A 230,686-nucleotide genomic window follows, 5' to 3' on the forward strand; every position below is an offset into this window, starting at 1 on the left:
TAATAATTATTTATAAAAAACAAAATTATATATTGATTTTGTTTTTTATTTTGAGTAAAATTCAAAAGGATTAATAAGAATAGTGATAGTTTAATAGTTTAATTGAAATCCTTTTTTAGGAAGAGGATGTAGAGTCTAGTAGACTTAGAATGTAGGGAATATTTGTAAATCCATACGCAAAGGGAGAGTAAAGTAAGTGACAGCATTGAAAAAATTATCAGCTTTTGTGAAAGGTAGTATTGTTTTATTATGTGTAGCATGTATGTATTTTGCTATACCAACTACACATGCAAGTGCGGAGACAGTTAAGATTTATCTTGATCCAGGTCATGGCGGAACGGATACAGGAGCGATTGGGAATGGTTTAAGAGAAAAAGACTTAACATTAGATATTGCAACACGTATTCGTAACATTTTAAATGCAGAGTATACAGGTTATGAACTTAAAATGAGTCGTACGAGTGATGTATACCCTACGTTAACGCAGCGAACAACTGATGCAAATAATTGGGGAGCAGACTTTTTCTTATCTGTACATATTAATAGTGGTGGTGGCACTGGCTATGAAGATTATAGTTATCCAAATGCAGGAGCACCAACTACGACTTACCAAAATGTAATTCATCAAGAAATTATGAAAACAACTGACCTTTATGATAGAGGAGTTAAAACGAGTAATTTCCATGTGTTAAGAGAAACGAATATGCCAGCAGTATTAACTGAAAATGGGTTTATTGATCGAGCAGAAGATGCACAAAAATTAGGTAATGCAACATTTAGAGAACAACTTGCAAGAGGGCATGTAAATGGCTTAGTAAAGGCATTTGGATTACAGAAGAAAACATTCTTAATTCGTGTGAAAGCTGAAGAATTATATTATTATAATCAACCTGATTGGAATGCAAAGGCTGGTACTGTGAAAAAAGGTGATGTGTTCACTGTTGTGGAAACGTTAACTGTAAATGGTTCAAAAATGTATAAGCTAAAATCAGGAAACTATATAACTGCTAATCCTTCATATGTTGAGGTTTTATAGTAAATATTTGATTGAAAAAAGAGACAATGATGAATTAATTCATCATTGTCTCTTTTATTTTTCCTCTGACATAAATCATTCCTGCAAATGTGAGTAAGAATGCTGTTCCAATTACAAAGCTTACACTTGGTGATGCCCCGATTGCTCCAACTGTAAAGGATCCAGCGACAACGCCTAATGAGAAGAAAGCATAAAATAATCCGAATGCCTTCCCGCGTTTATCTTCAGTTGTATTTTCAACAAGTAAAGCATTAATAGATGGGAAGAGGATGGCGAATCCAATTCCGTAAATCATCATAACAACAAAGAGCATGCCTTTTGTTGTAAATATACCAAGTAATGATAAGGCAAGTGCCATGACTGCAATACCGATTAGCATCATCTTTGAACGGTCAAATCGATCATAAATACGATTTGTTGGTAGCAAGAAGAAGAGGATGGCAGTAATCCCAAAGACACTTAACATCATACCTGTTGTAGACGCTTTGAGTGCTAATGCCTCTACTTTTACAGGTAACATATATGTGACGATACCTTGTGAGAACATTAATGTAAAAGCGCCAATATAGGCTTGTAATAATGGTTCGGATCTTAGTAATCCTATCATATCTTCTTTGTTCATCATTTGCGTTCGTGATGTATCTTTTCTAGTCACATTGTTTGGTAATAAGAAAAGGGCCACGATTGTACCGAGTACCATTAAGAGCGAAATCGTAATAAAGACCCATTCAACGCCTACTTTTGCTTTCATAATTCCACTGAAGGCTGGACCAACGATAGCTGCTGTTCCGACAGCGGCACCAGATAGTGCCATTGCTTTTCCTTGTTTTGTTGATTTTGTTTGTTTAGATAAGAAAGTAAAGGCTGCAGGAATTAAGAAGCCGTCACTAAATCCATGTAAAAAGCGAACGATGAGTAATTGCTCGCCGCTCTGAACAACGGTATATAATAATACTATGAAACTTGTAATTCCCATACTCATATAGAGAACTTTCTTTGCACCAAATTTATCAACAGATGCACCTGCGATAATATTGCCAATCATATTGGCAAACGAGTACATACCTACAACAAGGCCGATAATAAGGGGGGTTCCCCCGAGGCTTTGCGCGTAAGTACTCATAATTGGTAATTGTGAAAATGTATCTAAAAACGCTACGATAACAATAAAATAAATGAAATATTTCAAGTGATGTTCACCTCTCCTCTGCTATTATGGCATAATGCGAATTTCACCTGCAATGAAATTGAATTAACAGATGTGGAAAAAAGTACAAAGTGACAAAAAAGTGAACTTTTTTTGTTAAAATTTGGTGAATTTCAGATTGGTTTTTTGAAATATATGGATAAGAGTACTATAATAGATTAGTAAACTTCACCAGATTAAGTATATGTACATAGAGAGGGATGCATAAAATGAAAGCATTACTTTGGTATGATCAACGTGATGTAAGAGTAGAAGAAGTTCCAGAACCAGCTGTTCGGCCAGGAGCAGTAAAAATCAAAATTAAATGGTGTGGTATTTGTGGAACAGATTTACACGAGTATTTGGCGGGACCTATTTTTATTCCAACAGAAGAACATCCATTAACACATGTGAAAGCACCTGTTATTTTAGGTCATGAGTTTAGTGGGGAAGTAGTTGAAATTGGTGAAGGCGTTACAACTCATAAAGTTGGGGACCGCGTTGTTGTAGAACCTATTTATTCTTGTGGCAAATGTGAAGCTTGTAAACATGGTCATTACAACGTTTGTGAACAACTTGTTTTCCATGGTCTTGGTGGAGATGGCGGTGGCTTCTCTGAATATACTGTAGTGCCAGCAGATATGGTTCACCATATCCCGGATGAAATGACTTATGAACAAGGTGCACTTGTAGAACCAGCAGCAGTTGCAGTTCATGCAGTGCGTCAAAGTAAATTAAAAGAAGGTGAAGCTGTAGCTGTATTTGGCTGTGGACCGATTGGACTTCTTGTTATCCAAGCTGTTAAAGCGGCAGGTGCAACGCCTGTTATCGCAGTTGAACTTTCTAAAGAACGTCAAGAGTTAGCAAAAATAGCGGGTGCTGATTATGTATTAAATCCAGCAGAACAAGAGGTACTAGCAGAAATCCGTAACTTAACAAACGGTTTAGGCGTAAATGTTAGCTTCGAAGTAACAGGTGTTGAAGTTGTACTTCGTCAAGCGATTGAAAGTACAAGCTTTGAAGGACAAACTGTAATTGTCAGTGTATGGGAAAAAGATGCGACAATTACCCCAAACAACTTAGTATTAAAAGAAAAAGAAATTATAGGTATTCTTGGATACCGTCATATCTTCCCATCTGTTATTAAATTAATTAGCTCTGGTCAAATTCAAGCAGAGAAATTAATTACGAAAAAAATCACAGTGGATCAAGTTGTAGAAGAAGGATTTGAAGCGCTCGTAAAAGATAAAAATCAAGTGAAAATACTTGTTTCACCTAAATAATATAGAAGAAAGTAGTCTTTTTCTAGAAATAGAAGAAGGTTACTTTTTTTTATGTATAGAAAGGTGATAGACTTTCCTTTGAAGAATTAGCTCGATTAAGAAGGGAGAGTCATATGCTTTCATTTTTATTAACTTTAAAACGAATGTTAAAAGCTTGCTTAAGAGCGTGGAAAGATAAAGAATTTCAAGTGTTATTTGTATTGACGATTATAACGTTAATATCATGTACTATTTTTTACAGTACGGTAGAGGGATTACGTATAATTGATGCACTATATTTTAGCGTTGTCACATTAACGACAGTTGGCAATAGTGATTTTAGCCTGCAAACAGACTTTGGAAAAATCTTTACAATATTTTATATTTTTATTGGAATTGGTTTAGTGTTTGGATTTATTCATAAATTAGCGGTGAATGTTCAGTTGCCGAGTATATTATCAGGGCGAAAGAGGGAATAGAAGCAAACAGGATATATATCTGGTTGCTTTATTTTTTTACAATATTTTAGCTGTTTCTTTGCAGAGGATTAATATTCGTCTACTATAATGCAAATGAATCATATCATCCATAAAATTATAGTGATATGAACATTTGTATAATTTATTTTCTCAATAAAAATTAGTAGAAAGGTGGGGTATTCTAATCGTAGATTAACTATAAATGGAGGTTTTCGTATGAAAAAGAAAGTATTAGCCCTAGCAGCAGCTATTACATTAGTAGCGCCATTGCAAAGTGTAGCATTTGCCCATGAAAATGAGGGCGGAAATAAGGTAAGAGTAATTCAATATTGGTCTGCGGAAGATAAACATGCAGAAGGTGTAAACTCCCATTTGTGGATTGTCAATCGTGCAATTGATATTATGTCCCGTAATACAACAATTGTAAAACAAGATCAAGTCGCATTATTAAATGAATGGCGTACAGAGCTAGAGAATGGTATTTATGCTGCTGATTATGAAAACCCTTACTATGATAATAGTACATTTGCTTCTCATTTCTATGATCCTGATACAGGAAAGACGTATATTCCTTTCGCTAAGCAGGCAAAAGAAACGGGGGCTAAATACTTTAAACTTGCTGGTGAATCTTATCAAAAGCAAGATATTAAACAAGCATTCTTCTATTTAGGATTATCGCTGCATTACTTAGGAGATGTAAATCAGCCAATGCATGCAGCAAACTTTACTAATCTTTCTTATCCACAAGGTTTCCATTCTAAATTTGAAAACTTTGTTGATACAGTAAAGGATAATTATAAAGTGACTGATGGAAATGGCTATTGGAATTGGAAAGGACTAAACCCTGAAGACTGGATTCATGGAGCGGCTGTAGCTGCTAAGCAAGATTATGCTGGTATTGTAAATGGCACTACAAAAGATTGGTTCGTAAGAGCGGCAGTTTCACAAGAATATGCAGATAAATGGCGTGCAGAAGTTACACCAACAGCAGGAAAACGTTTAGTAGAGGCGCAGCGTGTCACAGCGGGATATATTCAGCTTTGGTTTGATACATATGTAAATCGATAGAATGCTTGGTTACTTCTTAGTAATAAACATATACATATCATGACTCATGATCCAGTACAGGCAATCACTTCTATTGAAATAGTTAAAAAGTTTCTTCGTCAAGAAGAAACTTTTTTTGTTTAGACACAGGAAAATGATAGTTTCTTTCCAATATGTATAAGACATATATATAAGGGGAGAGAACGATGTGGAGCGTAACATATTTCAAAAGGTTCCATTACCATGTGCATTTCTTGATGAAGAAGCGTTAGAAAGAAATATTGAGTTCATTGTTCAATTGTGCCAAGGAAAGAAAGTTCGTATTGCTAGTAAATCATTACGATCTGTTCCAGTGATGAAGAAAATTTTAGCCTCTAATCGTTGTTTTCAAGGCATTATGTGTTTTTCACCAAGAGAAGTAATATTTTTAATAAAACAAGGATTTAACGATTTGTTGCTTGGATACCCTATACATGATGAACAAGCACTTCAAGAAATTAGTTTGCTTACAAAACAAGGATTGATAATCACTTGTATGGTAGATTGCGTAGAACATATTGCTTATTTAGAGACAATTGCAGAAGAAACAGGTGGACGTTTTCGAATCTGTATTGATATCGATATGAGTAGTCATTTTTTTCAGCTTCATTTTGGTGTTAGACGTTCTCCTATACGTACTGCCGCTGAGGCTTTGGACGTTATTGAAAAAGCAATTCAATCTCCTGTTTTACAAATAGACGGTGTAATGGGCTATGAAGCACAGATTGCAGGAGTTGGAGACGATGTACCAAAGCAAGGTTTTAAAAATAAAATAGTTTCTTATTTAAAGAAAAAATCTGTATTTGAAGTGATGGAACGCAGACAGAGCATTGTACGAACAGTGCAAGAACAAGGGATTGCACTTCGTTTTGTAAATGGAGGTGGTACAGGAAGTATACAAACGACAATGCAAGATGAATCTGTTACAGAGATTACAATAGGTTCGGCTTTTTACTCTCCTAAACTCTTTGATTACTATAAAGATATTAAATTTGAACCAGCTGCTGGATTTGCATTGCCAATTGTTAGACAACCAGCCTCTCATATATATACTTGCCTAGGTGGTGGATATATTGCTTCAGGATCAGTTGGAAAAGACAAACAGCCGGAGATTTTGGAGCCAAGTGGAGCGAAGTTGTTAGCTTTAGAAGGAGCTGGAGAAGTACAAACGCCCGTTTATTATGATGGTTCAGAACACCTAACGGTTGGGGATGTCGTGTTATTTAGGCATAGTAAAGCCGGAGAACTATGTGAGCGTTTCTCATCGTTACATCGTATTGCAGGTAACAAAGTGATAGGGGAATATTCAACATACCGGGGGGATGGTCAATGCTTTCTGTAAAAGGGCAAAAATGGAGAAATTGGACAGGGAATGTAGAAGGAAATCCACAATATACGATGTACCCAAAAAGCATACAAGATGTAATAGAAGTAGTAAAGTTTGCAAAAGAACAGGGAAAGAGAATTCGTGTTGTTGGATCAGGTCATTCTTTTACACCTCTTGTTCAAACAGAGGAAATTCTAATTTCTTTAGATGAGTTACAAGGGATTTTGGATGTGGATTCACAATTATTCATAGTAGAAGTATGGGCCGGAACAAAGTTATATAACTTAGGAAAACTGTTGGAAGAAAAGGGATATGCGCAGGAGAATTTAGGAGATATTGATTCACAATCTATTGCAGGAGCATTTAGTACAGGTACACATGGAACAGGTATTCAATTTGGTAGTTTGGCAACACAAGTAGTAGAAATTACAGCTGTGCTGGCATCTGGAGAAATTATTGTTTGTTCTGAGAAAGAAAACCCTGAATTTTGGAAGGCATTTCAGTTATCTCTTGGTATGCTTGGAATTATTGTAAAAGTTAAATTAAAAGTCATTCCAGCTTATTCACTTATCTATGAAAGCAAAAAGGAATCGTTATCTACTGTAATGAGCAAATTAGAGGAATATAAGCAGTATCGTCATTTTGAATTTTTTGTGTTTCCGTATTCAGATGATGTTCAAGTGAAAATTACAAATGAAACGACAGTTAAAGGGATAGATTTAAAGTGGCATAAGTTCAAGACGGAACTACTTGAAAATATAGTTTTTTCATTATTGTCTAAAGGATGCAAGTTACTTCCTTCTATAAGTAAGGGAGTTAGTAGGCTATCAGCAAAGGCAGTGCCGAATGCAAAAACAATTGGTTCAAGTTATCAAATATTTTCTACATCTCGTAATGTTCGTTTTTATGAAATGGAGTATAGTGTCCCAGCGCAGTATATGAAAGATGTAGTAGGGGAAATTTACAGTCTTATTGAAAAGAAGAAATTCCAAGTTCATTTTCCAATTGAATGTCGCTATGTAAGGGGAGATGATATATGGATAAGTACTGCCTATGGAAGAGATTCAGCGTATATCGCTGTGCATATGTATAAAGGAATGAAGTATGCTGCGTACTTCACAGCGATAGAACGTATTTTTCAAAAGTATGAAGGACGTCCACATTGGGGGAAAATGCATACAATGCGATATGAACAGTTGCAATGTGTTTATCCAAAGTTAAACTCTTTCTTGGAAGTTAGAGAAAAGGTAGATCCAATGGGAGTGTTTTTAAATCCATATGTAGCAAAAATGTTTTCTATTTATGAAAAAAGCTGACAAATTATTTGTCAGCTTTTTTGAGTGTAATTACATTTCGTGTATGACTCATTCGTTCGTAAAATAGTAATTTATCACGACTAAATACGTGCAGTAGAACATGAATAACAAAGATACCGTTAATTGCAAACATGAATAATAATGTAACAAGTAGAATTAAAGGATTCGTATGATTTAAAATAGAACTGCTAGAGAGAATATAGTTAATTCCTCCGAGAACAAAGTAAAACAGTCCATACCGAATGAATAATTCTTTTAATGTAATTCGTTCATTTCTTCCTTTTATATGAATACGAAGTAACGCCTTACCAATTGTTTTTCCGTTCATAAAATACGGAATGATGATGAAGTAGACGAGGACTGCGCACGTAATAAAAATAAGATCATATAGATTGGTATAAGATTGTATTTTAGAAATGAAAATAGAATTCCCCTTATTTTTTATACCTGGCACAACAAGGGATAAGAAAATCCAATCAATTTGGAGTGCGATTAGGCGGCGGATAAATCCAACTGGTTTCGTAGCTAAATCGACATGTGCATCTAATTCATTTGATTTAGGAAGGAAGTACGTGAATATTGGCGCGATGAAATAACCAATTGCTCCCCCAAGTGTATTTAAAAATAAATCATCGATATCAAATAAACGATATGCACAATTGTATATACCGTATAATCCAGTCACTTGTGTCACTTCAAAAAATAGTGAGAGACAAAGTGAAAAGAAGATTGTTTGTAAAAAACTACGGCGGAAATAGTAACGTAAATATATGCCGAATGGAATCGTTAACACGGCATTAAATGCGACTTGTAAAAAGGCAGATTCTTTTAATAAGTAAAAATAGGTAGCAGGTTTTGCTAATATCGCTGCTGTATGATTGCTAATTTCTTGAATGAAATAAAACGGTACAAGCTGAACGTGCTGTGTGTTAGCTGGCTGAAGGCTACATGTATCATATGTTTGCGGTAGAGGTAAGACAACAAGAAAATAGGCGTTTAACAAATAAAGAAGCAAAGAGTATAAAATAAATGAACGCCATTTATTTAGATAGCCATATTTTCTGTAATTAAATATTAGAAATGGAATCAATAGAACCATTGCTAAAAAAGGAAATAGAATAAATGCTGTTTTAATTGGAAATAAATAAGCAGTCAAAATGTGGCTCCTTTCGAAAAAATTAAGATTTTATTATAGCTTCAATAAAATGTAAAAGCAAACTTTGTTTTTAGAGGCGGAAAGGGAATCTGAATTAAAAAGCAACACACCCCTTATTTTTTAGGGGTGAGAGAGCATCCGTCCCTGCATAGAAACGGTCAGGACATTTTTCAGCCCCATATTAAGCTTAAAACTAAAACAAAAATAGAAAATGAGTACGGGTCACTTTGGTTTAGACGTAGCCATGACTTATAGGTTGAAAATTTAAACTGGATGTATATAGATGAAAGAAGAGCCTTACTGCAAATTTGCAGAAGGCTCTTCTTAGTGGGGATATTTAATATGCGTAGCGTTGGATTTTGCCGAAAGGATACAGCTTTGGAATTGTTGTTTCCATGTTAAAGTGGTGATTTCCTTTCTTTGAGAAATCCACTCGTGATAATCTTGTTGCGTTTTCCATAATATACGAACCATATACTCATTTCCATGTTCAGTACGCTTCGTACGAGAAAATTCTAGATTAATAAACCCGTATGTACCAGGGTTTGGATAGTATTGTTGTAGAGAACGAATCACTTTTTCTTCATAGCCAAATTTAATATGAATAAGCTTTGTAACAATAAACATGATTGCACCCCTTTTGTATTAGTAATAAGAAATTAGAGTGAGTATCCTGTTTCAGTCATAACATGTGCAATCCCTCCTGTTATTCTTACGAGGTTAGGGTGTGTTTGTAATATCGATTCATCCCGTTCGTAATTCATTTTTAAAGCATGGTATATATATAATATTATACTATTCTGAAAATTTAAAGTAAATAAAAGGAAGACGACAAATTTTTTATAGGAAAATAATCGTGAGTGTACCCACGATGACACAATAGAAAGAGAAGGATTTTTAAGCTGAATCTTCTATGATGCCCATAATACTTAGTGATAAATCATCTAAGCTAACAGGAATATTTTTAAATTGATGAGGAATCGAAATAAACAAAAATTCACTCTGAAATATAAGAAAAGATAAGCGTGAAGCGAATTTGTAGCAGATTGTCATATGTTGTCAGAAGACTCATTTATGTATCGCTGCAATTTATGCAAGATTTGACAATGTTTTCAATGTCATGTAATCTGTTATTTCTAATATACGAATCTAGGCCTTTGTAAGATTTGTATGAAAATAAGTTGTTAAAAGTTAAGAGTTTATTACATGTTACAGTTTGTTTTTATTATTTGTCATGAAAAATAAAGTGTATTTAATGAGTTTGTAAAGAAACTGTAAAATAAATCATGTATAACTGTATGAGAAGGGAGTCGGATTATGAACTATTTTAAGCGAATCAGTAGTCTAGTATTAGCAGGAATTATTGGTCTTTCTAGTACAGTTGCTGTCAAAGCTGAGTCAAACGACGAGAAACTAAACAACATGGAGCAGCAATTGCAGCAGAATAACAATGATATTCAGCAAAAAGAACAAGAGAAGCAAGCTGTTAATAAAGAAATACAAGGTATCGAAAGTGAACTACATAATTTAAATAAAACAATTACAAAAAACAAAGAGGAACAGGCTGCTATTCAACGTAAAATTGATGAAACACATAAGCAAATTGAACAGAAAAAGCAAGAAATTATCGTTTTAGAAGATAAGGTACTTGCTCGTAAAGATATTATGAAAAAACGTATGGTTTCTGTTCAAAATAGCTCAAATACAAGTTTAGTAGTAGAAGTTGTAGTAGAATCAAAGAATTTTGCTGATTTCTTACAACGTATGACGGCAGTATCTACAATCCTAGAGGCAGATAAAGAGATTTTACGTCTTCAAGAACAAGATCTTCGTCAAATTGAAGAAGATAAAAAAGCAATTGACGAAAAAGAAGCATCTTTAGAAGTAGATAAACAAAAATTAGCAAAAGCACAAGCAACTTTACAAGAAAACTTGAAAAAACGTCAAGAAAACTTACAAGCTGTACAGACAAAATATAATCAACTTGCAGGACAAATTAATTTAGCTGAACAAGAAAAAGCGAAAATTGAAGCAAATATGAAAGAAGTCCAAGAAACAATTGCTCGTGAGCAAGAAGCAGCAAGATTAGCAGAAGAAGCTCGTGCAAAAGCAGAAGCGGATGCAAAAGCTGCAAGGGAAGAAGAAGAAAGAGCAAGAGCGGAAGTAGAAAAAGAGGCTGTTTCAAAGCCAGAATCAAAGCCAGAATCAAACCCAACTGAACCTGCCGTGAATAAATCACAGCCGGCACCAGCTCCAAAACCAGAGACAAAACCTGATCAGAAGCCAGGACAAGGCGGGCGTGAAATTTATGTAGAAGCGACTGCTTATACAGCGGATCCATCGGAAAATGGTTACAAATCAGGTCAACATGTGTATTCAGCAATGGGACATGATTTAACTGCAAACCCAGGAATGAAGTTAATTGCTGTAGATCCAAGAGTTATCCCGCTAGGTTCTCGTGTATATGTTGAAGGGTATGGAACCGCAATTGCAGGCGATACTGGTGGTGCAATTAAAGGTCATAGAATCGATGTATTAATGCCAGATAAAGGTTCATCTAGTGCTTGGGGTAGAAGAACAGTTCGTGTTGTAATTTTATAATTGAAAATCAAATCCAACTTTACAATATGTAAAGTTGGATTTTTTTGTAAATTTTAATGTTAAGTTAGGTTTACATTTTGTAAAGTTTAGCATACAATGATGGTGAGAGGTGGTAAAATTGACCATTTGTAATAGAGTAAAGGAGCTAAGAGCCCGTTTTAACTTCACGCAAAGCGTACTAGCTGAAAAGGTTGGTGTAACAAGGCAAACGATTGCTGCAATTGAAAAGGGGGATTACGTTCCATCGTTGTTATTAGCGCTAACGATTTGTGATGTATTTGATTTAAAGATGGAGGATGTGTTTGTTTTAAATAAGGAGGGAGAAAAAGGTGAATAGAATCATGTTGTCGTATGTGGTGAATGTGTTATTTATTGGATTGGCTAGTTGGGCATTTATTGAACTCTATTATTTTGAGGTGGAATTTGCAAATATTATTCAAACAGAGAAAGTACCATTTGAAATATCAATGAGCCTTACACCGTTTTTATTGTTATTGATTGTAGCGATTGTATCAACTATTTTTTATAAAGTTCAAAAAAAGAAATATAAGAAATTATCTTTTTGGATGTTTCCTCTTTTATTTCCACAAGATGATGAGCGCGAAGAAGTCATTACAGCAAAAGCATGTCGTACGACTTTTATAGCGCTTTGGTTTGTTATACCGATTGGAGCTGCATTGCTTGTTATATATCCGATTGTAACCCCGTATATTCCTGCATACCCATTATATGTTGTATTTTTCATCTTCTTTATACAAATGACCGTATTCCATATATCACTTTATCGAAATAAGATTGCTTAAAGACGTGCCACGTGCACGTCTTTTTTTTAGTAATAAAGCATCCTATTTTTTACAAAAAATTAACGCATGTCGAAGTGAAGATTTACAAATGCTTTTTATGATAGGAATTAGATTTATTGAATAAAGACCTGTGGTGTGATGTCAAGTAATGATTCTAGTAATTTAAACACTTAATTTGTTATTTCAGCTTAAAAAAGGCAATACGAAACTAGACCATTAATAATTTGTAAATTAATGGAATATAGAAGAAGGAAGAATGTCAGTAGACATCATCTATCAACGCTCCTTCCGGGCGTGTAAATTTGGTTGTTGCGTAGTAGCGCATCCACCAAACGAACAAATTTTCTTGCGGTTAATGCGAGGGCTCGTTTGTGCTTATGCTTAGGTACTTCGGCAGATTTTTTCGCATAATAGTCACGATATTCAGGGACATGACGCCTTACAGAGTTGGCGGCTTCAACTAAGTAATAACGTAGATACTGATTCCCTGATCGTGTTAATGACGTGTTTTCTGCAGTAAAGCGACCAGACTGATATTTCTTCCAGAATAGACCTGCGTATTTGGCGATTCGTGTTTCATCGGTAAAGCGTTCAATTTGACCAATTTCAGCCACAATACCGGCTGCGAATACAGGACCTATACCTGGAATGCTTTCAAGCGTTTGAGGTAGCGATGACATCAAACTTTCTATACCTTTCTCAATCTCTTTAATTTGAGCTTGATACGTGCGCATAATCTGGATGGAGGTGCTTAGTAGAAGGTCAATAGAATCTTCTACCACTTTACTTAAACGATAGGATCCTCTGACAGCTTTTTGAATGGATTTTGCTATTTCTTCTGGATTACCAAAACGATTTTTTCCTTTTTCCTGAAGAAAAAGAGCGAGATCTTGTAAGGGCATTTGAGCGAGTTCTTCTAAGCTGAATCGTTCTAAGAATAATTCCATCATGGCATTTCCGAAGACAGAGGACCCAACGTCTTGTGTAAATTGACTACACTTTAATCCTAAGTGTTGAAGAAAATGTTGTTTTTCTTTTGTTAAGGCATGTACGAGTTGATAACGAGAACGAGTTAACTGTTGTAAGGCAATGTATTGCTCTTCCTTCACAATCGACATCGTATGACGTCCAAAACGAACATAGTCTGCAATGACAAATGCATCAATGGCATCTGTTTTATCCATCTCTGGATAACTTTTCTTAAAGTTTGCAATTTGTTTTGGATTAATCATAAACACTTGAGAACCGTAGGTTCTTAGCTCCTTATCATTGTGAAGAAACATAGCTGGATGGTAGCTATAAATCGACGTAGATTCTAAGCCAATCTTAATCACTTCACAGGTTAATTTGGAAGCTGTGTTCAGAATTTTTTCTTTTAATATTATGGCTCCAGGTAAGTCATTTGTAATGGTGAACGATTCTAATCGATCACCTTCACCATTTAAAAAACAAACTTTTGCATCTTGAGAGCTCACATCTAAACCAACAAATAGTTTCATGAGAGAGTTCCTCCTTTCTTTTAGAATCATTGGAAAATCTCTTTCTTGGACGTCTGGGGATATCCCTAGTGTGAACGCTGACCAACATCCTCGTGTATAAGAACTTACCCTTGCTTCAAAAGCCGCCCTAGCGCTACTAACAGCTAGGTTTGAATTAAGGAGAACAGCCTGTGAGTAGGAAGAATAAAGCGAACACTGGGAAACAGTCTTTTAATGTAGTTAAAGCCTACAGGGAGAGGGAGAATTGTCCCAAATGATCCTTACTTTCATTATCTAGGAATATCCTCAGACGTCCAAGAGAACATTGTGTTAAATCGTCGCTTGAAAGAGTAACTAAAAAATAATATACGAGGGAGTGGGAAAATGAAAAAGAAGGTATTGGTATATGGCGTAATAATTGCAAGTGTATTATGGACAGGAAGTAATGTACATGCAGAAACATTAGAAAAGGATACAGAGTGGATTGTGAATACAATAGAGACGTTACCAAAGGGGAGTATATCTAATCCTGCATACCGCGGGAAAGTGGAACAGATGGTGACGGACTTTATTGGTAAAAAACATAAGGATACAAAGATTAATCGGATTGCCTCGTTTCAAATGCCTAGTAAGAAGGCTGAAATTACAGCATCAACGCCTGATGGGAATACACTAGTTGTTACAGAAGCTGATTTAGGTCAAATTCAAATACTATCAATTGCAGATTTAGAAAATATAAAAGTATTAGGAAATGTGAGTTTTAAAGACATTCATTCAGAAGCGGAAGTAACGAGTGTAACTGTGACACCAGACGGAAAGTACGCATTGGCCGCTTTTCGAACTGGAGATAACTTATATGATGCAAATAAAGGACAAGTGGCGGTAGTGGATTTAGCAGCGCAGAGAGTGGTAAAAACGTATGAAGTAGGTGTAGGGCCAGATTCAGTAGCGTTAGCAGCAGATGGAAGAACACTTATTATTTGTAATGAAGATGAAGAAAACGATCCAAATGATGATAATGAAGTAAATATGAAAAAAACGAAACGACCAGGAAGTATTTCTATGATTACATTCCCTGATGGTGATGTTATGCGCGGGGAACACGTCGAGCTGCCAATCCATATGAGTAACATTGGTAATGGAGCGATCTATAAGCATGATCCACAGCCAGAGTATGTTGCGATTAATCCAAAAGGAGATAAAGCAGCTGTCACATTACAAGAAAATAATGCGGTGGCAATTGTTAATATTGCAGAAAAACGAATTGAAAATATATTTGGCCTTGGCACGACAACACATAAAGCAGATTTAAAAAAGGATGGCACCATATCTTTTCAAGATGAGATAACTGCACGCCTAGAACCAGATGGTGTGACATGGGATCCATCAGGAGAATTTCTTATTACTGCTAATGAAGGGGACCTTGGTAAAAATGAATTTAAGGATGGTGTGAAATCAGGAGGAAGAAATATTTCTGTATGGAATCAGACTGGATCTCTTGTATACGATAGTATGAATCTTATTGATGAAAAAGTAGCGGCTGCTGGCCTATATCTTGATAATAGAAGTGAAAATCGGGGAAGTGAAGTCGAAAATGTGACAATTGGTAAGATAAAAGGAAATCCGATTTTAGCAGTGGCGGCTGAAAGAGCGAATGCTGTATTGTTCTTCGATATGACAATTCCAATGTTCCCGGTATACATTGGAATTGCGCCATCAGCAGGAGCGGCACCAGAAGGAATTCATAAAATAAATGGTCGAGATTTATTTGTGAGTGCAGATGAAGTAGATGGAGTGTTAAGTTTTTATCATATAAAGTGATGCGAGAAGACTGACTTACCGCGACCAAATAACGGGATAAGTTAATAAAGTGGCCTCTTCTTTTCGTCTTAGACTTGTACATATAGTCATCTTACTTTATCATCTTATATAGAAGTAAGATTTTGTAAAGGAAAGGGATTATGTATGAATAAACGAAGAATATATAGTATACTAGCAATTCTTTTATTTGTTGTAGGTGGTATCTTAATCGGTAAGCCATTTTATGACGGATATAAGGCAGAGAAGAAGCAAACAGAAAATGTACAAGCTGTTCAGAAAATGGAATACGAAAAGCATGAAACAAAATTTGTAGATGCATCTAAAATTGAACAACCAAATTTAGCGGAAGTTGCAAATGCATCGTTAGATAAAAAACAAGTAATTGGTCGTATTGAAATTCCAAGTATTTCATTAAGTTTACCTATTTTAAATGCTTCTACTGAGAAAAACTTATTATCAGGAGCAGCAACTGTAAAAGAGAAGCAAGAGATGGGAAAAGAAAATTATGCATTAGCAGGGCATAATATGTCTAAAAAAGGCGTCCTATTCAGTGATTTATCAACATTAAAAAAGAACGATAAAATCTATTTATATGATAATGAAAATGAATATGAGTACACTGTGACGAATGTATCAGAAGTAACGCCTGATAAATGGGAAGTCGTTGAAAACCATGGGAAAACGGAAGTAACGCTTATTACATGTGTATCTGTATCGGATAACTCAAAGCGTTTTGTTGTTACAGGAGAGTTTGTAAAAGCGAAGAAAATAAAGTGAAACTTTAATCAGTGAAGGGGGCTTCATTCCCCGCTGATTATTAGCTCTCATCAATTGGGCCTTAACGGGTAGTTGATGGGAGTCTTACTGCCCGTTAAGGCGGGATAAAAGGTTAAACAAAAAAGCTGAGGGGCAATCCCTCAGCTTTTTTAGTCCATCCATTTTACTAATTTTTTTGAAAGTAATAGTAATATACAACCTAAGAAAATAGCTACAACGCCAATGACTGTAAATACTTCTGAATAGCCAAGTGAAGTTGTAAAACTAGCGAGTTGACCACCTAAAATATTGGCAATCCCTGAACCAGCCAACCAAACGCCCATTAGTAATGAAGCGAGTTTTACTGGTGCAAGGGCACTGACCATTGATAATCCAACAGGTGATAAAAACAATTCACCTAATGTATGGAAAAGGTAAGTAAAGACAATGAATAATAGGTTTGCTTTCTCTGTAATATTATGTTCGTCACTACCTGTTTTTAATGTGGCAACCACTAGAACCATATAACCAATTCCGAGTAAAATCATACCGAGTCCCATTTTTGTTGGGATTTTTAAATCTCCACGTTTTGTTGTAGCAAGCTTAGCCCATAGTGCTGAAATAGCAGGAGCAAGCAAAATGATAAACAGTGGATTGACCGATTGGAACCAAGATGTTGGGATCTCCCACCCGAATACAGAACGATCAACAAACTTGTTTGTATATAGCGTTAGTGAACTACCAGCTTGTTCAAAACCAGCCCAAAAGAAGACAACGAAGCAAGTTAGAATAATGATAACTGCTGTATGCTGTTTTTCTTTTTTTGTAAGTGGTGTATTACCAGCTGTTTGTTCGCCGGATGGTGCTTGTAAATCTCTTGTTGGTTTTTTTCCGATATCACCAAGGAAGCGATTAGATAGTGTTGTGAATAAAACTTGTCCAATAATCATACCGATTGAAGCGGCTAAGAACCCGTAACGGAAACCATAATGAACAACGCCATCTACTGTTGTTTTGAATAAATTTTCTGATAAAAATCCACAAACGAGTGGAGCTAAAAATGAACCGACGTTAATACCCATGTAGAAAATCGTAAATGCACTATCGCGTTTTGGATCATGTTCCTCATACAATTCTCCAACAAGCGTAGAAATATTTGGTTTAAAGAAACCATTACCAATAATAATAAGCGCCAGTCCAAGGTATAGGCCAACCTGGTTTTGTAGGGTAAATAGTGTAAGGTTACCGATTGCCATTGTTACGCCGCCTATCGTTATAGCTAAGCGTCTTCCTAGAAAACGGTCAGTTAAGTATCCGCCAATCATTGGAGTAAAATAACAGGCTCCAGTATAAAATCCATAGATGGAAAGTGCCCATCCTGGACTAAACCCAAGACCGCCGCTTACTAAAGCTGTCGTTAAATATAATGTTAGTAATCCTCGTAATCCATAGTAACTAAATCGTTCCCACATTTCTGTGAAGAAGAGTAAGTATAAACCTGGAGGATGTTTTTTGTTTCGCTGTTGTTTCCTTTCAAGTTGTATCGCTGATTCCATTTAAGTTTCCTCCTGACACAAACAAAAACAAAGTGAATAGTTTTATTTGTTTAATATTTTACTTTATTAACTATTGGATGTCAATAAAGGTCGATTTTTCAGAAGAAATTGGAAAACAGAGCAGATATAGAATGAGGATTTCTTTTGTGATAGACTATGGACTATGTTTGTTCTAGCATATAAGTGCAAGAAATTGAAAAACCATATAAAACCTTTCTTTTTTAGGCGGGAAGAGAGCATCCGTCTATGCATAGAAGCGGTCAGGATTCTTTTTAGCCCCATGCCGAGTAAAACAAAAGGAGAAAATGAGTGGAGGTCTGCTTTTGTTTACATAGCCGCAACTAATATGTTGGAAAATCAAAATCGAGTTATATACCTCCCTTTTTAGAGGGGAGAAGAGGAGTGCGAATCATCTTTTATTAGGCGTAGCGGCTATATGTTGAAAAATTAAAATGGGATTTATATAGGCTGAAAAGGATTCTACTTTATATGAAAGTAAAGAAGGAGAAAGAAATGAAATCACTACAGAAAAAAGAAATTTTGCTTATGAGCCTGATGTTATTTTCCATGTTTTTCGGAGCTGGAAATCTAATTTTTCCACCTTTCCTTGGATATGAAGCGGGGGAACATGTGTGGATTGCATTGTTCGGCTTTATTATATCAGCAACTGGACTTCCGATATTAGGTGTAATGGCAATTGCTAAAGCCGGAAGTTTTCAAGGATTAGCCAATCGTGTACATTCTTCTTTTGCAATTATTTTTCCGTGTTTAATTTATTTGTTTATCGGTCCTGGACTTGGTATACCACGTGCCGGGAGTTTAGCTTTTGAAATGGGGCCAGGTCAGTTCTTCCCAGAGACTAGTAGTGTATTACTACTCATTTACACGGTCATCTTTTTTAGTATTGTATATTGGCTAAGTTTATCACCATCAAAATTGATGGGGCTGTTTGGAAAGATATTAACACCCTTATTATTGTGTATGATTGCTCTTATCTTTATAAAGAGTATGATTACACCAGCAGGAGATGTTCAAGTACCAGTAGGGAACTACGGACACGCTCCAGTATTTCAAGGTTTTTTAGATGGATATTTAACAATGGATGCTTTAGCGGCATTAATCTTTGGAATTGTTATGGCAAATACTTTGCGTGCTAAAGGAGTACAAGATGAAAAAGGACTAGCAAAGTATATGAGCATGGCAGGTATCGGTGCTGGTCTTTTATTATCTCTTATTTATGTCATTTTGGGATATGTTGGATCAATAAGTGGTTCGCTTGGAAAGTTCGATAATGGAGCACAAGTATTAGCTCATATTATGACTACATTATTTGGACAGGGTGGCATGGTATTATTAGGAATTATTTTTACTGTTGCTTGTTTATGTGTATCGATTGGACTTGTTACATCTTGTAGTCAGTTTTTTGCAGAAGTATTTCCGAAAGTATCTTATAAAGTGTGGGCTTTTGTCTTGAGTGTAGTTAGTATGATTCTTGCTAACCTAGGATTAACACAAATTTTAAAAGTATCAGTTCCTATTCTTGGGTTTATTTATCCGATTGCTTTAACACTTATTATTTTAGGACTATTTCATAAGTATATTAATAAGTATACGTATATATATCCAATGACAATTGGATTTGTAGCAGTGTTTAGCGGGATAGATATTTTAAATCGCAACGTGTTATTTTCAAAATGGACGCCTATATTAGAAAACATTCCTTTGTATACAGAAGGAGTAGGCTGGATTATTCCAGCGATTGTAGGTGGCTGTTTAGGAATGATTGCGAGTATTTGTATCAATAAAAAAAATTAAAAGAAAAAGGTGTTTTCTATATTGGAAAACGCCTTTTTTTGTTTAATTTAATTCGCCTATAAACCATATTTCTTTGTCATTGTAATTATCGTCAGTAAAAATTTCTCTGTAGCCTTTTACCTGTAATTCTTTAGGTATATGTAAGCCAAATTCTTTTTCAATATCGCGTTCTTGTAGTAATGGAATCCACTGTGGCCCGTCCATGTATCCACTTAGAAAGCCTTCAAAAAATCGTTCGATCCCTTGCTTACTAAATACAATGAAGATATTAGAAGTGTGTAAGTTCGGAAAAGAGACACCCAAATAAATACGATACTCCTTTTCAACTTTAGTTTTCATATGAATGAAATGCTCTACTTGATTGATTGCGGTCTGTAAATAAAATCGTTTCATCGAGTTTGATTTACGTTTTGAATTCATATAAGAAGGATTGATGGGAAGATGGATAGACCAGCAACCTAAAGAAGATGTTTCAGTCGCATTTGGTAAAGAACTTGTATGTGCGATGGTAGATTTTAAAAAATTCCGGCATACTCTCCTTAAACCACGAATTTTCTTTTTTGAACGATGATTCCAAATTGGCTGTTTCAAATAAACACCTCATAAATACTATGTTGTAATTTTCATGAAAATAGAATAGGAATTGCCATTTGCTGCTATAATAGCAGAAACTGGAGATTATTAGGGGGAAATTTGTTAAAAAATGAATAGATTAGGAGTATTATATAAATAACTGGTAATTTATCCAATTGTTATAATGCATTCTACTATTTTAACAGCATGATCAGAGGGGGGAGAAAATGAAACAAGATTTGGGCAAAAAAATAGAAGCTCTAGAAACAGCAATTGATACATTGCAGGAGACGCTCTATGAGTTAAAAGCACAGCAAAGAGAAATGGAAGAAGAAAGAGTTCAACAAGTAAAGGAACCTATTGAGAAGAAACAAGATGTTAGTATCCCTGTGCAAAATGTACGACAAGAAGAAAGAGTCATTAGCCAAGAAAGTGTGACGGAACCGGAGATAAAGCAGGTGGATATATCTGCGTTTAAGCCTGAACCATTTGACATTATAAAATTTTGTCAAACATGGCTACCACGAATTTTCGTTGCAATTATGCTACTTGGGGTAATTTGGTTATTTAAAGCGGGGGTAGATGCAGGATTACTTACTCCAGCAATTCGTATTGTATTTGGTGTAGCATTATCAGTTGCTTTGTATTATGTAGGTGATATACAAATAAAAAAAGAACGTCAAGCGTTAGGTTTGGTATTAGCTGGAGGAAGTATTACAGGCATTGTTTTAACGACATTCGCTGCACATTATTTGTATCATTTCTTTCCGGCAATGATGGCATTTATATTCAACATTATTTGGATTATACTCGGTATCTATTTAGCTAAGCGATATCAATCAGAGTATCTCGCTATATTTGTATCTGTAGGCGCCTTTTTTGTACCGTTTTTATTAAATAGTACAACACCTAATTCTTACATTTTCTTTGGATATGAAACGGTGTTAACGATTAGTTTATTATGGTATGCGTATAAAAATCGCTATCAATATTTATATATGGTGTCTTACAGTGTTGCTGTGCTTGTAACGTTTTTCTTTTTTGTGATTATGACAGTATTATTAGGTCACCTACAAGTGCAATTAACGATTGTTTATGGATTGATTCATATTATGCTGTTTTGGCATATGTTTATTGATAAAAACTTTATTTACGAGCCCCGGATGGCGATATTTGGTGCTAATGCTATCTTTTTCGTTATGGCAATCGTGAAAATTCCAGATTTTACAACATGGGGATTGTTAATTTGTACAATTGTACACACTGTAATGTTTGTGGCTGACTATATGAAAAATAAAAAATCGCCATTTACAGATCTTTTATTTGGTTTTGCGATGGGGTCGTTTAGTTTAGCGATTTTATATGAATTTAGTTTAGTGAATGGAGCAATTGTATTGATGTTACAAGGTTTTTTAGGTATCGTTGCTTCTGCGAAATTAAAACAAGAAATCAAGTTTTATATTAGTGGAGTTATTTATGTAATCGGTATGTTGCAAACCCTTGTTAGCCCATTTGAGACATTCATGTCAGCGGCTTTTGTAGCCCACCTCATTTTAGTTGGAACATTTTATTATGGAATGATGAAAGTGAAACCAATGTTGAAACGCTTTGGGAAATATGTGTATTCGATGACGTTATATAGTTTTATGGTACTTGTATTTATTACGATTACTAGAATAGGAGAGGTTCTTTCAACAGACGGAAGTATTATCAGTGTACCTGTCTCTCTTGCATGGATGATATATGCTTTAGTTTCAGTTTGGTTTGGGCGTAATAGAGGAATGAATGAAATATTATACGCCGGATTAGTTGTGTTAGTTGTGACAGTGAGTAAGTTATTCTTCTTGGATTTACCAGAAGTATCAATGATGATTCGTGCAGTATTATTCTTACTTATTGGTGGACTAGGAATTGTTATTTCTAGAATGTTTTTCTCGAAAGAAAAAGGTGATTAGTAAAAAAAGCAATCCATTTAGGATTGCTTTTTTACTATTTATTATTAATAGTGACAGCTTCATTATATTTTGTCGTTGTATTTTGACGAAGACGTAAAGTGGCTTGTCCAGTTGTATTCGGTGCGAGTTGTACATTTACTACTTTTTCAGCAAAACCTAGGCTATTTGTCGTGAAAGAGAATACACTACTATATCCAAAAGTAGAAGGCCAAGTACCATTTTCATTTTGTACTTTCGCAATTTGTGTTCCTCCAGTTGTAAAAATCCCTAGAGAATAATTATTGTATGTCGCATTAGGTAATAAATTGTTTGCTTGAAGTCTTATTTGAAATACTTCGTTGCTTGGTAGAATACTAGGGCGAATGACTGTATAATCGCTAGTTGTTACAGTTCCCTTATATCCATAAGAACCAGGTTTAAATGTATTTGTATTGAACCATTGATATCCTTGATTTGGAGCGCTCCAAGGTTCTGGTTGTGGCTCAGTTGATAAATTAGGTTGCTCAAATGTTTGTAAAGGTGTTGGATTATCAAGTTGTAGGCCATTTACTTGATCTAAACTTGTATAAGTTTCTTGTTTAGATAACCAATTCACAATGTTTTCCAATAGAATAGCGTCATTTTCTTCTTTATATCCATCATATGTTTTTTTTGCTTGTCCTGTATCTTCACGAACATATTTTGGTGAGGCATCCTCAACAGGAGAAGAATCACCAATAAAGGCTGCTTTTCCAAGGCCAACTTTAGCAATTGCAGCATAAGGACCTTCTGCAATACCGCCACCATTATAAACACCGCTATCAACAGCGCTATTCCATTTTGATGGGTTTTCTGGAAGATATACGATTCCTTTCGCTAATTTAGGGTTTGTAATGGCAAGTGTAGAACCAGCATGCATAGCTACTGATGAAATCCCTTTTGTAATACCAAAGGATTGTTCAGGTGATACAATATTTTTGGCAGAAACATCTCCAAGCGCATTATAGCGAAAGCGAATACCAAAGTTTTGGGATAACCAATCGGAGCTTTCTACTCCTTGCATTGCTGGTGAGTTTGCTTCTTCATTAGACATACCTTTTGCCGGGTTGTCCCATGCACCACGTCTGTATCCATTAAATACCTCTGAAGAATCCCAGCGATTCTTATTTCGGTCTGCATTATAATGATCTGCGATAAAGAAAATACTACCACCATTTTTAACATACTGTAACATGGCATCTTGTTCAGATTTTTTATAAGGAATATTTGCTTCAGGAACGATAAATACATGATAATCTTTTAAATTTTCATATGTAATAGGTGTAGATTGGCGAAGCTCTTTTACAAAATATCCGTTTTTAGCAATACCATTTCCAAAATCAGAAAAACCACCATCAATGACCCAATCGGCTGTACCTGCTGTTTGCCCGTGTGTATTATCAAATAATACTTTCTTCCCATTGTTTTGATTTACAACTTTTGCAGCAATCTCTGGTGCTGGATCTGTAGAACTTTCAGCGAAAGCTGGTGGAATAGAAGTGCTTCCGATACTGAATGTAATTGCTGTTGCTAAAGAAAGTTTAAGCCATTTTTTGTTCTTCATAGAAGAATCCCCCTAATAATAAATATATGTGCCTTAATAATGTAATGGATTTTTTTATGAAAATAAAGATGGAAAATGTAAAATATACAAAAAATTTGTAAAAATAACATGGATTTTGTTGATAAATATTTGTGTGAAAAATAAGAAAACCCCTTCCTCGCTATAAGGAAGGGGTAACATATTTAACTAATTTTTGAAGTTTGTGCAGCATCTATCTTATGAAATCCTTTTAAGTAATATACAACTACTAATGAAATCAACCAAATCGGACCAACAATTAATGCGATTCGTGTATCTTCTGAATAAGCCATAATTCCTAATACTAATGCAAGGAAAGCAAGTGAAAAATAAGAACTTAATGGATATAAAGGCATTTTGTACGTTAAATTTTGCTTAGTTTGTGCTGGTAATCCTTTTCTGAATCGGATTTGAGTAACTAATATGATCCCCCATGTCCAAATTGCACCGAACGTTGAAATACTAGTAAGCCATGTAAATACTTTTGCAGGAACAAGATAGTTTAAAATAACACCAACCAGTAAGACTAAGGAAGTTGCTATAATTCCACTACTTGGAGTGCCATTTTTATTTAAACGGCCGAATTTTTCAGGCGCCTTTTTTTGCTCTGCCAATGTAAATAACATACGTCCTGTACTAAATAAACCACCGTTACAAGAAGAAAGAGCTGCCGTTAAAACAACGAAGTTAATAATTCCCGCTGCTTTTGCTATACCAATTTGTTGGAATGTTAATACAAACGGACTTCCTTTATCGCCAATTTCATTCCATGGATAAATTGCCATCATAACAAATAATGCTCCAACGTAGAACAGTAAAATGCGCCAAAATACGTTATCAATTGCTTTTGCAAGTGTTTTCTTCGGATTTTGTGCCTCACCAGCTGTGACACCGATAAGTTCGACTCCTAGATAAGCAAATAAAACCATTTGTAAGGAAAGAAGTAACCCAGAAAAACCATTAGGGAACCATCCGCCGTGTGACCAAAGGTTCGAAATTCCAGTAGCGATGCCATCATTTCCAAATCCAAATAGAATAATTCCTGTCCCAATTACAATCATACAGATAATTGTGACAATTTTAATTAAAGCAAACCAAAATTCAAGCTCTCCAAATACTTTTACAGATAAAAAGTTAAATGCGCTCATTAATACGAGAGCCAATAACGCCCAAATCCAGCGCGGGATATCTGGAAACCAATATTCCATATAAATTCCAGCGGCAGTGATTTCAGCCATACAAGTAACAACCCATAAAAACCAATAGTTCCATCCAGTTATATAACCTGCTAAGGGTCCTAAATAATCATGTGCGTATTTACTAAAAGAACCAGCAACTGGTTGTTCAATTGCCATTTCCCCAAGAGCACGCATAATGAAGAAGATAACGAGTCCAGCAATCATATAAGCTAATAGAATAGAAGGTCCAGCTAATTTGATAGCAGAAGCAGATCCTAAAAATAGTCCTACACCAATAGCGGATCCAAGAGACATCAATGTGATGTGTCTTTGTTTTAGACCGCGGTTTAAAGTTCCTGATTTGTTTGTTTGCTGCATAAAAAGCCTCCTTATAGGATGAAAAGATTGAATGCGCTTACTAGAAGTGCAACTATTTTAAATTATAAAACATTTCTGTCTGTTATGCTACAAAAATTGTCGATGTATGCTGTACTATATCTGTATTTGTCAGACCTAAACTTAAAATTCTAACTATTATTGAATACATTGACTCTTCTTTTTATTGATTGGTAAGATTAAGTATTACATTTTCTCGCATAATTATAAGAATGTGTGATAATAATTCATTGTGTAGGAAGGGTACTTAAGCATGTTTCAATTACAAAAGTATAACACTTCTGTGAAGCAAGAGATTTTAGCTGGCATCACAACATTTTTTACATTTGCGTACATTCTTGTCATCAATCCGAAAATACTATCTGATGCAGGTGTACCTTTTGATCAAGCATTTACGGCAACCATTATTGCGACAGTTATCGGAACATTATGTATGGCGTTTTTTGCAAATTATCCAATCGTCATTGCTCCAGCCATGGGGATGAATGCGTACTTTGCTTATTCTGTTGTACAAAAAGCAGAAGGCATTACATATGCTATTGCGTTTTCAGCAGTATTTGTAACGGGTATTATTTTTCTTTTATTGTCTTTTACATCATTTCGCCAAAAGCTTATTGTAGCAATTCCAGATAGTTTGAAGCATGCTATTGCAGGTGGGATTGGGTTATTTATTGCTTTCATTGGTCTTCGTTTATCTGGTATTATTGTTGATCATCCATCTAATTTAGTTACAATTGGAGATTTCCATTCACCAGCTGTTATTTTAACACTAATTGGTTTAGTGTTAGCAGCAGTGTTAATGGCATTACGTGTGAGTGGTGCGCTATTTATAAGTATGGTTGTGACGGGGATAATTGCCTTCTTTACAGGGCAATTGAAGTTTAGTGATCAAATTGCAGCGATTCCTCATTTACCAAAAGGGATTATCGTTTCCAATCCTATAACTGCATTTTCTGATGTAATGGAATATGGGTTATACGGCGTTGTTTTTTCATTCTTACTCGTGCTTTTATTTGATACAACAGGGGCTTTGCTTGGTCTAATTAAACAATCTGGTTTAAATACAGATAATGCTGAAAAGCGTTTCGGTAAAGCATTTATTGCTGATGCAATAGGTGGTACAACGGGAGCAGTGTTCGGGACAAGTCCGACAGCGGCAACGATTGAATCGTCAGCAGGAATTGCAGCAGGTGGTAAAACAGGATTAACAGGTATTGTAGTAATCTGCTTAACGATAGTTACAGCATTTTTCAGTCCTGTAATTGCTTCTTTATCAAGTGTGGCAGCAATTACGGCTCCCTCATTAATTATAGTAGGGAGTTTAATGGCACAAAGTATTCGTGATATTAACTGGAATGAATTTGAAGATGCATTGCCGGCATTTTTAATTTTTGTAGGGATTCCATTAACATCTAGTATTGCGAACGGAATTGCACTTGGATTTTTAATTTATCCAATTTTAAAAATTGTGAAAGGGAAAGGGATGGAAGTTCATCCGCTTCTGTATTTCTTTGCAATTTTATTTGGATGTCATTTGTTTTTATAATATAGAAAAGGGTATTTCTTTGTAAGAATTTAACATTAATCGTGAAATTTCTTTGTTTTTTGGTTCCCTCTTTATTATTTATAATTATAGAAGAATGATAAGAGCTAAAGAAGATAACTAAAGCATAGAAAAACCTTCCGTGCATATGGAAGGTTTTTTCATGTCTTTTAAAGAGAAAATATCAAGAATCCACCGCAAATAATAAAGAATACGAACCCTAAAATACAGGGTGCGCTAATAATTCCTAGCAAAATAAATGGCCTTCCTCTATATGCTTCGTATCCTCCCCAAGATAATAAAGAGATTCCTACAATAATAAATGCAATCTCAATCCAACGAATAGGAGTTCCAAATAATATAATAAGAGCTAGAAATGTAACTGCAAAGCCAATCATCCATTGTTGAAAAGGGCGAGCTTTTTTAGATGAGTTTGTAGTACTCATAGAACCCTCCTTATAAAATTCAGAATTGTTTTACTATATTTTTTATTTTACAATATATGTATTATGGAAGATAGAGAATAGACGTAAGAAAGGTATAATCATATGGATTTTCCAATTTATTTATATGTATTTGGAGTAAAGCTACATCCCCATGCTATTTTTGAATCACTCGGTATGTTTATTGGGTTTCGTTATTATTTAAAAAGTCGGCGCAAAGAGAAGATTCCAGAAGCTAAAGCACTATTCATCTTTTTAGGTGCTATATTTGGTGCTTTTCTCGGTGCAATCCTTTTGGCAACGCTGGAGCATCTTCTGCAGGTTCAGAAAGTAATAGAGGAGAATGGCTGGCAAGGATTGATTCAAGGGAAAACAATTGTAGGCGGTTTGTTAGGTGGACTTATTGGTGTAGAAAGTGTGAAGAAAATGGTTGATCATACAGAATCAACGGGTGATGATATGGTCATTCCTCTGGCACTAGGAATTGCAATTGGTAGAATTGGGTGTTTTTTAACTGGCATTGGAGATGAAACGGTAGGGATACAAACAACATGGTCAGTTGGAATTGATTTTGGTGATGGGATGCTCCGGCATCCGACACAATTATATGAGATTGGTTATTTATTTATCCTTATGATTTGCTGTATTTGGCTAAGTAGACATAAACCGTGGGAAGGGTTCGTTTTTCAAATCTTTATGTTGGCATATTTAAACTTTCGCTTTTTGGTTGAATGGCTCAAGCCGACAGATAAGTTATATGTGCATTTGAGTGCGATTCAATGGGCTTGTATTTTGGGTGTTTGTTATTATGTTGTGTTAGTTATGAAAAAGAGAAAAGGGGAAAGACGACATGCCAAATAGGGACTATTTATATTATGACCTAACGAGTAGTGTGTGTTCCACATGTTTACAGAAAGTAGAAGCGAAGATCATTATACAAGATGAAAGAGTCTATATGGTAAAACATTGTATGTTGCATGGCCGAGAAAAGGTGCTCATTTCAACAGATGTCTCGTATTATAAGCAATGCCGCGAATTTATTAAGCCGAGTGAAATGCCATATCGTTGGAATACACCTATTAAATACGGGTGCCCTTATGATTGTGGACTTTGTCCGGATCATGAGCAACACAGTTGCTTAAGTATTATTGAAATTACAGATGTATGCAATTTACAGTGTCCGATTTGTTATGCAGAATCATCACCAAACCGCACTACATGGCGAACAGTAGAACATGTGGAGATGATGTTAGATGCCGTTGTAAAAAACGAAAAGAATCCAGATGTTGTTCAAATTAGCGGTGGTGAGCCAACGCTTCATCCTCATTTCTTTGATATATTAAATATTGCAAAACAAAAACCAATTAAACATATTATGATTAATACGAACGGTTTACGCATTGCACAGGATATTACGTTTGTAGAAAAGCTAGTAAAATATACACCTGGATTTGAAATATATTTACAGTTTGATAGCTTGGAAAAAGAAGCACTGCAGAGTTTACGCGGGGCTGATTTACGTGAAATAAGAAGAAGAGCGATTGAGAACTTAAATAAATACAATATTTCTACAACCCTTGTTGTTACATTGAAAAAAGGAGTAAATGATAAGGAAATAGGTGAGATATTACAATATGCAATACAACAAAAATGTGTACGGGGTGTTACATTTCAACCTATTCAGCAAGCGGGACGAACAGAAGATTTTAATCCTGAAACCAATCGTTTAACATTAAGTGAAGTACGTCAAATGATTATCGAACAATCTTCGTTATTTACAGAAGACGATATAATACCGGTTCCTTGTCATCCGGATAGTTTGGCGATGGCATACGCATTAAAATTAGATGGATCTATTTTTCCACTAACCAGTATAATTGATCGAAATATTTTATTAGAAGGAGAGCGGAATACGATTGTTTTTGAAAGTGATGAGCAATTAAAAGGACAAATCTTTAAGTTATTTAGCTTAAATCATTCACCAGAAAGTGGCTATGATTCATTAAAAGAATTGCTCTGTTGCTTGCCAAAAGTTAGTCTTCCAACAGGGATTGGTTATGAGAATGTATTCCGCGTATTAATTATGAAGTTTATGGATAATTATGATTTAGATATACGTTCGGTAAAGAAATCCTGTGTTCATATTGTACATCCTGATGGAAGAATTATTCCGTTTGATACGTATAATTTATTTTACCGTGATGAGAAAGAAGAGTATTTAAAAGAGCTACAAGGAGAGGGGGGAATTATAAAATAAAGAGGATGACCTCTTTATTTTATAATGTTTTATACATTAATTTATGAAGTCCAATTGGATGGATATCAAATATTTCGCCATGCTCAAGAAATCCTAAACGTTTATAGTAATCTGTAACGGTAATACGAGCATTACACCACAATAGCTCTGCTTCACGCTCTTTTAACATTACTTCAGCTTGCTGGATTAATGAGCTACCAGCATGTTGTTTTCGAAAGGTAGGCATTGTAGCCATGCCTCGCAAACGATAGTGATTATTACCTTGCAAGGAAGGTTCTGGTTCAGCTGAGAAAGAAGCGATACTAATGAGTTCAGCATGTAAGAAAGCACCGAGATGAAAGGAATTTGTTTCGTAATCAGATGGGTATTTGCAATCTTCCAACTGTTGAGTTGGACGTAAAATTTTTTGACGTAGTTCGTATGTTTCGGAGGCATCAATACATCTAATTGTAACCATACAGAATCCACCTTTCTTATGACGCTTTTTCTATGAGTTGTAAAAAGAAATAGGCCGGTGCAACACAAAGACCTAATATACTACAAGTACCAATGAGAAGAGAAAGAAAGAGACAAAAGTATTTCGTTCCATTTGTTTTTTTCCATCCATAACTGCAAATTTCAATGCTAATACCGATGAGAATAATGGCAACGAGTACTTCTGCGAGTAGCAAAAGAGCTAAAGTTGAAATAGACATAGTGTGATTCATCCCCAGAATATTTGATAGTAATATTTTACCATTAAAAAACGAGAATCTTAAGAAAAAGTTTGAAAGTGTATGGTGAAAGGAATAAGTGTTATGTAAGAAGAAAGTCCCCTCGTGATGAAAAGGGGACTTTCTGCTATTCTAATATGCTTTTCATTGTATCAATATGTTCTTTTGAACCTGTTACAAGAAGCGTATCACCATGTTGTAATGTTGTATCACCATGAGGTACCAATGCTTTATTACCTCGGTAAATTTGAATGATGAGTACATCACCTAGGAATGGTAAGCGACGAAGCGCTAAACCATTATATTTATTACTACGTAATTCGACCTCACGAACCGTTTCGTTTGCAGTTGTAATTAAACGAATGAGACTTGGTTTATCGATAAGTGCACGTAATAAAATTCTTGTAGAGTTGATGGTTGAGAATACGGCAATATGTTCTTGTGTTGCTTTTTCTTGTAGAAGAGGATCCTCTACACTTGCAATGACGTGTTCAACACCTAATTCTTTTGCATGTTCTGCTAATAATAAGTTTTGTTCATCATCACTTGTCGCGACAACAACTCGATCTGCATTGAATGCTTTGTGTTCGTCTAATTGTTCTATCGTAATTGTATCTAATTTTACAATAGGGAAGTCATGAGATGTTGCTTCCTCTGCATTTACTTTATTTTGACGCATCATGTATAATGTTACATCATAATCTTCACGTTTTAAATCAAGTGATAATGGAAGAGTGATTCGACTTGCTCCAATGATAGAGACTTTTGGTTTGGGTGTTTCAACCCTTGGAAACATCTTTTTAAATAACACAGGTGCAAAAATACATGTAATAACTGCACTTAAAATAAGTGAAGCAGATAGACTCGGACTAATGATATTTAGCTTTTCACCAATTTGTGCCGCAGCGATAACTAATGAAAGTGTAGATGTTAATAAAATGGCACTTCCGAGTACAATGTTACGTGGATACCATTTTCTTAGTACAAGCGATGGCAATAATTTTGAAATAAAGAGTCCAACAATTAAAATGGGAATCATTAGCATACTAGAAGGCTCTTTAAAAATCGACCATACTTCTAAATTAACCCCAACCATAACGAAGAAAATGGGAATGAAGAAACCATATCCGATGGAATCAAGTTTTTCGACCATATCTTCATTTGGTGATAGTAAGGATACGAGCACGCCTGCTAAAAAGGCCCCTAAAATATTCTCTGCACCAACAGATTCAGATAATCCGACTAATATTAAAATGAGTGCAAAAACAGCACGTGTGTCAATTTGCACACTACCAGCTTTTAGGCTTTCTAAGTATGGAATATTTTTAAAGCGTCTTGCCACAAAGTAAATGACAATACCTGCGCCAAATAGAACGAGAAGAAGCCACATGCTCTGACCGCTTTCGGAATTTAACCCGACAAACACAGCGAGTAGAATCATTGTAACTAAGTCAGCAATTACAGCGACTAATAAAATAATTTGGCCGATTGCTGTTTTTCCTAAGTTATTTTCTTTTAATGTCGGTACAACAACACCTAAAGAAATCGTTGAGATAATTAATGTCATGAACATTGCATTATCGACAAATTTAAGCCATACAAATATAAGTGATAGGGCATAGGATAAGATGAAAATGAATAAAAAGATAATGCTTGCGGCTTGGAACGTATTTGGTTCATTTGTCGTATTCTTTTTTCCTTTTTGTTTAAAGATCGAAAAATCAATTTCTAAACCGCTTAAGAACATTAAGAAAATAAATCCTAGTGTTGATAATACTTCCAGCCACATATCTGGCTCAATAACGTTAAACCCACTTTTTCCTACAAAAATTCCTGCAATAATTTCTGCAACAACGACAGGAATTGCTTTTAACTTAAAGCGTTGCAACAAAAGGGGAACGAAAAACGCGATTGCGACGACAATCATAAGTGATAAAACTGAAGAATGTTGTTCCATTGCGTTCTCTCCCTTCAAATAATATAGTACATATTTTAGCTATATTATTTGAAGAAAAGCAATGCATATGAACTCGATTCCATAAAGAAAGAGTTTTCTTAACATTTGTCATAATAAGTATAGTTTACATGATAATGTTGTAATTTCCGTAATATGGTGGAGGAGGGGATAAATAAAAAGACTGCTGAGATTATCTCAGCAGTCTTTTTCATGTCCATTACATAGAGAAGAAAATCCATACAGTAAGACCAACTGTTGCAATTGCAACGAAGAAACTGTATATCATTGTAACAATTTGAATTGTACCTTCTCCTTCTCTTAAGTGCATGAACATAATTAATTGTAATAAACCTTGCGCAAGTGCCATTACGATAATTGTTGTTAATATCGTTGAAAGTGGCAAGTCTGTGTAAAGCGCAACGTATAAAGCAAGGAACGTTAGTCCAAGCGATAAAATGAACCCGAAAACGTGTGACCATGGAAACCCGCTATGCGTGTGTCCATTTGCTTGTGTATTGTTTTGTCCCATTATTACGCCACCATCCCGTTCAAGTAAACTAGTGTGTAAATAAAGATCCAAACAAGGTCAAGGAAATGCCAGTATAAGCTGATAATAAATACTTTACGAGCTGTAACTGGTGTTAATCCGCGTTTTAAAATTTGGATGATTACACAAGTTGCCCAGATGATACCACCCGTTACGTGGGCACCATGCGTTCCAAGAAGAACGAAGAATCCAGATAAGAATGCGCTTGTTTGGATTGTAGCGCCTTCTCCAACATACATGATGAACTCTTCAATTTCAAAGAATAGGAAGCCTGCACCTAAAAGCAATGTGAAAAGGAACCATCCTAACATAGCTTTTTGGTTGTTTTTACGCATTTCATGAATTACGATACCGCATGTAAAACTACTTGTTAAAAGTAGTAATGTTTGAATTAAAAGTGTTTTAACTTCAAACAAGTCTGCTGGTGTTGGGCCATCCGCCGTACGACCAGCAAGGACTAGATAAGAGGCGAAAAGTGTTGCGAACAGCATAATTTCAGCCCCTAGGAAAATCCAGAACCCTAGAATATTCAATCTGCTTTGTTCAGATTGATATTCTAAAGGTAAGCTTTTATCTAAAGCCGCCATTTCGTTTCACCTCTCATGCTACATGTTCTGTTTTTTTAATTTCATCAACGCTTACGTAGTAACCATCATCATAATCAAATGAACGATAGATCATACAAGCTAGCATACCGATACCGCCAATAATTGCTAACCAGAACCAGCTAAATACTAACGCAAAACCAGCAAGACCGATAAAGCTAGACATAATAATAGGAACACCTGAATTGCTTGGCATGTGAATTGGTTTTAATTCATCTGCTTTTGGTGTAATTGTTTCTCCACGTTTCTTCATGAACCAGAAAGCATCAGCTTCTTTAATTTCAGGAAGTTTAGCGAAGTTGTAATGTTGTACAGGAGATTGAGTTGCCCACTCAAGTGTACGGCCATCCCATGGATCTCCAGTAGTGTCACGTTCACCGTGACGAGCACTCCAAATTACGTTGTAACATAGTAATATGAAACCAATACCCATCATTACTGCACCTACAGATGCGATTTGGTTTAACCAACCCCATCCAAGGCTTTCTGAGTAAGTGTACATACGACGAGTCATACCATCTAAACCTAAGAAGTACATTGGGAAGAAACAGATGTTAAATCCGCTCATAAAGATCCAGAATGTCCATTTACCTAGGCGTTCGTTTAACATATGACCAGTCATTTTTGGATACCAGAACGTAAATCCAGCAAGCATTGCGAATACTGTACCTGCGATTAATACGTAGTGGAAGTGGGCGATTAGGAAGTAGCTGTTATGGTATTGATAGTCAGCTGCTGCCATTCCAAGCATAACCCCTGTAACCCCACCGATTACGAAGTTTGGAATAAATGCTAATGACCAAAGCATTGGCACTGTAAAACGAATACGTCCTTTATACAGTGTAAACAACCAGTTAAAGATCTTAACCCCGGTTGGAATCGAAATCGCCATTGTCGAAATCGAGAAGAATGAGTTAACAGCTGGACCAGATCCCATTGTAAAGAAGTGGTGAAGCCATACTAAGAAACTTAGTAAAGAAATTGCAATCATTGAGTACACCATCGCGCTGTAACCGAATAGACGTTTACGTGAGAATGTACTAATGATTTCAGAGAAAATACCGAATGCCGGTAAGATAACAATGTATACTTCAGGGTGACCCCATACCCAGAATAGGTTGGCCCAAAGCATTGGCATACCGCCGCTCGCCATCGTAAAGAAGTGAGCATCAAATAGACGGTCAAATGTCATTAATGCAAGAGCAACTGTTAATACTGGGAAAGCGAAAATAATGATAATTGTTGTAATTAAGATTGACCAAGTAAACATTGGCATTTTCATTAATGTCATACCAGGTGTACGCATTTTTAAAATCGTAACCAGGAAGTTAATACCGGTCATTAATGTACCAAGACCTGAAATCTGCAGTGCAATTGCGTAGAAGTTATTTCCTACGCCAGGCGTAAATTCGGTACCAGCCATTGGGAAGTATGATGTCCACCCAGCGTCTGGAGAACCTCCGATAACGAAAGCGATGTTAAATAACATTGCCCCAATAAAGAATAACCAAAAACTTAATGCGTTTAAGAATGGATATGCAACGTCACGAGCACCAATTTGTAATGGTACAACAACGTTCATTAATCCCATAACGAATGGCATCGCCATGAAAAGAATCATAACTGTACCATGCGTTGTAAAGATTCCGTTATAGTGTTCAGCGTTTAAATATGTTGTATCCGGGAATGTTAATTGTGCACGGATCATTAAACCGTCCATACCACCACGGAATAACATTAAAACTGCCGATATAATATACATTATACCGATTTTTTTATGGTCAACAGTTGTTAACCATTCATCCCAAAGCCATTTCCATTTTTTATACTTTGTCAGTACGAAAATGATTGCTAATGTCACAAGAACGATAGATGCGTCAGCTCCGTAAATTATCGGATCACCTGTGACAAAAAATTCATCAAGCTTCACTGTGTTCACTCCAATCTGTTGGAATAGTATCTATTACTTTTTGTTTTTGTAGTAGTTGTAATCACAGTATTCAAGTGATTTTGGATCTACATACTTTAAGTGGTGACTAGAGAATGTCATACGCCCTACTACACCAGGTTTAATGATTTCGTTATATTTTTCTTCTGTCAGTGGTTTAGCAGTTTCTTTTACTTCTTTTACCCACTTGTCATAATCTTCTTTTTTCTTTGCTTCAAGCTCAAATTCCATGTGAGTAAATCCTTCACCGGAGAAGTTCGAGCTACGACCAAGGTAAGATCCTGGCTTATCAGCTTGTAGGAATAAATCCATGATCATGCCGTCCATTGTGTATTTCATACCACCAAGCTCTGGAACCCAGAAGGCGTTCATTGGACCAACAGATGTTAATTTAAACTGGATTGGTGTACCAGCTGGTACGTTTAAATAGTTAACGGTTTCAATATTTTCCTCTGGATAACTGAATAACCATTTCCAGTTGGCAGATGTAACATAAATTTCAACTGGTTTAATATGTTTTGACTCTTTTGGCACTTCTTCTGATGCATAAGTTGCTTTTACCGTTGGAATTGATAATGCGATAACGATAATAACTGGGAAGAGTGTCCAAATAATTTCTAATAATGTGTTACCGTGTTGATCAGGTGGCTCATAGTCCATGTTTTCTGGTTTTTCACGATAACGAATCAAAATGACTGTAAACAAGATGAATACAATTGCAATAATCAACAACATAAGTACGAATGACCAAACGATCAGATCATACTGTGCTTTTGCAACAGGCCCCTGTGGATTTAATACTGCAAGTTTTTTCTCACAGCCACCGAGGAACAAGAGTAGTGATAAAGGAAGAAGTGAAGCCAACTTCCAAAACGATTTCTTTAGTTGCACGATTGAAAATCTCCTTTCTCCTTGGATTGAAACTATGCCAATAAAACAATATAAACCTATTAATTTATAGAAGGCAATAGTTTTTGTCATATTGTTAAAAAATAGACACAAATGCACGCTTTTTACGGTGAATATCATTTGCAACTTGATAACATTGTAAACTATTTTTTTGATGAAAACATGATTGTAAAAATTTTAAGATAAATAAAGTTATACCAACATATCCAATAAATAGAAAAAAACTATCTTATCATAAAATAAGATAGTTGAATATTTTATATATTTAGTTTATTTCTTGTGTAATCTTTTGTTGTTGTTCAAATGTGACGATTTTTTTATATTTAATTTGATATAAGATATAGCAAATAATCATAAATGGAATCCCGCAATAAAGGGCGATTCTTTGATCTGGAATGAAAGCCAAACTAACGAATGTAATAAAATTTAAAGAGAAAGCTAAAATTGGAACAATTGGATAAAGAGGTGTACGGTATTTTAAATCGTTTATATTTCCGCCATTCTTTATAAATTCTCTTCGGAAGAAAAATTGTGAAGCTGCAATTGACATCCAGACAACAACTGCTGCCATTGCGGCAATCGATGTTAGAACTAAAAAGACAGTGTCTGCAGCAAATACACTTGTTAAAAGTGAGAGACTTGCAAAGATAAGGCTGAAAATTAAAGCATTCAGTGGTACTCCCTTCTTTGTTAATTTCGCAAATGCAGGACTTGCCATACCTTGTTTTGACATAGCCCAAAGCATACGAGAATTCGCATATAGCCCTGAATTCGCTACTGATAGTACAGCGGTAATGATAACAAAGTTCATAATGTCAGCTGCATATGGAATCCCAACTGTATCAAAGACAAGTACAAATGGGCTTTCTACAAGATTAGCCTCCTGCCATGGGAGTAGGCCTACAACAACTGCAATTGCTAATACGAAAAAGAATAAAGTACGCCAAATTGTATTTTTAATTGCTTTTGGAATTGTTTTTTCAGGGTTTTCGCTTTCACCTGAAGCAATTCCAATTAGTTCCGTTCCCTGGAAGGAATAATTTACAGTAATCATTGTAAGAAGAACAGCTAAGGCACCATTTGGAAATAACCCACCATTTTCAGTGAAGTTATGAAGCATTGGTGCGGGTTTCCCATTGAAATCTAAGAACCCAAACATAACAGCGCCTCCAAGTATAATGAAGACAACGATTGTTGTGACTTTTACACTGGAAAACCAAAATTCTGCCTCTGCAAATGCTTTCGTTGATAAAGCGTTTACAATGAAAAGGATTGCTGCAAATGTAACACACCAAATCCATGAAGAAACATCTGGAAACCAGCGCTTCATTAAAATACTAACAGTTGTCAGTTCTACGCCAACTGTAACAGCCCAGTTCAGCCAATACATCCAGCCAACGACAAATCCAAAACCAGGTGAAATAAATTTGCTTGCATAACTTTGAAATGAGCCTGCTTCTGGCATGGCAACAGATAGTTCACCGAGACAGAGCATGGTTAAATACATCACGAAACCACCAACTAAAAATGCAAGGATCGCTCCGCCAGGTCCAGCGTTATGGACAATTTGTCCTGATCCCATAAAGAGTCCTGTGCCAATGACACCTCCAAGTGCAATCATAAAAAGGTGTCGACTTTTCATTGTACGTTGTAAGCTAGTTTGTTCTGTAGTTGTTTGATTCATATTCCCTTCACCCCGTATTTCTTTCCTTATTTGTTTTACTCAATGAGTATCGAGCGTGCTTCGTTTCACTAATCATCAGTGGGGGATGAAAAACATACTAATAGTAGTTTTCTTTATATCACTATAGAAATCGATTATGTATACTTTCTGGGTGTAAGAGTGGTGATACAAATAACTATGATTAGCTTCATGTAATCTTACGTCTTGTGAATGAAAGAGGATTCTTTCTTCTAAGTATTTTTAATTATAGCGAAATATTCTGAAAATGTATATTTATTTTTCTTTCTATTACAAAAAATAAGAATTTTAAAACATATTAATCGAATACTAATTCATATAATCTTTCTAGCAAACTGGGTAGAAGAAAGGTACAATAAAAAGAGTAGCGTTTGCTGAAAATAATGATGTAATGGAGTTTTGAATATGTTAAAGAAATTTAAATATATGTGTATTGTAGCGATTGTACTTGTTGTTGCTATTTTTGTAGGGAAAAATAAAATTCTTCAAAAAGTACACGAGTTACGCGTGAGTTTTTTGTTTGATATGAAAGAAACGGCTATGATTGAAAATGTTCCATTTATAAAACAACTTCCAGAACTGCAGCGAGGTTGTGAGGTTACGAGTCTAGCAATGTTATTGCAGTATAAAGGTGTACAAGTAGATAAGATGCAACTTGCAAGTGAAGTCAATAAAGTTCCATTTAAAGAAAATAATCTTCGCGGAAATCCTCATGAAGGATTTGTAGGGAATATTTATACGAAATCTGAACCAGGTTACGGTGTTTATCATCAGCCAATTTTTAAACTTGCAGAAAAATATGTACCTGAAAAAACGATTAATTTAACTGGAAGAGAAATTGAAGATATATATAAAGTCATTAGTTCGGGTTCACCAGTATGGATCATTGCAAATACAACGTTTCAACCGCTAGCTGAGGATAGTTTTGAAACATGGAATACAAATGAAGGCGATGTAAAAATTACATATTATGAGCATAGTGTTGTGGTAGTTGGATATGATCAAAATTATGTATATATGAATGATCCATTAGCTAATAATCCGAATAAAAAAGTATCACGTTCTGAATTTGAAAGAGCATGGGAACAAATGGGCAAGCAAGCAATTACTATTTTATAAAAGTAAAAGCTATCTAATATGGTAGCTTTTTTCTTTTATGCGAATTAAATATTCTGAATATTATTTCTTTTGTGTTGGATTGGGGTTATACTAACAGCTAACTTAGTGAAGAAAGGAAGAGGATAGATGGATGAAGTAAAAGAAAGTGTTCTTTTTAAAGAACATTTAATAGAATGGAGAAGGCATTTTCACAGATATCCAGAGTTATCTTTTCAAGAGGAAAAAACATCGCAGTTCATATACGACATACTTCAAACAATTCCTCACCTAGAAATTTCAAGGCCGACAAAGTATAGCATTATGGCAAGATTAACTGGTAAGAGGCCAGGGAAAACAATTGCAATTCGTGCAGATATGGATGCACTTCCCATACGAGAAGAAAATCAGTTTGAATTTGTTTCTAAAAATCCAGGAGTGATGCATGCCTGCGGGCACGACGGTCATATTGCAATGCTTCTGGGCACTGTATATACGCTCGTAGAACAAAGGGAAAAAATCCAAGGTGAAATTCGTTTTCTATTTCAACATGCCGAAGAGAATTTTCCAGGTGGGGCTGGGGAGATGGTTGCTGCAGGCGTAATGGAAGATGTTGATTATATTATTGGAGCACACCTTTGGGCTTCTTTAGAAGTTGGGAAAGTTGGGGTTATTTATGGTCCAGCGATGGCAGCGCCTGATGTGTTTAAAATTACAATAGAAGGAAAAGGTGGGCATGCAGGTATTCCTCATGAAACAGTTGATAGCATTGCCATTGGTACGCAGGTCGTTACGCAGCTTCAGCAAATCGTATCGCGTCTTACGAATCCGTTAGATTCTCTCGTTTTATCTGTAACGCAGTTTCATGCGGGTACAACGCATAATGTAATTCCTGAGCAGGCGAAAATCGAAGGTACGGTAAGAAGTTTAAAGCATGAATTAAGAGGACAAACCGCCCAGCGGATTGAAAATATTGTGAAGCATATTACAGAAGCGTACGGTGCTACATATCATTATTCTTATGAATATGGTTATCGTCCGGTTGTGAATGATGAATGGGTTACACAACTTGTGGAAAATACAGCACTAGAGCTTTATGGAAGAGAACGAGTAAGTAGGTTGCAACCTACGATGGCAGGGGAAGATTTTTCAGCCTTTTTACAAAAGGCGCCGGGTACGTTTTTCTTTATTGGCGCTGGAAATAAAGAAAAAGGCATTGTGTATCCACATCATCATCCGCGTTTTACAATTGATGAAGATGCCTTACCAATTGGGGTGGAAGTTTTTGTGAAGTCTGTTTTGAACTGTATGAGAAAAGGAGAATGAGATAAAAAATACACGTACTAGCACGTATTCCTATTTTTTTTGCTTAGTTATCGGACCAGTATTTACAAAGTTTGTCTTTATTTTTCGGTATTGTGGCGTTAATCAGAAACATCATTGTCATGTTTGGAGTTAGTATGATAACTAGAAATGTTGAAGTACGATACAATTCTACTGCGTTAGAGAAGTAAGAATTGTATGCAATGAAAAAGCTATCTTTCTAAAGGGAGATAGCTTTTTTCATTGCATACATTTTCCCGAGATGGAGAAATATAACGGTAACATCTTGAGAGGAAAGTTAGGTGAGGTAGATGACGAATTTAGAGGCAAGCTTATCTGCAATTACAAACTCTATTCGAGAAACATTGCAGTCTCCTAATGATTTAACGGTGCGGGAGTTTGCGCTTTCTTGCTCATCTACTCGATGTGCTGTTGTGTTTCTATGTGGGCTTACTGATAAAGACTTGATTTATCGATTTATTATTCGTCCATTACAACAAGAAGAGATTCCGAATAAAGTCCCAATCATGCAAACCATATTAGATAGATTTATTTCTATAGGTGAAGTAAATACAGTAGAGACATTTTCAGATGTTATTAATTCTGTTCTAGTAGGAGATACGGTTGTTTTAATTGATGGAATTCCTCATGCATTAGTGATTAATAGCCGAGCATGGGAAAGACGAAGTTTAGAACCGCCGATTACAGAAAATATCATTCGGGGTCCTAAAATAGGTTTCACTGAGGATATTGCAACAAATAAAATGCTAATTCGGCGTGATTTGCGTGACCCAAAACTTCGATTTCAATCCTATATTATGGGAAAACGCTCTCAAAAAGAAGTTACATTAATTTATATTGAAGATATAATCAATCCTTATATCGTAAATGAATTGAATCGGCGCTTACAGTCGATTGAAACGGATGTGATATTAGATTCTGGGAAAGTTGAGCACCTATTGGAGGAAAATACTCTGTCTCCTTTCCCGCAATTTTTAAATACGGAAAGACCAGATAGAGCGATAGCTTCTTTGGCAAAAGGAAAGGTGGTTATTTTAGTAGACGGGTCGCCTTTTGCTGTCATCGCGCCTATGGTTATTGTGGATATTTTTCAATCGCCAGAAGATCATTACGAGAGATGGATTATTGGGACCTTATTAAGAGGACTTCGTATGGCAGCTGGACTTATGGCAATCTTACTTCCAGCGGTATATGTTGCGCTTGTTTCCTATCATCAAGGACTTATTCCATCTAATCTTGCATATTCAATTGCTGGGGCAAGGGAAGGAGTACCGTTTCCCGCCTATATTGAAACTATCATTATGACATTAACAATGGAATTAATTAGAGAAGCAGGGCTTCGTTTACCTAAGCAAATTGGACAAACTGTCGGGATTGTAGGAGGACTTGTTATTGGTGAAGCGGCGGTAAGCGCGGGGATTGTCAATCCTTTTATGGTTATTATCATTGCCGTTACGGCTATTGCTACCTTTTCTTTGCCTGTTTATAGTATAACAATTACATTTCGTTTCTTGTTATTTGCGTTTATTTTAGCTGCTACCCTATTTGGGCTATATGGGATTATTTTGGCGTTAATTGCATTAGCAGTCCATATTACGAATTTAAAAAGTGTTGGAATTCCGTATTTTACGCCGTTAGCTCCTGCTTTTTATAAGGATTGGAAAGAAGAAGTGGCATTGTTACCGAGGGCAATGTTAAAAACGAGACCAGATTATTTACAGACGCAAGATAAAACATTACGTTCAAAGGAGAGAGAATAAATTGAAACCGTTTGAATACGGAGATGAAGAAATTGGATCTCGCGAGATAACATTTGCAGTATCTTCGGTCATCATAGGTACGGGAGCACTTTCGATGCCCCGTGTGATTGCAGAGCAGACTCTTTTCACAGATGGCTGGGTCATATTATTCCTTGGTGGTTTGATTTGTGCGTTTTTTGCTTGGATAATTACCAAAATAGCAAATTTATTTCCAAACCAAACGTTTTTTCAATATACAAGTGCCTACTTATCGAAGCCAGTCGCTTATGGTGTCACCGGTATTTTAGTGTTAACATTCGCTGGAATTACGGCGTTTCAAGCGCGAGCCATTTCAATTATTGCACAAACATATTTATTTGGTAAAACGCCTATTGAACTTTTATCATTTTTCTACTTGCTTGTTGTTGTTTATGGAGTAAGTGGTTCTAGGGCGGCCTTACTCCGTCTTAGCATATTATTTTTGCCAATTGTGGTGAGTGCCATTTTAGCTTTGTCGTTATTAAATATAAATTTAATGGATACTCGTAATTTGTTGCCGCTTTTTCAAACAAAATGGAGCCAGTATGCTATTGGAATGAAGGAATCGATATTTACATTCATTGGATTTGAGGTAGTTTTATTTTATTCTTCAATTGTGAAGCAAAAAGATAAAGCGCCTTTGGCTGCCGCAAAGGGAGTGATGATTACTAATTTACTATATATTCTCATCTACCTCACTTGTATTATTGTCTTTTCTAATTCTACGACGAAGAGTTTAACGTACCCTGTTATTGAATTAGGAAAGGAGATTGAAATTGGCGGCGGTTTTTTAGAACGTTTTGATGCGATTTTCTTTACGACTTGGATTCTTACAATTTTTAATACGACTGCTATATATTATGACATCGCAGTAGTGGGGTTTTGTTCGATGTTTTCTTCTATTAAAAAGAAAACATTTATTTTTGTAAGTGCACCGATTATTTATTTGTTGAATATGCTTCCGGAAAATGTTACGAAAGTAACTCGGTATGGTACCTACTTAGCTTGGGTTGATATGGCATGCGTTATCATTGTTCCTCTGCTCGTTTTCATTATCTATAAAATAAAGGGGGGCAAAAATAGTGAATCATCTTCATAAGTGTATTTACTGTATTGCCTTGTTTATATGTATGAGTGGTTGTTCAGAGCGAAAGGAAATTGAAGAGCGAGGTTTTGTTGTAGGAGTAGCTTTTGATGTTGCGAAAGAAGAAAGTGAATCAAAGAAACCACCTCGTATGAAAGGAACCTATCAACTTGTCTTGCCGAGGTCGTTTGCTCAACAGGGCGGGGGTAAAAGTCAAGGGGGAACTAATTATATTAATATTAGTGCAACTGCTGATAGTGTATTCGCACAAATCCGAGAGATATCTAAAAAAATTAGTCGCTCTTTATTTTTTCCGCATATTCAAGTTATCGTCTTTTCAAAAGACTTATTAAAACATCCAATGGTTTTAGAACAAACGTTAGATGTCTTTTTTCGTGATCATGAAATGAGGAGAAATATTCGGATTTTTGTTTCTAAAGAACGAGCGGATCGTATTTTACAACAAAGTGCTAAACCGGAAAATTTACCAGCGAAATATATTGATTTGCTAGCAGATCATGCAGACGCGAATGCGTATATGTTAGAAGCGGTTCGCACTGGTGATGTACAAGAAACGATGGTTGCTAAGCGAAGTTTTGTGCTTCCGATTTTACAATTAACAAAACAAGGTGTGAAAATGGAAGGGGCTGCTATGTTTCAAGGGAAGGATAATAAATTGATCGGCCTTTTAACTGGGAAAAATACGCAAGGATTAAATTATATAATTGGAAAGAAAGCGAGTGGTTTTGTAACTATTCAACAAGAGAAAAAAACGTTCACGTATGAAATTCACAAAATAAGGCGAAAAATACATGCTTCTTTCGCAGAACCACGTCATCCTAAGTTTACAGTTGATATTTATCCTGAAGGTGTACTAGCAGAGGTACAGTTAGGCGGGGATGGAAAGGTGTGGAGTGACAAGCAAATGAAGACATCCATCTCCAAAGAGATGGAGAGTATAGCGATGGGAACGATAAAAAAAGTGCAGAAATCTTTTGGAACGGATGTTCTTGGATTAGGAGATTATTATAAGCGGCATAATTATAAAGAGTGGAAGAAGATAGAGAAAAACTGGGATAAGGGAGAGAACTATTTTACTAAGAGTAACATAGTTGTTCATGTTCATCCGGTGGTAGAACATTCAGGTTCTTTGATGCCAAAAGGTGGTCAGTAATGTGAAATGGAGAGGCTTTTACTGATATCTAGCATCTTTAAATGGAAAGAGGAGCGATGATAATGATATGAAGATGCCTTCTACTTTGACAATTATAAATACGATTTTAATGGGAATTATTCCATATACGATTCACTTTTTGAATAAAAAAATTAAAAAATATGGCGCGCAGCCGTGGGAAAGTCCAAGTGAAGATGAAAAAGGAGACCTGTAGTCTAAGTTTCCTTTTATGTATTGTTACTATCAATTTTAGCGGAATCTAAGAATCTAATTGGTGAAAAGCAACCATCAGTGGAGGAAGAATCCTCCTACTGATGGAAGTTTCACTTTATACAAGCCCTAACCAATGTACCAATTGCGTTGTGAGGAATGTAACTGCAATGGCGATAACAGTAGGGATTGCAAATGATAGAAATGTCCATTTTGGACTTTTTGTTTCTTTATAAATGTTAACTAATGTTGTTCCGCATGGGAAATGAAGAAGAGAGAACAGCATTGTATTTAACGCAGTGAGCCAAGTCCAGCCGTGTTCTAAGAACAAGTTTTTAATTTGGTTTAAATCATCTAGTTCGGTTAAAGCGCCAGTTGATAAATAAGACATTAATAAAATTGGAATGACAATTTCGTTAGCTGGTAATCCAAGGATAAATGCAGCTAGAATGAATCCGTCAAGGCCGAGTAATTTAGCGAATGGATCTAAGAAATTTACAAAATACATAAGTAGGCTTGTGTCGCCTACATAAATATTTGCTAATATCCAAGTTAATACAGCCGCAGGTGCAGCTACAATCACTGCACGTTTTAACACATATAATGATTTATCAAGTGTGGAACGTACAATTGTATTCCAAATTTTTGGCTTACGGTATGGTGGTAATTCTAACGTATAGTGGGTTGGGACACCTTTTAAAGCAGTTTTTGATAATACCCAAGATACTGTTAATGTTACAATAACCCCAATTACAACCATTCCGACTACAACACCAGCTGTAACAAGTGTTTGCATGCTGCCGGTATATCCAGCAGCCATAAATAGTGATGCCATTAATATTAATGTAGGCCAACGTCCGTTACATGGAACAAAATTGTTTGTTAAGATTGCTAACATACGCTCACGTGGTGACTCGATAATACGTGTTGACATAATGGCAGCAGCGTTACAACCAAATCCCATTGCCATTGTTAAGGATTGTTTTCCGTGAGCACCAGAACGTTTAAATAAACGATCCATGTTAAAAGCGACACGTGGTAAGTATCCATAGTTTTCTAATAAGGCAAACATAGGGAAGAAAATAGCCATAGGTGGTAACATAACGCTAATTACAGCTCCAGTACCACGGAATAAGCCGAGAATTAAAATACCTTGTAGCCATTCTGGAGCGTTCATTGCTTGAAACCAAGTGGTTAAATGACCTTCTGCCCATCCAAAAAATTCAGCAATCATATCAGACGGCACATTAGCTCCTGCAATTGTAAGATAAAAAATAATAGATAAAATTCCGAGCATGATTGGGAAGCCAAATATAGGAGAAGTGAAAATTTTATCTAGCTTCTCTGAACGGTATAACTTATCGGTGTTCGTGTATTGAACAGCTTCTTTACATATACTTGCGGAAGTTCGATAAATATCACCAACAATATCATCTCGTATATCCTCTTTTGTAAGGGTTTGTGCATGCTGAACAATATAATCTAATGGAAGAGCTTTACTGGCTGAGTGAGATTCCATTTATTACGACCTCCCTTACAAGCGGCTCCTTATGATGTTTTTGGAGTGTTGCTAGAAAATTTTTATCTCCATCTAATATACGGAGTGCCACCCAGCGTGCGGGATAAGTATCTCCGAATACTTTGTAGATTTCTGGTTCTAATTTCTGAATCATATTTTCAATTTGTTCATTATAAGTAATTTGAATTGGCGTAGGGATTAATTTTTTATTTGCCACTTTCGCTATTACATTTAGTAAATGACCAATTCCAATTCTGTTTCGAGCGGAAATTTTAACTACAGGAACTCCGAGTGACTTTGCTAATTTTTTTTCATCGATAATAATTCCCTTTTTTTCAGCCTCATCTATTAAGTTAATGCAAACTACAACGTCTTTTGTCATTTCCATAACTTGCAGTGCTAAGTTTAAATTTCTTTCCATTGCAGTTGCATCCACAACAACGACAGTTACGTCAGGTTTTTCAAAAATGATATAATCGCGTGCTACTTCCTCATCTACAGAATTTGAATAAAGAGAGTATGTTCCTGGTAAATCAATGAGGGTATACAACCCCTCGTTATGTTCATATTCACCTTCTGCCTTTAATACAGTTTTTCCAGTCCAGTTTCCAGTATGTTGCTTTAATCCTGTTAATGTATTAAACAATGTACTTTTTCCGGTATTTGGGTTTCCTGCTAGCGCAATGCGATGGTTTTTCATTCTAAATCATCTCCTATTGATTTCACGAAAATAAGGGAACTTTCTTCGTTACGCAGTGCAATGGTTGTATTGCTTACTTGATATGCAATTGGATCTCCAAGTGGGCTTTTTTGCAATACTTTAATAGTAGCTCCAGGAATAAAGCCTAAATCTAATAAACGACGTTTCATAGTTCCTTCTAATTGTATCTTCTCGATTTGTACAAACTGCCCTGTTTGGAAACTTGAAAGGGGTTTGATATTAGCCGATACCATAAAAGTTACCTCTTCTCTATATTTTTAGTGTTAGTTTAAAAAGTTTGCCGAGGGAAACTTTTTGTTAGTAATATAGTAGACTACATGAAATGATGTTGTCAATTGGTACTTTAAAAATATTCAATTATTTTTAGAATTGTTCCAATTTATTTTGTTGTACAGAAAAATATTCCTGAAATTACGTGGAGTAACATCAATAAAGTTAAAAAAACGAATGGATTTGTAAATGTATTTTTAACACTGGTAGTGAAAAAAAAGAATTTTATTTACGATAAATTTACATTGTTAAAAGTAAATTTACAATCAGAGCTAATTTGTGTGGATTCTTTTGGTTTTTTAAATAAAAAGAGGTGAAATATATAGGTTTTGAGTTGGATTGTCTCTCTTTACTTAAAATTAAAAATTGCTTAACACTAACATAATATTATTGTCCTACAATGAATTTGTGTTCGAAAGAAGTAAGTGAATGTGAAAAAGCGATAATCCAAATGGGGGTACAAGACATGGTTATGAAAAAAGGTATTAAATTTTCTTTAGCGGCATTAGTAGTTGCGGGTGCTTTAGTTGGGTGTGGGAAATCAGAGAGCACAGATAGTAATGGAACTGCTAAAGGTAATAATGATTCAAAACAAGAATTGTCGGGTACAATTGCGGCAGCTGGTTCTACGGCTCTTCAACCGCTTGCTGAAGAAGCTGGTAAAAAATTCATGGAAAAGAATCCAAGCGTTTCTATTCAAGTTCAAGGTGGCGGTAGTGGAACAGGGATTAACCAAGTAGCTTCTGGTGCGGTTCAAATCGGTAACTCTGATGTTCCGGCTGCAGATAAAATAAAAGATGCGGAAAAAGCGAAAGAATTAGTAGATAACAAAGTGGCAGGTATTGCATTTGCACTTGTTGTAAATAAAGATGTGAAGGTCGACAACTTAACTGTGAAACAAGTACAAGATATTTTCAGCGGGAAAGTTACAAACTGGAAAGAGTTAGGCGGTAAAGATGAGAAAATTAACGTGATTAACCGTCCGGCATCTTCTGGTACACGTGCTACATTTGAAAAAACAGTTATGAAAGACGCGAAGATTAACGATGGAACAGGTACAACACAAGATTCTAACGGTGCGGTAGAACAAGCTATTAACTCTACTCCAGGTTCTATTAGTTATCTTGCAATGTCTTATATGGTAGGCGATAAAAAAGGTGCATTACAAACTGTGAAAATTGATGGTGCAGAGCCAAAAGTTGAAAACATTTCTTCTGGTAAATATCCATTTTGGTCTTATGAGTACATGGTAACAAAAGGGGAAGCAAAAGAAGCTACAAAAGCTTATATCGATTATGTAAAAGGTAAAGACTTCGAAAAACAAGTTGAAGATATGGGTTATATTCCAATGTCTAAACTGAATAAGTAAACATTCAACGGGGCTGGCTGCAAGGCCAGCCTTGTTCATTTCAATCTATGAAGTGGGGTTGTGTCCTGTGATGAAGGGGAAAAAACAAATTAATTATGTAAAAAGTGAATATATCGGAAGAACGCTTGTTACATTTTGCGGTATATTTATTGTCCTTGTTACATTGGCAATTATTGCATTTATTTGCGGAAAAGGAATTCAATCCTTTACGCAAAGTGGTATTTCATTTTCTGAGGTGCTAACATCAACAAATTGGAATCCGAATGCTGATAAGGGATCATTTGGTGCTGTTATCTTTATTGTTGGTTCAACGCTTGTTTCGTTAGGGGCAGTCGTTATTAGTGCGCCAATCGCACTTGCACTTGCGATATTTATGAATTTAATTTCACCGAAGTTTGGTAATAAAGTATTAAAGCCTGTTTTGGAATTATTAGTTGGAATTCCTTCAGTAGTATACGGTTTGTTAGGGGTTACGATTTTAGTTCCGCTTTTACGTGATTCATTCGGCGGTGTTGGTTTTAGTTTGATTGCGGGTATTATCGTACTTAGTATTATGATTTTGCCTACTATTGCTAGTATTGCTTCTGATGCAATACGTTCGGTTCCGTTTGATTACTTAGAGGCCTCTTATGGTTTAGGCTCGACGAAATGGCAAGCGATTAGCCGTGTGATTGTTCCAGCTGCAAAAAAAGGTATTTTAACAGGGGTTGTTCTAGGATTAGCTCGTGCTTTCGGTGAAGCGTTAGCGGTTCAAATGGTAATTGGGAATACAGTTAAATTACCTGAAGGGATATATAGCCCAACGGCAACATTGACAGGTATTTTGACAATGGATATGACGAATACGTTAAATGGAACTGCCTGGAATAATGCTTTATGGACATTGGCAATGATATTACTTGTTATTTCATTCCTATTTATTTTAGTAATTCGAGCAATTGGTCAAAGAGGTGAGCGATAACGATGAATGCAAGAAAAGTAAATAATATTTGGACGGGTATTTTATATGCGGTTGCAGCGTTTGTAGTAGCTTTACTTGTTTTCTTAGTATACGAAATTTTACAAAAGGGCTGGGGATTTTGGGATCCAAGTTTCTTGTTCGGAGAACCAAGCAATACAAGAGCAGGTGGTGGAATTGGTCCGCAATTATTCAATTCTTTCTATATGCTTGTTATTACCCTAATTATTTCAATTCCGCTTGGATTAGGAGCGGGGATTTATCTTGCGGAATATGCGAAACAAGGACGTTTTTTAGGATTTGTTCGTTTATGTATTGAAACGATGGCATCACTACCATCCATTGTTGTTGGGTTATTTGGTTTATTAGTATTTGTTACAATGACTGGTTGGGGTTATACGGTAATGGGAGGAGCACTTGCTTTAACGATTTTAAATTTACCGGGCCTAACGCGTGTTTGTGAAAATGCGATTACGGAAGTTCCGTCTAATGTAAAAGAAGCGAGTCTTGGGCTTGGTGCAACAAAGTGGCAAACGATTGTACGGATTATTATTCCGACATCATTACCACAAATTATTACAGGGATTATTTTAGCTGCAGGACGTATATTTGGTGAAGCCGCAGCATTAATTTATACAGCGGGATTAACATCGCCAATTCTAAATTCAGCAGCTGATTTTTCAAGTCCTGCACATCCGTTGAATCCATTTCGCCCAGCTGAAACATTAGCAGTTCATATTTGGAAATTAAACTCTGAAGGGATTATTCCAGATGCGAAGTTAATTGCGACAAAATCAGCAGCAGTCTTAATTATTATGGTATTACTGTTTAATATTATTGCTCGTTTTACTGCATCTGTACTTCATAAACGTTTTACGGGAGCGAAGAAATCTCGTAAAGTAACAAAAGCAAAAGCAGCTTAAATGCTTGTACCCTATATTAATAAAGGACTCTCTGCTTAAATAGGCAGGGAGTTTTTGTTTCGTTCTGTTTTGTGGAGAGGATAGAGGATAATTCCTATGATAAAATGATGTATATGTAAATATACGAATGAACTGTGGGATAGAAAATAATATAAGGAAGGTGTGCTTTTTTATGTTTTTTCTTCAAATGTCAGGTTTTCCGGGCTCGGGAAAATCGACACTTTCTAAATGTATAGCGAAAAATACAGGGGCAATTGTGATTGATCATGACATTGTAAAAACGGCCTTACTAGAGTCGCTGGAAACTCGTCAGATTGAAACAACGGCCGCTGGTGGAATTTCGTACGAGATCGAATGGGCATTAATAGATTTTCATTTATCCCAGGGGCATAGTGTAATACTGGATAGCCCGTGTCTCTATACAGAAATGTTAGAAAAGGGAATAAAGTTGTCTAAGAAGTATAATGTGAAGTATAAATATGTTGAGTGCTACCTTGATGATATAGAAGAAATTAATAATAGATTAAAGAAGCGAAAACGAATGATAAGTCAAATTAGGAAAGTGGAATCTGAAGAAGCGTTTGAAAAATGGCTAGATGGTAGTAAACGGCCATCTGATTTTACATATATTATTGTAGATTCTGGACAACCGTTAGAAGATTATATAAATAAAGTGATGACCTATATGAATGATTGATTATGAAATTATATTTATAGTAGAAAGAAAAAACGTTATCTTCAAAACGGAAGATAACGTTTTTTCTTATTAAGCTTTTGGTGTCTCTATAGAAGGTTCTACTTTTCTGCGTGAGCTTCGTTTTTTACCGAATTTATCTAACAGTTCATACATAACAGGGACGACGACTAATGTGAGTACAGTTGAAACTGCTAAACCGCCGATTACAACAACCGCTAAACTTTTTGATACCATACTGCCGGCTTGTGATTGGCTGAATAATAATGGTAACATCGCTACTATTGTTGTAATGGCTGTCATAATAATTGGTCGTAGCCTTGTAGAGCCTGCTTCTAGTAAAGCTTCCCGCGTTGTCATACCTTGTTCTTTATTTTGTTGAACGCGTTCTATTAGTACGATGGCATTTGTAACTACAATCCCGATTAACATTAATGCACCGATTAGTGCGTTTAAATCGACTGGTGTTCTTGAAATGATTAATCCTAAAATACCGCCAACAGCAGCTAGTGGTAAAGAGAATAAAATCGCAAATGGAGCGCGTGCTTGCCCGAAAGTAATGACCATAATTAAATAAACAATGCCGATTGCGATACCCATGATTTTGAATAAATTTGTAAAGTCCTCTTGCATTGCTTCGGTTGCACCAGCAATTTTAACTTTCGCACCGTTTGGTAGGTCTAATTCTGAAATAGCTTTGTTCACTTCAGTATTCACTTTGCTTAAATCTTCATTTGTTGCTTCGGCAGTTATTTGAATGGTTTCTTTCCCGTCTTTATGGAAAATCTCTGTTTGCAATCGTTTTTCTGAAATGGTTGCAATATCTTTTAAAGGAATTGGTCCTGCTATAGGTGACATAATATTTGTGTTAAGAATATCTTCCTTGTTACTTATCTTTTTTTGTTTATGTTCGAGCATAATGGTCGTTTTCTCTTCATTAATTGTCAGTTGCCCAATTGGTGATTTTTTCATAAGGAATGCAACTTGTTGTCCGGCTGTTTCTGGTGTTAATCCAACTTGTTCAGCTTTCTTTTGATCAATATCGATTTGCCATTCTTTCTTTGACTCTTCTAGATTTGTTTTTACTTTAGAAAGGCTGTCTATACTTTTAAGTTTTGTTTCAACGACATCAGCAGCTTTTTTTAAATTTGTTTCATTGTTTGCTGTCACGTTAAATTGCAAGCTGTTTCCACCGCCAGAACCAGAATAGCTTGCCTTTGTATAATCGAATTCGGCTGGTTTAAAGTCTGCCTGCCCTTTTTTTAGTTCTTTGATATATTGATCGATATCTGTTCCTTTTTTGAAGACTACAGCAATAGATGCAAGGTTATTTTTAGTTGAAAATCCAAACTGTGCATCTTCAGCACTGGAACCCATTCGTAAAATAACATCTTTTACATTGCTGTTAGAAAGTAATTTTTTTTCAAAATCAAAGGCTGTTTGCTTTCTAGATTCAAATTCGTAACTTGCTGGGAATGTCATCTGAATTGAAAGCATCGTGTCATCTTCTGATTTTATATTTGCTTTTGGTAGTAATACATAGGCAGCAATTGATCCCGCAAATAATAGGAAAGAAGAGAATAAAATAATAAACTTATGCGAAAGTGCCCATTTTAACGTAGCTGTATACTTTCTTGAAGGTTTCGGTGTACGCTGCCTTGTTTTTTTCAGCAATAAAAATGCCATAAGTGGAACAACGGTTAAGGCCACCACTAGTGAAGAAAGTATAGAGTATACAACGGCTAATACCATAGGTAACATTAGCTTACCGATTGTACCTGACACAAGACCGATAGGTAAAAAGACAGCGACTGTTGTTAAAGTAGAGGAGGTAATTGCGACGGCTACCTCTTTTGTGGCGTCTAAAATGATGTCTTTTGAAAAATGTTCCTTTTGTAAGCGCCGAAAGATATTTTCAATGACAACAATACTATCGTCAACAAGTCGACCAACCGCTACCGCTAAGCCCCCGAGAGTTAAAATGTTTAATGTAACATGAGATTGATCAAGTAAAAATAGTGTTAGTAAAATAGATAACGGAATACTAACGACAGCGATAAGGGTTGTTCGAACGCTGCGTAAAAAGATTAAAATAATAAATGTCGCAGCAATGGCTCCTAAAATGACTTCTTTCCCCATGCTCACAACTGCATTTTCAACTTGTTCGTGAGTAGAGGATATTAATTTAATTTTATAAGTATCGTTATATTCTTTGTTTATAGTTTTTATTTTTTTATCGATTTCTTTTCCGATTGCAACTGCATTTTTGCTAGGTTCTTTCATTATAACTAATCCAGTTCCTTCATCGCCATTTACATGTGTAACGGTATCAAAATGTTGTTTTATTTCTACTTGAGCTATATCTTGTAATTTGATTTGAGGTGTAAGTGACATGTTTTTTATTTCATCTACATTTTTGACATTACCAATGACGCGGAGGCTGTGGTCTTCGTTATTGACAGTAACTTGACCAACTGGAGTGGAAGCTTCTTTTCCTTGTAAAGCGGCTAATACCTGCTGTGGTGTTACGTTTTTATTTTTCATTTCATTTGGATCTAATATGATAGATAACTCGGATGTTGATTTACCGTAATACATGACGTTAGCGACGCCGTCGATATTTTCAAGTTGCGGAATGATCTCTTCTTCAATCTGTTTTTCGTCTGCTTTTGTAAAACCATTCTGTTTTTGAACGGTAATTTGTGCAAGTGGAATCATAGAGGTATTAAGTTGGCTGACGACGGGTTTTGTAATCTCCTTTGGGAAATTTACGTTGTTGGTAATTTTCTCGACCTCGCGCGTGGCATCTTTCATATTAGCTTTAGATGTATACGTGATATCGATACGAGATAAACCTTCATAAGTAGAAGAAGTGATTGTATCGACGTGGTCCAAATTTCGAAACTTTTTCTCGAGCGGTTCAGTTACTTCTTTTGTCAATGTTTCAGCATCTAATCCTTGCGACATTGTAGTGACAGTTATTGCGGGGTTGTCGACACTAGGTAGAAATTCCATTGGTAATTTCGAACCAGAATAAACGCCGAGTACAGAAATGAGTAAAACCATGATGATGATAGCGGCTCGGTTTTTTAATGAGAATTTTGTTAACCTCTCCATAAAAGTAATTCCTCCGTTTAAGTTGTTTTTTAGCCTACTTTGTTACTATATAACAAAATCTGGATTTTTTTCATTAATTAAATGTAAAAAAATTCTAAATTTATTCTTAAATAAGAAAATTATGATGTAATGGTTATCTTGTAATAAGGGTTAGAGGGTGATGGATGGAAAGATAAATGAGAGATAACGAGTTAATCACTATTTGCAGTTCAATCATATTTTTATCCCAAAGTTCAGTAAGAGTAGGGAAGATAGGCCAGCGGGGAGATTAATAGCTTGTAAAATGAAGATTAGTGAAGAAATGTATTCTATACGGACTAAAGTTTCAATTTATAAACATTCGGTATGCAGAAATATTTATCTGTAAATGAAATGAGGTTTTTTGATAAATAGAATGCTGATCCAGTAAATATGAAATAAGGGGACTTTTGTTAGGTAATAAACTTTTTTATATTTTTTTAAAAAAACACTTGTGATTTAAAAGTTAGGGTGGTATATTAATAAGCGTCGCTGATGCGGGACACGCAGAAAGCGAAAAAAGAAATTAAAAAACTTAGTTGACATCGAAAAACGAAGATGCTAACATAAGGAAGTCGCCAATCGGCGATGGACAAGTTCTTTGAAAACTGAACGAAACAAACAACGTGAAACGTCAATTTTTATTTTAGATGCTAGACAAACTAACTTTATTGGAGAGTTTGATCCTGGCTCAGGATGAACGCTGGCGGCGTGCCTAATACATGCAAGTCGAGCGAACCGATTAAGAGCTTGCTCTTATGAAGTTAGCGGCGGACGGGTGAGTAACACGTGGGTAACCTGCCCATAAGACTGGGATAACTCCGGGAAACCGGGGCTAATACCGGATAACATTTTGCGCTGCATGGCGCGAAATTGAAAGGCGGCTTCGGCTGTCACTTATGGATGGACCCGCGTCGCATTAGCTAGTTGGTGAGGTAACGGCTCACCAAGGCAACGATGCGTAGCCGACCTGAGAGGGTGATCGGCCACACTGGGACTGAGACACGGCCCAGACTCCTACGGGAGGCAGCAGTAGGGAATCTTCCGCAATGGACGAAAGTCTGACGGAGCAACGCCGCGTGAGTGATGAAGGCTTTCGGGTCGTAAAACTCTGTTGTTAGGGAAGAACAAGTGCTAGTTGAATAAGCTGGCACCTTGACGGTACCTAACCAGAAAGCCACGGCTAACTACGTGCCAGCAGCCGCGGTAATACGTAGGTGGCAAGCGTTATCCGGAATTATTGGGCGTAAAGCGCGCGCAGGTGGTTTCTTAAGTCTGATGTGAAAGCCCACGGCTCAACCGTGGAGGGTCATTGGAAACTGGGAGACTTGAGTGCAGAAGAGGAAAGTGGAATTCCATGTGTAGCGGTGAAATGCGTAGAGATATGGAGGAACACCAGTGGCGAAGGCGACTTTCTGGTCTGTAACTGACACTGAGGCGCGAAAGCGTGGGGAGCAAACAGGATTAGATACCCTGGTAGTCCACGCCGTAAACGATGAGTGCTAAGTGTTAGAGGGTTTCCGCCCTTTAGTGCTGAAGTTAACGCATTAAGCACTCCGCCTGGGGAGTACGGCCGCAAGGCTGAAACTCAAAGGAATTGACGGGGGCCCGCACAAGCGGTGGAGCATGTGGTTTAATTCGAAGCAACGCGAAGAACCTTACCAGGTCTTGACATCCTCTGACAACCCTAGAGATAGGGCTTCCCCTTCGGGGGCAGAGTGACAGGTGGTGCATGGTTGTCGTCAGCTCGTGTCGTGAGATGTTGGGTTAAGTCCCGCAACGAGCGCAACCCTTGATCTTAGTTGCCATCATTAAGTTGGGCACTCTAAGGTGACTGCCGGTGACAAACCGGAGGAAGGTGGGGATGACGTCAAATCATCATGCCCCTTATGACCTGGGCTACACACGTGCTACAATGGACGGTACAAAGAGCTGCAAGACCGCGAGGTGGAGCTAATCTCATAAAACCGTTCTCAGTTCGGATTGTAGGCTGCAACTCGCCTACATGAAGCTGGAATCGCTAGTAATCGCGGATCAGCATGCCGCGGTGAATACGTTCCCGGGCCTTGTACACACCGCCCGTCACACCACGAGAGTTTGTAACACCCGAAGTCGGTGGGGTAACCTTTTGGAGCCAGCCGCCTAAGGTGGGACAGATGATTGGGGTGAAGTCGTAACAAGGTAGCCGTATCGGAAGGTGCGGCTGGATCACCTCCTTTCTATGGAGAATTGATGAACGCTGTTCATCAATATAAGTTTCCGTGTTTCGTTTTGTTCAGTTTTGAGAGAACTATCTCTCAGAAATAAATGTATGTTCTTTGAAAACTAGATAACAGTGTAGCTCATATTTTTTAATTTTAGTTTGGTTAAGTTAGAAAGGGCGCACGGTGGATGCCTTGACACTAGGAGTCGATGAAGGACGGGACTAACGCCGATATGCTTCGGGGAGCTGTAAGTAAGCTTTGATCCGAAGATTTCCGAATGGGGAAACCCACCATACGTAATGGTATGGTATCCTTATCTGAATACATAGGGTAAGGAAGACAGACCCAGGGAACTGAAACATCTAAGTACCTGGAGGAAGAGAAAGCAAATGCGATTTCCTGAGTAGCGGCGAGCGAAACGGAATCTAGCCCAAACCAAGAGGCTTGCCTCTTGGGGTTGTAGGACATTCTATACGGAGTTACAAAGGAACGAGGTAGACGAAGCAGTCTGGAAAGGCTCGTCACAGAGGGTAACAACCCCGTAGTCGAAACTTCGTTCTCTCTTGAATGTATCCTGAGTACGGCGGAACACGTGAAATTCCGTCGGAATCCGGGAGGACCATCTCCCAAGGCTAAATACTCCCTAGTGATCGATAGTGAACCAGTACCGTGAGGGAAAGGTGAAAAGCACCCCGGAAGGGGAGTGAAAGAGATCCTGAAACCGTGTGCCTACAAATAGTCAGAGCCCGTTAACGGGTGATGGCGTGCCTTTTGTAGAATGAACCGGCGAGTTACGATCCCGTGCGAGGTTAAGCTGAAGAGGCGGAGCCGTAGCGAAAGCGAGTCTGAATAGGGCGTTTAGTACGTGGTCGTAGACCCGAAACCAGGTGATCTACCCATGTCCAGGGTGAAGTTCAGGTAACACTGAATGGAGGCCCGAACCCACGCACGTTGAAAAGTGCGGGGATGAGGTGTGGGTAGCGGAGAAATTCCAATCGAACCTGGAGATAGCTGGTTCTCCCCGAAATAGCTTTAGGGCTAGCCTCAAGTGTTAGAGTCTTGGAGGTAGAGCACTGATTGGACTAGGGGTCCTCATCGGATTACCGAATTCAGTCAAACTCCGAATGCCAATGACTTATCCTTGGGAGTCAGACTGCGAGTGATAAGATCCGTAGTCAAAAGGGAAACAGCCCAGACCGCCAGCTAAGGTCCCAAAGTGTGTATTAAGTGGAAAAGGATGTGGAGTTGCTTAGACAACTAGGATGTTGGCTTAGAAGCAGCCACCATTTAAAGAGTGCGTAATAGCTCACTAGTCGAGTGACTCTGCGCCGAAAATGTACCGGGGCTAAATACACCACCGAAGCTGCGGATTGATACTTACGTATCAGTGGTAGGGGAGCGTTCTAAGGACAGTGAAGTCAGACCGGAAGGACTGGTGGAGTGCTTAGAAGTGAGAATGCCGGTATGAGTAGCGAAAGACGGGTGAGAATCCCGTCCACCGAATGCCTAAGGTTTCCTGAGGAAGGCTCGTCCGCTCAGGGTTAGTCAGGACCTAAGCCGAGGCCGACAGGCGTAGGCGATGGACAACAGGTTGATATTCCTGTACCACCTCTTTATCGTTTGAGCAATGGAGGGACGCAGAAGGATAGAAGAAGCGTGCGATTGGTTGTGCACGTCCAAGCAGTTAGGCTGATAAGTAGGCAAATCCGCTTATCGTGAAGGCTGAGCTGTGATGGGGAAGCTCCTTATGGAGCGAAGTCTTTGATTCCCCGCTGCCAAGAAAAGCTTCTAGCGAGATAAAAGGTGCCTGTACCGCAAACCGACACAGGTAGGCGAGGAGAGAATCCTAAGGTGAGCGAGAGAACTCTGGTTAAGGAACTCGGCAAAATGACCCCGTAACTTCGGGAGAAGGGGTGCTTTCTTAACGGAAAGCCGCAGTGAATAGGCCCAAGCGACTGTTTAGCAAAAACACAGGTCTCTGCGAAGCCGTAAGGCGAAGTATAGGGGCTGACACCTGCCCGGTGCTGGAAGGTTAAGGAGAGGGGTTAGCGCAAGCGAAGCTCTGAACTGAAGCCCCAGTAAACGGCGGCCGTAACTATAACGGTCCTAAGGTAGCGAAATTCCTTGTCGGGTAAGTTCCGACCCGCACGAAAGGTGTAACGATTTGGGCACTGTCTCAACCAGAGACTCGGTGAAATTATAGTACCTGTGAAGATGCAGGTTACCCGCGACAGGACGGAAAGACCCCGTGGAGCTTTACTGTAGCCTGATATTGAATTTTGGTACAGCTTGTACAGGATAGGCGGGAGCCTTTGAAGCCGGAGCGCTAGCTTCGGTGGAGGCGCTGGTGGGATACCGCCCTGGCTGTATTGAAATTCTAACCTACGGGTCTTATCGACCCGGGAGACAGTGTCAGGTGGGCAGTTTGACTGGGGCGGTCGCCTCCTAAAGTGTAACGGAGGCGCCCAAAGGTTCCCTCAGAATGGTTGGAAATCATTCGTAGAGTGCAAAGGCATAAGGGAGCTTGACTGCGAGACCTACAAGTCGAGCAGGGACGAAAGTCGGGCTTAGTGATCCGGTGGTTCCGCATGGAAGGGCCATCGCTCAACGGATAAAAGCTACCCCGGGGATAACAGGCTTATCTCCCCCAAGAGTCCACATCGACGGGGAGGTTTGGCACCTCGATGTCGGCTCATCGCATCCTGGGGCTGTAGTCGGTCCCAAGGGTTGGGCTGTTCGCCCATTAAAGCGGTACGCGAGCTGGGTTCAGAACGTCGTGAGACAGTTCGGTCCCTATCCGTCGTGGGCGTAGGAAATTTGAGAGGAGCTGTCCTTAGTACGAGAGGACCGGGATGGACGCACCGCTGGTGTACCAGTTGTTCTGCCAAGGGCATAGCTGGGTAGCTATGTGCGGAAGGGATAAGTGCTGAAAGCATCTAAGCATGAAGCCCCCCTCAAGATGAGATTTCCCATAGCGTAAGCTAGTAAGATCCCTGAAAGATGATCAGGTTGATAGGTTCGAGGTGGAAGCATGGTGACATGTGGAGCTGACGAATACTAATAGATCGAGGACTTAACCATATAATATGAAGCAAATGTTATCTAGTTTTGAAGGAATATATATTTAAAATTCCTTTTGACATTCTGAAAAGAATGTGTATAATAATAAAAGTCTGGTAATGATGGCAGAGAGGTCACACCCGTTCCCATACCGAACACGGAAGTTAAGCTCTCTAGCGCCGATGGTAGTTGGGGCCTTGCCCCTGTGAGAGTAGGACGTTGCCAGGCAAATGGAGGATTAGCTCAGCTGGGAGAGCACCTGCCTTACAAGCAGGGGGTCGGCGGTTCGATCCCGTCATCCTCCACCATATAATGTCGGAGGGGTAGCGAAGTGGCTAAACGCGGCGGACTGTAAATCCGCTCCTTCGGGTTCGGCAGTTCGAATCTGCCCCCCTCCACCATTTCTTAATTAATGGGCTATAGCCAAGCGGTAAGGCAACGGACTTTGACTCCGTCATGCGCTGGTTCGAATCCAGCTAGCCCAGCCATTAAGAGCCATTAGCTCAGTTGGTAGAGCATCTGACTTTTAATCAGAGGGTCGAAGGTTCGAGTCCTTCATGGCTCACCATTTTAAAAAAATATGCGGGTGTGGCGGAATTGGCAGACGCACCAGACTTAGGATCTGGCGCCTTTGGCGTGGGGGTTCGACTCCCTTCACCCGCACTTTTAATAAAATATCTCATACATGTCTTGCGGAAGTAGTTCAGTGGTAGAATACAACCTTGCCAAGGTTGGGGTCGCGGGTTCGAATCCCGTCTTCCGCTCCAATTTTCAGTATGACATGCCGGGGTGGCGGAACAGGCAGACGCACAGGACTTAAAATCCTGCGGTGGGTGACCACCGTGCGGGTTCGACCCCCGCCCTCGGCACCATATGCGCCCGTAGCTCAATTGGATAGAGCGTTTGACTACGGATCAAAAGGTTAGGGGTTCGAGTCCTCTCGGGCGCGCTTTTATTAACGGGAAGTGGCTCAGCTTGGTAGAGCACCTGGTTTGGGACCAGGGGGTCGCAGGTTCAAATCCTGTCTTCCCGATATTTTAAACATGGGGCCTTAGCTCAGCTGGGAGAGCGCCTGCCTTGCACGCAGGAGGTCAGCGGTTCGATCCCGCTAGGCTCCACTTTATTTATGGAGGTATACCCAAGTCTGGCTGAAGGGATCGGTCTTGAAAACCGACAGGCGGCGAGAGTCGCGCGGGGGTTCGAATCCCTCTACCTCCTCCATTTTTATTGTAAAATGAGATAGGATTTGATTTAATAGATTGTTAAATGGTCTGTATAAAACATATAGACATGAATAAAAGATTTATTTGATTTTTTTTATGGAGGTATACCCAAGTCTGGCTGAAGGGATCGGTCTTGAAAACCGACAGGCGGTGAGAATCGCGCGGGGGTTCGAATCCCTCTACCTCCTCCATTTAAAAAAAGAATATGATATCGTCGCGGGGTGGAGCAGTCTGGTAGCTCGTCGGGCTCATAACCCGAAGGTCGCAGGTTCAAATCCTGTCCCCGCAACCAAATGGTCCCGTGGTGTAGTGGTTAACATGCCTGCCTGTCACGCAGGAGATCGCCGGTTCGACCCCGGTCGGGACCGCCATTTACATAAAGGCTCGGTAGCTCAGTCGGTAGAGCAGAGGACTGAAAATCCTCGTGTCGGCGGTTCGATTCCGTCCCGAGCCATCTTTTTTTTTTGGAAAGCCGGCTTAGCTCAATTGGTAGAGCAACTGACTTGTAATCAGTAGGTTGGGGGTTCAAGTCCTCTAGCCGGCACCACTTAGGGGCATAGTTTAAAGGTAGAACAGAGGTCTCCAAAACCTCCGGTGTGGGTTCAATTCCTACTGCCCCTGTAGAAAATATGGGCCTATAGCTCAGCTGGTTAGAGCGCACGCCTGATAAGCGTGAGGTCGATGGTTCGAGTCCATTTAGGCCCACCATATTCCGCAGTAGCTCAGTGGTAGAGCTATCGGCTGTTAACCGATCGGTCGTAGGTTCGAGTCCTACCTGCGGAGCCATGGCCCGTTGGTCAAGTGGTTAAGACACCGCCCTTTCACGGCGGTAACACGGGTTCGAATCCCGTACGGGTCATACAAAAGAGTCAGCAATTAGCTGGCTCTTTTTTCTTGTGAAAAACATCATGTGAGAATTCTGTTCTTTTCTAATATGCGATATCATCAATCTAAAATTCCTCTATTTATTATGAAATAAATAAAGGGAATTTGGAAAAGCTATAGTATGTATAAAAAGGAGGGAATAGAGCTACATGACAACAGTTAGAGAATTTATGAGTACTGATATTGTACAATGTACACCACTAGATAATGTATATGAAGCTGCTGTGAAAATGAAAGAAGAAGACATTGGAATGATTCCAGTTGTAGAGAACAATCAAGTGGTTGGTCTTGTCACTGATCGTGATTTAGTTGTTCGTGGAATTGCTGAGAAACATCCTGGTTCTAATAAAATTACAAATATCATGACTACAGGAATCGTGTCCGTTTCTCCTGATGACTCTATTGAAAAGGCTACGGGGTTGATGGCGCAGCATCAAATTAGAAGGCTACCTGTAGTTGAGAATGGCGAGCTTGTTGGGATGTTAGCACTAGGTGATTTAGCGATAGCAGAAAAAGCTGATGATCAGGCAGGGGTAGCTTTAAGTGAGATTTCTGAGCATACAGAATAAAGTGTAGGTGTGGGTTAAAATACAGTGTAATTTAAATGCTAGGGAATAGGTAAAATCGGATACGTTTTATTAATAATACGAATAAGACTATATTGTTATTAAAACGTATCCAACATGTTATTCATAGATATATACACTTAACGGAGTATATTTAAATAATGACAAATGTTACGTCCATTTAAAATTTGGTTAATGATGTTCGTTACTAATTTTTGTTATGTTAAAAAATGATATAATAATAAATATAAGTTTCATAAGGGTTTTTGAATATATTAATATATATAGCATTATGATTATCTAGTAAGTCATCGGAGATTTCATATATAAATAGAAATGGAGGGAAAATGATATGAGGGATGTACAGAGCAACCCCAATTGGAATTTGGTTACAGATGTCTATGTGGAACCAAATAATTTTGCGGATTTATTTTCTTTACTTGTACCAAATCATCCAAAAGGCGAAGGAAAAGAGCGGACAATTTTAGCCTGGAAAGAAAAAGAATTTTATAAACAAGAAAACCTGATTCCGTTTATCTTATATGGAATGGATAAAGTGAAGGACTTACCACAGTTTCATAAGGATGAAATACCAACTTTAGTTCGTATTGTTCATTTATGTCAGAAAATTGGTTGGTATAAAGAAGCTTATACATTTATGATGAATCATAAATTAGATGAATTCGTACATACATCTATGGAATACGAAGTGTGGGACATTTTAACACAGGTTGTGGCGTGGAACTACTTAATTGTAAAGTATCGAATCGGTGAATTAGAAAATGAAGATGTAATGATATGGGAAAGAATTAAATTTAATGAAGAATGTACTGAAAAATGTGAAAAGCTATTGTCTCATAAGGAAGTAATGGAACTTACATTTTTTTGTGTTTGCAAACAGGCAAAATTATTGTCCAAAGAAGAATTAGATCAAGAAATGATGAATTTAGCAATATACTGTAATACATATGTTTATGACTTATACATATATGATTTATTAAAAAAATATCGTAAGTGTACGGATTTTTTAACATATTATGGACCAAGTCGTGCTGTTGTTGCATGCCAAAGGGCAGTAATTGCCCAAATTTCTGATCGTCTTAATCCGCTAAAGACCACACATGTGGATGACTATCTTTATGTAATGAAGGAAATGATGGAGTACATGTCATTTGAGTTTATGAATCAATACGAGCACTTCATTGGAAAACTATTATCATACGTACCATTTTTTGAAATGATTCAAGTTCCGCAACATGCATATTATTGTGAAGAGTTGATGTATGTTTGTAAGGGAATTGAATATAAAGAAGAAATCTTGCGAAATTATATATTTATACAATTACATGATTGTTTACCGTCATTTATTAAACAATTTCTAAAAAATAAGCGTTATGCAACGATTCACGATATTTTATTTTACTGGTGTGATGATGAACAACGAATGGGTTTAGAGAAGAAGTATAATTTAAGTTTTATTTATGAACGATATGCGTGTGGATAAAGAAACGTTTTTCAAGATAATGAATATATGAAAAAGGGATCTCACTTTGAAGTGAGATCCCTTTTTCAGTCGTAAATGTAGAAGGATGTTCTAAACTTCTTGTTGTTTTTTACGGTGATCAGGAGTGTAAATATATTGGGAAATAATAAGTAGCACTGCGATAAAAAATACAGGGAATATCGCAGCAATATGAAAACCACTATAAATAATATTTGTTATTAAACCGCCGATAATAATAAATGCAGTATATATATGAGAAATTTGTTTCTTTAGTCGGATTTTGAATGCTTCCATCAAAGATTCGATAGCAACAAACAAGATAACAATACTCAAAAAAACAATGTTAGTATTGTAAATTACTAAACAACAGATTAAACCGAGAAAAGCAAAATACTCAATTACTAAAGGGATATTACGTGGCATATAATATTACCGAACTAAATAATGCAGTGGATTTACTGCGTTTGTTTTTTCAAAATTCCATTCAGCATTATGTAATTCAAAATGGAGATGCTGTTTAAATGAGTGGCCTGTATTTCCCATATGTCTTAATAATTGTTTAGTCTGAACTTGATCACCAATTTGTACGGAACGGTTTTTTATATGAGCGTAAACGGTTGTATATAGCTTAGTAGATTTAGTAAATGAAATATTTGTTGCTTTTATGGAGTTAGAATTATTTCTTGTATTCATTTTATTATTAGAATAGGGTATTTTTGAATTGAGTTTTATATATTGAGTGTTTTTTGTAGGCAATTGCTGAGATGCTACAGTGCGTGTCTCTACTTGATTTATGGATGGAAGTAGAGATGCGACTGCGACAGTAGTTGCCGTTAAAGCTGTAGCTTTCTGTTTCATCTAATATTAGCCCCCCCATAGATGTATTAATATATTTTTTATTATAGTATAAAGATATAATACTTTGTGCATTATTCACATAACTGTAATATGAAACAAGAAAAAATAACCGTTTTTTAATGGAATCGAAATATACTACAAGAATAACAGATAAATAACTATTAGAATATGGATAAAGAGATAGTTGCTATTTTCTGAATCAATATATAAATGTGAATTAAAAAACGAAAGGGAAGTTTTTTAGGTATGGGAGAAAATCTGCTCATACATAGAGGCAGTCAGCGCTTTTTTCTGCCTTATGCCAAGTTAAAATAGAAAGAGAAAATGAGAGTAGGTCTTCTTTTGTTTTCATAGCAGCAACGTATATGTTGAAAAATCGTTTTGTAATTGTTATAGGCCGATGGGAATTCATACCTATATAAATATTTATGTTTCATATTTTGCATAAGTGGAACGTAGAGCCTTGATGTAAAGATTAGATATGAGATTGTAATAAATGAAAACAGTTGCTGATGACCCATGACAGTGTTATACTGACTATGGTAATTTCATATTGTGCTAGGAGAGCTGGTGTTGCCAGCTGAGAGTAAGACCGTAAGTCTTTGATCCTTTAATCACCTGATCTAGATTATGCTAGCGTAGGGAAGCAACTTGGACATTGACAACAAGTCCCCGTTTCTTTGCGTAAAGAAACGGGGCTTTTTTATTTAACAATTTAATAGTAGAAACCACTAGGGGTGCTTTATGTGCTGAGAGAGGAATAGTCCTTAACCCTTACGGACCTGATCTAGGTAATACTAGCGAAGGGAAGTGGAACGACGGATAAATGTATCTTTATTTGCTGTAACCACTTCTTATATAGAAGTGGTTTTTTATTTGGATAAACAGATGTAAAGGAAGGGGAAATATAAATGAAGTTTTGTGAGAGATTATTTGAGACTGTGCAGCCTGTTTGGGAGAAAAGTCATAATCACCCGTTTGTAACGGGAATGGGGGACGGTACGTTAGAAAAAGATAAATTCCAATATTACATCATACAAGATTATTTATATTTGCTAGATTATGCAAAACTATATGCGATTGGCGTTGTGAAAGCAAATAATCCACAAGTTATGGCAAAGTTTGCAGAACAAATAGATGGCATATTAAATGGGGAAATGACGATTCATAAACAGTATGCAAAACGTCTTGGTATTTCCATTCAAGAGATGGAAGAAGCAAAGCCGTCTGCTAAAAATTTAGCGTATACAAACTATATGATGTCAGTATCTCAAAATGGTACGCTTGCGGAATTAATTGCGGCGCTTCTTCCATGTATGTGGAGTTATTGGGAAATTGGAAAACGTTTAAATGATATTCAGGGAGCAAGAGATCACGAATTTTTCGGTGAATGGATTCAAGGATATAGCTCAAAAGAGTATGGAAGTCTTTGCACGTGGCTAATAGATTTGTTAAATGAACTAGCTGAAGGAAAGTCTGAACAAGAGTTAGCTCGATTAGAAGAAATTTTCTTATATTCCAGCCGATTTGAGTATTTATTCTGGGATATGGCGTACCGTAAGGAGATGTGGGGTTTTGAGGAGCAAGAGCATACTACGGTTTCATAATGTCTCTTTTCATTATGATGAAAAGCCAATTATAAAGGGTCTAGATGCATCTGTACAAGAAAAAGAGTTTGTTAGCATCATTGGACCGAGTGGCTGTGGCAAAAGTACATTATTTCGTTTAATTACAGGTTTAGAAGATGCAGGGGCTGGAACCATTCAACTGACAGAAACAACGAGTCATCCTGTAGGATATATGCCACAAAAAGATATGCTTCTGCCGTGGAGGACGATTATTGAAAATGCGGCATTGCCATTAGAGTGTCAAGGGATAAAGAAAAAAGAAGCGCATCTTAAGGCAAGCGAACTGTTAGAACAATTTGGTTTACAAGGATACGAGAACAAATATCCGAAAGATTTATCAGGTGGTATGCGGCAGCGAGTATCCTTTATTCGAACTTTATTAACAGGCGGGGACATTTTATTGTTAGATGAACCTTTTAGCGCATTAGATGCATTAACGAAAGCAACGTTGCAAGAATGGTTGTTTGAACAATGGAAACAGTGGCAAAAAACCATTTTATTTATTACACACGATGTAGAGGAAGCGCTGTTTCTTTCCAATCGGATTTTTGTTGTGGCAGAGCAGCCTATTACAACTTTAACAGAGCGTATCGTTCCGCTTGAAATTGATCGCTCAAGAAAAGATTTGCATAAACCTGAAATATTAGCTTTAAAAGATGAATTGCTTAGTATGCTACAAAGGCAGGTGCTCGTATGAAACGTGTGATGGAGTTATTACCTGCGCTGATTTTGAGTAGCATACTTCTCGTAGCCTGGGAAATGGGGGCTAGAATTGTAGATGAGATGTATATTCTACCATCGCCAACTGCAATTCTAGCTAAACTTTGGGCGCTGCGTGACATATTATTCACTGTTCATTTGCCAGCGACTTTATATGTAGTTTTAATCGGAGTTGTTATTTCCGTCGTACTGGGCGTTGGCTTAGCAATGTTAATGAACGCTAGTACATGGATGGAAAGAGCGTTTTATCCGTTGCTAGTTGCCTCACAAACAATTCCAATTACAGCACTAGCACCGTTATTTGTTTTATGGTTTGGATATTCAATTTGGAGCAAGGTAGTTGTTACGGTTTTGATTACATTTTTCCCGATTGCGGTAAATACGTATGATGGATTGCGCAGCACGAAAAAGGAGTGGGAGGAGCTTTTAGTAACATATGGTGCAACGAAAAAAGACATTTTTCTAAAGTTAAAGTTGCCATCTGCACTTCCGTACTTTTTCTCTGCTTTAAAAATTGCTGTTCCGCTTAGTGTAATTGGAGCGGCAATTGGTGAATGGCTTGGGGCACAAGCTGGTTTAGGATACTTTAGTAAACGGATGATGACGCAGTTAGATGGAGCGGGTGTGTTTGCACCGATTATACTTTTATCATTACTAGCCATTTTATTTGTATTACTTGTTTCTATATTAGAAAAGAAATTCATTAGTTGGAGGAAACATTCATGAAATTATTTAAACGCATCTTTGTGTTTACATTATTAGTTGCAATGATTGCAGGATGTTCTAGTAATTCAGCATCAGAGAAGAAAAAGACTGAGAAAGAAGTAACGGTTATGCTCGATTGGTATCCAAATGCAGTGCATAGTTTTATTTATGCGGCGATTGAAAAGGGATACTTTAAAGAAGAAGGAGTAAAGGTGAATATTAAATTTCCTTCTAACCCAACAGATCCATTAACATTAGCAGCAGCAGGAAAAGTAACAGTCGGTTTATATTATCAACCAGATGTTGTTATGGCAAAGGCAAATGAACAAATTCCAGTGAAATCAATTGGAGCTGTGGTTCGCTCACCATTAAATCATGTTGTATCGCTAAAATCGGCGGGAATCAATTCACCAAAAGATTTAGAAGGTAAAACAGTTGGTTATTCTGGAACACCTTTAAGTGAAGCATATTTAAAAACGATGATAAAAGAAGCTGGTGGTAATCCTGATACTGTAAAAGTAGTAGATGTCGGATTTGATTTAGTACCAGCGCTAATTACGAAAAAAGTAGATGCTGTTACTGGAGCTTATATTAACCATGAAGTTCCTGTTATGCGTCATCAAGGCCATGAACCAGCGTACTTCAACCCAGCTGAATATGGCGTGCCAAATTATCATGAGCTTGTTTTTGTAACAGGTGATAAAACATTGAAAAAAGATAAAGAAGCATTGCAAGCATTTTTACGTGGTGCGAAAAAAGGATATGACTTTATGAAGAAAAATCCAGATGAAGCACTGGGTATTTTATTAGATCATCAAGAAAAAGAAAATTTCCCACTTGTACCAGAAGTTGAAAAAGAAAGCATGAAAATTTTATTAGAGAAAATGGAAACGAAAGATGAGCCATTTTTATCAGATACGAAAGAATCATGGGAAAAGCAAAATAAATGGCTGAAAGAAAAAGGAATGACAAAAGAAATCGTTCCTGCCAATGAATTATTTGAAAACATTTTAAAGTAGGCGAGTGAATATGACAGACGAACTCCATGTTATCTCAAATGGTCAGATGACATTCGAAGAGTTAGCGAATGCAGCGATGCAAATTGAGAGTGAGATTGATTATTTGCATATTCGTGAGCGGGAAAAAAATACGAAAGAGTTATATGAAGGTGTGGAAAGTCTTTTAAAAAGAGGCTTTCCCGCATCTAAACTTGTGATGAATGATCGAATTGATATTGCGATTCTATTACATATCCCTCGCGTACAATTGGGATATCGAAGTGCTGATGTTAGGTTAGTTAAGGAGAGATTTTCTTATTTGCATGTTGGTTATTCTGTGCATTCTTTAGAAGAAGCGATAACAGCTTTCAAAAACGGTGCAGATTCCCTTGTGTATGGTCATGTATTTCCAACAGATTGTAAGAAGGATGTTCCGGCAAGGGGGCTAGAAGAAATTTCAGATATGGCAAGGCGATTAACGATACCGATTACAGCTATCGGAGGGATCACACCAAAAAATACAGTAGAAGTACTTAGAACTGGTGTGAGTGGTATTGCTGTTATGTCTGGGATTGTAAGCGATCGTAATCCATATGAGAAAGCAAGATTGTATAAGGAAACAATAAGAAAGTGGGCGGAAAATCATGAGTAAGAAGTATGATGTAGCCATTATTGGCGGTGGTGTAATGGGTAGTTCAGTTGCACATTTTCTAGCAGAAAGAGGATACCAAGTTGCAATTATTGAGAAACAAAGGATTGCGTCTGAAGCTTCTAAGGCAGCGGCAGGTTTACTTGGTGTACAGGCGGAATGGGATGCATACGATCCGCTATTTGAGCTTGCTAGAAAAAGCCGTGCAATATTTCCGCAACTTGCTAAAGCTTTACGTGAAAAAACGGGTATTGATATTGGATATGAAGAGAAAGGGATATACCGTATTGCCCAAAATGAAGATGAGAAGACAAGAATACTAGATATTATGAACTGGCAACAGAAAACAGGTGAAGAATCATATTTTCTGACAGGAGATGAACTTCATGAAAAAGAGCCCTTTCTCTCTTCATCGATCACCTGCGCTGTATATTATCCAAAAGACGGTCATGTTATTGCACCGGAACTTACAAAGGCGTTTGCACACTCTGCAGCCATTTCTAGTGCTGATATATATGAAGAAACAGAAGTATTTGATATCAAAATAGAAAACAACCGAGTAGAAGGAATCATTACGAATGAAGGTATGATTGCATGTGAAAAGGTAGTAATTGCCGGTGGTTCATGGAGTACAAAACTTCTTCATCACTTTGATAAAGAGTGGGGGACATATCCTGTAAAAGGAGAAGTTGTTGCTGTAAAGAGCCGTAAACCATTGTTGCAATCTCCTATTTTCCAAGAGCGATTTTATATCGCGCCAAAACGTGGTGGACGCTATGTAATTGGAGCAACGATGAAGCCCCATACGTTTAATAAGTCTGTGCGGCCAGAAAGTATTACTTCGATATTAGAACGCGCTTATACCATCTTGCCGGCTTTGAAAGAAGCCGAATGGGAAAGTACATGGGCGGGATTACGCCCGCAATCTAATCATGAGGTTCCTTATATGGGGGCGCATGAAGAAATAAAGGGATTATATGCTTGTACTGGTCATTACCGAAATGGAATTTTATTAAGTCCTGTTTCTGGTCAATATATGGCAGATTTAATAGAAGGAAAGCAATGGAATCACTTGCTAGACTCATTGCTTTCTAAAACGATTTAGAAAGGGGATGGAAGCTTGAATTTAAAAATTAATGGTAAGCAAGTAGAGGTGCCAGAAAGTATTAAGACAGTAGCAGAATTGCTTACGCATTTAGGATTAGATACAAAGATTGTTGTAGTAGAACGCAATACAGATATTTTAACAAAAGAAGATCATCAAAGTGCATCTGTTTTTGATGGAGACCAAATTGAGATTGTAACTTTCGTAGGAGGCGGTTGATTATGTTAAACATTGGACCATTTACATTCAATTCTAGACTTTTATTAGGAACAGGGAAATTTTCTGATTATGATGTGCAAAGAAAAGCAATTGAAGTATCAGAGGCAGAGATTTTAACATTTGCGGTACGTCGTATGGATATATTTGATGCACAGCAACCTAATTTATTAGAAAAAATTGATGTGAAAAAGTATACATTACTTCCAAATACAGCAGGGGCAAAAAATGCTGAGGAAGCAGTTCGGATTGCGAAATTAGCAAAAGCTTCAGGGCTCTGTGACATGGTAAAAGTAGAGGTGATTGGTGATGATAGAACGTTATTACCAGATCCAGTGGAGACTTTAAAAGCATCTGAAATGTTGTTAGAAGAAGGATTTATTGTTCTTCCTTATACATCTGATGATGTTGTATTAGCACGTAAATTACAAGAACTTGGCGTTCATGCGATTATGCCTGGTGCATCACCAATTGGTTCAGGACTTGGAATTGTAAATCCATTAAACTTAAGTTTTATTATTGAACAAGCAAAAGTACCGGTTATTGTGGATGCTGGTGTAGGGAGCCCAGCTGATGCAGCATTTGCGATGGAATTAGGAGCGGATGGCGTGCTATTAAATACAGCTGTATCTGGCGCGAAAGATCCTATTAAAATGGCAGAAGCAATGAAGCTAGGTATTCATGCAGGACGTTTAGGGTTTGAAGCAGGACGTATTGCACGTAAACGTTGCGCAACAGCAAGTAGCCCGTTAGAAGGAATGAGCGTAGTTGAATAATCGATATTCTCGCCAAGAGTTATTTTCTCCAATTGGAGAAAAAGGGCAACAGAAGATAGAAGAAAAACATGTATTAATTATCGGCGCGGGAGCACTTGGTAGTGCGAACGCAGAGATGCTTGTAAGGGCTGGTGTTGGCCATGTGACGATTGTGGATCGCGATTATATTGATTGGAGCAATTTACAACGTCAGCAGCTGTATTGTGAGGAGGATGTGAAAAATAATCTTCCGAAGGCTATAGCAGCACAAAGGCGCTTGCAAGAGATTAATAGCAATGTAACTGTAAAAGCTTTTGTTCAAGATGTAACAGCAGCAGAATTAGAAGAACTTGTTGCAAATGTCGATGTAATGATTGATGCGACTGATAATTTTGAAACACGTTTTATTGTTAATGATATATCGCAAAAATATTCTATTCCATGGATTTATGGAGCATGTGTAGGAAGTTATGGCCTTTCTTATACGATTTTACCAGGAAAAACGCCATGTCTATCTTGTTTACTACAATCTATTCCGCTTGGCGGAGCAACATGTGATACAGCAGGTATCATTTCACCTGCTGTATCTCTCGTTGTTTCTCATCAAGTTACAGAAACTCTGAAAATTTTAGTAGAGGATTATGAATCGCTTCGGGATGGGCTTGTATCGTTTGATGTATGGAAAAACGAATATTCATGTATGAAGGTGCAAAAACTTCGAAAACATAATTGTCCATCATGTAGTAAGGAAGCGCTCTATCCATATTTAAATAAAGAGAATACATCGAAAACTGCAGTTTTATGTGGGAGAAATACGGTTCAAATTAGACCGCCTTATAAAGAACAACTAGATTTTGAGCGATATAAAGAGCTATTACGTGATCGCGTAGCAGATTTAATGGTGAATCCATATTTATTGTCATTTTCAATTGAAGGGAAGAGACTGGTTGCGTTTCAAGACGGCCGTGTTCTCGTACATGGAACGAAAGATATGGTAGAAGCAAAAACAATTTATCATCGTTATTTTGGATAGAAAAAGGGTGAGTGAGATGAAAGTGAATAAAGCATTAACAATTGCTGGATCTGATAGTGGCGGCGGTGCTGGGATTCAAGCAGATTTAAAAACATTTCAGGAGCTTGGTGTATATGGAATGACAGTGATTACTGCTATTACAGCTCAAAACACGCTCGGCGTGCAAGGGGTATATCCTGTTGCAACCGAAGGGATCCGAGAGCAATTAAATTCAATTGGCGCAGATTTAACACCAGATGCTGTTAAGCTTGGTATGCTATTTAGTAGTGAAATTATCAAAGTTGTTGCAGAAAATATTAAAAAGTTTGGCTGGAATAATATTGTACTAGATCCTGTGATGATTGCAAAAGGTGGAGCATCATTGTTACAACAGGAAGCTGTGCAAGCATTAAAGGAATATTTATTACCCATTGCTACAGTTGTCACTCCGAATGTGCCGGAAGCAGAGGTATTAACAGAGATGGAAATTCACAACATTCAAGATAGTAAAGAAGCTGCAAAAGAATTGCATAGACTAGGAGCGAAATATGTTCTTATGAAAGGCGGGCATGCGGATTATCAAGGTAGCGAAGTGATTGATTTATTATTTGATGGTGAGCGGTTTATTGAATTTAAAAGCGAACGAATTGATTCTAAACAAACACATGGTAGCGGTTGTACATTTGCATCTGCTGTGACGGCAGGGCTTGCAAAAGGATATACAATGGAAGAAGCAGTATGGGAAGCGAAACAATTTATTAGTATAGCAATTGAAGAGCAATTAAATATTGGAAGCGGTCATGGACCAACGAATCACTTTGCATATAAACGTCAAGAAACTCATGCATAAACATTCGAAATTTGATGAGGAAGCCAGTTGTATAACTGGCTTTTTTTATTGTTTACTTTTTCCATATTTAGGAGTATTATATCAGCCAGAATCTATTTTTTGTAACGCTGAGTCCGGGTAATGGAGCGGAGGAACCAAACCGTGCATAAGCACTAGGGGTGAATCTTTCATGGTGAAAGTAGGGCTACTCTCAAAGTCCGAATCCGACAGCTAACTTCGTAAGCGTGTTGAGAGGGGATGGTGCACGGATGGACACATCGCTTCACCGATCTGATTAGTGTAAAAGAATATTAAATTACTATATTGGAATTCTTTTATACTAAGGGGGATGAAATGCATGGATGAGGAAAAAGAATTAACACTCATTTGTGTAGGAGAAGAGGAAAAGGTAAATAGTTTGCGAGAATTAGTACCTTTTCAAAGTGATATGATTATTTTTACAGTAGATGAACATGTAGCAGATGAAGTACGAGCATGTGGATTTGAATCAACGTATTGCTGTGATAAGGAACTAAATATAACGAGCATTTGTAGCGGAATCAAAAAAGTAATCTTGCTAGGAGATGAACTTCCAACAGTTAGCTTTTTCACTGAACGGATTCGCTTTTTTTTTCAAGCGCCTATTACAGTTGTCACAAGAAATAAAAACTATCCAGTCAGGCTCTATCAAACAATTGGAGCTAAATTTGTAGTGTTTACGAACTGTGATAATATTTCTTTTTTATTTTTTGAATAGGGCGGAGGAAGCGAAGATGAAGGTGTTATTACTTGGAGATATAGCACATCGTTGGGCGGTATCAGTAGAGCGAGTTCAAGAATTGGCTGCGCTAGATCCTAGTTTTCCAAACCCATATATGATATTACCATCAGAAGAGAGTTTGTATTTGGAAACGGATATTATCGAATATGAGCAGGTACGTGTAGAACTGTCACAAGTTTATATTCGAGGAAGAAGTTTACGTGCATTTTTGCGAAGAGGGTAAATTTTGAATGAAAAAAGAGCGAATGATTAAGTACAATAAGCTAGGCACTTATATGAATTCGCTCTTTTTCTTTCATATTTAAAAGATTATTTTCATGAAAAAGAAAGAAAAGACAAGGAAACAGGTGATAAAATATTAATATTAACCAATGTAAGCGTTTAAACAATTGAATTTTTTCTTATTTTAGGAAATACTACTCTTTACAAGTTAAATATAGAGGAGTATATTTACATTCATAAATTGTTTATAAAAATTTCCAAAAACAACCTGATATCGCTGAGTCCAAGTATTTGGAGCGGGGGAACCAATTTTGTGCATTGTCACTTGGGGTGAATCTTTCATTAAGAAAGTAGGGCTACTCTTTAGGCCCGAATCCGACAGCTAACCTCGTAAGCGTTTGGAGAGGAGGTTTACTTTTGTGTTGTTCATTTTTGAACACTGAGTAGAGCCTCAGTGTTCTTTTTTTGATGGGTAAATGGTAAAATTTAACATTTTGAAATGAGGGATTGGAATGCTAGATGTAGTGATGATCGGAATCTTTGTTGTATTAGTAGCATCTATGATAGGGCTTGCAAGCTGGTCAGATAAAGTTGTGAAAGAAGGGAAGCAATCATGATGATTGCCTTATCAGTTATTGTCGCAGCGATTACTGTGTATTTAGTTTATGCGCTATTAAATCCGGAAAAGTTTTAATTAGGGGGAATCATTCATTATGATTTGGATTGCAGTTGTCATCACAATGCTATTATTTATTCTTGTAGCAAAGCCAACGGGGATTTATTTAGAAAAAGCTTTTCAAGGTAGTAGAAAACTAGATAAAGTATTTGGACCTTTTGAAAAGCTTATTTTCAAAGTTACGGGTGTTAAGCATTACAACCAAACTTGGAAACAGTATGCATTATCATTAGTTGCACTTAACGGTTTTATGATTGTTGTCGTATATTTCATTTTCAGGTTACAAGGTGTATTGCCGTTAAACCCAGCACATATTGAAGGCATGGAGCCAACGCTTGCTTTTAATACAGCAATCAGCTTTATGGCAGATACAAACTTGCAGCATTATAGCGGTGAAAATGGATTATCTTATTTATCACAATTAATCGGAATTACATTTTTAATGTTTGCTGCACCAGCAACAACATTAGCGCTTGTAATGGCTTTTATAAGAGGATTAGCAGGTAAGGAACTTGGCAATTTTTTCGTAGATTTTACAAGAGCTCTAACAAGGGTCTTTCTTCCAATTGCATTTGTTGCAGCGCTGATTTTTGTTGCGCTTGGTGTACCGCAAACTTTAGACGGAGCGGTTACAGCACACACGATTGAAGGCGTGAAACAAAATATTTTACGCGGGCCTGTAGCTTCATTCGTTTCCATTAAGGAACTTGGTAATAATGGTGGTGGATTCTTCGGAGCAAACTCCACGCATCCATTTGAAAACCCAGGACAAATCAGTAACATTTTACAAATGATGCTCATGATGTTATTGCCAACAGCTTTACCATTTACGTATGGAAGAATGGTTGGAAATAAAAAACAAGGACGTATCCTTTTCGTTTCTTTATTTATGGTGTTTTTAATTGGATTTGGAACCATTGTTTCATCAGAATTACACGGAAATCCAGCATTAAATCAAATGGGTATAGAACATGTACAAGGAAGTACAGAAGGCAAAGAAGTACGATTTGGAACAGTTTTTTCTTCACTGTATGCGACTGTAACAACAGCAGCAGAAACAGGTGCAGTTAATACGATGCATGACACGTTAACACCAATTGGTGGATTGGTACCACTTGTAAATATGATGTTAAATACAGTATTTGGCGGCGTTGGGGCAGGCTTCGTTAATATCATTATGTACGCAATTATTGCTGTTTTTATATCTGGATTGATGGTTGGACGGACACCAGAATTTCTAGGTAAGAAAATTGAAGGTAAGGAAATGAAATTAATTGCAGTAACGATATTATTTCATCCATTGCTTATTTTAGGATTTTCGGCTTTAGCACTTTCAACAAATCTAGGAACAGATGCAATTTCCCATTCAGGTTTCCACGGTTTAACGCAAGTTGTATATGAGTACACATCCTCTGCTGCGAATAACGGATCTGGATTTGAAGGCTTAGCAGATAATACACCGTTTTGGAATATTACGACTGGTTTAGTTATGTTTTTAGGACGCTATTTCAGCCTAATTACAATGTTAGCTGTTGCAGCTTCATTGAAAGAGAAAACGATAGTACCGGAAACAGTCGGAACATTCCGAACAGATAATAGTTTATTTGGTGGAATTTTCATTGGGACAATTGTAATTGTCGGTGCGTTAACATTCTTCCCAATGTTAGTATTAGGTCCAATTGCAGAATTTCTTACATTGAAGTAATGGAGGGTAAATGATGAGACCTGTAGTGGTAAAAGAAAAACAAGTGAATCAATCACGGGTACATGTTGTAGAAGATGAGGTTAGACAAGCGAAAACAATGGATCGTGATATTGTGAAACATGCGATGAAGCAATCTGTTGCGAAATTGAATCCGAAAGTAATGGTAAAGAACCCTATTATGTTCGTTGTGGAAATTGGATTTATAGTCACTTTGATTTTATCCTTTCTTCCGAATGGTTCTAGTAGTATACCAGGCTGGTTTAATATAACAGTTTCTTTCATTCTATTATTTACAGTTTTATTTGCTAACTTTGCAGAAGCATTAGCAGAAGGACGTGGGAAAGCACAGGCTGATTCTCTAAAGCAATCGAAGAAAGATGTATTTGCAAACGTTGTAAAAGAAAATGGGAAAATCGTTCAAGTATCAGCGACTGAACTGAGAAAAGGTGACGTTGTAATTGTAAAACAAGGGGAAATGATCCCGAGTGATGGCGAGGTTATTAAAGGGTTAGCGTCAGTTGATGAATCAGCAATTACGGGAGAATCCGCTCCTGTTATTAAAGAAGCAGGTGGAGACTTTTGTTCAGTAACAGGCGGTACAATGGTTGTTAGTGATGAAATTACGATTTCAATTACAAGTAATCCAGGTGAGTCGTTTATAGATAAAATGATTTCGTTAGTAGAGGGGGCTGCTCGCCAAAAAACACCGAATGAGATAGCTCTGAATACAGTACTGACAAGTTTAACTCTTATTTTCTTAATTGTAGTTGTAACACTACCGATTTTTACAAATTATTTAGGGTTTAAGATTGATACAGCCGTACTTGTTGCACTACTTGTTTGTTTAATTCCAACAACAATTGGTGGTTTATTATCAGCTATCGGGATTGCCGGTATGGACCGAGTAACGAAATTTAACGTGTTAGCAATGTCAGGGAAAGCGGTAGAAGCTGCAGGAGATATTAACACAATTATTCTAGATAAAACAGGTACAATCACGTTTGGGAATCGGATGGCACATACATTACTCCCAGTAGGAAATGAAACGATTGAACAATTGGGAAAATGGGCTGCACTCGGATCGGTGTTAGATGAAACACCAGAAGGTCGCTCTGTAATTGAATATGTAAAATCAAAAGCTCTATCATACAACAGTGAGCTTGCAGAACAAGGTGAATTTGTTCCATTTAAAGCAGAAACAAGAATGAGTGGTGTGGACTTACCTGACGGGACAAAAGTAAGAAAAGGAGCAGTTAATGCAGTTATTGAGTGGGTGCAGGCACAAGGTGGTACGATTCCAAAAGATTTGAATCAAAAAGCAGATTTTATTTCAAAAGAAGGTGGAACGCCACTTGTAGTTGCAGTGGATAGTCGCATTTATGGATTGATCTATTTAAAAGATACTGTAAAACCTGGTATGCGTGAACGTTTTGAACAGCTTCGCCAAATGGGGATCAAAACAGTGATGTGTACAGGTGATAATCCATTAACAGCAGCAACAATTGCGAAAGAAGCAGGAGTAGATGAATTTGTTGCGGAATGTAAGCCAGAAGATAAAATTGCAGTTATTAAAGCAGAACAAGATAAAGGAAAACTTGTGGCAATGACAGGTGATGGTACGAATGACGCGCCAGCGCTAGCACAAGCTGATGTTGGATTAGCGATGAATAGTGGAACGACAGCTGCGAAAGAAGCGGCGAATATGATTGACCTAGATTCCAACCCAACAAAAATTATTGAGGTTGTAGGGATTGGGAAACAGCTATTAATGACGCGTGGTGCATTAACAACATTTAGTATCGCGAATGATATCGCAAAATATTTTGCGATTATCCCAGCGATGTTTACATTAGCAATTCCACAAATGGAAGCACTGAACATAATGAAATTAACTTCACCGCTTTCAGCCATTTTATCGGCATTAATCTTTAACGCAATTATCATTCCACTGCTCATTCCTTTGGCAATGAAGGGGATTGCGTATAAACCGATGAGTTCTAATGCATTACTTGGTCGCAATTTATTGATTTATGGGCTTGGGGGAGTAATTGTTCCTTTCATTGGGATTAAAGTGATTGATCTAATTGTAGGGCTGTTTATATAAGGAAGAGGGGAAAAGAAGATGGCTAAAAAACAAAGTATACTTTCACCGGTCATTCGTGTTACCTTTACATTTCTTGTTCTATGTGGGCTTTTATATCCGCTACTGGTAACTGGAATTGCACAAGCAGTGATGAAGGATAATGCAGATGGAAGTCTTATATATAATGAGAAAAATGAAGTGATTGGTTCAAAATTAATTGGTCAAAACTTTACAGACCCGCGTTATTTTCATGGGCGTGTCTCTAGTATAGAATATAAAGCAGAAGCATCAGGATCAAATAACTATGCACCATCTAATCCTGATTTAGTAAAACGTGTAGAAAAAAGTGTAGCGGATTGGAAGGAGAAAAATGGGGCTGTTCCAGTTACAGAGGTACCGATGGATTTAGTGACAAATTCAGGTTCTGGATTAGACCCTGATATTAGCCCAGAGGCAGCTTACGTACAGGTTGATCGTATCTCGAAATTAACGAATATTCCGAAAGAAAAGCTGAATCAATTAATTAAAGATCAAACAGAAGGTGCTGCACTAGGTTTATTTGGAGAGGATCGTGTAAACGTCTTGAAACTAAATTTGGAGTTACAGAAAATAATGAAATAGTACCGTTGCTACCTCAATCTAATCGATTGGGGTATTGCTGTTTACTAGGAAAGGTTGTGCGCGTAATGTATGCAGATGATTATAAACCAACATTTCAAAGACGAACGCCAGAGGAGTATTTAGCGTATATTCGAGAGCAAAATCGCGGGAAATTAAAGCTGTATGTAGGTGCTGCTCCAGGAGTAGGAAAAAGCTATAAAATGTTGTTTGATGCACAAGAGATGAAAAAAGAGGGGATTGATATTGTAATAGGTTTAATTGAAACACATGGAAGAAAAGAGACAGAAGAAGCAATTTCAGATTTAGAGAAAATCCCTTTAAAAGAAATGAGTTATAAAGGGAAGATATTTTATGAGCTTGATGTAGATAAGATTATAAAACGAGCACCCCAAGTTGTTGTTGTAGATGAATTGGCACATAGTAATATACCTGGATCAAAACATAAAAAGCGTTATATGGATGTAGAAGAGCTATTGGAGGCAGGAATATCAGTATTATCAGCCTTTAATATTCAACATTTAGAGAGTGTTCATGATATTGTGGAGCAGATAACGAATGTAAAAGTACGAGAGCGTATTCCTGATTTTATTTTACAAAAAGCAAATGAGATTCAACTTGTTGATGTGACCCCTGAAGTTTTGAGAAAACGATTGATAGATGGAAAGATATATAAAGAAGAAAAAATTCAGCAAAGCTTGCAAAATTTTTTTACAGTTAATAATTTAGGAGCTTTACGAGAGTTATCCCTTCGTGAAGTTGCAGACGATATGGACGATAAAATGAGTCAGTCGGTGACAGAGCCAATAGGTGTAAAAGAAAAAATCCTCGTTTGTGTGCAATATAGCTCAACAGCAGAGAAATTAATACGGCGTGGTTGGCGTATGGCAGATCGATTAAACGCTGAATTATATGTATTCAACGTTGAAAGAGAAAATATAGAATCCTTATCGGCAAGTAAAAAGCAAACAATTGATGAGTGGAAGTCGTTGACGAATCAATTTCATGCTACTTTCTTGTTAGAAGAAGCGAAAGGAAGAAAGCCTGCAGATGTCATTATTGAAGTAGCGAAACGATTGCAAGTCACACAAATTTTACTTGGCCAATCAGCAAGAACAAGATGGGAAGAAATTCGAAAAGGATCAATTGTCAATGAAATTATGAGGGAAACGAAGCATATTGATATTCATATTGTGGCTGATCAGAGAGGATAAAGTATTTCTTTGAAATAAAGTTTGATAATGTATTACGCCCATTTACCCCCATTTTGCATCCCCATAATTAGGAAACGGAATAGGATAAAAGGTAAATGAAATCATGAAAGGAGCATGAATATGTACCATAAATCATGGTATCACTCTCAATGGCAAGATCCAATGTATAGAAACTGGAGTAACAACAATTGGATTTATAATTGGAATCCTTATTACAGAAGCAACAGATTAACAGATTATGGACCAAAACCATTTGTAGTGAATATTGACCAAGCTACTAAGCAAAACAATACCTACCGCACCGCTTTATGGACAGGGAAAAATTTGCAAGTGACGCTGATGAGTATTAATGTTGGAGATGACATAGGTTTAGAGGTTCACCCGACAACTGATCAATTCATACGTATTGAAGAAGGACAGGGACTTGTTCAAATGGGTGATAGCAAAGATAAATTAGATTTTCAAGAAATGGCCTATGATGGTTATGCGATTATGATACCTGCTGGAACATGGCACAATGTAACCAATATGGGTAATATACCACTTAAAATTTACGCTATTTATGCGCCGCCGGAGCATCCATATGGTACAGTTCATGAAACAAAAGCAATTGCCATGTCTACTGAAGGACACCGCTATTACTAATTAATAATTCATCGATTGCAAATTACGAAAAGGAAAGTCTAGGTATGTATATATCTGAATTCAAAACCGATTTAGCCGAAATATTAAACGAAACGAATGTATTGTTTTTGAATAAGAAATATAGGGTTAGATTAACGAGTGGGTATTCAACTCACAGGTGTTAATGTTCGATCAAACGTATCCTAAAACGGCCAAACTTTTCATAAAAAAACTTAAATTTACGGAAGAAGGATCCGTTTTGATCAATCTTTTTTCAAAACGGATTCTTCTTATATGCTTGAAAACATAAGTTTTTGGGGTGTTTTTAATCAAGCTTTATTCCAAAACTACATAAAGCGAGATTCAAAGGTTTGTAAAGAATGTAGGAACACATTTAGAAAAGGTAGAGGAATAATTTTTTTCTTCCATTGAGCCTTCTGAATATGGATTTTGTAAAGACTCATATATAATAGAAAGAGATACTTAACGATGTGAATAGTTAAAGAGTCTATGTATCAAGAGGAGAGGAAGCAATGCTTGAAAATACGGGTTTGGTATTAGAAGGCGGCGGTATGCGCGGCGTATATACGGGTGGAATACTGGAATACTTTATGGAACAGGATTTATATTTTCCATATGTTATTGGTGTTTCAGCAGGAGCGTGCCATGCGGCGTCGTATCTTTCAAGACAAAGAAATCGAAATAAAACAGTGAATATTGATTATGCAACACATCCAAGATATTTATCATACAAGAATCTATGGAAAAAACGTCAATTATTTGATATGGATTTCATTTTTCGTGAAATTCCAGAAAAGCATGTTCCATTTGATTTTGACACATATTTTAATAGTCCAGAACGTTTTCTTGTAGGAACGACAGATTGTGAAACTGGAGAGCCTGTTTACTTTGAAAAGGAAGGTACGAATGAAGAGGCATTGACGTTATTACAGGCTTCTAGCTCATTGCCATTTATCGCACCAGTTGTAAATTACCGTGGTAAACAATTATTGGATGGCGGGATTTCTGATCCAATTCCAGTTCGTAAAGCACAAAAAGATGGCTGTGAAAAATCAGTTGTTATTTTAACGAGAAATCATGGATATTCTAAGAAAAAATCAAAATTTGGATGGATTGCAGCAAAGGCTTATAAGAAATATCCTAATCTTGTCAATACGATGCTATTTCGTTATGAAGTATACAATGAGACACTTCATTATATTGAGAAAGAAGAGCTAGCTGGCAATCTATTTGTCATTCGTCCAGAAGTACCACTTCAAGTGGATCGAATGGAAAAAGACCAAAAAAAACTGCAAAATTTATATGAACAAGGATATAAAGATGCAGAGAGGCAATTTGCTGATTTACAGGCGTTTTTACAAAGTTAATAGATGTGAAACCTCTTTAAGAGGTTTTTGTTTTTTGAAATAGATTGAATATAAAATCTATTACGGTTCAATATGTGGTATAATATGGATATATTATTTAAAGGAATGATCCATATGGACAATGTATATAAAGGACTTCGGTATACTGGATATTTGGCAATGATTATTTTTGGTGGGGTATTTCTATTACGCTTTATGATTCATGATGAAGTTTTATTAGATCAACTAATTGGTTTTAGCGCGGGACTGGTGATGTTTATTTCTTCGTTTTTGATTCAGAAGTATAGTAAAGAATTACAAATGAATAAGGAATATTAGAAAAAGCCTTGTTTCACAACTTTTGTGAAACAAGGCTTTTTTATTAATGTGGTATGAAAACCAACTGATAAGCAAACAAAATACCAAATACGTATACAAGCGGATGAACAGCACGGAATTGTCCTTTTGCCATTTTCATAAGTGGATATGAGATGAATCCAAGCGCGATACCTGTTGCGATACTTGATGTAAGTGGCATGCTTAAAATGACTAAAAATGCTGGGAAAGCTTCATCAAATGCATCCCAATCAATGTGACGAACTGCGCCCATCATTAAGCTACCAACAATAATTAATGATGGAGCTGTAATAGCGGAAACGCCAGATACCGCACCAACAAGTGGTCCGAAGAATGCAGTTACTGCAAATAATACCGCAACAGTTAATGTTGTTAAGCCTGTACGACCACCAGCCGCAACACCAGCAGAAGATTCAATATAAGCAGTTGTTGGTGTTGTTCCGAACATAGAACCAATCGTTGCTGAAATAGAGTCGGAAAGAAGAGCACGTCCGGAATTTGGAAGCTTGCCATCTTTCATAAGGCCGCCTTGCTGTGCAACTCCAAGTAGTGTACCTGTTGTATCGAATAATGTTACAAGGAAGAGCGAGAAGACAACGCCGTATAATCCGTAGTGAATGACATCAGACACTGCTGTAATTGGATTAGAAACAATTACGCCTTCTGGTAAACCAGGCAGGGAGGTAACGCCGTTTGAAAACGTTAATTGTCCAGTAAAGTAAGCGATAACCCCTGTTAATAACATCCCGATAAATAATGCACCGTTCACGTTTAAAGACATCAGTACTAACGTAATCGCAAGTCCAGCTAATGCAAGTAAAACAGGCGGAGAATGAAGATCTCCAAGCCCAACTAGATTTGAAGGGTGTTTCGTAACAATCCCTGTTAGACGTAAGCCGATAAATGCGATAAATAAACCGATACCAGCTGTAATGGCATGCTTTAAGTTTTCAGGAATAGCTTCCATTAATTTTGTACGGAAAGAAGTTAATGATAGCAAAATTAAAATCATACCTGCTACGAATACAGCAGAGAAAGCAATTGCAAATGTCATACCTTCATGAGTTTTTACAACTGAGTAAGCAAAGTAAGCATTTAATCCCATCCCTGGTGCAACTGCAATTGGTAAATTTGCAAAGAATGCCATACATAATGTTCCGACAACAGCAGCAATAATTGTCGCTGTAAATGCTTGTTCAAATGGAACACCTGCATCACCAAGGATGACTGGGTTTACGACGATAATATATGCCATTGTTAAGAAGGTAATAATACCAGCCATAATTTCTGTTTTAATAGAAGTTTTATGTTTTGAAAGGTTAAACATATAAACATCCTTTCTGTTTACGAATGATTGTCACAACAGTTATATATAATATTCGTTTTTTGAGTGTAATGCAAGAGTTTCGTAAAAAAAGTTTATAACAATCCATATTTTATGTCTTAATTTCGAATGTTAATCAAATCAACACTTTTATGTTTCGGCTTTTCATGTATAAGTACTTTTTAGCATTGTGTACATTATAAGAAAGAGAAATGAAAAGGAGCTGAAATACGTATGTCTGAGCAGAAAAAGTTTTTAACGTTACCACCACAACATCAAAATAGGCAACCAGGAATTGAATCGATGATGAATCCTCTCCCAAAGTACGAAGACCCTAATTATCGTGGAAGTGCAAAGTTAAAAGGGAAAAATGTGCTTATTACAGGGGGAGACAGTGGAATTGGAAGGGCAGTATCGATTGCGTTTGCAAAAGAAGGGGCAAATGTCGCTATTGCTTATTTAGATGAAACGGAAGATGCAAATGAGACAAAAAGAATTATTGAGGAGCAAGGAGTGAAATGCATATTGCTTCCAGGAGATTTAAGCGATGAACAACATTGTCAGCAAGTTGTAAAGGAAGCAGCCTCGAAACTGGATGGTCTGAATATTGTTGTGAATAATGTTGCGCAGCAATATCCACAGCAAAGTTTAGAATACATTACGGCGCAGCAACTTGAAAAAACATTTCGTATTAACATTTTTTCTTATTTTCACGTTACTAAAGCAGCACTTGCATATTTAAAGCAGGGAGATGTGATTATAAATACAGCTTCAATCGTTGCGTATGAAGGGAATGAACAGCTCATTGATTATTCGGCAACAAAAGGAGCGATTGTGGCTTTTACACGTTCACTTGCAAAATCTTTAGTTCAAAAAGGAATTCGTGTAAATGGTGTTGCACCAGGCCCGATTTGGACGCCGCTTATTCCAGCGAGTTTCGATAAGAAGAAGGTATCGGAATTTGGAAGTAATGTACCGATGAAAAGGCCAGGACAACCATATGAATTAGCTCCTGCTTATGTATACTTAGCTTCAGAGGACTCCACATATGTTACTGGGCAAATGATTCACATAAATGGTGGGGTGATTGTGAATGGATAAAAGTATGGGGAGAGAGCTTTATATTTTCATTCATAAGAATAGAACTCATAGTAAAAGCTAATTGTACCATCATATATTATGGGCAATTTTAAAGGGGATGCTTGGGGGGATATGAATGAAAAAAGTATGTTTCGTTGTAATACTCTTCTTCTGTCTACCAATCAGTACTTTTGCCAGTAGCGACCATTTAATACTTATTAATCTTACGACAAATCAATTATCTTTTTTTGAAAATGGAAACTATGTAAGAACGTTTCCTGTTACAACTGGAAGGCGTAATACACCAACTCCTGAAGGTACATTTTGTATCATTAATAAATATAAAAATAAAGAATATCATCGTAAAAATATTCCAGGTGGTGCGCCGAATAATCCGCTTGGAACAAGATGGCTCGGTTTAAACGAAAAAGAGTATGCAATTCATGGTACAAATCGAGAAGGGACGATTGGAGGAAGGGAATCAAATGGTTGCATTCGTATGCACGATCGAGATATACAATGGTTATACGATCGGGTATCGTTACAGACAAAAGTAATTATTTCTCGGTTTTACACATCTCCAGAATATGCAGCGCATAAGCTAGGATATCGTGTTATAAGTTGGAATGGACGTATAATAGAAGAAGAACAAATTGGAACATTAACACTTGTGGATCGTATGCATATATATTGGCAAGAACCAAACGGTCAATTTACGAAAGTAAAAACGGTATTGCCGAATGAACGATACGCCGTTTATTCTCGAGGGAAGAATGGAAACTATTATATAGGTAATAATTTGTATATTTTGGATGAAGCAGGTGAAAAAGTTCGTTATGATCAAGTGCCTTATTCCATTTTAAGTAATATATATAAGAGAAAGTATAATGTACCGTAAAAGCTATCGTAAATAGACGATAGCTTATTTGTTATATCAATATAAAACCCGTTCGCTTTGGAGGAGAGAGGGGGAGAAGCGGTCAGTGCTTTTTTCGCCCCACCCCCTGCTGTGTTTAAAACAAATCGAGAAAATGAGTGGAATCTCTATTCGTTTTCATAGCCGCGATGTATGCGTTGGAAAATTAAAGAGGCTCTATTAGTTGGTACAATCGCAACTATTATGTTCTTGTGAATATAATACAGTACAGATTGGGGGCGGGCGTGTTATGGGGAAAGGGAATAGCCAGTTTGCATTTAAAATCTTTTTATTGACGAATTGTTTATTTATTATTTATTTGTATGTATCATTTATGTTTGATTTTTACATTACTTTTATTGATTTAGTGCTTTTAATTGGTTTTATTTGGTCCTTTGTTGAAGCGAGAGAAGGGGAACCTGGAATATATCGCAGGATAACCATGTTTGGAAGCGTTTTTATATTGATTGTGTATATGATCTTGATGCATGATACTTGGAAATATGGATTTGCTATGATGTAGGGGCATATGATTCATCGTATGCTCCTACACCTAGAGATACATATTATGAAAGAAAAATCCCCACCTCAAAGGAGATGGAGATTTGCGTGTTAATATTTCGGTCTAAATGTTTGGCAGCATGTTTCAACGCTTGTTGACGCAGAGCTTTCAAGTGTTTCACCTGTTAAGGCCGAGTTTGTATAAGACTCATTTGATTGATTCGTGTTTTGATCATCAGGCTGGACAAAGATTGAATTCGCTTGACAAAAGTTCCCTTGTCCCCAAAATGAACAATTGGACACAGAACAGCGTACCTCTGGCATAAAATCCCCTCCTTATACATTAGTGTGGGATTTTACACAGCTTTCATGTATAGAAGGAGTTTCCTTTTCTTCTTATTTTTTGTTTTCTTTAAACCATTGTTCAAAAGCATCTTTTGGTTGCTCACCTTTAATACGATTTACTTCTTGTCCATCTTTAAAATGAATAATTGTTGGTGTTCCTTCAATTTTATAATCATCCCAAGCTTTTTCATCATTAAAAATATTAATTACTTTCATATCAATATTCATGTCTTTAGCCATTGGAACAACGATAGGTGAGACTTTCTCACAATAGTGACAACCTGTTTGATAGAAGTAAACGGTTTGTTCTTTCTTTTCTTCGTTATTTTTACGGATGTCTGAAGAAGTAGTTTTATTTGTGTAGTAATTTTTTTCTTGTTTTTCTTTACTGCCACTTTCCATTTGTGTGACAGCGGCAATAGCTGCAAATAAGACGATAATGATACCGCCGAAGATAAGCATTTTTTTCATAATTTCAGCTCCCTATTTGTTTTTGATTACAATAAAGCTGCAAATTGCAATCGTGATAAATCCGATAAGTGCTAAAAACGGGATTGTGACGAATCCAAACCAGTTTATGTATTCTCCCGTACAAGGTACACGTCCGCAAGCAGCTCCTGCCTCTGAGAATGCGGGAACTTTTTGAATCGCATAATGATAGAGAGAAATACAGGCACCGATACTTGCAATTGGTAAAGAATATGTAGCAATGCGGTAGTCTTTTTTTACAACTGCAATACCGAGCCATAAAACAAATGGATACATAAAGATGCGTTGATACCAACAAAGTACACAAGGCTCAAATTTCATGATCTCGGAAAAATATAGGCTTCCAAGTGTAGCGATAAACGAAGCTCCCCAAGCGGTAAACAAAGCATATTCTTGTTTTTTCTCACGTTTCATGTTTTTACCTCTCTTATAATAGTTACATACTAAATTATAGTATGAAGAGGACAAGAAAATAAAGAGAAAATATTTTTATCAAGGTAAGTTTTATAAGAAGAAAACTTGGGAATAAAAAAAACAAGGTCCTTGAACCTTGTTCTTACGGCCGGTTTACAGCTTTTGTGACATGAAAAAAGTTTTGAATGGCTTCTTTATTTGTTTCTTGATTTATTTTTAAGACGGAGCCAGCATGTTTGGTAAGAGCCGATTCATATGCTTTATCAATGGGAATTCGCATTGTTTCTATTTTATCAATAGGCTTAGACAAAATACTATTTCCAAGTGTAAATAGCACCCTCATATTTAAATTCGTTTCTATATATGGAGAGAGTTCGTGTGCCATTATCGGTAAATTTAGTACGCCATCTATAGAGTGAACGTTATCAGTAAGGGTTTGTTTCAATGCCTGGAGTACTTCTTGTTGTCGTTTCACACGGCCAAAGTCACTTTCAGTATCATGGCGAAAACGTGCGTATTTTAGTAAATCTTTCCCGTGAAGAGGTTGTAAACCTGGCTTTACATGTAGCCCCATATCATCGATTATGGTTTGTGTAACATTCACTTTAATTCCTTCAGGTGCAATGGTATCCACAATTTTAACAAATGCTTCAAAATCAATCGTAACGTAATGGGAAACATCGATTCCAAAATTATGTTGAATTGTTTTTCGTAATAATTCAGGGCCGCCATAGTAATAGGCAGCGTTGATTTTATTATATTTTTTATCATAAGAGGGAATTTCTACATAGCTATCTCGCATAATTGAAGCAAGCTTTGCTGTATTTTCTTTTTTATTGTACTGGGCAATCATAATGGTATCAGCACGGGCTTGTTTTTCACCTCGTGAATCACTGCCGATAATTAGGATATTCCATATGTCTTTTTCTTGTTTTGCGCTTTGAAATGATTGAGTGTTATTTGTTTTTTCACAGCCGATAAGCAGTATAAACATGTAGAGAAATAAGTACCAGGATTTATGCAAATGATCACGTCCATCCACTATTGATATATGTATTATGAGTAAGGATGTGGAAAATTATTCAAAAAACCGCTATTCTCGGGAGGGAGAATAGCGCTTCATTTACATTTGCACTTGATCTATTTCTTCTATATGTGATTTTTGTGAAGCATGGTCGATATATTGAAATAGAAGCTGAAGTTGTTTATCTACTTCGGATAGTTCTTTTCCATATTGGTAAGCATGTAAAAAATGCTCAATTCGTTTAGAAAATAGATGATCATCAGTTTGTACCATTAAAACAAGCAACTTGTCCCAATTACAACAATACGTGTAATAGAGAGCTTTATCGTAGTCGTTATATGTGTGCATTGTGTACCCTCCTTACTGAGGAGTTATATATAGTGTATGACAAGAAGAAGGAAATACACTTGAAAGAATTTGCTATGGAAAATGTTGAGTGAAAAATAAAAAACGAGGAATTTCCTCGTTTTTACGATTTTGGCATTGGAGTAGGTGTTGGCTTTGCGTAGCCTTCTTTATATTTATTATCAATGTATTTTCGAATTTCAAGAGTGGATTTTCCTTTTTTCTTCATAGATGCAGATTCGGTTGCAATTTCTAAACAGTTTACACAGGTCGTTGCGTGAGAATCCCAAACAACTTCTCCATTTTTTTTAATTTCACGAATAAAACAGTTTTTGTTGTTTTTATGCCCCACACTTTCTCCGCATCCACAGTAACAAGGAATCCAGTTTAATAATTCGGCATTTTTCCCTGCAACTGCATAGATCTCTTTCATTTGTGGATCTAGTTTGTCCAAAAATGTTGGTAGTGTGTCAATTTCTTTTGTCGTTTCTTGGATGTCACCTTGCTGAGTATGAGAAGCGTGTTCTTCGTTGTGTTCGGAAGATTCTTTGTGCTCGGAGGATTCTTTCTTTTCGGCTGCACCGCATCCAGAAAGTACAAGACTGCTTATTACGAGTAAAGAGAATAGATATTTTTTCATCTGCATTTCTCCTTTGTTTTCGTGATAGTGAAATTGTACCAAATATGCTGGTGATTTCCTATGTAGAAGTTTTGTTTTGTTTATTTTTCAATCGCCAGCGAATAGAGTGCCATAGAAACAGGAGAGGGATATAAACATATACAATGTACATACCTGTTTGGGATAAAAGCATATTTAATGTGTCGATACTTTCTCGATTTGTAAAAAATAAGGAAGCGATGTATACGACAAAAATAAAAAAAGGTAGTGTGATTTTAAATGGGATACGGAATGAACGCTTCATCGACTGACAAGAGGACCATACTGTTAAACAGAGATTTGGTAAAATGATAATAAACCATACAAAAATAATAATATATTCAAACCGCTGAATAAAGGGAACTTTAATAATTTTTAACATCGTTAACGTAGGCCAAATTGTATGTTTCAATAGTCCTTCACTATAGTACATAAAAGTGATAAGTGCTAAAAGTACATAAAGAATGGTTGTAAAAGCAGCACCACCATGTGCCCACCTCTTTAAAGATTTTCCTTTTTCAATCAGTGGATAAAAGAAAAGTAGCGCTTCAAATCCTAGAAATTCTAATGTAGAGTCTTTCGCAGATTTTACAATATCTAAAGGTGAATGAGTGAAAATGGGCAGAATATTACGAACATGTGCATATTCCATTGGGAAAATTAAAAAGAACATTACGAATATAGGTAGTACAACTCCCCAAAAACACATTCCTGTTACAGAACGGAACCCACCTTTTATAATATAATAAGTGACTAATAAAAATATTAAAGTTAGTTGCCATAATTTAATGGTTGGGAATACCCAAACTTGAATGACTTCGATATATGTACGAAGGACGGTGAGACAAAATAATAAAAAATAAATTGTAAAAAGCAAAGAAAATAAGGAGCCAATCCATTTTCCAAAGCATGTTGTATGAATATTGATTAGGTCGTTATCTTTTTCCAACATTTTCAACATACAAAATAATACAAAGTGAGTTGTAATTCCCGCAAGAATGAGGGAAATCCAAGCGTCATAACCGGCATTTTTTACAATAATGCGTTGATAGCCTAAAATTCCGACTCCGACTTGAAGAGAGTGAATTAAAAAAAACATCAAGTAAGGGGAGACAGTTAGTTCTTTACTATTCGTACCCACCTTATCACCTCACTATTCTCCGATACCAGATTGTACAACGTTAACATCGACGTCAATATTAATATCTATAGATGGATACATTGCTTGAATTTGTTGTATGCTCCATTTTCTTGATCGACTTCTAATTTGGTCGCGTATCCCTAAAGGATCTATTTTTTTATGCTGAAATTGTTGAATCAATTTTTGAGACTGATTTTTAATCTTTTGTTCTACTTGATTTTTGACATATTTTATATTCCCCTTTTTTGTTAAATCAATCCAACTAGGGGCATTTTTTATTAATCCATTTAATTTTAAACGGATTGTTACTTTAGGAATATTACCTGTTTGATCAACGTGATAGACACTTTTTCCTGATAAATTTTGTGTTACGACAAGACTTTCATGATTATCTTTTTTTATTTGTGCTTCATAACGACCATTTTTAGTCGGATTCAGGAGCAACTTTACTAAAAAAGAGTCTTGTTTATCGGTATACATCACCACTTTGTCTCCTTTTAAAAAAGCAAGACCTTTTACGGAAACCGCGTGATCATCAGCGATTTGAATGTAAGGAAGAAATGGATCGCATACAGATGAATAATAATCATAAAAAAAAATATTCAAAGCTGTCCGAGGGATATTTTCATTCCGTATATTTTGTTCAAGTAAGTCAGCTAGATACAATGAACCGTTTGGTGCGACATATTTTAGAAGTTCTTCCACTGAACCATCTACAAGTGCTAATTGTACATCTCGCCCAATATTAGGATCACGTTGTAAATTACTGATGATTTCATCAATTCCATATGAACCAATAGGCTTTCCAAATAATATGACACGCATTTGTCCTAAAACAACATTGTGAGGTGATTTTGCATCTAAATGAGAAGCGATCGTTTCAAGGGATCTTGCAGTGGTTGACTGAGTTTTTGGTTTTGTTTTTACGCCAAGCGTGTAGTCGGGATATAAGATAGTACCTTGAATTTTTTTATCTTTTGCTATATCGAATCCAGCTACGTGAATGATTCTTTGCGTATCTACTATGGATGTTTGCGTGCAACCAAATTGGGAGCATAAAACAACAATTACTAATAAAAATAGAATGTTTCTCATGTTTCCTCACCATCACGTTTTTGTTTTGCTTTGTTTGGGTTATAGCGCCAATTTGCTTTTGGTCGCAGAAAAGAAGGGCGCTGGGCCGTCTGACTAAATGGCCAGCGAATGAAACCTTCCGCTGAACCGAAACCACGATATGGATATAAAGGTAATAAATAAGGTGATCCAAGTGATTTTAAATGTAGTAGATGTACCAATATAAAAACAAATCCCACAATAAGACCAAGTCCTCCGAAGGCACCCGCTAAAAGGATAAGTGGGAATCGGAGTAAACGAATGGTAGTAGACATTTTTACAGTTGGTGTCGTGAAAGAAGCAAGTGCAGATAAAGCCACAGCGATTAATAGGATTGTACTTGTTAAAGCTGCCTCAACAGAAGCTTGTCCGATTACAATTCCACCAACAATACCGATTGTTTGCCCAACTTTTGTAGGTAAGCGGGCGCCAGCTTCGCGCAATAATTCAATTGTAATTTCTAAAAAAAGTGCTTCTAGGATTGGAGGAAAGGGTACATTTGCTCTAGAAAAAATAATGGGTCCAAGCAAATCTGCTGGAATCATCTGATAATGAAATGTTAATACAGCTGTATAGATTGCTGAGGAAAATAGAGAAAATATAGCCCCAAAAAAGCGAATCAATCTAAAGAATGTGCCGATCGTCCATGGCAAATAGTAATCCTCTGGTGAAATGAAAAAATCTAATAGTGTTGTCGGTCCGGCTAATGCATAGGGAGAACCATCTGTTAAAATTAATACTTCACCATTGATTAAAGCAAATACAGCTCGATCAACTCTCTCTGTTGGTAAGAGTAGTGGAAAAGGTGAATTGCTATTATCGCTAATAAATTGTTCAATCATTGTTGCGTCGAAGGGGACATCGAAATCAATATCCTTTAGACGTTGTGTAGCAGTATTAATAAATTGTTCGTTTGTGATTCCTTCTATATAGGCCACTACAATTGTTGTTTTGGATATAGATCCTACAACAACTTCTTTAAAAACGAGTTGCTCTGTTACAATAACACGACGTAATAAATGTAGGTTCGTGTCAATATTCTCCACGAAACCAACTTTTGGACCAATTACGCTATATTCATTTTCTGTATCATTATATAAACGCTTACCAAGAACAGTACTTTCTGCTCGAACTAGAGCATATTGTGCAGTTTGTGATATATTTTGTAGTTTAACGAGTACATATCCATCCAATAGCTTTTCACGAATATCGTCAATGGAAGGCGAGATAACAATGTCTTCAATGGGGACGATGTTAGTTAAGTCAGTGATACCTTGAATCTGTTCTAATTGGTCTTTGATAGGTGTTAAAATAAATTGTTTAATTATGACTGCTTCTACGACAGATTTATAATAAAAAAGGCATAGTGCATCGTTTTCTGTAATGTTGTAAGAAACAAAATCAGTAGATTCCTTCATCGTATGAATAAATTCTGGAATGGTACAGCTCGTTTTTTTGTTTTTAGCTATAGAATTTTTTCTTGGTAAGCCAAACATGTTTTTCACTCCTTTCCCTTATATGGAATGCTCTTATTAGTTTTTGGGGAAGACAAAATTTTATGCAGGAAACATAAAAAAGCTGTCCAAAAGTTAGACACTGTGTATCTTTTGAACAGCTTTTTGATATTTGTTTATAAAAGTTAAAGGATAATTTTTATTTTGGAACAGGGGTATAAGTGATTCCTCATATTTCTTGAGCAAGTGCAAGCAGTTGCTCGCGGCCTCTAGAAATATGCGGGTGAAATTGGATTGTTGCATTTTCACGTGTTCTTTTCACATCTTGAATTGCCTGCTGTAGTAAGGAATCAAGATGTGAATGAGATGGTTGTAGTTCTTTTGCAATGGCAGTTCCAGCAACAGTTCCTTGTGCCATCGCAACTTTCGAGCTTTCAATCCCTGTAATATTACCAGCAACATATAAGCCAGGAAGTTGTGTAGCCATTTTCTCATTATGAAGTGGAACATGCCCGCCAAGTTCTTCAATGTAATGAAACGGACATCCAGCGACAGCTGCTAATTCTGCTAGTGGATAGAGACCGCCAGCAATACAGACAAAATCAACAGCATGTATTTCTTCTGTTCCAGGAATAATCGCCCCATCTGGTGTGATAGTAGCAATTTTCACAGCTTCTACTTGTTTATCGCCAATGATTTCGATAGCAGCCTTTCGCAAATGAAGCGGTGTGTTCCAAATTTTCATTCCACGCTTTGGATAAAATTGAATGGCTAATTTCCGCAGCGCAGGATTTTTCATAAAACGGCTCCCAATTTTTAATAAAGGAGAGGGAGCGATATGAGCAACATGAAGTAGAGAGTTCAAAACGTGAAGCGGCTGTGCGCTTTGTTTTGTTACTGTATGCTTAGGTGGTAAAACGACACTGTCAATTTCTAGCCCAGCGAGCTGTAATTCATGCATAATTGCAAACGATAATATATTCGCTCCAATAATCATTCCTTTATTACCGACTTTGACGCGATGTACATTCGTCATAACTTGTGCAGCTCCAATGGACATAACACCAGGCAAGGTCCAGCCGGGAAGCGGCGTTGGGAACTCAGCTGCTCCTGTTGCAAGAAGAACATGCTTTGTTTGGAAGATACCGATATTCGTATGAACAGCCCATTCATTTCCGTTTTGTTCTAAATCATGTACGGTTACACCACATTCAATAGGAAGTGCTAAATCCTGCAACTGTTTTTGTAATTTCTTTGTTTCTTCTATACCATTCCACCATGTTCCGTTTGGTTCTTGATGAAGTTGGCCAAGAAGGCGACCACCAGGTTTTATAAATTCGTCAAAAACTCTAACAGATAATCCATATGTTTTGCAGGCGATGGCTGCACATAATCCCGCAGGACCAGCGCCGATAATGATGACATCAATCATATGTGATCCTCCTTTTTTAAAGGAGTAGGTTGTTGCAAGCCGCTTTGTACAACCATTTGATCTTCAACTACAGTCATGCAGGCACGCACATTTTGCTTGCCGTTTATTGTGACGCGGCACTCAAAGCAATGGCCAATATTACAATAAATAGAGCGTGGTGCTCCTGTTTCTTCATGAACACGAAACGTTCGAATGTTATTAGCGAATAGGGAAGCAGCGACTGTTTCGCCAGCTATTCCTTCGCACTTCGTTCCGTTAAATGTAAAAGAGACGGTTTTGCTGTCTGATAAGTTACCGAGAATTGGGTGGTGAATGATACGATTACTCATGATCTATCACCTAACAAGTCAAAGGTAACGGGACGAACTGGTGGTTGATGCTTTAATGGCTGACGGTTTTGCTCCTGTGATGATATAAAACTTTCTAGTGCACACCTGCATGTTCGGCCCCCACAAAATCCCATACCCGCTCGGGTACGTAGCTTCAATTCTCGTGTAGAACAGTTGTATGTGTTCGCTGTATGAAGTAGCTCTTTGTATGTTACTTCTTCACAGCGACAAATGACAAAATCGTTTGCAATGTTCATGACAAAGCCCCCTTGTTAGATTGGTTGTTTGCAAATTTATATGCAAAATACATGCCAATCTATATATCCATTTTGATTTGCAGGCATATAAGTCGCTGCTATACAAATAAAATGGGCTCTTCACTTATTTCTACTTGGCATGGGGCAGGAAGAGAGACTGACCGCTTCTGTGCATGGCGGGCGCTCTCTTCTCACCCAAAAGGAAAGGTGCTATATTGTTTTTCAATTTGTATTTATAGAGAGAAGGATTAAAACGGGATATGTAATTTTTTCATGCGATTATATAAGGTAGCTCGTGTAATTCCAAGACGTTTCGCACAAGCGAGTTTATTGCCACTTTCTAATTCCAGTGCATGCAGAATGATATTCCGTTCATATTTGTTTAAAGAGTCATCAAGTAATTCGCCTTCCGTTATATTTATTCTAAGAGGGGCAGGTGGTTGTTCTTGTTGTATTTTTGGAGAGAAGGGAAGGTCTTCTCGTTTTATGATCCCATCTGTCGCAAACACAACGAGACGTTCAATGGCATTGCGTAGTTCGCGAATGTTTCCAGGCCATTTATGTTCTAGCAATTCATACATAACATCTTGCGGTATACTTTGAATTGGACGATTATATTGAATAGAAAATTCATATAAGAAAGAATGAATTAGCTCCACAATATCTTCTTTTCGTTCGCGAAGTGGAGGTATATCAACGCTTACCACATTTAAACGATAAAATAAATCTTCCCGAAATTTTCCTTTCGCAATTTGTTCTTTTAAGTTTCGATTCGTAGCAGCAATAATATTAAAATCGGCATGCAATTCTTTTACCCCACCTACGCGGTAAAACGTTTTATCCTGCAAAACACGAAGCAGTTTTACTTGCATTTCCATTGGCATTTCACCAATTTCATCTAAAAACAATGTTCCGCCTTTTGCTAACTCAATTTTTCCTTTTTTTCCTTTCTGATCAGCTCCGGAAAAAGCTCCTTTTTCATAGCCAAAAAGTTCACTTTCAAATAATGACTCAGGAATCGCGCCGCAGTTAATAGATACAAATGGTGCTTGGTCACTTTCACGTGCTTCATGAATTGCTTTTGCGAATAACTCTTTCCCAACGCCGCTTTCCCCTAAAATGAGAACAGTTGATTTTGTTGTACATACCTTTTTCGTAATTTCAATTGTTTGTTGCAGTGCTGAGCTGCTTCCTTTAATAGCATGAAAAGGATCAACTGGCGGTGTTAATTTAGCAACTTGTTTTTCTAATTGATGCATTTTTGTAGAAACGGAGAAAAGCTCTTGATTAAGTCGAACTTGGCTCGTAATGTCTGTTTCGGATACAACAGCTCCAATAATTTCATTACGCAAGTAAATGGGATTAGAGTTAATCAGTACAATTAAATCTTCTCTTGGTTGATGTTGGTGTTTATGTAGTGATCGACCTTCTTGTAGAGTTTTTAATATTTCTAGCATATCTTCATGAAAAAATGATGTGATGGGTTTTCCTAAAATGTCTTGTCGTCTTACAGAAAAGATCGCTTCTGCCCCGTTTGTCCATACATTGACGTTCTCGTTCTCGTCAATGACAGTGACGGATGCATCTGTTGTTTTGATAACAGTTTCGAAATAAGCTTGTAAATATTCATAAGAATGAAAGATTGTTTCAGCTAGCATAACAGCTGTAATAAAACCAATTGGTTCATGAGAAGCATTCGTAAAAACAACGGCATGATAGTCTTTAAGTTTCTTTAATATATGTGAAATAGAAGAATAGTAGGAAGTTGTATAACAAGGTTGATATGTACCACAAGCAGTAAGCATGTATAGATCATTGTTTCTTTTGACTAGAACGGTTGTATCTTCATGATTTGTATGATTACTTTGTTGTAACTCTTCTACTGATGAAAAGAAGAGAAAATCTTTATTCATAAGTTGGTCTATAGAAGAGAGCTCGATTGTCATGCTAATGCCTCCTTATTGGATTGACTGTAAGTTTTTTATACACTATTTCATTATTTTTACACATTTTTAAAGGAAATGTAAAATGTTTTGTCGGAAAAGTTCAATAATTTTATGTTGGCTATGTGGTAATAATGAGCATCTCGTTTCTCAGTATGGTAAAGATAAAGGGTGAGATGAGAGAAAAAATCCTTGGGAATTACAGTTGCACGTTAAGTTGGCATTTTAATTGCAAGTAAAAGAAAGTGTGAACATGAAAAAGTGATAATCTAGCAAAAAATTTTGTTAGAAGCTTATCTCGATATTCGGTAGTAGTAAGAGATTATTTCAAAATTTAGAGAGAAGCGTGAGCCATCAGTTCCACTTTATAAATAGAAAAGAGGGAGTTTATGATAAAGCATTGTGATGTTCTTATCATTGGCGGAGGTATTATTGGGAGTGCAATTGCTTATTACGTTTCAAAATGCGGGAGAGAAGTAACGTTATTAGAAAGAGGAGAATTAGCGAGCGGTACATCATCGAGATGTGATGGGAACATTTTGGCAATTGATAAAGATCCCGGGTTTGATAGCCAAATGTCTCTTGAAAGTCAAAAGCTTGTTGATCAACTAGCGAAAGAATTACGTCACTCTTTTGAATACCGAGCACCAGGCAGCATTCTCGTATGTGAAAGTGAAGAAGAGATGATCGCTGCGGAAAAATGGGTAAAGCGGCAAAAAGATGCGGGTTTACCATTTCGGATGTTAGACAGACAAGATATTCGGCAGGAGTCACCGTATTTTGCAGATGATTTACTGGGTGGATTAGAATGCGCAACAGATTCGACTGTTAATCCATATTTATTATCATTTTCTTTGCTTGATGAAGCGAAAAGGCAAGGAACAGATGTGTATCTTCATACAGAAGTAACCAGTATTCGAAAAGATATAATGGGTGCGTTTATTGTTGAAACAAATAAGGGGACATTTACAGCGAATAAAGTCGTAAATGCAGCAGGAGTATGGTCACCTGTTATTGGCGAGATGTTGGATGTGAAAATTCCAATTCAGCCGAGAAAAGGTCATATTATTGTTGCTTCAAGACAAGAGCCAGTGGGAACGAGAAAAGTAATGGAGTTTGGCTATTTAATTAGTAAGTTTGGCGGCACACGTCATGTGGATGAGGAAACAGAAAAATATGGAGTTGCTCTCGTATTTGAACCGACAGAAAGTCAAAATTTCTTAATTGGAAGTAGCAGGCAGTTCGTTGGTTTTCAAACGAAGGTGGATACAAGCGTTATAAAGTGTATTGCAAACCGAGCGATTCGTTTTTATCCGAAGATGGCTGATATGTTACTTATTCGAACATATGCAGGTTTGCGTCCGTGGACGGCAGACCATTTGCCAATCATTTCTCATGTCGAAGAAGTACCAGGATTTTATATTGCCGCCGGTCATGAAGGTGATGGGATTAGTTTGGCGGCCATTACAGGAAAGCTTATTGCAGAAATGATTGAGGGACAAGAGACAACCGTACCGATTGAATCACTAAGCCACAATCGATTTCAAGAAAGGATGGAACGAGTGTGAACGTAAAAAAAGTGTTTACGACAGTTGATACGCATACGGGAGGGAATCCAACAAGGACAGTCATAAATGGCCTTCCAAAGCTAGAAGGGAATACAATGTCAGAAAAGATGTTATTTATGAAAGAAAAGTATGATTGGATTCGTACATTTCTTATGTTTGAGCCACGCGGTCATGATGTAATGTCGGGTGCTTTATTAACAGAACCGTGTGACCCAGAAGCTGATGTTGGTGTTATTTATATAGAAACTGGCGGGTACTTACCAATGTGTGGTCACGATACAATTGGCGTTTGTACCGCTTTAATTGAAACCGGTATGGTTGAGGTGGAAGAACCGTATACCTATATTAAATTAGATACACCAGCGGGGCTTGTTGCAACAAAAGTGTATGTAGAAAATGGAAAAGCAAAAGAAGTAACATTTTGTAACGTGCCTGCTTTTTTATTAAAGTCTGTGGAAGTACATATAGAAAATATAGGGAATGTACAATGTGATATTGCCTATGGTGGTAATTTTTATGCGATTACAGACGCTAGAAAATTAGGCGTGGAGCTAACAACGGAAAATTCTGCGCAAATTATAGAAACAGCTATTCGGATTCGCGATGCCATTAATGCAGCGGTACCCATTTCACATCCGGAATTGTCTTTTATCGAAGGAGTGACGCACGTTGAATTTTTCTGTGATCCAACGGACGAACATGCGGATGTGAAAAATACAGTGATTGTACCACCGGGAGGGATTGATCGTTCGCCATGTGGTACGGGAACATCAGCCAAACTGGCTACATTGTATGCCTACCGTGAAATTGATCTGGAGGAATTATTTGTACACGAAAGTATTGTCGGTTCGCTATTTAAAGGGAAAATTGTTAGAACAACAAATATAGGGGACATAGAAGCTGTGATTACAGAAATTACTGGATCAGCATGGATTATGGGAATGCACCAGTTTTTATATCATGAGGAAGATATTTTGAAAGATGGATTTATTCTCATTCCACCAATGGAAGGGCATTGATTCTGAGTTGGAGTAGTTATGTTTATATGAGTTAAATAACAAGAGAGATGGAAGACGTTTTTATAAATTGGTAAGGGGAGATTGTATGAAGTTCGTAAAAGCAATTACAACAGTTGATGCACATATAGCTGGAGAGCCACTGCGCCTAATTATGAACGGCGTACCTCTATTAAAGGGACATACTTTACAAGAGAAACAAAAAGAACTAGTTGAAAACTATCAAGCATTTCGAAGAATTATCATGCAAGAACCACGTGGTCATGCAGCAATGAACGGTTGTATGATTGTACCACCTTGTTCAGAAAAAGCAGATTTTGCGGCGTTGTTTATGGATGCAAATGAGTTTATTTCTAGTACAGAAGAGTTTGTGATGATAGCTGCTGGCGTTATGGTTGAAATGGGAAATGTGCAAATGAAAAATGATGTAGTAGCGGTAGAAACAATCGATGGAATTTTTTCTGTGAAAATCTGTATAGAAGATGGAGAGATACACGCTGTCTCATTACAGAAAGATTGTCACTACGAACTTCAATATAATGCCTCTCAGTCAGCCATTTCATTTGGACCAAATGAATCTTATGTAATCAGCCATACAAAGCATTTAGGTGTCAAATTAGACATGGATGAATTCATAGAATTAAAGAGCTGGGCACATACGACAAGAACCTCATTATCGTCCGAATGTAGTAGTATTTTAATAGATGCCACGCAGATTGAGGAGAAACAATTCAAAACGATGGTGCAGAAGAAGAATGGACTTGTAAGCCGTTCTCCATATGTTAGGGCAACATGTGCATGTTTGGCACTTTTTAGAGAGGAAGGTATGTTACAAGAAGGAGAAAGTGTCCAGCATGAAAATATTACAGGCGGAACATATGAAGCAAAACTGATGAAATACACACAAAATGAAATGACGGTACAAATTACAGGGAGGGTCTTTATTACGGGAATGCATCAATTTTTATTAGACCCATCTGATCCGCTAGCAGACGGCTTTATTATTGTAGGTTCATAAAGAAAAGGAAGAGTTGCCTCTTCCTTTTTTTTATGTTTAGTTTGTCTTTTTTTCTTTTACAGACTGCATTAATTTCATCATTTCAGCTCTTACATCTTCTTTCTTCACATTTAATTTTTCGGCGATTTGTTTGACATGCATACCATCTTTTTTCATTTTTAATACATCATTAAACGGCGTATTACTTTTTTGTGCAATGATGGTTAAAACTGCGAGATGATGCAGGTGAATATGGTTATCTTCCATTATTTTCTTCATTTGTTCTGGTGTTGATTTTTGCATTTCAGCTACTTTTTGCAATAAAGCTTCTTTCATTTCTTTACTCATATGATGTTTATGCATTTTCTTTGGATCCACACCGAAATGTTTCGCCGTTTCTTTCCAAGATTTAGTTTGTTTATAGTACGATAAAACATCATTGATATCTTTTTTACTTATTTTCGCAATGTGTGCAGCCTTCCAAATTTCATGTTTTTTATAACCTAGTTTTTCTAAAGATTGTATTTGTTCATCTGAGATTAGTTTGTGATGATGCGCCGTGACTTCTTTTTGTGAGGCCGCAGAAGCAGGGAAGACTGTCATTCCACATAAAAGTCCTGTTGCTAAAATGCTTGCTATTAATTTTCTGTACATACCATTGATTCCTCCTAATTGAATAAAATGGAAAACTGTATCTATAGAGTTTCCCGAAGTTGTGGAGAAGTTGTGAAGAACTTGTGAACATTGCAAGTTTTTTTCGCGATGTAATAAAAAAATTTTTTGTTAGTTTCACAACACAAAACATTGATTAATGGTAGAAAACTGCGTTATAATCGAAATTGAAAATCAATATCAATTATAAGGTGTATACATATAGATGAAAATAAGGGAGAGAAACATATGATCACATATACTTCCATTGCAAATATCATTAAAGAAAGACGATCCATTCGTACATTTACAGATAAAGCAGTAGAAAAAGAATTGTTAATTGAATTATTAAATGACGCAACGTGGGCACCAAACCATCAGCATCGTGAGCCATGGAAATGTAAATTATTTATTGGAGAAGGTCGTAAAACATTAGTAGATGCTGTATTACATTCTTTTACAGAAGAAGAACGAGCAAAAAGAGGTAAAATTTTATCCGATCGTTTTCTAAGTACACCAGCTCAAATCGTTGTATATATGGATGAAGATCCACGTCAAGTGCAACGTGATGAAGACTACGCGGCAGTGTGTGCATTTATGCAGAACTTCCAGTTATTAGCTTGGGAACGTGGACTAGGTTGTGTTTGGAAATCAGGTGGATTGAATTATAATCCTTTATTTATAGAAGGAATTGGATTAACAAAAGGACAACGTATTGTTGGAATCCTTCATATTGGTTATTTCGATAAGAAACCAGAAGGAAAAGAGCGTACGCCGATTACGAAGAAGATGGAAGTTATTGAAGGGGAATAGCTGAAGATGAGAAGCTGGATGCAAATGATTTAAAGTTTGTGTTCAGCTTTTTTGTTTTTTGGAGTTTTTTATATCTTAGTAATCTTATGATGAAGATTACTGATAAAAGAGAATAACAGAGTATCTATTTTTCATCATTTCTCATGAAAGCTTGTTTCCTCTCATACACTGTCTTAAGGGAAAGTGTAAGGAGGGAAAATAATGAGAGCTAGTGATGATAAAGCACTACAATATGCAATTGCCGAAATTACTGAAATTGCAACTGGGTTTGGACTGGATTTTTATCCGATGCGCTATGAAGTATGTCCAGCAGAAATTATTTATACATTTGGTGCATATGGAATGCCGACTCGGTTTTCACATTGGAGTTTTGGAAAACAGTTCTTCAAAATGAAGCTGCATTACGATTTGGGACTTAGTAAAATATATGAACTTGTCATCAACTCTGACCCATGTTATGCGTTTTTACTTGATACCAATTCATTGATTCAAAATAAATTGATTGTAGCACACGTATTAGCACACTGTGATTTCTTTAAAAATAATATTCGTTTCTCAAACACGAAGCGTGATATGGTTGAAAGCATGGCAGCGACAGCAGAACGAGTTAAAGCGTATGAACATAAATATGGAAAAGCAGAAGTAGAAGAATTTTTAGATGCTGTTTTGGCTATTCAAGAACATATTGATCCATCACTTATGCGACCGAAGCTTGCTTGGAGTATTGATGATTTAGAAGAGGAAGAAGAAAAGAAACGAGTATCTCAGTACGATGACTTGTGGGATTTAGATGATAGAAATAAAAAAAGAGAACGTTCGAATATACGGAAGAAAAAGAAAATCCCGCCGCAACCAGAGAAAGATCTACTTCTATTTATTGAGCAATATAGTAGAGAACTAGATGAGTGGCAACGCGATATTTTAACGATGATGCGAGAAGAAATGTTATATTTCTGGCCGCAATTAGAAACGAAAATCATGAACGAAGGCTGGGCTTCGTTCTGGCATCAACGCATCCTTCGTGAAATGGACCTAACATCCGATGAAGCAATCGAATTTGCGAAGTTAAATGCAGGAGTCGTTCAGCCGTCCAAAACAAGTATTAATCCATATTACCTCGGTATAAAGGTGTTTGAAGATATTGAAGAACGTTATAATAACCCAACTGAAGAGATGAAAAGGCGCGGTGTGAAGCCAGGATCGGGCCGTGACAAAATCTTTGAAGTGCGAGAAATTGAATGGGACGTATCGTTCCTTAGAAACTATTTAAATAAAGAGCTTGTAATGAGAGAAGATATGTACTTATTCCAGCGTCAAGGAAAAGAATATAAAATAATTGATAAAGAGTGGGAACATGTCCGTGATCAGCTCGTTAATATGAGGACAAATGGTGGATTCCCATATTTAGTGGTGGAAGATGGAGATTATTTAAAGAACGGTGAATTGTACATTAAACATTGTTATGAAGGAATTGAGCTCGATTTAAAATATTTAGAGAAAGTATTACCATACATTCATCAGTTATGGGGAAGAACGGTGCATATGGAATCTAATGTTGAGAATAAAGGTGTTGTCTTTTCTTATGATGGGAAGATGGTGCATCGGAAGTATGTGTGAAGTTACTGTTTAACAGTGGCTTCTTTTTTTATGGATATGATTTACAAATAAAAAAGGGAAGAAGATATAATCCTTTGTTTAATAAGAATAGTTAAATGTTAAAGGATGTATAGAAAAAGAGAAAAGCAGTAGGATTTTATTATGAAGGGGCGGAAGGTAGTAAGGGGGAAATAGTTGGTGAGATTAGAATTTGAAAATGAACAAGAACCAAAAAATAGTGAATTAATTTCTTTGTTTCTTGGAAGTGATGTACAACCGTCTATCGGCTCTGTTAAGGATACAATTAGAGAATTGGATTCTGTGCTTAATGGAAAAAAAGAAAAATTTGAATGTAGTTATAATGGGAGTTGCATTGAAGCGTATAAACATTAGGTAATAATTGAAGAATTATTTCCTGATGATGATAATAATCCTTTAATGTGTCAAATTGAAACCATTGAATTAAGAAAATTAATATTAACGTGGTATCGAGCTGTTGTAATATATCAAAATAAACAAGGAGTAATAGAAGAGAAAGAAGAAGTATTAGATTGGATAGAAGAAAAACAAAAAATTGATGAAGAGCTAGAAAAGAATTTGAAAAGATAAATAAAATTAATAGTACCTTAGCAATACAAAGGTTGGACTACGTTCTGGCATCAACGCATACTTGGTGAAATGAATGTAACGTCTGATGAAGCAATTGAATTTGCCAAGTTGAACGAACGAGTTGTTTAGCTGAGTAAGATATAAAAATTACATAGGTAACTGGAGAGGTTCAGATGAGTAAAGTAGGAGTATGTAAGGTGGATATTACACCTCCTTTAGGTATTGATTTCATTGGATATCATAGAGAAACAGGGATTAGTAATATTGAAGAACGTATATATGCAACAATATATGTGTTTGAACATAATCAAACAAAGACTGTGTTTATTAGTATTGATAACATAGGAATGCTAATAGAAGATACAATAACAATCCGAGAACAAGTGGCAAATGAGCTGAAAGTTTCATTTGAAAACATAACAGTTGTTTATACTCATACCCATTCTGGTCCTGAAACAGTCGGCAATGATAGTTTAGTAAAGTCTTATAAAACGATTTTAATCACTAATGTAATCAAAGGAGCCGTTATTGCGAATGATAATATGCAACTATCGGAGGTGGCGTGGAACGTAACGGCGGGTGAAATAGGAGTAAATCGAAGAGAAAAAACATCTGACGGAAAAGTAAAGATGGGTATAAACATACATGGTGTTGTAGATAAACGAATTGGCGTTTTAGCAATTAGGAACGATAAAACAAAGAACTTAACGGGAATCATTGTCTTTTGCACTGCACATCCTAACGTCTTAAAGTCAGATAGTGATAGGTTATCAGCAGATTATCCAGGCGTGACAAGAGAGATTCTTGAACGGACGCTTAACTGCCCTATAGCAATTGTCCAAGGGGCAGCTGGAAACATTAATGCAAAATATCGTGGTTCAGAGGATGCATTAATGCAAATGGCTTACATATTGAGTGGAAACGTCCTAACCATGTTGCCAACAATTACTTATAACCCCATTTCGAAGTTGAAAATTATTTCAACTACACTACAAATGAAATTAAAGGAAATTCCTGAACCTGAAGAGATAAAAAGAATGGCACTACTAGCTGAAAAGCAATGGGGTGTTAATACTGATCACTGGCTTACTATAGTTTTAGATAAGTACAAACGAAATATTAGACAGTTAACAATTGATTTAGAAATTCAGCTACTTCAAATTAACGATGGTTCATTCTCTGGAATCCCAATGGAACCTTTCTCAGAAACAGCTCTAGCTATTAAAGAAAATCTAAACAATGAACTAGCTTTTTTTGGTGGATATACGAATGGCTATCTTGGTTATTTACCAACAAAAGAGGAATATCCATATGGAGGGTATGAGGTGGAACTAAATCCTGTAGTTTATGGACCAAGTACAAATCTACTGATGCCACCAGAAGAAAATACTGCTGAGTTGATAGTGAGAAAAGTTATGGAGTTATACAATAATTAAAATAGTTTGTTTAGTAAATTGGTGCATTGGAAGTATGTGTGAAGCTGCTGGGATCAGCGGCTTTTTTTCATACCAAGTATGTTTCAATTTAGTGAACAAGTATAAAGTTCGAGCTTTATATATTGTCATTATATTTTTTACGGTTATTATATACCTATACGGGTATATGTAATTTTAATTTTATATATATCTGTAGTAGTAAGAAAAAATAGTTGTGGAGGTTAGGGAAATATGAGTAAAAAAATCGTCGTAGTCGGTGGAGTTGCCGGCGGAGCATCAGTAGCAGCGCGTCTTCGTCGTTTAAGTGAAGAGGATGAAATTATTATGTTTGAGCGAGGCGAATATATTTCGTTTGCGAACTGTGGATTGCCGTATTACATTGGCGGTGTGATTCAAGAGAGACAAAAGTTGTTAGTGCAAACAGTTGAAAAGATGTCAAAGCGATTCCATTTAGATATACGTGTATTAAGTGAAGTGATAAAAATTAATAAAGAAGAAAAAACAATTATTGTGAAAAATGTAATGACAAATGAAACATACGAAGAATCTTATGATGTTTTAATTCTTTCACCAGGATCTAAGCCAATTGTGCCACCTATTTCAGGAATTGAAACCGCAAAGGCGTTGTTTACATTACGGAATGTACCAGATACAGATCGCATTAAAGGGTATATTGATGAGGAGAAACCACGCCATGCGACTGTTATTGGTGGGGGATTTATTGGGGTTGAAATGGCAGAAAACTTGAGAGAAAAAGGAATAGATGTGACGCTTGTTGAGATGAATAATCAAGTAATGCCACCAATCGATTATGAAATGGCAGCATATGTACATGAACACATGGAGAAGCATGGCGTTCAGCTCATTTTGAAAGATGGAGTAGAGGCTTTTGAAGAAGATGGTAAAGTTGTTCGTTTAAAAAGTGGTTCAAAAATCAATACAGATATGATTATTCTTTCTATCGGTGTTCAGCCAGAGAGTAGTTTGGCAAAAGAAGCAGGGTTAGCACTTGGAGTAAGAGGAACAATTAAAGTAAATGAAAAACTACAAACTTCGGATTCGTCTATTTATGCGATTGGTGATGCGATTGAGGTAAAAGATTTTGTAACGGAAACAGAAACAATGATTCCGTTAGCATGGCCAGCAAATCGACAAGGTCGTCTATTAGCGGATATCATTCATGGGCATACAGAATCTGTATACAAAGGAACGATGGGAACATCAATTGCAAAAGTATTTGAATTGACAGTTGCTTCAACAGGAGTAAATGAAAAGGTATTGCAGCGTTTAAATATACCCTATGAGGTAGCACATGTACAGGCAAATTCTCATGCGGGTTATTATCCGAATGCATATCCTATTTTATTAAAATTAATTTTTAATAAAGAGTCAGGCGAAATTTATGGTGCACAAGCTGTTGGACGTGACGGTGTAGATAAACGAATTGATGTCATTGCAACGGCAATGAAAGCGAAGCTAAAGGTAATGGATTTACCAGATTTAGAATTAGCATACGCACCGCCGTATTCTTCTGCAAAAGATCCAGTAAACATGGTGGGGTATGCTGCAAGTAATATAATCGAAGGGCTTGTAGATACTGTGCAATGGCATGAGATTGACCATATTGTCCAAAACGGTGGATATTTGATTGACGTTCGTGAACCAAATGAGTTGAAACAAGGGATGATTAAGGGATCAGTTAATATTCCATTAGACGAATTGCGTGAAAGATTGGATGAAATTCCAGTAAATGAAGAAATATATATTACATGTCAGCTCGGTATGAGGGGCTATGTTGCTGCACGTATATTAATGGAAAAAGGATATAAGGTGAAAAATGTAGATGGTGGTTTTAAATTGTATGCAACTGCTTTGCCAGACCAGATTGTATATAAAGAGGTTTAAAGTAAATTCCTATTTATTATGATAAAGCTAAGTAAAATTGTGCTTTACAAAATACCCTTAAGGGTATAAGATGATTTGTAAATGCAAATCAAAATCTTACTACAGTAAGTATTTCTTTCAATAAAGCATATTTTAGAAAGTATTGAGGTGATCGGGCATTGGAATATAATCAAGATATTAAAAATAGGCTGAAGCGAATTGAAGGACAAATTCGTGGTGTTCTTCGAATGATTGAAGAAGAGAAGGATTGTAAAGAGGTAATTACACAATTAACAGCGTCACGTTCTGCTATGGATCGCGCAATCGGATTAATTGTCGGGACAAACTTGGAGAAATGTTTGCGAGACCAATTTGAAAAAGGCGATACATCAAATGAAGATTTGATTAAAGAGGCTGTACAATTACTTGTGAAAAGTAGATAATCTGTCAAACGAATGTGTTGACAGATTTTTAAAACACTACTTCATACCCCTATAGGTATATAAGATATTAAGTTTTTTTAAACGAAAATATACCATAGGGGGTAAGATAGCGATTGACTTATCATTACAAACGATAGATGTGCTGAGAAAGTTATATTCATGTAGATATTCGTAGTAAAGCAAATGATATGGATTGAAAAATAGAAGAAAAAGATGGAGGTATAGAATATGAATGCAAAACAAGTATTAGATGTGAAAGGCTTAGCATGCCCAATGCCAATCGTAAAAACAAAAAAAGCTATGGAAGCTTTACAGTCTGGAGAAGTGCTAGAGATTCACTTAACAGATAAAGGCGCGATAAAGGATATTCCAGCGTGGTCAAAAACAGGTGGGCATGAAGTACTAGATCATACGGAAGAAAACGGTGTACTAAAATTCTGGATTAAAAAAGCGTAAAAATGACTGTTCTACGGATACGAATCGTATAGAGAAAGATTGGAGGAGAGTGTGTATGGGGGCAAATACAGTATTCAATATCATTTTAACTATACTCGTTGCTTCGTTTATCATTTCTCGCTTTTTACCGGTTAAGGGTGTTAAAAATATAAGTGGGAAAGAGCTAAGAAGTTTACTTCATAAAAAGAACAAACAATTGATTGATGTTCGCACACAAGGTGAATTTAGGGGGAATCACATTCAAGGATTCCAAAATATCCCTTTAAATGAGTTCGCACAAAAAGCGAGTCATTTAGATAGAAACAAAGAAGTAATTGTTATTTGTCAAAGTGGAATGAGAAGTAAACAAGCAGCAAAAATGCTAAAAAAATTAGGCTTTCAACATATTACGAATGTCTCAGGTGGTATGAATGCTTGGAATTAAGGAGGAAATAAAAAATGAAAGAAATGACAGCAAAAGAATTAGAAAATAAATTGATGAACCACGAAGTATTAAATATAATCGATGTTCGTGAAGTAGAAGAGGTAAAGGAAGGGAAAATTTCAGGAACTCTTCATATTCCACTTGGTTTATTGGAATTTCGTATGCATGAATTAGATAAAAACAAAGAATATATTATGGTATGTCTCTCTGGAGGGAGAAGCTCACGAGCTGCTCAGTTTTTAGAAAGCAATGGTTTTAAGGTTATAAATATGACTGGTGGCATGTTAGAGTGGAAAGGTAAAACAGAATAATACTGTATACAAGGCAGTGTTTTTTATAAATAAAGGGTTTCGTATATTTTTTGTAATACCCATATAGGTATATGGAGGTGGAGAGTTAACATGGAGAATAAGAAGAAAACAACGATCGTTTTGTTTAGTGGAGATTACGATAAGGCGATGGCGGCATATATTATTGCGAATGGTGCAGCGGCATATGATCAGGAAGTGACGATTTTTCATACGTTTTGGGGGCTAAATGCACTTCGGAAAGATGGACATGTGAAGGTAAAGAAAAACTTTTTGGAGAAAATGTTTGGAAAGATGATGCCTCAAGGTGCAGATAAGATGGGATTATCCAAAATGAACTTTGCGGGGATGGGTCCTAAAATGATTAAGCATGTTATGAAAAAGCATAACGCTATGCCACTTCCAGACTTAATTGATATGGCAAAGGAACAAGGTATTAAGCTTGTAGCCTGTCAAATGACAGTTGATTTATTGGGGTTAAAAGAAGAAGAGATCATGGAAGATGCCGAGTTTGCTGGTGTGGCAGCTTATTTAGCAGATGCTTCTGATGGAAATGTGAATCTATTTATTTGATAAGTAAATAGATTCCTTAAGAAAAAACGATGAACGCCATTGGAGAACTAGTGGCGTTCATTAATTAAGCCCAAATAACTTTCATTAATCTTCCATATTCATCATCTGCAGCTTTATATAATAGTCTTGTATGTTCAAATACAAGGGCAGGATTAAAGTATGGTTCTGTAAATACAAGGGAAGTCGAAATGTCGATAGAATCGCTGTTACTAATTGTGAATTTTGCGAATCGATATGCTGTATTTAGTTCGTTGATTACATGCAATAATTCGCTTTTTTTAGTTGAATCATGAACTTGAGCGACATTGAAGCAATATATATCGACCGTAGGATGCTCGCTATTAAAGGCAGCAATAAGCCGAACTTTTGCGCCACTCTCTGTATCTAAGTTCACTGAAAAAAATACAGAGCCATCATTTTCATCTATGTTTTCTTCCATATATATTTCATTGGATTTTAGATAATCTTTAAAGTCTGAAACGTTATGTTTTACCGCAGCTTTCATATGTTTTACCTCCTGTTAATTGGAATATACACTTATCCTTTATTATAATTTAAAGATATGGAAATTGATAGATGAAAAGTTAGAATTTTTAAAATGTTATTTTGTATGAACAGACAGGAACCATCTGATTTGGAAAAACAAAGAATATCTCACGGATAGAGGTCACATCTTATAGCGGAATTAAAAGTATAAAAAACCCAGCTCTACCTTCATAGAGCTGGGTTTTTTATTAATTCTCATTCGATGTTGTTTCTGTATCTCCATCGTTATTGTTATTTTTTTTGGTAGTAGAATTTTGGTGATTATCGTTATTTGTATCTTTTGTTTTCTCAGAGTTTGTTTTTTTCTTGTCTTCTTTATTATCAGAATCAACCTTCTTATACTCAGATAGTCCAAGATGAGTACGAAGTTGTTTTGTTAAATTGTCTAAATCTTCTTCTACGGGAACATAATAATACGTACCACCGTCACTTGCGCGGCCACATTCTTTATCACCAGCTGACATATAACAATCTTTACCATTAATCTGTAAATTTTCAATTGAAGAATCTACACCGTATTTATAGAATGATAACATATCATCAAATGTTAAGTTTGTAACGAATTGTCCATCAATGTGATCAATAATATCGCCTACTTTTGTTACAGAATCAACGCTTGCTAGCTTTTTCAGAATGGCTTCAATAACAAGCTGTTGGCGTTGACCACGCATTGCATCACTATCAATATGACGTGTTCTTGCAAGAGCAAGAGCTTCTTCACCGTTTAATTTTTGAACGCCTTTTTTCAAGTGGATTGCACCTGCGTTATCGTTACTATCTTGTTCAGTAAATTCAACAGGAACATCTACTTCAATACCACCTAAATCATCCACAATTTTTATAAATGATTTAAAGTTGAATTTTACAAAGTAATCAACAGGAACATTGAGTAATTTTTCTACTGCATCAATACTAGCCTGCGGGCCACCATTTTTCCCATTTTTAGCAGAACCATATGCATGTGCATGTGTAATTTTATCCATTTTCTTTTCTATTGGGATATAAGTATATGTGTCTCGTGGAATACTCAAAAGTTTTACAGTTTTACTATCTTTATTAAAAGTTGCAAGTAACATTGCATCTGTTCTGATAGCAGCACCGTATTCTTTGCCACGTGTATCGCTTTCATCAACGCCCATGATTAATACAGATACATTATTAGAAATAGGTTTCACTGCTTTATCACGTAAATCTGATTTATCCCCCCGTGCTAAACCGTGAGCAGCATTTCGAACAGCAGAGGATGCTTTATTTACTAAAAACCAAGTATAACTGCCTCCTATTATTAAAAATACTAAAAGAGCACTTATAACGATTTTTGTTTTTTTCCTTCCTTTTTTCGTATTATTTCGTATATTTTTTTGCCAATATGGGATTTGATCCATTTCATATACTCCTTCATTTGGATTAAAATACGACACTCATATCACCTAATTATAATGAAATTTAGTGGAAAAGAACATTACAAATCATTTACATTTCACAAAAATTCGATTTATTTTGCGAAAAGTCAGATTTTTACGGAGGTTACGCACCAAATTTTAGGAGAATAAGCAATAGAGAAGTAAGATTTGTTGAAAGGTTTTGTTGCAAAGTTTGAAAAAAGTATAAACAGGTTGATAAATGAAGAGAAATGTTTAAAAAGAGGCTAGTAATTCTTGAAGTTCATTGTATGTCGAAAAGGCGGAGTCTATTTGAAGATTTCGCCTTTCTTTCTCTACAGCTAGCTATTTATAAGAGCAAATCTTATTTAAGCCTGGCTTTGGATATGTAATTTTGCATATCTAAATAAAGGGGATTAATATGCAGAGTGTGATTAAATTATATTAAACAATAATTAAATGTTGTTTGAAAATTAAAATGGTTATCTTTCAATGGGATATATCGAGTTGTAACTATTGTAATTACTTAAATAATACTGAAAAATTATTTTATAAGTATAATATTTCCACTCACATTAATATTCAACAACTAAATTATTGAATATAGTCGACAAAATTCTACTATTTACGCATTAAAAATTTAATGTTTTAATAAAGGTGTAATTGGTATGACCACTAAGGAGAGGAGAGGGTTGTACTAATAAAAGTGCAATAAAGTTTCAAGTAACACTATGCTAAAAATAATTTTCATAATACTCAGTTTATTAGGTTTGGTAATAATTTAGAATCAAAAAGGTGTCGCATTTGTAAAAATGGAATTTTAAGTCTCTACAAAGCAAAAATAATCTTATTTTATTCCGAGGTGAAAGTATAAGCAATGTACAGTATAATTTCATCTTTTGTAATCTTGTAGGGCTCTTGTCGACAAAACTGGGAGAGATATTATGAAATTATTATCAAAAAAGTCATGGCAGGATTAGCTGTAGGAGCAATGGGTTTATCTATCTGGGCTTCTGTAAGTCAAACAGCAACTCCAGAGAAAAATAAATATTATACTATTCATTTGGCAGCTCCTTCAAATATAGGTGATGAAATTTTATTGTTTACTTGTGAAAAAGATAGTATTTAGATGAGGGGGAAGTAAGGTCCTTACATTCTATGAGAAACGAGAGTTTAGCACTCTATCTAAAAGAATTCTCCTTCCTCAAGCATGTGCAAGAAGAGAGCCTAGCGCTAGGTCGTTCAAGATGTATGAATAAAATTATAAAAGACAATAGTAAAGAGGTGTACTGAATGAAACATAAAATACTTACAGGGTTTTTAATAACATCCATTGTTACTGGAGCGAATATTCCTATTAATACTCTCGCAACACCAATCGTTCAAGCAGAAACGCAACAGGAAAACATGGATATTTCCTCATCATTACGAAAATTAGGTGCACAATCTAAATTAATTCAAACATATATAGATAAAGCTTTAATGAGCCCTAATGTACAACTAGAGGAAGTTCCATCTTTAAATACGAACCAATCCCTAATCAAACAAGATATGAACGAATGGTCATCGGAACTTTATCCAAAATTAATTCTATTAAATTCAAAAAGTAAAGGATTTGTAACGCAATTTAATAGCTATTACCCAGCATTAAAACAGTTTGTAGACAATAAAGAAGATAAAGAAGGGTTCTTGGATAGACTTGAAGTTCTTCAAGATAAAGCTACGACAAACCAAGAAAACGTACAACGTCAGATTAATGAATTAACAGATCTTAAATTACAGCTTGATACAAAGCTTAAAGATCTCGATACTGACGTGACAAAAGCACAGGGTGTACTAAGTTCAGAGGGAACAGGGAAAATAGACCAGCTAAAAAATGAATTACTAAATACCCAAAAATCAATTCAAGATGATTTACAACAGATAGCATTATTACCAGGAGCTTTAAATGAACAAGGACTTAAGATATTCCAAGAGATCTATAGTCTTGCAAAAGATATCATTGAACCGGCTGCTCAAACGGCGGTGGCAGCGTATAACAAAGGAAAAGAAATTAACAACTCTATTTTAGAGGCAGAGAAAAAAGCAGAGCAAGAAGCGAAAGAACAGGGTAAATCTGCTCTAGAGATTGAATCGGCTAAAAAAGCAGCTCGTGAAGCAATTGAAAAAAGCAAACAAGGTGAAATAGCAGCAGCAGCAGCTGCACAAACGAAAGAGTATGACCTTACGAAAGTTATTAACCCTGAAAAAATTAAGAGCACATATAGTGCCTTCGCTGAAGTAAATAAACTAACAGCAGAGCAGCGAGCACATTTAGATGATTTAGAGACACAAAACCAAAAATTTTATGATTTAACAAAGAACCTAACAGTAGCAGATTTACAAAAATCAATGCTTCTTATTATGCAAAATGATTTACATACATTTGCAAATCAAGTGGATGTAGAACTTGATCTACTAAAACGCTATAAAGAAGATTTGAATCTAATCAAAAATAGTATTACAAAATTATCTACTAATGTTGATACAACTGATCAACAGTCTCAAAAAGATACATTAAGACAATTAAAAAATGTAACAAGTTACCTTGAAGAGCAAACTAATAAGTTTTAATATTGTGAATTTAATAAAAATAATATAAAGATTATAAGAATCTATCAAAAAACTGAGAAGGAGAATAGTTATGAAAAAACTTCCATTTAAAGTGTTAGCTGTAGCCACTCTAGCAACACTTATAACTACTACTAACGGTAACACTATTCATGTACTTGCACAAGAACAGACCGCTCAAGAACAAAAAGTAGGGAATTATGAATTAGGACCTGAAGGGCTGAAGAAAGCATTAGCTGAAACAGGATCTCATATTCTTGTAATGGATTTGTACGCAAAAACAATGATTAAACAACCAAATATAAATTTATCCAATATTGATTTAGGTTCAGAAGGAGCAGAATTAATTAAAAATATTCACCTTAATCAGGAACTGTCACGAATCAATGCAAATTATTGGTTAGATACAGCGAAGCCGAAGATTCAAAAAACAGCACGTAATATTGTAAATTACGATGAACAATTTAAAAATTATTACGATATATTGGAAGCTGCTGTACAAAAGAAAGATAAAGCAGAGTTAAAAGAGGGTTTAAATGATTTAATCACTACAATTAATACAAATTCAAAAGAAGTTACAGAAGTAATTAAGATGTTACAAGGCTTCAAAACAAAACTGTATGACAATTCTACAGGGTTTAAAAATAATGTTGGTGGCCCAGATGGACAAGGTGGATTAACGGCACTATTAGCCGGAAATAATGCCCTGATTCCACAACTTCAAGCTGAAATTGAGAAGCTACATTCTACTCAGACAGAGCATTTTAACAATGTATTAGCATGGTCAATTGGTGGTGGATTGGGAGCATTCATTTTAGTTGCTGCAGCCATCGCAGGAGGAGTAGTAATTGTTGTGACTGGCGGTACAGCAACACCAGCTGTTGTTGGTGGCCTTGCAGCTCTCGGTGCAGCTGGTATCGGTTTAGGAACAGCATCTGGTGTCACGGCGTCTAATCATATGAACTCCTATAACGAAATTTCTAAAAAAATCGGTGAACTAAGTACGAAAGCCGATCTTGCTAGCCAAGCAGTTATTTCGCTTACTAACGCGAAAGCAACTTTGACAGATTTATATCAAACAGTGGATCAAGCGATAATGTCTCTAACAAATATCCAACAACAATGGAATAAAATGGGGGCTAATTATACAGATTTACATGATAATATCGACTCTATGCAAGAACATAAATTCTCTTTAATACTTGATGATTTAAAAGCTGCTAAACAAAGTTGGAGTGATATTCATAAAGATGCAGAATTCATTTCGAAAGATATCGCTTTTACACAAGAAGCAAAGAATTAAAAATCAAAACCTATATAGGAGGAATATGAAATGATGAAAAAAATCCCTTACAAACTACTCGTTGCATCGGCGCTTTTAACTATGACTACAACTTCTGTAGTCTCACCAGTAGCAACTTTTGCAAGTGAAATTGAACAAACGAACAATGGAGATACGTCTCTTTCAGCAAATGAAGTGAAGATGAAAGAAACCTTGCAAAAGGCTGGGTTATTTGCAAAATCTATGAATGCCTATTCTTATATGTTAATTAAGAATCCAGATGTGAACTTTGAAGGAATTACGATTAATGGGTATGAAGATTTACCTGGTAAAATTGTGCAAGATCAAAAGAATGCAAGAGCACATGCTGTTACATGGGATACGCAAGTAAAAAAACAGCTTTTAGATACATTGACAGGCATTGTTGAATACGATACAACATTTGATAATTATTACGACACAATAGTAGAGGCGATTAATACAGGGGATGGAGATACTTTAAAAGAAGGGATTACAGATTTACGAGGTGAAATTCAACAAAACCAAAAGGGTGCACAAAATTTAATAGCAGAATTAACTAAGTTAAGAGACGCTATTGGAGAAGATGTTAGAGCATTTGGAAGCAATAAAGATCAGTTGAAGTCGATTTTAAAAAACCAAGGTGCTGATGTTGAGGCTGATGAAAAGCGCTTAAATGAAGTTTTAGACTCAGTAAACTATTATAAAAAATTAGAGTCTGATGGATTTAATGTAATGAAGGGTGCTATTTTAGGCCTACCGATAATTGGTGGTATCATAGTCGGTGTAGCAAGAGATAATTTGGGGAAATTAGAGCCTTTATTAGCAGAATTACGTAAGACTGTAGATAATAAAACAACATTAAATCGTGTAGTTGGAGTTGCGCATAATAATATTAATGAGATGCATAAGGCGCTTGATGATGCTATTAATGCTCTTACTTATATGTCCACGCAATGGCATGATTTAGATTCTCAATATTCGGGAGTACTGGGACATATTGAGACTGCATCTCAAAAAGCGGATCAAAATAAATTTAAATTCTTAAAACCTAACTTGAATGCTGCTAAAGACAGTTGGAAAACATTAAGAACGGATGCTGTCACATTAAAAGAAGGGATAAAAGAATTAAAAGTGGAATCTGTTACTCCGCAACAATAGGGAAAGATCGGCTCTATTATAAAATCGCCTAAAAAAACATAGAAAATCTAGGAATAAATCGTTAAATATTAATTTAACAATTTATCATACACCGAAAAGGCGGAGTCTGATTAAGGACTTCGCCTTTCACTATAAATTCTCTTTGAATGATATTCATAAAGATGCAGAACTCATTTTATTCTTAAAGAGGAATAGAACTTATAATCAAAACCTACATAGGGGGAATATGAAATGATAAAAAAAATTCCTTACAAACTACTCGCTGTATCGACGTTTTTAACTATTACAACAACTTATGCAGTTACACCAGTAGCAACTTTTGCAAGTGAAATTCAACAAGCGAACAATGGAGATATATCTCTTTCAGCAAATGAAGAGCAGATGAAAAAAGCTTTGCAAGATGCTGGGTTATTTGCAAAATCTATGAATGAATATTCTTATTTGTTAATTAATAATCCAGATGTGAGTTTTGAAGGAATTACTATTAATGGGTATGCAGATTTACCTATTAAAATTGCACAAGATCAAAAGAATGCTAGAGAACATGCTGTTACATGGAATACGAAAGTAAAAAAACAGCTTTTAGATACATTAACAGGCATTATTGAATACGATACAACATTTGAAAATTATTATGGAACATTAGTAGAAGCGATTAATACAGGGAATGGAGATACTTTAAAAAAAGGGATTACAGATTTATGGGGGGAAATTCAACAAAACCAAAAGTCTGCAAAAGCATTAATAGAAGAATTAACTAAATTAAAAGACGCTATTGGAGAAGATGTTAGAGCATTTGGAAGCCATAAAGAGACTTTACAATCGATTTTAAAAAACCAAGGTGCTGATGTGGAGACTGACCAAAAGCGTTTAGATGAAGTTTTAGCGGATATAAACTATCAGAAAGACATAGAATCTAAAGGATTGACAATGGTGAAAATCCCCTTTTTCCCCACGATGATTGCTGGTGGTATAATGATAGGTGATGCAAGAAGTAAGTTATCAAGTTTAGAGCCTTTATTATCACAATTACGTCAGACTGTAGATTATAAAATAACATTAAATCGTGTAGTTGGAGTTGCGTTTCATAATATTAGTGATATGCATAGTGCAATTGATAAAGCCATTACTTCTCTTACTTATATGTCCGCGCAATGGCATGATTTAGATTCTAAATATTCAGGAGTGCTGGAACATATTGATAAGGCATCTGAAAAAGCGGATCAAAATAAATTTAAATTCTTAAAACCTAACTTGGATGCAGCTAAAGAGAGCTGGAAAACATTAAAAACAGATGTTGTCACATTACAAGAAGGGATGAAAATTGCAGAGAAAAAAGAACAGGATCTTATGAATCAGCTTCGTCCATCAAATGTTTTCTACTTTTATAAAAAAATTCATAACGCATACACATTTGAAATAAAGACTGGAACAAATGCACCAAATGCGTCTTATAAAGTTATGAATTTAACTAAAAATACTGTTCATAATATGTGGAGTGGAGGACCAAATACAAACATGTGGGCTGACTGGCTTTCATTCAATCCAAAAGATGAATTTGCGGTGGTAGCAGTAGTGGATGGGAAAGAATACGTTGTATATAAAGACAAAGTAGAAAATATAATGAACTGAACCCGAAAAGAGTTCAGTTGCAAAGTTTGAAAAAAGTATAAACAGGTTGATAAATGAAGAGAAATGTTTAGAAAGAGGCTAGTAATTGTGGAAGTTCATTGTACGTCGAAAAGGCGGAATGGGAAGCGTCGCAGTTAGCATTTTAGCGCACTTAGGATATGAGATAGTAGCTGCGACTGGAAAAATGGAAGAGAAAGAAATGTTGCTTCATTTAGGTGCGAAAGAAATTATTCATCGCGATGAAATAAATGATCAATCTGGAAAACCGATGTTTAAAGGAATTTATGCGGGTGTAATTGACACAGTTGGCAGAAATACATTGGCAACCACTTTAAAAGTTGTTCAATACGGAGGAAGTGTAACGACGTGTGGTAACGTTACAGGACATGAATTTAAAACTTCTGTATATCCATTTATCCTGCGTGGCATTCATTTGCTCGGAGTAGATTCTGTACAATGTCCAATGATATTAAGAAAGCAGATTTGCTCAATATTAGGAGATGAGTGGAAAAATCTAAGCTTATTACCTTATACGACAGAATGCACATTAGAAGAAGTAAATGATAAATTTGACCTTATACTGCGAGGGAAATTAAAGGAAAGAACGATTGTGAAGGCGTTATAATATCGGATTTATCTAAATATATGAAAAAAGACGGCCTTATCCAGGACGTCTTTTTTTGTACTATAGTGTTTGTTTTAATGTGAATTTTCCTTGTTCTCCTAAAACTCCATCTGCAATATTGACAGCGTGATCACCGATACGCTCTAAATTACTTACCATATCAACAAAGATGATACTCGCATCACCAGAGCAACTACGTTCATTTAAGCGTAGTACGTGGCGTTTACGCAACACACGTTCCATTTGATCAATTTTACGTTCTTTTGTAATGACTGTTTGTGCGAGTGCAGTGTCAAAGTTTGTTAAAGCGCCAATTGCATCTTGCAATGTTGAAGTTGTAAGTTCAAGCATTTCATTTAGTTCTGCCATTGCTTCATCTGATAGTGTTATGCGATTAGAAATTTGAGAGTCTACAAGCTCCACAACGTTTTCTACATGGTCCCCAATACGCTCAATATCTCCGACAACAGATGCTAAGGCTGAATGTTTTTCGGAATCCATTGGTGAAAGTGGTTTTTCAGAAAGTAATACTAAATAATCGGTAATTCTTCTATCTAAGTTGTTAATAGCACCTTCTAATTGAGCTGCCGTATTAGCATGTTTCTTTTCTTTTGTATTTAAAAATTGAGTTGCTTCTTTTAGTCCGTGTAATGAGAACTCTGCCATACGAATAATTTCTTTTTGCGCCTCTGTTAAGGCAATGGCAGGAGATTGTTCAATAAAGATTGGATTTAAGTGCTGTGGTTTAAAGTCAATTGCAGCATCTTCTCCGCGAATAATCTTTGTTACAATCCATGCTAACGCTGCAATGAATGGGAATTGAATAATCGCATTCGTTATGTTAAATGTTCCATGAGCAAAAGCAATTGTCATTTCTGGATTTAAGTTTAACGATGTTTGGAAATATTGAATCAAATTTGTAAATGGTACTAATAAAATTGTAAAGATGATGGTACCAACTATGTTAAAGATAACGTGTACTAGTGCTGCGCGTCTTGCTGCAATAGAAGTACCAATCGCTGCTAATACAGCTGTAATTGTTGTTCCGATATTATCACCAAATAGTACAGGTAGAGCAGCTTTTAAATCGATTGCACCTTGGCCAAATAATTCTTGTAAGATCCCAATTGTTGCGCTTGAGCTTTGTACAATTAATGTAAAGACTGTACCTACGATAACCCCTAGGACTGGACTATTACTCATACTAACAGTTAATTCTTGGAAAGATTCTAAAGAACGAAGAGGTTTCATACCTGTGCTCATTAATTCCAAACCGAAGAATAACATACCGAATCCGAAAACGACTTGTCCGAGAGATTGGACTTTTTTATTTTTAAAGAAGAATAGTAAGATTGCTCCAACTGCCATAATTGGAAGAGCATATTCTCCGATTTTAATTCCGATAATAAATGCTGTAACGGTCGTACCAATATTTGCACCCATAATAACACCAATTGCTTGTCTTAGCGTCATAAATCCAGCACTTACAAGTCCAACTGTTAAAGCAGTTGTTCCTGAACTAGATTGAATGAGTACGGTAACTAACATACCTGCTAGTACGCCCATAAGTGGGTTAGTTGTAAAGCGATCAAGTATGTCGCGGAGGCGATCACCAGCTGCTTGTTGCAGTCCGTCCCCCATGTACTTAATCCCGAATAAGAAAATACCTAATCCACCAATAAACTGGAAGATCATGTCTTGAACATTAAATTCCACACATTTCACTCCTTAAATTTCATGTACGGTGTAATTATCAACTAAAATTCGAGGTACTGTAAACGATTTACTGATAAAATTAACACTAAATTTACAAAGGGGTTAAAAGTTTACATTTATTTAAAGAAACTCCTGGATTTAATTGGTTTTAATGTGGTATTTAGGATTTTTTTGTAAAGAAATACCGTTGGATGTAAAGGCCCTTTGTATATGTTTTGGGTTAATGCTAGAGAAATATGAAACATAAATTATGTCTTGCAAAGTAATAGCATGAATATGTATCAGTAAACTTATTTCACTATTTGTAAGAAGTAGGTATTGTTCCTGAGAAAAGAATTTCCATTTACAATTACGAGTTCCATAACTGCTATTGTGAATTACAAGCAGTCGGTGTGATAAAACAACATATAAATATGGATATTTCTATATTGTTGTAAAATTGGTATAATGTGAGAGTAATAAAGGGAGTAGAATAATAGATAGTTAAATAAAGATTGTGCAATCTAGCTTAGAATTAAGTAGGGGGAAAAAGTAATGAAATATGGATCTACGGTTTTAATGATAGTGTTTATCTTATGTGGAACTATTTTATCAGGCTGTAATTCTGAAAAGCAACAAGTTGATACGAAAGTAGAGAAGGAAAAGAAAGAAAAGGAAGAGAAGGAAAAGAAGGTTACAAAGGAAGATCAATTTGAAGAAGTTCCGGTGCAGGCATCTATCACTGCTAATGATCCAATGGAAATCGATTTGAAACATAAAATTGATCCAGGTACGGTGACACCTGAATCTGTTTATGTAATGGATGAAGAAAATGCGAAGGTAGATAGTAAGCTAAAAATAGATGGAACAAAGCTTATTATTGAATCTAAGGATAAAGAGAAAAAACAAGGTACATATACGGTATTTGTAACAAGTAAAGTGAGAAAAGCAGATGGTTCAGAAATAGGAAAGCCACTCAAAGTAGTTTTTAACGTGAAAGAGAGTCAAAAACAAAATACAACTGAGCAAACTGAAAAGAAAAATGAATCTGAACCGCAGGGAAATGTCCAAAAAGAAGTAGTACAAGTAAAAGACTTTACATCATACAATGGGAAATGGACAGATTCAGATGATTATTGTGGAAATGGGATTTTTGTTATACTCCAGTTTAGTGAAAAAAATGTAGCGAAAGTTCATTTAGGTGCACAAATGCATGGTCAAAAGTCGAGAGATTGTGCAAATGCGAGACCGGATGGGGCAAAGGGAGGAGCTATTGTTACCTTTGATAATAATGGCGTTGGAACATTTACATTTACAAATCTAAGAAGTAATGTATTGCAAGAGGGAACGATTCAATTAGCTGGAAATAAAGTACTGTTAACGACGAAAATATTGGCTCCTGGAGAAAATGGGTCTGAGACTTATTTTGGAGACAATGTAACAACAAATTTAAAGTATCATCGTGATAAATAAGAGTTAGAAAAGGCCGCCGGGTTATCCAGCAGCCTTTTCATTTTTTTTATCCATCTGTTTTTGCTTTCGTACATTTGTAATGTAAATAAACAGAAACGCGATAAGTAACACAGAGGAATAACGATATACAGTTGCATAGTCTGTAAAGTGTGCGATGAATCCGAAGATAATAGCACCTGCTCCAATGCCAAGGTCAAATGCAGAAAAGAATGTTGCAGTAGCAACGCCGCGGCGATGCGGAGCTACACGGTCAATCATCCATGCTTGTAAGGCGGGCTGTATGGCGCCGAATCCACTTCCGTAACAGCTTGCTGCAATAATTAAACTTGGTATTGTTGTTGTATATGATAATAGGATAATACCTGCAAATGTTAAGATAACACCAGGAATAATCACAAATGTATGGCCCTTTATATCGTACAACCTTCCGGAGAAGGGACGTGTTACTGCGATGGCAAGAGCGTTAAATAAGAAGAAAAGGCTAATATCAGCGATACCGACTTGCGCTGCGAATAATGTGATAAAGCTCCCAATTCCTCCGTACATTAATGTAATACATAGTATTAATAATGAAGGAAGTAAAGCTTTCTTTTCGATAAATCCATCTAAAAACGTTTCGTGTGTTTCTGGAATTGGTTTTTCGGTTGCTTGAATTTTGAGTAACTTTGTTAATATTAATGAAATTATTGTGCAAGATAGCGCACATAAAAAAAGAATCGTAAAGCTATAAGTTTGCATGAGCCAGAGTCCGATAAGAGGACCAAGTGCCATCGCGATCGTTCCAGAGAGGCCGAAATATCCCATACCCTCGCCACGGCGTGCTGCAGGAATTAAGTAAGAGACTACAGTCCCATATGTGGTTGTTGTAATACCAAAACCAGCTCCGTGTAAAATGCGAACAGCAAGAAGAAGGAAGACAGTGGAGGCAAATAGGTAGCTGCCCATCGCTAGTAGACAAATTGCAGTACCAGTCATTAAAATAAGTTTTTTACTGAATTTTTGTAGTGCATTTCCAGTGAGCGGCCGAATAATTAAAGCTGCCACAGTAAACATTCCAACAACAAATCCGATGTTTGAACTTGTACCACCAATTTCTTTCACATAAACAGGTAATGTTGGAATTAACATTTGAAAACCTAAAAACATACATAAGTTTGCTAAGATGAGCGCGATAAATTCTTTTGTCCATAATGGTTCTCGTTTTACGAGTGTTGCTTCTCCCATATATTCATCCCCTAAATATTTTTCTCTCTTCTTTTGAGTATATGTAGTGGCCAATCGAACAGTCAAGAAAGGTGAATCGAAATGAAACAACAATTTTGAGACCAAAAAATTTACAAATTTGTGTAATCACTACACAAATTGCTGCAAAAAAGGTAAAGTATAGATGTATAGTCTGCTAGTTGTTATGATTGATAGAGATGTTTTTTCTAAAAAGAAATCGGATTCAAATAAATAGTGAGGTTGAAGTAGATGGGAGTTTCTACTATTTTACTATTCATATTTGAAAGGGTTTACAAAATGATGAAGAAGAAAGAGGCGTATATGCATGAGACGATTAGGTATTTCTATTTATCCAGAACATTCTACAGTAGAGAAAGATAAGGAATATTTAACATTAGCGCATCGATATGGTTTTACACGTGTGTTTACATGTTTATTATCAGTAGATGGGGAAAAAGAGAAAATTGTTAAAGAGTTTAAAGAAACGATTTCGCATGCGAATGAATTAGGTTTCCAGGTACTTGTTGATATTAGTCCGGCCGTTTTTGAACAGCTTGATATTTCTTACAACGATCTTTCATTCTTCAGTAAATTAGGTGCATATGGTATTCGTCTAGATGTTGGTTTCTCAGGATTAGAAGAATCTATTATGACATATAACCCGTATGGATTGAAAATTGAGATTAATATGAGTAACGGTACGAAATATGTTGATAATATTATGAGCCATCGTCCGAACCGTGAAAATTTAATTGGTTGTCATAATTTTTATCCGCATCGTTATTCGGGCATTTCTTATGATCACTTTATAAAATGCTCAAAACAATTTAAAGATTACGGCATGAGAACTGCTGCTTTTATTACATCATTTGATGCGACATATGGTCCATGGCCGGTAACAGAAGGCTTATGTACACTTGAACAACATCGTGAATTGCCGATGACAACGCAGGCGAAACATTTATTTGCAACAGAATTAATTGATGATGTAATCATTGCGAATGCATATGCATCAGAAGAAGAATTAAAAGCGCTCGGAGAAGTAAATAAAGAAAAGCAAACGTTTGATATAGAGATCTATGAAACAACAACAGAATTAGAAAGAAAGATCATATTAGAAGAACCACATTTTTACCGCGGGGATGTGTCTGAATATATGATTCGTTCAACACAAAGCCGTGTGAAATATAAAAAAGAAGAGTTTAAACCGCATAACACAAGAGCGATTAAACGTGGTGACATTCTTATCGATAACGAACAATATGGTCAATATAAAGGAGAATTACAGATTGCTTTAAAAGATATGGTAAACACAGGGAAGACAAATGTAGTTGGCAGTGTAGTAGAGGAGGAAATCTTCTTATTGGATTATTTACAGGCTTGGGATAAGTTTGGATTTGTGTTAAAAAAATAATCCCTATCAATATGAATTTTTTGAATTAAAAAAGGTTGCCCTCCTATCATAAGGCAACCTTTTTCGTTTATTCATATCGTAAACATTCAATCGGATCAAGTTTCGCAGCTTTGTTAGCTGGCAGTAACCCGAATAGAATACCAATTAACATAGATAATGCTACTGAAATTAAACCTAATTTTATGGAAACAACAAGTGGCCATCCCGCGAAAATTGCGACAATCCAAGCGAAGAGAATACCGAGCATAAATCCAATGAATCCGCCTAATGCTGTTAAAATACAAGATTCAATTAGGAATTGCATCAATACTTTGCCGCGCGTTGCACCAAGTGCTTTACGGATACCAATTTCACGCGTACGTTCTGTTACAGAAACGAGCATGATATTCATAACACCAATACCGCCAACTAAAAGTGAAATTGCTGCAATACCACCGAATACACTTTTTAATATACCTGTGAAGCTATCGATTTCTTTTAACATTTCTTTTGGATCTGGTACTTCAAACTTCCCTGCATCCTCTGGTTTTTTCGCATCATTTAACGATTTTACAACTGCAGTTTGCACAGTTTTCTTATCTTGCCCTGGAGCAAGTTTGACTGTAATACCATCATAGTTGTTTTTGCCGAATAATACAGGCCAATTTTCTGCCGAGATAGCACCTTCTTTAAATTCCATGCCACCCATCATTGCTGTTGATTTCGTAGAATATACACCAATTACTTTATAGGGAGTCCCCTTTATATCAATATATAAGTTTGGTTCCCAGGATGAGAATAGTTTATCAAATGCATCTTTGTGTAATACGATTGTATGCTGAGGCTTATCTAGATCAGCGGCAGTGAACAATCTGCCATGTTCAAGTACGAACCTAGAAGCATCTTCAAAATAATCACCTTTCGCACCAATTATATCAATATCTAATTCTTTTTTTCCGGCATACACTTTTTCTTTTCCTCTAACGTCAGGGTATACATCTTGAACACCAGGAATTTTTGAGACATTGTCATACATGCTTGCTGATATTTTTCCATCCATATCAGCATAATCTTCCGTTTTATAGTTTACTGAAAATTGATCCGTCTTTTCTTTCCCGATTTGTTCACGGAACTTTGCGTTTGTTCCGTCTCCAATAGAGATGATTGTAATAATCGCACTAACCCCGATAATAATCCCAAGCATCGTTAAAATAGAACGCATTTTATGAGCGAAGATAGAGGAAAGGGCCATGCGTATATTTTCACTTGTGTTCAAAATTAACCTCTCCAATCTTGGACGATATTTCCGTCACGAATTACAATTTGGCGTGCTGCCGCTTCCCCAATTTCTCGATCATGGGTAATCATAATGATTGTTGAGCCTTGTTTGTTTAATTCGTAAAAGAGGTCCATAATTTGTTTACTTGTCTTTGTATCAAGTGCACCAGTTGGTTCGTCGGCTAAAATGAATTTTGGATTATTTACAATTGCGCGAGCAACGGCAACACGCTGCTTTTGCCCACCAGATAGTTCATTTGGTAAATGGGTTGCACGATCTGCTAGACCTACTTTTGTTAGTGCAGCTAACGCACGCTCGCGGCGTTCCTTTTTGTCTACTCCAGCGTAGATAAGTGGTAACTCTACATTTTGCAGTGCATTGAGACGAGGAAGCAGCATAAAGTTTTGGAATACAAATCCGATTTCCTTATTCCGAATATGGGCTAGCTCCGTTTCAGACATGTTTGAAATGTTTTGTCCAGCTAATGAATAAGTTCCGTTTGTCGGCTTATCTAAGCACCCAATAATATTCATTAATGTTGATTTACCAGACCCAGATGGCCCCATGATAGAAGTGAATTCTCCTTGGTTTAGCGTTACATCAATACCATGCAGAATTTCAACTGTTTCTTCACCGTTTTGAAAGGATTTCGTGATGCCTCTTAAATCAATCATTGGGCATTAACCTCCATACCATCCTTTAAGTCTTTTTCAGGTTTAGAGATGATTTGGTCACCTGTTTTCACGCCGGACACTTTTGCTTCGCTATCTGTTTCGAATTCAACAGTTACTGCTTGTTCTTTTGCTTTTCCATCTTTCACGATGAATACTACATTTTTATCGCCTTTTTTCACAATGCTGCTTTTTGGAACAACTGTACCAGTTGCTTCACCTGATTTACTTGTTACGTATACGTGGAATCCAGTTTGCAATTCTTCATTATTATCTAATGTAACAATAAATTGATAGTTAGATACTGTCTTGTTTTCATCCATGCTCTTTACTGGTGTTGTACCGATTTCAGTGACTTTACCAGTCCATGTTTTTCCGGGGACAGTTTTTGATGTAACGGTTACTTCTTGCCCAACTTTAACGTGAGCTAATTCGTATTCTGATAGCTGACCTTTTACTTTTAGAGGACCAGCAGTGCGAAGGGTAATGCCGCTCATACCAGTTTTTTCATCTGCATTTTTTGTAATATCTTCAATTACGCCATCGGCAGGACTTGTTACAGAAAGAGTATTTAGTTTTTCATTGTTTGCTTGAATCATTTGCGTTGCTTTTTCAACTTCAAATTTTTTCATTTCAAGCTGAGATTCAAGTTGCCCGATTTCAGTTTCAGTTGCTTTTAACAATTCCCCTGGTGAACCGGCATTTTTATCTTTTTGCAGCTTTTGTTTTGCTGCATTTAGTTGTTTGTTTAGTAATTCCACTTCTTTATTAGCCATTTTTTTTTGCATTTCTGCTTCTGTTACACCTAATTTCATAGCAGGATCATTATATTTAAAGAGTAGCTGCCCTTTTTTTACTTCATCGCCCTTTTTAACAGATAGCTCATACGTACCTTTTGATGGATCAAATGCGATTGTTTCTATTCCATTCGGAATGACTTCTCCGCCAAATTTTTGTGCATTTTCAATCTGCTTTTCTGTTACTTTATAACTGCTGTATGCCATAGCTACGTCAGAACCACCACCAGCAAAAGCAAAATATGAACCTGCTGCAATTCCAATTGTTATTAAACCAGTAATGATTACTTTATTTTTCTTTTTCATTTATTTATCACCTTTTCGCTCGTTTTGGTATCTACTTTTAGTATAGAAGAGAAAAGAAATATGACAAATCTTTTTAGCTTACAATAACATTACAGTTTTGTAAGGTTTACAGATTAATAAAAATTAGGCTGAGATTGTATGGGATAAGCAAGGTTTGTTTTGTAAGTAAGCAAATTCATTGACGAGCCTTTTCTTTCTTACAATAATATTGTATGAAGGAAAGGAGGGAGAAAAATGGAAACTTATTTTCGAGCAGTTCCATTAGAACCGTTTGTTCCATACTCAAAACAACATGTTATGATACTTCTTCTTATCGGTATAGGAGTGTATTTTCTATATCATTTTCAAGATTTACTTCGTCAAGAGAAATGGAATAAGATGGTTCGCTATGCGATAGCTTTTTTATTCATTGGAAGTGAAATCGGGCTTGATGTATGGCAAGTGAAGGCTGGGATTTTTCAGTCGAGTACATCATTACCATTTGAACTATGCACGATTAGCTTACTATTAGCAACAATGATGGTTATTACAAAAAGTTATAAAATATACGAAATCGTCTTTTTTACGGGGATCATTGGTGCATCACAAGCAATCTTAACGCCAAACTTACAGTATGCTTTCCCGCATTTTCGCTTCATAGAATTTTTCATTGCACATGTATTATTAATATGGGCACCGCTCTTTATGACATGGGTAGAAGGATATAGGCCGACTTTTCACTCAATCAAGCGTACGATGATTTTTTTAAATCTATTAATTCCAATCGTTTCGTTTGTGAATTATGAAACCGGTGGCAATTATATGTTTTTAGCACATAAACCTGAAACAGCTTCATTACTTGATATGTTAGGACCGCATCCATACTATATTATTTCATTAGAAATTGTTGCGTTTATAGGCTGTTTACTTTTGTATATGCCATTTGCTAGCAATGAAAAACGGATACAAAAAGAATCACTAGAATCTTAATCTAGTGATTCTTTTTGTGTAGAAAATATTTACAATTCTGAAAATTATTTATAAAATAGAACAGAATATAAATAGAATGGAAATTTGTATAGAGAGAAGGGGGAAAATGGTAAGAAAGGTTGTTTCAAATGGGGTAGAGATTACAGTGCAATTGATCCTTTCCATTATAGGAATCATTTGTTTAGGTGCTCTTCCAAAATTATTTGAAGGATTGCATATTAACTTTTCACAGTATGTACAGGCCGTAAAGATGTTAGCTATGAAACTGATAGATCTTCCAAACTTAACATATGGGATGAATAAACCGTTATTTCCGCAACTATTCGTCCATTATAAAGAAACGATGGTTATTTTTTTAGCTTCATTTTTTATTTCTCTATGTATGGCTTTTTGTATTGTTTATATCATAATTAGAAGTCGTCCGCACATACAAAATCGTATCAAATCATTTCTTCTTTTTCTTGAGTCTATTCCAGACATTCTTCTTATTATTGGATCACAAATTATTGTCGTATGGTTTTTTCAAAAGACAGGTTTTTTACCGGTGAAAATTGCCGCGCTAGGAGGAGAATCAATTCGGGGCTTACCGATTATTTGTTTAAGTATCCCAACTACGATTATGTTTATAAAGTTATTATTGCTTCGCTTTGAAACAGAATTAGAAAAAGACTATGTTTTATTTGCGAAGGCAAAAGGATTGGAACGTTTTTATATTTTAAATCATCATGTTGTACGAAATGTATTGCTTAGTACACTGTTTTTTGCGAAAACGAATATTTGGTTCATGTTATCGAATTTATATATTATCGAATGGCTTTTTAATACGCACGGTATTTTTATATTCATTAAAGACTATCCAGCGATTGAGATGTTTACAATCGGTGTTTTACTTATTTACATCCCAATTTTTATTTTATTTAAGTCGTTTCATTACTTCGTTCCGGATGCGATGAAAGAGAGGGCGTAAGAGATGTGGAAATATATAAAGCGTGATAGAAGGTTTTGGATCAGTAGTTTATTTCTCATTGTATTAGTTCTCGTAAGCATTGGAAATACGATATGGAATGATGGACAGATTCGGCGAGTATCTTTGCAGTATGATGCACAAGGAAATCCAGAAGTGCCACCATTTTCGCCTTCATTGCAGTTTTTACTTGGAACAGATCGAAAAGGTTATGATCTTTTAAATTTAGTTATTGAGGGTGCAAAATGGACGATTGGTATATCTGCTTTTATTGCTATCATGCGTATGATAATAGGTGTGTTTTTTGGCATAATATTAGGAACTTATATAAAAAGAGGCTTTTCAAAAATTGAAGCTTTTTTTGATAGTTTTACAGTAATTCCAACGGTCATGATTGCATATTTTTTACTTCGGTTTGCGACTAGCTTTGCAAATGGAGCAGAAACATCAAGTTTTTTTGAGAGAGCATCATTTCAAGTCATACTGTTTATTGTGCTTGCAATTCCTACAATTTCTCTCTATATTGCGAATGAAGTGCGGAAATTACAAAAGGAAGAGTTTATAGATGCTGCTCGTATACTAGGAGGAAGTAAGCGGCATATTGTTGTGAAACATGTGTTTCCGCACTTATATATGACGTTTGTACTTGTGTTTATGCAGCAGTTTATTCAAACACTGATTCTTTTTCTTCATTTAGGATTACTTGAAGTATTTTTTGGAGGGACGGTACAGTTTGGTGGAATGGATAAAGAACTAGATTCTTATACACATGAATGGTCAGGTTTAATAGGTGTCTATTTTAGATCCCTAACAGTGCATCCGTGGATTCCACTCGTACCGATTACTTTCTTTGGACTTACTATTTTTTCAGGGAATATGATTGCACGAAGTATAGAGGATGCAATCGCGAAAGTAAGAGTAGGTGAAAGGAAAAAACAAGAAGGAGTAAAAGAGGTGCAGCAGGTTTCACTTCCTAAAGAAGAGTTATTTACATTTAAACATACGATGTAAAAGAAAAGAAGCAAGCACTTGTTAGAATGCTTGCTTCTTTCTTTATTTCGTAGAAACTTTACCTTCTGTTTGTGTTTGCGGAATAAAGTATCCTACAATACCTCCAATAATTGCTGGGACGATCCAACCAATCCCTAATTTGTAAAAAGGAATTGTACTTGCAATAGATGTAATCGCATGTGGCATCATTCCCACATTATCAAGCGCGTGAATACAGCTAATGATGAATGCAGCAATCATTGCACCGATGTATACAGATGGTTTACGTTTCGTATATTTATCAATAAATGATACAAAAATTAAGATGATTGTAATTGGATAAAGAATGATTAACACAGGTAACGTAATTTTGATTAATAAGCTGAGTCCTAGGTTTGAAACGATAAAGCTAAAAATACAAACATATAAGACAAGCTTTTTATAAGAAACATTGGTTAATACATTTGTGAAATAATTGGCAAATGCACTAACTACACCAATAGCTGTCGTTAAGCAAGCAAATATAATGGCGATGCTTAGCAGAATATTACCGCTTGTCCCAAATAATTGGTACATAATAGTTGCTAATAGCTGTCCACCATTTTCAAATTGTTCTAAATTTCCATTTGATGCTCCGATATATCCAAGTAAGAAATAAACGATTGTTAAGAAGAAAGCAGCAATACTCCCGCAAAGAATTGTGTATTTTGCAATAGATTTTTTTTCCTCAACACCATTTTGACGAATCGCATTTACGACAATTGTCGATAAAACGAGAGCGCCAATCGCATCTAATGTTAAGAATCCTTCTAAAAACCCTTTGAAAAATGGAATTTCTTTATAGTCGCCGACAGGGGGGATAGGTGTTCCCGCTGGAGACAGAATTGCTTTTGTTGCCATAACTGCAATAATTCCAAGTAAGATTGGTGTTAATATTTTTCCAATATGATCAACTAATTTGGATGGGTTTAATGATAAGAAGTAAACAACCGTAAAGAAAATAAGGCTAAACAGTAACATGGAATACCATTGGTCCTGGAAAAGTGGTGCGATTCCAATCTCATAAGAAACAGATCCAGTTCGTGGAATAACAAATAGTGGGCCGATTGAAAGGTAGATAATAATAGCTAGTACTGCTGCGAATTTTGGATGAACACGGCTCGCTAAGTTGTTAAAGCTACCGCCTGCAAGGGCAACAGCAACGATTGCTAATAACGATAAACCAACATCTGTAATGACAAATCCTGAAATAGAAACCCACATGTTTTCTCCTGAAGAAAGCCCAAGAAGTGGTGGGAAAATCATATTACCAGCGCCGAAAAAAACTGCAAATAGCAATAAGCTAATGGAGAGAATTTGCGATGGTTTTAAAGTTGTACGCATGTATAGAAAATCCTCCTAAGAATCTTTTTGTCGAAAATTCAAATAATTTGTCGAGTAACTGTTTTAATTTTAATCGTCTGATGACTAGAAAGCAACAGGGGATTTTAAAAAAATTAAAAATAATGCGTTAAGTGGGATAATTATACGTTTATCCTGCTATGTGAGAGCAGTAATCTTCCTATTTCAAGATTCATAGAGAACATTGTCCAGTTCCAGTGGCTAGAATGTTCGGTGGCTTCGCTTCTTCCTGCGAGGTAAAAAACACCTCTACGTTAGAAGCTCCATTCCCCTCACATTCTGGACGAGCCACTTCCACTTTTCTTTAAGAAGGTAGGTGGGAGATGATTTTTTGTGAAATTCCGATGGGTGCTGATTAATTCAAGTTTCGCTTTATATTTTTCTCATTTAAGGTGGCATACTATGTGTAAAGCGGTTTTGGAATAAGAAAGTAAAACTTTAATTAGTGAGGGCATTTTGTCTAGTTTCTTTTTCTAAATGATGATGTGAAGGTGTCACTGTCTGCGAATAGCGCGATAAAAATGTGTGGAATAAAGAAAGGTGACAGAGTATGGATTATGTAGAAATTTTTATTGAACTGCTATTTGGGTATGTTGTGTTATTTTTTGTCGTTAAAATCCTTGGGAAAACGCAAATAAGTCAAATTACACCATTTGATTTTATTTCAGCACTCGTTTTAGGGAATTTTTTAGGGGATGCTATTTATAATAAAGATGCCCATATAGGAAGGATTATCTTTTCCGTTATTGTGTGGGGAGCTTTCATATTAACTACAGAAATTATTACGCAAAAATGGAGAAAAGCTCGTTTATTCCTTGAGGGAAAACCATCTATTTTAATTGCAAATGGAAAGTTAGATTGGACCGAAATGAAGAAAAATCGTTTAGATGTTGATCAACTTCAGCATTTGCTTCGTGCAAAGGATATATTTTCTTTGCAAGATGTAGCGTTTGCAGTTTTAGAGAATGATGGATCGATAAGTGTGATGAAAAAATATGATGTAGATATGCCAACAAGAAAAGATTTGAAAATAAAAGGGAAGGAAAATGTATTGCCGATCCTTCTTATTAGCGACGGGGAGCTTATTACATACAATTTAAAAAAGTTTGGGTTACATGAAGTATGGCTGCAAAAAGAGCTAAAGAAGCAGAAAACAGATTTGAAAGAAGTATGTTATGCGGAATGGAGTAAAGGAGGGAGTCTTTATATTCAAAAATATTAGTAGGGAATGTGCACATACTGTTTTGGTATGTGCACAAAATAGTTAAAAATATATTTTCTTATCGCGTTCTTCTTTCAAAATTTCAACAGCTTCGCGGAAACGTTGGGAATGAACGATTTCGCGCTCACGTAAAAAGCGAAGACTATCATTTATGTCGGGATCATCTGATAAATTGATGAGCCATTGATATGTTGCTCTTGCTTTTTCTTCTGCAGCAATATCTTCATATAAATCTGCAATTGGATCCCCTTTTGCTTGTATGTATGTGGCTGTAAATGGAACGCCGCCTGCATTGTGATAAAATAGTGCACTATCATGATTGGCGTACTGAGCATCTAGCCCAGCGGCTTTCATCTGTTCTGGGGTCGCGTCTTTTGTTAATTTATAAATCATTGTTGCAATCATTTCAAGATGAGCAAATTCTTCTGTGCCGATATCTGTTAGTAAACCGACTACTTTATCAGGAATGGTATAGCGCTGGTTTAAATAACGGAGAGCAGCTGCTAATTCGCCATCTGCGCCTCCATACTGTTCAACTAATAATTTAGCAAGTGCTGGATTACAAGTACTTACTTTCACAGGGTACTGCAATTTTTTTTCATATATCCACATATTTTATCTCCTTTATCCCGCTATTTATGGAGAGTAATACTCCAATCTTAAAATTTAGCAAAAGAAAAAAGTTAGATGAAGATTGATTATGAGTGGGGGGAAAGCCCCCACTGATTCGATTTTCACTTCATATTTGCCATGGCCATGGACCCTTGCTCCATTCCCACGGGGCTTTAGAATAACTATTACCAAATTGTTGAAGTGGACCATACTTTTCCTCAATCTTTTGCTTTTGCAACCTTCTTTTATAGGAAAAATCATTAAATTGATTGATAGCTGTAACATCATCTGGATGAGTATCTAAATAAAGCGTGAGTTCTACTAATACAAAATCGAATTCTTGCAGTTCTTCTATCCATTTATAATATTCATCTGGCAATGTTTGAGCCACGGATTCTCTCACCTTCCTTTCTTATAAGGGTTCTCATAAAAATCATAGAAAGCAGGCCACAAAGTGCCCTTTCTTAACGCTTCGTTAGGCGGGAATTGAGGTAAGTTTGGTGGCTGGAATCCCATATATAAATGAGGAGGAGTTGAATAAAATTTCTTTCCAATCGGCGGACAAGGATCGTTTGGACCATGGTAAGGTGTGAAAGATTTCATAAATTTGTCCATAACATAAGCCTCCTTTACAAGTAAAACATTCATCACTATGTATTGTATTCAGACATAATTGTCATTTATGACTCATATAGAAAAACTAGTAGGGACAAGGGGGAGGTATATGTGGAGACGATTACAAATAACATTGTATTAGAAGTGAGGAATTTAAAGGAAACCTTATACTTTTATGAAGGGGTTTTAGGGTTTAAACCGAGTAGACACCGTCCGCAGTTACATGTGCCTGGTGTTTGGTATGATGTTGATGCAACGAGAATTTGCTTCGTTTTAAATCGGGACAAAGATCAGGATGTCGGCAGGGCACTATCTTCTTATATAAATGTTAATTTGCCATTTGACGATATAGAAAAGGTGCGGAAAAAACTAGAATTCTATTGTGTGTCATTTGAAGAATTAAAGGGATGTAACACGGAGAGAAGGGGGATTGTTGTGCATGATCCTGATGGGTATAGAATTTTAATTGAGCCGAGAGAGTAAGGAGGAGTTAACGGGATGAATAGCACGTATGAAGAAAATGCATTGTTTGAACATAAATTTTGGCTAAAGGTTCTTGGAGATCACGCCCAGTTTCTTTTGGATGCTTTAGCTCCAAATGAAAAAGAAGATATTCAAAAAGCGATGTATTTTGTCCAAATATTTGATAGGTTTCTCAGCGATATCCATACAGTAAATTTAATTGCATTTGCGAAAGATGCACATGAAGCCGCAGAGGGAATTAGGAAATTTAAGCTGAGTATTATACAAAAGCAGCTAGAAGGAAAAATCAAAATTCACTTTACACCAACTTTTCTTAACCATATGGTGAACGAAGTGGAAGAGTATATAACTGTGTTAGAGTATTTAATGAAAGGAGAAGTGCCACCTATTTTTCATGAGTTACATTATCATCTCGTTTGGCTAACGGATGCAGCTGGGCATGCAGGTTCCATTTCAGGTGGGCTAGATCTTGTCGAAAAACGACTGAAAGAGAAGTGCGAGAAATATGAAAAGCACTTTGAACAATTTTACTTGAAAGCTGTGGAAATGACGGGTTACTTACGGACAGAACTACACTCTTTTCCAGCCCTAAAGAAATTTACCAAAGATGTTGCATTGGAATTGAAATTATTTTCTCATTTTCTTCACGAGCTAGAGGAATTGGGAATATCTAATCAAGTATTAAGCATCATCTCTGCAAGAATGGCAGACCATATGGCAAGGGAAGAATGTTATTATTTATTGAAACTGGCACAAGCTTCTGGCTTAGAGACGCCAAAGTGTAATCCACTTTAATTCATACCATTGAACTACCCCCATCTAAAATCCTAACGAATTTTTGAGGAAGGGGATTCCAAAAAGGAACAACTAAGACAAAATGCTTAGTAGACCATACCCATTCAACAAGGTATGTGGTTTCTGCTTTCGAACTTAGACAAACCTTTTACTTCCAAGTCGGTAAGAGCCCCTGGAGGAAAAAGTTCATTCGCAGAACGAATCTTGTTTTGGTTCGAAAGCTCCATCTGATAGAATGTGTGAACACGCAAATCAGACAGGATGCCAGACAACCACTTCTATTGCGCCCAATGATGCAGACCTACCATCTTCTCCGGTAATAGGGAATACAAAATTGGTGGAAGTTTTTCTTTCAACCCCATTGCTCTTCTAGCAATGACGTAAGAAGCTGTTTGGTGAATACTGATACCAAAACGTTTCATATATTTGATTTTACCAATTTGAGAAGTGTACGCTGGATTTACCTCAAATACTGCTACACCCATCTTCTCAGCACGGCTTTTAATAGCTGAAATCATCTTTTTGTAAGCAAACATGCTCATCATCATATTTGCCTTTTTGTTGCCATAAGGGTTCTTAACTTTTGCTTTTGTTGTGTTTAATTTTTCTACAACAATCGGTTTGTTTGCTTTTACAGCCATATCAATGAGTGCAATGACTTCTGCTTCCATCATTTTCGTAATTTGTTCTGATGTTTTCCCTAACATATCAAAGGATAATACCCCCGTTTGTATGAGTTGTCCTTGTTTACTGATGTTTGACCAAGCGAAGTGGGCAAAATTGCAGTCTACTCCAATGACACCACCGGATTTGCTGAAGTTTTTATTTTGGTTCTCTTCAATATTTATTAAGCATTTAAAAATGTAATAATCTCCGTGATCTTCAATTGCCCAACTGATTGGCTTTCCTGCATTCTTTTTATCATTGCAGTTCCATTGGTTTTGAACGGCTGTATTCACTTGTTCTTGTCCATACGGAAATGTAAGGTTCGGAATTTCAACCGCAACGCCGTTTGGTGTTATAAAGTATAAGGATTGTGATTCTGTATTGTATGTAAATACAAAGTTTCCTGCTTTCGCGTCCTTTCGACCTGAAATCAACAGTTGATTGTAACGAGCCTTTTCAAAATCCTGCACCCAAAGTGGATGATTTTGAACATAAGTATCTACAGTATGTTGTGCTTTGAAGAGTTTTCTGCTCCCAAATACAACAGAAGAAACGTTGTTTTTTAAACGATGAAGTAGTTTTTGGAGTCTATCCAACCGAAATGCAAGGTTACCTAAACGAGAACGAAGTGTTTGAATACGCACATCTAAATATTCATGCTCAAATTGATAGGCATGATAGTAAATATCCGTTCTCCCTTTAAATTGCACAACAAAATATCGTCCCCTTTGTTGTTCTTTGGACGTTTTATTGAACGTTGGCTTCCCTTTGATAAACGATGTTTTTATTTTATGCAGCACTGTCAAATCTGATTTGGTTTTCTTCATCTTCTTCTTTACAGCTTTCATTTGTTCATTTTTATTTTCGATATACAATTTCTTCAATTCTGTCTGAGAAGAAAACAGTGCATTGGCTTCCTGCACGGCACTATTTGCATAATAATCATTCAAACCAAATCGTGATTTTACAGTCATTTGCATACTGTTAGAACGTCTGCAAGTGCTAGAACGTTTTTCTAACACTTGCGTTTGAAAAGCGAAATGTTTCGCACGGTTAAATACGAAAAGGGCATGTCCAATCGCTTCAACATATTTCGGATTCAGGGTATTCTTATAGATACGAATTGAAAAATATGCTTTTTTCACGGGACACACTCCTTTCTTGTTTTGTATACACAAAGTATACCGAATGAGAACTCATGTTCCTATATGTATGGAAAAAAAACAAAAAAAGCGATTCATCCCCCACCTACCGTTAAGCGCTTGAGGTAGGGGTCTTCTCGCTAAATATGATAAAAATTCGCAGAGATTTGGATTTTTATATGGTATTTTTGTTTTTTTAGGAGATGCTAGAAAGGAATTTATAGAAGGGAGGAATAGGAATGCAATTAGCAACGCATGAATTACGGGACTTAAGTGAACTGATAGCAGGAGACTATAACACAATTAATACGATGTCTACATATATACAGCAAGCACAGGATACGGAGTTGAAACAAATGTTACAGAAGCATCTTCCTCTTCATGTGCAAGATTATAATTTGAAGGTGGAATTTATACAAAGTGAGTCACCTCCCAATATATCAAAGTTTCAGCCGTCTAAATTAAAACCAGTATTAGCTTCTTATACAGAGTCACCTTCACAACAGTATTCCCCCGTTACACCAAGCGTGGCTGCGCAGCCTCCTAATGATCGGTCAATCGCACTTGGATATTTACTAAATCAAAAGTCGTCTGCGTTTAATTGTGCAGGTTCTTTATTAGAGTGTGCGAATCCAGAGCTAAGAACGCTTTTAGAAAATACCTTCTTAAACAGTAGTCATCATGCTTATGATATTTGGCAGTATATGGTGAAAAAAGGATATTATCAACTATCGCCAGCACCAAGTTCTGAAATGCAAGCCATAGCAAGTATGTATCAGCCACTTCATGAAGGGTAACTGAAAAAGATTGACAAGTTCTAGCAAATATTTTAAGGTAATTTTATAAGATTGCGTATATAAAGGGGAGTAACTTATCACAATAAAGTCGTCATTACAGGGAGAAACCCTCGGCTTTATTGGCAACATCTTTGTTGTTAGTGAGACCTTTACCGGCAATGGTAAAGGCCCCTTATTGTCTTTTTTAGGACCTTTACTATATTTGGTAAAGGTCCTTTTTGTATGCAGAAAAGGAGAGGTGAAAAGTGAAAAAGTTTATAAACCGATTTCGATTTATGCTTCATCTTCGCCAGTTTGGTCCATTTCTATATGACTTTTTTACATCAAAAGAAGTCGCAGTGCAGAAGAAAATCCTATCCATTGCTTTATTAATCGGGTATGTCATGTTTCCATTTGATCTTATCCCTGATTTTTTACTATTCTTTGGTGTATTAGATGATATTGCTGTTGTCTTATTTATTTTGCAGCGAATTGTGAAAATGGCGCCGAAGCACTTACAAGAAAAATATAATTTAAATAAAGGATAGGAGTTAATAAATGGAGCAGTTTATTTTAGATGTAATTGACTATTTAAAGCAGTTTTCTTATTTTGGTGTCATTCTAGCATTAACATTTGAGTTTATTCCAGCAGAAATTGTGCTGCCGCTTGTGGGGTATTGGGTATATGAAGGAGATATGAACTTTTGGATTGCGGTATTAGCTGGAACGGTCGGAGGAACGACGGGGCCTCTAACACTATATGCACTCGGTTATTATGGTGGTCGACCGTTATTACTGAAATATGGGAAATACTTTTTTATTAAGGAAGAACAGATTCAAAAAGCAGATCATTTCTTTGAAAAATATGGACCAGCTGTGGCGTTTCTTGGGCGCTTTATTCCAGGAGTTCGTACGCTTATTTCAGTTCCATGTGGGATGGCGAAAATGAACATTTGGCAATTTAGCATATATACATTTGTGGCGATGTTACCGCTCACGACAATTTATATATATGTAGGATTGAAATTAGGACCTCACTGGAAAAACGCAGGTGCAATGGTCGAACAATATACGTTACCGATACTAGGAGTTGTTTGTCTCATTGTAATAGGAATATTCATTTTCAAGTTTGTGAAAAAGAGAAATAAAGCGGAATCTATGTAAAAGATGATGAGACGATTTAATGCCTGTTCTAGATTATAGATCTAAATCCTTTTGTATTCCATGCAGGGCTAATCAACACCATATCTACTATTTAGTTTCATATATGTGTAAATGGGACAACAAATGAAAAAGAGGCAACAATTAATCGTCGTGATTGCTATAAGAATTCTTGGACAAGCTTTTTTTTCATAGTAAGAGTTCATATTGTCTATTGTGGAAAAATTGATGAGTTGTGCCGAATCGCCGATATATAGAGTGATTCCGCTGATATATGAATTCGTGTTAGAATAAAAGTAGATAAAACATTAAGGGAGCGAATATTTTGGAACAGAAAAAGCTAAAAAGAATTCTTGAGTATGTATGGACTGCAGTTGTGCTCCTTGTTGGATATTATTTTTTGAAAGACAAAAGCATCTGGATTCTATTTTTAATGACTTTTTTATTAGCAGGCCTAGGAACGTTGTTTATTAACTTTTTCTTTGATAGTTTAAATGTATGGAGAAAGAAAAAGAAAGAAGCAAAATAGTAAAGGGGAATGAGTATGCGAACATAGAAGCTTGTGTATCAATTGGTTTACAGCTTGCATCAGCATATTTTTCATTCTACAAACGTTACTGGAAAAACCTCGAATGTAAAACAGCTCGCCTCTAATATGGCGAGCTGTTTTTTCATGCTTCTTTTTGTTCACTATTATTTTCTTTAGTCAGTAAATGGCTATTGCGTCTAGAATAGAAGAAATATACACATAGCCCAATAACAAGCCAAACAGCAAAACTTTTCCACGTTGTTGCGGAAAGGTTAATCATTAAATAGAGACAACAGCAAATTGCAACGATTGGTAATATCGGTACGAATGGAGTTCGGAATCCTCGCTTTAAATTTGGATGTGTTTTCCGCAAAATGAGTACAGCACAACTAACAAATATAAAGGCAGTTAATGTGCCAATGTTAACTAAATTTGCAAGTAGATGTAGATCTAATAGACCCGCTAATAAAGCAGCTACAATTCCAGTAATCCATGTATTTAATAAAGGGATCTTCACTCGTTGATTCACACGAGATAATGCTTTTGGGAGTAGCCCGTCACGGCTCATTGCATAAGAAACACGAACTTGTCCGTACATAACGACTAAAAGAACAGTTGTCATTCCTGTCATTGCACCGACAGCTAATAACCCAGCAATCGTATCTTCACCAACAAAATGAAGAGCGAAAGCAACTGGATCTGAAACATCTAGCTGTGTATAAGGAACCATTCCAGTTAAAACAAAGGATACAATCATATATAGTGCCGTACAAATTAGAAGGGAACCGATAATTCCAATGGGTAAATCTCGCTGTGGTTTTTTCGTTTCTTCAGCAGCAGTTGCAATGGCATCAAATCCTAGAAAAGCAAAAAATACGGTTGCTGCACCTGTAATAATTCCATCATATCCAAATGGTAAAAATGGTGTCCAATTTTCAGGTTTGACGTACTTTGCACCTGCTACGATAAACGCGATGATAACTGCCAATTTAACTAATACCATAATATTATTAATGCGAGCACTTTCGCGTACACCGAAGCTAAGAAGGAGTGTAATCAAAAGTAAAATACATACGGCTGGTAAGTCGATTATTCCGCCTTTTCCCGTCCCGGGGGCCGAGGCGATAATGGCAGGTAGATGAATATTAAATCCGGAAAGTAACGATTGTAAATACCCTGACCATCCTACGGCTACTGCTGCAACTGCTAGTAAGTATTCAAGCATTAAACACCAACCGACGATAAAAGCAACAATTTCTCCAACTGTCATATATGCGTATGTGTAAACGCTTCCTGACATAGGAATAGAAGAAGCAAATTCTGCGTAACAGAAAGCTACGCATGCACAGGTAAATGCGGCAATAAGAAAAGATAACATGATACCAGGACCAGAGTGCTTGGCCGCAACGATTCCTGTTAAAACGAAAATACCTGTCCCAATTACAGCACCAATACCTAAGAAGGTTAAATCTAATGCGGTTAATGTTCTTTGTAATTGTTTTGGTGATTCAGTAGTAAGTGCCTTTTTTCGTAATAGTGATTTCACTTGGACTCCCCTCTCATTCCTTGATTTTCACAACTGCGAATATAATACGAGCCCATTGTAAAAGAGTATGTAAGTGAATAGAGGTACAGTTGTGTATGGATTATAAAAACTCTAGAATTGCTGTAGTCATTTTATTATAATTCAGAATATTTTGTCAAATAAAAATATGAAAAATAAAATTTTGATTGGAAGGGAAAACTATCTTCAAGAATATAAGCATTTTTTAGTAGGAGAAGATACTATGTTATTTTATTTTGAACTTGTCGTTATTTTACTTTGTACGAAATTAGCTGGCGATATTAGCGCCCGGCTTGGCCAGCCATCGGTGTTAGGGAAATTAATTGTGGGAATTATTATTGGACCTGCTGTCTTTGGAATTATTAATAGCTCTGAACTTATTGATGAACTGAGTGAGATTGGTGTTTTGTTACTTATGTTTATGGCAGGACTCGAAACGGATTTAGAAGAATTAAATCGTAATTTGAAATCTTCATTCGCGGTAGCGATGGGAGGTATCATTTTTCCTTTTCTCGGTGGATATTTGGCAGGACTCGCCTTTGGGATGTTACAATCACATGCCATTTTTCTAGGATTATTGCTCTGTGCAACATCGGTGAGTATTTCTGTTCAGACATTACGTGACTTAGGAAAAATGAATACAAGAGAAAGTATAACAATCTTAGGAGCTGCGGTGTTTGATGACGTTATCGTTGTCATTTTATTAGCCTTTGTGATGAGTTTTTTAGGCGCGCAAGATGTGAATATTACACTTGTCATCGCTAAGAAAATTATCTTTTTCGTGAGTATTGTTTTTATTGGCTGGAAAGTTGTTCCGTGGATTATGAGGATGCTGGTTCCACTTCGAGTATCGGAGGCATTAATAAGTGCAGCACTTATTATTTGTTTTTCATTTGCGTACTATAGTGAAAAAATGGGGATTGCTGGTATCATCGGTGCATTTGCTGCGGGGATTGCGATTTCCCAAACAACATATAAACATGAAGTAGAACATAAAATAGAGCCGATTGCGTATGCGATTTTTGTTCCGATCTTTTTTGTTAGCATTGGTATGGAAATAACATTTCAAGGGATTGGAAACCAAATTTGGTTTATCACTATCATGACAATTATTGCAATTCTTACGAAATTAGTGGGATCTGGATTAGGCGCAAGGTTAACAGGATTTAATTTGAAATCCTCGATTAGCATTGGAGCTGGGATGGTATCACGCGGAGAAGTGGCGCTGATTATCGCAGCTAATGGATTAACAGCGAATTTATTGGCGAAAGAAAGTTTCACGGCAATTGTCATTGTTGTTATACTTACAACGATTATTACGCCGCCATTATTGAAGAAGTATTTTGTATAAGCGAAAGGAACTTATCGGTTGTTGATAAGTTCTTTTTCATTAAAATAAAAGCAACCGCTAAAAATGGAGGTTGAATAGTGAAATTGTCAACGTTACTATCTAAAATAGAAAATCATAGGAATCAATTTTCGCCAGCTAAAAAAGGTTGCTGGTATATAATAGAAATGCAGAAATTGTTTCTACTTTAAGCAAGCAAGAGAAACAGTAGAACGATTAGGAAAATTGAAATCAGAAAAGGTGGGGGAACCTCATCTTTTTTTGCATGAAATAGACACATTTTTGTTATAAGAAGAAATGAAATCCCATAAAATATATTCGAATATTCGATTTTAAATTTCGCGAAGATGTAATAAAGGTGTGAAATGAAATTTCAAAGTAGGTGAGCGAATGCTAGAAAATTTATCGACAGAGCATCGTAATGAAAATACTATGAATTTAGATGAAATGAGTATAAAGCAGATTTTACAAACAATGAATCGAGAAGATTATAAGGTTGCTATAGCGGTAGAAAAAGAGATTGAGCATATCGAAAAAATTGTACAAAGTGCTATCACATCTTTTCAAAATGGTGGTCGTTTAATTTATATCGGAGCTGGCACAAGTGGGCGTTTAGGAGTTTTAGATGCTGCCGAATGTCCACCGACATTTGGAACAGATGAGAAACAGGTACAAGGATTTATCGCAGGTGGATCAAAAGCGTTTACGAAGGCGGTGGAAGGTGCTGAAGATCGAGAAGACTTGGCAGTAGAGGATTTAAAGGCTATTCAGTTAAATGATAAGGACACGGTTATTGGAATTGCTGCAAGCGGTAGAACACCTTATGTAATTGGCGGATTGAAATATGCAAACTCCGCTGGTGCAAGTACAGCTAGCATTTCCTGTAATAAAGGAGCAGAAATAAGTAAATTTGCAAAAAAGAGCGTGGAAATAGAAACAGGGGCAGAGGTGTTAACAGGATCTACACGCTTAAAGGCCGGAACTGCACAAAAATTAGTGCTGAATATGATTTCAACAGCTTCGATGATTGGGGTAGGAAAAGTTTATAAGAATTTAATGGTTGATGTGCAATCAACAAATGAAAAATTAGTTGAGCGCTCCAAGCGAATTATTATGGAGGCGACAGGAGTAGATTATAAAGAAGCGGCAGTATATTACGAGAAAGCAAAGCGTAATGTGAAAGCTGCAATTGTCATGATATTACTGCAGTGCGAATATGGGGAAGCACTTGAAAAATTAACAGATGCGAAAGGATTTGTGAAAAAGACATTATAAAGAAGTGGGATTTATTGAAATGACACGAAAGGAAATACATAATGCAAAGAAGCTGTAAAGAGAAGTAAAAATTTTTAATTATAATCAAAATTACTTTCCATTCTAGAACGCTGGGAAATTCAAGATAGTGATACTGGAAAGGCGACAGAATGTTTATTGCCAGCAGAAGAACAGCACTATTGAAAAGAAATGAGATGAAAAAAATGAAGCGTGTAAAAATATCGCCATTATGTTAAAGATAATGGCGATATTTATCTATTAAGAGTGTTGCCGTACTAAAGTTTGGCTAGGCTGATGTGCAACTGTTTTAAAATGAGAAAATAAATAACAGCCAGTAACAACGATGAATGTGCCTACAATTTGTATCCAAGTTAGTTCTTCCCCTAAGAAAGGAAACGCTAAGATGGCAGTGAAAATGGGATTGAAATTTAGGAAGATACCTGATGTAGTTGCTCCTAATTTTTGAACGCCAATATTCCAAAACACCATACAGACTACAGTTGAAATTAAACCTGTATATAGTAGTGAAGTGATAAATGAAGCATTGATATTGGAAACAGTAAAGCTTGGTATATTAAATGGAAGCAATATAATGACACCAAAAATACCAGAATACAAAGTTGCCATCATTGGCGTAGTTGTTTTTGTTGCCCATTTACTACAAACAGAATAGATACCCCAAATACAAACTGCGGCCATCATCCACAAGTCTCCGCTATTAAAATGTAATGAAAATAACAGTGCGATATTTCCTTTTGAAAGGACGAGAATTACACCAAAAAAAGAAAGAATCATAGATAAGATTTGAAGTGTATTGATTTTTTCCTTTAAGAATAAAGATGAAAAGATTGCAATTGAAATCGCATTTAGTGTAGAAATAAGCCCTACATTTGTTGCTGAAGTTTGCTCTAACGCTAAAAACTGAAAAATATTAAAGAGAACAACACCGGTGATTCCCATAAGTAGTAAGGGAAGAATTGCGGCGCGCGGCGGGAGAATTTTCTTTTCTTTAAACCAGACAATTGGTAATAAGCAAAGAACGGCAATGATCCATCTTAAATTTGTAAGCGTCATTGGAGAAGCATGATCTACAAGTGATTTTCCAACGACAAAGTTTCCCCCCCATAGTAAGCTTGTTAGAAGTAGTAAAAAGACATAAAAATAAGGCATCGTTTAAACCCCTTTGTAAAAGTGAGAATGAATTGTAAATAATTTTAGCATTTTTCTTTGTTATCTAATACATTCTTTTGTATAATGGTGAAAATTCAATAAAATGTTTTGTTAGATGGTATAATTACGAAACTTTATTTAATTTTACTGAGATTATTATACATTTTTCCGAAGAATCGTCAGTAAGAAAAAAGGGGGATTTTTATGGAGGCATCTATTATTAAAGTGTTAGATGATTTGGACGTACAAATTTTAGATATTTTACAAAAGGAGTCACAGGTAAGTAATGCCGAACTTGCACGTCGTGTTAATTTATCACCAGCTGCAATGCATGCAAGAATAAAGAGGTTAGAAGGGGAAGGCTTCATCGATAAACAAGTTGCTATTTTAAACCAGGAAAAGCTTGGATTCGATTTATTATGCTTTATTTTTATGAGCACAAATATTCATCAATCTGAAAAACTTGAAGTACTGGAAAGGGAACTGGAATCTATGCCGGAAGTATTGGAATGTCATTGTTTAACAGGGGAGTATGATTACTTATTAAAGGTCGCAAACAGAGATCGTAAGGAACTCGAGCGTTTTATTAGAAAGTTAAATAAGCTTGGAATTACAAAGATACAAACGAGCTTAGCGCTTCGTGAAATTAAGTATTCTACAGTATTACCGATAAGAAATTCGAAAACAAGTACTGAATGAGAGCGGTACTTGTTTTTTATATGTAAAATTCAGAATAATAATTGACGTGAGTAAGGAGTGGGTGTATTATTATATAAATTTATGAATTAATATACATACAGAGGTTATAAATATTTAATTTAAGGGGATTAATTATGCAAATATGTAACGCGATTACAAGTGATGTGAAAGATATATATAACTTAATTGAAGTATATTCGAAGGAGGGAGTTGTTCTTCCGCGTTCTCTTTTATCTTTGTATCAACACTTGCAAAGTTTGTATGTTGTAAAAGAAGAAGGGAAAATTTTAGGGGTTGCTGGATTACATGTTTTAGGAGAAGACCTTGCAGAAATACGCTCATTAGTCGTATCAGATACATATGCAGGTAAAGGGTTAGGACGTATGTTAGTCAATCATGTAGTGAGTGAGGCTTCTAAAATAAAGGTAAGAAGAGTTATTTCCTTAACGTATGAAACTACATTTTTTCAGAAGTGTGGTTTTGATTTTGTTGATAAGAAGTTGTTACCTGAAAAAGTGTGGGTGGATTGCAGACATTGTCCGAAATTTGATTGTTGTGATGAAGTTGCGATGATTCGGTATGTGGTGTGAATGTTAGAGCGTATGCGGGCACATACTCAGTGAGAACGTATCACTATTGAGTATGTGTTGTTTCTATAAGTCTAGCTACGAACAAAAAGAGGTATAAAAAATAAAAATGGATGATTGACATTTTATAAATCATTCATGTAGAATATATATGAATGACATTCAGTCATTTTTGTGAAAGGGTGTAGATAATGTCCAAAAAAGAAAAAATTGTATACGCTGCTATCGAATGTTTTAGGGAAAAAGGAATTGAAAAAACAAAGATTTCAGATATCGTGAAATCTGCTGGTATCGCTCAAGGAACCTTCTATTTATATTTTTCGTCAAAACTATCTGTAGTGCCTGCAATAGCAGAAGTTATGGTTGAGAAGATGATACGTGCAGTTGAAGAAAAAACAAAAAACAGCTCTTCTTTCTTAGAGACATTTTCGCAAATCGTAGATGCAATTTTTGATTTTACAAAGGAACATTACGAAATACAGGCATTAATATATCTTGGTTTAGCATCAACTGAACATATAAAAAAGTGGGAGAGTGTATATCAACCTCTTTACATTTGGATAAAACGCTTTTTAGAAGAAGCGAAGGAAGCTAATGTGGTACGGAATTCTATTCATGTTGAAAGAACGTCAAAACTTTTTATTGCTTTAGTTGAATCGGCAGCAGAACAAATTTATTTATATGATCATGCAAAAGAGGAGGAAGCTAATTTACAAAAAGCTGAAATTTTGGATTTTTTAACACATGCATTGCATATAAGAAAATAAATATCCATTGGTTGTAACATAATGGATAAATTTTTTAAAAGAAAAATGAATGATAGTCAGTCATAAAGGATGGTAATTTATGAAAAATAAAGCTTGGTTATATGTAATATTAACATGTATTTTTGAAGTGTTTTGGGTGTTTGGTTTTAATACTGCTCATGCATGGTGGCATTGGATGATAATTGTAGGAATCATTATGATTGATTTCCACCTGCTGTCTAAAGCGTGTGAACATCTTGCGACAGGAACAGTATATGCCGTTTTTGCCGGAGCTGGAACTGTAGGGACTTTCTTGATGGATGTTTTTCTTTTTGGAGGAAGTTTTAGTCTAGGAAAATTATTCTTTATAGTTATGATAGTAGCTGGCGTTATTGGCTTGAAGTTAGCTGATAACAAAGAAGCAACACAAGAAGAAGTTATGAAAGGAGCTGCTTAAGGATGGGATGGATTTTCGTCTTTTGTGCCGCAATTAGTGAAATGATTGGTGTAATCGGTCTTAAAATGTATAGTAAAGATAAATCAGTAACAAATGGTGCCATTTATATAGGTGGATTTGGTATTTCTTTTGCATTCTTATACACAGCCTTCCTATTTTTACAGGTAAGTGTTGCCTATGCAGTTTGGATTGGTATAGGAACAGCGGGCGCCGTCTTGTTGAATATGTTCCTATTTGGAGAATCAAAAAGTAAGGCACGAATTATCAGTGTGGCTCTTATTGTATGCGGAGTGACGGGATTAAAGGCCCTTTCTTAAAGAGGGGAAATATATGTATGATTTTATCTCCTAATAGAACAACTTTCTAAGTTCTATCAGGAGATTTTTTCATGGAGGGATAAAGGTGAATCATCTAGGGTGTGCCTCTCTTTAATATTTCTATCAAAATCGTAATAACCGCTTTTATAATTTGATTCAGCTACTCAAAAAACAGTATATTAGAAAAATTCATATTAGATTTGGCTCTATTGTTGACAGTACAATGAAATTTCATATAGAATGAATGACAGTCATTCTATACGTGTGTGAAAGGACTCAGATAATGAATAAAAAAGAGAAAATTGTTTATGCAGCTATTGAAGTGTTCCAGGAAAAAGGGGTTGAAAAAACAAAGATCTCTGACATTGTAAAATTGGCTGGCATTGCCCAGGGGACTTTCTATTTGTATTTTCCTTCTAAATTATCTGTTATGCCTGCAATTGCAGAAGTTATGGTTGAAAAGATGATACATGCAGTAAAAGAAAAGGTACAAAATAATGAACCTTTTTCAAAGAAAGTTATGCAAGTGATAGATGCTGTTTTTGACTTTATAGAGGAAAATCGTGAAATACAAGCATTAATGTATGCTGGTCTTGCGTCCACTGAACATATAAAAGAATGGGAAGCTGTATATCAGCCTCTTTATATGTGGTTAAGTCAATTCTTAAGTGAAGCAAAAGATTTAGGCGTAATTCGTAATTCTATTCATGTGGAAAGAACTGCAAAGTTATGTATCGCTCTTGTTGAATCCGCAGCAGAGCAAGTTTATTTATATGATCATAAACAGGACGATCAGGTCAATCTTCAGAAAGCTGAAGTACTAGACTTTTTAACACATGCATTGGATATTCGTGAATAAGCTGTTAGGTGAATCCATTTATAGCAAAGAGATGGATTCATTCCACCTGAAATGAATGAAAATCAGTCATTTTAGGGCGGGGATTTTATGAAAAAGAAAGGCATAGGTAAATACGATAAGTAAATTTCATTATTCCATCCATATGGAAGATATGATGTTTCAGCAATCAGTGATTTTGTTGTATCCCGTTATTTGTAGGGGGAGGGAGAATCTTTGCTAACAAAAACCCTCGTGGATATCATTAGCGGGAAGGATTTCACATCAATGATTTTTACAGAAAGAGGTGTTGATAAATGAAGAAATCAATAAAAGAACAAAAGATGGTATTAATCATTCTTCTTAGTAATATATTCATTGCATTTCTCGGAATTGGTCTCATTATCCCGGTTATGCCGTCATTTATGAATATTATGCAATTATCAGGAAAAACGATGGGATATCTTGTTGCCGTATTTGCAGTGGCGCAATTACTGATGTCGCCATTAACAGGACGCTGGGTTGATCGTTATGGCAGGAAGAAAATTATCATAATTGGATTATTTCTTTTTGGTATTTCAGAACTTATCTTTGGTTTGGGAACGCATGTATCGGTCCTTTATATATCAAGGATGTTAGGAGGAATTAGTGCTGCCTTTATTATGCCTGGTGTTACGGCATATGTTGCAGATATTACATCTGTTCAAGAACGGCCAAAAGCGATGGGATATCTTTCTGCTGCCATCAGTACTGGTTTTATTATTGGGCCTGGCATCGGTGGGTTTATTGCAGAATATGGTATACGCGTGCCTTTCTTTTTTGCGGCAACCATTGCCTTTATTGCATGCGTTTCTTCCATATTTATTCTGAAAGAACCGTTAACAGCACAGCAGCTAGCAGAAATTTCTGCTAGTACGAAGCAATCAAACTTTATGAGAGATTTAAAAAAGTCCCTAAGTCCGGTATACTTTATCGCATTTGTTATTGTATTTGTACTTGCTTTCGGTTTATCAGCATATGAAACTGTTTTTAGTCTGTTTTCTGATCATAAATTTGGTTTCACACCGAAGGATATTGCTACCATTATTACAATAAGCTCAATCTTTGGTGTTGTTGTACAGGTATTTTTATTTGGAAAGCTAGTAGATATACTTGGTGAAAAAATGTTGATTCAATTATGTTTGATTACAGGTGCAATATTAGCTGTCGTATCTACATTAGTTTCTAATTTTTGGGTAGTACTGGCTGTAACGTGTTTTATCTTTCTTGCATTCGATTTACTTCGCCCGGCATTAACAACATTTTTATCAAAATCAGCTGGGAAAGAGCAAGGCTTTGTTGCTGGGATGAACTCAACTTATACAAGTTTAGGTAATATCGTTGGACCGGCTATGGGGGGAATACTATTTGATGTAAACATTCATTACCCGTATCTTTTCTCTGCTCTTATTATGGCTATTGGTCTTGGTATTACATTCATGTGGAAAGAAAAACAGTTGGCAGAAAGTTTAGCGAAATAATGAAAAATTAGTAAAGTGAATTTTGAAATATAGCCTGAAAATAAGCAAAATGCCCCTTAGAACTTGAAGGGGGATTTTGTGAAATTATAGGGGTTCTGGAATGGATTTTCATTTTTTAGCATGGTGATAGATTGATAATAAGAGTTAAAAATGATATAGAGAGGAAGTAAAAACATGGATTGCTTTGCCAGATTCAATCTTAAAATATAAAACGATTTCATAATTACTCTTTTCCAGAATGCTATTCAAATCAAAAAACATCTCTTGTTTTTTGATTTGAATTTATAATTCCGATTATAAATTCGAATGTTTTGTATCTAGCAATTAAGCATTCCTATCAATCAAAGATAAATAACAAAGGAGATTGACCGCCGCATATTTATGTATAGGCTGTCATCTCCTTTTTATTTTATCTCACTATGCGGGCAGTAATACTCCCACCTCAAAATTCAGCTAAAGCATTGTCCAGTGCCAGTGGCTAGAATGTTCGGTGGCTTCGCTTCTTCCTGTGAGGTAAAAGACACCTTTACGTCAGAAGCGTAATCCCCCCTCGCATTCTGGACGAGCCACTTCCACTTTTCTTTAAGAAGTTAGGCGGGAGATAAACTGCCCGTAAAAGCCCGATTGGTGAGGGCTAATAATCAGTGGGTGATGAAGAAATCCCCTACTTTATAAAGTGAGCCCAAAGCGCTTTAATTCGATAAAAATACCTTCCAATTGTTTCCCTTTATCCGTGAGAGTATATTCCACTCGGGGAGGAACCTCAGGATATACCGTTCTCGTTACAATACCTTGACTTTCTAATTCTTTAAGGCGAAGTGAAAGTGTTTTTGGGCTGATACCATCCATTGATTTTAGTAGATCACTAAATCGCAATGTTCCTTCAATAAGAAGATCACGAATAATTAAAAATGTCCATTTTGTTCCAATTGCGTCGAGTGTTTTTGCAATAGGACAAGGTATACCAGGTGAACCTTTCGTTAATACAATCGGATCTATATTGCTCATGGAAATAGCCTCCATAAAATTTTTTTGAATTGATTTGCTTTATAGTATCACAAAACTATCCTTTTAGTAACTATATGTAAAAAATATCACTACTTCCAAAAGGGAAATTACTACATATAAAATAGCATTAGGAACCACAAATGATTTCTAAACTAAGGGGGTGACTATAATGAAAATGAAAAATGGAACAAAAAAGGTATGGTGGTCATTTAGTTTCCTTGTAATTTGCATTGTCATAATCGGTACCGTGTTTACTGCATGCAGTAATACAAAAACGTCTACTTCTAAAAGTGAAATTCAGTTGTTGAAAGACATGCCAGAACCTAAGACAATGACAATCGATTCTTCATTAAGTCAAAAAGAAGCTACAGCAATGATTCATGCAGCTCAACGTTTTTATGCATTTTGGGATACTGGCAATGCGGATCTTATTCCACAAACCGTTACAGAGAAGTTCTTTGATAATACGTTGCCAAAAGGACGCCCGCAAGGTCCCGAAGGCTTAGCATTTGCTGCAAAAAACTTTCGTAAAGTTGTTCCGGATATACATTGCGCGATCGAGGATTTATTAGTGGTTGGTGATAAGGTTACAGCTCGTTTATCCTTTACAGGAACACATAATGGAAAGCCAATTAACTTTCTTGCAATAGATATTTTGCGCATTAAGGATGGGAAAATTACTGAAGACTGGCATTTAGAAGATAATCTTACTCTTATGCAACAACTTGGAGTAGTAGCTGAGAATTAAATGATAGGGAATGTAAATATAAAATTCAATAAAGATAAAGGAGAGAAACACGATGAAAAACATATTAATCATAAATGGTCATCAAAAATATAGTGCAGACGGAGGGAAATTAAATCAAACATTGGTTGATCACATGGTCAGCTTACTAAGTGAAAAGAATCATGTGAAAACAACGATTATCCAAGATGGATACAATATTAAGGAAGAACAACAAAAATTTTTGTGGGCAGATATTATAATCTATCAAACGCCAATCTATTGGTTTAGTGTTCCGGGGTTATTTAAAACGTATATGGATGAAGTATATGAGTATGGTTTGTTTTTTAAAGGGGCAGATCAATATGGCACAGGAGGATTACTAACAGAGAAACAATATATGTTTTCTACTACATGGAATGCAACCAAGAAAGCATTTCAAGATCCTTCGCAATTTTTTGAAGGTGAGAATTTAGAAGAAGCAATCAGTCACTTGCACCGAGTGCAGAAATTTATTGGCATGAAACCTTTCAAGAGTTTTGCGTGCTATGATGTAGTCAAAAACCCTAACATTGATACGTTTTTAGAAGAACTTGAAAAACATTTAAAAGAAGTGGTAAACATTTCCTGAATTTTAGAAATAAATAGCTAGTAAAACCTCAATCTTCAGATTGAGGTTTTACGGTTATGCAAGTTATTCATATTATATAAATGCGGATTGAAAGATCGACATAAAACCCTTTCTTTTAAGAGGGGAAGGGGACCGATCATTTAGCCCCATGTCATGTGAAAACAGAAGGAAAAAATGAGTGAAGAACTTCTTTTGTTTTCATAACTGCGACTTATATGTCGGAAATATAACATGGATATATAAATAGTTAATTAATTTGATTTCAATACTCTTTAGCTGATTCCGTAGGATGAATCCAGAGCTTTGAAAAATCGGTCCAACCAAAAGAGTCAATTGTTACGTTTTTCAAAGAAGAGGGATATGTTTTCTTCTTAAAAACATGATAATTAAATAGAACAATATATTCTGTTTGAAGAAAATCTTCAATTTCATACATAAGCTTATAGCGCTTTTCTTTATTTTCTTCTGCTAAGAACGTATCTAGTAAACAATCAATCTGCTTTTTGTAGTGGGAATGCATAAATCGATTAATAAAGCAGCTTTTACTTTTAAATATATTGAGAAAAGCTATTTCTATATCTGAATTCAAAACTTCTCCCATTAAAATAATATCTGCGTTTTGATCAATAGAACGATCCGAGTAGTCTGAGACTGGAAAAGGGTGCAATTCCACTTGTATGTCTAAGGCCTGGCAACGTTCTTTTAGCCAGATGGCATCACGGGCACTATCTTTAAAGGAGAAGAAATACATATGTATAGTTTCACCTTGATAGGTACTCTTCTGTAAGTAATATTTAGCCTTCTGTAAAGAATAGAATTGTTTTTCTGCTATCCGACTTCTCTCTGGAAAGAAGCTGAATGCGGGAATTGTGCGCGTTCCTTGTAAATCGCGAATAATCGATTCAACATCATATAGCTCTCTCCAAGCTTTTCGAAAATAAATATCATGATGGGGACCGGATTTTGTAAAGTTGAATGCAGCATATATACAGCCGGTTTCTTCTATTTGTACTTCGTGTTCTTTTGTATGTTCAGTATTTGGCAGTTCATAATGTGTATGTATTTGTGCATGTTCCGGAATCCGCCAAAATTCAATACGATCAAGTAAAGCACGTTCTTTAAAATAATCGGCAAATGCTTTTAATATAACTTGATCATCATCATAACAATGTAATTGAAATGCGCCTGTCCCGATATAATGATGATTCTGTATTTCTGCATCATGAGGTAGAATAGCTAATTGTATTGAACTTACATAATGTAGAAAAAACAAGTTTGGCTTTCGCAAATGAAAGCTTACTTGAAATGGTGATGGTGTTCCAATCTGTACAATCTCTTCTGTTAGCCAAGCGTAGGGAGAGTGAACACACCGTAGTCTTTCAAATGAAAATTGAACATCTTTAGAAGATAAAATGGTTCCATTATGAAATTGAACGCCTTTGCGTAAATGAAAAGTCCATGTAAGTTGATCATCACTCACTTCCCAAGTATGAGCGAGATGTGGCTCAATTTCTTCTGTGGCGTAGTTGTAAACAACTAACGTATCAAAAATTTGACTAATGAGGTGACCCTCTGTTGTGACAGCTGCAAATGCTGGATCAAGCGGTAATATCTTTCTCGAACAAGGTATCTTTAACACGTCATACATATCGTTTAAAGGTCTGTATCCAAAATGTTGTTGTAGTTTGTCTTCTAAACCTTTTCGAAGGGAAATAGGAAACGGTTCTTTCAAAAGAAGAAATACTTCCTTTAATTTATCTTGTTGTAATAGGAATTCGGCATAGGGAATAACTATTTCTGAAATGGTATGGTGAAAGAGAATTTCACTTTTATTTCCTCGTCCACGTCCTGGTATCCAAGTAATTAACTTTTCTTCAGTCATTTTTCTAAGTACAATTTTCACGTTTTTTGTACTGCAGTATAAAATATCGGCTAGTTCTTGCAAGCTATTATGTATGTACTGTTTTTCTGGATCATGCAATCGTAGTTGAATATAGTAGTCCATCACTTTCATGTTTAAACGACTCCTTCTTTCTAAAAGGGGAAATTCTTTAGAATATTCTAACCTTTTTCTCCCTTTTTTTCAAAGTAAAATGAATACACATAAGGGGGAGAGAACAAATGGGATTTTGGAGCATGCATCGGAATATAAAAATTAGAATTATAACTTCATTTTTAACACGTACGGTATCAACGATGATTTTCCCGTTTATGGCAATTTATTTTTCAGTAAAGCTCGGAAGTGCTCTTGCAGGCGTTTTATTATTAGTGAACGTAATGGCAGCGCTAATTATCGGGCTTTATGGCGGTTATATTGGAGATCGATTAGGGCGAAAAAAGGTTATGGTTATAGGACAAGTGATACAAGTTGTTTCAATTGCTTGTATGGGAATTGCAAATTCAGATTATGTAGATTCACCTTGGCTTACCTTCGTGTTTATGTTAATGAATAACCTTGGTTCAGGGCTTATGAACCCGGCGACAGAGGCGATGTTAATTGATGTGAGTACACCAGAGAATAGAAAGGTAATGTACAGTATCAATTATTGGGCAATCAACTTGTCTATTGCGATTGGAGCGATATTTGGAGGGTTATTATTTGAACACTATCGCTTTCAACTGTTTGTCGTATTAACAGTAGTAGCATTACTGACATTGTATTTGATTACAGCATATATGGAAGAAGTATATGTTACTCAGCAAAAGACAAAACAGAAGCATGTTTTAAAAGAAATGGCTGAAAATTACAAGGTTGTTATGACAGATAGGGCATTTTTGATATTTTGTTTGGCAAGTATATGTACGTTATCGTTAGAATTTCAGATCAATAATTATTTAGGTGTACGCTTGCAAAAAGAATTTGAAACGATGCACTTTGCATTTGGTAACGATATTCGTTTTGATCTAACAGGTATCCGCATGCTAAGTTGGATTTCCGCAGAGAATACGATTTTGATTGTTTTATTTTCAGCGCTTGTGATTAAAATGATGAAACGTTTTAATGACTTGAAAATTCTATATGTTGGCTTGTTTATCTATACAGTTGGATTTACAATACTTGGATCGAGTAATAGTTTGTGGATTTTATTAATAGCAGGGCTTTTTCAAACGGTTGGTGAGATGATGTATGTGCCGGTTCGTCAATCCATTATGGCAGACATGGTACCAGATAATGCGAGAAGTTCTTATATGGCGATTAACGGAATGGTTTTTCAAGTAGCCAAAATGAATGGCGCATTAGGCATTATGCTAGGTTCTTTTATAGCATCATGGGGAATGAGCTTCGTTTATTTTCTAGTGGGTGTAAGTAGTATTTTATTATTTAGAAAAGCAATTAGTAGGACAGAATACCGTGAAGAAAACATACCTCATATAGGATAAGGAAATATATAAAAAGCGAATCGTTTTTATAATGATTCGCTTTTTATATTCCATTTTAAAAAAAAACGTCTGCTTCAGCTAATGTATTGCTAGTGCCTGGGTTCATTAAAAGGTTCTTCAGTTCACCTACTTCAGAGAGAGCGACAAGGATATAGCCACTAATTAGTACAATGAGTCCAATGGCTCTTAATGTTTGCAAGCTAAGTTCTCTTTTGTTTTCCTCAGAGCTATTTGGGGGCGTTAAAGTTTGAGTGTTGTTCATCGTAGGGTTCCCATCTTTTATATATGTGATCAAACATTTTTGCACCAGAACTGAGATAAAATGAATGCGAGTATTTTTACATATGAATCTATGAAAAAATTGATGAAATTGTCAGTTTTTTATTTTTGAAAAAATTATTTATCTATTTTTATAAAAAAATATTTTTTTGACCCCCAGAAAATTCTTATTTCCTCCGAACATATATAGTAAGGAAAGCAAATGGGGAAAAATCATTATGCAAAAAACACTATTAAAAGGCACTATGGTAACTATGATGGCATGCAGCCCGTTTCTGATAGGAACAGCAGCTTATGCTAGCGAAAACACAGATGCGGTAAAAACAACGGAAACAACATCGAAGCATTAGCAAAAGTGCTAGATTAAGTGGGAAATCCAAAAGCAAAAGCTGCAATTACCAAAAATATAGAGAAGAGTTTTTCAAAGATTGTAGCTAAAATAGAAAAAGAGCAAGAAAAACAAGCGGACACTATTGCAAAAGAAAACAAGAAAGCAGATCAAAATACAGAAGTAACTCCAGCACAACCAGAACAGGTAACACAGCCAGCACATAAACCGGCTGTTTCTTATGAGAAGCATGAGCAATCAAACCAAAAGGGTCAAACAGAAAAGAATGATCATCAAGACAACGGTAAAAAAGTCGGTCACGAAAAACATGAACAACAGCAAGAAGACAAGCACAAAGAAAAGTAATAAAAAAATGTGATGAAATGGTCACTTCTTTAGTGACCATTTTGCTATTTGAAGCAAAAGGAGGGAGGGAGATTACTAGTGTTGAGTTTAGTGATGAAGATCATAAAAAAATCGAAAATAGAAGATATCGTATTTAACATACAAAACAACGGAGGAGATAGGGAAGCTTTTATCGCACAGTATCGGCCTTTTATTCGAAAATCAATCTCGTCTGTCTGCCGCCGGTATATTACGGAGCAGGATGATGAATACAGCATTGGATTGTTTGCGTTTAATCAAGCAATTGAACAGTATTCATATAAAAAAGGAAAATCTTTTCTAGCGTTTGCTGATCTTCTTATAAAAAGAGATGTAATTGACTATATACGCAAGGAGTCTAAGCATAATCTCGTCTTTTTAAAAGAAGACCAGCAAGAGGAAATGGTAGAAATGCAAGTATCGCTTACGGAGTATATGAAAGAGATGGAAAACAGAAACCGTAAGGAGGAGATTCTTCATTTTCAAATTGTACTAGCTGAGTTTAAAATCACATTTTCAGAGCTTGCTAAGGAATCTCCAAAGCATCGTGATACGCGTGAGCACTTAATAGAAATTGTAAAGATTATTATAAAAGAAGAGAAAATGATGGAAGAGCTGTTCCGAAAGAAAAAGTTACCGCTTAAACACATTGAACCGCGTGTTAGGGCAAGTCGGAAAACGTTGGAGCGGCATAGAAAATACATTATTGCAATGTGTATTATCTTTGCAAACAACTATACATATATTCTTGATTATATAAGAGGGGGGGAAGCATGATGAATAAAGGAATTGTGATGGATATAAAAAAACGTAGCGTAGTTGTTTTAACACCGGATGGAGAGTTTATTACGTTTAAAAGAAAATCGCACTCTTATATGATTGGAGAGGAAATCTCGTTTAACGAACAGGAACAAAGAGTACCGCGTTTTTCAATCCCTTCTTTTTTAAAGCCTGTATCATTACTTGTTGCTTGTTTTCTATGTGTGTTTCTGTTTTTCTACTACCAACCGGAAGAAAAAGCATTCGCTTATGTCTCAATTGATATTAATCCCAGTTTAGAGGCAAGCGTAACAAAGGATCTTCGTGTTATAGATTTGCGAGCTTGTAATGATGATGGAAAGCGCATTTTAAAAGAAATGAAACGATGGAAAAATAAACCTTTGCAAGACGTAGTACGTACCATTGTAAAGCAAAGTCAAGAGGATGGATACTTAACGAATGACAAGCAAGTTATGCTAACAGCTGTTACAAAGGACAAGTTGCTAGAACCCCAGTTGGAAAAGGCTATGCAAGAATTAAAGAAAGAGTATGAGACAAAACATGTTACAGTCGTATATCAAAGCAGTACGATGCAAGTGCGAGAGAATGCCAAGAAAGCAGGAGTCAGCACAGGCGTCTATATAAAGCAAGAGAATGAGAAGAAGAAATCGCTTACTCCTCCTGCGCCGCCGTCTAATCAGGAGGAACACCTTCAGGAGAGACATTCGCAACCAAAGTCATCATCCGATGCATCAGCGGATTTGTCTCCTGTAAAAGAAGAAAGATTTGAGAAGCAAGAGCAAATAGAACAAAAGCAATCCCAGGAACAGCAACCCCAGCAATCAAAAGGAAATAATGGGCATCAGCAAGAAAACAACGGTAAAGGACATAAACAAGAAAATAAAGAGTCTCAGCAAGAAAACAACGGTAAAGGACATAAACAAGAAAATAAAGAGTCTCAGCAAGAAAACAACGGTAAAGGACATAAACAAGAAAATAAAGAGTCTCAGCAAGAAAACAACGGTAAAGGGTATAAACAAGAAAATAAAGAGTCTCAGCAAGAAAACAACGGTAAAGGATATAAACAAGAAAATAAAGAGCCTCAGCAAGAAAACAACGGTAAAGGATATAAACAAGAAAATAAAGAGTCTCAGCAAGAAAATAAAGGCAATATAAACGCAAATAACGGGCATAAAAAAGAGGACAAAAACGTTCCTGCCACGCAACATCAGGGGAAAGAAAAGAAAAATCCATAGAATATTGAAGAATAGGGTTCGTTCCATGTTAGGATTGAAATCATTTCGTACAGCAACCTTGATTTTGAGAGGTATCGAAGCCATGCATATGATGAAAAAAGGGCAACTTCACCAAAGGGTGAAATCTGCCCAAAATGAGGTTGAAGTCATTCATAGGTTATTTGGATTAGTCGTTTGATCTCAAAGTTAACAGGAAATTACTGTTCTATATTCCTATTAAGCTATTTTCGCACCAAAACCCTAGAAGGTCTATCTATTAAAATAGTTTGCGTTTGCATTCAGAATAAAAAGAAAAGGAGTATGTAAAAAAATAATGGAGAAAAAAATTCAACAAGAGACAGATAAATCAAAACCCGTTTTTTATGATCCTAAAGGAAGAAGAAAAATAGCTTTCAGTTGGTTTCTATGTATCTCAATAGTTAGCGTAAGTATTGTATTTTATTTTTTCTTTCGAAGTATTTTTTCAACACCAGAAATTCCAAATATGAATCCTTCTGTAAAGCAAGATACTAAACTTGTACCTATTAATCAAAAACTCAGCGACCAGCAGTTAAAGAAGGAAGAATTCAAATCTCCTAATACCGAAATAAAGAATAATGAAAATTCTGAAAAATTAATAGACAATGGCGAACAACCTAAAGAAGTTTATGGTTTTTATGTAAACTGGGATGAAAATAGTACTGCTTCTTTAAAAGAAAATATTGATTCATTAACCATGTTAGTACCAGAGTGGTATCACTTAAAAGCAAACTTAACAATTAGTAGTGAGATTAAACCTGAGATTGTACAGTTGGCAAAAAAAAATCATGTGAAAATTATGCCTTTGCTTACTAACTATACTCAAGAAGCTTCTGGTCCTGATAGTAAACTTATTCATAAGTTACTGAATGCTCCAGATAATGTACAGACAAAGTTTATTAATGATTTAGTAAAGCGAATTGAAGAGAATCAATTTGCGGGTATTAATATTGATTTTGAGTCAATACCTGAAGGTGATAGAGATAAATTAACAAATTTCATGAAAGAACTTACTACGGTCTTTCACAAACATCATTTGCTCGTAACTCAAGATGTCCCTGCTAATGATAAGGCCTTTGATTATGGTGCATTAGCTAAAGTAATAGATCGTATGATTGTCATGATGTATGACGAACACTATGGGGCAGGGAAACCAGGACCAATTGCTTCAAATAAATGGTTTGAACATACGCTCAATGAACTAGACATTCCCTCTGAGAAACTTATCGTTGCTTTCGGTAATTATGGATATGATTGGGAAGTAAAGAGTAAAGCACCTGCGAAGTCTTTAACTTTCTCAGAAATTATGACAATGGCTCATGATTCAAATATAAAAATTCAATGGGATAAGATTAGTGGAAACCCTTATTTTCGATATAAAAAAGGAGCGAAAGAACATACTGCTTGGTTCTTAGATAGTGTTACTCTTTATAATCAAGTAAAAATCGCAATGAACAACAATGCAAAGGGGTTTGCATTATGGAGACTAGGAGCAGAAGATCCTACTGTATGGAAAGCTTTAAAAGATCCTATTGAAGTACAAAAAAATCCTGATGCATTACATAAAATCGCTGGTTTAGATGAAGTAAATTATTCTGGACAAGGCGAAATTTTACAGATTGAGAATGAAAGACAAAATGGATTAAGAGATTTTAAAGTAGGCAAAGAAGGTTATCTTACAGATGAAGTGTATCAATCACTACCATCTGCATATCAAGTGCAGCGCTATGGAAAACCAAAAGGAAAACAAGTAGTACTAACATTTGATGATGGACCAGATCCTAAATACACACCGGAAATTCTAGATATATTAAAAGAGAATAAAGTAAAAGCAGCCTTTTTTGTACTTGGTGAAAACGCTCAACTAAATCCTAGTCTTGTTAAAAGAATATACGATGAAGGGCATGAAATTGGCAATCATACCTTCAAGCATCCTAACGTAGCTGATACGTCTTTACTACGAACAAAAGTAGAACTGAATACAACTCAGCGCCTGATTCAGGAAATAACTGGACATTCTACGGTTTTATTTAGGCCACCATATGAAGCAGATGCTAACCCGGATTCATCAAATGAAATATTGCCTATTTTGCGTGCACAAAATATGAACTATACAATGGTGGCAGAAAAAGTTGATCCTGAGGACTGGGCGACGCCATCAACAAGTGAATTGGTAAAACGTGCTCTTAATCCCATTTATAAGGGGGAGGGAAATGTTGTTCTTCTCCATGATGCAGGAGGGAATCGTACTCATACGGTAGAGGCGCTGCCAATGATTATTAAAGACCTTAAAAAGCATGGATATAGTTTTGTAACAATTTCAGATTTAATGGGTAAAGAACGAGATGAAGTTATGCCTCCCGTTTCTTCTGAGGGTAAGCAATATTTACTTTACAATAAAGCTGTTTTTTCTGGAGCGGGATATGCTAAGCACATATTAACAACTATTTTTTATATTGCTATTGGATTAGGTATTTTCCGATTCCTATTTTTAATTTATTTTGCATTCAAGCAAAAAAGGAAAACAAGGTCCCGTTTATTTACTAATTCGTCTTATCAGCCTTCCGTTAGTGTTGTGATAGCAGCATATAATGAAGAGAAGGTTATAGCCAAGACGATCCGCTCAATTTTGGATAGTGATTATAGAGATTTTGAAGTTATTGTTGTTGATGACGGCTCGAAAGATGATACGTCAAAAGTAATTCAAGAAGCATTCCATAAACATCCTAAAGTTCGTTTAATTCAGAAGGAAAACGGTGGAAAATCATCCGCGATGAATTTAGGATTTCAAAAATCACGAGGAGAAATCATTGTCACTTTAGATGCGGATACTATTATTGCGCAAGATGCTATTTCGCTAATGATTAGACACTTTGAAGATCATAATGTAGCGGCAGTTTCAGGTAATGTCAAAGTGGGAAATAGACGGAATTTGTTAACTACTTGGCAACATGTTGAATACATTACAGGATTTAATTTAGAACGCAGAGCCTTTGATGAATTGGATTGTATCACGGTAGTTCCTGGAGCTATTGGGGCATGGCGTAAAAAGAATGTAGTTGAATCTGGATATTTAAGCGAAGATACACTTGCAGAAGATACGGATCTTACTATAACATTTTTACGTCAAGGGCATCGAATTGTATATGAAGAAGAAGCGTATGCTTATACGGAGTCGCCTGAAGATGTGAAAAGTCTCATTAAACAGCGATATCGTTGGTCGTATGGTACACTGCAATGTCTTTGGAAACATCGAAAGGCGTTGTTTAATCCAAAGCATAAAACATTAGGGTTTGTTGCATTACCTAATATGTGGCTATTTCAATATATTCTGCAATTCATTGCTCCTTTAGCAGATATATTAATGATTATGGGGCTATTTGGTAGCAATCCTCTAAAAGTTTTAGGATTTTATCTTGTGTTCTTTGTAATGGATCTTTTCGCTTCTCTTTTCGCATTTAAATTAGAGAAAGAGAATCCTAAACCATTAGCGTGGTTAATTTTACAACGTTTTATTTATCGTCAATTTATGACTTATGTTGTAATTAAATCTGTCTTTTCATCTATTCGAGGAGTAGCTGTGGGATGGAATAAATTGAAGAGAATGGGAAGTGTTGAGCACTCCTCTAAACATAATGAGGCATCATAAGAGAGCAGATAATCTGCTCTCTTTTTTTACTAGTAGCTTCTTAATTTGAATAACAATAGCTATGAATGATGTGGAACGAAAAATGCAAGTGGTAGAAAAAGAGAGAACGGGAAAATATGCTTTCTTCGTATGGCGATATTAATCTTCATCACAATTTCCAAGTCCAAACAATAACCCAAATAAATGCACAAGATAGAATCCGAAAATTAGATCTATAAATGTAAATATTTACTAAAATTCTATTTTTTGTACACATTACCATTTAGAATATTCTTGCATTTTCTAATGTTTCGTTTGATTTGCTGATTTTCAAAAAAATAAACCTCTGTACCTGACCAAACAAAAACCCAACACACAATGCTTAATACTCCTGCAATATAGGCATGATTGCTTGAAAGCTTCAAGAATATCACCCCAATAATAATACCAATCACAAACAAAACAATAGCCTTTTTGACATTTCTAGCATATGTATATTCCTCTTCGTTCAAAAGGTTAGAAAAAGTGTTAAATGTGGCAGTCTTCAATGACTTTTCATCAAAATCATTCTGACCTGAAAAAAATATTTCTACTTCTTTTCTTTTGCCACTGTGTAGCTTTGACAAAATAAAATCTTCAAGGTCAGAGCTTAGGTGAACATCATCTGAGCTATAATATCTTGAAAACGGAGTATCAGTTTCACCTAAATAGATATTTATACTTAATTCATCTTTCATGTTAACCCTCCTTTAAATCTAATTTACTAGTTGAAAGTCAACCTTTTATCAGTATGGTCAAGATAGCAACAATTCTTACGAAAACAGCGTTGTAAAAAGAGAAAGTCAATTCAAAAGTACCTGTAAGCCGTACTTATGCAAAAGAATTAAAGAAGCTGTTTCGTATTTAACAAGCAGCTTTTGGTATTTCATCCTTCTTTTTCTGTAATGCAAGCGCTTACGTAATTACTTACATCCTATACAATAAAGCCATCAAATAGAAAGAGGTGGCAAAAATGAGTGCAAAAAAAGTATACGATTTTTTAACACATTGTATTTTTATTACATTATGGTAACTCCTAAAATAAATATTTGATTCCATAATATATAAATGTAAAAATTGTAACTATCTTCTTTTAAAAATTTTATTTGAAGAACACGAGCCGAAAAAGAACTCATCTTCTAATGAGTTCTTTTTTTCGTTTATATAAAATAAAATGAAGCAGATATTTTATTGTGTCTATAGGTTCTATAAACAATTTTATCGAGGGGAACTGTTTTGGCTAGGACCGAAACAGGAGAATCCCCCACCTCAGGCGCGTGTAGAGGTAGGTGGGGTAGTTCAATAAATTGAAGATACATCATCCTAGGTACATATCTTCTAGAGTTAGTTTTGCTATTTAATTGTTGAGAATAAAAAACAGAAAGTGTAGCTGCTTTAGCTACACTTTCTGTTTTTTCATTCAGAATACACAATCATTCATTTAAATTTCCGATGAAGAAATTCGTTTTTTTGTTTTTGGTACGATAATAAATTTAATAAAAAATATGCTGACTATAACAGTTGAAAGGATAGGTAAAAACTGCTGTAGTGAAGCGAATATAATAATAGAAAATACCGCTAGCTGAACGACTGCTAATGAAAATAAAAGAATAAGAAATTGACGTACCCTCTCTTCAGATGCAATCGGATATAATGCCACAATAGTATTTCCCGAAAAATATTTCCACAAGGAACGCAGTTGCATCGAGGTCATATATAAGAGACAACAAGTAATAGCGCCTTTTACAAATATATTTGGTACGAAATATAAAATAAAAGAACCAATGGCAGTTAATCGAATGTATATTCCAAAATAATCATTTGCACGTAAGAATGATAAAGTGTTCAAATATAAAAAAGTAGATTGGTTTTTATGTAATATAGGTTCTATCCAATTTGTTAGCCATTTTCTTTTCTTTACTTGTTTTTTTAGCTGCGGAACATCAGTGAAAAAGCTTGCAAATTGGTAAAAGTGCATGTCCATTTTTTCTTCTTGTTCAATGATATACTCCCAGTTAATTCGTTTTGTTGGTTGTTTTACTGTATAAATAAGTATAAAGGCTGGAAGCAAGAGAACAGCACCGAATAGAACGACTGATACGGACTGAAAGAGCATATAAAGAATCAGTGCGTTACAAGTGAATCGAATGATGAACCAGATTTGGCTGTTATATTGATCACGCCATATCCAATTGATATACAGGTTCCAACCTTTTATTAACATTAAAATGAAAAAGATCGTACATAAGAATGGAACAGGTGTCTGTAATGTTTGTATTGCCAGCGGTGTAATGATTAGAAACGTAAATAGTAATGGGAAAAGCTGTATGGCGTAATTATAGAAAAGAGATTGTTTGAAATAAGGTGTTAATTTCTCTTCAAGTGCCAGTAAATAGACAGCGTCAGGCTTTTGGATAAAAGTACGGATCTTACATCTCGTTATAACGATTGTAAGTACAGTTGTGATGAGTAATAATGAGATTCCTTTAGAAGGAGCTGTTTTTAAAAACTTGGCGTAATAATAAGCACCGATACACGAGATAAAGATGAAGCTATACAATAAACCACTAATCATCCGGAAAAAATACATTATGCTGTTTTGAAGATGTTTTTGAAAGCGATCGCTCCATAGCGTTTCAATTGACATGTTTTTCACCTCTATCATCTATTATAAAGGTTTCTTTCTTGTACCAAAATAAAAACGAACAAATTGCTTTAAGCAACTTGTTCGTTTTTATTTCTTTTTTGATCACGATTCATTAATGGATAAAAGGCGAAACCAATTACAAATAAGCCAATTCCAAGAAGGAATGTTTTTATATCTGAGGATCCCGTTTTAATAACCCATAGTGCATAGCAAAGGGCAATGAATGCGACAATACCATCTATAATTCGTGAGCTCATTTCATTTTTATACGTTTCACCAGTTACAACAAGTTTTAATTGGAAGATCGGTGAAACGAGATAAGGGATTAAGTAGGCTAAGGTTGAGACAGTAATAACGAATGTATAGGCCTCAGCAATTGTCCCTGATAATGTTGAGAATAAGAATACTTGTGACATAATGTTTGTTAATCGTAATGAGTAAATAGGACTCCCTTTTTTATTTGTTTTTGCAAAGAAGGAAGGGAAGAACCCCTCTTTTGCCGCTTGATACGGTACTTCTGAGCTTAATAAAATCCAGCCTAAGATAGAGCCGAATAGGGAAGTAAGGGCAAGTAGTGCCATTAATTTCCCACCGCCATGACCCATTGCAGCATTTAATGCATCAGCTAATGGACGTTCAGAAGTTTGTAGTTTATCAATGTGAAGAACACCCATTGTTAAAATTGTAATTCCTAAATAAATGGCAACAGTTATTAATAAGCCAGCTACAGTAGCATGTTTTACCGTTTTTGGCGATTTCGCACGGTTTGATAAAAGAACGGCCGATTCAATACCGATAAATGCCCAAAGTGTTGTAAGGGCAGCTAAATTTACTTGTGAAAGTAGTCCATGTGACACGCCTTCTTTATCAATCATTGGTGTGTACCATTGTCCAAATTTAGAAGCTTGAAATGCAAACAAAGTAACAACGATAAATAGAAGGAATCCAGTCACCTTTGTTGTTGTTGCTAGGAAGTTTAATTTCCCGGCTCCGTTTACACCGTTTGTTAAAATCATATGTGTTCCCCATAGTAAGCAAGAACAGATGCAGAATGTAATCAGTTTTCCAACTTCCACATCGAAAGAGCCGATTGAAAATAAGATACGTGTATCTTTCATAATAGGGAAGAAGAGTGATAAATAACCTGCAAAAGATGTAATAATAGCAACATTACTTGCCCAGTTTGCGACCCAGTAGCCCCAAACTATGCTGAAACCAGCCATTTTTTTCTTTTTTGGTGATGAGAATAAAGCATATGCATGACTTTGTGGTCCTGTTGTTAAATCAGGACGACGAATTGCCAAATTACCGAAAACAAGAGCTAGCATTAAAACACCAAATCCTGTTGTTAACCAAGCTAATGTAACACCGAGTGGGCTTGCTGTTTGTGCTAATGTACTAGGCACCATGAAAATACCAGCGCCAACCATATTGCCGACAACAAATGCTGTCAGTACCCAAAAGCCCCATTTTTTTTGTTGCATAAAAGAATACCTCCCAAGTTAGTATAACCAAGTCAAGCGAGGAGATATGTATGTCTTCCAAAAAGGAAGTAAGGTAAGCTTCATACAAAACAAAAAAAGCACGTGTCATTGTCGCTACGTGCTTTCTATCTTATAGGAAACCCACGACATACCTCTCGATAGCTCTCCACAAACAAATTGTTTGTGACAGTTCTGCATTTATTAAATAGCAGACCCAGCAAGAATGCACAGTGGGCATGTCTTACTTCGGCAACCATTCCTTTCCCATTCATTCATCGATGCCACTACATCTCCTGAAATGATACTCTTAATGATTGCAACCTCTACCTCACCGAGATACGAATGAGGATTTATGTATTAAATTAACATAATCAAGGGTAACAAATGTATTTTTATACGTCAATGGATATGGTAATAGTCAGACTATAGCGAACAATTTGTTAGTAAAAGAAGAGAGCATTTTTTAGAAAAAAAGTTCGGTTAATTTATGTGTTAAACTATTGAAGCGTAATAGTGAAATCGTGTTTCGGAAAAAGAATTACATAGTAATTAGTAAATGGAGGTACGGTATGACGTTAATTTGTTTAGAAGGTGCCAGTGGTATTGGTAAAACGACGACGTGTAAAAGGATTGCGGAGTTGTACAATGCTTATGTGATTCCAGAAGTAAATTTCTTATTTCAGCGCCCTAATCCTGAACCGGAAAATTGGTATCTCGAAAGGCAAGTTGAAAGATGGCAACTCGCACAAGAAAAATTAAAATCGTATGATGTAGTTTTATTTGATGGAGATATCTTTCAGCCCATTTGGTATAACTGGATTTATGAGGGGGAGTTTCCACAAACTTTACCGTTTTTGAAAGAGTTTTATGTAAATCAAATGAAACGGAAACAGATAGGATTTCCGGGTGTCTACATTCATCTTTCTACAAGTGAAACAGAATTAAGAAAAAGGAAAGAAAATGATACGACCCAAAGACGAAGTAACTTTGAAAAACATCTAAGGCTTATAGAACCACAAAAGCAGTATTTTCAATATATGAATACTGTTTCTCCTAATGTAGTCCATTTTGTAGATGCAGTGAGTATTGAAGAAAATACAAAAAGTATTTTTGATATTTTGTCTCGCTTGAATCTAGAAAAACAACATAATTACTCTGTATCTTTATTAGAGAATGTAATGGATTGGGTAATGAGTAGTAACCCTAAAGCATATGAGATAAGTGAATAGGGAATGAAAGAATATATATCCGACTTGATTTTCCAACATAGATGTATCCATTTTAACTGAGAAGTCCATCTTCTCTAAATGAAGTGAAGGGGGGGATTTCAATTTCAAGCACTTAAGTCGTGGCTATGAAAATAAAAGGTAATCTCCACTCGCTTTCTCCTTTTGTTCTCGCTTGGCATGGGGGCAAAAAGGCACTGACGATTCTATCCATGGCCGGACGCTCTCTTCCTAACTAAAAAGAATGGCTTTTCAATTTGTATTTATATAAAAAAGAAGCTAATCTACAGCCGTAGATTAGCTTCTAACAGGATTTGTCCTCCTAAAATAGCAACTTGTAAGAGTGAGTATATGGTGATTGTGGGGGGGATATTTTTTAAATAAAATATTTATGGGGATGGTTTCTTATATGATTTTTATTTTGCATGCTCTTTCTGAAAGGGGTTTACCTTATTTGTAAGTGGAATATAGGGTTATCATAATATTATTGATAGATAATTTTTTTCGAGTATTGAAAAGGGAGTATATATCTTTCATTTTTTGTGATAAAAGTTTGTTTGGTAAAATAATGAAAAAAATAATTGACAGAAAAGTTACTCAAGTTATAAAATTAAAAATGGAAAATAAAACAAGGAGGTGTGTGTAATGATTGTAATGGTAAATATGACTGGCTTAGCTGTATTACGTGGTGGAAAACATTCATATCATTACGCAACCCGTACGGAAAGATAGTGCTTTTTTGTTTTCAAAAAAGCGTACGTTGCGTAGTTCGTAACGTACGCTTTTATGCGTTTTTGCGCATATCGTCAAGCGGCGGTATGCGCTTTTTTGTCTTTACTTTTGGTTGTTTCCATACTTTGTATGGTTTCGATAAAGAAAAATATGGAAGGTGAGATGTAATGATGAAACAGTACAATTTACGCAATGTAAAAGTGGGGCCTTTTGATAGTGGATAACAGAGATAGACTGAAACAAGATCGAGAAGGGAGAGATTTCATTGTTTTCAGTATTACAAAAGTTAACATGGTTTTTTAAAGAACATTGGAAGAGGTACAGTATCGCAATTGGAGCGCTTCTAATTGTAAATGTAGTAGAGGTAATTCCTCCAAAAGTAATCGGTTTAACAATTGATCATATAAAAATAGGGTCTTTAACAAGCGAAGTAATTATGAAATATATTTGGATTTTAGTCGTGACGACGATAGTTGGATATGTACTCACGTATGTATGGCAGCACCAATTATTTGGCGGGGCATTCGTGCTTGAAAAAACGATGCGTTCAAAATTTATGGGACACTTGCTCAAAATGACACCGACCTTTTATCACAAAAATCGTACTGGTGATTTAATGGCGAGAGCGACAAATGATTTAAAGGCGATTGCTATGACTGCAGGATTTGGGATATTGACGCTCGTTGATTCTAGTTTATATATGCTCACAATTGTTTTTATGATGGGCTTTTCAATTAGTTGGCAACTTACAATTGCGGCGCTTCTTCCCCTGCCGATTATGGCATATGCGATGAATATATATGGGAAGAAGTTACATGAACGCTTTACCGTTGCGCAAGATGCGTTTGGGGATATGAATGATAAAGTACTTGAATCGATTGCAGGCGTGCGTGTTATTCGTGCATATGTGCAGGAGAAAGCGGATGAAGAAAGATTCCATCAATTAGGAACAGATGTATATGAAAAAAATATGAAAGTAGCAAGAATTGATGCACTGTTTCAGCCAACTGTGAAGATGCTAGTTGGTCTTAGCTATTTAATTGGTCTTGTATATGGAGCGTTTTTAGTTTTCCAATCAAAGGTGACGCTTGGGGAACTTGTTTCCTTTAACGTTTACCTTGGGATGATGATTTGGCCAATGTTTGCGATTGGTGAATTAATCAATGTCATGCAGCGGGGGAATGCTTCGCTAGATCGTGTTAATGAAACGTTAGCGTATGAGCCTGACGTGAAAAACGTGAAAAAGCCGATGCGTGTACACGAACCAGAGTATATCGATTTTGATAAAGTTTCCTTTTCGTATCCGGCTTCACCTGAACTTAATTTGAAAAATGTTTCTTTTTCATTAAAACAAGGAGAAACGCTTGGCGTTGTTGGGAAAACAGGGAGTGGTAAAACGACTCTTGTTCGACAACTTCTTCGCCAGTATCCACTTGGGGAAGGGGATATTACAGTGTCGGACGTTACGCTTGGTCAAATTTCAACTGAAAGCGTGCGAGGCTGGGTTGGGTATGTACCGCAGGAGCATATTCTATTTTCAAAAACAGCACGCGAAAATATTTTGTTTGGAAACAGGGAAGCAAGTCAGGAGGAACTTGAAAAGGCTATTGAAATCGCGGCATTCAAAAAAGATTTGGAGTTTCTTCCTGAAGGATTAGAGACGCTTGTTGGAGAGAAAGGTGTTTCTTTATCTGGCGGGCAAAAACAACGGATTTCAATAGCGAGAGCTGTTATTCAAAATCCAGAAATTTTAATTTTAGATGATTCATTATCGGCTGTGGATGCCAGAACGGAAGCGGCGATTATTGAAAATATAAGAAGAGAAAGAAGCGGAAAAACAACAATTATAACAACGCACCGCCTGTCAGCTGTGCAGCATGCGGATTGGATTCTTGTTATGGATAATGGTGAAATCATAGAAGAGGGAACGCATGATAGACTCGTTTCTAATGATGGCTGGTATGCGGAGCAGTTTGAAAGACAACAGGGTGAGAATATAGAGGGTGAGGTGAAAATATGAGTGTTTCAAAGCGGTTATTTAAGTACGCCATGAAAGTAAAAGGAACGATTTTTGTGGCACTTGCAATGTTATTTATTTTCGTTATTGCAGAGCTCGCAGGGCCATTTGTGGCAAAGGTAATGATTGATGATCATATTGTCGGCATTGAGAAGCCTTGGTATGAAACGGGGCAAGGTGAGGACGCAGTATTATATAACGGCACTTGGTATAAGCGAAGCGACCGTTTTGAACAAGGGGAACAAAAAGGAAAAGAAGTTCGTATTATACAGGTCGGTTTCACTTATTACTTTGTACCTAACAAAATTGCAGCAGAGGGAACACGTTCTGTAAAGGGAGATATCGTTACAGTTCAAAGTGGGAAAGCAACGCAAGTGTATAAAGCAAAAATGTTAACAGCTAAAGAGGTATATTCGTTTTATGAACCTGAGATGAAACGATTGCTTTTACTTGGCGGAGGATATTTTGCACTATTGTTAGTTGTATCTTTATTTGCATATGGTAAGCAGTTTTTCTTACAGAAAGCATCGAATAAAATCATTCAAATTATGCGCGAAGATGTTTTTTCTCATATTCAAACCCTACCGATCCGTTATTTTGACCATTTACCAGCAGGGAAAATTGTATCGCGTGTAACGAATGATACAGAGGCGATTCGTGAGTTATATGTAACAGTTTTAGCGACATTTGCTTCTAGTTTTATTTATATTATTGGAATCTTTATTGCTTTATTTTTACTTGATATGAAATTAGCACTCCTATGTTTAATCATCATACCAATTTTAATTGTTTGGGCTGTTTTATATCGAAAATATGCTTCGGTGTACAATCATAAGATGCGCTCTCGGTTATCAGATATTAATGGAACAGTGAATGAATCAATCCAAGGGATGCCTATCATCCAGGCATTTCGTCAAGAACGTACAACAAAGAAAGAATTTGAAGAATTAAATGAAGATTATTTTAAGTATCAAAATAAAATTTTAAATTTAAATGCAGCGACATCCCATAACTTAGTAGGAGTCTTGCGTAATATTGCTTTTACGGCCGTTATTTGGTATTTTGGCGGCGCCTCTTTGAGTGCTGCTGGGGTTGTCTCTTTAGGAGTGCTGTATGCATTTGTCGATTATTTAACAAGGCTCTTCTCACCAATTACAAATATGGTAAATCAGCTCGCGAACTTAGAGCAAGCGCGGGTTGCATCGGAACGTGTATTTGAACTGTTGGATGAAAAGGGAGAAGTACTTCAGGAAGAGCGTATCCCGCGTCTGAATGGAAATGTTCGATTTGATAATGTTTCATTTTCTTATAACGGAAAAGATGAGGTGTTAAAAAATATTTCTTTCGAGGCGAAAAAAGGAGAGACGATTGCTCTTGTTGGTCATACTGGATCTGGGAAAAGTTCCATTATGAATGTACTTTTCCAATTTTATGAGTTTCAAAAAGGAAAACTTACAATTGATGGGTATGATGTGAAAGATATACCAAAGCAGGCACTTCGCGAGCATATGGGGATTGTGCTGCAAGATCCATTTTTATTTAGTGGTACGGTAGCTTCGAATGTAAGTTTAGAGCATCCAAAGATTTCAAATGATCGAATTATAAAAGCACTGCACGATGTAGGAGCAGAGCGATTTGCTAACAATATAGAAGAAGAAATTACGGAAAAAGGAAGTACGCTTTCAACTGGAGAGCGTCAACTTATATCCTTCGCACGTGCGCTAGCATTCGATCCTGCCATCTTAGTGTTAGATGAAGCGACTTCAAGTATTGATACAGAGACAGAGGCGATGATTCAGGGCGCGCTAGAGGTTGTAAAGAAAGGAAGAACAACCTTTATCATTGCACATCGCCTTTCAACCATTAAGAGCGCGGATCAAATCATTGTACTCGACCGGGGAACGATTCTCGAAAAGGGTTCTCACGATGAATTAATGCAGAAAAAAGGTCGTTATTATGAAATGTACAAAACACAAATGGAAGGAAGTCAAAGTGCGTAACTTTCACGGAATGTTCAGAAAACTTTAAAGCAATGTTTACAAATGCTTCCGTATCTTTCCTTATCCATGTGATATGTTGGAGGAAAGGGGGAGATAGGGATGGAAGAATTATCAGTTACATTTAACATTGCTTTCTTTTTACTATTGTGCGGAATGATTGGGTATTGTGTATTAGATTCTTAAAAGAGCTTGCTAATGTAGCAAGCTCTTTTAAAGGTGTTGAGAAACAGGGGCACCTGCCCTCTGTGCGCCGATATCGTTTTAAGGTATTGGCGAAATTGACGAGGCGTATTTTTTGTGCTCAGAAAAAGGGAAACGTAAAGTGGATTTGAGTTGGTTTCAAATTCTGGACAAAAAACATAGGACTAATGATTGTGCGATGTGCCGTTAAAGGATAGGGTCGTGGAATACGCATCAGGCTAATTATGCAATGGGAGATGGGGATTATTTAAATGATACGTGCTTATAGGGAAGAAGATAAGGTCAGTATATTACATCTAATACAAAGTATGGAGATAGAAGAAGAGGTAGGTTCTTTAGAGGATATTGTCCTAAATTCTACGCAATTTCTCTTATATGAACAAAATGGAATTGAAGGGTTCTCATACTCATCTGTCTATACCAATAGTGCCGGAGAGTCTATTGCTCAAATCAGTGTTTATGTAGAACCAGATTCCCGTTTAAAAGGTATTGGTTCTACATTATATAAAGCGATGGAAGAGGTAATTTCTGAAACAAAACCGGATTTTGTATGTACTTATATGAGAGTCGAATCAGAAAACCCTACTGGTTTTGCTAAGAAAATGGGGTTTGAAAAATGGTGGGGTTCACTTGAATCGGTATACAAGGGAGGGGCCTTTCCTAAAACAGACATTAAGTTTATTAAATATGAAGATCGATTTTTTGATCAGTTTGTAAAAATGGTGCAGGCATGTTATTACGAGCTGCATGAAAAGAATGATATTAAACCTTACCTCGCTCCAGAAGACAGTGTAAAAACATACAAATTAAACAATAAAAATAATGTATATTTGGTGTTAGAAGGTGAGCAAATTGTTGCATCGGTTACGACTGGGGAAGGGATATTAGATAATTTAATGGTTGCGCCAAGTCACCAAGGAAAGGGATATGGACGTAAGGCTTTACAATTCGGTATGAACGAGATGTTAGAAGCAGGGTACAAAGAAATTCGAATATGTTTTTTAGAGGGAAACGAAAGTGCTGAGAGGTTGTACAACTCTTTAGGCTTTAAGCCGCTTCACAATACACAGGTTTATCGAAAGTTCTTATAAATGAAACACTCGTTATTCCACAGGGACTTTAATGGAGAAAGGGAACTCAAATTCATAGGAGTTCCCTTTCTTTATCTCAAAAAGCAACAACATTGATTTTTCGTGCGGCATGAGGCGAAAACAGCCCTGTCCGCATCTATGCATGATTGGCCGCTCTCTTTCATCTAAAAAGAAAGGTTTTTTGTTTTACCTTTTCCTCTATAAATGCTATATTTAAAAACGTTACTTATTTTTTGTATGTATTGGTTTTATATCATGTTGTTTGATTATGAAAAAAAAGGATACACTAATCACGAACATTTTCATTGAAAAATTGTTCAAGATTGCATACAATCAATATAGTTTTTAAATTCCTATCTGAATACTTGGAGGACTAATATCATGAAGAAATTATTTTCAGTGCTTGCAGTAGCTACACTAGCGGTCGGAATTGTAGCGGGCTGTGGCAAAGAAGAGAAAAAAGATACAGGTAGTCAAGATGCATTACAAAAAATTAAACAAAGTGGTGAACTTGTAATTGGTACAGAAGGTACATATCCACCATTTACATTTCATGATTCAAGCAATAAATTAACTGGATTTGACGTTGAGTTAGCAGAAGAAATTGCAAAACGTCTAGGCGTGAAACCAGTATTTAAAGAAACACAATGGGACAGCTTACTTGCTGGACTAGATGCAAAACGTTTCGATATGGTTGCAAACGAGGTTGGAATTCGTGAAGATCGTCAAAAGAAATATGATTTCTCTAAACCATATATTTCTTCTTCAGCAGCACTTGTCGTTCGAAAAGATAAAGATAAGCCAGCATCATTTACAGATATTAAAGGTTTGAAAGCAGCGCAGTCTTTAACAAGTAACTATGCGGACATTGCAAAGAAAAATGGCGCAGAAATCCAAGGTGTAGAAGGATTTAGCCAAGCAGTAGAATTACTTAACTCAGGACGTGTTGATTTCACAATCAATGACAAATTATCAGTATTAAACTATTTACAAACGAAAAAAGATGCAAACATTAAAATTGCAGATACAGAAAAAGAAGCATCACAAAGTGGGTTTTTATTCCGTAAAGGTAGCGATAAATTAGTACAAGAAGTAGATAAAGCGTTAGAAGATATGAAAAAAGATGGTACGTATGACAAAATAACGAAAAAATGGTTCGGTGAAAATGTATCTAAGTAGTGTAATCGTTACAGATCGATTATCTACATGGATAGATATCATGCAAGCATCCTTCAAGCCTATGCTGGAGGGTGCTCTTTTCACAACAATTCCATTAACGCTTATCACATTTGTGATCGGTATTATATTGGCGACCTTCACGGCTTTAGCTCGTATTTCAAATAGTCGCATTTTACAATGGATTGCTCGTATCTATGTATCTATTATTCGCGGAACACCACTTCTTGTACAATTATTTATTATTTTCTATGGACTTCCAACTTTACAAATTGAGATTGATCCATATCCAGCAGCTGTTATTGGATTTTCATTAAATGTTGGTGCGTATGCATCTGAAATTATTCGCGCATCTATTTTGTCTATTCCGAAAGGACAATGGGAAGCAGCGTATACAATCGGTATGACATATCCACAAGCGCTAAAACGCATTATTTTACCACAAGCAACACGTGTATCGATTCCGCCACTTTCGAATACGTTTATTAGCTTAGTGAAGGATACTTCATTAGCATCGTTAATTTTAGTAACAGAAATGTTCCGAAAAGCACAGGAAATCGCAGCGATGAACTATGAATTTTTAATTGTTTATTTTGAAGCAGGTCTTATTTATTGGGTGATTTGTTTCTTATTATCTATCGTGCAACAAATATTAGAAAAACGTTCAGAACGTTATACTTTAAAATAATCCTTTTACAAAAGGAGTTTTTGTTTTTATGATTTCAATTCAACATTTACAAAAGAGTTTCGGTGATAACACTGTACTAAGTCATATCGATTTATCCGTGGAAAAAGGTGAGGTTGTTGTAATTATTGGACCATCTGGATCTGGTAAGACAACATTTTTACGTTGCCTGAATGTATTAGAAACACCAAATGCAGGTATTGTTCGTATTGGTGATAAAGAACTGGATTTCTCTAAAAAAATAACGAAGAATGATATTGTAAATCTTCGTATACAAACAGGTATGGTGTTCCAGCACCACAATCTATTTCCTCACTTAACAGCAATCCAAAATGTCATGGAAGGGCTTGTTACAGTGAAAAAGATGGGGAAAGAAGAAGCGAAGACGAAAGCGACGTATTTCCTTGAAAAAGTTGGACTTGGTGACAAGATGAATCTATATCCATTCCAACTATCAGGCGGACAACAGCAGCGTGTCGGAATTGCTCGTGCGCTTGCGATGGAACCACAAGTTTTATTATTTGATGAACCAACGTCAGCATTAGATCCAGAACTTGTACAAGAGGTCCTAAAAGTAATGAAGGAACTTGCAAATGAAGGAATGACGATGGTAATTGTAACACATGAAATGCGCTTTGCTCATCAGATTGCGAACCGTGTCATTTTTATGGATGGCGGCGTTGTTGTGGAGCAAGGTACACCAGAAGAGGTATTTACAAATCCGAAAGAAGAACGCACGAAGCGATTTTTACAAATGCTTCAGTAAAAAGAAAGGTCTCAGGGCGAATACCCTGAGACCTTTTTGCCATATATATTTATCTTTGGAATCCACCAAGGCTTTGCTCAGCCATTGCTACTAAACGTTTTGTGATTTCGCCACCAACAGAACCGTTTGCACGAGCTGTAGAATCTGCTCCTAATTGTACACCAAATTCTTGAGCGATTTCGTATTTCATTTGATCGATTGCAGCTGTTGCACCTGGTACTACTAATGGGTTATTTTGGTTTGCCATAGGAATATATCCTCCTTAGAGTATAAAAGTTTTTTTGGTTGGATTAGCTGGAGTTGAACCAGATTATCGCCCGTTTGGCGCTAATCCATCGTTTGAGATGAGTGTAATCATAGTATGGGTGTTACGTAGAAAGATATGCGGTTTAATAAATTGTAAATTTTGTAAATGAATAAACCAACTTTGATTTTTCACCATATACGTCACGGCTGTGGATAACGAGAGGTGGCCAGCACTCTTTTTCTTTATTGGTTTTCTACTAAGGCCTGACGTAGGAAGAGGATTTGACAGCTTCTATGCATGACCGGATGCTCTCTCCCGCCTAAAAAGAATGATTTTATTTCGTTTTTTTAATTTGTATTTTTCTAAAAGAAGGTCACACTAATCGTAAATATGAAACCTCTATTGATTGGAGGAGTTATCAATGGCAATCTGTCCACTTTGTAATGCGCTAGAGGCTCAAACATATAGTTGTCAAATTTGCATGAATGTACTCCAAGATTATGGGAAAGTTGTAGATTATACAGATGCTTATAGCGCATATATGGATCAAGATTTATTAAGTGCAGTAGACGGGTTAACAGGGGAGAGTTCGGAGCAATATTGTGTTCATGTTTTCTATTGCGGGACGTGTGGCACACAAACTGAACTAATGGTAAAACTGATGTAATGAAAAAACTTCCACCTATTATAGGATGGAAGTTTTATCTTCTGGTAATAGCTTTTTTGAATGAGAAGAATGCTGTTCTGTTAAATGTATGGCATACTCATAAAATAACTGTCTCGTCAGTTCATTATATTCTTGTAATTTTTCGGACTGAAATACGGTTCTTCCAGGTTTGGAATTGGCTTCAAATAGCCAAATCTTCTCATCTTTATCCAAACCTAAATCAAAACCAATTTCTCCGATATTTCCTTCTATATGCTGATCCAAAATAGAACTTAATTGTAAGGCTGCATCTGTTAATTTATTCGTAATTCGAATACGCTCCGTTGCATCAGGAAAGATATCTTGGAGTAGCTTTACTTCTCCGCCACTATTTATATGAGTTGTTATACTGCCTTTTCCAGCAACTTTGACAACGATAGCACTAACTCTCCAATTACCAAAACGATTTTTATTTGTATGAATTCGAAAATCTATTGGCTGCCCATCTATACGTAATAATACAATTCCTTGTTGAACGATAAACTTTTTTAAATCCTGACCTTGCATAACATGATTGATAAGTGTTTCCAAAGAGTGATACTTTCGTAATTTATTCTGGTTCTTCTCACGATAACGACAATAATAACGGTTTTCTGAAGCAGAATAAAGAATTTGATAAATATCGCGCCCAAAACTACCATGCGCAGGTTTCATATAAATGTGTTTGTATGATGATAAGGAACGCTCTACTTGTTCGAAGTGCTGAAATGTTTCTGTTTGAGGTAAAAGGGAAGCGACTGTTTTTTCCTTTATAAGAAGCTGATGTATATTCCATTTATTGAAAAATTCTGAGTTAAACCATGGAATGGCGTACTTTGTTTGTAATTGTTTTTTTGCCCGAACAATAGGTTTGTAAAGCTCTGCTTGCCGATTAGGCAATCGATCATAAATAACGTTTGGAAAAGGAACCTTACACTGTGTCCAGTTCCCCTCTTTGAAAAAGTATCCATCAATTGTTTCTTCATCCCAGTTTATATGTTGTGCACCAAATAAGAAAACAAATGGGTGTAAAGAATGAGGTGTGGTCAGTAACTCTTTGAAACCGATGGAACGGTCGCCAACGGGATGAGAAGCTGATTCCGAAAAACCTGTTGTGAAAATACCGATTAATGGCCCTAATATAAGTGTTTGATTTTGAATGAAAGCATGAACGGTAGTTGGAAACGGGAGATAAAGTTCCTTCGCAATTTGTTCGCCAATTATAATTTCGTGAGCATAAGTATAATGAATTTCAATATTTTCACATGCCGTATGTCGTGTACCGAAGGAAATAAATGTAAAGAGAGAAGGGCTAGAAAATATATAGGGCAATGTTAACGACCTTGGATGATCAGTAGAAATTTGTAATGTGTAAATATGATCTTTCAATATAGTAGTCACTCCTTTTTCAGTTACGGTGTAAATGGATTCAACCGTAATGGGCCGTGGGAAGCTCTTTCGGCCAGTGAATAATCATGTTGTTTTCGAATTAGCATGTATAATTCGAAGTGCTCTATTGAATCCATTATGTAAAAAGAGAAGAGAGAGCGGCTCAATTTTTTTGGTTTCTCTTGTGAAGTTGCGCGGTAATGGCTTCAAAACGGTTTCATTATACATTGCAAACATGTTTCCATATCATTATACTGTTGCCCGTATAACGATATTCTATTTTTGGATGATCAATGTGTTAGTACAAGAGTTGAAAAACGTACAGAAAACCTTTTCTTTTAGGTGGGAGGTAGGATTCCGGCTATGGATATGGATAGAATCGGTCAGAATTTTTTTCGCCAAGCGAAAGCAAGTATATCGCAACATGAAGGGCTGATTGCGTATTGTACTTGTAACAAGTTGTAGTAAGATATAGATATATATTTGGAGAAATGGAAGGCTGATATTGTCATGAATATGTGGTTAAATATGTTAACAACAACAGGGTTAGGAGCGATAATTGGTGGGTATACGAATCATTTAGCGATTAAAATGTTATTTCGCCCGCATCGCCCTATTTATATTGGAAAGTTTCGAGTACCGTTTACACCAGGATTGATTCCGAAACGTCGTGATGAACTTGCGGTGCAACTAGGAAAAATGGTTGTGGATCATTTGTTAACGCCAGAAGGAATCGGAAAGAAGTTAACAGATGAAAAGTTTCAACAAGAGCTTATTCAGTGGGTACAACTAGAGGTAGATAAAATTTTGGTGAACGAGCAATCATTACGAGAGGTTTTAGAAAAATGGGGCTTAGAGGATGTAGAAAGAAAGGCAGTCCAACAAATTGAAAATATGATTGTGAAAAAAATTGAGGCGTTTTTATCACAATATTATACATATACGTGGGAACAAGCTTTACCTAGTTCTGTTCATGAAAAAGTGGAGCAAATGATTCCGAATGTAGCATCATTTATTTTAGATAGAGGTAAAAGCTTTTTTGAAAGTGCAGAGGGAAAAGAGCGCCTTGCTAAAATGATTGATGACTTCTTTGCTTCACGAGGTACATTATTAAATTTAGTAGGTATGTTTTTAGGGAATGTAAGTTTAGTGGATCGTCTGCAACCAGAAGTGATTAAGTTTTTAGAACAAGAAGGAACGAAGCAGCTTTTAAGTGATGTACTGCAAAAAGAGTGGGAGAAATTAAAGGGAAGAGAAGTGAAGGAACTGGAGTCCTTTATAGAGAAAGAAACGGTTGTAAAGTCAATTCTATCGACAGTTAAAATAGAAGAAACGGTAAGAGGATTTTTCGATCAATCTGTTCAAAAAGTGTGTGAACCAGTTAGGGAAAAGGTTGTACAAACAATGATTCCAAGTTTAGTGAAAAAAGGTTTAGTGTTTGGAGTAAACAATACCGAACAGATTTTGAAAAATTTACGTCTTGCTGAAATCGTACAACAAGAAGTATCTACATTCTCAACAGAGAGATTAGAAGATCTTGTGCTATCGATTACGAAAAGTGAACTGAAGATGATTACATATTTAGGAGCGTTATTAGGAGGGACGATTGGATTGATTCAAGGCTTGTTATTGCTGCTTTTCAGCTAATCGGATGCCTCTAATTATAAATAAAGTGAAATTTCTTCACATCTCGTGTATAGTTTGTTATTGTAAAAAGGTGCGTATCACAAGGTACTCAAAGAGCGAGGGAAAATAGACCGAGCTCTCTAAAGGAGGAAAAATACAATGACAAAGAATATTCATGATGTTGCATATGAATTACAAAAAGCAATCGCAGAAAATACAGATTTTCAAGCACTAAAAGAAAGTTATGCAGAAGTACAAGGCGATGCAGCTTCAAAAGAACTATTTGATCAATTCCGTACAATGCAAATGGGCTTACAACAAAAAATGATGCAAGGCCAAGAAATCACAGAAGAAGATAACCAAAAAGCACAAGAAGTTGTAGCGCTTATTCAACAAGATCAAAAAATCGTAAAATTAATGGAAGCAGAGCAACGTTTAAATATTGTAATCGGCGACATTAACAAAATTATCATGAAGCCGCTTGAAGAAGTATATACTTCATATCAAGCTTAATTAGAAAGGCGTTTCCTGGGAGGGAAACGTCTTTTTTATTTAGATACAAATGGATGACCATTAAAATAAAATCGCCAAGGATAATGAACGGCTTCTTCTGCATAGTCAATATTGATGCGAGGACCAGTCATTATTTCATATTGAGAGGATAGATGTTCTTCTTCAGGGACTAATTCAATATATAGTTCATCCCCTTGCAGTGATAGCCCTCGTTCCTCTAAAGTAATTCCAAGTGCGCGGCATAGCTTTCCAGGTCCGTTCGTTACATTTTTGTATTGTGCTTTCGTAAGTTCCGTTTTACCATAGCGTGCTATTTTCATTTCTTCTATTCCATCAATAGGCTCTAGTGCCCGGATGAGAACGCCTTGAGGGGTACCAACTGGAGCAGTGATGACATTAAAACAATGGTACATACCATAAATAAGATATACATAGGCATGTCCTGGTGCACCAAACATGACTTCCGTTCGTTCGGTTCGTCTTCCGCCATAGCTATGTGCAGCTTTATCATCTGGCCCTTTATATGCTTCTACTTCTACAATGAACCCGCTTCGTTTGATTCCATCTACTATATGTACAAGTTTCTGACCGAGTAAATTTTTAGCAACTTCTAATGTATCGCCCTCATAAAAAGAAGGAGGTGCTTTCATATGGATATCCCCTTTACTGATGATATACGTATATCATAAACCAAATTTATGCCAAGGATTCTAACTCGTTCTAATTAATAAATTTCTTTCATAAATTATGGATAGAGTAAAAGCAGCTAAGAGGAGGAATGCGTCATGATTTATCGCTTGTTGGCTCTTAATATAGATGGAACACTCATGCAGAAAAACGGGAAGATACCAAAAGGAACACGAGAAGCGATTGATTTTGTAAAGCGAAAAGGTGTATATGTTACGCTATTTACAAGTCGGCACTTTCAATCAGCTCATAAAATAGCGAAGTCATTAAAACTAGATTCCATATTAGTTACGCATAGCGGTGCTTTTATTTCTGCTTCATTAGATAAACCGCTCATTCAAAAAAGATTATCAGAGGAAAAAACGTTTAATATCGTGCAAGTACTGGAACATTTTGAATGTAATATCCGTATTTCGCATGAACGTTTTTCTATTGGTAACCGTGAACGAAATACACCAAACTTAATTGCGCGCACTGTATTATCGAGTTCGGACCCGTTATTTTATCCTGTTCAATTTGTAGATTCATTAGGGGACGCACTTCGTGATCAACCTGTTGCAGCTCCGAAAATTGATGTTGTCTTTGCAAGTAGAGGAGAAAGAGAACGTGCGCTTAAAACGTTGAAAAAAGCGTTTGAAAATGTCGAGTATGTAGAATCCGATGGGGGAAGGATAGAAATTCTTCCGCTGCATGTATCGAAATTAAGAGGTTTGCAATTATTGGGAGAACACCTTGGAATCGAACTGAGTGAAATGGTAGCAATTGGCGATAGTTTGGAAGATTTAGATGTCATCGAGAATGTTGGATTAGGAGTTGCGATGGGAGATGCACCTATTCCAGTGAAACAAGCAGCAAACTGGATTACGCGTTCTAATAGTGAAAACGGAGTCGAGTATATGATTAAAGAACATTTTCGAAAGCAATTTCCACTTCCATTTCTAAAAAATCACTCGCAGGTTCATAAATGGTGATAAGATGACGAAAGAACGCAGCCTGAAAGCTGCGTTTCTTAGTGTTTGTCTTTCCGGGAAAATGAGGTAAAAGCTTCTGTATTGACCTGAAAACGCCCTTCAAGTAAACTAAAGAGAGTTTACAAATGAAAAGGTGATAAGTGTTGTTAATTTCAATAAAAACGTTACAAGATGATCGTTTTTTACGTCCGCTGCAAAATATTAGCGGCTTATTTTTTGAAGAAAGTACGATAGGATTTGAGAAAGAAGATGCGAATCTTATTGTTGAAATACAGATAGAAGGAAACGTGACAGCTTCAGCACGTTTAACAGACGCTCAAACTGGGGATGTATATGAAGAAACGTTCTCAAAAGATTTATCTTCTTTTACAGAAGAAAAAGAAAGAATGAAGCAAGTAAAGCATGTGGTTTCTTATGTGTATCTTTCTGTTCTGCAGCAGTTAACAGGATTGGAACAGAGTTGGGGCATTTTAACAGGAGTGCGTCCAACAAAGCTTCTTCACAAAATGCTTCAAAACGGTATGTCAAAAGAAGAAGCACATAAGGAACTTCGTGAAAGCTATTTAATCCACGAAGAAAAAATTGAACTTCTGCAGCGCATTGTTGACTGCCAATTAGCAGTTGTTCCAGATTTATATCGTTTGAAAGAAGAAGTAAGTATTTATATCGGTATTCCGTTTTGTCCGACAAAATGCGCATATTGTACATTCCCTGCTTATGCGATTAATGGGCGTCAAGGATCGGTGGATTCTTTCTTAGGCGGTCTGCATTATGAAGTTCGTGAAATCGGTAAGTTTTTAAAAGAAAAAGGTGTTAAGGTTACAACGATTTATTACGGAGGCGGTACACCGACAAGTATTACAGCAGAAGAGATGGATATGCTGTATGAGGAAATGTACCAATCGTTCCCGGATGTGAAAGAAGTACGCGAAGTAACAGTTGAGGCAGGTCGTCCAGATACGATTACGCCAGAAAAACTAGAAGTATTAAATAAATGGAACATTGACCGTATTAGTATTAACCCGCAGTCGTACCATCAAGAAACGTTAAAAGCAATTGGACGTCATCATACGGTGGAAGAAACGATTGAGAAGTATCATCTGGCACGTCAAATGGGAATGAACAATATTAATATGGACTTAATCATTGGTCTTCCTGGTGAAGGGTTAGAAATCTTCAAACATACGTTAGATGAAACAGAAAAGTTGATGCCAGAATCATTAACAGTTCACACATTATCATTTAAACGTGCTTCTGAAATGACGCAAAATAAGCGTAAATATAAAGTGGCAGGTCGCGAAGAAATTACAGCGATGATGCATGAAGCAGAAGAGTGGACAAAGAATCATAACTACGTACCGTATTATTTATACCGCCAAAAGAACATTTTAGGTAACTTAGAAAATGTTGGTTACGCAATGCCGACGCAAGAAAGTATTTATAATATCGTGATTATGGAAGAAGTACAATCCATTATCGGTCTTGGTTGCGGTGCATCAAGTAAATTTGTTCATCCAAAAACGGGGGCGATTACGCATTTCGCAAACCCGAAAGATCCGAAATCATATAATGATGGTTACATTAAATATACAGAAGATAAGCTTGAGATTTTAAAAGAGCTATTCTCATAAAGTGAAACTTTAATCCGTGGGGGCTCATCCTCCACGGATTATTAGTTAAAGCGGGGGGAAGCAACTAATTAATAATCGCTTCCTTGTAATCAACAAATTGTGTTATGATTACAAAAAATAGGAGGTTTCAAAATGAGCGAGGACAAAGAAACTCCTGAAAGAGCAAGAGAAAGACTAAGGCAAGAAGCGTTAAAAAGAAATCCAACTGGAAATATGAATGATGCATTTAATAGGGCTGGAACTGGAAACCTTGTTGATTTAGTAGGTAGTTTAGGTTGGAAAGGTATCGGCATCCTAATCCTTGTAATTGTACTAGGTTTTGTCTTAGCATCACTATTCTTTAAATAAGAAGACCTCTTTTTGAGGTCTTTTATTATGCACTTTTCAAGAATTCAGCCGTAGTATGATTGGATTTTGGACACGCTGAAATAAACATTAACATTTGTTCTACTTGCATTTCAAGCTATCTGAATCAATAGAGAGTTATCATGGTATTTGGTTGCCACACCTTGAAATTTTCTCATCCAGGTCTTTAAACGGCCAGTGCCTTTTTTCGCCCTATGCCATGTTAAAACAAAAGGAGAAACTGAGTGGATATCACTTTTTGCCTTCATAGCCGCGGCTTGGGTGCCTGCAAATCAAACTGGGATATGTTTGTAAAACAATGTCGAGAATGATCAGAAAAAGAAGGTAAAAATGTAGAGGAAATGTCTACTTATAGACGAAATGATAGATTTATGAAAGTTAAAAGGGGGCATATTTTGACATGTATATGACGATTGGGAGGATTTTTGAGTTATCTGTAGGGAAATATGCAAATAAAGAAGCGTTAGTGGAACCTGAAAAGAATATCCGCTGGACATATAAAGAGTGGGATGAACAGGTCAATAAAACAGCGCATGCTCTGCTTGCAGAAGGTGTGAAAAAAGGGGATACTGTATCAGTTTATTTATATAACTGCCATGAATTTGTAAACGTTTACCTTGCTTGCGCTAAAATTGGAGCGATTTTCAATCCAATTAATTTCCGTTTAAAAGCAAAAGAAGTAACTTATATTCTCCAAGATGCGTCCTCCAAAGTTGTCGTATTTGAAAAAGCTGTTGAAAAGACAGTTGCTGCCATTGAACGAGATTTCCCAAACAGTTCTTTTTTGTATATAGAAGATGATGTGCCTTCATACGCTGCTTCGTATCATGAAAAGGTAGATGCTGCTTCATCTGAGCCGGCGGATATTGTCGTTGAGGAAACAGATTATTGCTCTATGCTCTATACAAGTGGTACAACAGGTCATCCAAAAGGGGTGTTACATCGACATCGTGACATGGCTGAACATAGCATGATTTGCACGTATTTCTTAAAATATAACCGTGATAGTATTGGGCTTGTAGTAGCACCGTTATATCATTGCGGTGAATTAAATGCTGGTATTATACCAAGAATTCAAGTTGGTGGGAAAAATATTATTTTACATCAATTTGATACAAAGACGGTACTACATACAATTGAAAAAGAAAAAATCACGACATTCTTTGCTGCACCAACGATGTGGAATATGATGTTACAAGAGGATTTATCACAATATGAATTGCGTTCGATGAAAATTGGAATATATGGGGGAGCTGCGATGGCGCCAGCGCTCGTAAAAGAATGTAAAGAGCGTCTACATATTGATCTTGTCCAAATTTATGGAATGACAGAGATGGGGCCGGTTATTGCATTCTTAGTAGAAGAAGATCAAATTACGAAAGCCGGTTCAGCTGGAACTCCTTGCTTTAGTCACGAAATTCGAATTGTAAAACCCAGCGAAGAGGGCCCGGCAGAACCGGATGACGTGTTACCACCGTATGAAGTGGGAGAAATTATTTCACGTGGACCAACCATGATGGCAGGATATCATAATCGTGAAGAAGCGAACGCAAAGTCTATGTATAAAGGTTGGTACCATTCGGGCGATCTTGGTTATTTTGATAAAGATGGTTATTTATATGTAGCAGATCGTGTTGACGATATGGTGATAAGTGGTGGGGTAAATATTTATCCGCGTGAAATTGAAGACTTTCTGCATAGTCATCCTAGCGTACTAGATGTTGCTGTACTTGGTGAACCAGATGAACTATGGGGCGAACGTATTGTTGCGGTAGTGGTGAAAAAAGATGAACATATTACGGAAGCGGATTTAGAAAGTTATTGTAAAGAAAGTGATGAATTAGCTGACTATAAACGTCCGCGTCACTACATATTTGCAGATGAACTGCCTCGTAATGCGAGCGGAAAGCTGCAGAAATTTGTACTTAGAGAATCGTTAAAAGGTGCTAAAAAATAATAAAAATGCCTTTCCAATTTGGAAAGGCATTTTTATTATTTACGCGAGAAACCTTCTTCATCAAGGTATTCTGCAGCTTCTGGATAAGAGTTAAATGTACCGTCTAAGTTACTGCCGGCGTACACATTCCACATATCGTCTTCTTGGATAAGAGTAAGAATATGGCCGTCTTCATTGCGCCACTCTTCTTCTTTAGCAGGTGCAGCTTGTGCTACTACTTCTTCTTGTTCTTGAGATAGAAGGTCAATGGATTTTTGGATTAATGAGCGTAGTTCTTCTGCTGAGAACTCACGGATGTTAACCATGCCTTTATCATCTGTTTTATAACCGCTAATGCCGCCTGCGTATACGAATCCGTTACCGTTTGGGTGTAAATGATATACAACGTTCTTTTTGTCTAAGCGACTTTCTTCAAAATGAAAGTTCACACGTTTTAATGATACGTTCTTTCTTTCCAACTCTGGGAAAGATTCGATAATCGATAATTTTTCTTCAAAAGTTAGCATAGTGCCTCCAAATATATAGTAAAAGATTTAATCCGTTCATTATAGCATAGGGGAATTGTTTTCTAAAGCGTTAGCGAGAAGGGGATTTGAAAAATGAAGGCGATTACTTCACGATACTGTCAAGAGTTTATTCTAAAAGGCGCTGACGAATGTGCTTTGTCCACGCTACAATGGAACGTGGACATTATATCGAGGTGATTTTTTTATGATTCAAAGAATAGCGAAAGAGTGTTTATCAGGTTTTACTGTTGCAATTGTTGCATTGCCGCTTGCGATTGCATTTGGGATTGCTGCAACAGGAACGTCTGAAGGTGCGTTAGTCGGATTATACGGCGCCATTTTTGCTGGGTTATTTGCTGCATTGTTTGGCGGAACAGCCGGACAAGTAACAGGTCCTACAGGCCCGATTACAGTGATTGCGACAGGAGTGATCGCGACTCACGGATTAGAAGCGAGCTTTATCGCATTTATGATGGCAGGGATATTTCAAATTTTATTTGGTATATGCAAGCTCGGTTCGTATATCCGTTATATTCCATATTCTGTAGTTTCGGGATTTATGAATGGAATTGCACTTCTGATTATTTTAGGAGAAATGAAGCATGTAAAGAATAGCTTTTTACTTGTTTTGCTAACAATTCTCGTTATGCTTGTTGCAGGGAAGTGGATAAAAGCAATTCCATCGAGCTTAATTGCACTAGTTGGGGTTACGGCAACACTGCCGTTATTTTCTCATGTATTACAGGGGCTTACGATTCAATTACCTGTTGTGGGAGCGATACCATTAAACGAGATGATTGAAAAGATTGGAGCCATTCCAGAAGCAATGCCGTCACTTCATTTGACATCTTTTAGTGGAGCGGTTGTACTGGAAATGATTTTACCGGCACTGAGTATTGCGTTATTAGGATCAATTGACTCATTATTAACATCCGTTGTGATGGATAATGTAACAGGCACGCGGCATAAAAGTAATAAAGAGTTGATTGGACAGGGAATAGGTAATATCGTTAGTGGAATGTTTGGCGGATTGGCAGGGGCAGGAGCAACTGTAAGGTCCATTGTGAATATACGAAGTGGTGGGAAAACAGCATTGTCTGCTTGTGTGCATAGCGTAGTTTTATTTATTTTCATTATGGGACTCGGTGCAGTTGTGCAATATATTCCACTTGCGGTATTATCAGGTATTTTAATTTTAACAGGCATCGGCATGTTTGATTGGGATAGTATGAAAAAGATGCATGTAGCGCCAAAAGGTGATGTTATTGTGATGCTGTTCACGATGGTAGTTACAGTGAAGTTTGATTTAATGATTGCTGTTGCGTTTGGTATACTACTTTCCTTCATTTTATATATGGTGCAATGCAAGAAACGAAAAGCTTCTATTATAAAAGGAGAAGGGGAAATGTATATGATTCAGGGGCCGCTTTCCTTCTTATCTGTTGATCGTATTTTCTCTTCGTTACAAGAAGTGAAATCTCATTTGATATTACGTTTGAATGATGTGCACTATATGGATGCTTCAGGAGCGATGGCACTATTGAACTTTGTTGATCACACGGAGAAAATGGGGACAAGTGTAACGCTTGAGCACCTGCAACCACACGTTGAAAAGACGCTGCTCAATTTGGCAAATGATGAACAAAGAGAAAAGCTGAAGATGGTGAAAGCATAGTAGCATTGTAATGATGAAAAATAGCATCCATATGATTGGATGCTATTTTTTGATTTCTTAACCTGCTTTCAAATCAACAATATATCGCTAAAATTGTTGGAACTCAGTAGTATATTTTAGAAAAAGAGATTGTTTTCTTTCATTAATAATAGGGAATTCGTAAATTTTCGAGAATATTAGACAGAAAATTACGAAAAAAGAAGGGTTTTACACCTCTTTTCTTTAATTATATAAATATAATCTTTTAAGTAGGAAAGAGGGATATATAATGGAAGTAAAAAGTAAAGCAGAGTCTGTAGTTGTGAAATATGAAGGACGAGTAGCAACGATTATGATGAATCGTCCAGAGGTATTAAATGCGCTAGATGAACCTACGCTCAAAGAATTATTAGCAAAATTGAAAGAAGTAGCTGAAAGTAACGTTCATATTGTCGTACTATGCGGCAATGGACGTGGTTTTTCTGCGGGTGGAGATATTAAATCTATGCTTTCTAGTAATGATGAAAGTCGTTTTGAAAGTATTATGAACACTATTTCAGAAATTGTCGTAACGTTATATACAATGCCAAAACTTGTGATCAGCGCAATTCATGGCCCAACTGCAGGGCTTGGATTGAGTATTGCTTTAACAGCAGATTATGTAGTAGCAGACATTTCATCTATCATTGCGATGAATTTTATTGGAATCGCTTTAATACCAGATGGCGGGGGGCATTTCTTCTTACAAAAACGCCTCGGTGAAAACATGGCAAAACAAATCATTTGGGAAGGTAAAAAGTTATCAGCAACAGAAGCGTTAGAGTGTGGATTAATTGACGAAGTTGTCGGAGAAAACTTCCAAGGGGCTGTAAAACAAAAGATCAATGAGTGGCTTCAAAAACCAATTAAATCCATGATCCAAACGAAACAAATTCTATGTGAAGTCAATCGTTCAAGCTTAGAACAAACGCTTCAGCTTGAAAAACGTGGACAATATGCAATGAGAAAAACGGCTGATCATAGAGAGGGAATTGCTGCATTTTTAGAAAAGCGTCTGCCTGCGTTTAAAGGGGAATAAAAAAGAGAAAGTGTTAACACAATCCTAAGTGTTAGCACTTTTTTAAATAACGAGGGAAAAAATGAAAAGAAAAGTTATATATATTATCGGTTTATTTATACTAATCTATTTTGCTCTACATAGCACACCAACGCTTGCTGTTCGTACGGCGTTATTTTTTGAAGGGCATCCAAAGGTTGCTATAGGAGGAGAAATTACGAAGGAACGAAATATAGAAAAAGAGGCACTTCCTGCAGCTTATCAAACATTGTATGGAACAGAAAATAACGAACCGGACCATTACTTCTTTCCGCATGTACAAGCTCATGGAACAGGGATTGATATGATTAGTGCGTGTGTGAAAAAGAAATGGTTTTTCTACCAAGCAGAGCTAGGATGCTACTAAATATGGAAAGAAGATATGCTATAGTATAAGTATGATATTTTGGTGGGGGTAGAACTATGTCAACTTATAATAAATTAGTTAGAGATCTCGTTCCAGAAAAGATTTTAATGTCTGGAAAAACATATACTTCAAAAAAATTAACAGGGCAAGCATACATAGAAGCATTAGCGAAAATTGGAACGGAAGAAATTCGTGAATTTGCTTCAATGAAAGAACGTGAACATGCATTAGATTCACTTGCGGACGCATTAGAAATCATCCTCTCACTCGCGCGTACAGAAGGGGCGACATTTGAAGATATTGAACGTATTCGTAAGCAAAAAGAAGAAGAACTCGGTGGATTTGAGAGAGGAATTTATTTGCTGGATGTTTTGGAGGAGTAGTTTGGTAGAGAGTTATACAACATACTAAAATTGACTTTCACATGATTTTTTCAGCAAGCTAGTAGAAAAGAAGGATAAGTAGTTAAGATAATTAATAGCTATATATAGATGAAAAGCTCATCCTTTTCTAGAAAGGTTGAGCTTTTTGTTATTTTGCTAGTTTTGTTTTCGTTACAAAAAGGCTAATGATAAAAAGTATTCCTGTTAGCCCCCATCCAATTGTAATCGCAGTAGATGTATGCAGAGTATAAGAAACCTGTAAACAAAGCAAAGATGATAAAAACCAGATTAATGCAATTTCTACATGTTTTTTCGTTAATTTCATTCCAATGAATCCCCTTTAATATTTATATGATATGAAAGAATATTTTACCATAATTATGTAATTTCAAAAATGAAATATACAGAAATCTCCATCATTATAAGTAGAGATTTGGCAATAATTTCGGTATACTGAATATTAGAAAAAAGTGAGGGGGAACTACATTGGCACATCACGCAAGAGAAACGATGGAATTAATTAAACAACTTGTTTCTATTCCAAGTCCATCTGGAAACACAGGAAAAATCATTAACTTTATTGAAAACTACGTAAAAGAATGGAATGTAGAAACGAAGCGTAATAATAAAGGTGCACTTATTTTGACGGTAAAAGGAAATAACGATGAGCAACACCGCTTACTAACTGCTCACGTTGATACATTAGGTGCAATGGTAAAAGAAATTAAATCTGATGGTCGTCTTAGCTTATCGATGATCGGAGGATTTCGCTGGAACTCTGTTGAAGGAGAATATTGTGAAATTGAAACAGCGAGCGGAAAAACATATACTGGTACAATTTTGATGCACCAAACATCTGTGCATGTCTATAAAGATGCAGGTGAAGCAAAACGCGATGAAAAAAATATTGAAGTCCGCATTGATGAGCGCGTATCTTCAGCGGAGGAAGTTCGTGAACTAGGAATCGAGGTTGGGGACTTCGTCTCATTTGACCCACGCGTTCAAATTACAGAGAGCGGCTACATAAAATCACGTCATCTAGACGATAAAGTAAGTGTTGCAATCCTACTAAAATTAATGAAAAGATTACAAGATGAAAATATTACATTGCCATATACAACACATTTCTTAATCTCTAATAATGAAGAAATTGGTTATGGCGGTAACTCTAACATTCCAGAAGAAACAGTTGAATATTTAGCGGTTGATATGGGAGCGCTTGGAGACGGGCAGGCATCAGATGAATATACAGTATCCATCTGTGCAAAAGATTCTAGTGGTCCATACCATTACGGTTTACGTAAACATTTAGTGGAACTTGCAAAAGCAAACAATATTGAATATAAAGTAGATATCTATCCATACTACGGATCAGATGCATCTGCGGCAATCCGTGCAGGTTTTGATGTGAAACACGCGCTAATTGGAGCAGGAATTGATTCTTCTCATGCATTTGAGCGTACGCATGAGAGTTCAATTGCACATACGGAGGCGCTTGTGTTTACTTATGTGATGTCGGAGTTGATTGGTGAATAATAAAAAGAGGTTATCTGGTACCAGGGTAACCTCTTTTTATATGGTGAATGTTGTTGGAATAAGCGTTAAATATTTCTTATCTACAATGTGTAAATAACCTATGAGGCAATCTCCTTACATACTACATGTGGAGTTGCACAGCTATTAAAGAAATTTACCTTCTTAAAATTGAAGCGGCTTGTAATTTTGGTATGAATCTCAGGTGAACTCATGTTACTTAATCGTTCCCATCCCACCTATTTTTACATTTACCTTGACGTTTACATCGCCCTTTGCTAATTCATTATTCCATTTATTTTTGATTTTTTTCCATTCTGGATATGTGTAAGTTCTCGCATATACCCCAAGCCCAATCGGGTCGATTTTGGCAGCTTGTACTTTCTTTATTAATTGTTTGAAATCAGCTTCCAGCTTAGTTTCAATCGCCTTTTGTAATTTTTCTGCGTCCTTTCTTGTATTGAACGAAAAAAGCCGTTCTGTAATGCCGATTCTCATCTTTACATCTATACTAAATATAAAATGATTATCATATCTTACCTTTGTCTTTACTTTAATATTTTGGGCACTAAAGCTTATCCAATCTTTATCCTGGCTATCTGACTTTAATCTAATTGCAATTGTAAATGGAAATTCACCTTTCGTTTCTTGCTGCAAAATGCGTAATAGTTTGTTTTCATCGGATTTTAGCGTTAATTTATAACTTCCTTTTTCATCCAATAAAGCTGTACCTGTTACCCATATTTTATTCTTTTTTTTCATCTCAGTAATACTTGCTGTTATCCCTTTGTCTGCTATTTGTTCATGTAATTTTTGAAGAGTTGTTTTTACTGCGATATTTCTTAAATAGGCCGTATCAACTAGTTTTGCTAAATATAAAGGAAGCCGCGGCTTATCTTTTGGGTTATAAAAGATGACATCTGAAACAGATCCATCTACAGCAACAACCCTTGTGGTAACTGTATTTTTGGGGTCTCGGTAAAATGGGTCGAGGTACTTTTCCCAGTTTTTTCGTTTCATTAGCCGTTTTCCAACTAAAATAACCTGTGTTTTACTTCCCGAGGTTAGCGCCATAACCGTAGCGTCAAATTGCTCTCTAGAATTTCGAACCGTAACAGACCTCACACCAGTAGTTTCTTCTTTTACCTTTGTTTCTTTATTAAAAACAGGACTTGACATGTACACCAATAAATTATTATTACGATCTAAATCGATACCAAGGATAAGAGTAAGGGAAACATCTTCAACATTTGTTTGATCAAAGCATCCAGTCATCATGAACACCGAGAACAAAATACAACATAATACCTTTCTTTTCAATGTATCCCCCCCTCGCGAGACTTCTCATATACCCAGCTATACATCCATAAAATGATAGGTGATATATACGTCAATCCTAATCCAGCATTCGATACTGCCTGTTGCAAAGTTTCGGATTGATTCCAACTAGGACGAGTCCAAAATACGAAGCCGATAATGAACAATAATAGAACAACGACATGAGAGGTGTGATCTTGCTTCCCAAGTAATTGGCTAGAACAAAATACAGCGCAGTATATGCAAGGAATCCAGGCTGTGGAAACAACGGTTAAGTAAACAGCTAATAAAATCATGTCAAAACGTTCTAAAAAACGAAATTCAATTACTTTAAGCAAATTTAGTACCGGCTGGTTAAATTCTGTAATGCTATCAGGGCTAAAATAAGCAAAGCAAACAATAGTAGCAAATAAATAAAATAACATCGTTAAAGTGTTTGCAATAACCATTCCATGGACTGCATACTGTTTTTTTTGTAAAAAGGGATATAAAAAGAACGCAATATCAAACCCTAAATAAGCAAAAATAGTGGTCGGTACAGCTGTTAATACAGGTTTCCATCCTTCTTTTAAGAGCGGAAAGAAAGGCAGCAGGCTTCCGCTCTCTTTTAGCGGTATCAAAAAAAACAGCGGGAGCCAAAGCATCATATAAAAAGTAAGTTCAGAGTACCGCCCTATAATATGAAGACCGTTGCGTACAACAAGAAAGGTAGGAATCGAAAACAAAAAGATAACGAGATAGTCAGGCGTTTTCGGAAGAAGCCATCCCTTAAGATAAAGCATGGCGTTCACAAGAATGGTACAAGAATAAAAAGCGAAGTATATCATGTAAATAACAACGATTGCTTTCCCTACTATTTTTCCAAATAATCGTATAAGAATGTCGTAAAGTGTGTCCTTGGGATACCTTGCAGCTGTTTTCACTATAAAAACACCTGATATTGTGGAGAATACCCAGCCGATAAGTATAGCTATCCATCCATCTGTTCCAGCTTTTTCGGCAAGCAATCGTGGGAGAGATAAAACTCCAGTGGCCACCTGCATTCCATTGATTAAAAAAATATACTGCATAAGAGTGATGTCATTATAGGCATACTTTTTCATAGTTTCACCTTTTATTATGGTTTTTTCCTTGTCGAATAGATTGAGTGGCCCCCGTACCCTTAGGACGACTTCTCATTGCCCATAGAGGAAAGCGTATAAAAGCATCCTTCATATCTGCAAAGCGAAACGGTGCTAACGGAGTTCCATAAGAAGTTCCTAGCGATTCAAGACTGATGAGATGGGCAATTAATGTCATCCACCCGATAACAAGTCCTACAATTCCAAATAAGGCAGCTGATAGCATCATTGGAAAGCGTAAAAGTCTGACTGCTGCTCCCATATCATAATTAGGGATAATAAAAGAAGCGATGGCTGTAATAGCAACAACGATAATCATAATGTTGCTGACGATTCCTGCCTGAACAGCCGCCTGTCCAATAATAATTCCACCTACAATTCCAACTGTCTGACCGATCGGGGTAGGCAGCCGTAAAGCCCCTTCTCTCATCGCTTCCAATGTCATTTCCATAAGTAATGCTTCTATAACTGGAGAAAAGGGTACGCGTGTTCTTGATTCTGCAATAGATAAATAAAGCTCTACAGGAATAACTTCAAAATTAAAGGAAATAAACGCAACATAACTCGCAGGCAAAAATAGAGCAATCATAAAAGCCAAGAAACGAAGTATACGAATAGACGAGGCAACTAACCAACGTGTCCCGTAATCATCAATTCCTTGAAAAAAAGATATAAAATTTGTCGGAGCAATTAATACACTTGGGGAATGATCCACAACAACCACAAATCTTCCCTGAAGAATATGAGATACAGCCACATCGGGTCTTTCAGTTAATATAAATTGCGGAAACGGTGAGTACGGGTTATCTTCAATAAATTCGATAAGTTCACCAGTACTCTCAACAGCGTCGACCGTAATATCTTGAATCCGTGTTTCTAATTCCTTTAGCACATCGTCAGAAGCTACATCTTTCAAATATAAAATAGAAATCCTCGTTTTGCTTCGTATACCAATTATTATTTCTTTTATCGTTAATTCGCGATGAGGAATATATCTTCGAATCATTGCGATATTTTGACTTCCAGTTTCTACAAATGCTTGATGCGCACCTTTTAGGGCTATTTCGTTATGAGCATCTTCAATATTTCTTTGTGGCCATCCTTTCGTATCCAATTGATGCGCTGTTGTTCGGCCATGTATTAATAAAACACTATCTCCTCCAAAAATAGCATTTTCAATCTGACTCCATGTATTAATAATTTTAATATGTCCTAATGTAATTGGGAGCTCCGTATTCGTATCAAAAACACTATTCATCAAAGGATTTAGAACGTGATTTTGAATCAATTGTTTATCTGTTAATCCAGACAAATACACTAAAGCTGCCTCTAATCCATCAGCTTTCATTTGAAATCGACGAATCACTAAATCAGGTGCTTGACGAAATACATTCTGAATATCAGCTATGTTTTTCGATAAATCAGCATCTAAGAGGGAGTCTACGATATTTTTTTCCTGAAAATGAGTATTGTCTCGTATTGAAAATGACTTAGAGTTGCCTCTATATTTTAACCGCTTCAGAAATTTAGCCATGACTCCCTCACTTTCTACGTGCTTTCTATAGTACGTTTAGTATGTATATATTAAGAAAAAATATCCTAATAAATAGAGAGGGGACGCCAGAATTATTACTGCCCGTTAATGCGGGATAAACAAATATACCGATCCTATGCTTATCATCCTTTTTTATAATAATCTTCTATAATTTTTTTTAGGAATCATACCGCCACCTGTTCCTCACATGACGTGTGTAGCATTTTTGAGTTTAAATATGCCTGTTCGTCTTTTTCTTCAATAACCCAAATAGAAAAGCTACTCTCTATCAGCTTCATAAAAACCGATAGAAAGTAGCTTTCATTGTTTCATACATCATGAAAATGCTATAGTCACTTTTCTCGTTCTAGGGTATTTGCTTTTCTTAGCTTGATGGTGATGGGGCGGGACTCCTATAAAAATATTCACGACGAAAAATTGCGCTATTATATTCTCAAGCAAAAATTCGACGTGTTCAACGCCATGAAGAGCTTCTTCCGGCAAAAAGCGAAGGAGAAGATCAGTTGAAGAAAGGCCCTGCGTACGGTGTGCGCAGGGTTGCTGTCGTTATTTGCTTGTAACCGGTACAAGGTGTCTACAGCGGCAAACGCTCAGCCCGATACCGAACAGAAAAGCATCCAATATGGCAGAAGTAAAGCCATAGCTGACAAACGGCAAGGTTATAGATGTTAACGGGAAAAATCCTGCGATCATGCCAATGTTGTACAGATACTGGACAGCGAACAGAGTAAGAACTCCAATCAGCAGCTGTCTGCCAAAGCTTGTTTTTGTCTGCCGGAGCACAGCTGTCATCCGCAGCAGAAGAAGAATCAGCACAGCGACAAGCAAGCCTGTCACAATCCAGCCATAGTAGTGGGCAATGTTCACCAAAACAAGTTCCCCAGCCGTTGCCGGTATATATCCGGAGTAAGAAGAGGTACCAAACCAGCCTCCTGCAGCCATTAATTCTTTAATTTTCAGATACATAAAACCGCCCCCTTGTGCATGTGCTTCCGGATACAAAAAGGCAAAGATGCGCTCCTTTTGATAAGGGGCACTGTGCAGCAAAAAAGGAAAAGCGGCAATGATACCCAATCCACAGGCGGCAGCAACCGTTGTATACATCAGCCTCCGTTCTATACTGCTACCGAGGAACATGATAAGCACAACAACACTGTAAATCATAGCTGCTGTCAGATTCGGCAGAAATACATAATAATACACAGTGACCAGATAGATAGAAGCAACCGCCCATAACTTCACATTGTTTTTGGCAAAGTAGGATGCCCAAAATAGACAAAGGAAGGGCAAGACAGCATCGCTGGAAATAGTACCAACACCAGGAATATACATGTAAGGCTGTCCCCTTATCGTTGTGCTAGGAAAATAGGCCAGCACAACAAGAATCCCTAGTCCAATGCCAAGGAACCACCAGCTGTACCGCTCCAACTTTCGGTAGTCCACCAGCATCATCACAATAGCTACAGTCAAGGCAAGGGCGATATGCATGATCCGCCGTGAAACTAGACCTATGCCTGCATATACCCCCTGTACGTTCAAAAGTGGTAGCAGTCCCATCGCAAACGCCAATACGCACAAACTAATTAGCATCCAGTCTGTCTTAGGCCGATGCAGCTTGTTAAAATGTTTGCCAAGCTCAATGGGATTCCCCATTTGCCGGACAGCCCTTTCCTCAGCTTCCGCTTCCGACATCCCTTTTGCCAGCAGTTGTGCCTTGGACCGAGATAAATGATAAACCAGTTCCATTCGGACAAAGTCCTTTGCCTCCTTAGACTTAATATGCTGCAGCACCATTTTCAAAAAACTGTCCTTATAACTGTTCATGTAGCGACCACCCTTCCAGTAGTTTTTGCAGCGTAGCGCCGACATTTGCTTTTTCAGCTGTTTGCAGCAACTTGGTCCCTTTGCGTGTAAGGGAGTAATATTTGCCTTCTATTTCTGTCCAACGGGCCTGCAACTGTCCTTTTTGCTCTAAATGATGCAGCAGCATATACAGACTGCCCTCATTATTTTCAAATGTCGCAATACCTCTGGCGCGTAAAAGTGTATGTAACTCAAACCCTGTTTTCTCCTGTGTAAGCAGCTGCAGTACGGCAATTAGTATGTCTTTCTCTGCCTTCTCGCTTATTTGGTTTATTTTTTGTTGAATTTGTTTCCGTTGCTGTTCTGAGAAGGTAATCTGATTGAATGCATGCTGCTTCATGGCTTTTTTCAAATGCTTGAGACGCTCTTCCATACCTCATCCCTCCAGACTTTCTTTTAATAGAACCCTTGCCCGCTTCAGCCGGGTTTTCACAGTATTTTGATTCAACCCTGTCACGTAAGATATTTCCTTAATAGAGAGCTCCTCATAGTAATGAAGATAAATGGCTTCCCTATAGGGAGCAGACAAGCTCATGACGGCCTGAGCAAGGTACTCCTGCTCGTCTTTGGTGACAACCTCGTTTTCTACCGCTTCTCTCGTACTGGCAGCTGCGCCAGCATGCTCTTCTGATATAACAATATTTCTGTTATACCAGCTTTTCAGGTAATCTCTGCAATGGTTAATAGCAATTTGCCAAAGCCACGTTTTAAATTTTGCTTTTCCATTATACTGATGCAGTTTTTGGTAGCATTTTATAAATATCTCCTGTGTTAAATCCTCCGCAAGTTCCCGATTTTGTACATATGAGTACACCAATTCCAGTAGAGCTTGTCCATGCAATTCCATAGCTTGACTGATGACAGCTTCATGGTTATCGGACATGAGTACATTTGCAACAGCTTCTTCCATCCTTCCAAACCCCTTTCCATATAATTAGACGATTCACAAAGGAGCTTGGTTTCCTTTTATTTGCAAATATAGCAATTAACCTAACAAAATAAACTGCTGTGCTGCAAAACAATAGAACTGAGCAACTTCTACAACATTTTCGTTTTAGGGTAGTTTTGAGTTTTTAGCTTGATGGGTATTGGGTAGCATCAAGATTATGCGGATTTACAACGTTAGGGTAGAAATCCTTGTATCAATAGGGTTTACTCTATTGGGATAAACAGGAGTTGATGATATGGAAATTTATGAATCTTTATATAATAACTTTCGGCTTTCTTAAGAAAAAATTAAGAAAGCTGATCAGTATTTATTAAGAAATGCTATTTATAATTCAAAATACCCCTTAAAGAAAAAATAAATATTATATATAAACGATATAATTTTTATTATTTTGCGACTTTACATGTTTTCCTCAAACATGTAAAGTCGCAAAACACTAATAAGACGGAGGAATTTTGATTGATGAAAAAGTTTTTATTTTTTTGTAGTATTTTATTAATAATAGGAGCAGGGTATTGTTTCTATCAAGCGTTGCCAAATGTACTGCTTGTATCTGGGGATCAACAACAAGTAGAAAAAGTAACAGAAGAATATAAGTCTAAATTAAGTTCATCTACACAGTATAAAGAAAAACAGTTGTGTGGTTCTGAATTTAAAGATAAAGATGAAACATCCTGTGAAAATACTGGATCAGTACGAGTTTTAAATAAAACTACAGCTGAGAAACTACTAAAAGAACAGATGTTACAAAAAACAATACGTCCACGTGTTACAGAACCTATCCAATCTTTGCCATCCATCACCAAAGAAAAAGGTGTGGTATATGGAAAAGATATTTCTAGTGAAGAGATACAGATTGGAACTCAAATTATTCCTGTGACAAAAGGAGGAGATGATTTAGGAATCGGCGTTGGACAGGGACAAAAAATACAATCTAAATTAATAATTGTTGATGATTCTATTTATAAAGAGCTGTTATTAAAAGAAAATACTTTTAGTATATTGCGTTTTGATATTAAAAACACTTTAATGGGTAATATTCCAGATATAGGAGTTGTAGAAAAATCATATCCAGAAGTAGAAACAATAAGAGTAAAAGCTAATAAAAAGATTAACTATTAACATAAAAAGGGGGGGCTGTTGCAAAGTTAAACAAGCTCTTATACTACGAAAATAAACTTTACGAGAAACCTTCATTCATTTTAATCATTGTACAGAACAAGAACTTATGATTATCAATAGCATTGGTATAATTTTATCGAATACTTCACATGTTAAACGTGCTCTTTCACAAACAGGACAATATGATGAAGCCATTCAATACTGTATCGTACATAATTCTTTTTATTTATTAGGGATCACCTTACATGACCATCAACTTAAGAATTTTATAACACCCCAAAACAAAAAAATTGTACATTTTCACATGAAGATGTCAATTTTCTCGTTTTGGAGGTATTTTTATTTCTTAGCTTGATAGCGATGCGGACCCTCTAAATCAGCATCTCCAAAACAAAGGGACGTTCATAATTAAAAAGAACAGACTTTTCTTTTTTGAAAAGCCTGTTCAAAAATAAATAAATTCAAGTAATTACCATCCAAGCCAAGCCATGAACCATCTGTATTTACTAGAGTTACAACATAGTTTCCTGCTTTCATAGGATCAAAGTAATTATAAACATAATCGCCACCACTCATTGGCCCTTCTGTTACATTAAGGGTTACCGTGTTTCCTGATGATAAACTTTTTACTACAAATTTAAAATTAAAATTTTTATTGTTTTGAATAGCTACTCCAATAGTTCCGTTGTCTGCTACAGATACAGTTTTTTGCATTTGAATTGATGTAGAAAAATTATAACTACCGGAATATCCCCAATTAAATGCTGCAGCTGCTTTTTCTCCAATAAGATTATTTTTATCAGAAAAATTTGGTACAAATGGTCTTTCGACTTCATTTGTATTTTCAACTATACTTTTAATTCTATCTGAAATAGGTTTTACTGTATCAGCTGATGCTGCACCAATCCCCTCAGTTAATGCAATACCTGTTGCTAATGCTCCGACTACTAATTTCTTGAACATAAAAAATCCCTCTTTAATAGTTTTGTAACTCACACCTCAAATGTACCATTTTTTATAAAAAAGGAGATGTTTAGAATTTATAAAAACATTTGTTTCGTTATTAGAAATATTCAGTCTTAAATTTATCAAAGTTTACATTCATAAATTACTGTAAAATAATAAAATTTTCGTTTTGGGGATACTTGAAATTACTAGTTTGATAGGCATGGAGACTGATGGAAAAACGCGGATTTTATACGCTAAGACAGTTTCCAAAAGTGAAATCTCATCTTTGCTAATAAAAAAGCTAGCCTCCACAAGAAATGCTAGTATGGATTATAAACAAAGTTTTACTGTTTATAAAAAAGTCGCACCGTTTTTAAAAAAGTTTAACCATTTATAAAAAAGATGAACCGGAATAATCTAATCATTACTTGAAATATTATCCCCAAAACTAGGAATTAACAATTAAAATTATGGTAAAATTTTCTTATTAATATGAAAGGTGGGGGGGTTATGAGAAATCGTCCACAAATAAGAAGAATATTGTCTGTTTTTGGATTAATTTTTATATTTTGGGGACTTGTAATGCTCAATGGAATTAATGGATTTGATGGAATTAATTCGTTTGAAGGTACCAATAAGATATTTTCCTTCAGTGTTTTTATTACTGGAATAGTTTGTTGTATTGCGTCTAACTTTTTTAAAGAGCGCAAAGTATAAAATATTTTATGTATCTAAAAATGATACTTCTATATAAGTTTTAATCAAACTTTTTTATAAAAATTTTATAGTGCTTCACAAAGTAGAAATCCGTTTTGATCAATCTTTTTTCAAAATAGATTCCTTTTGTCTCTTATCAAATAAGGGTTTGTAAAACATTTCTGATTAAACTTTATTCCAAACCAATAGCTAGTTAACGTAAAATTCGTTATCGGTAGCAAGGACAACGCGGATCCATACTCTTACAAGGAATCCGCCTTTTTCTTTTTCTATGACTCTGTTCACTCTTTTATACATTCCTATCCTAGCGTGGGTTTTAGGATTATCACTTGTTACTAGATTAGCTGAAAAATTGTATAAAATCTTGCATGGTCTTAGCGTAGTTTTTTTCCAAAATGCTGGCGGTATCCCATGGCCATCAAGCTAAAATTTTGAAGTACCCCCCAAATGAAAATTTTCTTTCTCTATAGTTAGTTATTTTGAGAAGTCGGCTGTTTTTTTCGTTTTGGGGGTGTTTACTTTTCTTAAGTTGATGGGTATGGGGTAGTACGCACAAATCTCATCAAATGAGGCATGGACAGGGTTTGGAACAAACGAAACATCCTGGAAAATGGCAATATCGCTTTTGCTGACAAACAAGGAAAAATTCATTTTGTAAGACGATTTCATGAAAATGGTGAAAAAGCAGTTTCTATGGTGATGCAATAAAGTGAAACTGTAATCAGTGGGGATTTTCTTCATCCCCCACTGATTATTAGCCCTCATCAATCGGGCTTTTACGGGCAGTTTATCTCCCACCTAACTTCTTAAAGAAAAGTGGAAGTGGCTCGTCCAGAATGTGAGGGGGGAAGAAGCGAAGCCACCGAACATTTTAACCACTGGAACTGGACAATGCCTTAGCCGAATTTTGAGGTTGGGAGGCTTACTGCCCGCAAATAACGTGATAAAATAATGAAATAACTAGACCACTTGATTTATCTATTGTTTCTTAAACATCATTTATTGATGTAATAACTAACTAAAGCCATTCCGTTAATTCAAGATGGATTATAGTTCCTCCTCTTTAACACTTATCATTTCGTAATTCCCGAAGAATTTGAAAAATTTGACCTCTATGATGCGATTCATGTTCAATCAAATGGTAAACAACCCACTCAGGTGTGACGTCATAATGTTCAAGTACTCTCGGTTTACGCCAATCGATTAAGTCCATTGAACGAAAGTGGGAAAGAAATACTTCACGTACCTTATTAAGGCGGTAAAAATGTTCCTCTATACTTTCTCCCTCAAAGTGAGTTAAATTGCCGTCAGTTCGATGTTCTAAAGGAAATAATGCGCTAATTTCAGGATCCCAATCGGTTCCAAGTACTTCTACATATAACCAATCTGCCTCAATCAATGCAATGTGATACAAAAGTGTCCCAATTGATTGTCTTTCGCCTAATTTTTGATCAATTAAGCTTTGGCTGATGCCAGTTAATTCAGTTATAAGAGTACGTCGAACATCCTCTAGACACCATAGCCATCTGCCAATCTCTTCTTCATACTGTGGTAATGAAGATACCAGTAAAGCTCGTCTCTCCAACAACATCAACCTCCTCTTAATTAAAATGTTTACATTCTATTAAAAAGGGATGTTTCCTTCTTTTAAATCAAAATATTCTTCCCGTATTCCGTAATCTGGCCCTTTCATGGAGTAACTCTATTGCTATTCCGAGTATATTATCGAAAGCTCAAGATAAAGGTATCGAGATGAACTAAAGTACATTTCACCCAGAGATGCCAATTTTCTCGTTTTGGGGGCACTTCAAAATGTGAGATTGATAGCGATGTGGTGCTATACAAATACATGCCTTAATGAGAAATGTGAGATTTCGTTGATCTTACTCAGATATGCAATATTGCATATGAAAATATATTGCTATAAATGTAAGCGCTTACTATAATAAAATTATAAAGAATAAGTCACATCTTAGCAACAACAAAAGAGGAGGCAATAACATGACAATCGTAATGCCAATTTTAAAATTTGTAGGTGGAGTAATTCCATTCGTTCAAGAACTTTTAAAAGCATTTATGTAAGTTTACTAGTTAGCAATTATTTATAAATAATGATCATACCTTAATACGAGAAAAAAAGGAAGAAGTTGATTTTTTTGAAAATTACAAAAAGAAACAAAGGAATAAAATTTCTAGCATGTTTAGCAGTTGGTTTATGCACTATTAATTATTCATCTATCTCCTTCGCGGAAACAAAAACAGGTACAGCTGATGTAACAAAAAATGCTAGTGGTATTGATACTGGCATAGCAAATCTAAAGTATAATAATCAAGAGGTTTTAGCAGTAAATGGTGATAAAGTACAGAGTTTTGTTCCGAAAGAAAGTACAAATTCAAATGGTAAATTTGTAGTAGTTGAACGCGAGAAAAAATCACTTACAACTTCACCAGTGGATATTTCAATTATTGATTCTGTGGCTAATCGTACTTATCCAGGAGCAGTACAACTTGCAAATAAAGCTTTTGCAGATAATCAACCTAGTTTGTTAGTAGCTAAGAGAAAACCTTTGAATATTAGTATAGACTTACCTGGCATGAGAAAAGACAATACAATGACTGTCCAAAATCCTACATATGGTAATGTGTCTGGAGCAGTAGATGAATTAGTATCTACTTGGAATGAAAAGTATTCAAAAACACATACGTTACCTGCAAGAATGCAGTATACAGAATCTATGGTGTATAGTAAATCTCAAATAGCAAGTGCTCTTAATGTTAACGCTAAATATCTTGACAATGCACTGAACATTGATTTTAAAGCGATTGCAGATGGAGAGAAAAAAGTGATGGTTGCGGCATATAAGCAAATATTCTATACCGTAAGTGCAGAACTACCTAACAATCCATCCGACCTTTTTGATAATAGCGTTACTTTTCCAGAGTTAACTCGTAAAGGGGTAAGTAATACGGCTCCGCCTGTTATGGTGTCAAATGTAGCTTATGGTAGAACAGTTTATGTGAAATTAGAAACATCATCTAAGAGCAAAGATGTACAAACTGCTTTTAAAGCCTTAATTAAGGGGCAAGGCGTTGAAGCGAGTGGACAGTACAAAGATATTTTTGAAGACAGTACCTTTACCGCTGTAGTATTAGGTGGAGATGCAAAAGAGCATAACAAAGTTGTTACAAAAGATTTTAATGAAATCCGAAATATCATTAAAGATAATGCAGAATTAAGTTCTAAAAATCCAGCATACCCAATTTCATATACAAGCACTTTCTTAAAAGATAACGCAACTGCTGCTGTTCATAACAATACAGATTATATTGAGACTACAACTACAGAATATTCTCGTGCTAAAATGACGCTTGATCATACTGGTGGATATGTTGCTCAATTTGATGTATCTTGGGATGAATTCTCATATGATAAAAATGGTAAAGAAGTACTAACCCATAAAACCTGGGAAGGAAACGGCAGAGACAGAACTGCTCATTTCAATACAGTCATACCACTTCCGCCGAATTCAAAAAATGTAAAAGTCGTAGCAAGAGAATGTACAGGTCTTGCATGGGAATGGTGGAGAACAATTATTAATGAACAAAATGTTCCATTAACAAATGAAATAAAAGTTTCAATTGGAGGAACAACATTATACCCATCGGCTAATATTAGTCATTAGGTAAAAGTGAAGCGCCCTGTTTATAGGGCGCTTTTTTAATTGGTTGCAAGAATCCCACTGGTTTTCCAACTTGCTCCTTTAGGGGGGAGAGTGTCAATAACATAAAGTATTGTAAAACCTTTAATATCCCTTTCAGAAGTACTGAAGGGAATTTCCGTTCCCATAATCAGTAGTATTAGGGGAACGGGAAGTGAGTGCTATGAGCCATTGAGCCCGAAAGAAAAATTGGTTCTTTTAGCTTATGAAAGAAAGTATTTAGCATCAAGAAGTATGTATCCTATGAAAGTTAAGAGAAGAACAAGAGTAAAAAAGATTGTTTTTTGCTTTTTACTTCTATTTTTAAACCATCCCCATCTTTTGCTATCCATATCTAAGCAATAGTAATCAACCACAAGAAATAACAGGATGAGTAAGAAATAGAAAAAGATTTTCAGTATAATCATCTCCTTTTTATTCCATTTTAATGGAAATAACAAAATGTTCCATTAAGAATGTTCTAATCATGTCAGGATTACATAACAAAACATTATATGAAGTAAACATAGGGACTAATTCTATATTCAACAAGGATTAGACCTTATATTCTTATTAAAAGCTTTATGAAAGAATATATGTTTCACTGGTTTTTCCGAAGATACTAACTGCTCTTAAATAAGATAAAAGTAAATAATAAAAAAATCGCTATCTGAAGCGATTTTTTTATTATTTGTATTGATTGTTGTTAAGGAATAGTAATTACATACGGTACTGTAGATACCTTACCTTTATGTTGGAATTGTCCCTATATTTTATAAGTGCCGCTAGTTGGAAATTCTGTATGGAACATAGCTTCAGGTCTCATAGTCTTGGTATCGGCTGGATGTACATGAAGGTATTTTTAATTGCATCTAGATATGTTTCAAGGTCAGTAATTGGTTTTTTCGTAGCTGCATCTTTTATGTTGAAAAGGAAGAAAAAATCTCACATGAAATTAAACTTATATAATCTTAGTTTGATGGGTATGCGGTGCTACCTTATATATTCGAAAGAACAGTCGATATCGTTTTATCGATGAATCATAATAGATTACTTACCTTTGAGTTCTTCTTGTTTTGCAGCTAATAAATTGCGTAAAACATGGGCACGATAGCTTTCTAATTTTCTTCCTTCATAATAACGAACGCCTATTTTTTTAAGTTCGGCTACGTACCATCCTTTTGTTCCGTAATACATGGAAATCACTTCCTTTTTTTACTTTTAAATAGTATATGTTTTGGAATTTATAAATTTCGTTTTTTTATAGCGAATGACTGAATTTAAAATAAATGTTGAATATTCAGTCTATTTGTATTATTATTAGCTTATTATCGGATGACAGTGATTAGCCTCTCTGCATGCCCGGATATGATTTCGTTCAATTTAATCGAGGATGATTGGCTTCTTTCCACTTGAACTTCCTTAGCAGGAAGACGAGCCATAAGGATAGAGACAGTAAAATCCAATGTAATTCTTTACATTGTTTTTCTGGCTCTTTTTATTGTTTCTATTTATCTCGTCTTAACGGGCAGTAAGACCCCACGCCTCAAGATTCAGAGAGAAATGAGGAAGATAGATGGAGGATAATTGCCCATAAAGGTCCGATTCGTTCAATTAATAATCAGTGGGGATGAAGAACCCGCCCGCTGATTAAAGTTTCACCTTATAGGAGGATTTTGAGAAAGCGTTATCAATCATGGGCGATGTTTCGATCTTATGTATGTTCACTTTAAGAAAAGGATTTATGAAAATAAATACTTATAGGTTGGTGATCTTTTTGGTGAAAGAAAAAAAGGAATTACAAAAAGACTTAAAAACCAGGCATATAACAATGATTTCGATTGGCGGGGTTATCGGGGGAGGCTTATTTGTAGGAAGTGGGACAATTATTCAATCAACAGGTCCAGCTGCCATTTTGTCCTATATCATTGGCGCTTTAATGGTTGTACTTGTGATGCGGATGCTCGGGGAGATGGCTGCGGTAAACCCTGATAGTGGTTCATTCTCAACATATGCACATAAGGCAATTGGACCTTGGGCAGGGTACACAATCGGTTGGTTATATTGGTTCAATTGGCTCATCATTATCGCAATTGAAGCGGTATTGTTAGGCGTGATGATCAATAATTGGTTTCCTTCCATACCAACATGGATAGCGAGTTTGTTCGTGATTATCCTTATGACAATGACAAATGTTTATTCAGTGAAGTTATATGGAGAGTTTGAATATTGGTTAGCGTTTATTAAAGTTGTAGCGATTCTTGCATTTTTAGTGTTAGGAATTGCAATGATTTTTGGACTTGTTCCTAACGTAGATAGACCAGACCTTTCGATGATCTCTGAAAACGGGGGCTTTTTTCCAAAAGGGATTATGCCTGTATTGCTCAGTGTTGTATTTATTTCTTTCTCCTTATCGGGGAGTGAAGTAGCAGCGATTGCGGCCGGAGAGTCTGACAATCCAGAGAAAAATGTAATAAGAGCGATTAACAGTGTTGTATGGCGTCTTATGATTTTCTTTGTAGGGTCTGTAACGATTTTGGTCATTTTTATGCCGTGGAACAATGCAGAATTATTGAAACTACCATATGCAAGTTTATTTCAGATGGCAGGAATCCCTGCTGCTGCAGAAATTATGAATGGGGTTGTGTTTCTATCGCTCCTTTCGGTTATGAATTCCGGAATATACACGAGTTCTCGTATGTTATTTTCACTTGCGAAAAAGGGAGACGCTCCTTTTATTTTTTCAAAGTTAAACAGTAGAGGGACACCCGTTTGGGCGATCTATGCAAGTATCGTATTTGCATTCATTTGCGCTATGCTCAAGTTCATATCACCTGATAAGTTATTTGCTTTTTTAGCGAATAGCTCAGGCGGCGTTACAATGCTGATGTATATGTTCGTTGCCGTTTCACATATTCGATTAAGAAGAAAAGCTGAAAGAGAAGACCCGGGGCAACTAAAGGTAAAAATGTGGTTATTCCCTTACCTCACATATGCAACACTTGCGATGATTATTACGATATTTGTTGCACAAGCGTTTATAGAGGATATGAGAATGCAATTTTATATGACGATGTTAGCGACTGCTATCGTTATTGCAATTTATTTCTTAAGAGATAGAAATAAACGAGTACCGATAAGCGAAGATTTTACGATTATACAAGATTCGAAAGTTAGTTTAGAGAAGGAGTAAGAAAGGGGTATGTTCCATGTTAAAAGAAAAGCAAAATATTGTAACGACAAAATCTAATAGTCTACATGAGAGAAGAAACAATGCGGTGCCTGGGGGGCCTTATAATATTACGCAGTTATATGTAGGGTCGGCAAAAGGAGCAATCATTACGGATGTAGATGGCAATGAATTAATAGATTTTGCAGGCGGGATTGGTATGCAAAATGTTGGGCATTGTCATCCGAAGGTCGTACAAGCCATTCAAAGCCAAGTGGAATCTTCTATTCACAGTTGTTTTCATGTAGCGCCGTATGAAAGCTATATTGAACTAGCTGAGAGATTGAATGAATTAACGCCAGGAGATTTTAAGAAAAAAACAATGTTTGCTAATAGCGGGGCGGAAGCGATAGAAAATGCTGTGAAAATCGCTAGGAAAGCGACTGGGCGCAGTGCCATCGTTTCGTTTGAACGTGCATATCACGGACGTACACTTCTGACGATGTCGCTTACGAGTAAAGTAAAACCTTATAAGCATGGATTTGGCCCGTTTGCATCAGATGTATACAAGCTGCCTTATCCGTATTATTACCGCGCAGAAGACGGCATGACGAAAGAAGAAGTAGATGAGCGAATTTTAGCGTATTTCGAACGTTTTATGTTAGAGGAAGTAGCGAGTGATAATATTGCTGCCATCATTTTGGAACCGCTTCAAGGTGAAGGTGGATTTATCGTTCCAAGTGCTACGTTTATACAAGGCGTTAGAAACCTTTGTGATAAATATGGAATTATCATGATTGCTGATGAAATTCAAACGGGCTTTGCTCGTACAGGAAGTTTGTTTGCGATGGATCATTTTGGCGTAGCTCCTGATTTAATGACATTTTCCAAATCCATTGCTGCAGGGATGCCGCTTAGCGCAGTAACAGGAAGAGCGGAATTGATGGATGCTCCTGGGCCGGGACAACTTGGTGGTACTTTTTCAGGAAGTCCGGTTGCTTGCGCAGCTGCACTCGCTGTTTTAGATGTAATTGAAGAAGAGCAGTTAGTAAAACGTGCTGAAGTCATCGGTAGCCGTATGATGGAAGTGTTCCATAGCTGGAAGGAGAAATATGAATGTATTGGAGATGTGAGAGGCCTTGGGGCTATGACGGCGATTGAACTTGTCAAAGATCGCAATACGAAAGAGCCAGCAACAGAAGAAGTAAAAGCGATTATGCAAGAAACGCATAACAAAGGTGTAATCACAATAAGCGCTGGAATTTATGGAAATGTCCTTCGTTTCTTACCGCCCCTTGTTATTACAGATGAACAACTTGAGGAAGGGCTTGCGATTCTTGAAAGTGCGATTGCGAATCTATCAAAATAAGAAACAATGATGGAGGTAGAAGAATGCAGTTTTTCAATTATATAAATGGCCAGTGGAGAGAGCCATCTACAAATCAATATTCGAAAAACTATAACCCGCATAATGGAGAAGTATTAGGAGAATTTCCATTAAGCTCGGCAGATGATACTAGGGCGGCTATTGCATCAGCGAAAGAAGCTTTTCAACATTGGCAAGGGCTATCATTCCAAGAGCGGGCAAGTTATTTATGGAAAGCAGCAGCGATATTAAAGGAGAGAGTTACTGAAATCGGTCAAGATTTAACAAGCGAAGAAGGAAAGACGCTTGCGGAAGGAATCGGCGAGACGAAGCGAGCAATCAGCATTTTGGAATACTATGCGGGGGAAGCAAATCAGCCAGTAGGGGAAATGATCCCTTCTGTAAATCCGAAAACAATGCTCTATAGTAAGCGCGTCGCGGTTGGACCAGTCGGACTCATTACGCCGTGGAATTTCCCAATTGCGATTCCAGTATGGAAAATGGCGCCGGCACTGATTTATGGAAATACGGTTGTCATAAAGCCGGCTGAAATTACGCCGAAATCCGTGTATCATCTTGTGAATGCTTTTCACGAGGCAGGAATTCCTGCTGGGGTGATCAATTGTGTATTTGGGAAAGGTTCAGTCGTTGGAGCGGAATTAACAGAAAACCCTGATATAAAGGCAATTTCTTTTACAGGTTCGAATGGCGTCGGAAAAAATATTCAGCAAACGGCGATTGCAAGCGGAAAGAAAGTGCAGTTAGAAATGGGAGGAAAAAACCCATTAGTCGTATTAAAAGATGCTGATATCCAGAAGGCAGTCGATATTACGGTCAGAGGTGCATTTATGTCAACAGGGCAAAAATGCACAGCGACAAGCAGAGTGATTATTGAAGATGAGATTTATGAGGAATTTCGAAATGAGCTCCTGTTACGTACAAAGGTTCTAAAAGTTGGAAATCCATTAAAACAGGATACATTTATGGGTCCGTGTGTATCTGAAAATCAACAGCAATCTGTGTTATCGATGATTGAAGTAGGAAAGAAAGAAGCTTCTTTACTTTGCGGCGGTAGCGTACCAGAAGAAGATGAGTTAAAACAAGGATATTATGTCCTGTCGACTATTTTTGAAGACGTACCGCAAGATGCACGAATTGCGAAAGAAGAAATCTTCGGTCCTGTTATCTGTTTGTTTAAGGTGAACAATTATCAAGAAGCGATTCATTTAGCGAATGATACAGAATACGGACTGAGCGCATCTGTTTGTACAAATAATCTCAGCTTAGCCCAGCAGTTTATTGATGATATGGAAGTTGGTATGGTCCATGTCAATTCAGAAACAGCAGGAGCAGAGCCACAAGTTCCGTTTGGTGGTATGAAAAATTCGAGTGCGGGACCGCGTGAACAAGGAAAAACAGCTGCAGAATTTTATACAAGAGTGAAGACAGTATATATCGATCAAGTATAAGTTATAAAATGGGGGATGAACATGCGTAAAGGTACTTTTTTCATGGCAGGACACTCAAGACTTCCGAAAGGGATGGCTGTGCGCAGTGTCTATGAAACATTAACAATTACAATAGAGGCAGATCACAAATATCACGTTATTATTGAAGCGTCATGTACCCTTGCTACTGAACATGGGAGAGACTTTATAGCTCAAATGTTAAGAGGACATAGTTTACAAGATGGCATTGAAGAGATCACGCAAGAAATCTCGTATCACTACCAAGGAAAAGCACAAAATGCGATTATTAGTGCGGTAAAAGATTTGTATCGCCAATATACGAGCTATGTAAACGGCGAAAAACCGCAAGAAGAATATGAAGAAACAAATCTATAACAAACTGCCTAGTTTATTGCACTTTATTCTGTAAAGAGCGTTCATAGACGAGAGCCAGTTATATTTCAGCTTATTTGGTGAGCGGAATATAACTGGCTTTTTATGTTTATCTAATGAGGAGGCTAATAAAATGTCAAAATTAAATCAAGGTGGAAAACAAAAAAGAAGATGTGCGGAAAATGGTGTGGTGAAAACTTGTAAGATGTGTAAAGTGTGTGGGCGAGAGAAAGAAAATGAAAAGTACATGTTAAAAGAAAGTTCTCTTAAATATAGAAATTATAATAGATGAATATAGTGTGAATTATTGCTGCTTCATATACAATAAAAGTAGGATTGCTCTTCTACTAAAGAGCAGTTTTCAGAAGGAGGGAATGACTTGGAGAAAATGAAAGTAGAATTTGAAGTAAAAGGATTCGGTGAAGAAGATCTAGTAAATGTTGATGGTGCCTATAAAAGTATTGAAATTGCAAGAGTAAAAGGCTTATCAAAGGAAACTACATTAGGCGAGTTAGAATCTATTTTTACAGCTATGTTTGATGAAATTGAGGAAAATTATGAAAATCCACCACAATTTGCTGGAAGAATCACGATTCGAGCAAAGAAAGAGAATGCTGAGATTAAGTATTACGGATAATAGGTGTTAGGGGGATTGGAATAAAACAACTGTATTGTTTATTTTTATCCTTCTATTTTTGAACAGTAAGATTCCTGCTTCAAAATTCAGTAAAAGTAAAGAAATTAGGTGGGGATCGAGCTGCTCATAAAAGCCAAATTGGTGAGTGCTAATAATTAGTAAAGAAGAAAATCCCCACTGATTAAACTTTCCTTTATATACCTTCCATTCCTATCATTCGAAATAGAAAAAAAGCTTCTCTGCTATCTAAATGTAATTCCAAATTCATAAGATTAGCTCCCCCTTCTATTTTCTCTAATCTTTAATCAACTATAAGAGGAATGCAATTATATACTCAAGGTTCAACAAACCCTCTTTAAAAGGCTCTATGTGTCTTCCCTCCACTTTCTATATGCTTCCGTAAATAATAATATCTATGAAGTTCCATAATGAAATGAAACAAAATAAGCGAAAGCATTGAGTATACACACATTAATACAATTGCCACCATCTGTTGTGTTGCAAAACCAAGACTGATGTTAGCGATAAGTTGCCCTAATCCTACAAAAGCAACTGCTCCTCCTACAACAACATTACCAATGTACAATTATTTTGAAATTTATTCATCTTTACAAATTAATGTGATTCATCAGTAAATGCTATTTAAATTCACTCTAATTTTATTACAAAACAAGTCTTTTTTTATAATTTTCAGAATCAAAACTGAAAGATTTCTCAAAATAAACTTTCGGATATCTCCTCACTTCAATAACCTCTTAAACAATTTCTTCCTTAATAAAATCAGAATGTTCAGTTAAATAGAAGTGATTTCGTTCTAAATTCGATAAAAATTCATGTTGCCTACTCGTTTTTATTCCTTTTAAACGAGTTGAACGACCTTCAGAAGATACATCTTGAATCTTTAGCCATGATTTATAATCTACGCCTATCCCTGAACCTCGACCTTGTTTAATTCACGTTTCAATTTCAGATATTCTTTTTCTTTTGGACATAAAAACACCCCTTTAGACAAAAATATCTAAAGGGGTAAAACGGTGCAACTTTTTTATAAACAGTTAATCTTTTTTCAAAACGGTTAAACTTTATTTCAAATCAACATATAGTTTCTCTCTTCCTAAAAAAGATATAGTATTATTATAAAAGAATTCGGGGAGGGAAAATATGGGTGATCCAAAAAAGAAAAACATTATAATTTTAATCATTGTAGCAATTATAGCTTTAACTATAGGATGTACAGCCAAATTTATTCATGACAGAAATACTGCAAAAGAAAAAGCTGCTAAAGTTGCAATACAACACATGAAAAGAGAAAAAAATATAGACTTTGTGGTAACTGATGTCAAAATCGAACATTTAGCACTTGCGGGTTTTATTACAGTTAGAGGATATGATGAGAACAATAAACAAAAAAGACTTTACGTTGATATAAATAAAATCCAAAATTATATAGTCGCTTCTTGGGGAGAAGAATAATCATTTTCCAAAAGAAAACTCTCACTTTCAAATACTATGTTAATAGGGCACCTTAATGGTGTCTTTTCTTTATGGGGGTCCCACCCCATGTCCATCAACTTAAGAATTTTATAACACCCCAAAACAAAAAAATTGTACATTTTCACATGAAGATATCAATTTTCTCGTTTTGGGGGTATTTGTATTTCTTAGCTTGATAGCGATGTGGCGGTACCCCGCACTTGAAAAATCGTTTCTTTTAAATTGTGAAGAATTTGTTTCAAATCCATTATACTGCTTGTGTAACTTTTAATAAACCAATATTATGAACAGGGGTTGTTCTTTGCCACTTTTATCATTTCTATGGCGTTAGCTGGATTAGAAAGTACCTACAAATTGTTTGGAAAAGAAGTAATCGATATTACACCTTTTAGGTCGAAATCATTTTCTTAACAGGCGGTTTGGTAGATGCAGGCATACAAGGTGCATTGATGCGATACATTCGAAACGGAGATGGTTGGTCTTACATTAATCATTATTTTATCTATTAGATATGAATTTATATAAAAATTTTTCTAGATGATATAAGCAGGAAGCGAAAGGGATTACTCCTATAGAGGAGATGAGCACAAACAACTGATTAGGAACTACAATAAAGAACAAAAAGTACGAATCGTGGTGCATAAAAAAGGGGCTAACTTTAAATTATGAACAATTTGCTTCAAAACTACTATATTACTTGTACAGTTTTTAATGAAACCATACATCCTTACAATACGCCATTATAAACAACAACGAGTTGTATATGGTGGATGGCTTGTATCATTTATCCTCGTGATATTTCAAGCTATTGCAGGGATTTTAATTGTATACACAAATGCAAATTTATTAATGGCATTATTACATTCGTTATTTATTTCTTGTTTGTTTGCTGTTCAATGTTATTTATCCATGTTAGCTACAAGAAGTAAGGAGATAGGGGCTTAATATAAACAATAAACAACATTGCTATAGCGAATATATGAAAAATAAATACTAGTTGGAATGAATTAGGAGGGAAATTAGAATGTTTTTAGCTCTACGTGAATTAAAACAATCCAAATTGAGATATGGATTAATCGGACTTATTATGGTTTTACTATCATTTTTAGTTCTTGTGATTTCCGGACTAGCAAATGGTTTAGCATATAATACTGTCTCTTCCATTCAAAATATAGATGCTCAAAAGTTTATATTAGCAGATGATAATAATGAGGAAATTTCGTTACTACGTTCGCAAATTAAGAAAGAAGATGTAGATGACGTAGTGAAGCAAGTAGGGGCAGAAGATACTGTACCATTTCATGTAAAAGTAACAACATATGAAAAGAAGGATAGTTCAAAAAAGGTCGATATTGCAATCTTTTCAAGTGAGCGTAATACATTCTTGGAACCAAAGATTGTAAAAGGAAATGCACTAGGAACTGCACAAAATGAAATAGTTGCTGATGAATCAGTTAAAGCAAAAGGTATAGATATTGGCGATACAATTATCGATCCAGTTTCTAAAAAAGAGTTTAAAATCGTCGGTCTAACAAAAGGGCAAAAGTTTAGTCACACGCCTGTTGTTTATATGAATCAAGATGTATTTAGAGAAATTGCTCAGCCGAATCAAAAGGACTATAGTGCAATTGCACTTCGTACTGATAAGGAAGTAAAAAATGCACATGTAGTAGATAAAGAAGAGGTTCTTCAAAGTGTTCCTGGTCATAAGGCGCAACAAAATACATTAACAATGATTATTGCATTCTTGCTTGTAATCGCAACGCTTTTAATTGGTGTATTCTACTATGTTATTACATTGCAAAAAACACAGCAATTAGGCGTATTAAAAGCAATTGGAACGACAAATTTGTATTTAGCAAATAGCCTAGTTGTGCAGGCGTTATTCTTATCTGTCGTTGCGATGGTAATAAGTATCGTACTTGTACTAGGATTACAAACAATTTTACCAGCAAGTATGCCGTTCTTATTAACAACACCAATGATTGCACAATATGCAGGGATTTTCATCGTAATTAGTATTTTAGGAACACTTATTTCATTATATCAAGTATTAAAAATTGATGCATTAGAAGCAATTAGAGGTGGCATGTAATGACTTCATTATTAAAATTAGAGGAAGTTAGCAAAGTATATGGAGAAGGAGATACAGAAGTAACCGCTCTTCATCCGATTACGCTTGATGTGAAAGCAGGAGAATTTATCGGTATCGTGGGTCCGTCTGGATCAGGAAAAAGTACTCTATTATCCATTGCGGGTGCGTTATTATCACCATCAAAAGGAAACATTTATATACGTGAACAGAACATCACGCATCTATCAGAAAAAGAAATGACGGATATTCGTTTAAGAAAGATCGGGTTTATTTTTCAGTTTGCAAATCTTGTTCCATATTTAAATGTAAAGGAACAGTTACTTTACATTGCACAATTAAAGAAAGAAGACCGAAAAGAATCTGAACGGCGTGCAGATCATTTGCTAGCTGCATTTGGACTCTCTCAGAGAAAGAATCATTACCCTAATCAATTATCTGGTGGAGAAGGACAAAGGGTGGCAATTGCACGTGCCTTTATGAATAACCCAGATCTAATATTAGCAGATGAGCCAACAGCAAGTCTTGATTCAAAACGTGGACGCGAAGTTGTTGAAATGATGAAGCGAGAAGTAAAGGAAAGCCAAAAAGCAGCAATTATGATTACGCACGATGAGAGAATGCTTGATGTATGTGATTATATATTAACGCTGAGAGATGGGAAAATAACCTGAAGTTTTTAATTTGAAGAAAAAATTTAATTAATTGATTAATAATTTATAAAAAAAAAAGCTAAACTAAAAAAATTTAGCTTTTTTTTGAGGGTTAGGGGCATGTTTCCGTACCAAAATAGGGGTCACCATACATACCCATCAACTTAACAGAGCCGGTTTCCCCAAAAGTGATAAAACATTGCACATTATATATGAGAAAAAAGGATAGATAAAGTCATGATGCTTTATCTATCCTTTTTTCTCACTTTAACCAATCTGTTACTTATAGGTATACGGCAACCATTGGGGTGTTTCATGAATTTTAAAATAACTATTAAGATAGACTTTTTAAGTGCACTCTTGTCTCCTTTCGTATTTTTTGTTTTTTTGCATTAGTCCTCTCTCCTTTTATAATTTGTTAATTGCAAATGAGATGGCAATCACATTTCTTATGTTTGTGTTTATAAGTAGAGAGGAAAGAAGCAAATTGTTTTTTCTGTCTTTACTTGATTTTGTGAAACTAGGAGGCGATCCAAATCTAATTAAAAACTTTCGTTTGATGATGGAATCCCATGCCCATCCCCCTGAAAAACCCCACGCTAAGAACATGCAAGATTTTATGCGAAAAATCAGGAGACATAGGGAAGTATGGGGGGCTTAAAGGCGCGCCAGAATAGGAATGTATAAAAAGATGCATAGAAAAATAGAACAGGACAAGGGGGAATCCTTGTTGTAAAGCGAATTCTTCTTTATCCTTGCTATCGATAATGATGCGTTATGTTAACTTTACATGTATGTGATATACATTAGAAACTTATTGTATTATGATAAGATTTAATAATTGAAAATTTAGATAAGTTTTTCTAGAAAAAGGAGAAATTCTAAACATGAAGTTTTTTATAGGAATCATTCCGCCAGAATCATACCTACATAAAATCCAGCAGTTTCAGAGACAATGGGAAAATAATCGTATTGTAGAAGTTGTTGAACCACATATTACTGTTAAAGCTCAAGGAGGACTTACTTCAGATCAAGAATGGTTAAAAAAAGTGGAGAAAGTTTGTAAACAAATTCCTTCTTTCACTTTATCTTTAGGGAAACCACAATTCTTTGGAAAACAAGTTTTATTCTTAAGTGTAGAAGACTCAAAAGTTTATAAACTACATCGTCTTTTAGTAGAAGCAGTTTCTCCATCAGATGATTTGATTAAAAGGTATATGGAAATGGAACAGTATCATCCCCATTTAACGCTTGGACAAACCCATTGGGGTTTAACTTCCGATGAATTGGTACAAATGGAACAAGTGGCTAGAGATAAATTAACACCATATCCTGAATGGACCGTTAATTTCATAAGAATTTATCAAGAAATAGAAGAGAATACATATCAACCATACAAAGACATTCCGCTTTTAAATTTGTAAACTTAAAGATACATTGACTTCTGATAACGATAATTATGTGAATACAAAAGTCCTCCAGTTAAACAATCTGGAGGACTTTTAATAGTCTTCTAAATACATTAAATCCCGATAATGTTGCGTTATGTGAAATACATATGTATACGATATTCACCCGAAAATAAGATAGTTCAATAAGAAAAGGACTTTATGAATTGATAAGAGAATAATGCTATATAAGGTGATTTGAATTTATTTCCGTATGAGCTAGTTAGAAAAAAGGGGGATATTATATGACAACAGCTTATGTAAATTGGGGAGAAGAAAAAGTAAAAATAACCTGGAAACAGGATAATCAACTACCGCCACAAGACCTAATAACAAGTGTTCATGGGCTTTGCTTTTATAATAGCAAGGTATTATTAGTCGATTTAAATCATAGAGGATGGGATTTTCCTGGTGGTCACATTGAATTAAATGAAACTCCTGAAGAGTGCTTTAAACGCGAAGCAATGGAAGAGGGCTATGTTGAAGGTAAATGTAATCTTCTCGGATACATAATAGTTGATCACAATGAGAATCCAAAATGGAATGAAAAAAGTAAATATCCTAAAGTTGGTTATCAAGTGCTCTACCGAATGGATATTAAAGAATTCCACAATTTTGAAGGTGAGCACGAATCAACCCATAGGAAATTAATTAATCCAAATGAAATCACAGTTCATCATCGTGAATGGAATAGCGTATATCAATCTATTTTAGACTATGCTCTTTATACAGAAGTCTAAATTGAAAAATTTGATTAAAAAGTTATCTTGAACGAAAAAGTGCAATACTTGAACAAGGGTATTACATTAACTTCCAATAACGAATTTTATGTTTACTGACAGCTCCAAAAGAGCTGTTTTTTTACTTTTATTAAGGTTTTGGCAGTTCGGCTCGTATAATTGCTTATCCAAGTCGATAACCATTCTCTTACTTTTGGTCTGTCGGCTTGGCGATAAAAGCAAATCGAGCCGAAAAAAATTTTGCAAGGACAACATCAAAAAGAAAGAACCTATAGGTGTTAGTATAGCTTAGAGTTTATCTACCTAGCGCTGCTTATGACTCCATTTGCGTTGCAACTTCGGTGGTCTAGGCAATGTAAATTTAGGCGATACCAACCAGGTGCTACAGAAACTCGGCGGTTATAGGTTTGATTACCATAGGTTAGGTCACCCCCTATATTGGTGCCGGGTACCTCAAAATAAACATCAGAACCATCCACATTGTCTGTATTTTTAGCATAAACTCCCAAAAGCTCTCCGGGGAAAACGTAAATGGCTCTAGTTGATTTAAAATCTTCACCTGCCCATAGGTTAACTTGAGATTTATCTGCAGCCGATACTTTTTGTGTAGGTGCTATAAATGTAAAACCTGTCACTAACGATGCAGATACCCCTAATGTAACGACCAGATTCTTGAGTTTTTTCAAATTACATCTCTCCTCTCGGTATATATGCACTAGATGGTCTTTATAAATTCCATGCGGGATTAAGATCCATTTAATACACTGCATATAGTATATATAACTGAGCTGAAATATAACTTCTTTTTAAATTTATCAATTCTAGATAAATTTAAAAAATACGTTGCTATCATGGGTATTACAAAATCGTGATAATTATTCCCTTCTTTGTAGCTAGTAAAGTCGTGGTTAAATAATAAAAAGGTTAGAGGATGCCATTGTAAGTATGACTAGGGGTGTATTAGGAGAGGGGTTCTTAGATTGAACTATAAGGAAGAAGTGCTAAAAGAATCATATGTTTTGTTAGCGGAGCAAATGGAGGAAAGAGCAAGGGAGATGAAAGTTGCTTTGCAGATGGGCGATATGTCTGCTGCGTATGGTAAGTTAGCTACAATTGCTGCGGATTCGATTAAAGGGTTACATAAGGCGGATAAAGGGTTGTAAGGCATCTTTAATGGGTGTCTTTTTTCTTTGCCTAGATAAGCAAATAGTTAGGATATGGTGGTAATAGATTGTAAGAATATAAGTTAAATATAGAATTAGGAATCCTAGTAAATCCTTGCTACCGATAACGTTTGATTATGTGAACATAAAAGTCCTCCAGTTAAACAATCTGGAGGACTTTTAATAGTCTTCTAAATACATTGAATCCCTATAATGATGCGTTATGTTAACCGATCATGTATACAATATACAACTAGAATTACAAAACATATCACTTCTTCTAAATGATACAATTAGGAAAAGGAGGAGAGAATATGTACGATTACAAATTCGTTAAAGTCGAAGCTAATAAATGGAATGGGGAACCTAAAGAAGATTATAAACGTATTATTGCAGAACATGCTGAAGAAGGTTGGAAGTTTGTTCAAATTTTTGCTCCAGCAACTGCAGGATACGCTAAATATTTTGAGATTATCTTCGAACGAACCAAATAACTCTTTTCGAGAACGAGAGGGGTTTGCAATAACTTTCAATAACGGGAATTATGTAAATACGAAACCCCTTCAGCAAGTAAACTGAGGGGGTTTTTTCTAGATACATTGAATCCCGATAAGTAGTGTTGTGTAGACAAAATTTGTTTTAGTGATGTTATTACTTATGAGATTTTTTATATTCAATAGGTACTCTTATAAGTAAAATTACAAATAATATCGGCCATAACAATCAGAGATTTGTTTGATTTTTGACTAAGGATACAAAAGAATGGATTGAAAGAACATTAAAATAGATTAATACCCAACAAATAAAGATAATGTAATATAATGTAATATGCATGTCCCATTATTTAGAAATTGAAAGGAGTCATTATGTAATGATTATTTGGAGAGGTAAAGGACTGTTAGTAGTCTTGGCATTAATTTTAGGGAGTCTGATAAGTGGAATATTTTTTAGTATTTTGCAAGTGGACACGGTACATAACCCTGGATTTATTTTTAATGGAATATTTTGTACTATATTTATAGCGATGAGTAATTATTTTTTCACTAAAAAGTTTATATCTGATAGTGTACGAACACTTGTTGATGAAAAAACCGGAGAAAGAGTTCAAATAAAAGATAACTCTGCATTATTTTTCATTCGAAATAAGTATTGGACTTGGATTATTCTAGTTTTAGGTTTTGGACTTACTATTACTGTTAGTGCGCAATTATCATAATTTTTAAATTATTATATAAGGGATCACCTATCATTAAAAAAACTCTGATTTTTTTTAAATCAGAGTTTTTATATTAACTACTTTTAATAATTTAAATTACTTATATTCATAAATTGATTTTATTTAAAATAAAATTTTTATCCATGGGTTTCCGTACTCCTTTATTTATATTGTCTTGAATGTATACTTTTCTTTCTAATTTTGAGGACATCAAGGGTATTGGGATAAAGTTAATATTTTTGGTGATTTGAATGTAAACTAATAATAAAAAGTTTACATTGGTAAATTTCTAGATTTTAAATGAAAACAAGCCCATTAGTCTTATTGATTAATGGGCTTGTCTATTATTTTTATATTAGGACATTTATCTTTTAATAAATTAATGAATTCTTCTTCTTCTTTTGGTACACAAACTGTTAAAGTATTAAATAATCCATACATAATTTCTAATCGTTGTCTTGACCAATATGTTGAATTCAATGATTTTCCATGGCATTTAATCTGTTGGATATCTTTAAAAGGGATTTCAGTATTTGTAAAATAATGTTTGATAATTAATGATTTGTCAGTAATTCTATAAGTGGATCTGTAAATAAATAAAAAATTAATTATATTTAATAGAATCATGCAACTAAAGTAAATATTGTTAGTGTCTTGTGTGAAAAGCATAGCAATGAAAATGAAAATAGTTAATAAAAATATAATCATATGAATAGGATTTTGTTTAATCTTAAATTTCATTTATGTTCACCTCTTTATAATAAGTATAAAGAAAAGTGACCGCAACATCTATAACTTTATATATAATTATATTTCAATTTAAAACGTATACTTTTATTTAAAAGTTTACATTTGATAAAATACAAAAGAGTCCTATTAATTTAGGTCTTTTTTGTTTTATGTAAGAAGATGTTTTCGTAATTGGTCTAGTTATAGAGTTTCATTAGTGAAAATATCCTTCAGATGCTTTAGGAACAGTCCCAATATCAGAGATAATCATTTTGACAGTTTCATCTACTGACATGGTTTCGGAAATGATTTTCTCGTTTGGTGAGTCTAGAAAATCTTTACTAGTGTACCAAGCTGTTAGTTCAGCTTCGCCAAAATCATCTCTGTTGGGTTTGGTTTTATGTCGAGCTATTGTTTCTTTGAGTGAAATGTCATAGTAATAGACGTGACTTTCTTCAAATGTATCAATCAGTTCTGTAAGCGTAGTTTTGTACTTACGAGTACTTAGAATGCCTGCTACAATTACATAGTTCATTTTACCGATACCGTACAGTGCGATTTGTTTGATAAGTTCAACAGACAAGTTCCCGACATTATCTTTTACACGAAGCATATTTCTACGAACTACATCTTGTGGGACCAATAGAGTGTCTTCTAAGAGTAGCTGTAGTTGTCGGGCTACGGTGCTTTTTCCTGATCCTGAGTTTCCACGAATAATTATTAAAATAGTTTTCATGAGTGCCTCCTTATTGGTGATATTTAGATGTCATGAAAAGGTTACATTTCAAAATGTTTGATGATATATTGGTCTGATTGTTCTAATAATAAATGAAAGTAAACTTCTATCTAAAAGTTTACTTTCAAATAGGGGGCAATAAAAAAACAGTAGTGGATAAGATCACTACTGTTTTTTTATTGCTTTTTGCAAGTAAACTACTTGAATTCTTTTCTATATAATCTAATAGAATAAATAGCTCCAACGAAAAAGACAATGGCTTCAAATAATATGAAAAATTGACGGAAATACATATCTTTACCAACTAAAGAAATAAATACGCCATTCATTATAAGTTGAGTAAAAAACATACAAGAAACAATTTTAAGGTAAATAGCATTTGTTCTTTCATCTGGTTGACCAAATTTTTTCATCATAATAAAAAGTACAATACATGAACCTACAAGTAGAACTGATATAAATCCTACAACGATATTGAAATTGTCTGTACTTTCTAACATCCAGTTGTTTAATAGATCAAGCATTATTATCTTCCTTTCCTACATAAGAGAATATTTCGTTTATATCAACTTCAAAATAATTTGCTATTCGATATGCTAACACTAGTGAAGGAGAATAATTATTCTTTTCCATAACAAATATCGTTTGTTTAGAAACCCCAACAGCATCAGCTAAATCTTTTTGTGACATTCTTTTTAATACCCTATATTCATAGACTTTATTTGTTATAGAGTCTCCATGTTTTTCCTTCATAGGTAACACCTTCCTTTCTTAAGACTTATATTAAACCTATTTTATAAAAAAAGTAAAGTTTAATTATACAAAAGATAAAAATTTTTATATAAATTAAAAGAAATGCTATATATTTTTTGAAATTAAACTAATATCTAAAAGTTTAATTTCATTTTCTTAATAAAAAATATAAAACTCATTAGTTAAAATTTTATATTAATGTTTTTTTATGGGGATAATAAGAATTTTCAATGTAAATATTATCAATTTATCATATATTCCATTTGTGTAAAATTATTAGTGAGCTAAACCCTTTTTTAAATCTTTGCCCCTAACAAAGATTTAAAGGTATTACCATTTTTCTGTTTTAAGATATGTTGAAAAAAAGAGTCCTAATTTAATAGGACTCTTTTTCTTTTAGGGGTAGCACCACATCGCTATCAAGCTAAGAAATGCAGATGCCCCCAAAACGAGAAAATTGACATCTTCATGTGAAAATGTACGATTTTTTTGTTTTGGGGTGTTATAAAATTCTTAAGTTGATGGGCATGTGACGTGACCCCTATTAGTCATGTATAATATGTTAAACAGTTTATGTTCTTTTGTTTTTCTAAATTTAATAGCTAAGTTGAATATAAGCATTAGAGGAGGGGGAAAATTGAGATTTTTCACGATATTTGCATCAAGGAACGATACAAATGATATAGAAGGTTTCATTACTCAAGTTTTCCAAAATGGATTCAAGGTTGTACGCAATAAAAATGAATATACTATTCAATCGAAGAGACTATTTGGCAAAAATAAAATTATTATTCGGGTGGATTCTGAAGAATCATCTCCTGATTATTTTTCCAATAATATTCCTGGAATGATGCATATGTACGATCAAATTGCATTTCAAGAAGAACGCCTTAAGACGATGGTTTTGGCACAGATTTCTGTAATTAATACCATAATTGCTATAGAGACGGAGAAGGATTATAGTGATGACTACGTGGAGCTGTTCCTTAAGTTACTCAATCAGGTAAACGGTATTGGTTTTATCCCTGATCGTACTCTCATCGGGAAGGATGGACAAGTAATCGTATTTCCAGATGGATCCTCTGGTCCTTCAGAATTTACTCCTCATGCATGTACGAAGATAATAATGGGCCAGGAAAGTACTTCTACCGATGGGGAAAAAAGAAGACAGAAATCGATAAGCAACCTGCAAGATAAAGGGATTCCATATATCGAAGGATTGCCTCAATTGCCGCCTTTGACAAGTATTCAGTTGAGAAATCGAGAAGAGATTACGAAGAGAGCAGTAGCTTTGCTGATTGTTATACAATATGCTTGTGATGTTGTCCAAGAAGGAGATTTGAAAACTTCCAAAGAGTTCGTCATGGAGCTGCTGAAAAAATTCGGTGTGGTTGAATCATTAACGAAGCAGGAAAGAGATTTCCTAAATTCAGAGCAACCTGACCAGAAAGAAGCCATACAGATTGCATGGCAGTATGAAGCTCAATGGGTTTTACTTTGGTCAATAGGTCTCGTGAATACACTGAAATTTCCAAAAGAGGTCTGTGACTGTCATTACGCAATTAAACTCGTTTCTAATTGTGGTTCTTTTAATGAATTTTATCAACAAACAAGATTACGAAGTGCAGAAGAGATTTTGGACGAGGCCGACCTCATTTATCGGCTTCATTGGGCTTGTGTACATGATAGAATTAATGGGAGAGAAGCGACTGCTGGTATGCAGGAAAGTATTGTTGTTGAAAGACGAAGGGGCTTGTTCTGGCTAATCAGTTATAGAAATGAAGATTGGGACTGCATCTCCATGGATACATAATCTATATTCTTTGTTCTGTAGAGCTTTTTTATTTCAGATAACGATAATTATGTAAATGAGCTGTCCATATGGGCGGCTTATTGTATTTTCTGCTTAATATGAGTTTTTTTCTAAAATGCTGGCGGTCCCCCATAGCCATCAAGCTAAGAAGATACAACTACCCCCAGAACGAAATTTTGTGCTAATTTGTAACAAAAAAGCTCATTTTTTCGTTTTGGGGTAATTCTGAATTCTCAAGTTGATAGGAATGTGGTGCCTAAATTATATATTCCATTTACAAAGTGTTGATTTGATAGACACTCGTAAGGATGCCTTTTCATTTATAAAAATTAAAATGATTATGTAAGTGAAAAGGGATAAAAGACTTCGTTCAAAGACACATGGGGCAGGGAGCACCAACTTTATCTCGCTAATCTAGCCTAATAAATTACATTCCCTTTTGTTTGAAAATTATTTGCCTTAAAGAGAACAAGATTAGAGTAAAAATATACCATTTTCTTACTGATAAAGATTGAAGGTGTTAATAAACACTGGTGCTTCCCCTAAACGAATTACAACAAAAATATTTAATCCTTATTATAATCTTGTATCAAAATATAAACTCCATATTTTTACATTAGAATACCAATTAGATCAAAGATCAGAATTAGAGTTAAATGGTGGTGGAGTTATATTAAATAACGGTGGGTCCGTATTTGGTGGCAGATTAATATTAGGCGATGAATCAGTAATAGGTAATGATTCATTACAAGGACAAGGTGTTGTATTTCCCAAAGTAAAATGAAAAGACTGTATCATTTTTTCGTAGTACACTAACGTTTAAATTAATGAAAGAAACATATTGACAGTGTGAATATTTTGAATTATCATTTAATTATAAAGTGATAAGATCCATACGAGAAATTAGCCTTCTCTATATCCGATCTTCATTTTCTGTTTTGCACATATTTTCATAAAAAAACTGTCTATTATTACTGTACTTTAAGAGATTAAAGAACACTCGTAATTTAAAGCCAGTTGTACGTTTTCTACGATTTGTATTGTAGATGCGTATGACTGGCTTTTTCGTTTTATTTAAACTAAAGGAGGAAATAACATGTCAGTGATTACAAAGCAAGAAGTGAAGATGAAGTTTGCGAAGAAATATGAGGGGTATGAAATTGTGCCTCATCCAGAACATAAAAGGTTGTATCATATTGTGTTAGACGGGCAATTGCTTGGGCAGTTTTTCGAAGGGGTAAAAGAACATTCGGAGCAATCCTTACAATATATTCCGTATTCGCGTTTTATTATTGCGGATCAAATGAAAAAGCTCTTTGGTGAATCCTTTATGGAAAATGTTCGAGGTATTATTCATGACCGTGAAACGGGCGGGTTTACAATTGGTGTACAAGGCGAAACGACTGATGCAGGAGACTATGTGAAATTTGCAACTGCATTAACACATTTAATTGGTACGTCTAACTTTGACGCGATGACAGGAACGTATTACGCAAGATTTAACGTGAAAGATACAGATAGCAGTGATTCGTATCTTCGCCAAGCATATCGATTATTTACGCTTCATACAGACGGGACATTTGTTGACGAACCGACAGATTGGCTCCTTATGATGAAAATAGAGGAAAAGAATGCAGTAGGCGGCGAATCACGCCTGCTTCATTTAGATGATTGGGAAGAACTTGATAAGTTTCGCAAGCATCCACTCGCATCAGTTAAGGTTACGTATAAAGCACCTCCAAGTAAAAATGCGCAAGAAATCGTATACCGTGAAACATTTTTTGATGTAAACAATGCACCGTGCATTTGTTTTATTGATCAATTTGCTTATCCGGATAATATTGAACAGGCAACATATTTGAAGGAATTATCATACTCTGTTGAAAACTCTCCAGCAACACACGCATTAAAACTACCAGTTGGGGATCTTGTTTTATTAAACAATTTATTTTGGATGCATGGGCGCGCTCCTTTTGAGAAAAACAAAGATCTATATCGAGAACTCATGCGCCAGCGCGGCTGTTTTTCTAAATAATACATGTGGCGGGTCTTACAATAAGGCCTGCCTTTCCTAATATAGGGGATACAGACATAAGGGGGAAGTTAAATGTATGATTTTCTAATTATCGGCGGAGGGATTGTGGGGCTTTCAACTGGAATGGCCTTAACAAAAAAATTTCCTCATGCCAAAATCGCAGTAATTGAAAAAGAGAACGAACTTGCGCATCATCAAACAGGACATAATAGCGGTGTCATTCATTCTGGCATTTACTACAAACCAGGTAGCTATAAAGCGAAATTTGCAAAAGAAGGAAACGCAGCGATGGTTCAGTTCTGCAAAGAAAATGGCATTGCCTATGACATGTGCGGAAAGGTGATCGTTGCGACAGAAAAAGAAGAACTTCCTTTTTTACATAACCTGTATGAAAGAGGTCTACAAAATGGGCTGAACATTTCTAAAATCGACCAAGGAGAACTAGCAGAAATCGAACCCCACGTAAAAGGAGTAGGAGCTATTCGCGTTCCTTCTTGTGGCATTGCCGATTATAAAGGAGTCAGTCATACATTTGCACGTTTCATAGAGAAAAGCAGAGGAGAAGTACACTTAGGTACAAAAGCAGAACGAATTTTTGAACACAAAGATTTCGTTACAATCGAAACAAACAAAGGCGTCTTTGAAACAAGATTTCTCATTAATTGCGCTGGACTACATAGCGACCGAATCGCAAAAAAAGCAGGAATACTAACAGATATGAAAATCGTCCCGTTCCGAGGTGAATATTATGAACTCATTCCAGAAAAACGTCATCTTGTAAAACATTTAATTTACCCTGTTCCCAACCCAGACTTTCCATTCTTAGGCGTTCACTTTACAAGAATGATAAATGGGGACGTACATGCTGGGCCTAATGCAGTGTTAAGTTTTAAACGTGAAGGATATACAAAAAAGGATTTTGATATAAAAGACTTTATGGAAACAATGACATACGCAGGCTTTTGGAAGATGGCGATGCCGAATATGAAAGAGGGCATGAAGGAAATGATTCGTTCTTTTAGTAAACAATCTTTTCTTAAAAGCTTGCAGCACCTCATACCAGAACTTACAGAGAAAGACATCGTTCCAACTCATGCTGGTGTAAGGGCGCAGGCGATTCTATCGAATGGAAATATGGTAGATGACTTCTGTATTATCCCGGGCATCAACTCTATGCATATTTGTAATGCGCCGTCTCCAGCAGCAACGGCTAGTTTGAAGATTGGGGAGGAGATCGCGGGGAAAGTGCCGGATGGGGTTGTGGACCGAATTTTCTTGTCAAAAGCTACTTTTTGAAGTAGCTTTTTAATTTTTTTTTGGCGAATACCGAAATTTATGGAATTACGGATATATGTTGAGAAACAAGCGATATATTTGGAAAATAAATGGTATAGGAGGAGAATACTCAATATTTCTGTATGAAATATGGGGTATACGGATGTTTCCGAAATATTTATAGGGTGTATCCCTTTTTATGAAAGCGCTTTATTATGTGGTCTATACCCCATATCGTTAGACAAGGAATTGATTTTATGAAACAATAGTAACAGGTAAGGAGAGGGTGCTTTTCCTTAAGTGCTTCGTATTGAATTTATTCTATAAGAGAAAGTGTGCTTAATGATTTAAATGAAATAAGGAGCTGTTTTTATTATATGCAACAAAAAAATAATTTAGATTTTGGACCTCAAGATGTAATTGTAGTGAACCCAAAACAAGCCAGGAAAGCTGTTATTGCTACTGGTATTGGGAATGCAATGGAATGGTTTGACTTTGGCTTATATGCGTATTTAGCGGTTATTTTAAGTCAATTATTCTTCTCTGGTGTTCACGATAGTGGCTTACAGCTTGTATTAACATTTGGTACATTTGCTGCTGCCTTCTTAGTTAGGCCGATTGGTGGTATTTTCTTTGGTAGAATTGGTGATAAATATGGCCGAAAGATTGTGTTAAGTACAACTATTATCTTAATGGCACTTTCGACATTATTCATCGCACTACTACCAACCTACGAACAAATTGGAATTTGGGCACCGATTTTATTATTAGTTGCTCGTATGGTTCAAGGGTTTTCCACAGGTGGGGAATATTCAGGAGCGATGGTGTATATCGCTGAATCATCTCC

At 36.1% G+C, this 230,686-nt stretch carries 217 protein-coding genes, 20 tRNA genes, 3 rRNA genes, 9 pseudogenes and 5 riboswitches (1 of these 254 cut by a window edge); of the genes and pseudogenes, 168 read left to right on the top strand and 81 right to left on the bottom strand.

The window, feature by feature from the left end:
* Window positions 1–196 precede the first annotated feature (196 nt).
* Window positions 197–1,036 carry an N-acetylmuramoyl-L-alanine amidase gene (locus QRY57_RS05145; protein ID WP_286016814.1) on the top strand — a complete coding sequence of 280 codons (840 nt, stop codon included), beginning with the start codon at window positions 197–199 and terminating at the stop codon, window positions 1,034–1,036.
* A 34-nt stretch (window positions 1,037–1,070) separates the two neighbouring features.
* Here QRY57_RS05145 and QRY57_RS05150 read toward each other — a convergent pair whose 3' ends face one another.
* On the bottom strand, window positions 1,071–2,225 hold the full coding sequence (locus tag QRY57_RS05150) for an MFS transporter (RefSeq protein WP_208018431.1): 1,155 nt from the start codon (window positions 2,223–2,225) through the stop codon (window positions 1,071–1,073).
* A 227-nt stretch (window positions 2,226–2,452) separates the two neighbouring features.
* On the opposite strand from QRY57_RS05150, the gene bdhA reads away from it, so the two are divergent.
* The 5 genes from bdhA (at window position 2,453) to QRY57_RS05175 (ending at window position 7,692) form a co-directional block, all read left to right on the top strand.
* On the top strand, window positions 2,453–3,505 hold the full coding sequence (bdhA, locus tag QRY57_RS05155; RefSeq protein WP_286016815.1) for a (R,R)-butanediol dehydrogenase: 1,053 nt from the start codon (window positions 2,453–2,455) through the stop codon (window positions 3,503–3,505).
* Window positions 3,506–3,618: 113 nt separating this feature from the next.
* Entirely contained in the window at window positions 3,619–3,963 is a 345-nt protein-coding gene (locus tag QRY57_RS05160; RefSeq protein WP_286016816.1) for a potassium channel family protein, read from the top strand.
* Between the two features lie 216 nt (window positions 3,964–4,179).
* Complete coding sequence (gene cerA, locus QRY57_RS05165; RefSeq protein WP_286016817.1) at window positions 4,180–5,031, top strand: phospholipase CerA; 852 nt, start codon at window positions 4,180–4,182, stop codon at window positions 5,029–5,031.
* A 187-nt stretch (window positions 5,032–5,218) separates the two neighbouring features.
* Window positions 5,219–6,391, top strand: coding sequence for an amino acid deaminase/aldolase (locus QRY57_RS05170; protein ID WP_286016818.1), 1,173 nt, complete (start codon window positions 5,219–5,221; stop codon window positions 6,389–6,391).
* A complete protein-coding gene (locus QRY57_RS05175; protein WP_286016819.1) occupies window positions 6,379–7,692 on the top strand; it encodes a D-arabinono-1,4-lactone oxidase in 1,314 nt (437 codons plus the stop codon). The genes QRY57_RS05170 and QRY57_RS05175 overlap by 13 nt, the downstream gene beginning before the upstream one ends.
* A gap of 4 nt (window positions 7,693–7,696) precedes the next feature.
* Here the strand turns inward: QRY57_RS05175 and QRY57_RS05180 are convergent, their stop codons facing one another.
* A complete protein-coding gene (locus QRY57_RS05180) occupies window positions 7,697–8,848 on the bottom strand; it encodes a VanZ family protein (RefSeq protein WP_286016820.1) in 1,152 nt (383 codons plus the stop codon).
* A gap of 324 nt (window positions 8,849–9,172) precedes the next feature.
* On the bottom strand, window positions 9,173–9,475 hold the full coding sequence (locus QRY57_RS05185; RefSeq protein WP_286016821.1) for an antibiotic biosynthesis monooxygenase family protein: 303 nt from the start codon (window positions 9,473–9,475) through the stop codon (window positions 9,173–9,175).
* Window positions 9,476–10,165: 690 nt separating this feature from the next.
* Here QRY57_RS05185 and QRY57_RS05190 point away from each other — a divergent pair.
* From QRY57_RS05190 to QRY57_RS05200, 3 genes are all read left to right on the top strand, one after another.
* Window positions 10,166–11,449 carry a 3D domain-containing protein gene (locus QRY57_RS05190; protein ID WP_286016822.1) on the top strand — a complete coding sequence of 428 codons (1,284 nt, stop codon included), beginning with the start codon at window positions 10,166–10,168 and terminating at the stop codon, window positions 11,447–11,449.
* A gap of 109 nt (window positions 11,450–11,558) precedes the next feature.
* A complete protein-coding gene (locus QRY57_RS05195; RefSeq protein ID WP_208018439.1) occupies window positions 11,559–11,786 on the top strand; it encodes a helix-turn-helix transcriptional regulator in 228 nt (75 codons plus the stop codon).
* On the top strand, window positions 11,779–12,252 hold the full coding sequence (locus tag QRY57_RS05200) for a DUF2178 domain-containing protein (RefSeq protein ID WP_026592947.1): 474 nt from the start codon (window positions 11,779–11,781) through the stop codon (window positions 12,250–12,252). Before QRY57_RS05195 ends, QRY57_RS05200 begins: the two co-directional genes overlap by 8 nt.
* Window positions 12,253–12,521: 269 nt before the next feature.
* Here QRY57_RS05200 and QRY57_RS05205 read toward each other — a convergent pair whose 3' ends face one another.
* Entirely contained in the window at window positions 12,522–13,751 is a 1,230-nt protein-coding gene (locus QRY57_RS05205) for an IS110 family RNA-guided transposase (RefSeq protein ID WP_098019289.1), read from the bottom strand.
* A gap of 363 nt (window positions 13,752–14,114) precedes the next feature.
* On the opposite strand from QRY57_RS05205, the gene QRY57_RS05210 reads away from it, so the two are divergent.
* A complete protein-coding gene (locus QRY57_RS05210) occupies window positions 14,115–15,551 on the top strand; it encodes a choice-of-anchor I domain-containing protein (protein ID WP_286016823.1) in 1,437 nt (478 codons plus the stop codon).
* A gap of 144 nt (window positions 15,552–15,695) precedes the next feature.
* Window positions 15,696–16,328 (top strand): class A sortase, encoded by a 633-nt coding sequence (locus tag QRY57_RS05215; protein ID WP_026592949.1) that lies wholly within the window; start codon window positions 15,696–15,698, stop codon window positions 16,326–16,328.
* Between the two features lie 149 nt (window positions 16,329–16,477).
* Here QRY57_RS05215 and QRY57_RS05220 read toward each other — a convergent pair whose 3' ends face one another.
* Window positions 16,478–17,863: a peptide MFS transporter gene (locus tag QRY57_RS05220; RefSeq protein WP_286016824.1), complete on the bottom strand. Its 1,386-nt coding sequence runs from the start codon at window positions 17,861–17,863 to the stop codon at window positions 16,478–16,480.
* Window positions 17,864–18,376: 513 nt separating this feature from the next.
* Here QRY57_RS05220 and brnQ1 point away from each other — a divergent pair.
* Complete coding sequence (gene brnQ1, locus QRY57_RS05225; protein ID WP_432804076.1) at window positions 18,377–19,678, top strand: branched-chain amino acid transport system II carrier protein BrnQ1; 1,302 nt, start codon at window positions 18,377–18,379, stop codon at window positions 19,676–19,678.
* A gap of 42 nt (window positions 19,679–19,720) precedes the next feature.
* Here the strand turns inward: brnQ1 and QRY57_RS05230 are convergent, their stop codons facing one another.
* On the bottom strand, window positions 19,721–20,269 hold the full coding sequence (locus QRY57_RS05230) for a DUF3916 domain-containing protein (RefSeq protein WP_286016826.1): 549 nt from the start codon (window positions 20,267–20,269) through the stop codon (window positions 19,721–19,723).
* 209 nt (window positions 20,270–20,478) lie between these two features.
* On the opposite strand from QRY57_RS05230, the gene QRY57_RS05235 reads away from it, so the two are divergent.
* Window positions 20,479–22,206, top strand: a complete 1,728-nt coding sequence (locus QRY57_RS05235) for a DUF2339 domain-containing protein (protein WP_090694227.1) — start codon at window positions 20,479–20,481, stop codon at window positions 22,204–22,206.
* 34 nt (window positions 22,207–22,240) lie between these two features.
* Here the strand turns inward: QRY57_RS05235 and QRY57_RS05240 are convergent, their stop codons facing one another.
* Together QRY57_RS05240 and QRY57_RS05245 are read right to left on the bottom strand one after the other, a co-directional pair.
* The gene (locus tag QRY57_RS05240) at window positions 22,241–23,788 is read right to left on the bottom strand and encodes a DNA-binding protein (RefSeq protein WP_208018444.1); all 1,548 of its coding nucleotides are present in this window, start codon (window positions 23,786–23,788) and stop codon (window positions 22,241–22,243) included.
* A 182-nt stretch (window positions 23,789–23,970) separates the two neighbouring features.
* Window positions 23,971–25,362 (bottom strand): amino acid permease, encoded by a 1,392-nt coding sequence (locus QRY57_RS05245; RefSeq protein WP_286016827.1) that lies wholly within the window; start codon window positions 25,360–25,362, stop codon window positions 23,971–23,973.
* Window positions 25,363–25,633: 271 nt separating this feature from the next.
* On the opposite strand from QRY57_RS05245, the gene QRY57_RS05250 reads away from it, so the two are divergent.
* Window positions 25,634–26,926 (top strand): NCS2 family permease, encoded by a 1,293-nt coding sequence (locus tag QRY57_RS05250; RefSeq protein WP_286016828.1) that lies wholly within the window; start codon window positions 25,634–25,636, stop codon window positions 26,924–26,926.
* 167 nt (window positions 26,927–27,093) lie between these two features.
* Here the strand turns inward: QRY57_RS05250 and QRY57_RS05255 are convergent, their stop codons facing one another.
* Complete coding sequence (locus tag QRY57_RS05255; RefSeq protein WP_286016829.1) at window positions 27,094–27,369, bottom strand: hypothetical protein; 276 nt, start codon at window positions 27,367–27,369, stop codon at window positions 27,094–27,096.
* Window positions 27,370–27,471: 102 nt separating this feature from the next.
* Between QRY57_RS05255 and QRY57_RS05260 the strand changes: the two genes are divergently transcribed.
* The gene (locus QRY57_RS05260; protein ID WP_286016830.1) at window positions 27,472–28,227 is read left to right on the top strand and encodes a prolipoprotein diacylglyceryl transferase; all 756 of its coding nucleotides are present in this window, start codon (window positions 27,472–27,474) and stop codon (window positions 28,225–28,227) included.
* Entirely contained in the window at window positions 28,217–29,623 is a 1,407-nt protein-coding gene (locus QRY57_RS05265; protein ID WP_286016831.1) for a radical SAM protein, read from the top strand. Before QRY57_RS05260 ends, QRY57_RS05265 begins: the two co-directional genes overlap by 11 nt.
* 19 nt (window positions 29,624–29,642) lie before the next feature.
* Here QRY57_RS05265 and QRY57_RS05270 read toward each other — a convergent pair whose 3' ends face one another.
* The 8 genes from QRY57_RS05270 to QRY57_RS05305 all read right to left on the bottom strand — a co-directional run bounded on the left by QRY57_RS05270 (window position 29,643) and on the right by QRY57_RS05305 (window position 37,986).
* Entirely contained in the window at window positions 29,643–30,080 is a 438-nt protein-coding gene (locus QRY57_RS05270) for a GNAT family N-acetyltransferase (RefSeq protein ID WP_208018448.1), read from the bottom strand.
* Between the two features lie 16 nt (window positions 30,081–30,096).
* A complete protein-coding gene (locus QRY57_RS05275) occupies window positions 30,097–30,330 on the bottom strand; it encodes a DUF4022 family protein (protein WP_170833695.1) in 234 nt (77 codons plus the stop codon).
* A gap of 133 nt (window positions 30,331–30,463) precedes the next feature.
* Entirely contained in the window at window positions 30,464–32,293 is a 1,830-nt protein-coding gene (locus QRY57_RS05280; protein ID WP_286016832.1) for a monovalent cation:proton antiporter family protein, read from the bottom strand.
* Between the two features lie 217 nt (window positions 32,294–32,510).
* A complete protein-coding gene (gene qoxD / locus QRY57_RS05285) occupies window positions 32,511–32,822 on the bottom strand; it encodes a cytochrome aa3 quinol oxidase subunit IV (RefSeq protein ID WP_026592963.1) in 312 nt (103 codons plus the stop codon).
* A 2-nt stretch (window positions 32,823–32,824) separates the two neighbouring features.
* On the bottom strand, window positions 32,825–33,427 hold the full coding sequence (qoxC, locus tag QRY57_RS05290) for a cytochrome aa3 quinol oxidase subunit III (RefSeq protein ID WP_026592964.1): 603 nt from the start codon (window positions 33,425–33,427) through the stop codon (window positions 32,825–32,827).
* 13 nt (window positions 33,428–33,440) lie between these two features.
* Window positions 33,441–35,375 (bottom strand): cytochrome aa3 quinol oxidase subunit I, encoded by a 1,935-nt coding sequence (qoxB, locus tag QRY57_RS05295; RefSeq protein WP_026592965.1) that lies wholly within the window; start codon window positions 35,373–35,375, stop codon window positions 33,441–33,443.
* 33 nt (window positions 35,376–35,408) lie between these two features.
* Complete coding sequence (gene qoxA / locus QRY57_RS05300) at window positions 35,409–36,284, bottom strand: cytochrome aa3 quinol oxidase subunit II (protein WP_026592966.1); 876 nt, start codon at window positions 36,282–36,284, stop codon at window positions 35,409–35,411.
* Window positions 36,285–36,567: 283 nt separating this feature from the next.
* Window positions 36,568–37,986, bottom strand: a complete 1,419-nt coding sequence (locus tag QRY57_RS05305) for an amino acid permease (RefSeq protein WP_026592967.1) — start codon at window positions 37,984–37,986, stop codon at window positions 36,568–36,570.
* Between the two features lie 423 nt (window positions 37,987–38,409).
* Between QRY57_RS05305 and QRY57_RS05310 the strand changes: the two genes are divergently transcribed.
* From QRY57_RS05310 to QRY57_RS05335, 6 genes are all read left to right on the top strand, one after another.
* Window positions 38,410–39,123, top strand: coding sequence for a C39 family peptidase (locus tag QRY57_RS05310; RefSeq protein ID WP_286016833.1), 714 nt, complete (start codon window positions 38,410–38,412; stop codon window positions 39,121–39,123).
* Window positions 39,124–39,249: 126 nt separating this feature from the next.
* Window positions 39,250–40,425, top strand: a complete 1,176-nt coding sequence (locus QRY57_RS05315; protein ID WP_286016834.1) for a M20 family metallopeptidase — start codon at window positions 39,250–39,252, stop codon at window positions 40,423–40,425.
* 308 nt (window positions 40,426–40,733) lie between these two features.
* Complete coding sequence (locus QRY57_RS05320; RefSeq protein WP_286016835.1) at window positions 40,734–42,203, top strand: spore germination protein; 1,470 nt, start codon at window positions 40,734–40,736, stop codon at window positions 42,201–42,203.
* A 1-nt stretch (window position 42,204) separates the two neighbouring features.
* Window positions 42,205–43,320: a GerAB/ArcD/ProY family transporter gene (locus tag QRY57_RS05325; protein WP_286016836.1), complete on the top strand. Its 1,116-nt coding sequence runs from the start codon at window positions 42,205–42,207 to the stop codon at window positions 43,318–43,320.
* Window positions 43,304–44,479: a Ger(x)C family spore germination protein gene (locus QRY57_RS05330; protein WP_286016837.1), complete on the top strand. Its 1,176-nt coding sequence runs from the start codon at window positions 43,304–43,306 to the stop codon at window positions 44,477–44,479. The genes QRY57_RS05325 and QRY57_RS05330 overlap by 17 nt, the downstream gene beginning before the upstream one ends.
* 67 nt (window positions 44,480–44,546) lie before the next feature.
* Window positions 44,547–44,693: a hypothetical protein gene (locus QRY57_RS05335; RefSeq protein WP_155924342.1), complete on the top strand. Its 147-nt coding sequence runs from the start codon at window positions 44,547–44,549 to the stop codon at window positions 44,691–44,693.
* Between the two features lie 114 nt (window positions 44,694–44,807).
* On the opposite strand, the gene QRY57_RS05340 is transcribed toward QRY57_RS05335, so the two are convergent.
* The 3 genes from QRY57_RS05340 to QRY57_RS05350 are packed head-to-tail and all read right to left on the bottom strand — an operon-like array spanning window position 44,808 to window position 47,162.
* Window positions 44,808–46,208, bottom strand: coding sequence for a nucleoside recognition domain-containing protein (locus tag QRY57_RS05340; RefSeq protein WP_090694286.1), 1,401 nt, complete (start codon window positions 46,206–46,208; stop codon window positions 44,808–44,810).
* Window positions 46,186–46,908, bottom strand: a complete 723-nt coding sequence (locus QRY57_RS05345) for a FeoB small GTPase domain-containing protein (protein ID WP_286016838.1) — start codon at window positions 46,906–46,908, stop codon at window positions 46,186–46,188. Before QRY57_RS05345 ends, QRY57_RS05340 begins: the two co-directional genes overlap by 23 nt.
* Entirely contained in the window at window positions 46,905–47,162 is a 258-nt protein-coding gene (locus tag QRY57_RS05350; RefSeq protein WP_286016839.1) for a FeoA family protein, read from the bottom strand. The genes QRY57_RS05345 and QRY57_RS05350 overlap by 4 nt, the downstream gene beginning before the upstream one ends.
* 503 nt (window positions 47,163–47,665) lie before the next feature.
* Between QRY57_RS05350 and QRY57_RS05355 the strand changes: the two genes are divergently transcribed.
* From QRY57_RS05355 to QRY57_RS05370, 4 genes are all read left to right on the top strand, one after another.
* Window positions 47,666–48,568 carry a phosphate ABC transporter substrate-binding protein PstS family protein gene (locus QRY57_RS05355; protein ID WP_090694296.1) on the top strand — a complete coding sequence of 301 codons (903 nt, stop codon included), beginning with the start codon at window positions 47,666–47,668 and terminating at the stop codon, window positions 48,566–48,568.
* A 70-nt stretch (window positions 48,569–48,638) separates the two neighbouring features.
* Window positions 48,639–49,529, top strand: coding sequence for a phosphate ABC transporter permease subunit PstC (gene pstC / locus QRY57_RS05360; protein WP_026592977.1), 891 nt, complete (start codon window positions 48,639–48,641; stop codon window positions 49,527–49,529).
* A gap of 2 nt (window positions 49,530–49,531) precedes the next feature.
* The gene (gene pstA, locus QRY57_RS05365) at window positions 49,532–50,449 is read left to right on the top strand and encodes a phosphate ABC transporter permease PstA (protein ID WP_026592978.1); all 918 of its coding nucleotides are present in this window, start codon (window positions 49,532–49,534) and stop codon (window positions 50,447–50,449) included.
* A 172-nt stretch (window positions 50,450–50,621) separates the two neighbouring features.
* Window positions 50,622–51,146 (top strand): P-loop nucleotide/nucleoside kinase family protein, encoded by a 525-nt coding sequence (locus QRY57_RS05370; RefSeq protein ID WP_286016840.1) that lies wholly within the window; start codon window positions 50,622–50,624, stop codon window positions 51,144–51,146.
* Window positions 51,147–51,215: 69 nt separating this feature from the next.
* On the opposite strand, the gene QRY57_RS05375 is transcribed toward QRY57_RS05370, so the two are convergent.
* On the bottom strand, window positions 51,216–54,260 hold the full coding sequence (locus QRY57_RS05375) for an efflux RND transporter permease subunit (protein ID WP_286016841.1): 3,045 nt from the start codon (window positions 54,258–54,260) through the stop codon (window positions 51,216–51,218).
* A 686-nt stretch (window positions 54,261–54,946) separates the two neighbouring features.
* Here QRY57_RS05375 and QRY57_RS05380 point away from each other — a divergent pair.
* The 25 genes from QRY57_RS05380 (at window position 54,947) to QRY57_RS05500 (ending at window position 63,720) form a co-directional block, all read left to right on the top strand.
* A 16S ribosomal RNA gene (locus tag QRY57_RS05380) occupies window positions 54,947–56,497 on the top strand.
* Between the two features lie 145 nt (window positions 56,498–56,642).
* A 23S ribosomal RNA gene (locus QRY57_RS05385) occupies window positions 56,643–59,563 on the top strand.
* A 91-nt stretch (window positions 59,564–59,654) separates the two neighbouring features.
* A 5S ribosomal RNA gene (rrf, locus tag QRY57_RS05390) occupies window positions 59,655–59,770 on the top strand.
* The 16S, 23S and 5S rRNA genes sit together here with 20 tRNA genes alongside, the layout of an rRNA operon.
* A gap of 4 nt (window positions 59,771–59,774) precedes the next feature.
* A tRNA-Val gene (locus QRY57_RS05395) sits at window positions 59,775–59,850 on the top strand.
* A gap of 9 nt (window positions 59,851–59,859) precedes the next feature.
* Window positions 59,860–59,943 (top strand) — tRNA-Tyr (locus QRY57_RS05400).
* A gap of 12 nt (window positions 59,944–59,955) precedes the next feature.
* Window positions 59,956–60,030, top strand: a tRNA-Gln gene (locus tag QRY57_RS05405).
* A gap of 4 nt (window positions 60,031–60,034) precedes the next feature.
* Window positions 60,035–60,110, top strand: a tRNA-Lys gene (locus QRY57_RS05410).
* Window positions 60,111–60,124: 14 nt separating this feature from the next.
* A tRNA-Leu gene (locus tag QRY57_RS05415) sits at window positions 60,125–60,205 on the top strand.
* Between the two features lie 29 nt (window positions 60,206–60,234).
* Window positions 60,235–60,309 (top strand) — tRNA-Gly (locus tag QRY57_RS05420).
* A gap of 16 nt (window positions 60,310–60,325) precedes the next feature.
* Window positions 60,326–60,414, top strand: a tRNA-Leu gene (locus tag QRY57_RS05425).
* A gap of 3 nt (window positions 60,415–60,417) precedes the next feature.
* A tRNA-Arg gene (locus tag QRY57_RS05430) sits at window positions 60,418–60,491 on the top strand.
* Between the two features lie 10 nt (window positions 60,492–60,501).
* A tRNA-Pro gene (locus QRY57_RS05435) sits at window positions 60,502–60,575 on the top strand.
* A gap of 12 nt (window positions 60,576–60,587) precedes the next feature.
* Window positions 60,588–60,660: transfer RNA gene (locus QRY57_RS05440), tRNA-Ala, on the top strand.
* A gap of 10 nt (window positions 60,661–60,670) precedes the next feature.
* Window positions 60,671–60,763, top strand: a tRNA-Ser gene (locus QRY57_RS05445).
* Window positions 60,764–60,863: 100 nt separating this feature from the next.
* Window positions 60,864–60,956 (top strand) — tRNA-Ser (locus QRY57_RS05450).
* Between the two features lie 24 nt (window positions 60,957–60,980).
* A tRNA-Met gene (locus QRY57_RS05455) sits at window positions 60,981–61,057 on the top strand.
* A 3-nt stretch (window positions 61,058–61,060) separates the two neighbouring features.
* Window positions 61,061–61,136, top strand: a tRNA-Asp gene (locus tag QRY57_RS05460).
* A gap of 10 nt (window positions 61,137–61,146) precedes the next feature.
* Window positions 61,147–61,219 (top strand) — tRNA-Phe (locus tag QRY57_RS05465).
* A 17-nt stretch (window positions 61,220–61,236) separates the two neighbouring features.
* Window positions 61,237–61,312: transfer RNA gene (locus QRY57_RS05470), tRNA-Thr, on the top strand.
* A gap of 3 nt (window positions 61,313–61,315) precedes the next feature.
* Window positions 61,316–61,386 (top strand) — tRNA-Trp (locus tag QRY57_RS05475).
* Window positions 61,387–61,396: 10 nt separating this feature from the next.
* Window positions 61,397–61,473 (top strand) — tRNA-Ile (locus tag QRY57_RS05480).
* Between the two features lie 3 nt (window positions 61,474–61,476).
* Window positions 61,477–61,551, top strand: a tRNA-Asn gene (locus QRY57_RS05485).
* A 1-nt stretch (window position 61,552) separates the two neighbouring features.
* A tRNA-Glu gene (locus QRY57_RS05490) sits at window positions 61,553–61,624 on the top strand.
* 175 nt (window positions 61,625–61,799) lie between these two features.
* On the top strand, window positions 61,800–62,219 hold the full coding sequence (locus QRY57_RS05495; protein ID WP_286016842.1) for a CBS domain-containing protein: 420 nt from the start codon (window positions 61,800–61,802) through the stop codon (window positions 62,217–62,219).
* Window positions 62,220–62,568: 349 nt separating this feature from the next.
* Window positions 62,569–63,720, top strand: coding sequence for a DUF3965 domain-containing protein (locus QRY57_RS05500; RefSeq protein WP_208018072.1), 1,152 nt, complete (start codon window positions 62,569–62,571; stop codon window positions 63,718–63,720).
* A 90-nt stretch (window positions 63,721–63,810) separates the two neighbouring features.
* Here QRY57_RS05500 and QRY57_RS05505 read toward each other — a convergent pair whose 3' ends face one another.
* Entirely contained in the window at window positions 63,811–64,143 is a 333-nt protein-coding gene (locus QRY57_RS05505) for a hypothetical protein (protein WP_286016843.1), read from the bottom strand.
* Window positions 64,144–64,149: 6 nt separating this feature from the next.
* A pseudogene (locus tag QRY57_RS05510) lies at window positions 64,150–64,350 on the bottom strand (M23 family metallopeptidase); the annotation flags it as partial.
* A gap of 778 nt (window positions 64,351–65,128) precedes the next feature.
* A riboswitch (TPP riboswitch) is annotated at window positions 65,129–65,240 on the top strand.
* 61 nt (window positions 65,241–65,301) lie between these two features.
* A riboswitch (TPP riboswitch) is annotated at window positions 65,302–65,404 on the top strand.
* An 85-nt stretch (window positions 65,405–65,489) separates the two neighbouring features.
* Here QRY57_RS05510 and tenA point away from each other — a divergent pair.
* The 21 genes from tenA (at window position 65,490) to QRY57_RS05615 (ending at window position 82,824) form a co-directional block, all read left to right on the top strand.
* Window positions 65,490–66,185: a thiaminase II gene (gene tenA / locus QRY57_RS05515; RefSeq protein ID WP_026592843.1), complete on the top strand. Its 696-nt coding sequence runs from the start codon at window positions 65,490–65,492 to the stop codon at window positions 66,183–66,185.
* Window positions 66,154–66,903, top strand: a complete 750-nt coding sequence (locus QRY57_RS05520; protein ID WP_286016844.1) for an ABC transporter ATP-binding protein — start codon at window positions 66,154–66,156, stop codon at window positions 66,901–66,903. Before tenA ends, QRY57_RS05520 begins: the two co-directional genes overlap by 32 nt.
* A complete protein-coding gene (locus QRY57_RS05525) occupies window positions 66,900–67,652 on the top strand; it encodes an ABC transporter permease (RefSeq protein ID WP_286016845.1) in 753 nt (250 codons plus the stop codon). Before QRY57_RS05520 ends, QRY57_RS05525 begins: the two co-directional genes overlap by 4 nt.
* Entirely contained in the window at window positions 67,649–68,650 is a 1,002-nt protein-coding gene (locus QRY57_RS05530; RefSeq protein WP_286016846.1) for an ABC transporter substrate-binding protein, read from the top strand. Before QRY57_RS05525 ends, QRY57_RS05530 begins: the two co-directional genes overlap by 4 nt.
* 10 nt (window positions 68,651–68,660) lie before the next feature.
* Window positions 68,661–69,281: a thiazole tautomerase TenI gene (gene tenI / locus QRY57_RS05535; RefSeq protein WP_286016847.1), complete on the top strand. Its 621-nt coding sequence runs from the start codon at window positions 68,661–68,663 to the stop codon at window positions 69,279–69,281.
* Window positions 69,274–70,383, top strand: a complete 1,110-nt coding sequence (thiO, locus tag QRY57_RS05540) for a glycine oxidase ThiO (protein ID WP_286016848.1) — start codon at window positions 69,274–69,276, stop codon at window positions 70,381–70,383. Before tenI ends, thiO begins: the two co-directional genes overlap by 8 nt.
* A 15-nt stretch (window positions 70,384–70,398) precedes the next feature.
* Entirely contained in the window at window positions 70,399–70,602 is a 204-nt protein-coding gene (thiS, locus tag QRY57_RS05545) for a sulfur carrier protein ThiS (protein ID WP_026592837.1), read from the top strand.
* A 2-nt stretch (window positions 70,603–70,604) separates the two neighbouring features.
* Window positions 70,605–71,375 (top strand): thiazole synthase, encoded by a 771-nt coding sequence (locus QRY57_RS05550; RefSeq protein WP_026592836.1) that lies wholly within the window; start codon window positions 70,605–70,607, stop codon window positions 71,373–71,375.
* The gene (locus QRY57_RS05555; protein ID WP_286016849.1) at window positions 71,368–72,387 is read left to right on the top strand and encodes a thiazole biosynthesis adenylyltransferase ThiF; all 1,020 of its coding nucleotides are present in this window, start codon (window positions 71,368–71,370) and stop codon (window positions 72,385–72,387) included. Before QRY57_RS05550 ends, QRY57_RS05555 begins: the two co-directional genes overlap by 8 nt.
* 16 nt (window positions 72,388–72,403) lie before the next feature.
* Window positions 72,404–73,216 (top strand): bifunctional hydroxymethylpyrimidine kinase/phosphomethylpyrimidine kinase, encoded by an 813-nt coding sequence (gene thiD / locus QRY57_RS05560; protein ID WP_286016850.1) that lies wholly within the window; start codon window positions 72,404–72,406, stop codon window positions 73,214–73,216.
* Between the two features lie 95 nt (window positions 73,217–73,311).
* Window positions 73,312–73,457: riboswitch (cyclic di-AMP (ydaO/yuaA leader) on the top strand.
* Window positions 73,458–73,553: 96 nt separating this feature from the next.
* Window positions 73,554–73,952, top strand: a complete 399-nt coding sequence (locus QRY57_RS05565; protein WP_090694512.1) for a hypothetical protein — start codon at window positions 73,554–73,556, stop codon at window positions 73,950–73,952.
* Between the two features lie 16 nt (window positions 73,953–73,968).
* Window positions 73,969–74,199 (top strand): hypothetical protein, encoded by a 231-nt coding sequence (locus QRY57_RS05570; RefSeq protein WP_139265605.1) that lies wholly within the window; start codon window positions 73,969–73,971, stop codon window positions 74,197–74,199.
* A 264-nt stretch (window positions 74,200–74,463) separates the two neighbouring features.
* Window positions 74,464–74,609: riboswitch (cyclic di-AMP (ydaO/yuaA leader) on the top strand.
* A gap of 101 nt (window positions 74,610–74,710) precedes the next feature.
* Window positions 74,711–74,815 carry a hypothetical protein gene (locus tag QRY57_RS05575; protein WP_026592831.1) on the top strand — a complete coding sequence of 35 codons (105 nt, stop codon included), beginning with the start codon at window positions 74,711–74,713 and terminating at the stop codon, window positions 74,813–74,815.
* On the top strand, window positions 74,812–74,892 hold the full coding sequence (kdpF, locus tag QRY57_RS05580) for a K(+)-transporting ATPase subunit F (protein WP_000972378.1): 81 nt from the start codon (window positions 74,812–74,814) through the stop codon (window positions 74,890–74,892). The genes QRY57_RS05575 and kdpF overlap by 4 nt, the downstream gene beginning before the upstream one ends.
* A 19-nt stretch (window positions 74,893–74,911) precedes the next feature.
* Window positions 74,912–76,579: a potassium-transporting ATPase subunit KdpA gene (gene kdpA, locus QRY57_RS05585; protein WP_026592830.1), complete on the top strand. Its 1,668-nt coding sequence runs from the start codon at window positions 74,912–74,914 to the stop codon at window positions 76,577–76,579.
* A 13-nt stretch (window positions 76,580–76,592) separates the two neighbouring features.
* On the top strand, window positions 76,593–78,683 hold the full coding sequence (gene kdpB / locus QRY57_RS05590; RefSeq protein WP_286017807.1) for a potassium-transporting ATPase subunit KdpB: 2,091 nt from the start codon (window positions 76,593–76,595) through the stop codon (window positions 78,681–78,683).
* A gap of 18 nt (window positions 78,684–78,701) precedes the next feature.
* The gene (gene kdpC, locus QRY57_RS05595) at window positions 78,702–79,283 is read left to right on the top strand and encodes a K(+)-transporting ATPase subunit C (protein WP_090694524.1); all 582 of its coding nucleotides are present in this window, start codon (window positions 78,702–78,704) and stop codon (window positions 79,281–79,283) included.
* A 56-nt stretch (window positions 79,284–79,339) separates the two neighbouring features.
* Window positions 79,340–80,494 carry a KdpD-like non-kinase potassium sensor gene (kdpDN, locus tag QRY57_RS05600; RefSeq protein ID WP_286016851.1) on the top strand — a complete coding sequence of 385 codons (1,155 nt, stop codon included), beginning with the start codon at window positions 79,340–79,342 and terminating at the stop codon, window positions 80,492–80,494.
* 120 nt (window positions 80,495–80,614) lie between these two features.
* Window positions 80,615–81,139 carry a cupin domain-containing protein gene (locus QRY57_RS05605; protein WP_286016852.1) on the top strand — a complete coding sequence of 175 codons (525 nt, stop codon included), beginning with the start codon at window positions 80,615–80,617 and terminating at the stop codon, window positions 81,137–81,139.
* A 512-nt stretch (window positions 81,140–81,651) separates the two neighbouring features.
* Window positions 81,652–82,506, top strand: a complete 855-nt coding sequence (locus QRY57_RS05610) for a patatin-like phospholipase family protein (protein ID WP_208018060.1) — start codon at window positions 81,652–81,654, stop codon at window positions 82,504–82,506.
* A gap of 84 nt (window positions 82,507–82,590) precedes the next feature.
* Entirely contained in the window at window positions 82,591–82,824 is a 234-nt protein-coding gene (locus QRY57_RS05615) for a hypothetical protein (protein ID WP_231503957.1), read from the top strand.
* 43 nt (window positions 82,825–82,867) lie between these two features.
* Here QRY57_RS05615 and QRY57_RS05620 read toward each other — a convergent pair whose 3' ends face one another.
* The gene (locus QRY57_RS05620) at window positions 82,868–84,169 is read right to left on the bottom strand and encodes an NCS2 family permease (protein WP_098962563.1); all 1,302 of its coding nucleotides are present in this window, start codon (window positions 84,167–84,169) and stop codon (window positions 82,868–82,870) included.
* Window positions 84,170–84,400: 231 nt separating this feature from the next.
* Here QRY57_RS05620 and QRY57_RS05625 point away from each other — a divergent pair, with 231 nt between their 5' ends.
* From QRY57_RS05625 to QRY57_RS05635, 3 genes are all read left to right on the top strand, one after another.
* Window positions 84,401–85,267, top strand: coding sequence for an SDR family oxidoreductase (locus tag QRY57_RS05625; RefSeq protein WP_286016853.1), 867 nt, complete (start codon window positions 84,401–84,403; stop codon window positions 85,265–85,267).
* A 115-nt stretch (window positions 85,268–85,382) separates the two neighbouring features.
* The gene (locus QRY57_RS05630) at window positions 85,383–86,144 is read left to right on the top strand and encodes a L,D-transpeptidase (RefSeq protein ID WP_286016854.1); all 762 of its coding nucleotides are present in this window, start codon (window positions 85,383–85,385) and stop codon (window positions 86,142–86,144) included.
* Between the two features lie 268 nt (window positions 86,145–86,412).
* Window positions 86,413–86,685 carry a hypothetical protein gene (locus tag QRY57_RS05635; protein ID WP_026592818.1) on the top strand — a complete coding sequence of 91 codons (273 nt, stop codon included), beginning with the start codon at window positions 86,413–86,415 and terminating at the stop codon, window positions 86,683–86,685.
* A gap of 89 nt (window positions 86,686–86,774) precedes the next feature.
* Here the strand turns inward: QRY57_RS05635 and QRY57_RS05640 are convergent, their stop codons facing one another.
* From QRY57_RS05640 to QRY57_RS05700, 13 genes are all read right to left on the bottom strand, one after another.
* Window positions 86,775–86,987, bottom strand: coding sequence for a DUF1540 domain-containing protein (locus tag QRY57_RS05640; RefSeq protein ID WP_018782370.1), 213 nt, complete (start codon window positions 86,985–86,987; stop codon window positions 86,775–86,777).
* 72 nt (window positions 86,988–87,059) lie between these two features.
* Window positions 87,060–87,479, bottom strand: coding sequence for a thioredoxin family protein (locus tag QRY57_RS05645; RefSeq protein ID WP_026592817.1), 420 nt, complete (start codon window positions 87,477–87,479; stop codon window positions 87,060–87,062).
* A gap of 12 nt (window positions 87,480–87,491) precedes the next feature.
* The gene (locus QRY57_RS05650; RefSeq protein WP_208018055.1) at window positions 87,492–87,911 is read right to left on the bottom strand and encodes a disulfide formation protein C; all 420 of its coding nucleotides are present in this window, start codon (window positions 87,909–87,911) and stop codon (window positions 87,492–87,494) included.
* Between the two features lie 142 nt (window positions 87,912–88,053).
* Window positions 88,054–88,935 carry an LCP family protein gene (locus QRY57_RS05655; protein ID WP_286016855.1) on the bottom strand — a complete coding sequence of 294 codons (882 nt, stop codon included), beginning with the start codon at window positions 88,933–88,935 and terminating at the stop codon, window positions 88,054–88,056.
* A 99-nt stretch (window positions 88,936–89,034) separates the two neighbouring features.
* Entirely contained in the window at window positions 89,035–89,283 is a 249-nt protein-coding gene (locus QRY57_RS05660) for a YhdB family protein (protein ID WP_090694542.1), read from the bottom strand.
* A gap of 121 nt (window positions 89,284–89,404) precedes the next feature.
* Window positions 89,405–89,920, bottom strand: a complete 516-nt coding sequence (locus tag QRY57_RS05665; RefSeq protein WP_286016856.1) for a PCYCGC motif-containing (lipo)protein — start codon at window positions 89,918–89,920, stop codon at window positions 89,405–89,407.
* Window positions 89,921–89,978: 58 nt separating this feature from the next.
* A complete protein-coding gene (locus QRY57_RS05670) occupies window positions 89,979–91,079 on the bottom strand; it encodes a GerAB/ArcD/ProY family transporter (RefSeq protein WP_286016857.1) in 1,101 nt (366 codons plus the stop codon).
* A gap of 12 nt (window positions 91,080–91,091) precedes the next feature.
* Window positions 91,092–92,174, bottom strand: a complete 1,083-nt coding sequence (locus QRY57_RS05675) for a Ger(x)C family spore germination protein (RefSeq protein WP_286016858.1) — start codon at window positions 92,172–92,174, stop codon at window positions 91,092–91,094.
* Window positions 92,171–93,688, bottom strand: coding sequence for a spore germination protein (locus QRY57_RS05680; RefSeq protein ID WP_286016859.1), 1,518 nt, complete (start codon window positions 93,686–93,688; stop codon window positions 92,171–92,173). Before QRY57_RS05680 ends, QRY57_RS05675 begins: the two co-directional genes overlap by 4 nt.
* Before the next feature lie 187 nt (window positions 93,689–93,875).
* Entirely contained in the window at window positions 93,876–95,078 is a 1,203-nt protein-coding gene (locus tag QRY57_RS05685) for an NAD(P)/FAD-dependent oxidoreductase (protein WP_286016860.1), read from the bottom strand.
* A complete protein-coding gene (locus QRY57_RS05690) occupies window positions 95,075–95,407 on the bottom strand; it encodes a (2Fe-2S)-binding protein (protein ID WP_286016861.1) in 333 nt (110 codons plus the stop codon). The genes QRY57_RS05685 and QRY57_RS05690 overlap by 4 nt, the downstream gene beginning before the upstream one ends.
* A complete protein-coding gene (locus QRY57_RS05695; RefSeq protein WP_026592807.1) occupies window positions 95,404–95,664 on the bottom strand; it encodes a (2Fe-2S)-binding protein in 261 nt (86 codons plus the stop codon). Before QRY57_RS05695 ends, QRY57_RS05690 begins: the two co-directional genes overlap by 4 nt.
* A 248-nt stretch (window positions 95,665–95,912) precedes the next feature.
* A complete protein-coding gene (locus QRY57_RS05700; RefSeq protein ID WP_286016862.1) occupies window positions 95,913–97,610 on the bottom strand; it encodes a sigma-54 interaction domain-containing protein in 1,698 nt (565 codons plus the stop codon).
* 389 nt (window positions 97,611–97,999) lie between these two features.
* On the opposite strand from QRY57_RS05700, the gene QRY57_RS05705 reads away from it, so the two are divergent.
* From QRY57_RS05705 to QRY57_RS05715, 3 genes are all read left to right on the top strand, one after another.
* On the top strand, window positions 98,000–99,175 hold the full coding sequence (locus QRY57_RS05705) for an NAD(P)/FAD-dependent oxidoreductase (protein ID WP_286017808.1): 1,176 nt from the start codon (window positions 98,000–98,002) through the stop codon (window positions 99,173–99,175).
* A complete protein-coding gene (locus tag QRY57_RS05710) occupies window positions 99,172–100,194 on the top strand; it encodes a proline racemase family protein (protein ID WP_286016863.1) in 1,023 nt (340 codons plus the stop codon). The genes QRY57_RS05705 and QRY57_RS05710 overlap by 4 nt, the downstream gene beginning before the upstream one ends.
* An 85-nt stretch (window positions 100,195–100,279) precedes the next feature.
* The gene (locus QRY57_RS05715; RefSeq protein WP_286016864.1) at window positions 100,280–101,209 is read left to right on the top strand and encodes a proline racemase family protein; all 930 of its coding nucleotides are present in this window, start codon (window positions 100,280–100,282) and stop codon (window positions 101,207–101,209) included.
* 36 nt (window positions 101,210–101,245) lie between these two features.
* Here QRY57_RS05715 and QRY57_RS05720 read toward each other — a convergent pair whose 3' ends face one another.
* Window positions 101,246–101,842, bottom strand: coding sequence for a hypothetical protein (locus tag QRY57_RS05720; RefSeq protein ID WP_286016865.1), 597 nt, complete (start codon window positions 101,840–101,842; stop codon window positions 101,246–101,248).
* 246 nt (window positions 101,843–102,088) lie between these two features.
* Here QRY57_RS05720 and QRY57_RS05725 point away from each other — a divergent pair, with 246 nt between their 5' ends.
* The 12 genes and pseudogenes from QRY57_RS05725 (at window position 102,089) to QRY57_RS05780 (ending at window position 110,381) form a co-directional block, all read left to right on the top strand.
* Window positions 102,089–102,652 carry a nitroreductase family protein gene (locus QRY57_RS05725; protein WP_286016866.1) on the top strand — a complete coding sequence of 188 codons (564 nt, stop codon included), beginning with the start codon at window positions 102,089–102,091 and terminating at the stop codon, window positions 102,650–102,652.
* 201 nt (window positions 102,653–102,853) lie between these two features.
* Window positions 102,854–104,269: a stage V sporulation protein SpoVR gene (spoVR, locus tag QRY57_RS05730; protein WP_208018047.1), complete on the top strand. Its 1,416-nt coding sequence runs from the start codon at window positions 102,854–102,856 to the stop codon at window positions 104,267–104,269.
* 177 nt (window positions 104,270–104,446) lie between these two features.
* Window positions 104,447–104,641 (top strand): hypothetical protein, encoded by a 195-nt coding sequence (locus QRY57_RS05735; RefSeq protein ID WP_286016867.1) that lies wholly within the window; start codon window positions 104,447–104,449, stop codon window positions 104,639–104,641.
* 45 nt (window positions 104,642–104,686) lie between these two features.
* Window positions 104,687–104,857, top strand: a complete 171-nt coding sequence (locus QRY57_RS05740) for a hypothetical protein (RefSeq protein WP_286016868.1) — start codon at window positions 104,687–104,689, stop codon at window positions 104,855–104,857.
* 27 nt (window positions 104,858–104,884) lie between these two features.
* Window positions 104,885–104,983: pseudogene (locus QRY57_RS05745) on the top strand (SpoVR family protein); the annotation flags it as partial.
* A 47-nt stretch (window positions 104,984–105,030) separates the two neighbouring features.
* On the top strand, window positions 105,031–106,293 hold the full coding sequence (locus QRY57_RS05750; RefSeq protein ID WP_286016869.1) for a neutral/alkaline non-lysosomal ceramidase N-terminal domain-containing protein: 1,263 nt from the start codon (window positions 105,031–105,033) through the stop codon (window positions 106,291–106,293).
* Between the two features lie 231 nt (window positions 106,294–106,524).
* Window positions 106,525–108,198, top strand: a complete 1,674-nt coding sequence (gene cdr / locus QRY57_RS05755) for a CoA-disulfide reductase (protein ID WP_286016870.1) — start codon at window positions 106,525–106,527, stop codon at window positions 108,196–108,198.
* 158 nt (window positions 108,199–108,356) lie between these two features.
* A complete protein-coding gene (locus tag QRY57_RS05760) occupies window positions 108,357–108,620 on the top strand; it encodes a metal-sensitive transcriptional regulator (RefSeq protein WP_026592798.1) in 264 nt (87 codons plus the stop codon).
* 228 nt (window positions 108,621–108,848) lie between these two features.
* Window positions 108,849–109,076, top strand: a complete 228-nt coding sequence (locus QRY57_RS05765) for a sulfurtransferase TusA family protein (protein WP_286016871.1) — start codon at window positions 108,849–108,851, stop codon at window positions 109,074–109,076.
* Window positions 109,077–109,131: 55 nt separating this feature from the next.
* Window positions 109,132–109,500 (top strand): rhodanese-like domain-containing protein, encoded by a 369-nt coding sequence (locus tag QRY57_RS05770; RefSeq protein WP_286016872.1) that lies wholly within the window; start codon window positions 109,132–109,134, stop codon window positions 109,498–109,500.
* Window positions 109,501–109,514: 14 nt separating this feature from the next.
* Entirely contained in the window at window positions 109,515–109,811 is a 297-nt protein-coding gene (locus tag QRY57_RS05775; protein WP_286016873.1) for a rhodanese-like domain-containing protein, read from the top strand.
* 90 nt (window positions 109,812–109,901) lie between these two features.
* Complete coding sequence (locus tag QRY57_RS05780; protein ID WP_026592794.1) at window positions 109,902–110,381, top strand: DsrE/DsrF/DrsH-like family protein; 480 nt, start codon at window positions 109,902–109,904, stop codon at window positions 110,379–110,381.
* A gap of 64 nt (window positions 110,382–110,445) precedes the next feature.
* Here QRY57_RS05780 and QRY57_RS05785 read toward each other — a convergent pair whose 3' ends face one another.
* From QRY57_RS05785 to QRY57_RS27075, 3 genes and pseudogenes are all read right to left on the bottom strand, one after another.
* Window positions 110,446–110,886 carry a hypothetical protein gene (locus QRY57_RS05785; RefSeq protein ID WP_026592793.1) on the bottom strand — a complete coding sequence of 147 codons (441 nt, stop codon included), beginning with the start codon at window positions 110,884–110,886 and terminating at the stop codon, window positions 110,446–110,448.
* Between the two features lie 229 nt (window positions 110,887–111,115).
* A complete protein-coding gene (locus QRY57_RS05790; RefSeq protein WP_286016874.1) occupies window positions 111,116–112,312 on the bottom strand; it encodes an LCP family protein in 1,197 nt (398 codons plus the stop codon).
* 252 nt (window positions 112,313–112,564) lie between these two features.
* A pseudogene (locus QRY57_RS27075) lies at window positions 112,565–112,651 on the bottom strand (IS6 family transposase); the annotation flags it as partial.
* 625 nt (window positions 112,652–113,276) lie between these two features.
* Here QRY57_RS27075 and QRY57_RS05795 point away from each other — a divergent pair.
* The 6 genes and pseudogenes from QRY57_RS05795 to QRY57_RS05820 all read left to right on the top strand — a co-directional run.
* Window positions 113,277–113,438, top strand: a complete 162-nt coding sequence (locus QRY57_RS05795) for a hypothetical protein (protein WP_286016875.1) — start codon at window positions 113,277–113,279, stop codon at window positions 113,436–113,438.
* Between the two features lie 164 nt (window positions 113,439–113,602).
* On the top strand, window positions 113,603–114,922 hold the full coding sequence (gene hblC / locus QRY57_RS05800; RefSeq protein WP_286016876.1) for a hemolysin BL lytic component L2: 1,320 nt from the start codon (window positions 113,603–113,605) through the stop codon (window positions 114,920–114,922).
* A 70-nt stretch (window positions 114,923–114,992) separates the two neighbouring features.
* Entirely contained in the window at window positions 114,993–116,222 is a 1,230-nt protein-coding gene (gene hblD / locus QRY57_RS05805; RefSeq protein WP_286016877.1) for a hemolysin BL lytic component L1, read from the top strand.
* A gap of 30 nt (window positions 116,223–116,252) precedes the next feature.
* Window positions 116,253–117,380: a hemolysin BL binding component B gene (gene hblA, locus QRY57_RS05810; RefSeq protein ID WP_208018037.1), complete on the top strand. Its 1,128-nt coding sequence runs from the start codon at window positions 116,253–116,255 to the stop codon at window positions 117,378–117,380.
* Between the two features lie 231 nt (window positions 117,381–117,611).
* On the top strand, window positions 117,612–119,012 hold the full coding sequence (gene hblB, locus QRY57_RS05815) for a hemolysin BL regulatory component HblB (protein ID WP_286016878.1): 1,401 nt from the start codon (window positions 117,612–117,614) through the stop codon (window positions 119,010–119,012).
* 112 nt (window positions 119,013–119,124) lie between these two features.
* Window positions 119,125–119,637, top strand: a pseudogene (locus QRY57_RS05820) (zinc-binding dehydrogenase); the annotation flags it as partial.
* Window positions 119,638–119,697: 60 nt separating this feature from the next.
* On the opposite strand, the gene QRY57_RS05825 reads toward QRY57_RS05820, so the two are convergent.
* A complete protein-coding gene (locus QRY57_RS05825) occupies window positions 119,698–121,353 on the bottom strand; it encodes a Na/Pi cotransporter family protein (protein ID WP_286016879.1) in 1,656 nt (551 codons plus the stop codon).
* Between the two features lie 534 nt (window positions 121,354–121,887).
* On the opposite strand from QRY57_RS05825, the gene QRY57_RS05830 reads away from it, so the two are divergent.
* A complete protein-coding gene (locus QRY57_RS05830; RefSeq protein ID WP_286016880.1) occupies window positions 121,888–122,805 on the top strand; it encodes an Ig-like domain-containing protein in 918 nt (305 codons plus the stop codon).
* Window positions 122,806–122,826: 21 nt separating this feature from the next.
* Here QRY57_RS05830 and QRY57_RS05835 read toward each other — a convergent pair whose 3' ends face one another.
* Complete coding sequence (locus tag QRY57_RS05835) at window positions 122,827–124,029, bottom strand: MFS transporter (RefSeq protein ID WP_286016881.1); 1,203 nt, start codon at window positions 124,027–124,029, stop codon at window positions 122,827–122,829.
* 325 nt (window positions 124,030–124,354) lie between these two features.
* Here QRY57_RS05835 and QRY57_RS05840 point away from each other — a divergent pair, with 325 nt between their 5' ends.
* On the top strand, window positions 124,355–125,443 hold the full coding sequence (locus QRY57_RS05840; RefSeq protein ID WP_286016882.1) for a DUF871 domain-containing protein: 1,089 nt from the start codon (window positions 124,355–124,357) through the stop codon (window positions 125,441–125,443).
* Between the two features lie 67 nt (window positions 125,444–125,510).
* Here QRY57_RS05840 and QRY57_RS05845 read toward each other — a convergent pair whose 3' ends face one another.
* From QRY57_RS05845 to QRY57_RS05855, 3 genes are read right to left on the bottom strand one after another with little or no spacing between them, the layout of a single operon-like run.
* The gene (locus QRY57_RS05845) at window positions 125,511–126,674 is read right to left on the bottom strand and encodes an ABC transporter permease (protein WP_432804077.1); all 1,164 of its coding nucleotides are present in this window, start codon (window positions 126,672–126,674) and stop codon (window positions 125,511–125,513) included.
* Window positions 126,675–126,700: 26 nt separating this feature from the next.
* The gene (locus QRY57_RS05850) at window positions 126,701–127,375 is read right to left on the bottom strand and encodes an ABC transporter ATP-binding protein (protein WP_026592782.1); all 675 of its coding nucleotides are present in this window, start codon (window positions 127,373–127,375) and stop codon (window positions 126,701–126,703) included.
* Window positions 127,372–128,475, bottom strand: coding sequence for an efflux RND transporter periplasmic adaptor subunit (locus QRY57_RS05855; RefSeq protein ID WP_286016884.1), 1,104 nt, complete (start codon window positions 128,473–128,475; stop codon window positions 127,372–127,374). Before QRY57_RS05855 ends, QRY57_RS05850 begins: the two co-directional genes overlap by 4 nt.
* A gap of 234 nt (window positions 128,476–128,709) precedes the next feature.
* Between QRY57_RS05855 and QRY57_RS05860 the strand changes: the two genes are divergently transcribed.
* From QRY57_RS05860 to QRY57_RS05870, 3 genes are all read left to right on the top strand, one after another.
* Complete coding sequence (locus QRY57_RS05860) at window positions 128,710–129,444, top strand: YwaF family protein (protein ID WP_286016885.1); 735 nt, start codon at window positions 128,710–128,712, stop codon at window positions 129,442–129,444.
* Between the two features lie 106 nt (window positions 129,445–129,550).
* Complete coding sequence (locus QRY57_RS05865; protein WP_286016886.1) at window positions 129,551–130,411, top strand: ABC transporter permease subunit; 861 nt, start codon at window positions 129,551–129,553, stop codon at window positions 130,409–130,411.
* A gap of 3 nt (window positions 130,412–130,414) precedes the next feature.
* Window positions 130,415–131,419 (top strand): ABC transporter permease, encoded by a 1,005-nt coding sequence (locus tag QRY57_RS05870; protein ID WP_286016887.1) that lies wholly within the window; start codon window positions 130,415–130,417, stop codon window positions 131,417–131,419.
* 42 nt (window positions 131,420–131,461) lie between these two features.
* Here QRY57_RS05870 and brnQ2 read toward each other — a convergent pair whose 3' ends face one another.
* Entirely contained in the window at window positions 131,462–132,781 is a 1,320-nt protein-coding gene (brnQ2, locus tag QRY57_RS05875) for a branched-chain amino acid transport system II carrier protein BrnQ2 (RefSeq protein ID WP_286016888.1), read from the bottom strand.
* A 568-nt stretch (window positions 132,782–133,349) separates the two neighbouring features.
* On the opposite strand from brnQ2, the gene QRY57_RS05880 reads away from it, so the two are divergent.
* Entirely contained in the window at window positions 133,350–134,021 is a 672-nt protein-coding gene (locus QRY57_RS05880; RefSeq protein ID WP_026590769.1) for a DUF421 domain-containing protein, read from the top strand.
* Between the two features lie 42 nt (window positions 134,022–134,063).
* On the opposite strand, the gene cotJC is transcribed toward QRY57_RS05880, so the two are convergent.
* From cotJC to QRY57_RS05895, 3 genes are all read right to left on the bottom strand, one after another.
* Window positions 134,064–134,633, bottom strand: a complete 570-nt coding sequence (gene cotJC, locus QRY57_RS05885; RefSeq protein ID WP_026590768.1) for a spore coat protein CotJC — start codon at window positions 134,631–134,633, stop codon at window positions 134,064–134,066.
* Between the two features lie 127 nt (window positions 134,634–134,760).
* Window positions 134,761–135,024, bottom strand: a complete 264-nt coding sequence (locus tag QRY57_RS05890) for a spore coat protein CotJB (RefSeq protein WP_286016889.1) — start codon at window positions 135,022–135,024, stop codon at window positions 134,761–134,763.
* Between the two features lie 8 nt (window positions 135,025–135,032).
* Window positions 135,033–135,248: a spore coat associated protein CotJA gene (locus QRY57_RS05895; RefSeq protein ID WP_026590766.1), complete on the bottom strand. Its 216-nt coding sequence runs from the start codon at window positions 135,246–135,248 to the stop codon at window positions 135,033–135,035.
* 111 nt (window positions 135,249–135,359) lie between these two features.
* Between QRY57_RS05895 and QRY57_RS05900 the strand changes: the two genes are divergently transcribed.
* Window positions 135,360–135,731: a VOC family protein gene (locus QRY57_RS05900; RefSeq protein WP_286016890.1), complete on the top strand. Its 372-nt coding sequence runs from the start codon at window positions 135,360–135,362 to the stop codon at window positions 135,729–135,731.
* 15 nt (window positions 135,732–135,746) lie between these two features.
* A complete protein-coding gene (locus QRY57_RS05905; protein WP_208018025.1) occupies window positions 135,747–136,526 on the top strand; it encodes a DUF2935 domain-containing protein in 780 nt (259 codons plus the stop codon).
* 278 nt (window positions 136,527–136,804) lie between these two features.
* Here the strand turns inward: QRY57_RS05905 and QRY57_RS05910 are convergent, their stop codons facing one another.
* A complete protein-coding gene (locus QRY57_RS05910) occupies window positions 136,805–138,337 on the bottom strand; it encodes an IS200/IS605 family accessory protein TnpB-related protein (protein ID WP_286016891.1) in 1,533 nt (510 codons plus the stop codon).
* Between the two features lie 236 nt (window positions 138,338–138,573).
* On the opposite strand from QRY57_RS05910, the gene QRY57_RS05915 reads away from it, so the two are divergent.
* From QRY57_RS05915 to QRY57_RS05930, 4 genes are all read left to right on the top strand, one after another.
* On the top strand, window positions 138,574–139,131 hold the full coding sequence (locus QRY57_RS05915) for a spore coat protein (protein ID WP_208018024.1): 558 nt from the start codon (window positions 138,574–138,576) through the stop codon (window positions 139,129–139,131).
* A gap of 245 nt (window positions 139,132–139,376) precedes the next feature.
* Entirely contained in the window at window positions 139,377–139,658 is a 282-nt protein-coding gene (locus tag QRY57_RS05920) for a YkvA family protein (RefSeq protein ID WP_026590762.1), read from the top strand.
* A gap of 10 nt (window positions 139,659–139,668) precedes the next feature.
* Window positions 139,669–140,274 (top strand): DedA family protein, encoded by a 606-nt coding sequence (locus tag QRY57_RS05925; RefSeq protein ID WP_286016892.1) that lies wholly within the window; start codon window positions 139,669–139,671, stop codon window positions 140,272–140,274.
* Window positions 140,275–140,596: 322 nt separating this feature from the next.
* The gene (locus tag QRY57_RS05930; protein WP_026590760.1) at window positions 140,597–140,800 is read left to right on the top strand and encodes a hypothetical protein; all 204 of its coding nucleotides are present in this window, start codon (window positions 140,597–140,599) and stop codon (window positions 140,798–140,800) included.
* Window positions 140,801–140,942: 142 nt separating this feature from the next.
* Here QRY57_RS05930 and bcaP read toward each other — a convergent pair whose 3' ends face one another.
* Complete coding sequence (bcaP, locus tag QRY57_RS05935) at window positions 140,943–142,346, bottom strand: branched-chain amino acid transporter BcaP (RefSeq protein ID WP_208018022.1); 1,404 nt, start codon at window positions 142,344–142,346, stop codon at window positions 140,943–140,945.
* Window positions 142,347–142,587: 241 nt separating this feature from the next.
* Between bcaP and QRY57_RS05940 the strand changes: the two genes are divergently transcribed.
* Together QRY57_RS05940 and murQ are read left to right on the top strand one after the other, a co-directional pair.
* Window positions 142,588–143,715 (top strand): cation:proton antiporter, encoded by a 1,128-nt coding sequence (locus QRY57_RS05940; RefSeq protein ID WP_243765247.1) that lies wholly within the window; start codon window positions 142,588–142,590, stop codon window positions 143,713–143,715.
* Window positions 143,716–144,102: 387 nt separating this feature from the next.
* Window positions 144,103–144,987, top strand: a complete 885-nt coding sequence (gene murQ / locus QRY57_RS05945) for an N-acetylmuramic acid 6-phosphate etherase (RefSeq protein ID WP_286016893.1) — start codon at window positions 144,103–144,105, stop codon at window positions 144,985–144,987.
* A 258-nt stretch (window positions 144,988–145,245) separates the two neighbouring features.
* Here the strand turns inward: murQ and QRY57_RS05955 are convergent, their stop codons facing one another.
* The gene (locus QRY57_RS05955) at window positions 145,246–146,157 is read right to left on the bottom strand and encodes a DMT family transporter (protein WP_286016894.1); all 912 of its coding nucleotides are present in this window, start codon (window positions 146,155–146,157) and stop codon (window positions 145,246–145,248) included.
* Window positions 146,158–146,361: 204 nt separating this feature from the next.
* Here QRY57_RS05955 and QRY57_RS05960 point away from each other — a divergent pair, with 204 nt between their 5' ends.
* The 7 genes from QRY57_RS05960 (at window position 146,362) to QRY57_RS05990 (ending at window position 151,318) form a co-directional block, all read left to right on the top strand.
* Entirely contained in the window at window positions 146,362–146,856 is a 495-nt protein-coding gene (locus tag QRY57_RS05960) for an Lrp/AsnC family transcriptional regulator (RefSeq protein WP_026590755.1), read from the top strand.
* A gap of 134 nt (window positions 146,857–146,990) precedes the next feature.
* The gene (locus QRY57_RS05965; protein WP_286016895.1) at window positions 146,991–147,446 is read left to right on the top strand and encodes an N-acetyltransferase; all 456 of its coding nucleotides are present in this window, start codon (window positions 146,991–146,993) and stop codon (window positions 147,444–147,446) included.
* 185 nt (window positions 147,447–147,631) lie between these two features.
* Complete coding sequence (locus QRY57_RS05970; RefSeq protein WP_286017809.1) at window positions 147,632–148,210, top strand: TetR/AcrR family transcriptional regulator; 579 nt, start codon at window positions 147,632–147,634, stop codon at window positions 148,208–148,210.
* Window positions 148,211–148,289: 79 nt separating this feature from the next.
* Window positions 148,290–148,646, top strand: coding sequence for a DMT family transporter (locus QRY57_RS05975; protein WP_208018017.1), 357 nt, complete (start codon window positions 148,290–148,292; stop codon window positions 148,644–148,646).
* Window positions 148,647–148,648: 2 nt separating this feature from the next.
* Complete coding sequence (locus tag QRY57_RS05980; protein WP_208018016.1) at window positions 148,649–148,963, top strand: DMT family transporter; 315 nt, start codon at window positions 148,649–148,651, stop codon at window positions 148,961–148,963.
* A gap of 280 nt (window positions 148,964–149,243) precedes the next feature.
* Window positions 149,244–149,822, top strand: a complete 579-nt coding sequence (locus QRY57_RS05985; protein WP_026590750.1) for a TetR/AcrR family transcriptional regulator — start codon at window positions 149,244–149,246, stop codon at window positions 149,820–149,822.
* Between the two features lie 293 nt (window positions 149,823–150,115).
* The gene (locus tag QRY57_RS05990; protein WP_090691295.1) at window positions 150,116–151,318 is read left to right on the top strand and encodes an MFS transporter; all 1,203 of its coding nucleotides are present in this window, start codon (window positions 150,116–150,118) and stop codon (window positions 151,316–151,318) included.
* Window positions 151,319–151,987: 669 nt separating this feature from the next.
* On the opposite strand, the gene QRY57_RS05995 is transcribed toward QRY57_RS05990, so the two are convergent.
* Window positions 151,988–152,326 (bottom strand): winged helix-turn-helix transcriptional regulator, encoded by a 339-nt coding sequence (locus tag QRY57_RS05995; protein WP_026590748.1) that lies wholly within the window; start codon window positions 152,324–152,326, stop codon window positions 151,988–151,990.
* Window positions 152,327–152,495: 169 nt separating this feature from the next.
* On the opposite strand from QRY57_RS05995, the gene QRY57_RS06000 reads away from it, so the two are divergent.
* On the top strand, window positions 152,496–153,074 hold the full coding sequence (locus QRY57_RS06000) for an ester cyclase (protein ID WP_286016896.1): 579 nt from the start codon (window positions 152,496–152,498) through the stop codon (window positions 153,072–153,074).
* Window positions 153,075–153,126: 52 nt separating this feature from the next.
* Entirely contained in the window at window positions 153,127–153,681 is a 555-nt protein-coding gene (locus tag QRY57_RS06005; protein ID WP_286016897.1) for an NAD(P)H-dependent oxidoreductase, read from the top strand.
* A 262-nt stretch (window positions 153,682–153,943) separates the two neighbouring features.
* On the opposite strand, the gene QRY57_RS06010 is transcribed toward QRY57_RS06005, so the two are convergent.
* Entirely contained in the window at window positions 153,944–155,695 is a 1,752-nt protein-coding gene (locus tag QRY57_RS06010; protein WP_286016898.1) for an SgrR family transcriptional regulator, read from the bottom strand.
* Window positions 155,696–155,802: 107 nt separating this feature from the next.
* Between QRY57_RS06010 and QRY57_RS06015 the strand changes: the two genes are divergently transcribed.
* On the top strand, window positions 155,803–157,062 hold the full coding sequence (locus tag QRY57_RS06015; RefSeq protein ID WP_090691300.1) for an MDR family MFS transporter: 1,260 nt from the start codon (window positions 155,803–155,805) through the stop codon (window positions 157,060–157,062).
* Between the two features lie 55 nt (window positions 157,063–157,117).
* Here QRY57_RS06015 and QRY57_RS06020 read toward each other — a convergent pair whose 3' ends face one another.
* On the bottom strand, window positions 157,118–157,324 hold the full coding sequence (locus tag QRY57_RS06020; protein WP_286016899.1) for a hypothetical protein: 207 nt from the start codon (window positions 157,322–157,324) through the stop codon (window positions 157,118–157,120).
* A 384-nt stretch (window positions 157,325–157,708) separates the two neighbouring features.
* Between QRY57_RS06020 and QRY57_RS06025 the strand changes: the two genes are divergently transcribed.
* The 5 genes and pseudogenes from QRY57_RS06025 to QRY57_RS06045 all read left to right on the top strand — a co-directional run bounded on the left by QRY57_RS06025 (window position 157,709) and on the right by QRY57_RS06045 (window position 163,735).
* Entirely contained in the window at window positions 157,709–158,035 is a 327-nt protein-coding gene (locus QRY57_RS06025) for a hypothetical protein (RefSeq protein ID WP_286016900.1), read from the top strand.
* Window positions 158,036–158,113: 78 nt separating this feature from the next.
* Window positions 158,114–158,837, top strand: a pseudogene (gene sigI / locus QRY57_RS06030) (RNA polymerase sigma factor SigI).
* Entirely contained in the window at window positions 158,830–160,068 is a 1,239-nt protein-coding gene (locus QRY57_RS06035) for an anti-sigma factor domain-containing protein (RefSeq protein WP_286017810.1), read from the top strand. Before sigI ends, QRY57_RS06035 begins: the two are co-directional and overlap by 8 nt.
* Window positions 160,064–160,246: pseudogene (locus QRY57_RS06040) on the top strand (IS6 family transposase); the annotation flags it as partial. The gene QRY57_RS06035 and the pseudogene QRY57_RS06040, both read left to right, overlap by 5 nt.
* A gap of 135 nt (window positions 160,247–160,381) precedes the next feature.
* On the top strand, window positions 160,382–163,735 hold the full coding sequence (locus tag QRY57_RS06045; protein ID WP_286016901.1) for a trifunctional glycoside hydrolase family 18/polysaccharide deacetylase/glycosyltransferase family 2 protein: 3,354 nt from the start codon (window positions 160,382–160,384) through the stop codon (window positions 163,733–163,735).
* Between the two features lie 239 nt (window positions 163,736–163,974).
* On the opposite strand, the gene QRY57_RS06050 is transcribed toward QRY57_RS06045, so the two are convergent.
* The 3 genes from QRY57_RS06050 to QRY57_RS06060 all read right to left on the bottom strand — a co-directional run bounded on the left by QRY57_RS06050 (window position 163,975) and on the right by QRY57_RS06060 (window position 167,884).
* Complete coding sequence (locus QRY57_RS06050; protein WP_286016902.1) at window positions 163,975–164,451, bottom strand: hypothetical protein; 477 nt, start codon at window positions 164,449–164,451, stop codon at window positions 163,975–163,977.
* Between the two features lie 743 nt (window positions 164,452–165,194).
* A complete protein-coding gene (locus tag QRY57_RS06055) occupies window positions 165,195–166,400 on the bottom strand; it encodes an ABC transporter permease (RefSeq protein WP_090691310.1) in 1,206 nt (401 codons plus the stop codon).
* Window positions 166,401–166,468: 68 nt separating this feature from the next.
* A complete protein-coding gene (locus QRY57_RS06060) occupies window positions 166,469–167,884 on the bottom strand; it encodes an amino acid permease (RefSeq protein WP_026590736.1) in 1,416 nt (471 codons plus the stop codon).
* Window positions 167,885–168,035: 151 nt separating this feature from the next.
* A riboswitch (Lysine riboswitch) is annotated at window positions 168,036–168,218 on the bottom strand.
* A gap of 235 nt (window positions 168,219–168,453) precedes the next feature.
* Here QRY57_RS06060 and QRY57_RS06065 point away from each other — a divergent pair.
* From QRY57_RS06065 to QRY57_RS06095, 7 genes are all read left to right on the top strand, one after another.
* Window positions 168,454–169,113, top strand: a complete 660-nt coding sequence (locus QRY57_RS06065) for an AAA family ATPase (protein ID WP_286016903.1) — start codon at window positions 168,454–168,456, stop codon at window positions 169,111–169,113.
* 994 nt (window positions 169,114–170,107) lie between these two features.
* Entirely contained in the window at window positions 170,108–171,862 is a 1,755-nt protein-coding gene (locus QRY57_RS06070; RefSeq protein WP_208018004.1) for an ABC transporter ATP-binding protein, read from the top strand.
* Complete coding sequence (locus QRY57_RS06075) at window positions 171,859–173,859, top strand: ABC transporter ATP-binding protein (RefSeq protein WP_286016904.1); 2,001 nt, start codon at window positions 171,859–171,861, stop codon at window positions 173,857–173,859. The genes QRY57_RS06070 and QRY57_RS06075 overlap by 4 nt, the downstream gene beginning before the upstream one ends.
* Window positions 173,860–174,311: 452 nt before the next feature.
* On the top strand, window positions 174,312–175,151 hold the full coding sequence (locus QRY57_RS06080; protein ID WP_208018002.1) for a GNAT family N-acetyltransferase: 840 nt from the start codon (window positions 174,312–174,314) through the stop codon (window positions 175,149–175,151).
* Between the two features lie 381 nt (window positions 175,152–175,532).
* Entirely contained in the window at window positions 175,533–176,330 is a 798-nt protein-coding gene (locus QRY57_RS06085) for an amino acid ABC transporter substrate-binding protein (RefSeq protein WP_208018001.1), read from the top strand.
* Window positions 176,317–177,015: an amino acid ABC transporter permease gene (locus tag QRY57_RS06090; protein WP_026590730.1), complete on the top strand. Its 699-nt coding sequence runs from the start codon at window positions 176,317–176,319 to the stop codon at window positions 177,013–177,015. The genes QRY57_RS06085 and QRY57_RS06090 overlap by 14 nt, the downstream gene beginning before the upstream one ends.
* A gap of 28 nt (window positions 177,016–177,043) precedes the next feature.
* Window positions 177,044–177,778 carry an amino acid ABC transporter ATP-binding protein gene (locus tag QRY57_RS06095; protein ID WP_286016905.1) on the top strand — a complete coding sequence of 245 codons (735 nt, stop codon included), beginning with the start codon at window positions 177,044–177,046 and terminating at the stop codon, window positions 177,776–177,778.
* A gap of 49 nt (window positions 177,779–177,827) precedes the next feature.
* On the opposite strand, the gene QRY57_RS06100 is transcribed toward QRY57_RS06095, so the two are convergent.
* A complete protein-coding gene (locus QRY57_RS06100; protein ID WP_026590728.1) occupies window positions 177,828–178,025 on the bottom strand; it encodes an alpha/beta-type small acid-soluble spore protein in 198 nt (65 codons plus the stop codon).
* Window positions 178,026–178,446: 421 nt separating this feature from the next.
* On the opposite strand from QRY57_RS06100, the gene QRY57_RS06105 reads away from it, so the two are divergent.
* Window positions 178,447–178,692 (top strand): hypothetical protein, encoded by a 246-nt coding sequence (locus tag QRY57_RS06105; RefSeq protein WP_026590727.1) that lies wholly within the window; start codon window positions 178,447–178,449, stop codon window positions 178,690–178,692.
* Window positions 178,693–178,710: 18 nt separating this feature from the next.
* Here the strand turns inward: QRY57_RS06105 and QRY57_RS06110 are convergent, their stop codons facing one another.
* The gene (locus tag QRY57_RS06110) at window positions 178,711–180,099 is read right to left on the bottom strand and encodes a YheC/YheD family endospore coat-associated protein (protein WP_286016906.1); all 1,389 of its coding nucleotides are present in this window, start codon (window positions 180,097–180,099) and stop codon (window positions 178,711–178,713) included.
* A gap of 510 nt (window positions 180,100–180,609) precedes the next feature.
* Between QRY57_RS06110 and QRY57_RS06115 the strand changes: the two genes are divergently transcribed.
* Together QRY57_RS06115 and QRY57_RS06120 are read left to right on the top strand one after the other, a co-directional pair.
* On the top strand, window positions 180,610–181,746 hold the full coding sequence (locus QRY57_RS06115; RefSeq protein WP_286016907.1) for a DUF445 domain-containing protein: 1,137 nt from the start codon (window positions 180,610–180,612) through the stop codon (window positions 181,744–181,746).
* A 138-nt stretch (window positions 181,747–181,884) separates the two neighbouring features.
* On the top strand, window positions 181,885–182,238 hold the full coding sequence (locus QRY57_RS06120; RefSeq protein WP_286016908.1) for a YlbF/YmcA family competence regulator: 354 nt from the start codon (window positions 181,885–181,887) through the stop codon (window positions 182,236–182,238).
* A 35-nt stretch (window positions 182,239–182,273) separates the two neighbouring features.
* Here the strand turns inward: QRY57_RS06120 and QRY57_RS06125 are convergent, their stop codons facing one another.
* Window positions 182,274–182,888 (bottom strand): DNA-3-methyladenine glycosylase, encoded by a 615-nt coding sequence (locus QRY57_RS06125; protein WP_286016909.1) that lies wholly within the window; start codon window positions 182,886–182,888, stop codon window positions 182,274–182,276.
* A 135-nt stretch (window positions 182,889–183,023) separates the two neighbouring features.
* Here QRY57_RS06125 and QRY57_RS06130 point away from each other — a divergent pair, with 135 nt between their 5' ends.
* The 4 genes from QRY57_RS06130 to QRY57_RS06150 all read left to right on the top strand — a co-directional run bounded on the left by QRY57_RS06130 (window position 183,024) and on the right by QRY57_RS06150 (window position 187,850).
* On the top strand, window positions 183,024–183,896 hold the full coding sequence (locus QRY57_RS06130; RefSeq protein WP_286016910.1) for a Cof-type HAD-IIB family hydrolase: 873 nt from the start codon (window positions 183,024–183,026) through the stop codon (window positions 183,894–183,896).
* A 140-nt stretch (window positions 183,897–184,036) separates the two neighbouring features.
* A complete protein-coding gene (locus QRY57_RS06135; protein WP_026590720.1) occupies window positions 184,037–185,527 on the top strand; it encodes a coproporphyrinogen III oxidase in 1,491 nt (496 codons plus the stop codon).
* Window positions 185,528–185,659: 132 nt separating this feature from the next.
* Window positions 185,660–185,875 carry a DUF6366 family protein gene (locus QRY57_RS06140; protein WP_286016911.1) on the top strand — a complete coding sequence of 72 codons (216 nt, stop codon included), beginning with the start codon at window positions 185,660–185,662 and terminating at the stop codon, window positions 185,873–185,875.
* A gap of 418 nt (window positions 185,876–186,293) precedes the next feature.
* Entirely contained in the window at window positions 186,294–187,850 is a 1,557-nt protein-coding gene (locus QRY57_RS06150) for a fatty acid--CoA ligase (protein WP_286016912.1), read from the top strand.
* Window positions 187,851–187,885: 35 nt separating this feature from the next.
* Here the strand turns inward: QRY57_RS06150 and QRY57_RS06155 are convergent, their stop codons facing one another.
* Window positions 187,886–188,356: a hypothetical protein gene (locus QRY57_RS06155; RefSeq protein ID WP_026590717.1), complete on the bottom strand. Its 471-nt coding sequence runs from the start codon at window positions 188,354–188,356 to the stop codon at window positions 187,886–187,888.
* Between the two features lie 205 nt (window positions 188,357–188,561).
* Between QRY57_RS06155 and QRY57_RS06160 the strand changes: the two genes are divergently transcribed.
* The 4 genes from QRY57_RS06160 (at window position 188,562) to QRY57_RS06175 (ending at window position 191,856) form a co-directional block, all read left to right on the top strand.
* A complete protein-coding gene (locus QRY57_RS06160; RefSeq protein ID WP_286016913.1) occupies window positions 188,562–190,031 on the top strand; it encodes a SulP family inorganic anion transporter in 1,470 nt (489 codons plus the stop codon).
* Between the two features lie 268 nt (window positions 190,032–190,299).
* Window positions 190,300–191,088 carry an enoyl-CoA hydratase gene (locus QRY57_RS06165; RefSeq protein ID WP_286016914.1) on the top strand — a complete coding sequence of 263 codons (789 nt, stop codon included), beginning with the start codon at window positions 190,300–190,302 and terminating at the stop codon, window positions 191,086–191,088.
* 61 nt (window positions 191,089–191,149) lie between these two features.
* Window positions 191,150–191,473, top strand: coding sequence for a YjcN family protein (locus QRY57_RS06170; protein ID WP_286016915.1), 324 nt, complete (start codon window positions 191,150–191,152; stop codon window positions 191,471–191,473).
* Between the two features lie 56 nt (window positions 191,474–191,529).
* Entirely contained in the window at window positions 191,530–191,856 is a 327-nt protein-coding gene (locus QRY57_RS06175; RefSeq protein WP_286016916.1) for a nucleoside triphosphate pyrophosphohydrolase, read from the top strand.
* Between the two features lie 148 nt (window positions 191,857–192,004).
* On the opposite strand, the gene QRY57_RS06180 is transcribed toward QRY57_RS06175, so the two are convergent.
* Complete coding sequence (locus QRY57_RS06180; protein WP_286016917.1) at window positions 192,005–192,181, bottom strand: hypothetical protein; 177 nt, start codon at window positions 192,179–192,181, stop codon at window positions 192,005–192,007.
* Between the two features lie 161 nt (window positions 192,182–192,342).
* Here QRY57_RS06180 and QRY57_RS06185 point away from each other — a divergent pair, with 161 nt between their 5' ends.
* On the top strand, window positions 192,343–193,392 hold the full coding sequence (locus QRY57_RS06185; RefSeq protein ID WP_286016918.1) for a M42 family metallopeptidase: 1,050 nt from the start codon (window positions 192,343–192,345) through the stop codon (window positions 193,390–193,392).
* Between the two features lie 213 nt (window positions 193,393–193,605).
* Here QRY57_RS06185 and QRY57_RS06190 read toward each other — a convergent pair whose 3' ends face one another.
* The 6 genes from QRY57_RS06190 to QRY57_RS06215 form a co-directional block, all read right to left on the bottom strand.
* Window positions 193,606–194,709 (bottom strand): Ger(x)C family spore germination protein, encoded by a 1,104-nt coding sequence (locus QRY57_RS06190; protein ID WP_286016919.1) that lies wholly within the window; start codon window positions 194,707–194,709, stop codon window positions 193,606–193,608.
* The gene (locus QRY57_RS06195; RefSeq protein WP_286016920.1) at window positions 194,706–195,809 is read right to left on the bottom strand and encodes a GerAB/ArcD/ProY family transporter; all 1,104 of its coding nucleotides are present in this window, start codon (window positions 195,807–195,809) and stop codon (window positions 194,706–194,708) included. The genes QRY57_RS06190 and QRY57_RS06195 overlap by 4 nt, the downstream gene beginning before the upstream one ends.
* 4 nt (window positions 195,810–195,813) lie before the next feature.
* Window positions 195,814–197,361: a spore germination protein gene (locus QRY57_RS06200; protein WP_286016921.1), complete on the bottom strand. Its 1,548-nt coding sequence runs from the start codon at window positions 197,359–197,361 to the stop codon at window positions 195,814–195,816.
* A 567-nt stretch (window positions 197,362–197,928) separates the two neighbouring features.
* Complete coding sequence (locus QRY57_RS06205; RefSeq protein WP_286016922.1) at window positions 197,929–199,206, bottom strand: FtsW/RodA/SpoVE family cell cycle protein; 1,278 nt, start codon at window positions 199,204–199,206, stop codon at window positions 197,929–197,931.
* A complete protein-coding gene (locus QRY57_RS06210) occupies window positions 199,193–199,618 on the bottom strand; it encodes a PadR family transcriptional regulator (RefSeq protein ID WP_286016923.1) in 426 nt (141 codons plus the stop codon). The genes QRY57_RS06205 and QRY57_RS06210 overlap by 14 nt, the downstream gene beginning before the upstream one ends.
* A gap of 3 nt (window positions 199,619–199,621) precedes the next feature.
* Complete coding sequence (locus QRY57_RS06215; RefSeq protein WP_286016924.1) at window positions 199,622–200,155, bottom strand: sigma-70 family RNA polymerase sigma factor; 534 nt, start codon at window positions 200,153–200,155, stop codon at window positions 199,622–199,624.
* 501 nt (window positions 200,156–200,656) lie between these two features.
* On the opposite strand from QRY57_RS06215, the gene QRY57_RS06220 reads away from it, so the two are divergent.
* Window positions 200,657–201,316, top strand: coding sequence for a lipoprotein BA_5634 family protein (locus tag QRY57_RS06220; RefSeq protein ID WP_286017811.1), 660 nt, complete (start codon window positions 200,657–200,659; stop codon window positions 201,314–201,316).
* A gap of 408 nt (window positions 201,317–201,724) precedes the next feature.
* On the opposite strand, the gene QRY57_RS06225 is transcribed toward QRY57_RS06220, so the two are convergent.
* On the bottom strand, window positions 201,725–202,279 hold the full coding sequence (locus tag QRY57_RS06225; protein ID WP_286017947.1) for a hypothetical protein: 555 nt from the start codon (window positions 202,277–202,279) through the stop codon (window positions 201,725–201,727).
* A gap of 495 nt (window positions 202,280–202,774) precedes the next feature.
* Between QRY57_RS06225 and QRY57_RS06230 the strand changes: the two genes are divergently transcribed.
* Window positions 202,775–202,981, top strand: a complete 207-nt coding sequence (locus tag QRY57_RS06230) for a hypothetical protein (RefSeq protein WP_286016925.1) — start codon at window positions 202,775–202,777, stop codon at window positions 202,979–202,981.
* A gap of 573 nt (window positions 202,982–203,554) precedes the next feature.
* Entirely contained in the window at window positions 203,555–203,689 is a 135-nt protein-coding gene (locus tag QRY57_RS06235) for a hypothetical protein (protein ID WP_286016926.1), read from the top strand.
* Window positions 203,690–204,044: 355 nt separating this feature from the next.
* On the opposite strand, the gene QRY57_RS06240 is transcribed toward QRY57_RS06235, so the two are convergent.
* Window positions 204,045–204,572, bottom strand: a complete 528-nt coding sequence (locus tag QRY57_RS06240) for a DinB family protein (RefSeq protein WP_432804062.1) — start codon at window positions 204,570–204,572, stop codon at window positions 204,045–204,047.
* Between the two features lie 556 nt (window positions 204,573–205,128).
* Between QRY57_RS06240 and QRY57_RS06245 the strand changes: the two genes are divergently transcribed.
* A complete protein-coding gene (locus tag QRY57_RS06245; protein WP_286016928.1) occupies window positions 205,129–206,664 on the top strand; it encodes a thiol-activated cytolysin family protein in 1,536 nt (511 codons plus the stop codon).
* Window positions 206,665–207,445: 781 nt separating this feature from the next.
* Here QRY57_RS06245 and QRY57_RS27285 read toward each other — a convergent pair.
* Window positions 207,446–207,505: a hypothetical protein gene (locus QRY57_RS27285; protein WP_490715736.1), complete on the bottom strand. Its 60-nt coding sequence runs from the start codon at window positions 207,503–207,505 to the stop codon at window positions 207,446–207,448.
* Between the two features lie 224 nt (window positions 207,506–207,729).
* Complete coding sequence (locus tag QRY57_RS06250; RefSeq protein ID WP_081810963.1) at window positions 207,730–207,876, bottom strand: YflJ family protein; 147 nt, start codon at window positions 207,874–207,876, stop codon at window positions 207,730–207,732.
* Window positions 207,877–208,423: 547 nt separating this feature from the next.
* Here QRY57_RS06250 and QRY57_RS06255 point away from each other — a divergent pair.
* The 6 genes from QRY57_RS06255 to QRY57_RS06280 all read left to right on the top strand — a co-directional run bounded on the left by QRY57_RS06255 (window position 208,424) and on the right by QRY57_RS06280 (window position 213,692).
* A complete protein-coding gene (locus tag QRY57_RS06255; RefSeq protein ID WP_432804063.1) occupies window positions 208,424–209,872 on the top strand; it encodes an amino acid permease in 1,449 nt (482 codons plus the stop codon).
* A 16-nt stretch (window positions 209,873–209,888) separates the two neighbouring features.
* Window positions 209,889–211,217, top strand: a complete 1,329-nt coding sequence (gene gabT, locus QRY57_RS06260; RefSeq protein WP_286016929.1) for a 4-aminobutyrate--2-oxoglutarate transaminase — start codon at window positions 209,889–209,891, stop codon at window positions 211,215–211,217.
* A 23-nt stretch (window positions 211,218–211,240) separates the two neighbouring features.
* Window positions 211,241–212,683: an aldehyde dehydrogenase family protein gene (locus QRY57_RS06265; protein ID WP_286016930.1), complete on the top strand. Its 1,443-nt coding sequence runs from the start codon at window positions 211,241–211,243 to the stop codon at window positions 212,681–212,683.
* Between the two features lie 21 nt (window positions 212,684–212,704).
* Complete coding sequence (locus QRY57_RS06270) at window positions 212,705–213,058, top strand: DUF3870 domain-containing protein (protein WP_286016931.1); 354 nt, start codon at window positions 212,705–212,707, stop codon at window positions 213,056–213,058.
* 130 nt (window positions 213,059–213,188) lie between these two features.
* Complete coding sequence (locus QRY57_RS06275) at window positions 213,189–213,347, top strand: hypothetical protein (RefSeq protein WP_286016932.1); 159 nt, start codon at window positions 213,189–213,191, stop codon at window positions 213,345–213,347.
* Between the two features lie 96 nt (window positions 213,348–213,443).
* Complete coding sequence (locus QRY57_RS06280) at window positions 213,444–213,692, top strand: hypothetical protein (RefSeq protein ID WP_286017813.1); 249 nt, start codon at window positions 213,444–213,446, stop codon at window positions 213,690–213,692.
* 355 nt (window positions 213,693–214,047) lie between these two features.
* On the opposite strand, the pseudogene QRY57_RS06285 reads toward QRY57_RS06280, so the two are convergent.
* A pseudogene (locus QRY57_RS06285) lies at window positions 214,048–214,251 on the bottom strand (hypothetical protein); the annotation flags it as partial.
* A gap of 214 nt (window positions 214,252–214,465) precedes the next feature.
* Window positions 214,466–214,645 (bottom strand): annotated as a pseudogene (locus QRY57_RS26975) (heteromeric transposase endonuclease subunit TnsA); the annotation flags it as partial.
* A 208-nt stretch (window positions 214,646–214,853) separates the two neighbouring features.
* Between QRY57_RS26975 and QRY57_RS06290 the strand changes: the two are divergent.
* The 6 genes and pseudogenes from QRY57_RS06290 (at window position 214,854) to QRY57_RS06315 (ending at window position 220,119) form a co-directional block, all read left to right on the top strand.
* Window positions 214,854–215,165 (top strand): hypothetical protein, encoded by a 312-nt coding sequence (locus QRY57_RS06290; protein WP_286016933.1) that lies wholly within the window; start codon window positions 214,854–214,856, stop codon window positions 215,163–215,165.
* A gap of 744 nt (window positions 215,166–215,909) precedes the next feature.
* Window positions 215,910–216,131: pseudogene (locus tag QRY57_RS06295) on the top strand (heme A synthase); the annotation flags it as partial.
* A 79-nt stretch (window positions 216,132–216,210) separates the two neighbouring features.
* Entirely contained in the window at window positions 216,211–217,281 is a 1,071-nt protein-coding gene (locus QRY57_RS06300; RefSeq protein WP_286016934.1) for an ABC transporter permease, read from the top strand.
* A complete protein-coding gene (locus QRY57_RS06305; protein WP_286016935.1) occupies window positions 217,281–217,952 on the top strand; it encodes an ABC transporter ATP-binding protein in 672 nt (223 codons plus the stop codon). Before QRY57_RS06300 ends, QRY57_RS06305 begins: the two co-directional genes overlap by 1 nt.
* 866 nt (window positions 217,953–218,818) lie before the next feature.
* Window positions 218,819–219,355 carry a 2'-5' RNA ligase family protein gene (locus tag QRY57_RS06310; RefSeq protein ID WP_097795931.1) on the top strand — a complete coding sequence of 179 codons (537 nt, stop codon included), beginning with the start codon at window positions 218,819–218,821 and terminating at the stop codon, window positions 219,353–219,355.
* Window positions 219,356–219,624: 269 nt separating this feature from the next.
* The gene (locus QRY57_RS06315) at window positions 219,625–220,119 is read left to right on the top strand and encodes an NUDIX hydrolase (RefSeq protein ID WP_286016936.1); all 495 of its coding nucleotides are present in this window, start codon (window positions 219,625–219,627) and stop codon (window positions 220,117–220,119) included.
* Between the two features lie 299 nt (window positions 220,120–220,418).
* On the opposite strand, the gene QRY57_RS06320 is transcribed toward QRY57_RS06315, so the two are convergent.
* On the bottom strand, window positions 220,419–220,805 hold the full coding sequence (locus QRY57_RS06320; RefSeq protein WP_286016937.1) for a hypothetical protein: 387 nt from the start codon (window positions 220,803–220,805) through the stop codon (window positions 220,419–220,421).
* Between the two features lie 294 nt (window positions 220,806–221,099).
* On the opposite strand from QRY57_RS06320, the gene QRY57_RS06325 reads away from it, so the two are divergent.
* The 3 genes from QRY57_RS06325 (at window position 221,100) to QRY57_RS06335 (ending at window position 222,498) form a co-directional block, all read left to right on the top strand.
* On the top strand, window positions 221,100–221,282 hold the full coding sequence (locus tag QRY57_RS06325; protein ID WP_286016938.1) for a hypothetical protein: 183 nt from the start codon (window positions 221,100–221,102) through the stop codon (window positions 221,280–221,282).
* A 314-nt stretch (window positions 221,283–221,596) separates the two neighbouring features.
* Window positions 221,597–221,776 carry a DUF4177 domain-containing protein gene (locus QRY57_RS06330; RefSeq protein ID WP_078212233.1) on the top strand — a complete coding sequence of 60 codons (180 nt, stop codon included), beginning with the start codon at window positions 221,597–221,599 and terminating at the stop codon, window positions 221,774–221,776.
* Between the two features lie 377 nt (window positions 221,777–222,153).
* Window positions 222,154–222,498 carry a hypothetical protein gene (locus QRY57_RS06335; RefSeq protein ID WP_286016939.1) on the top strand — a complete coding sequence of 115 codons (345 nt, stop codon included), beginning with the start codon at window positions 222,154–222,156 and terminating at the stop codon, window positions 222,496–222,498.
* A gap of 321 nt (window positions 222,499–222,819) precedes the next feature.
* Here the strand turns inward: QRY57_RS06335 and QRY57_RS06340 are convergent, their stop codons facing one another.
* The 4 genes from QRY57_RS06340 to QRY57_RS06355 form a co-directional block, all read right to left on the bottom strand.
* Window positions 222,820–223,239, bottom strand: a complete 420-nt coding sequence (locus tag QRY57_RS06340) for a PH domain-containing protein (protein ID WP_286016940.1) — start codon at window positions 223,237–223,239, stop codon at window positions 222,820–222,822.
* A gap of 202 nt (window positions 223,240–223,441) precedes the next feature.
* On the bottom strand, window positions 223,442–223,963 hold the full coding sequence (locus QRY57_RS06345) for an AAA family ATPase (protein WP_286016941.1): 522 nt from the start codon (window positions 223,961–223,963) through the stop codon (window positions 223,442–223,444).
* A 197-nt stretch (window positions 223,964–224,160) separates the two neighbouring features.
* Window positions 224,161–224,487 (bottom strand): 6-aminohexanoate hydrolase, encoded by a 327-nt coding sequence (locus QRY57_RS06350; protein WP_286016942.1) that lies wholly within the window; start codon window positions 224,485–224,487, stop codon window positions 224,161–224,163.
* Window positions 224,480–224,716 carry a helix-turn-helix transcriptional regulator gene (locus tag QRY57_RS06355; RefSeq protein ID WP_208019593.1) on the bottom strand — a complete coding sequence of 79 codons (237 nt, stop codon included), beginning with the start codon at window positions 224,714–224,716 and terminating at the stop codon, window positions 224,480–224,482. The genes QRY57_RS06350 and QRY57_RS06355 overlap by 8 nt, the downstream gene beginning before the upstream one ends.
* Before the next feature lie 637 nt (window positions 224,717–225,353).
* Here QRY57_RS06355 and QRY57_RS06360 point away from each other — a divergent pair.
* The 5 genes from QRY57_RS06360 to QRY57_RS06380 all read left to right on the top strand — a co-directional run.
* Window positions 225,354–226,529 carry a DUF4272 domain-containing protein gene (locus tag QRY57_RS06360; RefSeq protein WP_286016943.1) on the top strand — a complete coding sequence of 392 codons (1,176 nt, stop codon included), beginning with the start codon at window positions 225,354–225,356 and terminating at the stop codon, window positions 226,527–226,529.
* Between the two features lie 517 nt (window positions 226,530–227,046).
* Window positions 227,047–227,313 carry a hypothetical protein gene (locus QRY57_RS06365; RefSeq protein ID WP_286016944.1) on the top strand — a complete coding sequence of 89 codons (267 nt, stop codon included), beginning with the start codon at window positions 227,047–227,049 and terminating at the stop codon, window positions 227,311–227,313.
* Between the two features lie 312 nt (window positions 227,314–227,625).
* Entirely contained in the window at window positions 227,626–228,564 is a 939-nt protein-coding gene (gene glaH, locus QRY57_RS06370) for a glutarate dioxygenase GlaH (protein WP_286016945.1), read from the top strand.
* A 72-nt stretch (window positions 228,565–228,636) separates the two neighbouring features.
* Window positions 228,637–229,860, top strand: coding sequence for an L-2-hydroxyglutarate oxidase (lhgO, locus tag QRY57_RS06375; RefSeq protein ID WP_286016946.1), 1,224 nt, complete (start codon window positions 228,637–228,639; stop codon window positions 229,858–229,860).
* A gap of 356 nt (window positions 229,861–230,216) precedes the next feature.
* On the top strand, window positions 230,217–230,686 hold the start of the coding sequence (locus QRY57_RS06380) for an MFS transporter (RefSeq protein WP_026590694.1). 982 nt of this gene lie beyond the right edge of the window; only the first 470 of its 1,452 coding nucleotides appear in the window; its start codon is at window positions 230,217–230,219; its stop codon lies beyond the right edge, outside the window.

Source organism: Bacillus arachidis, from assembly GCF_030285945.1.
Lineage (GTDB): Bacteria > Bacillota > Bacilli > Bacillales > Bacillaceae_G > Bacillus_A > Bacillus_A arachidis.

Coding starts and splice junctions, on each gene's coding strand:
- QRY57_RS06035 (WP_286017810.1), top strand. CDS start 158,830: ATGAATAAAGGAATTGTGATGGATATAAAAAAACGTAGCGTAGTTGTT.
- QRY57_RS06280 (WP_286017813.1), top strand. CDS start 213,444: ATGAAAGTAGAATTTGAAGTAAAAGGATTCGGTGAAGAAGATCTAGTA.
- QRY57_RS06005 (WP_286016897.1), top strand. CDS start 153,127: ATGAAAAACATATTAATCATAAATGGTCATCAAAAATATAGTGCAGAC.
- QRY57_RS05665 (WP_286016856.1), bottom strand. CDS start 89,920: ATGAAAAAATATCTATTCTCTTTACTCGTAATAAGCAGTCTTGTACTT.
- QRY57_RS05505 (WP_286016843.1), bottom strand. CDS start 64,143: ATGCCACGTAATATCCCTTTAGTAATTGAGTATTTTGCTTTTCTCGGT.
- QRY57_RS05530 (WP_286016846.1), top strand. CDS start 67,649: ATGAAATTATTTAAACGCATCTTTGTGTTTACATTATTAGTTGCAATG.
- QRY57_RS06240 (WP_432804062.1), bottom strand. CDS start 204,572: ATGTTGTTGGAGAGACGAGCTTTACTGGTATCTTCATTACCACAGTAT.
- QRY57_RS06335 (WP_286016939.1), top strand. CDS start 222,154: ATGATTATTTGGAGAGGTAAAGGACTGTTAGTAGTCTTGGCATTAATT.
- QRY57_RS05915 (WP_208018024.1), top strand. CDS start 138,574: ATGCAATTAGCAACGCATGAATTACGGGACTTAAGTGAACTGATAGCA.
- QRY57_RS06310 (WP_097795931.1), top strand. CDS start 218,819: ATGAAGTTTTTTATAGGAATCATTCCGCCAGAATCATACCTACATAAA.
- QRY57_RS06055 (WP_090691310.1), bottom strand. CDS start 166,400: ATGTCAATTGAAACGCTATGGAGCGATCGCTTTCAAAAACATCTTCAA.
- QRY57_RS06075 (WP_286016904.1), top strand. CDS start 171,859: ATGAGTGTTTCAAAGCGGTTATTTAAGTACGCCATGAAAGTAAAAGGA.
- QRY57_RS05620 (WP_098962563.1), bottom strand. CDS start 84,169: ATGTTTAACCTTTCAAAACATAAAACTTCTATTAAAACAGAAATTATG.
- QRY57_RS05700 (WP_286016862.1), bottom strand. CDS start 97,610: ATGACAATCGAGCTCTCTTCTATAGACCAACTTATGAATAAAGATTTT.
- qoxC (WP_026592964.1), bottom strand. CDS start 33,427: ATGGCGGCTTTAGATAAAAGCTTACCTTTAGAATATCAATCTGAACAA.
- QRY57_RS05370 (WP_286016840.1), top strand. CDS start 50,622: ATGTTTTTTCTTCAAATGTCAGGTTTTCCGGGCTCGGGAAAATCGACA.
- QRY57_RS05245 (WP_286016827.1), bottom strand. CDS start 25,362: ATGCAGCAAACAAACAAATCAGGAACTTTAAACCGCGGTCTAAAACAA.
- QRY57_RS05925 (WP_286016892.1), top strand. CDS start 139,669: ATGGAGCAGTTTATTTTAGATGTAATTGACTATTTAAAGCAGTTTTCT.
- QRY57_RS05640 (WP_018782370.1), bottom strand. CDS start 86,987: ATGCCAGAGGTACGCTGTTCTGTGTCCAATTGTTCATTTTGGGGACAA.
- murQ (WP_286016893.1), top strand. CDS start 144,103: ATGCTAGAAAATTTATCGACAGAGCATCGTAATGAAAATACTATGAAT.
- QRY57_RS05905 (WP_208018025.1), top strand. CDS start 135,747: ATGAATAGCACGTATGAAGAAAATGCATTGTTTGAACATAAATTTTGG.
- QRY57_RS05680 (WP_286016859.1), bottom strand. CDS start 93,688: ATGTTTGGCTTACCAAGAAAAAATTCTATAGCTAAAAACAAAAAAACG.
- QRY57_RS05955 (WP_286016894.1), bottom strand. CDS start 146,157: ATGCCTTATTTTTATGTCTTTTTACTACTTCTAACAAGCTTACTATGG.
- QRY57_RS06330 (WP_078212233.1), top strand. CDS start 221,597: ATGTACGATTACAAATTCGTTAAAGTCGAAGCTAATAAATGGAATGGG.
- QRY57_RS05940 (WP_243765247.1), top strand. CDS start 142,588: ATGTTATTTTATTTTGAACTTGTCGTTATTTTACTTTGTACGAAATTA.
- QRY57_RS05575 (WP_026592831.1), top strand. CDS start 74,711: ATGCTAGATGTAGTGATGATCGGAATCTTTGTTGTATTAGTAGCATCT.
- QRY57_RS06340 (WP_286016940.1), bottom strand. CDS start 223,239: ATGAAATTTAAGATTAAACAAAATCCTATTCATATGATTATATTTTTA.
- QRY57_RS05990 (WP_090691295.1), top strand. CDS start 150,116: ATGAAGAAATCAATAAAAGAACAAAAGATGGTATTAATCATTCTTCTT.
- QRY57_RS06085 (WP_208018001.1), top strand. CDS start 175,533: ATGAAGAAATTATTTTCAGTGCTTGCAGTAGCTACACTAGCGGTCGGA.
- QRY57_RS06180 (WP_286016917.1), bottom strand. CDS start 192,181: ATGAAATTAACGAAAAAACATGTAGAAATTGCATTAATCTGGTTTTTA.
- QRY57_RS05650 (WP_208018055.1), bottom strand. CDS start 87,911: ATGAAACGTGAGAAAAAACAAGAATATGCTTTGTTTACCGCTTGGGGA.
- QRY57_RS05570 (WP_139265605.1), top strand. CDS start 73,969: ATGAAGGTGTTATTACTTGGAGATATAGCACATCGTTGGGCGGTATCA.
- QRY57_RS05265 (WP_286016831.1), top strand. CDS start 28,217: ATGCCAAATAGGGACTATTTATATTATGACCTAACGAGTAGTGTGTGT.
- QRY57_RS06220 (WP_286017811.1), top strand. CDS start 200,657: ATGAAAAAGTTTTTATTTTTTTGTAGTATTTTATTAATAATAGGAGCA.
- QRY57_RS05335 (WP_155924342.1), top strand. CDS start 44,547: ATGAAGATGCCTTCTACTTTGACAATTATAAATACGATTTTAATGGGA.
- QRY57_RS05690 (WP_286016861.1), bottom strand. CDS start 95,407: ATGAGTAATCGTATCATTCACCACCCAATTCTCGGTAACTTATCAGAC.
- tenI (WP_286016847.1), top strand. CDS start 68,661: ATGACAGACGAACTCCATGTTATCTCAAATGGTCAGATGACATTCGAA.
- QRY57_RS05630 (WP_286016854.1), top strand. CDS start 85,383: ATGAAAAAAGTATGTTTCGTTGTAATACTCTTCTTCTGTCTACCAATC.
- QRY57_RS06345 (WP_286016941.1), bottom strand. CDS start 223,963: ATGAAAACTATTTTAATAATTATTCGTGGAAACTCAGGATCAGGAAAA.
- brnQ2 (WP_286016888.1), bottom strand. CDS start 132,781: ATGCGTACAACTTTAAAACCATCGCAAATTCTCTCCATTAGCTTATTG.
- QRY57_RS05160 (WP_286016816.1), top strand. CDS start 3,619: ATGCTTTCATTTTTATTAACTTTAAAACGAATGTTAAAAGCTTGCTTA.
- QRY57_RS06305 (WP_286016935.1), top strand. CDS start 217,281: ATGACTTCATTATTAAAATTAGAGGAAGTTAGCAAAGTATATGGAGAA.
- QRY57_RS05840 (WP_286016882.1), top strand. CDS start 124,355: ATGAGACGATTAGGTATTTCTATTTATCCAGAACATTCTACAGTAGAG.
- QRY57_RS06125 (WP_286016909.1), bottom strand. CDS start 182,888: ATGAAAGCACCTCCTTCTTTTTATGAGGGCGATACATTAGAAGTTGCT.
- QRY57_RS06200 (WP_286016921.1), bottom strand. CDS start 197,361: ATGGCTAAATTTCTGAAGCGGTTAAAATATAGAGGCAACTCTAAGTCA.
- QRY57_RS05965 (WP_286016895.1), top strand. CDS start 146,991: ATGCAAATATGTAACGCGATTACAAGTGATGTGAAAGATATATATAAC.
- QRY57_RS05320 (WP_286016835.1), top strand. CDS start 40,734: ATGACGAATTTAGAGGCAAGCTTATCTGCAATTACAAACTCTATTCGA.
- QRY57_RS06155 (WP_026590717.1), bottom strand. CDS start 188,356: ATGCTAACTTTTGAAGAAAAATTATCGATTATCGAATCTTTCCCAGAG.
- hblB (WP_286016878.1), top strand. CDS start 117,612: ATGATAAAAAAAATTCCTTACAAACTACTCGCTGTATCGACGTTTTTA.
- QRY57_RS05850 (WP_026592782.1), bottom strand. CDS start 127,375: ATGATTGATTTAAGAGGCATCACGAAATCCTTTCAAAACGGTGAAGAA.
- QRY57_RS05785 (WP_026592793.1), bottom strand. CDS start 110,886: ATGAAAGCTGCGGTAAAACATAACGTTTCAGACTTTAAAGATTATCTA.
- QRY57_RS06090 (WP_026590730.1), top strand. CDS start 176,317: ATGTATCTAAGTAGTGTAATCGTTACAGATCGATTATCTACATGGATA.
- QRY57_RS05960 (WP_026590755.1), top strand. CDS start 146,362: ATGGAGGCATCTATTATTAAAGTGTTAGATGATTTGGACGTACAAATT.
- QRY57_RS06095 (WP_286016905.1), top strand. CDS start 177,044: ATGATTTCAATTCAACATTTACAAAAGAGTTTCGGTGATAACACTGTA.
- QRY57_RS05625 (WP_286016853.1), top strand. CDS start 84,401: ATGTCTGAGCAGAAAAAGTTTTTAACGTTACCACCACAACATCAAAAT.
- lhgO (WP_286016946.1), top strand. CDS start 228,637: ATGTATGATTTTCTAATTATCGGCGGAGGGATTGTGGGGCTTTCAACT.
- cotJC (WP_026590768.1), bottom strand. CDS start 134,633: ATGTGGATATATGAAAAAAAATTGCAGTACCCTGTGAAAGTAAGTACT.
- QRY57_RS05270 (WP_208018448.1), bottom strand. CDS start 30,080: ATGGTTACAATTAGATGTATTGATGCCTCCGAAACATACGAACTACGT.
- QRY57_RS06150 (WP_286016912.1), top strand. CDS start 186,294: ATGTATATGACGATTGGGAGGATTTTTGAGTTATCTGTAGGGAAATAT.
- QRY57_RS06080 (WP_208018002.1), top strand. CDS start 174,312: ATGATACGTGCTTATAGGGAAGAAGATAAGGTCAGTATATTACATCTA.
- QRY57_RS06060 (WP_026590736.1), bottom strand. CDS start 167,884: ATGCAACAAAAAAAATGGGGCTTTTGGGTACTGACAGCATTTGTTGTC.
- QRY57_RS06300 (WP_286016934.1), top strand. CDS start 216,211: ATGTTTTTAGCTCTACGTGAATTAAAACAATCCAAATTGAGATATGGA.
- QRY57_RS06215 (WP_286016924.1), bottom strand. CDS start 200,155: ATGGAAGAAGCTGTTGCAAATGTACTCATGTCCGATAACCATGAAGCT.
- QRY57_RS06100 (WP_026590728.1), bottom strand. CDS start 178,025: ATGGCAAACCAAAATAACCCATTAGTAGTACCAGGTGCAACAGCTGCA.
- QRY57_RS06105 (WP_026590727.1), top strand. CDS start 178,447: ATGGCAATCTGTCCACTTTGTAATGCGCTAGAGGCTCAAACATATAGT.
- QRY57_RS06235 (WP_286016926.1), top strand. CDS start 203,555: ATGGACAGGGTTTGGAACAAACGAAACATCCTGGAAAATGGCAATATC.
- QRY57_RS05880 (WP_026590769.1), top strand. CDS start 133,350: ATGGATTATGTAGAAATTTTTATTGAACTGCTATTTGGGTATGTTGTG.
- QRY57_RS05305 (WP_026592967.1), bottom strand. CDS start 37,986: ATGAATCAAACAACTACAGAACAAACTAGCTTACAACGTACAATGAAA.
- QRY57_RS05835 (WP_286016881.1), bottom strand. CDS start 124,029: ATGGGAGAAGCAACACTCGTAAAACGAGAACCATTATGGACAAAAGAA.
- QRY57_RS05770 (WP_286016872.1), top strand. CDS start 109,132: ATGGGGGCAAATACAGTATTCAATATCATTTTAACTATACTCGTTGCT.
- QRY57_RS05185 (WP_286016821.1), bottom strand. CDS start 9,475: ATGTTTATTGTTACAAAGCTTATTCATATTAAATTTGGCTATGAAGAA.
- QRY57_RS06020 (WP_286016899.1), bottom strand. CDS start 157,324: ATGAACAACACTCAAACTTTAACGCCCCCAAATAGCTCTGAGGAAAAC.
- QRY57_RS05775 (WP_286016873.1), top strand. CDS start 109,515: ATGAAAGAAATGACAGCAAAAGAATTAGAAAATAAATTGATGAACCAC.
- QRY57_RS06195 (WP_286016920.1), bottom strand. CDS start 195,809: ATGAAAAAGTATGCCTATAATGACATCACTCTTATGCAGTATATTTTT.
- QRY57_RS05870 (WP_286016887.1), top strand. CDS start 130,415: ATGTGGAAATATATAAAGCGTGATAGAAGGTTTTGGATCAGTAGTTTA.
- QRY57_RS05210 (WP_286016823.1), top strand. CDS start 14,115: ATGAAAAAGAAGGTATTGGTATATGGCGTAATAATTGCAAGTGTATTA.
- QRY57_RS05275 (WP_170833695.1), bottom strand. CDS start 30,330: ATGAATCACACTATGTCTATTTCAACTTTAGCTCTTTTGCTACTCGCA.
- QRY57_RS06230 (WP_286016925.1), top strand. CDS start 202,775: ATGAGAAATCGTCCACAAATAAGAAGAATATTGTCTGTTTTTGGATTA.
- QRY57_RS06355 (WP_208019593.1), bottom strand. CDS start 224,716: ATGAAGGAAAAACATGGAGACTCTATAACAAATAAAGTCTATGAATAT.
- QRY57_RS06000 (WP_286016896.1), top strand. CDS start 152,496: ATGAAAATGAAAAATGGAACAAAAAAGGTATGGTGGTCATTTAGTTTC.
- QRY57_RS06175 (WP_286016916.1), top strand. CDS start 191,530: ATGTCAACTTATAATAAATTAGTTAGAGATCTCGTTCCAGAAAAGATT.
- hblD (WP_286016877.1), top strand. CDS start 114,993: ATGAAAAAACTTCCATTTAAAGTGTTAGCTGTAGCCACTCTAGCAACA.
- QRY57_RS06045 (WP_286016901.1), top strand. CDS start 160,382: ATGGAGAAAAAAATTCAACAAGAGACAGATAAATCAAAACCCGTTTTT.
- QRY57_RS05830 (WP_286016880.1), top strand. CDS start 121,888: ATGAAATATGGATCTACGGTTTTAATGATAGTGTTTATCTTATGTGGA.
- QRY57_RS05255 (WP_286016829.1), bottom strand. CDS start 27,369: ATGAGTACTACAAACTCATCTAAAAAAGCTCGCCCTTTTCAACAATGG.
- QRY57_RS05220 (WP_286016824.1), bottom strand. CDS start 17,863: ATGGAATCAGCGATACAACTTGAAAGGAAACAACAGCGAAACAAAAAA.
- QRY57_RS05495 (WP_286016842.1), top strand. CDS start 61,800: ATGACAACAGTTAGAGAATTTATGAGTACTGATATTGTACAATGTACA.
- QRY57_RS05205 (WP_098019289.1), bottom strand. CDS start 13,751: ATGAAACTATTTGTTGGTTTAGATGTGAGCTCTCAAGATGCAAAAGTT.
- pstA (WP_026592978.1), top strand. CDS start 49,532: ATGAATGCAAGAAAAGTAAATAATATTTGGACGGGTATTTTATATGCG.
- QRY57_RS05865 (WP_286016886.1), top strand. CDS start 129,551: ATGGTAAGAAAGGTTGTTTCAAATGGGGTAGAGATTACAGTGCAATTG.
- QRY57_RS05310 (WP_286016833.1), top strand. CDS start 38,410: ATGTTAAAGAAATTTAAATATATGTGTATTGTAGCGATTGTACTTGTT.
- QRY57_RS05340 (WP_090694286.1), bottom strand. CDS start 46,208: ATGGAATCTCACTCAGCCAGTAAAGCTCTTCCATTAGATTATATTGTT.
- thiO (WP_286016848.1), top strand. CDS start 69,274: ATGAGTAAGAAGTATGATGTAGCCATTATTGGCGGTGGTGTAATGGGT.
- QRY57_RS06350 (WP_286016942.1), bottom strand. CDS start 224,487: ATGCTTGATCTATTAAACAACTGGATGTTAGAAAGTACAGACAATTTC.
- QRY57_RS06010 (WP_286016898.1), bottom strand. CDS start 155,695: ATGAAAGTGATGGACTACTATATTCAACTACGATTGCATGATCCAGAA.
- QRY57_RS05615 (WP_231503957.1), top strand. CDS start 82,591: ATGGATATATTATTTAAAGGAATGATCCATATGGACAATGTATATAAA.
- tenA (WP_026592843.1), top strand. CDS start 65,490: ATGAAGTTTTGTGAGAGATTATTTGAGACTGTGCAGCCTGTTTGGGAG.
- QRY57_RS05765 (WP_286016871.1), top strand. CDS start 108,849: ATGAATGCAAAACAAGTATTAGATGTGAAAGGCTTAGCATGCCCAATG.
- kdpA (WP_026592830.1), top strand. CDS start 74,912: ATGATTTGGATTGCAGTTGTCATCACAATGCTATTATTTATTCTTGTA.
- QRY57_RS05975 (WP_208018017.1), top strand. CDS start 148,290: ATGAAAAATAAAGCTTGGTTATATGTAATATTAACATGTATTTTTGAA.
- QRY57_RS06160 (WP_286016913.1), top strand. CDS start 188,562: ATGATTCAAAGAATAGCGAAAGAGTGTTTATCAGGTTTTACTGTTGCA.
- spoVR (WP_208018047.1), top strand. CDS start 102,854: ATGAGAGCTAGTGATGATAAAGCACTACAATATGCAATTGCCGAAATT.
- QRY57_RS05565 (WP_090694512.1), top strand. CDS start 73,554: ATGGATGAGGAAAAAGAATTAACACTCATTTGTGTAGGAGAAGAGGAA.
- QRY57_RS05740 (WP_286016868.1), top strand. CDS start 104,687: ATGTGTCAAATTGAAACCATTGAATTAAGAAAATTAATATTAACGTGG.
- QRY57_RS05605 (WP_286016852.1), top strand. CDS start 80,615: ATGTACCATAAATCATGGTATCACTCTCAATGGCAAGATCCAATGTAT.
- QRY57_RS05695 (WP_026592807.1), bottom strand. CDS start 95,664: ATGAACATTGCAAACGATTTTGTCATTTGTCGCTGTGAAGAAGTAACA.
- QRY57_RS06130 (WP_286016910.1), top strand. CDS start 183,024: ATGATTTATCGCTTGTTGGCTCTTAATATAGATGGAACACTCATGCAG.
- QRY57_RS05635 (WP_026592818.1), top strand. CDS start 86,413: ATGGGGAAAGGGAATAGCCAGTTTGCATTTAAAATCTTTTTATTGACG.
- QRY57_RS05350 (WP_286016839.1), bottom strand. CDS start 47,162: ATGGTATCGGCTAATATCAAACCCCTTTCAAGTTTCCAAACAGGGCAG.
- QRY57_RS05795 (WP_286016875.1), top strand. CDS start 113,277: ATGGCAGGATTAGCTGTAGGAGCAATGGGTTTATCTATCTGGGCTTCT.
- QRY57_RS05660 (WP_090694542.1), bottom strand. CDS start 89,283: ATGCACACATATAACGACTACGATAAAGCTCTCTATTACACGTATTGT.
- QRY57_RS05675 (WP_286016858.1), bottom strand. CDS start 92,174: ATGAGAAACATTCTATTTTTATTAGTAATTGTTGTTTTATGCTCCCAA.
- kdpB (WP_286017807.1), top strand. CDS start 76,593: ATGAGACCTGTAGTGGTAAAAGAAAAACAAGTGAATCAATCACGGGTA.
- QRY57_RS05250 (WP_286016828.1), top strand. CDS start 25,634: ATGTTTCAATTACAAAAGTATAACACTTCTGTGAAGCAAGAGATTTTA.
- QRY57_RS05280 (WP_286016832.1), bottom strand. CDS start 32,293: ATGGAACAACATTCTTCAGTTTTATCACTTATGATTGTCGTCGCAATC.
- QRY57_RS05750 (WP_286016869.1), top strand. CDS start 105,031: ATGAGTAAAGTAGGAGTATGTAAGGTGGATATTACACCTCCTTTAGGT.
- QRY57_RS06065 (WP_286016903.1), top strand. CDS start 168,454: ATGACGTTAATTTGTTTAGAAGGTGCCAGTGGTATTGGTAAAACGACG.
- QRY57_RS06210 (WP_286016923.1), bottom strand. CDS start 199,618: ATGGAAGAGCGTCTCAAGCATTTGAAAAAAGCCATGAAGCAGCATGCA.
- kdpF (WP_000972378.1), top strand. CDS start 74,812: ATGATGATTGCCTTATCAGTTATTGTCGCAGCGATTACTGTGTATTTA.
- QRY57_RS05355 (WP_090694296.1), top strand. CDS start 47,666: ATGGTTATGAAAAAAGGTATTAAATTTTCTTTAGCGGCATTAGTAGTT.
- QRY57_RS05645 (WP_026592817.1), bottom strand. CDS start 87,479: ATGAAAAAAATGCTTATCTTCGGCGGTATCATTATCGTCTTATTTGCA.
- hblC (WP_286016876.1), top strand. CDS start 113,603: ATGAAACATAAAATACTTACAGGGTTTTTAATAACATCCATTGTTACT.
- QRY57_RS05895 (WP_026590766.1), bottom strand. CDS start 135,248: ATGGACAAATTTATGAAATCTTTCACACCTTACCATGGTCCAAACGAT.
- QRY57_RS05780 (WP_026592794.1), top strand. CDS start 109,902: ATGGAGAATAAGAAGAAAACAACGATCGTTTTGTTTAGTGGAGATTAC.
- QRY57_RS05860 (WP_286016885.1), top strand. CDS start 128,710: ATGGAAACTTATTTTCGAGCAGTTCCATTAGAACCGTTTGTTCCATAC.
- hblA (WP_208018037.1), top strand. CDS start 116,253: ATGATGAAAAAAATCCCTTACAAACTACTCGTTGCATCGGCGCTTTTA.
- QRY57_RS06140 (WP_286016911.1), top strand. CDS start 185,660: ATGAGCGAGGACAAAGAAACTCCTGAAAGAGCAAGAGAAAGACTAAGG.
- QRY57_RS05175 (WP_286016819.1), top strand. CDS start 6,379: ATGCTTTCTGTAAAAGGGCAAAAATGGAGAAATTGGACAGGGAATGTA.
- QRY57_RS05685 (WP_286016860.1), bottom strand. CDS start 95,078: ATGATTGATGTCATCATTATCGGCGCTGGTCCTGCGGGATTATGTGCA.
- QRY57_RS05525 (WP_286016845.1), top strand. CDS start 66,900: ATGAAACGTGTGATGGAGTTATTACCTGCGCTGATTTTGAGTAGCATA.
- QRY57_RS06115 (WP_286016907.1), top strand. CDS start 180,610: ATGAATATGTGGTTAAATATGTTAACAACAACAGGGTTAGGAGCGATA.
- QRY57_RS05190 (WP_286016822.1), top strand. CDS start 10,166: ATGAACTATTTTAAGCGAATCAGTAGTCTAGTATTAGCAGGAATTATT.
- QRY57_RS05235 (WP_090694227.1), top strand. CDS start 20,479: ATGAAACAAGATTTGGGCAAAAAAATAGAAGCTCTAGAAACAGCAATT.
- QRY57_RS05375 (WP_286016841.1), bottom strand. CDS start 54,260: ATGGAGAGGTTAACAAAATTCTCATTAAAAAACCGAGCCGCTATCATC.
- QRY57_RS05790 (WP_286016874.1), bottom strand. CDS start 112,312: ATGGATCAAATCCCATATTGGCAAAAAAATATACGAAATAATACGAAA.
- gabT (WP_286016929.1), top strand. CDS start 209,889: ATGTTAAAAGAAAAGCAAAATATTGTAACGACAAAATCTAATAGTCTA.
- QRY57_RS05980 (WP_208018016.1), top strand. CDS start 148,649: ATGGGATGGATTTTCGTCTTTTGTGCCGCAATTAGTGAAATGATTGGT.
- QRY57_RS05995 (WP_026590748.1), bottom strand. CDS start 152,326: ATGAGCAATATAGATCCGATTGTATTAACGAAAGGTTCACCTGGTATA.
- pstC (WP_026592977.1), top strand. CDS start 48,639: ATGAAGGGGAAAAAACAAATTAATTATGTAAAAAGTGAATATATCGGA.
- QRY57_RS06315 (WP_286016936.1), top strand. CDS start 219,625: ATGACAACAGCTTATGTAAATTGGGGAGAAGAAAAAGTAAAAATAACC.
- QRY57_RS05215 (WP_026592949.1), top strand. CDS start 15,696: ATGAATAAACGAAGAATATATAGTATACTAGCAATTCTTTTATTTGTT.
- QRY57_RS05315 (WP_286016834.1), top strand. CDS start 39,250: ATGGATGAAGTAAAAGAAAGTGTTCTTTTTAAAGAACATTTAATAGAA.
- QRY57_RS06290 (WP_286016933.1), top strand. CDS start 214,854: ATGGGTGATCCAAAAAAGAAAAACATTATAATTTTAATCATTGTAGCA.
- qoxD (WP_026592963.1), bottom strand. CDS start 32,822: ATGGGACAAAACAATACACAAGCAAATGGACACACGCATAGCGGGTTT.
- QRY57_RS05720 (WP_286016865.1), bottom strand. CDS start 101,842: ATGTACAGAAAATTAATAGCAAGCATTTTAGCAACAGGACTTTTATGT.
- brnQ1 (WP_432804076.1), top strand. CDS start 18,377: ATGAAATCACTACAGAAAAAAGAAATTTTGCTTATGAGCCTGATGTTA.
- QRY57_RS06265 (WP_286016930.1), top strand. CDS start 211,241: ATGCAGTTTTTCAATTATATAAATGGCCAGTGGAGAGAGCCATCTACA.
- bdhA (WP_286016815.1), top strand. CDS start 2,453: ATGAAAGCATTACTTTGGTATGATCAACGTGATGTAAGAGTAGAAGAA.
- QRY57_RS05240 (WP_208018444.1), bottom strand. CDS start 23,788: ATGAAGAACAAAAAATGGCTTAAACTTTCTTTAGCAACAGCAATTACA.
- QRY57_RS06120 (WP_286016908.1), top strand. CDS start 181,885: ATGACAAAGAATATTCATGATGTTGCATATGAATTACAAAAAGCAATC.
- QRY57_RS05260 (WP_286016830.1), top strand. CDS start 27,472: ATGGATTTTCCAATTTATTTATATGTATTTGGAGTAAAGCTACATCCC.
- cerA (WP_286016817.1), top strand. CDS start 4,180: ATGAAAAAGAAAGTATTAGCCCTAGCAGCAGCTATTACATTAGTAGCG.
- QRY57_RS06015 (WP_090691300.1), top strand. CDS start 155,803: ATGGGATTTTGGAGCATGCATCGGAATATAAAAATTAGAATTATAACT.
- glaH (WP_286016945.1), top strand. CDS start 227,626: ATGTCAGTGATTACAAAGCAAGAAGTGAAGATGAAGTTTGCGAAGAAA.
- QRY57_RS06250 (WP_081810963.1), bottom strand. CDS start 207,876: ATGTATTACGGAACAAAAGGATGGTACGTAGCCGAACTTAAAAAAATA.
- thiD (WP_286016850.1), top strand. CDS start 72,404: ATGAAAGTGAATAAAGCATTAACAATTGCTGGATCTGATAGTGGCGGC.
- QRY57_RS05855 (WP_286016884.1), bottom strand. CDS start 128,475: ATGAAAAAGAAAAATAAAGTAATCATTACTGGTTTAATAACAATTGGA.
- QRY57_RS06170 (WP_286016915.1), top strand. CDS start 191,150: ATGAAAAGAAAAGTTATATATATTATCGGTTTATTTATACTAATCTAT.
- QRY57_RS06050 (WP_286016902.1), bottom strand. CDS start 164,451: ATGAAAGATGAATTAAGTATAAATATCTATTTAGGTGAAACTGATACT.
- QRY57_RS06225 (WP_286017947.1), bottom strand. CDS start 202,279: ATGTTCAAGAAATTAGTAGTCGGAGCATTAGCAACAGGTATTGCATTA.
- QRY57_RS05715 (WP_286016864.1), top strand. CDS start 100,280: ATGAAGTTCGTAAAAGCAATTACAACAGTTGATGCACATATAGCTGGA.
- QRY57_RS05610 (WP_208018060.1), top strand. CDS start 81,652: ATGCTTGAAAATACGGGTTTGGTATTAGAAGGCGGCGGTATGCGCGGC.
- QRY57_RS06275 (WP_286016932.1), top strand. CDS start 213,189: ATGTCAAAATTAAATCAAGGTGGAAAACAAAAAAGAAGATGTGCGGAA.
- QRY57_RS06255 (WP_432804063.1), top strand. CDS start 208,424: ATGAAAATAAATACTTATAGGTTGGTGATCTTTTTGGTGAAAGAAAAA.
- QRY57_RS05550 (WP_026592836.1), top strand. CDS start 70,605: ATGTTAAACATTGGACCATTTACATTCAATTCTAGACTTTTATTAGGA.
- QRY57_RS06270 (WP_286016931.1), top strand. CDS start 212,705: ATGCGTAAAGGTACTTTTTTCATGGCAGGACACTCAAGACTTCCGAAA.
- kdpC (WP_090694524.1), top strand. CDS start 78,702: ATGGCTAAAAAACAAAGTATACTTTCACCGGTCATTCGTGTTACCTTT.
- QRY57_RS06205 (WP_286016922.1), bottom strand. CDS start 199,206: ATGAACAGTTATAAGGACAGTTTTTTGAAAATGGTGCTGCAGCATATT.
- QRY57_RS05845 (WP_432804077.1), bottom strand. CDS start 126,674: ATGGCCCTTTCCTCTATCTTCGCTCATAAAATGCGTTCTATTTTAACG.
- QRY57_RS05725 (WP_286016866.1), top strand. CDS start 102,089: ATGATCACATATACTTCCATTGCAAATATCATTAAAGAAAGACGATCC.
- QRY57_RS06165 (WP_286016914.1), top strand. CDS start 190,300: ATGGAAGTAAAAAGTAAAGCAGAGTCTGTAGTTGTGAAATATGAAGGA.
- cdr (WP_286016870.1), top strand. CDS start 106,525: ATGAGTAAAAAAATCGTCGTAGTCGGTGGAGTTGCCGGCGGAGCATCA.
- QRY57_RS05345 (WP_286016838.1), bottom strand. CDS start 46,908: ATGAAAAACCATCGCATTGCGCTAGCAGGAAACCCAAATACCGGAAAA.
- QRY57_RS05500 (WP_208018072.1), top strand. CDS start 62,569: ATGAGGGATGTACAGAGCAACCCCAATTGGAATTTGGTTACAGATGTC.